The organism is Sphingobacterium sp. NPDC055431, from assembly GCF_053644255.1.
Genome location: NZ_JBSHLH010000001.1, coordinates 40,123 through 270,808 on the forward strand (window position 1 = coordinate 40,123; position 230,686 = coordinate 270,808).

The window sequence follows — 230,686 nt, forward strand, 5'->3', positions numbered from 1 at the left end:
TTATTTTAGCGATGGTGTTTGAAGGGTACTACCCCTCTAGGGGTTGCAATATGTTGAATCACTGGAATGTCGGCATTGAATAATCAAACCCCTAACGGGGTTTTCTACTTGCCATTGATATTGATGGATAAATGTTATTGATTACCATGCCACCCTAAAGGGGATTGTTTCGTGCATTGATGTTGGTTGATATTTGGTATTGATCGCCCTGTCACCCTGGAAGGATGAAATTATTTTAGCGATGGTGTTTGAAGGGTACTACCCCTTTAGGGGTTGCATTATGTTAATTAACTTAACCATTAACCTTGATTTGTCCCACCGTTTAAAACAAAACTTTCATTACACTTTTAATTAACACAAAAATAATGATATCAATATACCTCAATATGTAATTTGCCAATAGGTGAATCTTATTAATAATCAATGGCTAATACTTACTCCCAAATCTATATTCAAATTGTTTTTTCGGTTCAAAATAGGGAAACCCTATTAAAATTACCTTGGAGGTTAGAGGTTTATAAATACATGGCTGGAATAATAAAAAGCAAAGGGTTAAAATCGATTATTATTAATGGGATGGAAGATCATGTCCATATACTATTAGAACTAAAACCAGAAATCTCCTTGTCAGATTTGGTTAGGGACATAAAAAAGCACTCTACTATATTTATAAATAAACAGAATTGGCTTAACTATAAATTCTCTTGGCAAAATGGATATGGCGCCTTTTCCTATTCTCATTCTCAGGTAAACAAAGTATATAATTATATCAAAAACCAAGGGAAAATCCATTTAAATAGAACATTTCAAATGGAATACATCGAGTTTTTAAAAAAAATCAATGTGGAATACCGTGATGAATATCTATTCAAATGGATTAACTAACCTACTCCTTCTTTATCCCTAACCTCATTAAACTCGGCGTCATAAACGATATTATACCCAATAACACACATAGTACACCTGCAATAATAAATGCATTGGCTACGCCAATATGGTCTGCAATGTTTCCGGCGAATAATAGACCGATCAGACTTGGGATGATTGCAAAACTGAAATACAGGGAAAATACCCTGCCCAACATTTCCGGAGCAATCTCTTCTTGGATGATGGTCATAAATACCGCATTGAATATCGACATGGATGCTCCACCTATTCCTGTCAATACCACAAAAACCATAAACATGGACGCTGGTAACAGACCAGAAAACACAAAGGTCAATCCCAGTAGGATATGCATGTAATTGATCAGCAGGATCTTTCTGAAGGAAACTTTAAAAGCGCTCAATGCAGACCCTCCCACCAACATACCTACTCCCCAGATAACTTCAATCACGCTCATTTCAAATTTATCTCCTTTGAAATGTTCGATGGTCAGTAAGGGGAACATAATGGCAACTGGCAGGATGCCCATCATGGCAATGATGGAGTATAAAAACATCCGGTTTAGGCCTTTGTTCTGGTGGATGGCCAAGAAACCCAGCTTCAGGTCTCCCCAAACCTGCCTTAATGAGGCTTTACTTTCCGACTTGAAATATGGAATGCTGATGAACAAAAGACTAGTGATCGCTACTGCTGCACCCATCACATCGAGGTAAATGACCTGGTTGATCGGTAGGTTGGCAATGGCCAAGGCTCCCAATGCAGGTCCGGCAATGGCACTGACAGAATGCAAGATCTGGTTCACACCTGAAACGCGCAATAGCTGGTCCTCTGGCACCAAAAGCGGAGCGATTGCCTGCATTGCTGGCTGGTGAAATGCAGAGCCTATGGAACGACAGACCATCAGCAGATAAATCAGCGATAGATTGATGTTTCCATCCTTCAGGGCGAAAGTCATCATGAAAGTACAGCAGGCAATGAAGGCATCTGCAAATATCATGACTTTCTTCCTGTCCCAACGGTCGATATACACGCCGGCAAATGGACCGATAATGGCCTGGGGCAATAGACCCGAAATAGCGGCAAAGGCAAGGACTTCCGCCGACCTGAACTCAAGGCTCAGCCAGATAATCATTGCAAAGTTGACGGCAGAGCTACTTATCAAGGAGACAAATTGCCCTACCCATATATAGATATAGGTTTTAAACCAATGTTTCTTTTCCATGAAAATAAATTGTAATGTTTGTACCTGCAGCCAAAAGGAATTTTAGCTGATTCATTAAACCGTGTAAGATTTACCTAACTCAGTAAATCCAAGGGTCCATAAAGAATAGTGCAAATTGGCGAGCGCTCATAGGGCAAATATAAACCAAAGAGGGTGAAGTTCAAATGTTTTGAGAAAAATACTTTCCTAGAGAGGCGAAAATTGAAATGGGATTAAGGTATTCGTGAAAACTGATGACACAAAAAAAGCGTCTTAACTTTCGCCAAGACGCCTTTATACTAAAACTACACTACTATTATTTTCTTTCTAATCCTTTTGCTACTAAGGCTTCTACAAAGTTCCTTACGTTTTCATCAGAGAACCTAGATGTAACGTCAAAAGCAAAGGCATGAACCAACAGGATACGTGCGCTCTCTTCACCGATACCGCGAGCACGTAAGTAGAACAGGGCATCATCATCAAACTGTCCCATGGTACAACCATGTGAACATTTAACATCATCTGCAAAGATCTCAAGCTGTGGCTTGGTATAGATAGTCGCCTTGTCGCCGATCAACATGTTGTTGTTCTGTTGAAAGGCATTTGTTTTCTGCGCATCTTCTCGAACGAAAATCTTACCGTTGAAAACAGCTGTAGATTCGTCCTGTGGAATATTTTTGTACCATTCGTATGATTCACAATGAGGTTTCATGTGATCCACGATGGTATGGTTGTCTACAAATTGATTGTCAGCCAATAGGTTGATTCCGTAAAGGTGTGATTCAACTTGTTCAGCGTCCAAACGAACGTTAAGATCGTTGCGTAAAAAGGCTACACCTGGGAAATTACAGTTGTAGTTGTTGTACAAGCTGTGTTTCGTTTGGTAAACCTCCGTATGGTTGATGTAATGGCTGTTATTTGAAGCTAACTGCAAATAATAGTGTTGCATCTTCGCATTTTCTTCAACGACAATCTCGGTAACCTTGTTGTTCAGGTTGAATGCTGAACCATCCATTGTGATAAAGGATTCGATGATTTCAACTTCAGCATTCTGCTCAAGGATATATAGATTACGGGTCTGTGCAAAGAAATCCTGGTTCCCTGTAGCGACATGGACGATTTGGATAGGCTTTGAAACCACCTTATTGCGATTCACCTGTAGGAAGATTCCCGAGGTGTGAAAAGCAGTGTTCAGGGCTACCGTCGTGCTTCCTGTTGCATCTGCATGTTTTGCAAAGTGCTCTTGGAATTTCGGCTCATTTTGAGCCTCTTCGATAGGTTTTACGATCAAGCCGATCTCATCTTCCAAGGAAGAGAATGCCAAAACATATTGACCATTGATCAGCACAATGCGGTGTGCATCCAATCCAGGGATGTCCGCTGCGCTTAGATCTAAATTTGAAACATCCACATCCTCGTTCAACAGATAGTTTCTGTTGATCAGAGCATGGATATTCGTGTATTTCCAGTCCTCATTCTTTACAGTAGGGAATCCAAGATCATGAAAACGGCTGTAAGCCTCTTCGCGAAGAGCCTTTACCGCTGCCGTATCATTGCTTGTTTCCAGTTCCTGAAATGTTGAAGTCAACTGTTGGAATAAGGAGTTTGCTACTAATGTACTCATGTTATTTGTTGTCAATCCGCTCATTACCTCGTTTCTTAATACAACTGATTAGGCATTTTGCGTATCTAATTCTTTTAACCAGTCGTAACCTTTTTCTTCTAATTCAAGTGCCAATTCTTTTGTTCCCGATTTTACAATGCGACCATTGTGCAATACGTGTACATAATCCGGCACGATATAATCCAACAAACGTTGGTAGTGTGTAATCACGATAAATGCATTGTCCTTAGAGCGCAATTGGTTTACACCATTCGCTACGATTCGCAATGCGTCGATATCCAGACCTGAATCCGTTTCATCTAAAATAGAAAGCTTTGGATTCAACATGGCCAATTGGAAGATCTCGTTACGTTTTTTCTCTCCTCCCGAGAAACCTTCGTTCAAGGAACGGTTTGCTAGGTTTGCAGAAAACTCTACCAATTGTTGTTTTTCTTTTACCGTCTTCAAGAAGTCTTTCGCTTCCATTGGAGGTAAACCTTTGTATTCTCGGATATCATTTACTGCTGTCTTCAAGAAGTTGATGTTTGAAACTCCTGGGATTTCAACAGGATATTGGAAAGCCAAGAACAAACCTTCGCGAGCACGGTCTTCAGGAGAAAGCTCCAATAGATCCACTCCGTCTAGGAATGCTTCACCTTCCGTCACCTCGTAAGAGTCACGTCCCGCTAATACATTTCCTAATGTACTCTTTCCAGCTCCGTTAGGGCCCATGATGGCATGAACTTCGCCGGCCTTAACTTCTAAATTCAGTCCTTTTAATATTTGTTTATCGTCAATTGACGCATGCAAATTCTTAATGCTTAACATATTCTATTCTATATTTCTATCCTACCGATCCTTCTAATGAGATCGCTAATAATTTCTGTGCCTCTACGGCAAATTCCATTGGTAATTGATTTAATACTTCTTTCGCATAACCATTGACGATAAGCCCTACGGCTTTCTCTGAATCAATACCGCGTTGGTTCAAGTAGAAGACTTGGTCTTCCCCGATCTTGGAAGTGGTTGCTTCGTGCTCTAGGGTAGCAGTCTTGTTCTTGCTCTCAATATATGGGAAAGTGTGTGCTCCACATCTGTCGCCAATCAATAAACTATCACATTGGGTGAAGTTCCTTGAGTTGTCTGCATTTGGTCCGATCTTAACCAATCCACGGTAGCTGTTGTGGCTCTTGCCGGCAGAGATACCTTTGGAAATGATTTTTGAACGCGTATTTTTTCCTAAGTGGATCATTTTGGTGCCTGTATCTGCAAGTTGCATGTTACGGGTCATCGCCACGGAGTAAAATTCGCCTACAGAATGGTCTCCCTTCAGGATTACTCCTGGATATTTCCAAGTGATGGCAGATCCCGTTTCAACCTGTGTCCAAGAGATTTTCGAGTGATCACCTTTACAGATACCACGCTTGGTCACGAAGTTATAGATTCCGCCCTTTCCGTCTTTATCACCAGGATACCAGTTCTGTACAGTTGAATATTTGATCTCTGCATTACGCATAGCAATTAGTTCAACAACTGCAGCATGCAATTGGTTTTCATCACGCATCGGTGCTGTACAACCTTCAAGGTAAGATACATAGGCATCCTCATCAGCGATGATCAATGTGCGCTCGAACTGTCCCGTGTTTTCTGCGTTGATACGGAAGTACGTGGAAAGTTCCATTGGGCAGCGAACGCCTTTAGGAATGTATACGAAAGATCCGTCCGAGAAAACAGCTGAATTCAGGGCCGCATATACGTTATCGGTTTGAGGAACTACTGTTCCCAAATATTGTTTTACTAGGTCAGGGTGTTCTTGTACAGCCTCTCCAAAGGAACAGAAGATAACCCCTTGTTCTTTCAGTTTTTCACGGAACGTGGTTTTCACAGATACCGAATCAAATACTGCATCAACTGCTACTACCCCAGCAAGTACCTTCTGTTCGTCCAAGGGGATACCCAATTTGGCAAAAGTTGCCAATAATTCAGGGTCCACTTCGTCCAAACTATCAAGTTGTTTTTTAGGTTTTGGGGCAGCGTAATAGGAAATGTCCTGGAAATCTACTTCAGGGTTCTTGAAGTTTTGCCAAGTCGGCATGCTCATTTTTAAGAAATGTTGGAAAGCCTTCAGTCTCCACTCCAATAACCATTCCGGTTCGTTTTTCTTCTTCGAAATCAAACGGATGGTATCTTCATTAAGACCTTTTGGAGCGATCTCCATCTCAATGTCGGTCGTAAAACCGTACTTATATTCTTCGAGCTCTAACTCTTTTAATAAATCGTCGTCTTTTGTGCTCATATCTCTTTCACTTTAATGATGGGTTCTTTCCCATTGGTTTTGATTTGCAAAGTTACGGTTTATAATGCAGAAAAAAGCTTGTTTTGTGTTCAACCTACACAGTAAACCGCAAAAAAAATGACAAATGTCATTTCTTCTGCATTAAAGGCTATTTAGAATGATTACATTATGACAATAGAATGATTGATATAAATAAAATCAATTGAATGTCAATCAATAGATTGAGTCAGTCTATATTAGACCCCGCCAATAATTCAGAAATACATTTTGTGTTAAACCAAATATTATTTTGTATATTTACTATTCTTTAATTTTATTGAAAAGCCTATGTCTTACCAACCAGATAAAACGGACTTGAAGATTCTAAAGCTTCTTCAGGAGAACGGAAGGATAACTAATTTACAGCTGGCGACCAATATTGGTCTCTCGCCTGCCCCTACATTGGAGCGGGTCCGTAAATTGGAGAACTCTGGTTTCATCAAGAGCTACCATGCTTTTGTCGATGAGGAAAAGCTAGGATTAGGAATAAAATCATTCATTCAGATCTCCCTTGATTTCCATACCCATAATGCCATTCCTGAATTTGTGGAAGCCGTTCGTGCCATTCCCGAAGTGACCGAATGCCACCACGTAACAGGTAACTGCGACTTCATGCTGAAAGTATATGTTAAAGACATTAAGGCATATGAGGCGGTAATCATGGAGAAGATTTCAAAGATCCCTTTTGTGAAGACGTTCCAAACCATGATGATTATGTCCACCAGTAAAAAAGAACCAATTGTACCATTAGAATATTAATCTTTAAAGATGGCATATCAAGATTCTGCAATCATATTGACATGGCCAGATGCTACCATACGTGGAGATGAAAAATGGATGATGTTTTTCAAAAAAATTGGTATTGTCAAAAATTTAAACTTCAAGGTTGGGCATACTGGTGTCGTCTTGGTGAATCACCAGACGGGCGAGTTGCTCTTTTATGATTTTGGCCGCTATATAACCCCCCGAGGTTACGGAAGGGCACGATCGAAGGATTCCGACCCAATGCTGGAGATCAAGGTCAAGGCTAAGTTCAAGAATGGCCAGATCGAAAACATCCAAGAGATCATTGCTGCAATCGAACCCTTAAAAGGTGCCATGTATGGTGAGGGAAGGGTCTTTTTCAGCGTGGCCAACGATATCAACTTTGAAATCGCCAAGGATTATGGTGATAAATGCGTAGAGGAGGGTACATACCCCTATGGCGCTGTCGCTAAGAATAACAACAACTGTTCCCGATTCATTACCAGGATGTTGATGAAGGCTTCCAAGAAATATCATTTCTGGCACGGTATCAACCTGCCGGAAACCATTAAAGCGAGCCCTATCAGCAATATCGTGAATGTTTGCAAGAGCAGGATGGTGAACAGCTATAGCCCTTCGGACGGGTTTCAGTCATTCAAGATGGACCGTTGGAAGTCTTTCTTTTTTCTGGTTAAACAGCTGGGAGATAATGTGTTCAGGAACAAGGCGGATCTACTGCCCAATGACTTGATCATCGGTGCCGTTAATTTTGGGTCTAAACCTATCACCGTTCCTAAACATGCGAAATATCTTGGCGGCGTTGGTGATGGGGCATGGTACTACCTGCACGAAAGACCGGATGCGCAGATTGAGATCAGCCGATATTCGACCTTAGGCAACCTGGAATACGTTGTTTTGGGCGAAGCGACCCAGCCTGTGGATTTTCATGAGGATTGGGAGATTACCTATGATAGCCATCTGATGTTTACCCATATCCTGCAGCATAACCAGAAGATTAGGATCAATCATATTGAAGTCCTCTCTACCGAGGATTATAAATTCAAAAATTTATTGGAAAGGTACGCGTAGTTGCCTAAACTTGCCAATCAATGGCTTGTTTCCCATGTTGTTGCAGGTAACTGTTGGCCTGTGAGAAATGGGCGCATCCGAAGAATCCTCTGTAAACCGATAGTGGGGATGGGTGTACAGCGGTTAAGATAAGGTGCTTGCTGCTATCGATCAATGCTGATTTCTTGATGGCATAACTTCCCCACAGTAAGAATACGACATGTTCGCTCTGCTCTGATATCGCTTTGATGATCTCATCCGTAAAATATTCCCATCCTTTCTTCTGGTGCGAACCGGCTTCGTGAGCTCGAACCGTTAAGGTTGCGTTCAAGAGCAAAACGCCTTGTTTGGCCCATTTTGTCAGATCGCCATGGTTCGGGTATTGAAATCCTGGAATGTCAGTCACCAATTCGGTATAGATGTTTCTTAAACTGGGTGGTATGGCAATTCCAACAGGGACCGAAAAAGACAGCCCATGTGCCTGGCCATCGTTATGATAGGGGTCTTGGCCCAAGATGACTACTTTCAGGTTTTGAAAAGGGGTCAATTTGAAGGCGTTAAAAACCAGGTCCTGCGGAGGAAAAACCTTGTGCAGGCTTCTTTCCTTTATTACAAACTCGGATAAATCCTGTAAGACAGTGCTGTTGAATAAAGGCTTAATGATAGGTTCCCAAGAAGAATCAAAACGGTCAGACATATGTTTATATAAAATTTTACATTATTTTGCTGTAAACAAGTTGGATACTACGGCAATTTAACGGATATTTGCAAACTTACAGTATTAAGCATAATTATGTCAAATATAGTTCGCATTATAATTTGTAGTTTGTTGGTGATCGGAACGGTTGCATTGTTCTGGATTGGTCAATGGGGCTGGGGGATTTTAGCAATCCTGATTACTATTTTAGCTTGGGTAACCGTGTTCTTCAACGAGAAGATGCTTATCGCCCAATGGTTCTTGCGCAAAGAACGTATGGACAAAGCTGAAGTTTGGTTGAAGAAAATCAAGAACTACGAAACGGAATTGATCTCTGCTCAATATGGTTACTACCATATGCTTTTGGGCTTGATCGAATCTCAAAGAGCACCTTTACAATCAGAGAAATATTTCAAGAAAGCCTTGACAATGGGCTTGCATATGGATCATAACGTGGCATTGGCCAAGTTAAGCCTTGCTGGTATCGCTATGGCAAAACGTAATAAGCGCGAAGCTGAAAAGCTTCTGGCCGAAGCTAAGAAAGCTGATAAAAACAAATTGCTGGAAGAGCAGATCAAATTGATGAAAAACCAAATGGGAATGATGGACAAACAACAGTTCCGTTATTCTAGATAACAAAATATTAAAAAAAGGAAAGGGTGGATTCTTGAAAATCCACCCTTTCCTTTTTCAGACAGTAGACAACAGATACAAGACATTAGAATGGCTAAGACTGCCAACTATCTCAGTCATTTGGGATAGGGAGCCAGAAAGAGTCTATTGTCTTGTGTCTTATGTCTATTGTCTATAACCTATTTCTCATTCTCCTTTAATACTCTCAGGAAGTTCAATCCCATGATCTTAGCGACATCTTCCTTGCTGTAGCCTCTTTCCAGCAATGCTTTTGTGAGGGCCGGGAATTTGGTGACATCTTCTAGTTCCTGAGGCGGAGATTCAATGCCATCAAAGTCGGATCCTATGGCTACATGGTCTATGCCCGCCTTGGCGACCAGATGGTCTACGTGCTTAAGTACATTTTCAAAAGGGGCATTAGCTTCATGCTTTAGCTTTGGCGAAAGGGAACCATACATCTTGCCTATAGATAATTCCTTGTTTGTACTGTCTTTTTTGTGGGTTTTGTAATAGAGTTTTTTTACTCTCTTCGGGTAGTTGGAATCAAGAAATTCAGAATAAAAATTGACACCTACTACACCGCCATTTTTCTTCAGGGCTTCCAATTGCGCATCTTTCAGGTTTCGATAATGTGGCGTCAATGCTGCTGCATTGCTGTGGGAGACCAATACTGGTTTGCTTGTGATACTCAAAACATCATAAAATGTTTGTTCACCGGCATGGGAAAGGTCGACCATCATACCGAGGTCGTTCATCTTACGGATAATTTCCTTGCCATGTTCCGTCAAGCCTTTTCCTTTTTTATCCTTGGTCTTCACTTCCATGGCAGCTGCCGTCACCCAAGGTAGGTTGTAGTTCCAGGTTAGGGTCAGATAGCGGGCTCCACGATCGTAAAGTGCTTCCAGGTAATCAAGGCGTTCCTCAATCATATTGCCGCCTTCTATTCCAATCAATGCAACGATCTTTCCCTCTCTGTTGATGCGCTCTATATCTGTAGAACTCTTTGCCAGTTCGATCTTATCCGGATTGTTGGCAATCAGTTTCTCTAAGGCATCAATTTGGTCGTTCGCATGTTTGTAGGCATTCTTCTTCCATTTCTTGTCATCGGACCAAACGGCAAATACCTGAACATCCACTCCACCTTCTTTCAGTCTGGGTAGATCGGTATGACCGGTTTTGATTCTTTTGCCGATGTCCTTGCCAGGCAATATGCTTTCGACGATCACATCATTGTGGCCATCCACAACGATCAGGTCTTGATGTATCTGTTTATAATCCTGCCCCATACTGGCAAAAATAGAACCTCCGAGAAGGAAGGTCAATAAAAACTTCTTTTTCATTATTTAGCGTTAAAAATGGTTTCATAGATGACATCCTGTATACGACTCCTAACGTTCAGATCATAGATTTTTGTAGATACCTGCGGATGTACTCTATTTGACAAAAATATATAAATCAATTGGTTATTCGGATCTACCCATATACAAGTCCCTGTATAACCGGTATGGCCATATACAGATGGATTTGCCAATTTAGAAGGGTAGTCTGCGCCTTTCTTAGGGTCATATCGGTCGAAACCCAAACCTCTGCGACTTGTTTTCGACTGTTTGGAGGTGAAAAGATCGATGGTCTCCGGTTTATAATACCTCACGCCCCCATATTCGCCTCGATTCAGCAATAGCTGTCCGTAGATAGCAAGGTCATTTGCAGAAGCAAACAGGCCCGCATGTCCAGCCACTCCACCGGCCATGGCTGCACCCTCATCATGCACATATCCTTGCAACAGGACCTTCCGAAAGGCGGTGTCCTGTTGGGTAGGAATGATTTGGTCCTTGTTGAAACGATCTCTCGGAAGATATCCCGCGGTCTTCATCCCAATGGGCCTGTACAAAATATCTTGGACATAGTCCTGCATTGGAGTGGAAGTTTCATGTTCAGAGACTTCCTTCATTACATACATGCTGATGTCTGAATAGACATAGTTTCCGATTGGCTTAACCGGAGAATTCAACATCTCTGGCCACATAACATCTCGGTAGTAATTATTCTTTAGATAGGCATTGTCAGCGACCTTGACTTGATGGGAATCATCTTTTGTGCGTTGAAGGTCACCAGGTTTCAGGTTCCTGTAGAACGGGATAAAAGGAGTAAAACCAGCCTCATGTAAAAGTACGGTCCTGAGGGTAATATTGGCTTTATTGCTCTGTTTCGCTTGCCATAGGTAATGTCCCATGGTGCTATCCAGATTGATGATGTTGTTTTCCTGTAAGTGCATCACAACAGGCGTCGTGCCGGCAATTTTACTGATGGATGCTAAGTCATAGATATCATAAATGCTATTGGCCAGCTTCTTTTCGTAGGTATGGTAGCCATACGCCTTTTCAAAGATTACCTGACCATCTTTTATGGCCATGACCATCATCCCCGGAGCGGCATGCTGCTCAACAGCATCCTTCGCAATGGCATCGATCTGATTGGTCATTTTGGCGATGTCCAGGCCTGACTGTCTGCCTTTGCTGTACTGTAGTCGGGTTTGCGTTGTTTTATTCGTTCCGGCAGTGATACCTAACCCACCGAAGATGGACATTGCCGCATTCTCCTGGGCACCTTCATCTAAGCTAGGTGCTGTTAAAATGCTGGCAAATCGGCCTAAGTTGGCAGAAGACAAGCCTATATTGATGTAATTGATATCCTTCCCGAATTTACAGAGAATGACATCCTTTCGATTTACGGCAGATTGAATGACCATCGCCAATTGATCCGGTCTAAACTCGTCTTCCGTACCAGCAACGATAATAGTATTGTAGTATTTCGTATGTTCATCATATTGGTCAAAACCAAAGCTCTTTACTTCACCATATCGCTGTAATTGCTGAATAAAGGGTGCATATTTTACACTGTCCGTACTGATGACCGCTATTCTGCGTTCATCCAAACGCTTGAAGGGAAGGATGTTCTTTTGGTTGTTCAGAAGAACCGTTTGATTGCTGATGACCTGTTTATACTGAGCTTGACTAATGGAATACCCGCATAACAGGAATATTGTAAGGAGGTTTAAAAAGCGAATCATAATTGTTTTTAGGATTTCTTATTGTAAATGTACTAATAAAACGCACAAACACGCATTCCCGACCTGTAATAATTCTGTATATTTGAGAATGCCCGAACTGATGGACAATAAAACCGTTTTCACTCTCCTAGAGGTGTCCCGAAGCATTCAAAAGACGATTGCTGAGCGATACAAGAGTCTTTATTGGATTAAAGCGGAGATGAACAAATTGAACCATTATTCCCATTCAGGCCATTGCTACCCCGAACTACTAGAGAAAAAAGAAGGTAAGGTGGTTGCTGAAATGCGGTCTATTTTATGGAAAATGGATTATGAACGCATAAACAGGCAGTTCATGGAAGTACTTGGAGAACCCTTAAGGGAAGGTATTACCATGCTATTCCAGGCGGGTATATCCTACGATCCGCTGTACGGCTTCAGTCTGAAGATCGTTGATATCGATCCTACCTTTGTGCTTGGAGAACTGGAAAAAGAGAAAAGGGAAAGCATCAAGAAACTGACCGAAGAAGGTATATTTGACGCCAATAAAAGGCTTCCATTCCCTCTCATCCCTAAGCGATTGGCCATTATCTCTGTTGAAACCAGTAAGGGGCTTTCCGATTTCTTTAAAATTATCAACGGTAACCCTTGGGGCTATAAAATTGAATGCACGCTCTTTCCTGCCTTATTGCAGGGGGATAAATCCATCAGCTCCATTATTAAGCAATTGGAGGTCATTGCTAATAAATTAGAAGATTTTGATGCGGTCGCCATCATTAGAGGTGGAGGAGGAGATGTCGGCTTGAGTTCCTATAACAACTATTTCCTGTCCAAGGCCATTGCCATCTTTCCAATTCCTGTACTCACAGGGATAGGTCACTCCACAAATGAAACCGTCAGTGAGATGGTCGCGTATAAGAACGCTATTACGCCTAGCGAATTGGCGGACTTCCTTTTACAGAAGTTCCACAATTTTGCTATCCCTGTGGATAATGCGTTGGAAAGAATGTTGCGAGCAGTTAGAAGGAGCTTTGAAGAAGAAAATCTAAAATTAAAACATATCGTGTCTTCAATTTCTTGGAACAGTAAAACCCTCTTGTTAAAAGATAAAGCGGAATTGAACGGGCTACAGGCCCACTTGATCAGGTTCAGTAGACAGAGCATAAAGGAAAATCAAGCCCAGCTGCAGCATTTGGAAAGAATGCTAGGTATCGTGAATCCCATTCATATATTAAAAAGAGGCTTTAGCATCGTGCGGATGGACGGTAAATCTGTCCACAAGCTGGACCAAGTTGAAATAGGTTCTGAACTGGAAATCCAATTGGAAGACGGAAAGATCATTTCTAAAGTAATAAACAAAGAATCAAACCATGGAAAATAAATACAGCTATAAAGATGCGTTCGAGGAACTTCAACATATTGTTTCAGACATCGAATCTGGTGATATTGCTGTAGATGAGTTGACAGCCAAGATCAATAGGGCATCTGAATTGTTGACTATCTGCAAGGCGAAACTAACAGCTTCAGAAGAAGAAGTAGAAAAACTATTGCAGAAACTGGAGAATGATAACAAAGCTGGGGAAGGTGATTTTGAATAATCACAACAAGCTTTTTTTATAAATTTCAACGCCTGAGTTCAATCAATCCCAATTTAACTTCCTAGAGTTAAAGGAAAAGCTATTTCTAAAAGTAAATATTTTTACGTTATTTTGCGCTGTTTAGAATTAGTCTTAATTGTCTTTGCTCAAAAACATCTACATATTACTAATCTTCCTGGGCCTTCCGTTTGTATCATTTGCTCAGTTATTCTCCATTTCTGGTTCCATTAAGGACAGTAAGGGGCAAGCCTTGGGCAATGTAAATATCGAGATTGCGGAGAAACCCAACTTTAGCAGCCTGAGTGATGAACAAGGACTGTTTATTATTCCCAATTTACCTCAGGGCAGCTATCTACTTAAGTTTTCCCATATTGGTTTCAAACCCATTACCCGAACCATAAAGCTCGACAATAATCGTGAAACCCATATTGTTTTCAACCAAGATGAAGTCAATATCGATGAGGTTTATGTCACGGCCAAAGAGTCCAAGAATATAGGTACGAGCTCAATCATCACGAGAGATGCCATGCAGCATCTTCAGCCATCAAGCTTTACCGATTTATTGGAACTGCTCCCAGGTGGACAAACCAAGAGTCCAGTCCTTGATCAAGTCAACGGTATCAACCTGAGGACAGCCAATGGCGCTTCCATGTCCGCTTATTCCACAGGTTCCTTGGGAACCATGTTTTCGGTGGATGGAATGCAGCTTAATTCCCAATCCATGGTTGATCCAACTGCAGGATTTGAATTAGGTCAGGGGAGTATGAATAATGGACGTAGCACTGCCAATATTGCTGTGGATATGCGGACCATTGCCACGGATAATATTGAAAAAGTGGAGATTATCCGAGGGATTCCATCCGTAGAGTATGGTAACCTGACTTCAGGTGTTGTCCTGATCGATAGAATTAAAGGTTATGAACCTTGGACTGCAAGAATTAAAGCTGATGGTTTTAGTAAATTGCTCGGAGTTGGTAAAGGCTTCGAATTTGGTTCCTATAAACTGAACATTGATGGCGGTTACCTCAATTCCAGAAGTAATGTCACGGATATCTATAATACCTTCAAAAGAATCAATACTTCCATTAGGGGCGAGAAAACTTGGAACTTAAACAATTATCGTTTCATTTGGATCCATGGACTGGACTTCAATACCACCATTGACAATGAACGATTAGATCCTGATAATGATTATAAACTAACGGATCGCTACAAGAACAATGTGCAGTTCTTCGGTTTCAATAATACCTTCAAACTATTCTCCTCAAATCCTAAATCAACATTCAGGAATGTAACTTTTGGGATTAATGCTAGGCTATCTTCCAACCAGATTGACATGCAAAAGCTGGTGCAGGCAAGGACTGCCACTATTTTGATGAACTCCATGGTTTCAGGAAGCCATGAGGCTATCTTTATGACCCCATCCTATGTAGGAGAATTTAAGTCGGACAGCCGCCCATTGGATATTAACCTTAAGCTTGTAGGAAACTGGAGCTTTATTAGGCTGTTCAAACAACAGGTGAAGGCCGGCCTTGAATATGCCTATGCCAAGAACCTTGGCTTAGGACCACAATATGATCTAGATTTTCCAATCAGCACTTCCATAAATGCCAGACCGAGATCTTTAAGGTCCATTCCGGCCATGAGCAACCTTTCCCTTTTTGCAGAAGACAGGTTCTTTATCAATATAGGCGATCTTCTATTCGAAAATAATCTCGGTGTAAGAGCCTTTAGCTTGACTAACCTAGAAAAGGAATATGCCCTGTCAGGTAAGGTATTTGTAGATCCAAGATACAATGGAAGGTTGCATCTTCCACAAATCAGCGTATTTGGAAAGCAATTGAAATCCAATGTCTTCGCGGGATATGGGATCCAGACCTTGGCTCCAAACCAAAATCTACTCTATCCTCAAAACTTCTATCGTGATATCCCGGAACTGGTCTATTATCATAATAACCCAGCATATAGGTTAGCTTGGGCAACGACCAATATTGTCAATCCGGTGAATTATGCTTTGGAAGCAGCGAAAAACATAAAATGGGAAATCGGAACCCAGTTGGATTTCGAAGGGAATACCTTCTCCATTAATTACTTCAATGAAAAGTTGGATAATGGATTTAGGAATATCTCCGTTTTTGATGCTGTTTCCCTAAGAAAATATAATGTCACTTCTGTTGATCCCAATACATTGACAGCGAAACCATCAATTGAAGATTTCACTTATGTTGACCAAGCTGAATTTCATTCTTACACTCAAAACTCAAACGGGAGCATCACGGAAAAGCAAGGACTTGAATACAACTTCAGCTCCAAGCGGATCCAGGGAATCAACACGCGTTTCACAGTAAACGGGGCTTGGTTTCGAACCTTCAATGCCAACAATCAGCCAGTCATGGAGGTAATAAGTCCATTGGAAATTACGGATGGAAAAGTAAGGCAATATGTAGGGGTCTATGCCAATGGCAACACAGGAGGTCATTACGAAAGTTTCAATACCAATCTCACTGCTGACTCCTTTTTACCAAAGTTGGGAATGAACCTGTCGATGAGTGTGCAGAGCTTCTGGTACAAATCCAAGCAATCCTTGTTCAGGGATAACCTGCCAATAGGCTATTTGGACATTGACCAAAACTACCACAACTATACCGAGGCAGATAGAAACGACCCCATCCTGCGCCTATTGGACCGCAAGGTTGACCCATATTTATACAATGAATTTAAGGAACCTATTGATCTGCTGGTCAATTTTAAAGCGACAAAGGTTATTAAAAATAGGATCAGGGTAGCCATGTTTGTCAACCGGCTCTTTATCTATAAGCCTGATTATTCGCAATATGGTAATCAGTTTATCCGACGTAATAGAGCGGAAGATAGCCCTTATTTTGGAATGGAAGTAAATATTAAAATATAATAGATAGAATAGAAATGAAAAATTTAACAAACTTGAAAATGATGATTTTATGCTTGATGCTTTTCGGAATGAGCTCTTGTATGAAAGATGATTTTTTAGAATCTAGATCTGAAGTTTTAATCGAAGTTGATAAGTCAAGTTTGCAAGGTGAATACAAACTCAATAATGTGAGGATCACTTTACAGGAAACAAATACAGAAGTCACTACGGCCGCTACTTTGGTTGAAGGATCTGATACCGCTAAGACTTCCTTGGCTTATGGTACTTATGTTGCGACCCTAGATGGAGACATCGTAATAAAGGTTGGCGATAAAGATAAGGCCATGAAAATTAAAGCCCGAAAGGAAGGGATCGTCGTTAATGCTGCCAATACAAGCATTAGCTTAGAAACTTTTCTTTCAGACCCAACAGCAAACTTTGTTTTCAAAGAGATTTTCTTCACCGGAACCTCTACCGAAGCAGGTAAACTGTACAATGGAGATAAGTATTTTATTCTCCATAACAACTCATCAGATACGCTATATGCTGATGGACTGTTTATCGCTCAATCTGATTTCCTAACCGTGACAAAAAGAAACTATACCCCTGATGTCATGAAAGATGCTTTCACTTCCAAACAGATCATCATGATTCCGGGAACTGGAAAACAGTACGCAGTAGCTCCAGGGGCAGATCTGATCATTGCGAACAATGCCATTGACCATACTAAGGTTAATCCGAAATCTTTGGACCTTTCCAAAGCAGATTTCGAGATCGAACTGATCGGTACCATCAACATTGATAACCCTAGCGTTCCGAATGCAATCAATGTTTCAGGCAATCTTTTGATGCACTCCAATGGCCACCAATCCTATGTCATGGGAAGATTCCCAGAAGGGGTAACCGTTGAGAAATTTAAAACAGATAATGCTTACTCCTATAGCTATATCAGTGAGACCGGTAGAAAAATGAATTTTGATTCCTTTAAGATTCCAAATAGCTACATCACCGATGCGGTCAACGTATCTGCAAAAACCACCTTTGCATGGTTGGTGACCGATAGTTCATTGGATATGGGCTGGACCTACGCAAGCCAAGCTTTAGGCGATGATACGCGTTACGGTAAATCGGTAATCAGAAAAACGATCGGAAACTTGGAAAATGGTAAACCTTATTCGAAGGATACCAATAATTCCTCCGAAGATTTTATGCCTTCCTCAAAAGCACTATTGCTACCATAACATGTTAAGGTACTTATCCACGGTTGTTTTATGCTGCTGTTTTGCTTATATTAGCCAAGCACAGGATTCCCTGGGCGTAAATTCTTTGGGGATCAAGGAACGTATGGATATCAGCAGGACTTTCCGTAATACTTTATATGAAAGTCCTGCATTAAGACCCTTCCAATACCAACAGTCGTTAACTCCTATTGAACTGTCTTATTTCTCCGACAATAAGGATCGATATACCCTGCAAAGGGGATCCGGAGACCAAGGATTTAGATTCAATACCGAGTCTTACCAAAAAGAAGCTTTTCCCAATATCACCCTTTGGGGAGAGGCTAGCTACGAGAGCAAGAAAATCCAAGACCTCAAGTTCAATGAAACTTCGGATTTTGAGGTCGTGTTCCCGTATTTAACCGCTGACTCTGTAGGTGGCGACCTCAATTCAGAGATGTACCAATTTTCTGGAGGTATGGCCAAAGAGATTGGAAAATGGGTCATCGGGGGAGAAGCTGGCTACAGAGCCAATCTTTCCCATCGTAAGGTGGACCCAAGACCAGAGAACAACAGTAGCAACCTCCATGTTGGATTGGGAGCTTCTTACCAAATCCTACCGCAGTATCTGTTGAGTGCTAACCTGGGATATCAATTCTATAAACAAAGGAACAAATTAACCTTCCTGAGAGAACTGGGGAAACCGCCAGTATATTATATGAATGGATTAGGAGCATATAATAAATTGCTTTCAGGCTTATCTAGTGAAAGTGATGACATCTTATATGAGATGAATGGGTTTGACGGAAAGATTTCCTTCCTTCCCAGATCAGAACATGGTTTTTTTGTTGAAGTAGGATTATCTCAAAAGAATGGTAATCGAAAATTATCCGCATCCCGTTCAAATGCCAATGATTGGACTGACCAGATCATCTCTGGAAAAATCGGCTATCTCCATAGAACAAAAGATTGGAAATACGGTGGAAATGCATCCATGGAGCTGCAAACCAGAAAAGGAGTCGAAAGCCTATTCCATAATGATGGATCTTCCCAAGGTCTTATTAAGATTTCTGAAATATCTTCTTACCGCTATTATAATTTCAGTTACCACTTCGAGGCAATTGTAGGAAAAGCGGACTGGACTATTAAGCCTTATGCAGATTTTACCCAATTTAAGGAACAATATGTCAACCCTTTCCGTGAGCAAATGGCTGATATGCTGAATGTTGGCGTTGAGGGGCAGTATTTATGGGATTTAAAGAGCGGTTTATTTGGAATTAGTTTAAATTTGCAGAAGCAGAAACTGTTGAAAAGCAGGTCCCAGTTCAATGGTATCAAGCAAGGGACTGGAATTGCGAATATGCTGCAAGAGAACTATAACTACCTAACAGCCGAACCTTTCTCCATCGGAGCTCGTGCAAGGTATGATTTTGTAGCAGCAAAGCAGATCAAACCTTTTGTGCAGGCAGAGGCGCTTTCGGCTACTGAAATAAAACAGAAGTATTATTCGTTGACCATAGGGTTGATGTTTTAGAGTTAGAGATGAAAAAAGTATTAGCGATCGGGTTTGTTTTGGGAATGTGCATTCTGAGCACAGCTTTTCTGAGTGATAAAGGGATTCAAGATTTGCGAAGCCTTTACAGCAAGCCAATCAGTGAATGGCCTAAACCAACCATTGACTCTGGCGTGAACTATGAAGAGTTTAAATCACTTCCAAAAATCGATACCAGCTATTTTTCCTTAATGGAACAGCCTAAGGTGAAACTGGGCAAGTTCCTTTTCTTTGACCCTATCCTATCGGGTTCGAACCAGATTTCATGCAGCTCTTGCCATAATCCCCAAACGTCCTTTGGAGACCATTCCACCGTACCTGTAGGGCATGACCATCTCGTTGGAAATAGAAATACCATTTCCTTGATGAATGTTGGCGAGCGCAAAACCATGTTTTGGGACGGTAGATCCCATTCCCTTGAAGAACAAGCGCTGAGCCCAATTGAAGCACATAATGAAATGGCCATGGACCTGACTAAGTTGGTCCCTAAACTGAAAGCTATCCCCGAATACAAAAAACTATTCAAAGAGGCTTTTGGCGATGAGGATTTCTCCATGCCTGAAATCATGAGCGCCATTGCTACCTTCCAACGAACGATTACAAGTAAAAGAAGTAGGTTTGACGAATTCTTAGATGGAAAATACGAGGCCTTGAATGATGATGAGATCGCAGGATTGCACTTATTCCGTACCAAAGCCCGCTGTATGAACTGCCATAATGGGCAGTACTTTACGGACGAAGATTTTCATAATATCGGACTGACCTATTATAAAAGAAAATATGAGGATTTAGGGCGTTATGAAGTGACCAAAGACCCTAAAGATGTCGGAAAGTTCAGAACACCATCTTTGAGAGATGTAATGAATACGAATCCTTGGATGCATAATGGTCTGTTCGATAATATTATCGGTGTGATCAATATGTATAACTCTGGGATGGCCATGAACAACCCTAGAAATGCAGAACAGGAGGCGGATCCGATGCACCCTAGGATTGACCCATTGATGAAGAAACTGGATCTGAGCAAAGAGGAAATCCGTCAGGTTGCCGCATTTTTGGACGCGATAACGGCCACTAAATATCGCATGCCGAGACCTGAAAAATTACCGCGATAATATTGTAACTATTTCATAAGAAATCGTTTTTCTTTGGATTAGAGAGCTCATTTTCATGAGTTTTGCCTAACTTTGAAGGTTATGCAAAAAACTGCTATTCATACTCCAAAAACCCATATCCAAATAAAAGGCGCCCGTGTCAACAATCTGAAGAATATCGATGTCGATATTCCTAAAAACCAACTTGTTGTCATTACTGGGATGTCAGGATCCGGAAAATCTTCCCTCGCATTCGATACACTTTATGCTGAAGGCCAACGCCGGTATGTAGAAAGCTTGTCTTCCTATGCCAGACAGTTTATGGGCCGTATGAACAAGCCTGATGTAGACTACATCAAAGGCATTGCTCCGGCTATCGCGATCGAACAAAAGGTCATCTCCAGTAATCCCAGATCTACTGTGGGAACCTCCACCGAGATCTACGATTACCTTAAATTGTTGTTCGCAAGAATTGGAAAGACCATTTCGCCAGTTTCTGGAGAAGAAGTGAGCAAAGATACCGTCAGCTCCATTGTGGATAAACTGTTGGCCTATCCCGATGATACAACCATCACCATTTATAGCCCCCTTATCCCTAGTAATAACAGAAAACTGAAGGAAGAACTTTCACTTTTGCTGCAAAAGGGATTTGTTCGTGTAAAATACAACGATTCCATCCATAAGATCGAAACCATCATTGAAGATAAAGCGGTATCCAACGCCAGCTTTAAGGAAGGAGAAGTCTTTATCGTGATCGATAGGGTTCGCTTGGACCATGAAGATGATACCATCAATCGTCTCGCCGATTCTGTACAAACCGCTTATTTCGAAGGAAAGGGTGAATGTGAGATTCAGGTTGATGAGGAACTGTTTCATTTTTCAGACAAGTTTGAGCTTGATGGAATAACCTTTGAAGAGCCTACCCCAAACTTTTTCAGTTTCAATAATCCTTATGGGGCATGTAAACGTTGTGAAGGCTATGGAAAGATCATTGGTATCGATCCAGATCTAGTCATTCCAGATAAAAGCCGCTCGATATTCGATGGAGCCATTGCTCCCTGGCGCGGCGAGAAAATGGGCGCTTGGTTGGATAAATTGGTGCGTACGGCCATAAAATTTGATTTTCCTATCCATCGTGCCTATAGTGACCTGACCAAGGCTCAACAAGAGTTACTTTGGAAAGGAAATAAATATTTTAGAGGCTTGAACGATTTCTTTGCGGAATTGGAAGAGCAGACCTATAAGATCCAATATAGGGTGATGCTGTCCAGATATCGGGGGAAAACCGACTGTCCTGAATGTAAAGGGACCAGACTGCGTAAGGATGCATCTTATGTAAAGATCAATGGACATTCCATTACCGATGTGGTTTTGTTGCCTCTAAGTGAAGCTTTGGAGCTGTTCCAAAACCTGAAACTTTCAGAGAGCGAAGCAATCATCGCCAAACGCTTATTGGCCGAGATCGTGAATCGTCTGCAGTTCCTGTGTGATGTAGGCCTGAGCTATCTTACCCTGAACCGCTTGAGCAATAGCCTTTCAGGAGGTGAATCTCAACGTATCAACCTAGCCACTTCTTTGGGATCGTCCCTAGTGGGGTCCATTTATGTATTGGATGAGCCTAGTATAGGTTTGCACCCTCGGGATACCCAAAAATTAATCGGGGTGCTGAAGTCCCTTCGCGATGCCGGCAATACCGTAATTGTGGTGGAGCATGAGCAAGAAATGATGGAAGCAGCAGATTACCTGATCGATATTGGTCCTGAAGCAGGGATCAATGGCGGCGAACTGGTATTTGCAGGAACCTATCAAGAAATCTTGAAGGATAAAAAAAGCTTGACTGGAGAATATCTTCATGGAGATCTTTCTATTGTAGTTCCTGAAAAAAGGAAGAAATGGAATGAAGCCATCCGTGTGAATGGTGCCCGAGAAAATAACCTGAAAGGGATAACCGTAGATTTTCCATTGAATGTGTTTACCGTCGTTTCTGGTGTTTCAGGCTCCGGTAAGACTTCCTTGGTCAAAAGGATCCTTTATCCAGCCCTACAGAAAGCCATAGGCTCCTATTCAGGCGAACAAACAGGTCTATATGATGGAATCGAAGGCGCAATAGATCAAATCGAACAGGTAGAAATGGTCGATCAAAATCCGATCGGAAGGTCCACACGTTCAAATCCGGTTACTTATGTCAAAGCTTGGGATGAAATCAGGGCCTTGTATTCCTCATTGCCAGCAGCCAAAGCTAATGGCTTGAAACCATCTGCCTTTTCTTTCAATGTGGAGGGCGGTAGATGTGAGGTCTGTCAGGGAGAGGGTGTAGTAAAGATCGAGATGCAATTTATGGCGGATATCATCCTACCATGTGAGGCCTGTGATGGTAAGCGCTTTAAACAACATGTTTTGGATGTTCAGTATAAAGAGAAATCGGTATCTGATATCTTAGATTTAAGTGTGGATGAAGCTATTGAATTCTTTGCAGATCAACCTAAGATATTGAACAAGCTGGGACCTTTGCAAGAGGTAGGATTGGGCTATGTGAAATTGGGACAGTCTTCAAGTACGCTTTCAGGTGGTGAGGCCCAAAGGATCAAACTTGCCTCCTTCCTGATCAAAGGAAATAACCAAAAGAAAACCATGTTTATTTTCGATGAACCGACAACCGGACTGCATTTCCATGATATCAGCAAGCTGTTAAAAGCTTTCAATGCGCTGATTGCACAAGGAAATACCGTATTGGTCATCGAACATAACTTAGATATGATCAAATCTGCCGATTGGGTAATCGATATCGGTCCGGAAGGTGGAGACAAGGGCGGAAACATTGTCTTTGCCGGAACGCCGGAAGATTTGGTCAAAGAGAAAGACTCTTATACGGGTGATTTTTTAAAACGTCACCTAAATTTTAAACCCTAAAATTTAATAATAATGTATAGAAAGTTAAGTATTTCTATGTTGTTCTTATGCTTCTGCACCCTGCTTTCGGCACAGGTGGAGCGGCCGAAGTTAGTGGTAGGCCTGATGGTGGATCAAATGCGTTGGGATTATCTGTACCGTTTTGCGGATCGATACGGGAATGATGGTTTCAAGCGCTTGCTACGTGATGGTTTTTCATGTGAAAATGCCATGATCAACTATGTCCCGACCTTCACGGCTATCGGTCATAGTTCGGTTTATACTGGAAGTGTGCCTTCCATTCACGGCATTGCAGGAAATGACTGGATAGAACAACAAACAGGTACTTCCATGTATTGTACCCAAGATGATGCGGTAGAAGGTGTGGGAACAGCGGAAAAAGAAGGTAAACAGTCTCCTAGAAACTTGTTGGCTTCTACAGTTACGGATCAATTGAAATTAGCGACCAATTTTCATTCTAAGGTAATCGGTATTGCGATCAAGGATAGGGGCGGAATCCTACCTGCTGGTCACTTTGCCGATGCTGCTTATTGGTTTGAAGCTAAGTCCGGAGATTGGATCAGCTCAACCTATTACATGGAAAAACTTCCTCAATGGGTAAACGGCTTTAATAAACAAAAGCTTGCTGATAAATACCTGAAACAAGATTGGAACACTTTATATCCTATCGATACTTACAAAACCAATAGCATCGATGATGATAATGTATATGAAGGGAAGTGGGCTGGCGAAGAAACGGCAGCTTTCCCAAGAAAGACTTCTTTGTTGATGAAGGATGCCGGTTATGAATTGATCAAATCTACCCCATACGGAAATACCCTTACCCTAGATTTTGCGAAGGAAGCCATCAAAAATGAAAAGCTTGGTAAAAACCCTCAGGATGCTACAGATTTTCTTGCGGTAAGTCTTTCTGCTACGGATTATGTCGGTCACCGTTATTCGCTATCTTCTGTGGAAATCGAAGATATCTACCTTCGTCTAGATCAAGAATTGGCAAAATTCTTTAAATACCTGGATGAAACCGTAGGTAAAGGTAATTATACATTTTTCTTGACAGCAGACCATGCTGCTTCCTATAACTCTCGTTATTTCATGGATATGCGCGGTAATGGTGGTTATTTCTTTTCGAGACAATTGCAAAGAAACATGAACGATGAGCTGAAAGAGGAATTTGGAAAGGACAATTTGATCATCAGTTTAATGAACTACCAAGTTCACTTGAACTATGCTGAAATTGAAAACTCAAAGTTGGATGAGGAGAAAATCAAGAAATCCATCATCAAGATGCTGAGACATGAAGACGGTGTGGCATATGTCGTGGACATGGAAGGCGGAGAAAACATGATGGTACCTACCGAAATCCGCGAAAAAATCATCAATGGATATAACCGCAAACGTAGTGGTGCCATTCAGATCATCACCGAACCGCAATGGTATGACGGTACGCCTCGCTCTACGGGAACTACCCATGGTACATGGACCCCTTACGACTCGCATATACCATTGGTGTTTATGGGCTGGGGTATCACACCAGGCAAGACCAATAAAGTCGTTCACATTACGGATATTGCGCCTACACTGTCCTCTTTGCTTCATGTTATGGAGCCCAATGGGTCTATCGGCCAGCCGATTGTAGACGTATTGCAGAAATAGCTTTATTTTTTATACTTTTGAAAGGTAAGACCAGATCGGTTTGATATGCTATCGAAGAAAACGAAATACGCGATAAAAGCCCTAATGGTATTAGGCAGAAACTATGGGAAAGAACCCATGCAGATCGGCAAGATTGCTGAAGAAGAACGTATCCCCAAAAAGTTCCTAGAACAGATCTTGTTGGAAATGCGTAACGCAGGTATTCTTTATTCCAAAAAAGGTGCAGGTGGTGGCTACAGCTTGAACAAAGCTCCTGAAGACATCTACCTATCGCAGGTCATGCGCCTTATCGATGGTCCCATCGCCCTATTGCCATGTGTCAGCTTGAATTTCTATCGTTCTTGTGAAGAATGTGTGGAAGAACATGCCTGCGGCATCAGAGATACCTTTATCGAAGTGAGAAATGCCATGCTGCAGATCTTAAATGATACCAGTATCTCGAATTTAATCAATAAAGAAAAGGAACTGAACCTAGAAGTAGGTAAGGATTAAATTTCATAAAGCTCCAAAGGAAGCCCATCTGGATCGGTGAAAAAAGTAAATTTCTTATTGCTTGTTTCATCAATACGGATGGGCTCTGTTTTTATACCCGCCTTATTCAATTCTTCCACCTGTTTTTCTATATCCTCCACCTTGAAAGCGAGATGTCTCAGTCCTCTTGCTTCTGGATAACTTGGCCTTTCCGCAGGATTGGCGAAAGAGAACAATTCAATGATATATTCGCCCTGAAGGGCTAGATCCAATTTGTAGGAATCTCGCGCCTCTCTATAGGTTTCCTGTAAAATGGTCAAGCCTAACACTTCTGTGTAAAATGCCTTGGAAACAGCATAGTCCCTACAGATAATGGCTATATGGTGAACGCCCTTAAGCTCTAGCATTAGAGTACCTCCATTAATTTTTCAAAGGCCATACCTCTTGATGCCTTCAACAGGATCATAAAGTCTTCCAAAGGATGTTCCTGAAGATCTTTTTTCAGCTCATCTGTGCTAGCAAAGTAACTCGCTTCGTCATCCTTCAAAGCATAAAAGGCCTTGCCGACAAAGATCAAACGATCTAATTTCAGACTCTTTGCCTTTTCGATTACCTTTCGGTGTTCGATTTCACTCTGATCTCCCATTTCAAACATGTCACCTAAGATTGCAACTTTACGGTCAGCCTGGATAACATCCAGATTGCCCAATGCTGCAGCCATGCTGCTGGCATTTGCATTGTAATAATCTGCAATGATAGTATTCTTGTCTGTTTTGGTAATCTGCGAACGGTTGTTCTGTGGAACGTAGTTTGCCAAGCCATCATTGATCTGTTCGGTACTCAACCCAAAGGTTTTTCCAAGCGCCACAGCGGCCAGCATGTTCTCTATATTGTAGGCTCCGGTCAGATGTGTCTTTACTTCATGTCTATCCTCTTCCCCATTCGTGTTCCAAAATATGGTCAGGTAAGGGTCGGCAACGACCAAACCACCCTGAACATCATTCCCTTCGGAAAAACCATAGTGGATGACGTTCTGAAGGCCTCTGTCTGCAGCCATCTTCATCAGGTATTCATTATCACCCTGAACGTAGATCTGGCCCTGATGGTCGCGAAGAAAATCATAGAGTTCACCTTTGGCTTTCATGACACCTTCGAATGAGCCGAATCCTTCCAGGTGCGCTTTGCCGACATTGGTAATGAAACCATGGGTAGGTTGGGAAATCCCACATAAAAAGGCGATTTCACCCACATGGTTTGCTCCCATCTCCACGATGGCGATTTCAATATCTTCAGTAAGCGAAAGGATGGTCAAAGGCACACCGATATGGTTGTTCAGGTTGCCCTTTGTGGCATAGCTGTTGAATTTCTGCGAAAGGACACTGTTCAACAGTTCCTTGCTCGTTGTCTTGCCGTTGGTACCTGTGATGCCGATGAATGGCATTTTTAAATGTTTCCTGTGGAACCTCGCTAAATCCTGCAAGGTGCTCAATACATCATCTACCAAGATATAGGCCGGATCTTCCTTGTAAAAATTGCTGTCATCAATGATCACGTATTTTGCGCCAGCAGCCAAGGCTTGGTCCGCAAAACTATTGCCATTGAAGTTGTCGCCCTTCAGCGCAAAAAACAGACAGTCCTTGCTGATAAGACGGGTGTCTGTACAAACTTTTGGGAATTCTTTATAAATCTGGTAGAGTTGAGCTATTTGCATCACATTTAAATTTAAACAAAGGTAAGCATGCAGTTTTAAAATAAAATAAGGAATTAAAAATGAATATTAGGCTTCGGGATTTACTTTGGTCTTATTCGAGACACATTCGGAAAATTCGGAATGTGTCTCGAATAAGACCAAAGGAATAATAAATAAATATTGCAGGTTTGTGCAAAAAGAAAGGGCAGCTGTTCAAGCTACCCCTCTATTTTTTAGAACCATATCTTATAGAGATAGGATCTCTACGATACGAGTAAGATTCTCGTTTACTTTATCGATATGCTTGATGGCTTTGTTGAACGGTGTAAATTGGACGTTTCCGCAGATTAAGCCCGCCATTTCAGCCTTACGGCCTTCAATAAGCCCCTCTACGGCAGCAACTCCTAAGCGGCTAGCCAATACACGGTCCATACAGGTTGGTGAACCACCACGCTGGATGTGGCCTAAGATCGAAAGACGTACATCGTAGGCAGGGAAGTTCGCTTGGATCTTTTCCGCTACGACCATTCCACCTTCTTTATCCCCTTCAGCAACAATGATAATTCGGGAAGATTTGTTTTTTCTGGTTTTGTCAAGGCGCTTCATGATCGCATCATAATCTACCTCCAACTCAGGGATTAGAACTGCTTCGGCACCTGTACTGATACCTGAACGCAAAGCGATCAGTCCAGAGTCTCTACCCATTACTTCCACGACAAATAGACGGTCATGGGATTCTGCTGTATCTCTGATTTTATCGACAGCCTCTACCACTGTATTGATCGCTGTGTCATATCCGATGGTAAAATCTGTGCCGTTTAGGTCATTGTCGATCGTGCCGGGCATTCCGATGATCGGAATGTCAAACTCTTCGATAAATTTGGAAGCTCCGGTAAACGTACCGTCACCACCAATTACGACCAAAGCGTCGATATTATGTTTCTTAAGGTTTTCATAAGCTTGCTTCCTACCCTCTACGGTACGGAATTCATCGCTTCTTGCAGTTTTAAGGATGGTACCACCACGTTGGATAATGTTGGCAACGGATTTAGCGTCCATTGGAGTAATATCTCCTTGTACCATTCCGTCATATCCTCTACGGATACCAAACATATTTTTACCGTGATAGATTCCTGTTCTGATAACTGCACGAATTCCTGCATTCATGCCGGGGGAGTCTCCTCCGGACGTCAATACTGCGATGTTGTTAATGTTGCTCATAGTTCAAATATACCGAAATACTTATTTTTTGTGTATTAAATTGTTAGAAAGCCTATTTCTTTGCCTTATAAGCATCAATTGCCGATTGCAGATATGCTCTGTAGCTTTCGATGTTATAGTTGGCACCACTGGTAGGAACCAATAGTTCTTCATTGTTATCTAACATTGCGTATAACGGTTGTGAGTTTGAGTTGAATTTAGAAATCTGGAAATCCGTGTTCTTTCTGCCGACGGTGTTGATTTTCTTGCCTGTAGTTTCAGAAACGAACTGTTCAGCTTCAGGTAATTTCAAATCGTAGTCATCCACATAAAGTTCGGCAAGGATAAAGTTTTCATTGATCATTTGCTTGATCCCTGGGTCAGACCATACGTCAGCTTCCATTTTTCTACAGTTTACACAGTTCCAGCCTGTAAAGTCTACCAATAAAGGTTTGTCCTGCGCTTTTGCTGCGGCTAATGCTTCATCGTAATCATAATATGGATCCATTCCCTTGATTGTAGCACGATCATGGAAGTGGTTGAAATATTTACGGCTTGTGGCATCTGCTGAAATAGCATGTCCTCCTCCAGCTTGTGTTCCAGCGGAGATGTCAAAATCCTGCGTACCGATGGGAGGTAAGAAAGCGGCGATTGATTTCAATGGTGCTCCCCACATCCCTGGGATCATATAGACCACAAAAGAAAAGACCAGGATGGAAATGACCGTCCTCGGAACGGACATGTATTTTAGATCGCTATCATGGGCAAACTTGATCTTTCCAATCAGGTATAGTCCCATCAATCCAAAGATCACGATCCACAGTGCCAGGAATACCTCGCGGTCAAGGAATTGCCAGTTGTAAGCTAGGTCGACATTTGAAAGGAATTTCAAAGCCAGGGCCAATTCCAAGAAACCAAGTACCACCTTTACGCTATTTAACCAACCGCCAGATTTAGGCATGGATTTCAATAGTGCAGGGAACATGGCGAATAATACAAATGGAATCGCCAATGCGAATGAAAATCCAAACATGGCAATGGCAGGGCCTAAGCGGTCGCCTTTAACGGCAGCATTTACCAATACCGTTCCGATGATCGGACCGGTACAAGAAAAGGATACCACGGCTAAACTGGCTGCCATAAAGAAGTAGCCGATCATACCACCTTTGTCGGATTTTTCATCGATCTTATTGACAAATTTGCTCGGCAAGGTGATTTCAAATGCTCCAAAGAATGATGCTGCAAAGAAGACGAGCATCAAGAAAAAGAAGAAGTTGAACACCCCATTGGTCGAAAGGGCGTTAAGCGCCTCAGGACCGAATGCGATGGTAATCAGCATTCCTAAAGCCACATAGATTACAATGATAAACAAGCCATAGGTTAAGGCTTGGGATACTGCCTGTAATTTAGAGGCTGATTTTTTCGTGAAGAAACTAACGGTCAAAGGAACCATCGGGAAGATACAAGGCATCAAGAATGCCAAGAAACCACCTAGGAGCCCTTCGATGAAAATCCCCCATAGGGAAGTGCTTTCGGATTGTCCGTCTGAAGATACGACCGTTGGACTAACAGCTGTGCTATCCGTCGCAGATGCAGAAGTGTCGGTTCCATCGGAAAACTCTACATCACCAAAGTCCGTGATCAAGCTATCGCCCGAACTGCTTTCTTCTTGGCCAGAGCTAAATTCAACGTCTTCAATATTGATAAGTGTATCTTGGGAAATTCCTTTTAGGGGAGTTATTGCTATAAGAAATAGCCAACTTAAGGCTATTAAGGCATTTTTTAAGCTAAACATATTTGATTATTATCGGGATAAATTAAGAAAAAGGCAGGGGTTATCCTGCCTTTTGGTTTCTTTCTTTATTGATTTGTTACTTGATTGTAACTGCAAATTCGTACTCATCTGGTGGTAAACAACGCTCTTTATCACAAGCCATAAATGTTGCTACACCTTTAACCGTAGTTGGTTTGTTGTTTGCCAATTTTACTTTTTGTTGGAATACAACTTCTCCGTTATAGTAAGGGACATTCATTTTGAACACGTCCTCAAACTTCGTTTTTGGCTCTTTAGCTGCTGGTTTTCCAGTGATCTTTGCTCCATTTGCAGGAGTAAAGGTAAAGGAAGTAGAAATTGGGCCTCCGGAAGGTACGTTCAATCCGTAAATATGCCAGCCTTGTTCTACATTGGCTTTTAATAAGATAACAGCTTCATTGTTAGGAAGTTTCTTAAAGCCTACTGACCATTTTACAGGGTTTACCACCTGAGCAAATGTCCCAGATACGGCAAACACTAAAAATGCAATTAATAGATTTATTTTTTTCATAAATAACCGTTTTATTCTTATGTATGACTAATTTATGTCCATAAAGTTTAATTCAAAGTTAGTATTATCTCCAATATTTAATGTAGATGTAATGATTTTATTGCATTATAAATACAACTTCCTTGAAATAATAACGACGTTCTTCATCTTCGACATTCAGGATTAATCCGCCGTTTTCTTCCACCCTGAGTAAGGTGGCCTCAAAAACCTGATTATGGGCGGCATATTTTGCGGGCACTGCCCGTCTGAATAGCTGTTGGTTATATGCTTCCAATAGATCCGCATCCGTTATCTTATTGGATCGATACTCTTCCACTCTTTGCTGAATTTGTAACAAGAGGTTAATACATGCTGTTTTTAGGTCAGGAATAAATAGCCCGGTCTCATTAAATATAGAACTGGCGCTGTCCATGAGCTCACCAAAAAATTGCTTTTGGTTGACATTCACGCCGATGCCTATTACTGACTGCTTGATTTCACGGCTATTGCTGCTGTTTTCTATTAAGATCCCTGTTACCTTTTTATCTCCTAACATGATATCATTTGGCCATTTGATACTGGCCTTGACCGAAAGGGATTTTAGCCAATCGACTATTCCCAGGCTGATTAACATGTTCAGTATGAAGTGTTTTTGAAGATTTAGGAAGGTTGGGTACAGGACGAAACTGAAGGTGATATTGCTGTTTGGTTCGGATAACCAAGAGTTGTCGCGTTGACCACGGCCTTGGGTCTGGTTTTTTGCCATAATGGCAGTCCATTCGGCTAGTGGCTTGAAATTTGACAATTGAGATTTCAAATAATCATTGGTAGAGCCGATCTCGTCCAAAACAATTAGTGTTTGGCGTAGTGATTCTCCCGAAAATGTGTTATTTTGCAAAAGATATTATATTAAAAAATAGTTTGAAACAATTTATTAGTCAAAAGTATAATAAATCTTAATGAGTAAAAACAAAAAATCTTTGTTGTCAGAGAAGCTAGCAGATGTGGTGATCCATGGGATGCAGGAGAAAAAGGGCAACGAAATCGTGAGGATGGATATGCGAGAGGTGAACGGCACCTTGTCTGACTATTTTGTAATCTGCCATGCTGATTCTACGGTTCAAGTAAACGCGATAGCCAAGAGCGTTGAAGATGAAGTTTATAAAGCATTTGGCCAAGACCCATGGCATAAAGAAGGCCAGGGCAACGGCGAATGGATTCTGCTTGATTTTATCGATGTAGTAGTTCATATCTTTAAAACAGATAAGCGGGAGCATTATAGGATAGAGGACCTGTGGGGGGATGCGCACATGAGCAAATACCAGAGCGCATAATAATTGTTGTGAAACGTAGAATAAGAGTAATAAATGAAGAAAGTTCCGAGTAAGAAGATTACGCCAATGCCACCGAAATTTAATATGATCTGGCTTTGGATTGCGATGATCGTAGGGTTTTTTGGACTTCAATACTTGTTTAGTGGAGAGTCATCGAAGAAAATTACCTACAAGGAGTTCGAACAAACCATGCTTATCCCTGGGGATGTTGAAAAGCTCGTTGCCTATAAAAGCAATGACCTGATCGATGTCGAAGTTTATATAAAAAGCGATAGATTAGACCAAGAGAAATACAAAAACATTTCCAGTAGTCCTAACAACCTATCTTTTTCTAATTCGACAGGACCCCAATTTCAATTTACAGAACCATCAGCAGAGATTCTTGAGCAGAAGTTAAAAGCTTCTCAAGACAGTTTGGCAGTTGGTCAACCAAAAATTGGTGTGACCTATGAAGATAGAACCAATCCATGGGCAGGATGGTTTATTTCATTCATGTTGCCATTGCTGATCATTGTTGTGATTTGGATCTTCCTGATGCGCCGTATGAACGGTGGAGCAGGAGCTGGTGGAGGTGCCATTTTTAATATTGGTAAATCCAAAGCCCAATTGTTTGACAAAGAATCGCAGATCAATATCACCTTTAATGATGTAGCCGGATTAGAAGAGGCTAAGGAAGAGGTGATGGAGATCGTGGATTTCCTAAAGAATCCTAAAAAATATACTGATTTGGGAGGTAAGATTCCGAAGGGAGCCTTATTGGTAGGCCCTCCGGGAACAGGTAAGACTTTATTGGCGAAAGCAGTAGCCGGTGAAGCACAAGTACCTTTCTTTTCCTTGTCAGGTTCAGACTTCGTAGAAATGTTTGTCGGAGTAGGTGCATCTCGTGTACGCGACTTGTTCAAACAGGCGAAGGAAAAGGCTCCATGTATCATCTTTATTGATGAGATTGATGCAATTGGTAGGGCCCGTGGAAAGAATTCCATCATGGGTGGAAATGATGAACGTGAGAATACATTGAACCAATTATTGGTGGAAATGGATGGTTTCGGTACCAACGTAGGGGTTATTATCCTTGCTGCAACCAACCGTCTGGATGTATTGGACTCGGCTTTATTGCGTCCGGGACGTTTCGATAGACAGATCTCTATCGACAAACCAGACTTGATAGGTCGTGAACAGATCTTTAATGTTCACTTGAAACCATTGAAACTTGCCGAAGAGGTAGATGCGAAGAAATTATCGGCGCAGACTCCTGGATTCGCAGGTGCTGAAATTGCCAACGTTTGTAATGAGGCCGCTTTGATCGCCGCACGTAAGAACAAAAAAGCAATTGAAATGCAAGACTTCCAAGATGCGATTGACCGTGTTATCGGTGGTCTGGAGAAAAAGAATAAGATTATCTCTCCTGAAGAGAAGAAAATCGTGGCTTACCACGAGGCTGGACATGCGATCGCGGGTTGGTTCTTGGAACATGCAGATCCTTTGGTTAAGGTATCTATCGTTCCTCGCGGTGTTGCTGCGTTGGGATATGCACAATACCTTCCAAAAGAACAGTTCCTATACACTACCGAGCAATTGATTGACAGTATGTGTATGACCATGGGTGGTCGTGTTGCTGAGGATATCACATTTGGTAGGATCAGTACCGGTGCGCAGAACGACTTGGAGCGCATTACTAAATTGGCCTATGCCATGACTGCGGTCTATGGTATGAACCATAAGGTAGGTAATGTATCTTTCAGGGACAGTTCTGGCGATAGCCAATTCCAGAAACCTTATTCGGATCAAACAGCTGAGCTGATCGATGATGAAGTAAGGGTATTGATCTCAGAAGTTTACGATAGAACGAAGCAGTTGTTGTTGGATAAACAAGATGGCTTGGTGAAGATTGCCGAGAAACTATTGGAGAAAGAGATCTTGTTCCAGACTGATTTGGAAGAAATCTTAGGAAAACGCCCTTTCAGCAATAAAACGACTTATGACGAGTTTGTCAATGGCGGTGCTGATGGTGGTGGGGTTCCACAGACTGATTTGCCGATTCCTACAACCGATAGAGAAGATGTTCAATCGTCTAACGAGGAGCCGAAACAATTAGATTCAGAATAAAAATTATTAAAATAAAGTAACAGACAGGACTTTCAGTCCTGTTTGTTTTTATAATATGAATATCAGGAATACGACAGCGAAAGAGAAAATGCTGAAGAAAATTCGGCAGGCACTTCTTCAAAAAAGGGAGAACCCTCATCCTATGTTTGAAGAAACGGCTTTGTACAAAGATGAAGAAGATTCATTGGATGTGACTTTTGCTAGGGAATTCACCCAGATGTCCGGTAAATTTATTTACTGCGATGGGGAAATTAACCTGATCGAAAACCTGATTATCCTGGTGGAAAAGATCAATATCAGTAAGATCTTTGTTTGGGAAAAGCCGCTTCAACAGATGTTGGATCAATACGGATTCCCTTTCCGGAAGTCGCAACAGGCTTTGGATGAAATTGAAGCAAGTATCACTACCTGTGAGTCTTTGATTGCCAGAAATGGAAGCATCATGATCTCCAATGCATCAGAGTCAGGCCGTAGACTGAGCGTATACCCTCCAGTACATATTGTCATTGCCAGGGCTTCCCAATTGGTTATGGATGTTAAACATGCCATGGCTCAAATCAAGGAAAAGTATGGCGATGAGCTACCAACCATGATTACCACCATTACAGGGCCAAGTCGAACCGCTGATATCGAGAAGAGATTGGTGTTAGGCGCACATGGACCTAAAGAGCTCTATTTATTTTTACTAGAAGACCGTTTTTAGATGATACTACATTCCCTTACCGCTACTCCTGTGGCTAGTTTGATTTTTGCCCTTACTATCGGTTTAAGTATTTATGTCTTTTCTAATCCGCAGTGGTTTGGAAAACTGATGTTACATCCCTATTCGGTTTCTCGAGATAAAAGTAAATGGTACCTAATCCTCACCAGTGGATTGATCCATAAGGATTGGATGCACCTGATCTTTAATATGATCACCTTCTATTACTTTGGATTTGGACTTGAGCAGATCTTTGTAGAAATAAGTGGTCCTATGGGGCACTTATTATTCGCCTTGCTCTATATTATATCATTGATCTTGAGCGATATTCCTACGGTCATTCGCCAAAAAGATAATTATGGCTACCATAGCCTGGGAGCATCTGGCGCAATCAGTGCCGTGCTGTTCAGTTATATTCTCTTCAATCCAAAGATGATGCTTGGTATCTTTATGATTATTCCAATGCCAGCCTATATTTTCGCTTTTGTGTATTTGGGATATTGTATCTGGGCTTCCAAGAATTCTAACGATGGAATCAACCATGATGCTCACTTGTTTGGGGCTCTAACGGGATTGCTGTTTACCATAATTGCCTATCCTTGGATCATTAAACATTTTATCGCACAGTTCTAAGGGTTTCTTTTACATGTTGTCCATCAATAGGACATTAAACTTGTGCCCATCAGGATCTGAGAATGCAAATCCATAATAGTTGTTTTCATCTCTTATAAGCGGTTGGATAATCTGTCCGCCAGCCTCCTTTACCATCCCTTCGAATTCCTGTACTTCTTTCTCCGTATCAGCCGAAAGTGTAAAAATAATACCATCGGTATTGGTTCCTGATGGGATATATTTGTCAATTTGACCGGTCCCCTCTTCGAAAAAATGTATGACAAAATTGTTCTCTCCAAAAAAGAAGCTGGCCAATTTAAGGTCCGTGCTTTTGGGAGGGTTATTGGATACAAAGCCTAGCCTGCTATAGAATTCATGCGTGCGTTTTGCGGACTTAACACTATAATTTGCCCATATAAGTTTTGGATTCATGGTTATGTTTTATTTAGGGACACATGGGAGGATTTTTCGTTTTTCACTATCCTAAATTCTTGTCATAGGGCAAGTTTTAGAAAGGATTAATCTGATAAATTAGATCATTAAATAAAAGAAGCTATGAAAGATACATTGAAGGCTAGGGTAAAGGTAAAAGGGAGTAAGGAGAAAGTTTGGGAGCTGTGGACAAAAGAGGAGTATGTAAAGATATGGAACGTTCCATTCCAGGATTGGCATTGTCCCAAGGTAATCAATGACGTGCGAACAGGTGGGACTTTTGATTTCAGAATGGAGAAGAAAGATGGTTCGGAAGGATTTAATTATAAGGGCAGCTATACTTTGGTCATTCCATTTGATCGGATTGAGCTCTTGCAGGTGGATGGCCGGAAGTCGACAGTGCATTTCACGGAGCAGGACGGGGATACTACTGTCATAGAGCAATTTGAACCAGAAGAAAAAACCGAACTAAGATTGCAACAAGAGTTTTGTCAATCCGTTTTGGACAAGTTTAAGGCTTTTGCGGAAGGGAATCTAAAGGGATAGGCTGGATTGGCCTAGCCCGTCCAATTTTCTCTATCCAAACTTCTTAACTGAATGGCTTCAGCTAGATGTTCATTACTGATTTCGATAGCTCCTTCGAGGTCAGCGATGGTCCTAGCGACCTTTAGGATTCGGTCATAGGATCTCGCTGAGAGATTGAGCCTTTCCATCGCCATTTTAAGGAGCCGTCTGCCGCCTTCGTCAATAATGCAGGTTTCCTGGATATTCCTAGCTCTCATCTGGGCATTACTATGGATATTGGGGTGCTTTTTAAAACGCTGCTCTTGAATTTTACGAGCTTTGATGACCCTTTCCCGTACATCCTCACTTTTCTCAGCAGATTTATGGCTACTCAGTTCATTAAATTCGACTGGAGTGACTTCAATATGGATGTCTATCCTATCCAATAAAGGTCCGGAAATTTTACTGATGTATTTCTGTACAGCATAAGACCCACAAATACAACGTCTGCTGGGATGGTTGTAAAAGCCACATGGGCAGGGATTCATGGAAGCAATCAGCATGAAGGAGGCAGGGTAATCAACGCTGAACTTGGACCTTGAAATGGTAATAGACCTGGATTCCAAAGGTTGACGCATGACTTCAAGTACAGAACGCTTAAACTCTGGCAATTCATCCAGGAATAAAACCCCGTTATGCGCCAAGGAGATTTCTCCAGGCTGCGGATGCGATCCACCGCCAACAAGTGCGACATCGGAAATAGTATGATGAGGTGATCGGAAGGGACGGATGGTCATCAAAGAGGTTGAGCTAGGTAATTGACCTGAAACGGAATGAATCTTGGTGGTTTCCAATGATTCATCAACGGTTAATGGTGGTAGGATTGTCGGCAACCTTTTCGCAAGCATCGTCTTTCCAGCTCCTGGAGGACCAATCAATATGACATTGTGACCTCCGGCAGCAGCGATTTCCAATGCCCTTTTAATGTTTTCCTGACCCTTGACGTCCGCAAAATCCAAATCGTAACTGTTCATTAGCTTCTTAAAGCGATCGTTGATATTTACAAGGGTGGGGATGATAGGCAGGGTTCCTTGTACAAACTGTACAGCTTCATTAAAGGAACTTATTCCATAGACCTCGATTCCAGCAACAATTGCAGCTTCTTCTGCGTTTTCGATGGGTAAGATGATACCATGAAAGCCATCTTGCTTTGCCTGAAGGGCGATTGATAAGACCCCTTTAACCGGATGTATCTTTCCGTCTAAAGATAATTCCCCAAGAATGACATATTTATTAAGACGATCAGAGATTACTTGCCTTGAGGCTGCTAATACGCCCATTGCAATGGCTAGGTCATAGGAAGACCCTTCTTTGCGGATGTTGGCGGGGGCTAAATTGATGATGATCTTTTGCCGGGGCATATAGAAACCGTTTGACAATATGGCGCTTTCTACTCTTTGAATACTTTCTTTGACAGCGTTGTCAGGAAGTCCGACGATATAGTAATTAATTCCTGGGGTAACATTGACTTCCACGGTTATGCTCGTTGCATTTATCCCGAAGACAGCACTGCAGTAGGTTTTTACCAACATTTTAACGATATTTAATATCACTAAAAGTAAAAAAATTATATATAAAGCAAGTGATGTTTGGTTAATGCTAACAATTTCTTAAATTTTACTGAATTACGATAGGTGTAATGTAGCCTGAAATTGACGGGATTGGCTAAATTTTTAATAAATAAAACGATTCGGTCTATTTTTTGTTATAATAGTATTAAATGAAATAGAAATTGGTTTAACAACTAAATTGCAGTATAAAATGAAGGATAACGGTAAAATTGTAACAGCGCTGTTGGCTGGACTAGCCGCAGGTGCAGTTTTAGGTATTATTTTCGCACCTGAAAAAGGAAGTGAGACTAGAGAGAAATTGAATGAATCATTAGCTGATTTAACGGATGCAATCAAAGAACGCGCAGAAGAACAATTCGATCAGTTGACTGATTTTAAAGATAAAATCGTTGCGGCGGTAAAATCTAAGCTAGGCAAAGCAGAAGACGCGATCGATGAAGAGATCGAAGAACACGCTTAGTGCTACAGAGCAAACCTTAGATTATTAAAAATTTTTAAATAATAGTTCCAGGACTATCTCCCGATAGTCTTGGAATCTATGATATGGAATTACGTGCATGGAAGAACAAAAATTTTCGTTTTCTGAAGTATTCGATAAATCTAAAGAATACATTGAGACCCAGATTGAATTAGCTAAACTGAAAGCGCTATCTAGATCCTCCAGGATCGTGGGCTCGCTGATTGTGGATGGCAGTAAGGTTTTATTGTCATTGCTGATTGTGTTTTTTGTTTCCCTGGCCTTAGGGTTCTATTTGGGGGAATTACTGGGGAGTTATTCCTTAGGATTTTTGGCGACAGGAGGGATCTTTTTTGTTGTTCTGTTATTGATCAAGGCATTTGAGCCAAAGCTCGAAGAGAAGTTCATGAACATCTCCATTAAGCGCATTATGTCTAAGTGGGATGCCGATGATCATGACGATGAGATCGAAGAGATCAAGGAAGAGGTGCGTGAAGCCGTAAATGAAGTTGAGGAAGAATTAAAGGAAGAAAAAGAACGAGTTTAATCAGGATATGAGAACAAAGGTTACGAATTTTAATGAGTTGACAGCAGAGATTGCTCGCCTTAAGGTACAGAAAAAGGAGCAGGAAGCTTTTTTGTTGAATCAATACGAATTACTGAAACATAAGGTAGAAGCTCCGGCACGTATTGCGAATATGATCTTTAACCGTGTTCCTGGTGTTTCCACCGTAAAAGGGTTGTTTTCTGGAATCAGCCAAGTGACCAATAAGAACAACAAAGCGGATTGGTTGACCAAGACCCTGCAATTGGGACTTCCTTTAGTGTTAAACCGTACTTTATTGAAAAATGCAGGTTGGTTGAAGAAAGGTCTTGTGCTGTTCGGTTCCGAAACGGTGGCAAGCCAAGTGAACCAAAGCAAGATTACTGCGGTTATCGATAAGCTAACCTCTTTGATCAAACCAAAAAACAAGAAGAAGAAAAAGAAAAATGAAGAGCTAGTGGAAGCCGTTGCTGCGAACCCTATCCCTCCTAATCATCCTCCAATGATTACGGCAGAAGAAAGTGTTCAGGACAATGTATATGGTATTCCAAAGGACAGTGAAGCCTATTAATTGCTCTTAAGCTTCATTCTTTTTCAAGAAATCCTCATAAGCTAATTTAATGCCTTCTTTCAGGTTGGTCTTTGCTTTCCATCCTAAGCTGGTCAATTTGCTTACATCCATTAATTTTCTTGGAGTACCATCAGGTTTGCTGCTGTCGAACTCCAGCTCACCTTGGAATCCTACGACCTCTTTAATCAATTCTGCAAGCTCGCGGATACTGATGTCCTCACCTACGCCTATATTCACAAACTGAAGGTCATTGTAATTTTCCATCAGGAATATACAGGCATCTGCCAGATCATCTGCAAACATAAACTCACGCATAGGCTTTCCTGACCCCCAGATATTTACAGTAGGACTGTTGTTGACCTTTGCTTCATGAAACTTTCTGATCAAGGCCGGCAATACATGGGAGTTCTCAGGGTGATAGTTATCGTTGATGCCGTAAAGATTTGTAGGCATGACAGAGATGTAATTATCATTGTACTGCATTCGATAGGATTCGACCATTTTGATGCCCGCGATTTTGGCAATGGCGTATGGCTCATTGGTCGGTTCAAGCGTCCCGGTCAATAAATAATCTTCCTTCAAAGGTTGAGGAGCCATCTTTGGGTAGATGCAGCTCGAGCCAAGGAACATCAGCTTTTTGACATCATTTTCATGGGAAAAATGGATGACATTGTTTTGGATGGCTAAGTTCTCATAGATAAAATCAGCTCTATAGACGTTATTGGCCATGATGCCTCCAACTTTGGCCGCTGCAAGGAAAACATACTCGGGTTTTTCAGTTTCAAAGAATTCTTTAACGGCCTGTTGGTCACGAAGGTCCAATTCTTTGGAAGTCCTAACTATGATATTTTCAAAACCTAACTCTTTTAACTTGCGGTAAATGGCCGATCCGACCATACCTCTATGCCCTGCTACGTAAATTTTCGCTTGTTTTTCCACCTGAAGTATTATTTATACAAATATAAGGTTAATTTTGCGACTTAATTATCAGCTATGGGTAAGGATAAACTAAGAAAATTCGCTGAAGTATCCACTTTTAAGAATGTGGTACAGCTGGATGCAGGAAAAGAATATAAGGGTAAATGGGCAAAGGATTTCTTCCAGAATGAGAAGCCTTTGATCTTGGAGTTGGCGTGCGGTAAGGGTGAATACACCGTAAACCTTGCGAAATTATTTCCTGAAAAGAATTTTATTGGTATTGACTATAAAGGGAACAGGATCTGGCGTGGTGCTAAGACTGCCCTAGAAGAAGGCATTGATAATGTTGGTTTTCTGAGGATTCAGATCGAGACCATATTGGAACATTTTGAAAAGGGAGAGATCTCGGAGATCTGGATTACCTTCCCTGACCCGCAACCTCAGGATAGCCGTGAAAAGAAGCGCTTGACAAATCCCGTATTTTTGGAAAGATATAAAGAGATCCTGGTGCCAGAGGGTATCATGCACCTTAAAACGGATAACGATGGCTTCTTTGCTTATACTTTGGAACAAATCGACCTACAGGGCTTGCCAAAACTGAAGGAAACCAAAGACTTATATCATTCAGATTTAGTGGATGAGGTGCTGTCCATCAAGACCTACTATGAGAAAAAGTATTTGGCGGAAGATAAAAACATCAATTACGTGCAATGGAAATTCGCAAAATCATAGCGAATTAAGAATGATTTCGTAAATTCATTTATTATGAAAAGAATTTACCTAATCTGCCTTTTATTAAGTTATCAGTTTGCATCAGCACAAGATAATTTGAAAACCGACTTCCAGCGTATTTATGAAGATATCAATACCAATTCGGAAGCCTATGAACGTTTAAAATACAGTACCGAAAACCTAGGACATCGCTTAACGGGTTCTGAACAGGGCAAGAAAGCCGAAGAGCATGTGTTCAACCTCCTGAAGTCCTATGGTTATGAGGTCCAATACCAACCGTTTTCCGCACAGAGCTGGGCTCGTGAATCGTTGCACCTCAAGCTCAACAACAGCGAGGTGCCGACCGTTTCTTTGGCGCATTCTCCTGTCAAAGTCGATATCACCGCGGATTTAGTCGATCTAGGCAATGGGCTGGAGGCCGACTATCAAAAGGTTGGCGATCAAGTCAAAGGGAAAATTGCCTTGGTCTACCTGCACATTCTCCCTAATTCTGGAGAAAACCTAAAAAATCTACACCGTTCCGAAAAGACAGCCTTAGCTGAGAAATATGGTGCTAAAGGGATTGTATTTATCAACAGTGTCAAGGGCAATGTGCTGCTGACTGGTACAGCTTCCATTACCGGGAAATTGATCGATATCCCAGCGATCTGTATCGGTTTGGAGGATGGTATGAAATGGAAAGAGACCTTAGCCAAAGAAAAGGTAAAGGCCGAAATCAATATGCGCAATAAGGCGGAGGAAGCAACGGCCAGGAATATTATTGTTTCCATTAAAGGTTCTGAGTTGCCCGAAGAAAAGATCGTTATTGGGGGCCACCTTGACAGTTGGGACCTAGCGACCGGAGCTATTGACAATGGTTTGGGATCCTATGCGATTATTGATATGGCAAGAACTTTCAAAAAGCTGAACCTAAAACCAAAGCGTTCCATTGATTTCGTCCTCTTTATGGGCGAGGAACAAGGTTTGTTAGGTTCAAAAGCCTATGTAGCTGAAGCCATCAATAATGGGACCTTGGGTCAGATCAAATATATGTTGAACTTTGATATGACCAATGCGCCTACAGGATTCTCGACAAGTAGAGATGAAATGATGCCTTTATTGGACTCCTTTGGTGGAGTATATGCCGAAGTGGATACCGATTTTAAGAATAAAAATGCCTCAGGGGCAGGATTGCACAGCGATCACCAGCCATTTATGATGCAAGGGATCCCTACAGGATCTGCAACAGGAGGCAAGTTGCCTAACAATGCCGGCTTATATTACCATTCTGACAATGACGTTTTCAGTCTAGTGGATAAAAAGGGATTGGAGCAGACCGTGAAAGTAGGTGCAGCCTACCTATATGCCTTGGCCAATGCCAAAGCAATCCCAGCACAACGTTTTTCGGATGATGAAATTGTGAAATTCTTGGAATCTAAAGGGTTGAAAGAGCCTTTAATGATCTCAGGAGAATGGCGTTGGGGGAAATAATTAGATTAATGAACCCCCTGCCTGGATAAAGGTGTTTTTCTTTTCCATGAAAGCACCTTTATCTATCGCTTTTGTTGCCTTGGAAATAATGCTGGTCTTGAAACCTTCCGAAATAGCATCCATTGCCGTAAAGAATACGCAGAAGTCTGCCGCTAATCCACATACATGCACTTCGTCGATCTTTCTTGCCTTCAAGTAACCTGCCAATCCCGTGTCTTTCCTTTTGCCGTTATCATAGAAACCGCTATAGCTATCAATTCTGGGGTCCATGCCTTTTCTAAAGATGGCCTCAATTCGGCTGCTATCTAGGTCTTCAGATATCTGTGCGCCATAGCTTTCCTGCACGCAATGATCTGGCCATAGGACTTGTTCAAGGCCATCCAGATCAATGACCTCAAACGGCAATTTGCCTTCGTGTTTGCTAGCAAAGCTCAGGTGGTCTTGGGGGTGCCAATCCTGCGTTGCAACCACTAAATCGTAATCTTTTTGGATACTGTTTATAATAGGGAGGATTTCATCGCCTTTAGCTACTTCCAATGATCCGCCCGGTAAAAAATCGTATTGAACATCTACAATAATCAGTGCCTTCATAGTTCTAATGTAATAAAAATTAATCGACCGACAGCATATAACCAACTCCACGGATATTGCTGATCTTGATCCGTTCATCCTGAGCGAGGTATTTCCGGATGCGGCTGATGAACACATCCAAGCTACGGCCGGTGAAATACGTGTCATTGCTCCAATAGGTACGGATAATTTCGTCTCGCGGGACAACCTTATCCTTGTTTTCGATCAATCTCTTCAGCAGTTCAGATTCCCTATATGAGAGCTTTTCGGTGGACTCCCCAATGCTGAGGGTGTTTTTTGCACTATCGAGGGTGTAATTTCCGAGAATCAATTTGCTAGGGGACATGCTTTGTCCCACCTTTTTGAGCGCAGCCTCGATCCGGACAATCAGTTCCTCGATTTTAAAAGGTTTCCGGATATAGTCGTTAGCTCCTAATTTAAAGCCCTTGACCACATCTTCCGTCTGGGTCATCGCAGTCAGGAAAATAATGGGTGTGAGGAGGTCGGTCTTCCTGATCTCCTTTGCCGTCGTGAATCCATCCATGATAGGCATCATCACATCCAATACAATAATATCCGGTTTGTACTTGTTATGGAATACAATAGCCTGCTGTCCATTCAGCACATGCCGAACTTCAAAACCATGTTCCTCCAAACTGTCAGAAACTATCATGGCCAGGCTTTCCTCGTCTTCTACATATAAGATGTTTGTCATTTCCCTAAATTGAATTGGCTAATCAAATTACATCCGTTTCCTTCAATCGAATTAGGACTGCTTTGGTAAATCTATAACAAAAGTACTGCCAACTGCCTCTTCGCTGCTCAAATCGATAGTCCCTTGATGTTGCTGTACGATTTGCTTTACATAGGCAAGGCCTAGTCCGAAGCCTTTCACATTGTGAATGTTGCCGGATGGCACGCGGAAGAACAGGTCGAACACCCCTTTTTGATAGGCTTTAGGAATTCCTATGCCATTATCTTGTATGGAAAGTGTGTATCTGTCACCGTTTTCAGAAAGGGCGATATTTATTTTTACCTGATCTCCAGCATACTTGATGGCATTGTCGAGCAGGTTGTTGATGACATTTTTAATATGGGCTTGATCCGCAAAGATTTGGAAGGAGTCACCGGTAATCGTTTTTTGGATATCTACTTCCTTTTTGGCAAACAGTTTAGCGTTCTCCATCGATTCATCGATCAAGTTGTCGAGATCAAACCAAGTCTTTTCGAGCAAGACGCCGTTGGTTTCAGCGACATCCACCTGCAACACCCTTTCTATCATGTCAGAGAGGTGCTCCAGTTCCTGACGGGAAATCGATAGGTACCTATTCATCCGTTCCTTGTCATCCTTTGCGCCATAACGCTGTATAGACTCTATGGCAGCCATTACCGTTGAGACAGGTGTCTTTAGCTCATGGGTCATGTTGTTCACAAAGGCCTTCCGCATCTTGGCCAATTGGTTCTGTTTGCGGATGGTCACCAATAGGGTCCAGAATGTTCCGATCAACGCAATGATCAAAATTAATGAGAAGAAAAGCTGCCAACCGATCTGCTTTAATAGGTAAACAGTAGGATTGATGTAATCCACTTCGAGATAAAGGTTTTCGCTTTGGTCGATTACAATGGGCCTAGATTTACTTTCCTTATAGCGTTGGTGGTAAAATTCCTTATTGCGCTCCTCTTCATTGGGCAGATTTGATATCTGCAATATAAAAGGCGAGTACATGTCCCTTTCCCTTAATGATTTTTCCAGGCGAATCTGCAAGGAGTCAATGGTAGCCTCGTTCCAATTGATGGTACGCACGACATAGGATGAAATAAAATGCCGGCTCATCTTGCTCTTGGAATTGCCTGTGGAGTCACTTCCGTTCTGTCGATCGTTCTTGCGGTTGAAATTCTGGTTCTCGAAGATGCTTTTTATGGTATCTACATTTATTTGCGGATATTTTTCCTTAAAAGCAATGGATAGCCTATCAATTCTGTCCTTACGTTGATTTTGGTTTTCCTTCTGGATTTGCTCCTCGTTTTCGCTGTAAAAGTCCTGAACCACATCAAATAGCTCATGTTCGGTCATTCCCAAAAAGAACTGTTTGTGGCCGAAATAACTTCCAAATAACCAAAAACCCAGCACAACGATAATCCCAGCGATTGTGAGGACAATGGAAGCGAGCAATATTTTATACTTTTTTAACATAATTAAAACAAATTTAAATTAGTAGATTTGCTCCGCATAAATATTGGTGGGCTTTTAACAAATTATAACACTGATTAACAAAGTGCTACTTAAATTGTCGCATTTCTGCTTAATAATACGTTATTTGCTCAATAGATTTATGCTGCTTACAAAAGATTTTTCATGGAAGAAGTCAATTGAGTCCATTAATCATGTTTTTGGATGTGTATTTTAACATTTAATAACATGGGATAAACTTCTGCAATCCATACTTTTGCTAGACTAATGATTTTATGATTAAACAATTACGAATTATTCTTTTTGCTACTCTTGGTTTAAGTGCACTCTTTACAGTAAGTTGTGATAAGGATATGTCAATCTCGTTGGATAACGACAATCTTGATAACCTAAACGTAACCTCAGATGATACGCTGAGTGCTACTGTTTCCACCTTGCAGATGCCAAATATCCCTACCTCAGGTAGCGGAGTGGTCTTGGTAGGTAAAGTTTCACAACCAACCACTGGTAGTTTGAAGTCTACTTCATATTTCCGACTAAACCCTACAGGTATAACCAGTGATATCCCAACAAATGCCAAATTTGACTCCTTAAACTTAGTGTTGGTACCAAGTTATTGGAGGATTGCATATGGTGATACCACGAAACTTCAGACCATTTCTGCACACCGATTGACCCAATCTTTAGAAACAAAAACTATAGATAATTCATTCAATGGGCAGCCAAATCCATTTTATATCACTGGACCGGCTATTTTTGGCCATCAAAAGTTCAGCTATTCAGCAAATGAATTGGGTTCTGTAAAGTTCTTGCCTAAGAAGTCTAAGAAGGATACGGTTTCCATGCGCTTGAATGATGCGTTGGGTACGGAGTTCTTCAACAAGATCAAAGCTTCTGATATCGCATTCAATTCAGCTTCCAATTTCCAAGAATACTTTAAAGGCTTGAGTTTGGTTTCTGCGGAAACGAATACAGCGATTATCGGCTTCTCTGACACCCTACAGGTTAAGGTTAACTATTCCTACCTAGGGTCGGATGGTTTCAAGAAGACCGGATCAAAGGTGTTAAACATGACCGAAAAGGCTTTCCAGTACAATCAATTTGACAAGGATGTACAGGGGACAGTATTTGAAGGATTGAGTTCAACCAAAGCCCTTGAAAGCAAGAATACGGCTGGAATAACCTATTTACAAGGTGGAACAGGTGTTGTTACTGAAATCAAGTTTCCTGCATTAAAGGAATTCTTGGCCCAACAGGGACTGGCTGTCAATAAAGCAGAACTGATTATTGAATTGGAAACCTTGCATACCGGTTATATGCCAGCTATTCCAAACCCAATATTAATGATTGCTGATAATAGGATTCCACTTTCTTATGTGCATCAGCCATTTGGAAGGGACCCTCAATTTGCGCAATACATTAAATCAGATAATTTAGGGAAAAAAGGTAGGTATACTTTTAATATGATTGAGTATATTAAAAATACCACGGATGCAGAATGGGGTAATAAATCTTTATTCTTATCCATGTTCCCGACCGCAGGTCTAGGTTTTACACCTTATACCAGCGTTTTGGCGACACAAAACAATGAACCGAAAGTTAAATTAAATATCGTATATACAAAATTTAAATAGTCTATGAATAAGAGAAATTGGCTTGTACTACTTTTGATAGGAGCCTTCGCAATTACTACATTTAACTCATGTAAAAAAGAGGAATCAACAGATACAGATACTGGTCCAACTGAATGGGAAACATCTATCGTTCTTACAGGTAAACCAAGAAATGGTGCTGCAACATTTACAATCAATGACGTAGCTTATTTAGTGGGTGGACAAATGAAAAATAATGAGTTATTAAGTGACTCTTATTCATTCGACGGTACTTCTTGGACTAAAAAAGCAGAATTCACTGGCCCTAAAAGACATAGTGGAGTTGGCTTTGCAGTTGCAGGAAAAGGATATGTAGGATTAGGTTTTGGAAATGACGGAGTTACTTCCGGACCTCTAAAAGATTTTTATCAGTATGACCCTGCAACTAATGCATGGAAAAAAATTGCTGATTTCCCAGGTGATGCTCGTCATTCTGCAGTTGCATTTACTTTAGGTAATGCCGCATACGTAGGATTAGGTGGTAATAATGCTACCGATGAGACTTTCTCAGATTTCTATAAATATGATCCAGCTACAGACAAATGGACTGAAATTGCTACATCATTCAGCAACAAGAAAATGGGTGCTTATGCATTTGTGATCAATAATGTAGCATATGTAGGTGGAGGTATTTCCAATGGTGTTCCAACAAATGATTTCTATTCATTTGATGGTACTAAATGGGAAAAGAAAAAATCCCTTACTGAAGATAACAAAGATGCAAGACGCGTTAATGCAAGTGCATTTACTATTGGCAACAATGGTTATGTAGTTTCAGGACGCTCTCAAACTGGTGTTGTAAGTACAGTATGGAAATATAACCCAGCTGAAAACGCGTGGTCTGATGGTAGCGAATCTATCCCTTCAGCTCGTGAAAAATCAGTTGCATTCGCAATCAAAGGAAAAGGTTACATCAGTACTGGTAACTCTGGAACTGGCTCTTTCTTCGATGACACTTACGTGTTCACTCCAGTTAGATAATATTTTTATATAACGATAGAAAAGGGATGGCCTATAGGTCATCCCTTTTTTATTGAACTTAGCTTTTCACTCCCCATTGTTAACCAAGAAATGACCTATTTTCAGGAGGTCTTTTTTTGAGGGGTACATACTGGATAAAGTTTGGTCTCATTCGAGACACATTCCGAATTTTCCGAATGTGTCTCGAATGAGACCAAAACAATCCCCGAAGCCACAGCTCCATTTTTTTTGGATAATATGGGTTTCAAAACCTCCAGTAATGTCCGATTGAGTTGGCTTTGGATAAAAGAAAAGTGGCAACCTTTATCGGGTTACCACTTCTCTTAAATCTTGAATGATCTAGTATTTTTTAGATAAGTCCTTTAGCAGATAAAAGTTCTGCAACTTGAACCGCATTGGTTGCTGCACCTTTACGAAGGTTGTCGGCAACTACCCATAGGTTCAATGTTTTCTCTTGGGTCTCATCTCTACGGATTCGGCCAACGAATACTTCGTCCTTACCGTGTGCATCTTTAGGCATTGGGTATTCTAGGTTGGCAGGATTATCTACCACCACTACACCTTCTTGCGCTTCAAGGGCTGCACGTACATCCGCCAAGTCGAATTCGTTTTCAAACTCGATGTTTACCGATTCAGAGTGACCACCAATTACAGGTATACGTACGGTTGTAGCCGTAACCTTGATGGAATCGTCGCCCATGATCTTGTTGGTTTCTTGGATCATCTTCATTTCCTCTTTCGTGTATCCATTGTCCTGGAATACATCGATATGAGGAATTACGTTCAGGTCGATCTGGTAAGGATAAGCTTTTTCGCCTTCCACGCCATTACGTTCGTTCATCAATTGATCAACAGCTTTTACGCCCGTACCGGTTACGGATTGGTAAGTAGATACGACAACACGTTTGATTTTATATTTTTCATGCAAAGGCTTCATCACGACAACCATTTGAATGGTTGAACAGTTTGGGTTTGCAATGATTTTGTCTTCAGCAGTCAATACATCGCCATTTACTTCAGGCACGATCAATTTCTTGCTCGGGTCCATACGCCAAGCGGATGAATTGTCGATAACGGTAATTCCAGCTTCCGCGAATAGGGGAGCATATTCCGTAGAAGTGCTGCCACCAGCAGAGAAAAGGGCTACATCAGGTTTAAGAGCAATAGCTTCAGATGCAGTCACGACCTTATACTTCTTTCCCTTGAATTCGATTTCCTTACCCTTACTTCTTTCAGAAGCAACAGGAATCAATTCTGTAACCGGGAAATTACGTTCCGCTAACACTGTCAACATTTCTGACCCGACTAGACCAGTCGCGCCTACTACTGCAACTTTCATAAATAATATTTGCTTTAAATTTTAATTATTATTGATTTTCTTAAGGTAACAAACATACTAAATAAACCTGAACATTTTTGGAATATTTTCGCTTTTAATAATTGATTATCACTATGATGGAATAAAGTTCAACAAGATTAGTCTTTTGATGTAAAACGTTCAGGCAAATTGGGTTTTCGTTGACAATGTTTCATTGAAAAATTGGTTTTACAGAGCGTAAACGGCCGAATGCTTTTTGAATGTAAAAAATTAAATCATACGTTTGCGCAAAATGCTGGGAAACATCATATTCAGGCATTTAATTGGTAATTTCGCCATATTATTTTAGAAGTTCTTGAAATAACTAAATTTATAAAACTATCATTTCTATAATGAAAGAAGTCATATTGATGATCGGAGCCAATGGTCAGATTGGTTCAGAGTTAGCTGCAGCATTGCGAATCAAGTTTGGAAACGAAAATGTTATCACCTCAGATATACGCGAACCCAAAGAGATTGCCGACGGTGAGATCTTTGAAACATTGAATGTATTGGACAAAGAAGCGATCAAAGCTTTGATCCTAAAATATAAACCTACCCAGATCTATTTATTGGCAGCGATGCTATCGGCTACTGGGGAGCAATACCCACAGAAAGCTTGGGACCTGAACATGAACGGTCTCTTGAATGTATTGGACCTAGCGGTGGAGTTGGGGATCAAGAAGATCTTCTGGCCTAGCTCGATTGCCGTATTTGGCCCACATTCACCAAAAGAGAACACGCCTCAATATTGTGTGATGGATCCAAATAGCATTTATGGAATCAGTAAATTGGCTGGAGAGCGTTTATGTGAATATTATCATAACAAATATGGTTTGGATATCCGCAGTGTTCGTTATCCGGGCATTATCTCTTGGCGAACCGAACCAGGAGGAGGTACCACGGACTATGCAGTCCATATCTTTTTTGAGGCAATCCGCCAAGGGAAATACACTTCCTTCCTGAATGCAGGAACTGAGTTACCGATGTTGTACATGGATGATGCGGTTCGAGGGACCATTGAGTTAATGGACGCACCATCAGCGGGTTTGACGATCCGTTCCAGCTACAATCTTGCGGGGGTTAGTTTTACTCCGACAGAAATTGCTGAAGAAATTAAAAAAATTCTCCCTAATTTTGAAATCTCCTATTCAGACAATGATCCGCGTCAAGCAATTGCTGATTCATGGCCAAAGAGCATCAATGATGATCAAGCAAGAGCAGATTGGGGCTGGAAGCCGACATTTGATCTGGCAGGGATGGCACAAGACATGCTGGAGAATCTTAAAACAAAACTAAAATAAAATGGGTAGAGCTTTCGAATTTAGAAAAGAAAGAAAATTTAAACGCTGGGCCAAAATGGCCGTTCAATTTACGCGTCTTGGAAAAGAAATTGCAATCGCAGTAAAAGAAGGCGGTCCTCACCCGGAGAACAATTCCCGCTTACGTACCGCAATCCAAAATGCTAAGGCAGTGAACATGCCGAAGGATCGTGTGGAAGCGGCTATTAAAAGAGCCTCTGAGAAGGATTCAAAAGGTTACGAAGAATTTGTATACGAAGGATACGGTCCTCATGGAGTTCCTGTATTGATCGAAACCGCTACTGATAATACCAACAGAACAGTAGCAAATGTTAGAAGTTATTTTACCAAAGCTGGTGGATCCCTAGGTAAAACCGGATCCCTGGATTTTATCTTTCAAAGGAAATCTGTATTCCGCTTTCCGGCTACCGATGAGCTCGATGTGGAAGAACTTGAGTTGGAATTAATCGACGGAGGTCTGGAAGAATTATATGTGGAGGCTGATGAGGAAGGAAACGATATTATCGTGGTACAAACTTCCTTTGAGGACTTTGGAAACATGCAACGCCTTTTAGAAGAAAAAGGGATTGAAGTTTCTTCCGCAAAAACAGAACGTATAGCTTTATCGCATACGACCCTGTCTGAAGAGCAAGCTGCTGACGTCCTAAAATTGATCGATAAGATCGAGGAAGATGATGACGTACAAGCGGTATATCACAACATGGACTAATCCAGATCAGGATATTAAAACATAAAAGAGGGCTCGCCCTCTTTTTCTGTTTTAATACGGGGGGATTTGAAGAAAGTTCAGTTCCTGTGCGTTTTTTGGTCTAAATGTATACATTTGTATATGCTTTCGTTCACCGAGTTTTTCACGAAAAAGAAAATTGACATCAATGCTTTGCAAAAAGCGAAGCCTGAACTTTATCAAGAATTTGATAGAGATTATGCTTTGATGGGTGAAAAGAGTTTTGATCACAGCAAGAAGTTCTGGTTCAATAGGCTAAGGAAAGATTACCTCTTGAAGGAGATCGAAATCTCGGAACCGAAGAAAGCCGAAATCAAATCAGAAGCATCTTCTACAGCTGCACCTAGCAGCACTGCGCCAGCCGCAGCCAAACCAGCAGGATTCCGTCCTAAGTTTAAAGCTGTTGTCAAATCTGTTGAAGAGAAGACAACGGAAGAAACAGAGACCAATGCAGCTGCCAAAGCGCCGACAGGCTTTAAGCCTCGTTTTAAGGCCGCTGCTCCTCCCGAAAAACAGGATGACCTAAGCGACAGCATTGAAGGGGATAGGCCAACTGAAGCGATTAAAGAGGCTGAGGAGACCGTAGCCAAGCCAAAAGGCTTTACGCCAAGGTTTAAAGCAGCTAACCTACCTAAAAAGGTCGAAGAAGAAAAGCCGGAAGAAGCCCAAACGGAGACATCTGCAGAAAATGCTGTAGAAAGCAAGGATGCTGTTGCTCCTGTGAAACCAAAAGGTTTTACACCAAGGTTTAAAGCGTCGAACCTACCTAAAAAAGTAGAGGAAGAAAAGCCGGAAGAAGCCCATGCGGAAACATCGGCAGAAAATGTTGAGGAGAACAAGGAGGCTGTAGTTCCTGCGAAACCAAAAGGCTTTACGCCAAGATTTAAAGCAGCGAACCTACCTAAAAAAGTAGAAGAAGAAAAGCCGGAAGAAGCCCAAGCGGAAACATCGGTAGAAAATGCTGAGGAGAACAAGAATGCTGTTTCTCCTGCTAAACCAAAAGGCTTTACGCCAAGGTTTAAGGCGGCGAACCTGGCTAAAAAGCTGGAGGAGAAAGAGGGCTCCGCTTCGGATTCCGAACCTGAAAACAAGCTACAGGAAAATCAAGCTGCAACAGATGTTACAGAAGATCAACCTGCAGAAGAAAATACATCTAAGCCTACTGGCTTTAAACCAAGGTTTAAGGCTGGTGTTACCAAAACGACAACTAACCAGGAGGACAAGGATCCCCATCCTGAACAATCAAGTGCTCCAACTGAAGAACCATCTACCCAAACAACAAAACCAGTAGGTTTCAAGCCGCGTTTTGTGGCTAGGAAATCATCAGATCAAAAAGATAAGGAGGATTAGAAAGAATATGGATAATCCCATTTATTTTATATTTTTAATTTCAAAAGCGCGTATAAATTATGTTAAAAGAAGAAAGGCAAGCCTATATAATACACCAAATCAACATACATAATAAAGTTTTATCCTCAGATCTGAGCGTTCAGCTGAATGTTTCGGAAGATACCATTCGTCGTGATTTGAACGAGTTGGCGGAGAGTGGTAAAGTTTTGAAGGTATATGGAGGTGCATTATCTAAGTCTTTTCAATATCCCTTCCAAGAGGGGAATGTATATGCCAAAGAAGCTAAAAAAGAGATTGCTTCCAAGGCTATATCGTTGATTCAAAGTGGAATGACCATCTTGGTCGGAGGGGGAACCAGTATGATTGAATTGGCACGTTTGGTTCCAAAAGATGTTCAGTGTACCTTTTTCACGATCAGTCCTTTAGTCGCATTGGAGTTGGCGGAGAAGGAGAACCTAGAGGTCTTCCTTTTGGGAGGAAAGCTTTCCAGGAACACGAATGTTGTGTCAGGGTCGCAGGTAATCAATGAGTTATCAGATATCAAGGTCGATCTATGTCTGTTGGGGACGAACAGTCTTTCTGTAGAAGAGGGGGTAACCGATTCCGATTGGGAAGTTGTTCAGATCAAGAAAGCGATGATCAAATGTTCGCAGAAATTAGGGGTACTGAGTATTGTCGAGAAATTGAATTCCAACCAAAAGCTTAGGGTTTGCCCATTAAAAGATATTACTTATCTCATTACGGACTTAAATCCTAAACATCCAAGTCTAGAAGAATTCAGTAAACAGATAACCATTATTTAATTTGGTTTTTTTCCAAAGGTCTTTACACGAATGGCTCTCTCAACGAGCCATTTGTTGCTTTCGATAAAGAGGTTGTGCCAAAGCAGGTTATAGTTTATCCTGCGGTTGAATAGCGTTCTCTTTGCGTGTTTCAGTAGCTTAAAGACACTGTATCCCGCCAGACCGTTAAATGGTTTGGCATAGTAGGAAGCATGGTGTTTCTTCCATTCTTCAACAGCCTTTTTATTGACATATTCCACATACTCTTCATTTGCCAACTTGGCAGAGAGCGGCTTAACAAAGTCTGCGGACAATTTTTCGTCCTTCAATTCCACCAGATGCTTTTTCTTTTCTACAATATGGAGGAAGTGCTTGCTCAGCTTCTTGTTTTCGAATTCCAGTTCCAGTACGCCGCCTACGTTCCATTGCGGGTGATTTGCAGGATATTCAAAATAAAAGTTACCAAGGCTATAGGCGATCAATTTACCGTTATATTCTTCTATGCCCTGAACGACATGGGGATGGTGTGCGATGATGACATCAACACCTAAATCAATCAATTCCTTATAGCGTTCCTTCCATTCCGGAATAGGCACATCCAATAGTTCCACCCCAGCATGGATTTGTACGATCAGGATATCCACCTGTTTTCGGTATTGTTGGATATCGGCGTTTACCCGTTTGGCATTGACCCAAGCATGACCGACCAACCGGTCGCCATTCAATGCGCCATACCCATTTTCTCCATAAGCCAAGAAGCCATACTTTATGTCATCAAAAGTCCAGGTTTTTAAGCCATAAGCCTCTTCTTCAGAACCCACACCTAAGATTTCCTGACGGGGAAATAGATCAATCGTTTTGAGCAGGGCTTCTTCGCCAAAATCATAGATATGATTGTTAGCTAATGAAAAGCAATTGAAACCGAGTGCTTGCAGCCAGATTGGAGCGTTTTTGTTTTGGGCGACCAGGGGACCTGTTTTATGGATCGGCTGTCCAACGCCTTGGATAGGGGCTTCAAAATTGCATGATTTTAGGTCAGAAGATTTAAATAATTCCTTAAGGCTAGGAGAGAATTGTGGTGCTTTTTCACAGACAATATCTCCAACAAAGACAAACTTATGCTTGGATGTTGCTTGCATTTCTTTTTCTCAATAAAGTTTCAATCGGTTTGATTGTAATATAAGCAAAATAAGCTTCCAATAAATCGTTTTTTGCACCTAATAATTTCAAAACGCCCTTAACCTTAGGGGTATGCATCAAAGTTTGGAAGATTTTTTCCTTTCTGCCGATATGCATGACCTTTTGGTTGATCCAGCGTAAGTATTCAGGGTTCAGGCATTCCTTCAATAGATTTATATCTAAAGGGGTCAAGGTTTCGTTCAGCAGAGCGTAATAATTGAGTGAATTCTGATAGGTATATCTATGTTTTTCCTCTTCGAACAGGAGGTTGTTTTTTCTAAAGAAATCCCTTTGCCAAGCACGATTTTCCCTTCTTTCCTGGGGAAGGTTCAGCATGGAAATGGCAATGTCCTCATCGACGAAAGGAGAATAGCCTGGATAGCCCATTTTGGCCGGTACAGATATTAAATATTGCAACATCATCATCTTGGTCCGCATGGCGGTGATGATACGGTATTCAGGGGAATCTAAATATTCTTTCTGTCGATCATAAATAGGCTCGACAATGCCACTATAGTCAATATTCATGGCTAACTTGGAATCAGCGCTCATGCCATGGGTGTACCCAAGTGTACGGTAAGAGGCAGCGCTATCTATCATGGGAACTTTGACGGCTCCTGCCCAGGCATCACCGATAATTCCGCTTAGAAGCTGCATTGGGTTGCCTGCCTCCAATTGTTTGATCTTGTCATAGAATTCCATATGGTAAGTGCCAGAGGCAGCAACGGCAGGGCCAAATTGATCATACCATTGATCCATATAGACATTGAACTTGCCTAGGGGAATCCTATTCCATTTTGTGTGCAATCTTTTGGAAAGCAGACCGGCATAAACGGCCTCGCGTGATTCGTCCTGATTTAAGGAGGTGCCATAGGTATAGGCATGGATCCTGTTCCTGTCCTTCAACAGGACATTCATCAGCCTTGAATCAAATCCACCACTGGTCGGAATCAAGATATCATCTTTAAATCCATCCGCCCAATTATTTAATGCCGAGCTTAGTTTATGTAAGACATCATCCTCATGGGATTTCTTGCCCAACAGCTTTAAGGTGTCATCATTAGTCTCTTTTATGGAGAGATTCCCGTTTTCAAGAATTAAAACCTGGTTGGGCAATAAGTATTGTACGTCTTTGACTGGGGTATGTCCAAATACGCTATAGCCAAAATCTAGATAAGCTGCTAAGCCTTCTGGGTCAATTTCCAGATTGGCATAATCAATGACCTCATTGATGTCCTGACTGTGTTTTCCGGTCTTAAGATTATAGAATACAGTTTGATAACCTACCCAATTTCCTTTTGCAACTTCCATTAAGATTTTTTCGCTAATTTCTTCTTTAACATGCCCAAGATTTCCAACCAGATATCATTTTTGATCAGATGATTGGCTCCAACATAAATAACTACGAATATAAGGCTTTGTACTATGATGAGTAGCAAGTAATTCGGTATTAGGTTAAAAAAGAGCGGTAAATAAGCCACTCCAGCCGCTATGATGGAAATCAGGGTCGTCGGCAAAAGGTCTTTGACCTGCATGAACAGGTTGTAGCCATAAACCCTACCGCTCATGACTGCTGCAATAATATAGCAAATGATCCTAACGGCAACGAGTCCAAGAGCAATCATGACCAAACCATGTCTGTAGGTGAAAAACAGGGTAATGATGGCCAAGGAAACCTTGGTGATTTCCAAGATCAGGAAAAGTTTAGAGCGCCCCTTGATATTCAGGAAGTTCGCATTCAGATCGGTCAATGAAGTGAAGATACTGGCGAAACATAATATTTGGAACAGCAGTATCGATGATACCCAGGTGTCTGTTAGGAAGAAAACAAAACCTGGTTTAGCCACTGCAATGGCCAGAAAACTGATTGGCATCAAAGCGAATGCAAGGCTAGTCAATGTTTTTCTGCTGGCATTCAAGTACCTTGGGAGGTCGTCTTGGATAGGGGTCAAGGTAGACAGAGTCGTTCCCTGTAAAATAGCGGTAATGGTCTGCCCTGCTGTTTCTCCCCATTTATTACCTTGGTAATAGTATCCTACTTGGGCAGGAGTATAAAATTTGCCGATAAAGGAGGCATAAAAAGGAGAGAGTACCTTGCCCAACATGTTTGAAACCATAAAGGAAAGGGAGAACGAAAGATGCTTTTTTAAGGATGCTCCACTGAATGCGAAATTTACTTTCCAATCACCCCACATCCATAGCATTACCGTCCTGAACAGGGTGTACAAAAGGGGTTGAAAAATCAATGCCCATACTCCATAGCCCAATAGGGCAACAATGATCACAATAATACCGGCAAAAAGGACGGCCAATACATTGATCCTGGTCGTTAAATGGAATTGAAACTTCTTGAGGATCTTTACGTATTGTACAATACTAAAGGATTGGATAATAATCTGCAGGAACAAGACCCTAGCATAAAGGGCAAGGCCTGGGATATTGTAGTATCTTTCGATATATGGGGATGCAAAATAGAGGATCAGGTAGATAATGGCACTTACGGAGAGGTTGAAGATGAACATGGAAGAATAGTCCAATTCATCCACTACCTTGGTCCTGACCAACGAAGTCGCCAATCCACTATCTACAAAGGTAGTCGCAATAATGGAAAATATCGCCAGGGCAGCGATCACAGCAAACTCATCGGGGCTTATGATCCTGGCCGTAATGATCGCGACGATGGTAACGATGGCCTGATTGCCGAATCGATCCAAGGTATTCCAGAATAGCCCATTGATGGTGATGTTTTTCGTGTTTTCGCTCATGTATTGGATTAATCAACAAATTTAGGAAAGATTCTTGTACAGCATAAGAAAAAAGCATTATACTTAATGCATTACGAGATTTACTCATATATTTGATTTAGAATAGATTGATTTTCCTTTTCACATGCTAGCACCAATCGCTTTATTTGTTTACAATAGACCTGTTCATACCCGTAAGACATTATCCGCTCTTGAGGCCAACAGTTTGGCGGAGCAATCCGATATATACATTTTTTCAGATGGGGCAAAAACGGCCCAAGATATCGAGGCTGTCAACCAAGTACGTTCCATCATCCGTGAACCTTGGAAGTTTAAGCATATCTATATCATCGAACGCTCCCAAAACAAGGGACTTGCCAACAGTATCATCGAAGGGGTAACCCAGGTGCTGCAGAAACATGGAAGGATCATCGTTCTGGAGGATGACCTGGAAACCTCCAGTTTTGCCCTTCAATACTTCAATGATGCGCTCAACCATTATCAAGATCAGGAAAAGGTGATGGAGATTTCGGGCTATATGTATCCAGTGGATAAGCCCAAGAAACTGCCACAATCTTTTTTCTTCCGAGTAGCCAATAGTTGGGGCTGGGCAACATGGGATAGGGCCTGGCAACATTTCAATCCCGATATTGAGGAATTGACCAAGGATTTTACCCGTAAACAAAGGAAAGCCTTTAGCGTGGATAACTCCGAGAACTTCTGGAAACAGGTCAAACAATTCAAGGCCGGCAAAATCAATTCCTGGGCAATCCGTTGGTACCTGTCGGTTTTCAACAAAGGTGGGTTGGTCTTGTATCCCCGGTTTTCATTTATCCAAAATACAGGAACAGACGGGTCTGGAACCCATTCGGATGTTGATAAGGTCTATCGGGTGGAGCTTTCCAAAAAGCCTGTCCGCAAATTCCCGGTGATCATCGAAGAAGACCCTTTGGCATTCCAGGCCATCAAGCATTTCTATAAAAATCGCAAGGGAACCTTTTTTGAAAGGTTAGCGAAATTCATAGAAAAGAAGATGTTGGAGCGTAAGATGCGAAAGCTGTAAGTTTATTTCTCTTCTAAATTCTTAAAGAATAAAGTCCTTTTGGTTTTTGCTACCAAAGCGTATCCTTTGTCGAGCATCAATTGAAAGACTTCAGATTTATCCAAGTCAGCAATGGAGAGTTCTTCTTCAACTAGGACAAAGCTAGGTCTAAACTGTTGCCAATCATTGCTGTTCAAGACGATCAGGTCAAATCCTTCGGCATCAACAGAAAGGAAGTCGATCTTTTTCCCTTTTGGCAGGTGCTTTTGCAAAACCTCTTTTAGAGGTAGTGTTGGTACGGGGATAGTCTTTATCAGGTGGTATTTTGCATTCAGGCCATCTCTTTTTTCAGATATTTCTTGGGAAAATCCGTTCAATGCGGGTTCGTTGAAGCAATAATAGGTCAATTCTTGAGGGCTTTCGCTGATGCCAATATTGAGGTTGACATCTTTGGTCCTAAACCATCTGAACCATTTCATGGCCTCAGGGGAGGGCTCAATGTTAATTCCACGCCAGCCTTTTTTGTAGAAGTACATGGTGTTGGAGAATCTATAGGGATGATGGGCACCTACGTCTACATAAAATCCTTTGTAGTTTTTTCGTCCTTCATAAAAACCTCTAAGGACCATGTCCTCGCCTTCCTGTGAAAATGAACGTGCATGGAAAAATTTATGGATCGGGAAATAGTTTAAGATAGCTTTCTTGATTTTAGACATTGGGCCAAAGCAATTTACAATTGTTAGTATTTTGCAATCAATGTACAATTATTTTTTTTCAGGTAGGTAAGACGGGTAAAAAATTTAGGAGCATTTAACAGTTTTGTGGATGAATGTTGATTCCTTTTGAAGGGTTCTATGTTACTTTTGAGGCGCAAAAGTAACCAAACAGACGAAGGAGCTCATGGACACCAATTCTCTTCGTTACTTTTGAGGCGCAAAAGTAACCAAAACGCTTCGGCTCATTTAAGATGGCTTTTTCGCACGGTCATCCGCACATGAAAAGAATGCCTTGTTGTCGGGAATATCTTTCAAAAGATCCTCCCATCAAAAGGGATGATCTTTTGAAAGCATTCCAAGGCCAATCCCATCGCACGGGGCAACGGCATTCTTTCCATTTTTCCGCCATTGGAAATGAGCCGGAGGCTAAAGGGCTTCCTCCGGAAGGTGAAATGTTTACCCACTGGCAATGCCAAATTCTTGCAATAAAAAGAACCCTAGAAGGGTTCAATTATTTTAGCAATCCCATCGCACGGGGCAACGGCATTCTTTCGATTTTTCCGCCATTGGAAATGAGCCGGAGGCTAAAGGGCTTCCTCTGGAAGTATGATTTTTGTATTGAGAAACCTCCAACGGGGGTGAAATGTTTTTCTATACCTTTCTGTGTCACCCTTCGGCGCGGCATCAGGGTGACACAAAAGATGTTGATAAAGATTTCAGCCTCGCTGCGTTATTAACGTTCAAATGCCTATTTTTGCAAGGTTAACAAATATTAATAATACCCTTAAGCATGGCTTATCCTAAGGTTTCAATCATTACCATTGTTTACAATAATGTTAGGGATATCGGATTTACCCTAGCTTCTGTAGATCAGCAGACCTACCCTAATATCGAATATATTGTGGTGGACGGCAAGTCTACGGATGGAACCCTGGATGTCATTGCTGAGTATAAGGATTTGATCAATATCTTGGTTTCTGAAAAGGATAATGGCATTTACGACGCAATGAACAAAGGCTTGGCCCTTGCTACGGGCGATTATGTGCTGTTCCTGAATTCAGGGGATGAGCTTTTTGCTCCCAATACCTTAGAGAAAATCTTTGGCAATGAAGACCATGCGGATATCTATTATGGAGAGACCAAGTTGATCAATGAGGACCGTGAGATTATTGGGGACCGTCGTCATAAAACGCCGGCTCATTTCGATTGGCAATCCTTTAAATATGGCATGAATGTCTGTCATCAGGCCATCTATATCAAGCGCAGCTTGACAGCTCCCTATGATCTGCAGTACAAATTGAGTTCAGATATAGACTGGGTGATCAGAGCTGCCCAAAAAGCGAACAAAGTCGTGAATGTGAAAGATTATGTTGCCAAATATTTGGTAGGTGGGATGTCACAGCAGCGACACAAGCAGAGTTTGAAGGAACGCTACGAGATCTTTAAGAAATACTATGGTTTTGTTCCTAACCTTATCAACCATGGTGTTATCGTCATGCGTCTACTGGTACATCGATTTAAGCATGGCAAAACAAGAGACTAATTTTTTAAATCCCAATCTTTTGGTTGAACTGGCCAACAGTAGGATGCCCTTTGGGAAATACCAAGGGTACCTATTGATGAACTTGCCGGAGCCGTATTTGGCTTGGTTCAAACAGAAGGGATTTCCGCCGGGCAAAATCGGGATCCTGTTGGAAACTCTCTATGAAATAAAACTCAATGGTCTGGAGTATTTATTAAAGCCATTGGTCAAAAAGTGATGAATATCAATTTTTGGTCGTCCAATTTTTTTATCTTTGCAGCATAATTTTAAACATTAAACGCCGTTTGCAGCGGTATCAATGAATATATGGCACAATATCAAACATTGCTGTACTATTGCTACAGCCCTATCGAGAATGCGGAAAAGTTCGCAGAAGATCATCTAGAATTTTGTAAATCACTTGGCTTGTTGGGACGAATCATCGTTGCTGATGAAGGTCTTAATGGTACGGTTTCGGGTACTCCGGAGGCTTGTAAGGCGTATATGGAGCATGTGCATGCGGATCCGAGGTTTGCAAAGACCGAATTCAAGGTGGACGACGTAGAAGAACTTTCATTCATCAAGATGCATTGTCGTTACAAAGAGGAGATTGTACACTCAGGTCTGCGCAATCCATCTGTGATCGATCCAAACAAACAGACGGGAAAGCATCTGGAGCCTAAGGATTTCTTGGCGTTGAAAGATCAAGAGGATGTGGTTATCCTTGACGTTCGTTCAAATTATGAGCATAATGTAGGTCGTTTTAAGAACGCTGTTACATTGGATATAGAAAATTTCCGTGAGTTTCCGGAAAAAGTGAAGGAATTGGAACATCTAAAGGGCAAGAAAATCTTGACTTATTGTACAGGTGGTATCAAGTGTGAAAAAGCTTCTGCTCTATTGTTGAAAGAGGGTTTTGAGGATGTTTATCAATTGCACGGTGGTATCATTAAATATGGTAAGGAAGCTGGCGGGGAGGATTTTGAAGGGGAATGCTATGTTTTTGATAATCGTGTTACAGTTCCGGTCAATTCGGTTAACCCAACAGTTGTTTCAACATGTAAAAACTGCGGGAAAATTACTTCGAAAATGATCAACTGTGCAAACCCGATCTGCAATGAGCATTTTACGCAATGTGATGAATGTGGCTGGGAATTAGACGGTTGCTGTTCTGACGACTGTAAGTCGCATCCGAAGAAACGTGAGTATGACGGTACAGGCTATTATGTAAAAGTTCCGCAGCCTGTCAATATTGATAAAATCTCAAAGCGTAAGCACAAGAAGTTGGTTAAAAATTAAAAGTTTATTAAAATATTTCGAAAAATCCATTTATCTTTCAATAGCTAAATGGATTTTTTTATTATACTCTTAATTGGAAATACGAAATGGATAGTCAGAAAGTAGACATGTTTTTAATGTCAAACAACAAGTTTTTTGAATCATATCAATTGATGGAGATCAAGGATCTATTGACGAGGTCGGATGAAAGTAAATACACGAATGTTCAGATCCAACAATATAAAGATCCAACTACTGTCTTGATCGTTTCCATTTTGGCGGGTTCCTTTGGGATTGACCGCTTTATGATTGGAGATACCGGTTTGGGAATTGCCAAATTATTGACCTGTGGAGGTTTGGGTATATGGACTATCATTGATTGGTTCCTGATCATGGGGGCAACAAAAACCAAGAATTTCGAAAAACTGATCACCTCCTTGAATTATTAATTCAATGCGGAATCCAAGGAGCAGACTGTATATTACTACGGGAATAGTTTGTTTCATTGGGATTATCTGGCTATTGCTGGATTATTATGCTTCCGCGAACATCACACTATGTCCAGTGAAACTGGTTACAGGCTATCCTTGTCCTTCCTGTGGGACGACAAGATCCATTTCAGCATTGTTTAATGGGCAGCTTAAGGATGCATTTATGATCAACCCTTTGGGGATCGTTTCGAGCATCATCATTATGGCTGTTTTGGTATTGATGCTGCTTGATTTGGTTACAAAGCGTGATTTTTATTATAAAGTTTATAATCAGGTTGAAAAATTTCTTCAGCAGCATAAGGCATTAAGTGCGATTCTGGTCATATTAGTTATTTTAAATTGGGCATGGAACATATCGAAGGGACTATAGCTTTTAATCCGAGAGAGATTACCGAGGATGAACGTGAATATGCATCAAATAGTTATTTGATGTCTTTGTTTGCTTTGTTTATTGGTTTACCGTTGCCTATATTCAATTTACTGGCAACTGTGATTTTCTATTTGGGCAATCGTAAATCCACTCGCTTTGTAAAGTGGCATTGTACTCAAGCACTTATTTCCCAATTTGCCATTTTCTTTTTCAATACCGCTGGATTTTGGTGGACCATGGCGATTATTTTTAATAGGAAGGAAGTGAGCGATGCTTATATCGCCTACCTGATGTTGATTTTACTGTTGAATGGGATTGAAATTGTTTCCACCATCTATACTTCGATAAAAACGAGGAAGGGAATTCATGTACGTTGGTTCCTGTTTTCGGATATCACTGATAATCTGTTGAAACGATGAAGATTCTAGGCAAATTTCTGGTATTAGCTGCTGGAATTGCAGTCTGTTATCTACTGTTGTTGCAAGTGAATTGGACGAGTGTGTTTGAAGTCCAACAGAATCAGGATCGCTTGGAGTCAAAATTGGGTAAGTTGGTGCTGGAACAGGTACGCGACCTGTATGATGTGATCGAGGATGAGCAGATCGACAGTACCCTCGATTCGCTTTTTATTCCCTTATTGAAAGAAAATTATATCCCTAGCAAAAACTATGATCTTCTGTTGGTGGAAAGTGAAGAGGTGAATGCCTTTGCCCTTCCTGACGATAAGATCATCGTGACGACAGCCCTGATCAATTTTTTGGATAGTGCAGATTATATGTCGGCCATCTTGGCCCATGAGATTGCCCATTGTGAGAAAAATCATGTGATGCGTTCATTGATCACTAATTTTGGTTTGGACCTATTGCTGTCAGGATCAGGAACAGGTGAAGTGACCAATTTCTTGACAGGGCAGGCCTTCTCAAGGAAGCTTGAAAAAGAAGCCGATGAAAAAGCCGTGGAATACTTGGAAGAGGCCCATGTTGATCCAAGCGGCTTGATGAAGGTTATGGAGCTTTTTGATGTGTATCTGAGTTCGGATGGGGATGTCAGCTGGATTTCTTCTCACCCTGTTCCTGCAGACCGCAAGAAATACCTAGAACAAAAGATCAACAGGATCAAGACGGACCCTAATACCTACAAAAGTCCCATTAGCTCCAAAAGCTGGACAGACCTGCAAGGTCTGATTTCCGAATATGCCAATCAGGATTAATCTCTGCCCGATCTTCCTCCAAAACTTCTTAAATTATAGTTCAGGCTCAATAGGAAATATCTGGTCAAGGTGTTTGAGGTGATGTTTGAAATAGAAATCTCGGACGCTCGGCGATTGATGTTTCGGGCATTGTTGAACAGGTCAAAAGCCTTTAAGGAGATTTCAGCATTTCTTTTCTTCAAGATCTTATATCCGATAGACGCATTCAGCAAGTTTGTTGAAATGGCCTCTGCACCCATTACACCCCCATTACGGTAGAAAGAATAATTATAACCCAAGGTCATGTTCTTAAAGAATTCCAGGTTCAGGGAATTGCTGATTCTATGGTTGGTAATCCGGTAGTGGGATATTTCACTCATTGGGTTATTGGTAAAGTTCATGTTCAGATTGTAATTGAATCCAATGATGATCTTTTTACTGAAATTGGTAAATATGCCCACATGCTGGCTAAAACCATAGCTGTGGTTTGGCATCAAGACTTTGTTGAGGATGGCATAATTACGGTTGTAATACATGTAATTGTTCAAGTTCAGGTTGAAGCCCAGTTTTTTTAACGGTAGCCCATAGTTGTTATTTGCTCGAAGTTGAAATACACCGTTGATGTTTTCAGGTACGACATATTGTCCACCGGCACCTAGGATAATATCTTCAAACAGGGTGATGGTGCTGTCGGTGGTCATGGTGGAGTTGATGATCTTATTGTTGGTGTAGTCAAAATTAAGGCTACTGTTGAAGCTCCGGCCATTGCTGCGGTTTACATCCCGATACTGAAGACGGAACCGATGGGTGTATTCCTGGCTCAGGTTTGGGTTTCCGTTTCGGAGAAACAATTCGTTTGAATTATCAATATAGTCCTGCAATTGATCGATGGAAGGGGTGTTTGTCGCGCCATTATAGTTGAATTCCAGGTGCCTTTCTTTGCTAAAGTAATAGGCCATGGTCAGTTCTGGAAGAAAGGCTCCAAAGTCTGCAGTGGTCCTTAGATTTATTGGGACGGTCCGGTTGTTTACCCGATAGCCATGTTCATAGTTCATTCCAATCTGGAATCTAAAGGTGTCCTGTTTATTGTATGAATAAGAAAGCCCTGCACTGTGATGGGTGAAATCATTTCGGAATTCATTGGATAATCGATCGTTCAGTTCTTCAAACTGCCCTGTCTCGGCAAGAAACTCCATGGTTTTCCGGTCGGAATAGTTGCTGGTATTGCGCATGCCATAGTTGGCCTGCAATCTGGAGATCTTGGAGACATTGTAGGTGTAGGAAAGTCTACCATTGTATCCATTTCCATATCCATAGGTCGTGCTTTCGCGATTGGCAGTGTCGATTCGGTCTAGAACTGCATCTTTATAGTATTGGTTGAAGGCTAAGGTTTTTCCTAACGCCTCGTTGCTGCTCTTGTTTCCGTCTAAACTCAAGGATATGGTCTGACCCGCTTTTTTGAATCGGTGCATATAGGTCAAGCCGCCACCAAAATTGAAGGCTTCATTATTGTTGTTGAAGTTTCGGTTGGAGTTGTTCAGGGGTTCTGTCCTATTCTTGCTCATGTTGCTGATTGAGCTATTGGCCAGATCACTTTTTGTATAAGAAAGGTTTGGATTGATATCGATGCGGTTCATGCTGTCGATATCCCATTTCAGTCGACCTCTCAGGTTATGGGATATGTTGCCATTGTTACCGGTTTGATGTTGGTTCTGGAATTGGTTGGCTCGGCTTCCTGTAATATACTCAATGTCTGATAGGGTATTGGTAAAAGTGCTGCTATTGCGGAACCTATAGTTTCCATTGACTTCCATCTTTTTGTCGAGGAATGTATTGGTATAGTTGGCTGCAGCCGCATAGGTGTCAGATAGACCGCGGTCGGTGTTGTTATTTCCTCTTCTGAACCCGCCTCGGCCTTGTTCGGAAAACTCTGTTTCATTGATGTTGTTGGCCATGATATTGATGGAGATTTTTTCATCCCCACGGAAAGCATTTACACCGGAGTTGATCGTGAATTTGTCGGCATCACCTTTACCAGCGTTGAACTTTCCAAAGAGTCCTTTTTTCTTGTCGGGCTTGGTGACGATGTTAATGACTTTGGACCTTTTACCATCATCGAATCCGGAGAATTTAGTCTGTTCGGATTTCTCATCGATGATCTGTAGCTTGTCAATGATGTCTGCCGGGAGGGTTTTTAGGGCCACTTTAGGGTCAGTGCTGAAGAACTCCTTGCCGTCCACCATGATCTTGGTGACCTCCTCGCCATGTGCAGTAACTTTTCCATCTTCATCGATGGTTATACCAGGGACCTGAGCAACCATTTCATCAGCATCGGCATATTCTCTAGTGGCGAAATTACGGGCATTGAATTCCATGGTATCCCCTTTGACGGCAACATTAGGTGCTGGAGCGATGGTAATCTCTTCGATTACGATTTCTCCAGGTTCTAAGCCAACCAGAAGCGTTTCCATCGAAGGCTTTACAACGATGTTTTTCTCGAACTTTTTGAAACCCAATAAAGTTCCGGTCAATTTATAATTGCCATTGGCTACCCTTGGGATTGAGAAATCTCCTTTGTCATTTGATTTGGCTGTACGGATGGTGGAATCTTTGAGGTTCAGGAGTTGGATGCTGGCATCCTGTAAGTTGCTACCCTTTGTTTTGTCCTGCACCTTTCCAGCGATATTGACTTGAGCCAATACATGGACAAAGCTTAATAAAACTAGGCAAAAGGTAAGCAGGTATTTCATGGTAAGGTTTGATGGATTTTTTTCAATTATATAGTTTTTAGACGATAACAGCCTGATAATCACAAAAAAGATACATTGTTGTTATGACAATCGTAAAAATCGGGAAATTGAAAAAGTTAGATTATCAAGAGGTTACAGCGGAAATGAAAATATTGAAAAGCGGAGTCGCATTAGAGATGTTACATAGCGGTCAAATTGCTTGGTCAAGGCAATTTCAGAAAAATTGGATATATTTGCTTATTACAATCAATGAAAGAAACGACACTCAGTAGGAAGGAAAAGATTCTGCAAACTGCCTTACAGTTATTTGCAATAAAGGGATACCTTGATACCTCGACCAAGGAGATTGCTGCCAAAGCTGGAGTTTCTGAAGCACTTATCTTTAAGCATTTCGGAAACAAGGATGCTTTGTTGGCCCATATCGTGAAGTCAGGTTATAGGAAGGTGCTGCTTCATCACAAGGGGATGATGACCTATAAGGGGGCGAAGGATTTTCTTAGGAACATGGTTCAGTTTCCGAGTAAATTGGTTGCCGATGATCCTTTGTTCTGGAAATTGCAAGAACGACTTTCACACCATAGTTTCTCCAAATCTCAACACGAACTCTTCATTAAGCCCGTTCAACCCATCGTTCATAAAGCGTTTGAAGAATTGGGTTATGCCAATCCCGATCTGGAAACTCAATACCTATTGCTGATCATTGATATGTTATGGAAGAAAGAGGCCTGTGGGGAGCTTGAAAATGCAGCTGATTTAGCTGCTTTAGTAGAGACCAAATACAACCTTTAGTATTGCGTGTTCCTGCGTGTTGTTTTTTAAAAGCGCAAAATATTTTAAAAAACAAGTAAAAATGCCGTATTTCGTGTAAACTATATTGTGATGATTAAGAAACTCTTCAGTTTTGGATTGCTATCCATGATGCTTATTTCTGCAGCATTCGCGCAGAACAAACCCAATTTCGTAGATTTTATCAATCAAAAGCATTCTTGGGTTGATTCCGTGTTCAATACCTTGACACCGAAGCAACGCATAGGTCAGCTTTTTTTGGTGAGAGCACATACCAATTTGGGTCAAAAATATGTAGACTCCGTAAAGCAAGTGATTGAGAAGGAACAGTTGGGTGGTCTTGTCGTTTTCCAAGGTGGCCCCGTAAGACATGCCAATATGTTCAATCAATATGATAAAGTGAGCAAGGTCCCTTTGTTGATTACATTCGATGGGGAATGGGGATTGGGCATGCGTATGCCGGATTCGACGATCTCATACCCTTATCAGATGACTTTGGGTGCTATTCAGAACAATAATCTGTTATATGAAATGGGTAGACAGGTGGCACGTGATTTCCACCGTATGGGGATGCACTTTAACTTTGCGCCTGTTGTAGACATCAATAACAATCCAAATAATCCAGTTATTAACTTCCGTTCCTTCGGTGACAATAAGTACAAGGTGACTGAAAAGGCTAAAGCCTATATGGATGGCATGGTTCAAGGTGGCATCTTAGCATCGTTGAAGCATTTCCCTGGGCATGGTGACACCGATGTGGATTCACACCATGACCTTCCGCAATTGAAGTTTGATAAAGCGAGATTGGATAGCCTTGAAATGTATCCATTCAGACAGTTGATCAAAGATGGTGCTCCGTCTGTGATGGTGGCACACATGAATATACCAGCCTTAGACAATACGCCAAACATCCCTTCATCCATTTCCAAGAAAGTAGTGACGGATATTATCCGTAAGGAATTGGGATTTAGAGGTCTTACGGTCACTGATGCCATGGACATGAATGGGGTGAAGAAATTTTTCCCGAATGGGGAGGCTGATGTAATGGCCATTGAAGCGGGCCATGATCTTTTGGAAGTTTCTGAAAACAGCGGTCGTGCAATCGATCTTGTTGAAAAAGCGATCAAATCGGGAAGACTTTCCCAAGCTGATATCGATGCTAGGGTGAAAAAGGTCTTAGCAGCGAAATTATGGTTGGGATTAAATCAAGTGAAACCGGTAAATACCAATAGACTTTATGAGGATTTGAATACGCCTGCAGCTCAGAGTTTGGTGCAGCGCATTTCAGATGCTGCGGTGACCTTATTGAAATCAGACCGCGGGTTAAAAAGATTTGACCCGAAAAAATCAACTTCGATCGTGAGTGTAGGAATTGATCAAACTCAAGATTTTGAGAAAGGTCTGGCCTTGCAGCTGAACGATTTTGATCAGTTTTTTATCAAAGGAGATGAAACTGAAGAGCAGTTGAAAGATTTGATGAAGGAGGCGAAGGATAATCGCCAGATTGTACTGGTAATCCATGATAATCGTAGTAGACCGCGTAGTGAATTGGTTTTGAATGATGCTGCCAAAGATTTTATCGATAAGATTGCCGGTAGGAGAACGATTTCAGTGATGTTTACCAATCCATATGCGATGAACTCGGTGGATGTGATGCGCAGTTCCTCTGTTCTTTTAGGCTATCAAAATGACTTTTTCATGCAAAAAGCTGTTTTAAAGGCTTTGTTGAAACAAATTAAACCAGAAGGTAAATTGCCAGTTAGCATTTCTGAGGATTTAGAAAACGGAACAGGTTTGTAATCTAAGTTTGTTAACATAAAAATAAAGTAGCCAGTAAGTTTTACTGGCTTTTTTTATTCAAAAGAAAGACTAATTTTGCTATGTAGATTGAGAATTATGGCAAAAGAGCAGATTTCTATATTTGATATGTTTAAGATAGGCATTGGACCTTCCAGTTCACATACTTTAGGCCCTTGGCGTGCAGCCCAACGTTTCGTTGAAGCATTGCGGAACAGGGAGGCCTTAGATCATGTTGTGGAGGTAAAGATCCTTTTGTATGGCTCTTTGGCGAAGACGGGTGTTGGTCATGGTACTGATATCGCAGTGCTTTTGGGCATGAGTGGGGATGACCCTGTAACATTTGATGTCAATGATGTCCTTCCGAAGGTGAATCGCATCAAGGCTAATAAAAAGATGAGCCTGGGTGGTAAAAAAGAAATTGACTTTTCCTATACCGATGATCTGCTATTCCTTTATGATCAAAGTCTTCCATTTCACCCCAATGCAGTTACTTTTCAGGCATTTTTGGACAATGGGACTGCTATTTCTGAAACCTATTATTCAATAGGTGGTGGATTTGTGGTTCAGGAAAATGATACCGAAAGTGTATTGTCTGAGATTGATCTTCCTTTTCCAATTGATACCGCGCAGGAATTAATGGTTTCCTGTATGCGTACCGGACTGAAGATTTCGGAACTGGTGTTGGAGAATGAATGCTCTTGGCGTTCCGAACAGGAAACTAGGGATGGCGTTTTAAAGATCTTCCAAACCATTAAGGAATGTATCTATAAGGGTTGCCATACGGACGGTGTTTTGCCAGGAGGTCTGCATGTGGAAAGGCGTGCATCCAAACTGAACAAAAAGATGTTGAAAGGGCGTGAATATTCGGACTTTGACAGTTGGGTAGAGGCGATCCGTGCTGGAGGCAGGGATTTCGGATATATCCTTGACTGTGTAAGCTGTTTTGCTCTGGCCGTGAATGAGGAGAATGCTTCGTTTGGACGAGTGGTAACTGCGCCAACCAATGGTGCTGCTGGAGTGATCCCCGCAGTTCTGCAATACTATATCGTATTCCATGATTGCTATAAGGAGGATAAGATCATTCAGTTTATTGCTACGGCTTCGGAAATTGGATCTATTTTCAAAAAAGGAGCAACCATTTCTGCTGCCATGGGCGGCTGTCAAGCAGAGATCGGGGTTTCATCGGCTATGGCTGCTGGAGCACTGACCGAGTGTTTGGGTGGTTCGCAGAGGCAAGTGTTGATGGCCGCAGAGATCGCGATGGAGCATCATCTTGGCCTCACCTGTGATCCAATTGGTGGGCTAGTGCAAATTCCTTGTATCGAAAGAAATACCATGGGTGCTATCAAGGCCATTACTGCGGCTCAATTGGCCCTTCAGTCGAATCCTGATAAAGCGAAAGTAAGTCTGGATGCAGTGGTGAGCACGATGTGGGATACTGCTCAGGACATGAATGTGAAATATAAAGAAACGGCAGATGGTGGCCTGGCGATTAAAGTTCCGTTGAGTTTGCCTGAATGTTAGGTTCAAAAAAGAAATATGCAAATAGTTGGAGAGCTGTCCGTTTGGGCGGCTCTTTTATTTTCGATTTTTCTATCTTTGTGAAATGATTCGATACGCGGCATTAGCTTCTGGAAGTAATGGAAATAGCTATTATATTGCTAAGGGCAATACCTCCATTTTAATTGATGCCGGAATCAATAGCAAGCATCTGCATTTAAGGATGGCATCGTTGGGGATAAATCCGTCGAGTATCAATGCCATCTTTATTACCCATGAACATACCGACCATATTTCTGGCTTATCCGTTTTCCTGAAGAGGTATCAGATTCCAGTTTATCTGACTGAAGGGACCTATGAATCATCCAGATTGCAATTGCCGAGTTACCTGATCAATTTTATCAAGCCGAATTCAGTTGTTAATTTAGAAGATTTCTCCGTTTATGGTATTCCTAAATATCATGATGCGCAGGAACCTTGCAGCTTTTTGGTTTCTGATGGGGAGCTGAATATTTCGGTTCTTACCGATTTGGGAAGGATCTGTGAAAATGTGAAGAAAGCAATCCGCATTGCGGATATCCTGTTTTTGGAAGCTAATTATGATGAGGAAATGCTCTTGACAGGAAGATATCCCTATCATTTAAAGAACAGGATTAAGGGAGGATGGGGCCACCTTTCCAATAAAATATCCTTGGAAGCCTTTATTGAGAATAAATCTGAGCGTTTAAAGCATTTGATACTGGGCCACCTTTCAGGCGAGAACAATTCTGTAGAGTTGGTTGAACGGGTCTTTGAACCCCATTGCCAAGAATTTAAGATGTCTGTAGCAAAAAGGACAGAATGTACTCCGCTATTTGAGATCAGCAAGCAGGTGCAAACGGAAATATATGTGGAAAAATATTCTTATCAATCCATTCAGATCATTACGGGATAATCCCCTGTTTAAGATATAAAAAGGAAGGAGCTGTTATGATCATAACAACTCCTTCCTTTTTGTTGAGTATGTTTACTGGAGTTCCATTTTGAATAGTGTTGCCAAGTGTGTCCTGAGTTTGGCTTTCACTTCTTCAACGTCAACTTTATGTCCTAATTCCCTTTCCATGGAAGTAACATCCTTGTCATCTATTCCGCAAGGGACGATGTTTCCAAAATAGGCAAGGTCTGCATTGACGTTAAAGGCGAAGCCATGCATGGTTACCCAGCGAGAAGCCCGAACGCCCATGGCACAGATCTTTCTAGCCTTTTCATTATCAGGGTCTAGCCAAACACCGGTATAGCCTGGGTACCTTCCTGCCTCTATGCCGTATTCAGCAAGGGTCAGGATAATGGCTTCCTCTAAGGTTCTCAGGTAAAGATGGATGTCCGTGAAAAAGTTGTCCAGATCTAAGATCGGATATCCGACAATCTGGCCGGGGCCATGATAGGTGATGTCGCCACCTCTATTGATCTTATAGAAAGTTGCTTCTTTTTCCTTTAACCCTTCTTCATCCAATAACAGGTATTCCAAATGTCCACTTTTGCCAAGGGTATAGACATGTGGATGTTCGGTAAATATCAAAAAGTTCGGTGTTGGATCCTGTGCGTTATTTACTCGGTTATCATGTTTGATGGCGAGGGTCTTTGCAAAAATCGCTTCTTGTTTGTCCCAAGCCTCTTGATAATCCAATAACCCCCAATCAATAAACTTTACTTCTTTGTTTTGCATTTTGTTTTCCTAATACAACAGGTTGTTATATGGGTATCTGGCGTTGTGCATTTTTACAACGATATCATATACTTTTTCCTTGAATTCCTCGACGTTTGTTTTGTTGGTTGCAGAGATGAAAATCGCCGGATCGGCATTTTTCGCCATCCAAGAGTTCCGGAAATCATCCAATGTTACTTTTATCTCTTCACCGTCCTCATCCAGTTCAACCGGAGGTTTATAGGCGTCGATCTTGTTGAAAACCGTAATGATCGGTTTATCAACAGCACCGATATCCTTTAGGGTTTCATTAACCGCACGGATATGATCTTCGAAATAAGGGTGGGAAATATCCACCACGTGGATCAATACATCGGCCTCTCTGACTTCATCAAGGGTAGATTTGAAACATTCCACTAAATGGTGAGGTAGTTTGCGGATAAATCCAACGGTATCTGACAAAAGGAATGGGAGGTTGTCAATAACAACCTTTCTAACTGTCGTATCCAGCGTAGCGAACAGTTTGTTCTCGATCAATACATCGGATTTTGAGATCATGTTCATGATGGTGGACTTACCAACGTTGGTATAGCCGACCAAGGCCACTCGGATCATCTCGCCTCTGTTCTTACGTTGGGTCTCGTTTTGTTTGTCGATGACTTTTAACCTATCCTTCAATAGGGAAATTTTATTCAAGATCATCCGTCTATCACTCTCAATCTGGCTTTCACCCGGTCCACGCATACCAATACCCCCGCGCTGACGCTCTAAGTGAGTCCACATTCGGGTCAATCTAGGCAATAAATATTGCAGTTGGGCAAGCTCCACTTGGGTCTTTGCCTGCGCTGTTTTTGCATGCTTTGCAAAGATGTCCAAAATCAAATTGGAACGATCGAGTACCTTGATGTTGAAATACTTTTCTATGTTCCTTAACTGAGAAGGAGAAAGTTCATCATCAAATACGACGATATCTATTTCTTCGGCTTGGATAAATTCCTTGATTTCATCAAGCTTACCTGATCCTACAAAGGTTGCACGATCAGGGAAAGCTAGTTTTTGGGTGAAAATTCCTTTGGTGACACCACCTGCAGTGGTCACTAAAAACTCTAATTCTTCTAAATATTCTTTGGCGGTTTCATCCGAAACATCAGGAGTAATTACACTTACCAATACTGCTGTTTCTGGCTTTACTGCCGTGTCATATATCTTAAATCTTGCCATTTAATGTTTTTAAATAGTGAACAAGCGTTCCAATGAAATGGTTGTTGCCTGTTTAAACCTTGTTTAAGTAGAAACAAGTTTACAAAGTTACGGTTTTTACGAGATTTTGTCCCATGAAATAGCAGGGGAGCTTTTGCTTAAATACTGGGCTAAGAGTTGATTGCGTTCATCTTGCAGGTTTGGGTCCTCATTAAAGATCTGGATGACCAATTGTCTTGCCTCAGAAAGGATGGCTTGATCTTTAGCAAGATCAGCGATTTTCATTTCCAAAACACCAGATTGCTGCGTGCCAGAAAGGTCTCCAGGACCACGGAGTTGTAGATCCACCTCTGCGATTTCAAAGCCGTCATTGGTCCGTACCATGGTTTCCAAACGGGTCCTGCCCTCTTTGCTCAGTTTATTGCTTGACATTAGGATACAGAAGGATTGTTCGGCTCCACGTCCTACCCGGCCACGGAGCTGATGCAGTTGGGAAAGGCCAAAGCGTTCCGAGTTTTCAATGACCATCACGGAGGCATTCGGTACATTTACTCCAACTTCAATTACGGTTGTTGCCACCATGATCTGGGTTTCACCCTTTATAAAACGCTGCATTTCGAAGTCTTTGTCCTTTACCGGCATCTTGCCGTGAACAATACTGATCCGGAATTCAGGCAATGGAAATTCTCGCATCAAGCCTTCAAGTCCGGCCTCTAGGTATAGAAGGTCCATCTTTTCACTCTCCTTGATCAACGGATATACGATGTAGACTTGGCGACCTTTTGCGATTTCATCGCGCATGAAACCAAATACACGTAAGCGTTGGTTTTCGAAAAAGTGAACGGTTTTGATTGGCTTTCTTCCTGCAGGCAACTCATCGATAATGGAAATGTCAAGGTCTCCATACATGGTCATCGCCAAGGTCCTTGGGATAGGCGTTGCAGTCATCACCAACATATGTGGAGGAATGAGGTTTTTACGCCATAGTTTTGCCCTTTGTTCTACTCCAAATCGATGCTGTTCGTCGATTACCACAAATCCAATATTCTTGAACTTTACCTTATCCTCAATCAGGGCATGCGTCCCGATCAGGATATCGAGTGTTCCATCTTCCAATTCCTGATGGATGATCCTTCTTGCCTTTGCAGGTGTTGAACCTGTCAAGAGCTTGACGGTACAGATGTCATCTCCCAATAATTCCTTTAAGCCATTGTAGTGTTGGGTTGCAAGGATTTCCGTTGGGGCCATCATACAGGCTTGGTAGCCATTGTCGATAGCCAAGAGCATGCTCATCAACGCCACTACGGTCTTCCCTGAGCCGACATCCCCTTGCACCAATCGATTCATCTGGGCGCCCGTATTACAATCTATTCGAATTTCCTTTACCACTCTTTTTTGGGCATTGGTAAGTGGGAAAGGCAATCTCTCATTGAAGAATGTATTGAACCTGTCGCCAACCTTGTTGAATTGATGACCCTTGTATCGTTGGGTGTTCAACTGTTTGTTTTTCAATAGGCGAAGTTGAATAAAGAAGAGTTCTTCAAACTTCAACCTATTTATTGCCGCTTTCATCAACTGTTCGTTTTGCGGAAAGTGAATGCTCAGCAGAGCCTGTTGAAGGGATAAGAGCTTGTATTTATCAAGAATGTAGTTTGGCAATGTTTCAGCAACCGTTCTTAGGGTGGTTTCTAAGGCCGTTTGTTGTAGCTTTTGGATGCCTTTGGAATCCAGGTTGAACTTCTTAAGTTTTTCGGTGGAAGAATAGACCGGTTGCATGGTCATGTTTCCAACCTTTTTGCCCTGTTGTTGGTAGAGCTCCATCTCTGGATGGGTAATGGAAATTGCACCGTTGAATTCTGTCGGTTTCCCGTAGATAATATAGGCAGCACCGACCTTAAGTCCTTTTCTTAACCAGGAAATGCTTTGAAACCAGACCAATTCCATCATTCCGGTATCATCCTTGAATTGGCCGACCAGTCGCCTTCCCCGTTTTTCGCCAACTTCCTGCAGGCTCATCAATCTCCCCAGAACTTGGGCACCAACCATGTCAGGGTGGAGCTCGCGGATCTTATGGAATTTGGTGCGGTCGATATATCGAAAAGGATAATCCTGCAAAAGGTCTCCAATCGTAAAGATCTGAAGCTCTTTCTTGAGGACATCCGCTTTCTGCGGTCCTACACCTTTGAGATATTCTATGGGAGTTATTAACGATAAATCTGCCATGGGATGATAATCCCACTAAAATAATAAAAACTTTCAACTCAAGCTCCGATAACAACAAAAGCTCCTCAGAATCGAGGAGCTTTTCACTGTTTTATATAGATAGATTTAGGGTTAAATTATGGTGGTACCACCATCCACTGCCAAATTGATCCCAGTGATGTACCGGGCATCATCTGAGGCTAAAAACAAGGCGGCTAAGGCGATATCCTCTGCGGTTCCATAGTCCTTCATCGGAATAATGGACATGAAATGGGGTCTGTACTGCGGGTTGTTGAGGTGTGCTTCAGCCATTGGGGTCATGATATACCCGGGATTGATGGCATTGACGCGTATTTTCAATTTCCCGAAATCTACGGCTGCTGCTCGGGTAATCGCAGAAACTCCACCCTTTGAGGCGGTGTATGATCCTGGGCCAGACATTCCGGTCAAGGCTGCAATCGATGAAATATTCACGATACTTCCACCATTTTCCTTCATATGTGGAAGGACGGCCTGCATGCCCAACATCACACTGTTGATATTGATATCATAGGTCTTTTTCCAAAGGGCTTCATCTTGTTCCTCAAAAGGGGTTGGAACCGAGATCCCTGCGTTGTTGATCAATATATCTACTTTCCCAAAATTATTCAGTGCTGCGGGAATGACATCGTTGAACCAAGTTTCTCTGTTTGAAACATCATGTTTTACTGCTACGGCATCAAAGCCTTGAGCCTGAAGTTTCTCGACTATGGCATTCAATTTATCAATCTGAATATCTGTTGCTACCACTTTCGCACCCTCATTTGCAAACAAATAGGTCATGGATTCGCCCATGCCAGATGCTGCTCCCGTAATAATGGCTACTTTACCTGTTAATCTCATAGTAGTGTTTTTATGTGAATAAATATCTTAAGCTTCTTTCATTAAAAAAGTGACCTAGGTTACCTTCTTAAAATAAATGGTTGTTTTTCCGCATTATAGGTATGGGTGAGTAACAGTTGAAAAGCAATACTGTTTTTCTTGATGGCGAATTTGTAGTAATAGGGAGGGTAGAGCCACAAAAAATGCCAACAATTAATTATTGTTGGCACCATATTGAAATAAGTTTCTTGTTGTTTATTATCCTTTCCAGGCAATAACAGAGATTTCCACATTAACCTCTTTAGGTAAGGTCTTTACTGCAACACATTCCCTTGCTGGTTGGTTTTCTTTGAAATATTCGGCATAGACCTCATTAACGGTTGCAAAATAGTCCATACTGCTTAGGAAGATCGATGTCTTAACCACATCTGAATAGTCATAGCCAGCGTTTTTCAAGATTGCTCCTACATTTTTCAATACCTGGTGGGCCTCGTCGGCTACACCGGTAGTGATCAATTCCATGCTTTCTGGAATCAATGGGATCTGCCCTGAAACATAAAGGGTTTTATCTGCTTTTATCGCTTGGTTGTAGGGGCCAATTGCTGCTGGGGCCTTATCCGTATTCAGAATTTCTTTTTGTGCCATGATTTTATTGTTCTTTGATAATAATTCTTAAAAAATGAGGTTCTGATATAGGGTTGGAATCTCATTTCGCTGGTCTAATATACGATTAGGCACTTGGATTTTCAACAAAAGCCAACAATAAGTAACTTGCAGGATGAAACATAAACTTGCCCTCATCAACGGTAGGATTTTTACCGAATATCAAATATTTGAACAACATGCACTTTTAATCGATTCAGACCGAATTGCTGGTATTGTTCCTCAAGATGAACTGCCAGACGGTTTTGAGATACTGGATGTGAAAGGTGCCAATATATGCCCCGGGTTAATTGATTTGCAGATCTACGGGACAGGTGAAGACCTGTTTTCAGCGGAGTTGACCGTAGATTCCATCCATAGGATTGAACAAAATCTGTTGAAACAAGGCTGTACTTCCTTTGTGCTTACTTTGGCAACCAATACCTTGGAGCTATTCAACCAGGCTATTGCCGTTTTTGAGGAGGCAAAACCGAAAGTTGCCTTAGGCCTACACCTGGAAGGGCCATTCCTAAATGCGGCAAAGCGAGGAGCTCATCCAGCTGAATTGATCCAGAAAGCAAGCTTAGAGTTATTAGGGTCTGTCGTTGAGGGTAAGGAGCATATAGTCAAAATGATGACTATTGCCCCTGAACTGACCGATCAAGAGTGCATCGACTACCTGAACGACAAGGGAGTATTGGTAACTGCGGGGCATAGTGCAGCAACTTATAAGGAAGCGACGCATGCCTTTGATAACGGAGTTCCTGCTGTGACCCATCTGTGGAATGCCATGTCCCCACTCCATCATCGAGATGTTGGTTTGCCGGGAGCAGCATTTAACCATGATGAGGTCTGTGCTTCGATTATCGTGGATGGAATCCACTCAGACTTTGAGACAGTCAAAATCTCAAAGGAATTAATGGGAGACCGTTTGTTCCTTATCACCGATGCGGTTGCAAAATGTGACAAAGGGATTTATCAACATGTTTTTAATCAAGATCATTATACCATGCCGGACGGCACCCTTTCAGGATCAGCCCTGACCATGTTGAAGGCCGTTGAAAACTGTGTCAAAAAAGTGGGAATCAGTTTAGAAGAAAGCCTTCGAATGGCCACATTGTACCCTGCAAGACTTTTTGGAAGACATGACCTTGGCAACTTAAACTCCGGATCTATAGCGAATGTGTTAGTTTTTGACCAAGATTTCCAGGTTCAACAGGTTGTTTTTCAGGGAGAAAGAATTATTTAACATATAAAGAATAGGTTACAATTAGTAGGATAGCCCATAAAAGTCTTAATTTTGTGGGTTAAGAATGAATTTATGATGAGAAAAATCTTAAGTCTTTGTCTTTTTGTGCTGATGATGGTGATAGTTTTATCCTGTGGGTCGAAGAGAAGGCAAGGAAAAGTATTGCAGCAGCCAACCGCCACGGTGACTCAGGAAACTTCAACGGAAGCTCCAAAAACAGATGATAAACCTGTTGAAAAACCGGTTACCACGAAACCTGTAGGCGAAAAAGTGGCTGAAAAGAAGCCTGTAGAAAAGCCCGTATTTAAAGCGAATCTACCAAATGTTCCCCGCGAATTTAGAGCAGCATGGGTAGCCACAGTAGCCAATATCAACTGGCCCAGCAAAAACAACCTATCGACAGAACAACAAAAGCAAGAGGCCATTAACCTATTGGATATGTTGAAAAACAACAATTTCAACGCGGTTATCTTTCAAGTAAGGCCTTCTGCTGATGCCTTGTATAAATCCAGCTTAGAACCTTGGTCTTATTTCTTGACCGGAACCATCGGAAAAGCTCCAAGTCCATATTACGATCCATTGGAATTCTGGGTCGAGGAAGCTCATAAAAGAGGGTTGGAACTGCATGTTTGGTTAAATCCTTACCGTGCTCACCACAGCAATGGAGGCCAGGTGACCAGCGAGTCGCTAGTACGCAAATCGCCAGAGAATGTGGTTAGACTTAGAAACGGAATGTACTGGTTTGATCCAGCTAGTCAAGAAACGCAAAACCATGCCGCTTCGGTGGTCATGGATATTGTGAAACGCTATGACATCGACGGAGTACACTTTGATGACTATTTCTACCCATATGCAACCTATAATGGCGGTGCAGATTTCCCTGACGACAAAACCTGGTTCGCCTATAAAAAGGCAGGAGGCAACCTAACCCGCCCGGATTGGAGAAGAGATAATGTCAATAAATTCATCAAGCGTATTTATACAGAGATAAAGAAGGAAAAACCTTCCGTTAAGTTTGGTTTGAGTCCTTTTGGTATCTGGAAGCCTGGTTATCCTTCTGGGGTAACTGGTTCCTCCCAATATGATGAACTTTACGCCGATGCTAAATTATGGTTGAATGAAGGCTGGATTGACTATTTCACGCCTCAATTATATTGGCCAATTGATCCGCCTAGACAAAGCTTTACCAGCTTGCTGAAATGGTGGCAATCTGAAAACAAACATAATCGCCACTTGTGGCCTGGTCTGAATACGGTAGAAGTTAGAGCTGCCAACAGAGCGGATGAGATCAAGCGCCAGATTGCGGTTACTCGTGAAGTAATTCCGAATAGCGTAGGCGCAGTACATTGGAGTATTGCCGGTTTGACCAAAAACCCAATGTTGTTAAAAGCATTGCACGATGGACCATATTCACAGAAGGCTTTGGTTCCTGCGTCCCCATGGTTGTCTGCCAATCCGATCTTGAAGCCAACTTTGCTGTTGACCAATCAACCTAGCAGTGTATTTGTGAAGTGGCTTCACAAACAACCTGAGCAAGTATTTAAATGGGTGACCTATGCGCGCTATGGAGACACTTGGGATATTCAGATCCTAGATGGTCCTCAATCCGAATTGAGCTTGCCGAAGAGCAAGGACGGACATAAATTAAACGCCGTTGCTGTAAAGCCTATTGACCGTTTAGGCAATGAAGGCGACTATGCTGGTGAAGCTATAGAATAGTATTTAAACAAAAATATTTTATAAAAAAGCGGGAAAGAACGTTCTTTCCCGCTTTTTTATTTTACAAATATTTACTGTAACGATAGTGTCACGCAAATGTTACTTATATGTGTAGTATTTACACTTCCTGATGCAATCGGTTGCGGAGCTAAATGCTTTAATCTGCTAAATTTCAAGGATTCCATTCAATTATTCATGCAGATTTTTACATCTCCATTTTCTGATTCATGCGTGTTTTGCGTTTTGTTTTGCGGAATATGACAGATTTTGCTGTTTCATTTGCTTTATTGTGCGGTATTTGTCTTAATTTTATCCAGTTTTTATTGCGAAACTGATTTACCGAATCTTAATTAATGGGAAACTTACTCTTATATTCTGCCGTTCTTGGTTTATTATTGACAAGTGCTTGTGGTTCAACAAAGAAGAATAGCTCTTCAAATGCTTCACAGCCTGTAGTTGAAACTGTAAAACAAGAAACCATTGTGCCTGCTGCCGATCAGCTTGCTGCTTACTTGCCTTTGTTGAAGGGAAAGAAAGTCGGTTTGATGGGTAACCAGACCTCTGTTGTAGGTCCGGAAAAGGAACATTTGGTAGACGTGCTGTTAAGGGAGAAAGTAGACCTTAAATTTGGATTCGCACCTGAGCATGGATTCCGAGGTGACATCGAAAGAGGCGAGAAGGTCAGCAATGATGTTGATGCTAAAACGGGTCTTCCATTATTTACCCTATATGGTGGAAATGAAAAACAAGATTCAATCGTTCAGTCGGTTGATGTCATGATTTTCGATCTGCAAGATGTTGGTGCTCGATTCTATACTTACATTACCTCCTTGCACCGTGTAATGGAGCTTTGTGCAAAGCACAACAAAGAACTGATCGTATTGGATAGACCTAATCCATGTGGTGATCAGGTTGACGGTCCTGTTCGTAAGGACGACAAATTCAAATCCAACGTTTCTTATCATAAAATTGCCATGGTTCACGGCTTGACCGTTGGAGAATTGGCAAAGATGATCAATGGCGAGAAGTGGTTAGAAAATGGACGTCAATGCAAGTTGACTGTGGTTCCGGTTCAAGGATATACGCATGATAGCATGTACGACCTTCCAGTTATCCCTTCCCCAAGTTTGCCAAACCATTTATCCGTTCGCCTTTATTCTTCTTTATGTCTGTTTGAAGGAACTGATATTTCCGTAGGCCGTGGTACAGACTGGCCTTTCCAAGTGGTTGGTTTTACCGACCCTGTTTATGGAGACTTTACCTTTACTCCAGGTGAAAAAGCCGGTATGGCTAAACACGTAGAAGGAAAAGGAGCGACCAATTACGGTCTAGATTTAAGAGGTCTAGATGCCGACAAACAGAAATTTACTTTAAAATATATACTCGATTTCTATAATAAAATGCCAGACAAGTCTAAGTTTTTTGTGCGAGCAGAATTCTTCGACAAGCTAGCCGGAACGGATGAGCTTAGAAAGCAAATCATTGCTGGAAAGACAGAAGATGAAATCCGTGCCAGCTGGAAACCTGAATTGGATGAATACAAGAAAATGAGAACAAAATATTTGATCTACCCAGACTTCAAATGAAAAACAAGCATGTGAGGGCTCAATTTAATTGAGCCTATTCGCATAATGGGACATTTGATGCTGGAAAAACATTTTATCACGCAAACAAACTCGGTTGTTTCAGTTAGATGGGAATAAACCGAATTATGATAACAAAAATTATAAATTATTAATCTTAAAGCAATGCGAAGACTTATACTCTTTTCTCTCGCTCTGGGTTTAACAATGCCGACTTATGCGTCTTTTGAGGCAAACAAAGGTGTTGTTGCACTTGGAAACCATGCTAGCTGGACAAATGCTTCATCGGTGCTGCAAAATACCGTAACAGGTACGGTAAGTGGTCCGGACGGTCCCTTAGCTGGTGTTACTGTTTCGGTAGTAGGCTCCTCTGTGAAAGCCTCTACGGATGAATCAGGTAAATTCTCAATTTCGGCCGCTGTAGGTTCGACTTTAAGGTTCTCCTATGTTGGATACGAATCCAAAGAGGTTACCGTAGCTGGTAATACCATGAACGTAACGCTTCAATCTTCCAGCGACCTGTTGGATGAAGTTGTTGTCGTGGGTTATGGTACTCAAAAGAAAGGTAACTTAACAGGTGCCGTTTCAACAATCAGTGTAAAAGATAACTTAGAAGGTCGTCCTATCGCAGATGTGGGTCGTGGTATCCAAGGGGTAACCCCTGGTTTGACCGTGACGGTTCCATCGGGTGAGGTAGGTTCTGATCCACGTATCAAAATCCGTGGTGCAGTTGCTTCATTGCAGGCTTCAGGAGATCCTCTGATCTTATTGGACAACGTGGAAATCCCAAGTATCCAATATGTGAACCCTGACGATATCGAATCCATTACGGTATTGAAAGATGCCGCTTCATCATCGATCTACGGTGCTAAAGCTGCATTCGGTGTAATCTTGATTACGACCAAAACCGGTGCTAAAGGTGAAAAAATCGATATTTCCTATTCCAATAACTTCTCGTTCCAAAACCCTTTTAAACAATATGAAATGGGTAGGATCAATGCGTTGAAATATACCAAAGATGCCATGGAGCGTATTGGATCAAACATCTCTGGTGCATTCTACTATGTAACTCCAGAAGGTTATGAAATGGCGAAGGAATGGGATGACAAATATGGAACTACATTAGGTCCAAACGATCCTACTGTTTTCGGACGTGACTGGATTGTTGACCCAACCAATACTTCTCGTAAAATAGGTTTGAGAACCTATGATCCTTACGATTACATGGTAAGGGAATGGGCTCCAACTATTACCAACAATGCTTCAATCAATGGTTCTGTAGGTAGGACGAAATATACAGCCACTTTTGGACACATCTCTCAAAGCGGTATGTTGAAAGCTGGTGACTCTGATAAATTCAAAAGAGCAAATGCTGCAGTAAGGGTATCTACAGATGTAAGTGATTACTTGACTTTGCGTGCCGGAGCCATGTTCTCCCAACGTCAAAAGCTATATCCTTATGCGACGAACTCTACCACTGCCGACCCTTGGTACTACATGTACCGTTGGTCATCAGTTTATCCAATGGGATTGGATGAGAACGGAAGCAAAATCCGTAGCCCTTGGTCGGAGTACGAAGATGCAAACGAAGCATCAATGAAACGTAACTACATCAACTTGAACGCTGGTGCAACAGTCAATATGACCAAGAACTGGAGATTAGATGTGGATTACAACTTCACCAATGAGGACTACGATTGGTTTAGACCGGGTACTCGTTTTACAGCAGCTAACAGCTGGATCGCTCCGGTTCAACGTTTAGACGCCAATGGTAACCAGGTTTATGTGGACAATACAGGTGCTGTAGTGCCTGCAGGTTCTCCTGGAGCTATCGCAGCATACGACTTGAATACACATGAATATACAGCCCCAGGAGCAAATCCTGACCACGTATACGCTCGTGCAGCATATGAGTATAAACATACTTTCAATGCTTTCTCTACTTATAATCTAAACCTTGACAACGGCCATGAATTCAAATTTATGGTGGGTTCAAACTTGGTGTCTGATTATGGTAAATACAACTGGACTCAAAAAACTAACCTACTTGACTTAAGCAATCCGCAATTCGATCTTGCTTCAGGTACAGTAACAGGTTCTGGTGGTACTTTCTGGACTAGTCAGGTAGGTTTCTTCGGTCGTGTAAACTATGCCTTCAAAAACAAATACCTTTTGGAAGCGAATGCACGTTATGATGGATCTTCAAAATTCGTGGATGATTTGATCTGGAGATGGTTTACATCAGCTTCTGCTGGATGGGTGGCTTCAGAAGAAAACTTCATGCAATGGGCTAAACCGGCATTATCTCACTTGAAATTTAGAGGTTCATACGGGGTAATCGGTAACCAAGCCGTTCCTGCAAGTTTGTATACACCTAACATGTTTCCTTACGAGACTTTGTGGATCGGTGGTCAGAATAAATACTATGGCGTACCTACGCCTACATTCAGCTTAAGAGATATCTCTTGGGAAGATCTAGAAACTATTGACTTTGGAGTTGATGCTCGTTTCTTAAACAACAAACTAGGTTTGGTTTTCGATTACTATGTTCGTAATACCAACAATATGTTCGTAGGATTTCAAGGTACAACCTGGACTACCGGTGGCGCTGCACCTCTTGGAAACTTCGGTACCTTAAAAACTAAAGGTTATGAGGTAGCGGTAGACTATAACCACCGTTTCAATAATGGTCTAGGTATCAATGTTCGTGCAAACTTTGATGATGCGATCTCAAGATTCTATAATGTGACTAGCCAAAGAACAACAGGTTCTTACTATGATGCTTCTGCATATGGAGATATCTGGGGTTATGAAACCGATAGACTTTACCAAATGGATGACTTCGTATTAGGCGCTGATGGAAAACCTCAGTTGATCAATTTAACGGAGGACATGACCAAATACTTTGCAAATGGTGATGGTAAAGCTTACCAATTAAAAGATCCTAATGGAGTTTACCAACCTCGTTTAGAAAATACCAATACGTTCAACTTCGGTCCTGGTGATGTGAAATTCAAGGATTTGAACGGTGATGGTGAAATCGATAACGGTGATGGTACGGTAGATAACCCTGGTGATAGAAGAATCATTGGTAACACGACTCCACGTTATAACTACGGTTTACGTTTAGGCGCTGATTACAAAGGATTCGATTTCTCTATCTTCTTCCAAGGAACAGGACAACGTGCAATGTGGGGTAATGGTGCATTGGCAATCGCTGGTTATAATACCGCGGATGGTGCTATGCCAGCAGCAATTGTAGATGATTACTGGACGCCAGACAACACTGGTGCTTTCTATCCAGCTGCGTTCAACAATGCGGGTAGCAACGATGCCAACAACATGCAGGTTCAGTCTAAATACTTATTGGATCTATCTTACACCAGAATCAAGAACATCACATTTGGTTATGTATTGCCTAAGAGCTTTATCGCTCCAGCTAAATTGAGCAATGTACGTGTTTATGTGGCTTTAGAAAACTTCTTTACATGGGATAAATTGAATGGCTTGCCAATCGACCCAGAGGTGGTTTCTGGATTCTCTATGTTTAATGAAAGTAACTATAACACAGGTAGAACTGGGGTTGGTACTCCATCATTCAAATCTGCTTCATTCGGTGTACAGTTAAACTTCTAATCCTTACGACAATGAAAAAATTATCATATTTATTTTTAGGTTCAGCCCTGTTTTTCAGCAGCTGTAATACCCTGCTAGATAGACCGGAGTTAAACGCCATGGTGGACTCAGAGCCTACCTACTGGAGAAATGAAAATGACCTACGTCTTTTTGCAAATGACTTTTATACCAGCTTCTTCGTTGGCTATAACTCCAGCTTCGGGACAGCTTATACTCCGCTAACAGGATATAACTTTTCCGATGATTTAACGTCAGAGAACCAACAGTTAGCCTTGCTGTCCAGTCTTCCGACTGATCCTGGCGGTTCGGCAAGTACTTTGGTAGCATCTTTACGTGCTGAGCACCCAGGTCCAAACTGGAACTTCGTATGGATCAGAAAAGCCAACTTGATGTTGAACCGTATCGAGAACTTAGCAAAACCAAAGTTGACAGAAGACGAATACAAGCACTGGTCTTCAGTTGCTCGTTTCTTTAGAGCTTATGAATATAGCCGTTTGGTTAGTAATTTCGGTGATGTTCCATATTATGGCGATATCGTTGACCCGACTAATTTGGACGAACAATACAAAGATCGTACGCCTCGTGCTGAGGTAATGGACCATGTATATGAAGACTTCAAATATGTATTGGCAAACATGCGTGATAATGATGGAGTAAGCAATCTGAATAGATACGTAGCAGCCACTTTGATGTCCAACATGATGTTATTTGAAGGTTCTTGGCAACATTACCACAACTTGGATAAAACTAGAGCAAAGAAATACTTGGAACTAGCTCGTGATGCCGCGCAATACGTAATGGAATCAGGTAAATTTACCTTTGGTTCTGATTTCAAGAGCTTATTCGCATCGGAAAGCTTAGCAGGAAACCCTGAGGTTATTTTCTTCAGAACCTATGATGATGCTTTGGCAATCAGACATGCGGTAGCTTCTTATAGTAACGGTACAGAAAACCAACCACGTTCAGCAAACTTGAACTTGATCGAAGCATTCATCTGTAACGATGGCAAGACTTACCAAAACTCTGGAGTAGCCAATGCTAAAAACTTCAGATTAAAAGAATTGGTAAAAACACGTGACCCTCGTTTCGAAGCTACTTTTATGGATACGGTAAACTCTCCAGCTGTTGGTACCTTAGTTTATGCCCATAAATTTGCGGGTAGAGAGGCTTTAGATTTCTTGAACTCTGGAAAAGCATATCCTGCTAAATGGAGTTCAAACACCAATACCAATGATGCACCAATAGCTCGTTACGCTGAGGTGGTGTTAAACTGGGTAGAGGCAAAACAGATCTTAGCTGAGAACTATGGTGGAGCTGCGGTTTCTCAAGCTGACTTGGATAAATCCATCAATGCCATCCGTAAAAGACCATTGGATGCAGTTGCTGTAGCTAAAGGAGTTAAACAAACAGAACCTTTGATGCTTGGTGCTATTCCTGCAGATCCTAATAAAGATGCTGATGTATCTCCACTAATGTGGGAAATCCGTCGCGAGCGTCGTATGGAATTTGTATTCGAATATGCACGTATCCAAGATATCCGCCGTTGGAAAAAACTAGAAAACCTTAACTTTAATGATGATTCCTATAAATTGGGTTCATGGGTTATCGGTGTGAAAGATTTCGGCGACAAGAGTAATCCTGGAAAAATCTTAAACGCTTTCGTAAAAAGATTACAGGTTAAAAAAGCGGATGGTACCATCGTAACTTATGATGGAAGCAATGATGCTGAAATGGAGGGTTACTATGTGGTTAGAAATTTCACTAACCGTCTACCTGTCCTACCTAAAAACTACCTTTCTCCAGTAAGTATCGGGTTGATCCAAGCTTACCAAGACCAAGGTTATACTTTGACCCAAACACCGGGTTGGAATTAATGAAAATTTTAAGCAAAAGGTCAAGCAATTGACCTTTTGCTCTATATTTATGCTATGAGAAGACTATTATTTTTGCTGTTCCTATTGCCATTAAACCTATTTTCTCAGACTTTCAGATTTGCTCAAGTAACCGATACACATGTTGGTGGTGCTACAGGAGCTGATGATTTACGCAGAACGGTTCTGGACTTAAATCAGCAGCAAGGCATCGACTTCGTGATCCTGTCGGGTGATGTTACTGAGTTTGGTTCCGATGAGGAACTGGCCTTGGCAAAGCAGATTTTGGACAGCCTGAACTTACCGCTATATGTCATTCCAGGAAACCATGACAGCAACTGGTCGGAAAGTGGAGCGAACTCTTTCCGAAAGGTTTTTGGTGCGGAAACTTTCTTTTTCGAACACAAAGGAGTACAGTTTATTGGGACTACCTCTGGGCCTAATATGCGCATGAGCCCAGGTCAAGTACCTAGGGAAAACCTGGTCTGGATGGACTCGATCTTTAAGGCTCATCCTGATCAAGATAAACCCTTGATCGCCATCAACCATTATCCTTTAGATTCTTCCTTGAACAACTGGTATGAAAATATCGATCGCATCAAGACCAAAAATGTACAATTGGCGCTTTGTGGTCATGGCCACATCAATAAACTGTATGATTGGGAAGGAATCCCTGGTGTAATGGCCAGATCTAATCTGCGTGCAAAGGATGCCGTGGGTGGATATAATATTATCACGGTTTCTTCCGACTCGGTATTTTTCAGGGTCAGAAGACCTCTGATGATTACCGAAGACTATTGGTTAAAACTCCCGCTTAAACGCGTCTCTCCTGACGCTGCTCAAGGCGTAAAAAGACCAAACTACGCATTGAATGCAAACAGCCAAGCGAAAGTGCTTTGGGAATATGAAGACCATGGTGATATCGGTGCCGGTATTACGGCCGATAAAAAATGGATGTACACTGCCAATACGGTAGGTGAGGTTTATGCATTGGATCTGAAAACAGGAAAAAAGCAATGGACCTTCAAAACTGCTGGAAAAGTATATTCTACCCCGGCAGTACATAAAGGAGTGGTAGTGGTCGGTTCATCAGACCATTTTATTTATGGCATAAATGCCAAAACTGGAAAAGAACTTTGGAAACTGCAGGCTGATAAAGCAGTGCTTGGTTCCCCAGTGGTAAAAAATGGAAAAGCCTATATCGGCGCATCAGATGGAATCTTCCGTTGTATAGATGTGAAAACCGGAAAGTTAATCTGGAGCTTAAATGAGGTGCAAGGCTATGTTTCGACTTTGCCAACCTTAGCTGATAATAAAGTAATTTTTGGAAGTTGGAAAAACGGTTTCTATGCGCTAGATCAAAAGACAGGTCAGTTAGTTTGGAAATGGGACAACGGCCATACCAATAGGATGTTTTCTGCGGCAGCCTGTTATCCAGTAGTGGAAAACAATCGTGTTTTCATCGTCGCTCCGGACCGCTTTATGACAGCGATCGATCTAAAGACTGGCCAAACCATTTGGCGTGAAAAGAAAGATGAATACCGTGTAAGGGAGTCGATGGGAATGTCAAAAGATAGAAAGCTAGTCCTGGCAAAGACCATGGACGGAGAATTGATCGGAGTGCGGGTTACTGCCGATAAAATGGAGGTAAATTGGAAGGCCGAAATAAAATTACCATATGAATTAGCTCCAACTGCAATTTATACCAATTCAAAATATATATTTGTACCTAGCGACAAGGGATTATTGTCTGCTGTTGAACCTAAAACCGGAAAAACAGCTTGGCAATACAAGATTTCCAATGGTATGATCAATCCGCCACTCGTGCTGAAAGACAGAGTTGTTGTCAGTACTATGGACGGAAAAATCGTAATGCTAACCTACTAAACCGAGAATAATGAATAGAGTACTTTCCTTGTTTATTTTCCTTCTTTGTGCTTTTCAGGCCTTTTCACAAGAGAATTCCTGGATCAGGATAAACCAATTAGGCTATCTTCCTGATAATAAAAAAGTAGCTGTATGGGTAACTAAAGGAGATAAAGGGATCAAGAAATTTAGTTTAATCGATAAAAACAATAATAAAGCCATTTTTACGGCCAAGACAGGTAAACAATTTGGCCAATATGGACCCTTCCAATTAGGTTACAGGTTGGATTTCAGTAAGTTCAACAAAAATGGCGAATATTACCTACTGGCCGATGATGGTACAAAGTCTCCAAGTTTTAAGATCAATGCAGATGTCTATAAAGGTACCGCCGATTTTACCTTGAGGTACATGCGTCAGCAAAGGACGCTATTTAATCCATTCCTTCAAGATTCTTGCCATACTCATGATGGGTTTACCATGTATGCCAGTTCCGTTGGTATGCCTGATAGCACTCGTGTAGAAGTGGCGGGCGGATGGCATGATGCTTCTGATTATTTGCAGTATGCCACCACATCGGCAAATGCTACCTATCATTTATTGGCAGCTTATCGCGATTTTCCATCCGTATTTACCGATGAGAAACAAGCAAACGGACTGGATGGTAAAAACGGAATTGCTGATGTTTTGGATGAAGCTATCTGGGGATTGGATTGGTTGGTGAAAATGCATCCCAAACCCAATATCATGTTCAACCAGATTGCAGATGACCGTGATCATACTGCCATGCGCTTGCCGGGCCAAGACTCAGTTTATGGAAGAGGCCATGAAAGACCGGTATATTTTATCGATGGTAATCCGCAGCAAAGAGGAAAATTCATGAACAATACCACTGGGACCAGTTCCACTGCTGCAAAATTCGTTAGTGCCTTTGGCCTTGGTCATCAATTGTTAAAAGATCAGAACGCTGATTATGCTTCACTCTTAAAGGAAAAGGCAGGAACAGCTTATCAATATGCCTACATCAAACCAGGGGTAACCCAGACGGTGTCGGTTAAGTCTCCATATATCTATGCCGAAGATAACTGGGTCGATGATATGGAATTGGCTGAGGCGACCATGTTCAATTTGAGCCAAGACCAAGAACATATCCAAAAAGCAATAGAATTTGCTAGACAGGAAAAAGTTACTCCTTGGATGGTTCGCGATACTGCTAACCACTATCAATATTATCCTTTCATAAACCTAGGACATTTTGAATTGGCAAAATCAGCAGAAGGAAAGGTGAAGAAAGAAGCCCTAGGCTATTATAAGGAAGGTATCAAGGAAGTAAATGCTCGTGCTAAGGACAACATGTTCTATCGCGGAGTTCCTTTTATTTGGTGCAGTAACAATTTGACCACCTCATTTGCTATCCAATGCTTATGGTATCGTGAAGCTTCTGGGGACAAGCAATTCCAAGAATTAGAACAAGCTAATATAGATTGGTTATTCGGGGTAAATCCTTGGGGTACCAGTATGGTTTATGGATTACCTGCTCATGGTGACACACCAACCGAGCCACATTCATCGTTTACTTATTTACACAACTACCCAATTGATGGGGGATTAGTTGATGGACCGGTATATTCAGCGATCTATAATAATCTGATCGGGATTCAGTTGTACAAGCCGGATGTATATGCTCCATTCCAAAGTGATTTGGTGGTTTACCATGATGATTTTGGTGATTATAGCACGAATGAACCAACCATGGATGGTACGGCTTCCTTGATTTATCTGTTGTCTGCAAAAGAATACGAGTCAAAAAAAAAAGAATAACTGATTCACAAGGCGCCATCATCAGGGGCGATACCAGTAAAAGGCAGATAAGTCTGATTTTTACTGGCGATGAATTTAGGGAAGGACTGCAAACAGTTGCAAAAACACTCGAAAAAGAAAAAGTAAAAGGAAGCTTCTTTGTTACAGGAAGATTTCTGGAAGATCAGAAATCGGCAAAGTTGCTGAACAAGTTATATCGCAAAGGGCATTATGTAGGTCCGCATTCTGATCAACATCTGTTGTATGCACCTTGGGAGAATAGAGACAGCCTTTTGCTGTCTAAAGCGGAGTTTGTCAGCGATTTACAGGCTAACTTAGATAAGCTCCATGCTATTGGTATCACGAAGATGGACAAATTTGTCGCTCCTTATGAATGGTACAATAAGCAAATTGCAGCCTGGACGAAGGAATTAGGCATGGACCTGTATAATTTTACTCCAGGTTTAAGAACAGCGGCAGATTACACCTATCCTGAAATGGGTCCGCGGTACCTGTCCTCAGAAGCGATTCTGAAACAATTGACTGAGTATGAACAGAGCAAGGGATTGAATGGGTTCCAGATTATTGTCCATCTCGGCACTGATCCTAAAAGAGAAGATAAATTATTTAATCAATTAGAAAGGTTAATTGATTTATTGAAGAATAAAAATTATAAATTCGTCCCACTCGACGAGATATAAAATTAACATGCGTGTTTTTGCGTTTTTTAGCAAAAAGTCGCATATTTACGAAAAGTTATTGAATGTATTGCAAATGCTGAAGGCTATGATCAACACAACGGAGAAAGATTCCAACTATCAAGACCTAGATAAGATGTCGGTTCTTGAGATCCTGACTAATATTAATAATGAAGATAAAACAGTGCCGTTGGCAGTTGAAAAGGTAATTCCTCAAATTGATGTCCTAGTGAAGGTCGTTGCTGACCGCATGAAGGCTGGTGGGCGATTGTTCTATATCGGCGCCGGTACTTCGGGTCGCTTGGGTATCTTGGATGCATCTGAATGTCCTCCTACTTATGGTGTGCCCTTTGATTGGGTAATCGGATTGATCGCTGGTGGCGATACGGCTATCCGTAAAGCAGTGGAGTTCGCTGAGGATGATGTTGAACAAGCTTGGAAAGATTTGGAAGAATATGCAATCAATGAAAACGACTTTGTCCTTGGTATCGCCGCTTCTGGAACTACTCCATATGTGATTGGCGGACTTGATAAAGCGAATGAATTAGGAATTGCAACCGGCTGTTTGGTTTGTAATGGAAACTCACCGATTGCCGCTCGTGCCAAATATCCTATTGAAGTAATCGTGGGTCCTGAATTCGTTACAGGTTCTACGCGTATGAAAGCTGGAACTGCTCAAAAACTTGTTTTGAACATGATCAGTACCGCTGTCATGATCCAATTAGGAAGAGTAAAAGGAAATAAAATGGTAGATATGCAGCTCTCTAACCATAAATTGGTTGGCAGAGGGGTCCGTATGGTAATGGCTGAAACCGGAACTGACGAGGAGACTGCAACTGCATTGATCGAAGAATTCGGAAATGTTCGAAAAGCTATCGATAATTTTAACCTTAATAAATAAAATTTAGATCTACCTATGTCACCAATTATCCTGCTAACTTTTATTGTGGTTTATTTTGGACTTCTTTTGGCTGTAGCTTATTTTACATCCAGGAATTCCTCAGATAACTCCACGTTCTTTGTCGCAAACAGAAATGCCAAATGGTACATGGTTGCCTTTGGTATGATCGGTACTGCCCTATCAGGGGTTACCTTTATTTCAGTTCCCGGTGATGTGGGCAATACGCCTGCAGGCCTGAGCGACCCTAATAATTTCAGTTATTTTCAGTTTGTCCTAGGCAATGCCATTGGCTTCATTATCATTGCCTACGTCTTGCTACCGCTTTATTATCGCATGAACCTGACTTCCATCTATACTTATCTGGAAGAACGTTTAGGTCACAAGAGTTATAAAGCAGGAGCAATGATCTTTTTGATCTCTAGGACTATTGGATCTGCATTTAGATTGTACCTTGTTGCCATCGTTTTGCAACGCTATATTTTCGATGCTTGGAATGTACCATTCATCTTAACTGTGGCAGTTTGTTTAATCCTTATTTGGTTGTATACCAATAAGGGTGGATTAAAAACGATCATCATTACCGATACTTTACAGACGACTTTCTTGTTATTGGCCGTAGTTCTGTCGATTTATTTTATGGCAGACGGCTTAGGCTGGACCGTTACAGAGGCATTTGAAAAGGTTAAAGAAAGTACCTATTCTAAAGTATTCATTTGGGAGAACCTATTGGGCGATCCTAGAAATATCTGGAAACATGTGATCGGTGGTATCTTCGTGACTATTGCCATGACAGGCCTTGACCAGGATCTAATGCAGAAAAACCTGAGCATGAAAACCATCAAAGAAGCTCAGACCAACATGATGACTTTTACTGGTATCTTCGTGGTGATCAATCTGTTCTTCTTAGCGGTGGGTGCATTGTTGTATTTCTATGCTGATGCAAACGGAATCAATATCGCTGATCTGGGTAAGTCGGACTATCTGTATCCAGAGATTGCTTTGAGACACTTGTCCATCGTACCGGGAATTATCTTTATGATGGGATTGACTGCTGCAACTTTTGCTACGACAGATTCAGCCTTGACGGCCTTGACCACTTCTTATTGTGTAGATTTCTTGAACTTCAATAAAAAAGAAAACCCGAATGATCCCAAATTGATCAAACAACGTAACTATGTGCACTTTGCGTTCTCTATCGTTATGCTATTGGTTATTTTGTTATTCCATGTCATCAACGATGAGTCGGTTGTATCAGCTATATTTAAGATTGCAGGCTACACTTATGGTCCATTGTTAGGTTTGTTCTCATTTGGTATCCTGACCAAGATGCGTGTCAAAGATAACCTTGTTCCTTACATCTGTGTCGTTTCACCAATTCTGATGTACTTGTTGACGACCTACCTATTACCATTGACCGAATATAAAATCGGCTTCGAGCTGATCGTATATAATGGCTTAACTACTTTTATCTTGTTATGGTTAACTTCCCCAGGGAAAGTTATTAAACCAATGACAGCTGTAAAGTAAGCCTACTCCTTTGATTTGTGTGTGCAAAAAAATAACAGTAAGTTTGATTAACTAGTTTTTTTGCACACATGTATCAAATGATTGAAGAATCTATCCAATCTATCCGTCGTAAAATCGGCGATTTCACCCCAGAATTCGGAATTATCTTAGGCACAGGCCTTGGAAAACTTGTAGAGGAAATTGAAGTGGAATTTCAGATGATGTATTCCAATATTCCCAATTTCCCAATCTCTACCGTTGAATTTCATACCGGAAAATTGATCTTTGGAACCCTCAATGGGCGTAAGGTGGTAGCCATGCAAGGTAGACTCCATTATTATGAAGGTTACAGCATGCAGGAAATCACTTTCCCTGTTCGCGTAATGAAAGGCTTAGGGATCCAAAAATTATTCGTATCCAATGCTTCAGGTTCCTTGAACCCTGATATCCGAAAAGGTGATATCGGTATTATTGAAGATCATATCAACTTACTTCCCGATAATCCATTACGGGGAACGAACGATGAGGACCTGGGGCCCCGTTTCCCTGACATGAGCCAGCCTTATAATTTCCAGATGATCGAACAAGGCATGGAGATCGCCAATAATCTAGGTTTCAGAACCCATAAAGTGGTGTATGTCTCCGCTCCGGGACCAAATCTTGAAACCCGTGCCGAATACCGCTACATGCGTATTATCGGAGGAGATATCGTCGGAATGAGTACGGTTCCTGAAGTGATTGTTGCCAATCATATGGGCTTACCTGTTTTTGCCATCTCCGTAGTGACAGATGAAGGTTTCCATCCGAATCTAAGACCGGTATCGCTTCAGGAAATAGTGGAAGTGGCCGCAAAGGCAGAACCAAAAATGACAAGTATTTTAAAAGAATTGATCGCATTGCAATAATTTTGGTTTTTTGCGCTATTTTTGAGGGCATAAATTTTGTACCGTTCCTGATTTGAGTATGCTAAGAAGGTTATTGTTTGTATTGTTGTTGTTTAGCCTTGTTCCTAAACTATACGCCCAGACTGAAGAGGAGTTCAGTTCTGCATTGGATTCTGCGCGTAATGCAGAGGATAATAAGAAAGATTCAGTCATCTTCACGGCTAAATACGTAAGGTTTACTAACCTGAAAACAATGAAGCGGGGAACAAAGACCTTTCAGATCGATACTTCCCATGTCAATTTCCAATATTACAATAAACAGAACCTTCCTTGGGATCCTTCAATCAACCTAGGGTCCTATGGTTTGGCGACTCGAGACTTGTTGTTCAATCCGAACAAGACCATTGGTTTTCAATCCGGCTATCATGCCATGGAACGATATATCCTGCATCCGGATTCTGTCCAATATTACCGTGCTCGTGCTCGTTATTCAGAATTATATGCTGTAGGTTTCTTCTTTGATGATCAGGTTTTCCGAGCTAAATTGGCGCAGAATATTAATCCCCACCTGAATATTGGTGCGGAATACCATGCTACCAATACCGACGGATTTTATAATAACCAACAATATAGTGACCGAAAAGGGGCTGTATTTGCCTGGTACGAATCGCCTAGCAAGAGGTACAACCTCCTTTCAAACTTTACGTTCAACACCTTAGACGCGACCGAGAACGGTTCGGTAAGGAACGATACCTTATTCAGGGATACTTCCAGCAATACTTCGCCATCTCGTTATCCCGTGAAATTGGATGGGATACAGTCAAACCGCCCTTATAATAAATGGAAAGATCTGGGCTTCTTTATCAGGCAATCCTATTTTATGGGAAGGATCGACACGGTCAGTGGCAATGGTCCAGACGCCGAAATCCATCCAACGAATGTTATTGCCCATAACTCCAGTATCAGACAGCAGAAGTTTATCTTCTTCAAGAATCAGGCGGACCTCTATAATGCCCTACCTTTCAACAATCTGGTAAGGGTAGAGGACACAACAAAAATTACAACCATTTCGAACGATTTTACCTATAGTTTCTATCTCCGAGGGAAAAGCCTCAAGAATGAAGCTAAGGTCGAACTGGGCTTCCAAAATGACCTGATATGGTATGCAGACAGTGTGTTGAATAAGTTTTACCAGAACTCCATGGTAAAGGGAGCTGTCGGCTATAAGTTTTCCGATAAAGTTGACGTCAATTTTACCGCCAACCAAATTGTGGTAGGCCGAAACTTTGGGGATTTCCTTTATGAGGCCTATGCCGACATACATTTGAACGAAACCTTAGGAAAATTAAGGATCGGTGCCTATTCCCAGAATAAATCGCCCGAAATGATATTCCAAAATGCCAACCTTTCTTACCATTCCTGGAAAGAGGAAGACCTTAATCTGAATAAGATCAAGACCCAAAACCTTTCCTTTCAATACGCAAATGATAAGTTGGGATTCAACGGAAAGCTGGAGTATTTCTTGATCAATAACTATACTTATTTTCAGGAAGTTCCAAATCCTGACAATAATATATTGGGTGCGAGGAATATCCTGCCTACCCAAGAGGGAAACCTTAATCTCTTGAAACTGACCGTCGGCCAGAATTTCAAGTTCCGTAGGTTCCACTTAGATAACCGCGTGGTTTACCAAAAGTCCGATGCGATGGACATCCTGGCGACGCCAGAGCTGTACACATGGCACAGTTTCTACTATGCGAACAAGCTGTACAATGTCATGGACTTTAGATTGGGTATGGATGTACGTTTCAATACCCCATTCCGTACACCTTCTTATTCCATCAACTCCGGACAGTTCTATAATGACAACGTAGGGATCGAGTTCTCAACTTACCCTATCGCCGATCTTTGGTTCACTGGAAACATCGATCGTGTCAATCTTTTCTTAAGCTATAACTTCGTCAACCAACATGTGTACCCTAATGGGTATTACAGCGTAAGACGTTATCCTATGGCGCCTGCAAACCTAAGGTTTGGGGTATCATGGAAGTTCTATGATTAGTGGTTTTTAGTATTTAGTAGAGAGTATTTAGTATTTAGACTTGGTGAAAATTCTTGCCAGGGAGGGGAGTTTTTGTGTGGATTACAGGTGAAATCTTGTAAAGGTGCGTAGTTTTTTGTGAGGATTTTTGGCGATGGGCTTTGAGTATTATTCGAGGCATGTTCGGGACATATTGCGAAAATTCCGAATGTGTCTCGAATGAGGTCAGGATTATTGCTGTGAGGATTTTTTGATTATGGTCTAATCACAAGCCATGGTGTTGAATTCAATCTGTAATTGGGTTGACCCTTTTTCGTCAACGGTTAGCCATTGATAGTTTTTAAGGGAATATGCATTGCCCCCATCAATTGAAACCCATTCATCTATACCTTTTGCGCCGTTTTTTAAGTCGCCTCTCGTCGTAAGGCCTATTGGAGCTAGATATTTTCTGTCATGTACCAGGACTTTGCATTTAGAGCTTTTAATTGCTTCTGATGCTTGGACACTAGAATAAAATTTAGCTTTTGTTAGTGCAGGTAAAGCAGAGCTTATTTTTGAAGGAGACATTGAAGTTGCACATGAGGTTATTAAAATAATAATACCCATTACTAATAGGTTTTTCATATTGAGATTTTTTGAGGTTGTAAATATAACGTTTTAAAATCTTAAAAAATCCTATTGGTTTAATAATTAATAAATAGGAAATAATAATTATCAAAACATAGGTTTATAGCATTTTTGATTCTGAACGATCAGTAAAGAATATGTACGTTTCTTCTCTATATGGGCGTGTCATTCTGTACGGAAGGTACAGGGACTGTTCGCTAATACAATCATGGTCTGTATAGTTTCGAGACCTTTCGTTCCTCAAGGTGACACAGGAAAAGAAATCTTGAGGGCATCGGAGGATGTCCCGAAGAGTATCGGAATAACCCTTTCTTGCTTTGAAATAGTTTCCTCATCTTACGATTTCGGAATGACCACATTTCCCTAAAATAACAAGAAATAGATTCTTCGCGTTGCTCTGAATCCCTCTTTATCGGATCTCTGATTCTGAACGATCAGTGAAGAATCTGTACGTTTCTTCTTTATACGGACGTGTCATTCTGTACCTTCGGTACAGAAACTGTTTACTAATACAATCAGTATTCGCATGGTTCCGAGACCTTTCGTTCCTACCAATGACAAGTTTGTTAAATCTGTGTTTCTAGGTATTTAGCCCGCAAATTTATTTTTCTGATTTATTTCTCTTTTGGCGAACTACTGCCCTGGAAGGGCAGAATTATTTTAGAATTGGTATTGAACTATAAAGGGTTAATGCAAAAACGATGTTCGATTAATCGAACATCGTTTTTGCGCTACTTTCAGGCTAACGTACCATACCAGCTAAAATAATGGAACCCCAAAAGGGGTTCTATATTTAAAAAATAAAAGAGCTAATTGATTTTCATTGCCAATTACTGTCATCAACTTCCAATAAATTTAGTCCAAATTTTTACTTCTCAGGGTGGCACAAGGAAAAGAGAGCGTATTTGTGGCCTATTGTCCAATGAGACAACATTATTTTATCTGGATGGTTTGAGGCCAAATAGGGTAAAGCAAAAAAGCATCAATTTCTTGATGCTTTTCTTTCGGTAGTGGAGGCTACTGGATTCGAACCAGTGACCACTTCCGACTTTAGGACGGAATGCTCTGAACCAGCTTCACCGCCCTGGAAAAACATCCATTTAGTACCTTTAAACGCAAAAAAGCATCAATTTCTTGATGCTTTTCTTTCGGTAGTGGAGGCTACTGGATTCGAACCAGTGACCCTCTGCTTGTAAGGCAGATGCTCTGAACCAGCTGAGCTAAGCCTCCTTTTTATTGACCACTTCCGATTTGACATCGGAATGCTCTGAATGACTGAGCTTGGTCTTTTTTGGTGGAGAATACTGGATTCGAACCAGTGACCCTCTGCTTGTAAGGCAGATGCTCTGAACCAGCTGAGCTAATTCTCCTTTTCCGTGTTGCGGTGTGCAAATATAGGGGTTAATTCTGATTTACAAAATATTTTATGGATATTTTTTGTGGGTGAATTGGCAAATTATTCAAAGCCAAATAATTAATTTGATTTTTAGTGTGGCGTCTTGGATACTGAACGATCATAAATGTAGTGGGAAAGTCCATTAAAGCCTGCTATTGCAAGAAAGAATAGATTCTTTCCATGTAATAGGCTTCATCTAAAGACCTGACCAATTCAGTCATTTCAAAGTGGTTGAAGGAAAAATTGATTCCCGAATAGGGGCTGTTCAATAAGATCCGTTCTCGGCCATCTGGAAATGATACGGGGCTGCTTTCGGCATAGATGTCCTTCACGATCCTTCGGAACATGATGAAATCTTCTTTGCTGAAGTTGATGAGGATATTATTGAAACAAAGGTGTATGATATTCTGACCCTCTGGCATACTGATGAAGCCTTGGTCATTTTTGGAGAGAATTCTTAGGCGACAGTTGTCCATATATAGCCAATCCCGTTTTTTATTTGTGCCTGCATTACCCGCATGCCTATCTTCATGCGGGTAAACAGGACTTCTGTATAATTGAAACTGTTTTCTTTGCTGGAGTAAAAATAGGTATTATTTAGAATGATTATAAATAATAGTTCCTTTATGACATTGGGATTATATATTGTCGCCTGAGTTAAAAAAACGTCAGTATTTCTACTGTAATAGCCGTGTCTACAGTTCTCTGATGACGATATTTCGGAAACCAACAGAGTCTGTATGATTTTGGAATGCTATCTTTCCTTTAGGGTATGTCGCAAACGCTGGATAGTTTTTCATGTTGCTATTGGCAATCTTTTGTTTGAATGCAGGGGTATTGATGCTATCTTGGAAGGTGATCTTGTCGTTGAGCCAAAAGGTAACCTGTCCATCTTGCTGTTTGATCTTGGCTTTGTTCCATTCGCCGAAAGGATTGGGCTTGGAGTTGCTGCCTATACATTCCACTGAATAGAGACAGCCTGCCCAATGCGTGGAATCTACCTGATGCCTTGGTTCGGCATTGGCATTGTCAAGGAGTTGCATTTCTAGTCCAGTTGCAAAGGTGGCTGCGTAGGTACTATCCTCGCGAACATTGATGAATACACCACTGTTTCCTCCTTTTTTAACCTTCCATTCGAAGTCCAGTTCAAAGTCTTGGTATTCTTTGTCGCTGATCAAGTCGCCGAATTCTCCATTGCCCTTCGGGTCACAGATTAATTCGCCATTGTCGACCTTCCATTTGGAATCCATATTTCCACGGTTGTACACATGCCATCCGGTCAAGTCCTTTGCATTGAAAAATGCACTGGAATCTGAAGTTTCTGGATTTTCTTTTACGGTTGAGGATTGGTTACAGGAAGCTAATGCTAAGGAAAGGATAAGTGCAACGGATTTGATAGGGTTGGTCGACATAGTTGTTGATTTTTAAAATTTTACAAAGGACTAAATGTAAAAAGAAAAATCAAGAAAATTTTGGGAGGACCCTAGAGAATAGCTTGTATAAAGAAAATATGACAGTGGAACCTAAAAAGCAGCTGGGCCTAGAAGCGTTCGATTTCGTCGATCTGTTCCATGATAAATTTCAAGGATATAGGATCTTGAAATTCTTCTTCTGAATTCAATTCGTTTTGGATCAGTGGAATGTGAATCTTTAAGGGCAAGACGTGCATGCGCATATAGTTGCATACACCAGTGAAGTGGTCCACGCCACGGATATTCCCATATTTTCCTGTTGATACCCCGACCAGAGCGGCCTTTTTGTGATAGAAAGAGGCAGGGAATGCGCAGGCATCTATAAACACCTTTAAGATTCCCGGGTAGGAGCCATTGTATTCTGGGATGATAAACACGAATTTTTTAGCTGCAGACACTTTTTCCTGGATCTCGGCAAAGGCTTCGCTGCGTTTTCCATATAGATCCGTATCAATGATATCATGGGGAAGATCCTCAAGGGAAAGTATCTCAAACTCTTCGCCCCTTTTTGACAATTCCTTTTGATAAAATTTTGCAACTTTTAATGAGTTGGAACGTTTTCTATTTGTGCCTGAGATAATTAAATTCATTGTTTGATGTTACATGTAAAAAGCAATAGCGTTCGGTATCAATACCTAAATCTATTTTTCGTATCTTAGCATCCTGACTTGGTAGAATGAGATTCGCTTCAAAATTAGCAAATTTAACATCATTTAAGTGTCTAATATCATCAAGGTATGTTAATTTGCATATTGAAGTGAAATAATGCCGGTCGACATTATTTTCAAAAATTGAGGAATCACAATGGGAAAGATTATTGCCATAGCCAATCAAAAAGGAGGAGTTGGTAAAACAACCACCTCCATCAATCTTGCTGCGAGTTTAGCTGTGTTAGAATATAAGACTTTGTTGGTGGATGCGGATCCGCAAGCAAACTCCACGTCTGGAATTGGTTTTGATCCTCGCGCCATTAAGACCAGCATTTATGAATGTTTGGTGAATGATGTGACAGCAAAAGAAGCCATACAGGCCACCGATACTCCAAATCTAGATCTATTGCCAGCCCATATCGACTTGGTCGGTGCGGAGATTGAGATGATCAACCTGGAGGAGCGCGAATACAAGATGAAACGGCTTTTGGATGAAGTGAAGGATGATTATGATTTTGTCATCATTGACTGTTCCCCATCTTTAGGGCTAATTACCATCAATGCACTTACAGCTTCAAATTCAGTGATCATTCCGGTTCAATGTGAGTATTTTGCATTGGAAGGATTGGGTAAGTTGTTGAATACAATTAAGATTGTACAGACACGATTGAACACCGAACTGGAGATCGAAGGTATTTTATTGACGATGTACGATGTTCGTTTGAGGTTATCGAACCAAGTAGTGGAGGAGGTGCGCACGCATTTCCACGATTTGGTGTTTGATACAATTATTCAGAGAAATACGCGTTTGAGTGAAGCACCAAGTTTCGGGATTTCAGTAATCATGCATGATGCATCCTGTAAAGGTGCCATCAATTATTTGAACCTTGCACGTGAGATTTTGGAGAAGAATGGATTATTAAAAGAGAATAATAAGCAAACTGTAACAGTATAGTATGGCAGCACAACAGCGGAAAACAGGATTAGGTAAGGGTTTAGGCGCATTGCTTCAACAGGAAGTGATCAGTAGTCCTAAAGACAAGACGGCCGATGTTCCTGCGAGCAAGACACCGAGCTCTCCTGCCGGTAGCATAAACTTTATTAAAGTAGAACAAATATCGATCAACCCTTTTCAACCGAGGACAGATTTTGATGAAGGAGCCCTAAGGGAACTATCTGAGTCTATCGAGGTACAAGGTTTGATCCAGCCAATCACCGTTCGTCAGGTTGGTAAGAATGAATACCAATTGATCTCCGGTGAAAGAAGGTTGAGGGCGTCCAAATTGGCAGGTATTACCGAAATCCCTGCTTATGTGAGGACTGCAAACGATCAACAGATGCTAGAAATGGCACTGATCGAAAACATTCAACGCGAAAACCTGAATGCCATTGAGATTGCATTGAGTTTCCAGCGAATGATCGAGGAATGCAGTCTGAAACAAGAGGAACTGGGCGATCGTGTAAGCAAGAACCGCTCTACAGTAACCAATTACCTTCGTTTGTTAAAACTTCCTCCTGTGATCCAGGCGGCAATCCGTGATGGAGATTTATCCATGGGACATGCCAGAGCCTTGATCAATGTCGGAGAGATCGATAAACAGTTGTTTATATTCAAGGAGATTGTTGAAAAAGGATTGTCGGTACGTAAGGCTGAGCAATTGGTCCGTGAGGTTCAACAGGCTAAGGATAAAAAACAAAAAGGCAAAAAAGAGGCAGCTTTGAATTTTCAATATCAAAAGATTGAGGATGACCTGGCTTCGAAATTTGCCACTCGTGTAAAATTGAACGTGAAATCTACAAAAGGGAAAGGAGCCATTGAGATTCCTTTTAACTCGGAGGATGATTTGAGCCGAATTTTAGAGTTGTTAGACTGGTAATGTATAAATTTTTACTGCTCTTTGGGATGATCTTTTCCTTTACTTGTCTTAAAAGCCAAGTGAAAGATACCATTCCTGACTCTACGAAAATGGTCCAAGTGCAGGATTCTGTAAAGAAAGCTGCGCAAGATACCGTCAAGAAAGAGACTCGCGCGGAAAGGAAAGCCAGGATAAAGGCTGAAAAGGAGCGTGAGAAATTCTATTATAAGGATATCCGTAAGGATTCAGCAAGGTTGGCGATCGAAAGATTGACCAGGATTGCCTGGAAAAGATCTTTGATTTTACCAGGTTGGGGACAGTATACCAATGGGGGCTTATGGTGGATCAAGGTTCCGGTCATTTACGGAGGATTTGTTGGTGCAGGTCTGACCTTTAATTACTGGCAATGGTACTATAAAGAGTTCTTAGGTGAGCTGCAATATCGGGAAGAGTTTGGGCAGCCGTCCAATCACGAATCCTTGGGTATCAATAGTAGCTGGACCGTTCAGGGTTTGGTTCAACAGAAGGATTATGGTCGCAGAAACCGTGACCTGACGATCTTGCTAACGGTAGGTTGGTATGGATTGAACGTGGTTGAGGCCTATGTGGATTCGATCCTGAAAAACCGTTGGAATATCAGTAATGATCTGAGTTTTAAGGTTTCACCAACCTTACTTCCTAACTATGCTTATACACCGGGGATGGGTACTTTTTCTGGAAGCGGATTTGTATCTCCGGGTTTGAAAATGACCTTTACCATTAAATAAAAACCAATTAACTATATGAAAATCGTTTTATTAGGTTATGGAAAAATGGGGCAACTGATCGAGCGCTTCGCCATGAAAAGAGGGCATGAAGTGGTTTTGATCGTTGATGAAAGAAATAGGGACAGCATTACTTCCGAAGATCTGGAGGAAGCTGATATGGCTATTGATTTCAGTACTCCAAATGCAGCCTTAGAAAATATCAGTCTTTGTTTTGAGTCCAATCTGCCCCTAGTGGTCGGAACCACGGGTTGGTATGAGCATTTGGACGAAGTGAAAGATACTTGTTTAGAAGCTGATCAAGCCTTGCTATATGGCTCTAATTTCAGCATTGGAGTGAATATCTTCTTCCATATCAACAAGATGTTGGCAAAGGCCATCAATCCATATAAGCAATACGATGTTCAGGTGGAGGAAATCCATCATATTCATAAATTAGATGCCCCAAGCGGAACAGCAATTACCATTGCTGAAGGGATTTTGGAGAACAGTGATGAAAAGAAATCCTGGGTAAATTCTGTGGAAGGGTCTGGTGAGGAAGTCATTCCAAAGCCAAATGAATTGCTGATCGAAAGTTTAAGAATAGAAGAAGTGCCTGGTACCCATACTGTTTTGTACAGCTCGGAAGTTGACCAAATCGAATTCAAGCACACTGCTCATAGCAGGGAAGGCTTTGCTTTGGGTGCGGTTATTGCGGCTGAGTGGCTTTTTGGAAAAAAAGGGTTTTATCAGGTGACTGAAATGTTTGATTTTAATAAATAATATATGTGGTATATCATTTTAGCCATATACATCATTGGTTCCGCTTACGGACTGTACTTATTGTATAGAAAAGCGGGCAAGCAAGGATGGGAAGCTTTTGTTCCTGTTTATGCACAATATGTCATGGCGCAATTGGTTGGAAGGCCAACCTGGTGGATAGTGTGGCTATTTGTTCCGATTGTAAATATCTTTATAGGGTATGATCTCTTATTGAACTTGATCAAATCTTTTGGGAAACGTAGGTTTTGGGAAAATGCTGCTGCAGTGTTGGTTCCATTTATCGTTTTGCCAATCTGGGGCAGGGACCCGAATGTGAAATATTTGGGACAGTCCACTACCGAGGAATTCAAAAAGAAATATCCATATAAAAAGTCAGTAGCTAGAGAATGGGCTGACGCCATTATTTTTGCTACCGTTGCCGCAACGCTGATCCGCGGTTTCTTGATTGAAGCCTATATGATCCCTACTGGATCGATGGAAAGAAGCTTGTTGGTTGGTGACTTCTTGTTCGTAAGTAAGCTGAACTATGGCCCAAGGATTCCGATGACTCCTCTGGCATTTCCTTTTGCTCACCATACCATGCCTGTCACTGGTGGAAAAGCTTATTCTGAAGCGATCAAGATCCCATATAAAAGACTTCCTGGATTTCAGGATATCAAGAGAAATGATGTGGTTGTATTCAACTACCCAATGGAAGCTGATGCACCTTTCAATAGACCTATCGATAAACGCGAAAACTACATTAAGCGCTGTGTGGGTATGCCTGGGGATGTTATTTCCATGGAACGCACAAAACTATTTGTCAATGGAGAACCTGCCTTTACGGATGAGGATTTTCAGACCAACTATTTGGTCATAACAGATCCGAACGGCCTCAACCTTCAGAAATTGTTGGATATGCGTATCGAGATGGACATGCTGTATACAGATCCAAGTATGGGTCAATATGCGATGCACATGACAAAATCTGAGGCTGAAGAGGTGAAGAAATGGTCCAACATCAAGGAATTCAGAGAGATTATTTATGAGCCAGGGGATGCGAATCCAGGTTTTCAGGCTTTCCCGATGTATACCAATGGGATCATTTGGAACTATGATAACTTTGGCCCTATCCAGGTTCCTAAAAAAGGATGGACCGTTAAGTTGGATTCATTGACAGTTCCATTGTACGAAAGAGCGATCTCGGTTTACGAAGGAAATACCTTTGAAAAGAAATCTGATGGCTATTATATCAATGGACAGAAAACCGACAGTTATACCTTCAATATGGATTACTATTGGATGATGGGTGATAACCGCCATAATTCATTGGATTCGAGAGGTTGGGGTTTTGTGCCGGAAGACCATATCGTTGGTAAGGCCTTGTTCACATGGTTGAGCTGGGATGAGAACGGATCCTTCCTGTCGAAAATTAGATGGAATAGAATCTTTAGACCGATTCATTAAGGTCAATAGCAAATAGAAAATGGGAGTCAGCAAAACTGGCTCCCATTTTTCATTTATGTGTTCTGCCTATGCTATTTTAGGCAGGCTAAGTATCTCTTGATGGTTTCTTCCAAACCTAGGTAAAGGGCATCGGAAATCAGGGCGTGGCCAATACTGACCTCCAATAATCCAGGGATGTTCTGATGGAAATATTGTAGGTTGTTTAGGTCAAGATCATGGCCGGCATTTAATCCCAATCCAACCTTTTGTGCTGCAAGTGCTGCCTTAACATAGGGTTCGATCGCTTTTTCAGGATCATTGGTAAAATCAGTTGCATAGGCCTCGGTATACAGTTCAATTCGGTCGGTTCCCGTTTCTGCTGCTGCTTCAACCAATTCTACAACTGGATCGACAAAGATAGAAACACGGATGCCCTGATCTTTGAAAAGCTTCACCATTTCGGAAAGATATTCACGGTGCTTGATGGTGTCCCAGCCATGGTTTGAAGTAATCTGTCCTTCTTCATCAGGAACCAAGGTCACCTGAGCGGGGTTATTCGCAAGGACCAAGTCAATAAATTTCTGCTCACGGCAATTACCTTCAATATTGAATTCGGTACTGATGTTGGCCTTTAAGTCATAAACATCCTGGTAGCGGATGTGTCTTTCGTCGGGTCTTGGGTGTACGGTAATTCCCTGTGCGCCAAATTTCTCACAAGCTAGGGCGGCGGCAAGAAGGTTTGGAACATTTCCACCACGGGCATTTCTCAGGGTCGCGATTTTATTGATATTTACTGAAAGTTTAGTCATAGTTTAGCTCCTTTTTACAAATTTACTGTTTTGCACTGCCATATTCCTATCATTTTATGATTTTAAATAGGTTCATCAATGGATAATATTTTTTAAATTGCAGGAAGTATGGATGGTTTGGACTTCAATCTATTAAGTGGCTTCAGGCTACTGGATTTCATCGATATATTGCTCGTGGCAATTATCATCTACTATGTCTATAGCTTGATCAAAGGGACTATAGCCGTAAATATCTTGATTGGTGTGGGGTTGTTTTACGGTATATATCTAGTCGTAAAGCAGATGGAGATGCGCCTTTTGACCGAGATATTCGGCGGTTTTATCTCTGTAGGATCCATTGCCTTGATTGTCGTGTTCCAGCAGGAAATACGGCGTTTCCTTTTACATATCGGTAAAAATATCTCCCTAAGGCGGAAGAAGTTCTTGTGGTCCATCTTTGGAGGCAAGAAATCTACCCACCGTGAGAATGTTGAATTTATCAAACCTATCGTGGAGGCTTGCCAGAACATGTCAAAGTCTAGAACTGGTGCGCTATTGGTGTTTTCAAGATATTTTGATGAGGAATATTACCAGACCAGTGGTACGATGATCGATGCGCCGATTTCCAAAAGATTATTAGAGAGTATATTTTTCAAAAATTCCCCTTTACACGATGGTGCCGTTATTATTGTGGACAACAGGATCATGACAGCGAGCTCGGTACTTCCCCTGTCGGACAGTGAGGACCTGCCGCCTCAGTTTGGATTGAGGCACCGCGCAGCAATCGGTGTGACCGAGGTGTCTGAAGCTGTGGCCGTTATCGTATCGGAAGAAACCGGAGAGATTTCCTTCGCGAAGGATGGAAATATCAATATGAACCTGACTGCCGAGGAGTTGGAGAAGATTTTAGCGGAAGAATTGTAGTTTTCCTGAATAATATTTTTGGTTATCTCTTTTTTGCTGAACAATAGTTTTTGTTTGATAAATTTTAGATAACTTTATTCAAATTATAAGACTAAATTCATTGTTATGCATTTCGACGAAAAAAAGCCTATTGATATAGTGTTGAACGATTTGTTTGAACATTACCGAGCGAACGTTTCAGATGTTGATAAGATTACCAAGGCTCTTCTCGAGCGTGGAGTTGTACAATCGCAAGCTGACATCGTAAATGACCATATTGCATTCCGTACCTTAGGTGTTCCCAATCTAGGAATCGCCTCCTTCGAGAAGATTTTCCTTTCTTTCGGCTATAAAAAGATGGATTACTATTATTTTGAAGGCAAGAAACTTGACGCACATTGGTATGCACCTCCTGCTGACCATTATCCCCGAATATTTGTTTCCCAATTGCGAGTGTCTGAGTTGAGCCAAGCCGCCCAAAAGATTATCCTGAAATATACGGCTCCAATCACTTCTGATCCAGTGGATGCATTGGATCTGAACAATGGACAGCAATTGGCAGACTTCTTACAGAAGCCTTTATGGGATCTACCTACTTCCTCTGAATATGAAACCCTGCTCGCAGAAAGTGAATATGCGGCTTGGGTCATCTATAATCGCTATTACTTGAACCACTATACCATCTCTATCCATGAATTGAAAGATGGATATAATACCCTCGAAGAGTTCAATGCATTTTTAGAAAGCATTGGCATTAAATTGAACACTTCGGGTGGCAAGATCAAAACAAGTGGAGACAATCTTCTTAGACAGAGCAGTACGGTTTCGGCCTTGTATGATGCTAAATTTGCAGACGGTAAAACCTTGGAAATTGCAGGTAGTTATGTTGAATTTGCAGAACGCAGTATATTGCCACAGTTTATACATTTAGCAAAGGAAGAAATTAAGAGAGAGCATCGTCGTGACGGCTTCGAGACGAACAATGCCGATAAAATATTCGAAAGTACCTATACATCACAGATTAAAGGATCATAACTTATGGAAGAGCAGTTGACCCTGCTTTCGGAACAACTAAGTGGTGAACTATATTGGGATGAAAAGATGCGTCTGTTATATGCAACGGATGCTTCTGCTTATCGTGAGTTGCCACTTGCAGTAGCTTACCCCAAAGATAAGCAAGACCTTCTTTTGCTTATTAAATTTGCCCGAGAACAAAAGACTTCATTGATTCCTAGGACAGCTGGGACTTCCTTGGCTGGTCAGGTGGTTGGCGCAGGGATCGTGGTTGATGTTTCTAAATATTTCACGGAAATACTGGAAGTCAACCAAGCAGAATCCTGGGTGAGGGTTCAGCCCGGAGTAATCCGCGATGAACTGAATCTTTTCCTAAAACCCTATAAACTATACTTTGGCCCTGAAACTTCAACGGCCAATCGTGCTATGATTGGTGGGATGGTAGGCAACAATTCTTGTGGTTCCAATTCATTGATCTATGGAAGTGCCAGAGAGCATACCTTAGAGGTGGAAGCCTTGTTGAGCGATGGTTCTGAAGTAACGTTCAAAGCATTGAGCTTTGAGGAGTTTGACAGCAAATGCAAACAAACTGATTTGGAAGGCCGGATCTATCATGAAATCCGTAGTATGTTGGGCAACTACCATAATCAGGAACAGATCCGTGAGAACTTTCCAAAGCCTTCTATTCATCGTAGAAATACAGGCTATGCGGTTGATATGCTTCTGGAAACCGATCCTTTTACAGCGGGGAAAGAACCTTTCAACTTCTGTAAACTGATCTGCGGTTCGGAAGGAACCCTTGCCTTCATTACCGAAATTAAGGTGCATGCCAATCCATTGCCGGAAAACCCAAGTGGATTGCTTTGTATTCATTTCAATTCCTTGGAAGACGCCCTTAAGGGAAATCTTATTGTTTTGAAACACCATCCATTGGTCAGCGAACTGATGGATAAATATATTTTGGAGTGTACCAAGAATAATCTGGAACAATCCAAGAACCGCTTTTTTGTAGATGGTGAACCTGAAGCAATCTTGATAGCAGAGTATGATGGGCTGGATCAGGAGGCTATCCTGAGCAAAGTTAAGGCTGTTGAGGAAGATCTTCTGGCTCATGGACTTGGTTATCATTTTCCAGTGGTACTAGGTGCTGACAAAAAGAAGGTCTGGAACCTTCGGAAAGCAGGTTTAGGCTTGCTTAGCAATGTGCCAGGGGATGAGAAGCCTGTCGCGGTTATCGAGGATACTGCAGTTGATGTGGAGGATCTACCGGCCTATATCAGGGATTTCAATGAAATTCTAACGAAGTACAATCTTTATGCTGTTCATTACGCCCATGCGGCAACTGGCGAGCTCCACTTGAGGCCTATCATCAATTTGAAGACTGAGGAAGGCAATCAGCTATTTCGTGAAATAGCCCTTGAAATTGCTCATTTGGTGAAAAAATACAATGGTTCCTTGAGCGGTGAGCATGGAGATGGACGATTGCGAGGGGAATTTATTCCGCTCATGATCGGAGAGCATAATTACCAATTGCTAAAGGAAATTAAAGAGACATGGGATCCGGAAGGGATCTTTAACCCCGGAAAGATCGTTGATACCCCTTCCATGAATAGCTCCTTGCGCTATAAGCCTGGACAAGCCAATAGAGAAATCAAGACCGTATTCAGGTATAAAGGACAGACCATTTTACAGCATGCTGAGCAATGTAATGGTTCTGGGGATTGTAGGAAGTCGCATTTATCAGGTGGTACGATGTGCCCTTCATATATGGCTACAAAAGATGAGAAGGATACAACAAGGGCACGAGCGAATATCCTGCGAGAGATGTTGACCAATTCGGAGAAGGCGAATCCTTTTGACCATGAGGAAATCAAGGAGGTCATGGATCTATGTATAAGCTGTAAAGGTTGTAAATCTGAATGTCCTTCCAGTGTGGATATGGCCAAATTGAAGGCAGAGTTCTTACAAGCCTATTACGATAGCCATGGTATTCCATTCCGATCAAGAATGATAGCCCATGTGGATACTTTAACGCAGTTGATGCAACCTATATCAGGTCTGTACAATTGGGTAGTGGAATCAAAGCTAACTTCTGGTCTAGTTAAAAATGTTTTGGGATTTGCTCCTGAAAGACATATCCCTAAAATTGCTTCAAAGACCTTGAGAAAATGGTTCCAAGGAAAGGACAAGCCCTTTTCTGGGCATAAGGAACCAATTAAATCTGTATACTTTTTCTGTGATGAATTCACCAACTTCAATGATGTGGAGATTGGCAAGAAAGCTGTCATTCTCTTAGAGAAGTTGGGCTATGAGGTGTTGATGGTGCCACATGCCTTTTCTGGAAGAGCCTTATTATCGAAAGGCTTATTGCGTGAAGCCAAGAAACTGGCCAATAAGAATGTGGAGACCTTCCGTGGAAGGTTGAATTCGAATACTAAGCTGGTTTCTGTTGAACCTTCGACCATTTTGACCTTCAGGGATGAATATGTGGACCTTGTAGACGAAGATTTGATGGCTGATGCCGAAAGGATCGCTCCTTTTGCATTGACTATTGAGGAGTTTATTTGGGAAGAATATATGGTCGGGAATATATCATCTAACCAATTTGTCTCGAAGGAAGAAAATATTCTTTTACATGGACACTGCCAGCAAAAAGCTTGGGGGCTGTCGCCAATCGTTGCTAAGATCTTGGAGATACCGGCCAATTATAAGGTGAAGGAGATACCTTCCGGGTGTTGCGGTATGGCGGGCTCATTTGGTTATGAAAAAGAGCACTATGCGCTATCGATGAAAATTGGAGAGCTAGTGTTATTTCCGGCCGTGCGTGGAAAGGCTGATGAGACCTTGATTGCTGCACCAGGAGCAAGCTGTAGGCATCAGATCATGGACGGAACGGGTGCTGGAGCTTTGCATCCAATCGAGATATTATTTAATGCCCTTAAAAGGTAAGGGACAGTAGTTGTTTATAAAAAAAGAAAGCGGAGATCGATGGTTCGGTCTCCGCTTTCTTGTCAAATGAATATTTTATTTTTTCGCAGCTTCTAGCGCTTGCGTGTTCAATTTTACATATTCTTGGTTGTTGCTTGCTTTTGCAATTGCTAAACCTTCTTCAGCAGCCTTAATTGCTCCGGCCTTATCGCCAGCTTTCGCCAATACGATTGATTTCCAATATTTGATATGAGGAGCTTTTGTGTTTCCTTTGTCAGCCTCTTTCATCCAAGTCACGGTCTTTTGCATATCAAGACCATTGCTGAAATAGTACATAGCAGCTTGGAAATATGGTTTCTTATCACCTTTCATCGCTTCTTCGATGTTTGCCATGATCTCTTCTTTTTGATCTACAGCAATATTGAAAGAAACTTTTGTTTTCTCCCAGCTTAATGAAAGATCTAATGATTGCTCATGTACATCATCAAATTCAATGGTGAAGGTTTCAACAGGGTTTTCTAAGGTTGTAGGTTTTACTTTTACCCGCAATACATCATCTTCAGCATTGTAGGTATAAGCACCCCACTGTTTTGCATTCGTATTGAAAACGATTGTCCATTCTTCTTTTCCTGGGATGGTAAATAGGGCATAAGTACCTGCCTCGAGCTTTTTACCTTCGATCATTACTTCAGATTGGAAAGTGATATTGGTTGCATCATTGGCACCCGTACGCCATATTTGATCATAAGGAACTAGATCTCCGAAAATAACACGTCCTTTAGCACTTGGACGCTGATAAACCACACTAATCTGTTCTGTTCCCAAATCCTGTAGGATAAACTGGGTACTACTTGGTTGAGGCAGCTTTAATTGTGCTTCTGCTTGAGAAGACGTAAATACAAGCCCTGCCGCAACAAGGATACTTAATGCTAATTTTTTCATAATCATTTTAATAGAATATTCGAAGATAAGAAAAACTTCAAAAAAACAATGGAGTTAGTACACTAACCCCATTGCCTTGCTTAAATTTAAGCATGTGTCTTTTTCCTGACCTTGTGCCCTGAAATGGCATAGTATAAGATAAAGAGGTAGCATGGTAAAGCAATCCAGTATGCTTGGTGCGAATTAGTTACGTGGGCTAATTGTCCATATAACAATGGAATTACTGCTCCACCGGCGATACCCATCACCAAGATACCTGATGCAGCACTCGTGAACTTACCTACACCTTTTAACGCTAATGGCCATATTGCCGGCCACACCAACGAGTTTGCAAAACCTAATAGGCCTACCAAAGCCAATGATAATATTCCATCCGTGAAAACAATACCAATGGTCATGATGATACCTAGAATTGCACAAAGTTTTAATGCGGTTTCTTGATTTAAATATTTTGGGATAGCGATGATACCGATGATATAACCAGCAACCATCGATAACATGGTAATCCAAGGGAAGAATGAGGCAGTTGCCAAAGGAATACCCAAGTATTTACCATAAGCAATGATGGTGTCTCCAGCCAATACCTCTACCCCAACATAAGCGAAAAGAGCAACAAAGCCTAATAATACATGCGGGAAATCGAAGATAGACTGCTTAGATTCAGTTAAATTATGATGTTGAGCATCTTCCTCCTCATCACCTTTTACCTCTGGGAGATGGGTCTTAGATATCCAGAAGGCTAATATTAACAGTACGACTATAATACCGATATAAGGATTTACCACTTCAAGAGCCATGTTATCCAAGGCAGTTGATTTTTCTGCAGGCGATAAAGATAGGATCTCGTTTTGAAGTTTATCCACTTCATCTACCTTCAATAAGTAGCTGAATAATGTAGTGGCGATAGCTCCAGCTAATTTATTACAGATCCCTAAAATACTGATTCTTTTAGCCGCAGTTTCCACAGGGCCAATGATTGTGATATATGGGTTTGATGCCGTCTGTAAAATAGCCAAACCACCACCCATAACAAACAGTCCAGAAAGGAACAGTAAATAGGTTCTAGTATAGGCTGCTGGGATAAATAATAATGCTCCGAAGGCCATGATACCCAAGGCAACGGCCATTCCGTTTTTAAAACCAAATTTATTTAACACCCAAGTGGATACCGGTGCCATTACCAAGTAAGCGATATAAAAGGCAAAGGTCACAAAGTAAGATTGTACTTCGGAAAGTTCACAGGCAATCCTTAAATAGGGGATTAAAAGGGAGTTTAACCAAGTGACAAAACCAAAAATGAAAAAGAGGGATGATATAATGATCATTGGCCCTACGGTCGATTGATTATTTTGATTACTCATAAATTTGATTTACAAATTAATAATAAGGTAGCTACAAGGCTAATAAAATAATTCGGTATTTTAAAACGCAAAATAACAAGCAATCGATTGCATCTGGCAGAAAAAATCTATTTATTCCACTCTTTCAGGAGTCTAGGAAGTCAGTCTACAAGATTTTTTATTTAATAAAAAAGAGACATTAAGCTAATGTCTCTTCTAAAAACCTAAACCGTATCATAAAACCATATAGATATGATACAGGTTCAACAGATGTTGGAACAAATTGTTTTTAGGCTGTCGGTTTTTTTATCACAGCAATGGTAAGCCTTGAAATACATACCAGTTGATTACGTTCGTTGTGGATTTGTATATCCCAAACATGGGTGGTCTTGCCTATATGGTAAGCCTTGCAAGTTGCACGGACCAAACCTTTCGTGACAGGTCTGATATGGTTGGCATTGATCTCCAATCCTACACCGGCCCATTCATTTGAATCGATGACCATATTGGAAGCTATGCTGCCTACAGATTCGGCCAATACACAAGATGCGCCGCCATGCAATAGACCATAAGGTTGTTTTACTTTTTCAGTAACAGGCATTTCGGCCACCAGGCAGTCCGGAGTGATGGAAACAGCCTTGATGTCCAAGAAGCCGGTCATGTTGATGGCAAAAAGGCCATTGATTTCTTCTAGACTATATTCTCTATACCACATTGTTGTTTAAATTTTGATCTTTTAGATAACGGGATTTCAATAAAGTAACATGGTGGTTTAGGTGTCCTGCAATAATATATAAAAAGGCTCTCACACTGATCAAGCGGTCAGAAGCCATACCTTTTCTATTGAGTTCTGTTTCATCAAAGGAGTTGAACAGGAACATGTTTGCTTTGCGCAGGTGGATAAACTCTTCGGCGATATCATCCATTTTTCTTTCGTTATGTCTTCCGTTGGCAACAAATTCATCCTGCTCAAAGGAAGCCAAGGCGGTCATGTCATTCCTGCCGAACCTCAGAGCTCTATAGGTCATGATTCGCTCTGCATCAAGGATATGGCACAGCACCTCTTTGATGGTCCATTTCCCTTCGGCATATGAAAAAGTGCCCAATTCTTCCGGGATACTCGCAATAAATTCAGGAAAAGATTCAATTTGTTCATTTAATTCTTCCATTACATCACCAGTAATGGTTTCGATATAATCATTGAAAATCGCTGGGTATTCGTCAGATTTGAGTGGGTTCATAGCGTAAATTACTTTTTAATACAATTCTAAATGTTGTACCTTTTCCTAATTCAGATTCTTTGACAAAAATTTGTCCTTTGTGATAGTATACCATCCTCTTGGTCAAGCTCAAGCCTAATCCCCAGCCTCGCTGCCTGGTGGTATATCCTGGTTGGAAAATGGTTTCCCAATTTGATCTCGGGATTCCCTTTCCTGTATCACTAATGTCTATAAAAATTTCTTCTTTTGCAATGTTTTCCGAAATGTTGACCGTGATCTTTCCTTCGCCTTCGATGGCATTGACTGCATTTTTCAATAGGTTTTCGATGATCCAGTCAAATACTTGTACGTTCAGTTTAGCTTCCACCTGTTGGTCGCCTGTCAACTCAAACGATATCCTTTTACTGGTCCTTACCTTGAAATAATTCACGTAATCTTCAACAATCTTAAAGATGACCTGGTTTGATAATGAGGGAGTTGACCCGATTTTCGAGAAACGGTCCGCTACGATTTCCAGTCGCTGCACGTCCCTTTCCATTTCATCCAACAGGGAATTGTCTTTCCCCTGATAGGTTATCCTGGCCAGTTCAAGCCAGCCCATCATAGATGATATGGGGGTTCCCAATTGATGGGCGGCTTCTTTTGCCATACCGACCCAAACTAGGTTCTGTTCAGAATCCCGAATGGAGTTAAATACAGTATAGGCAACGATAAGGAAGACGGCGATCAAGGATAACTGTATATATGGAAAAATCCTGAGTTGGCTCAGTGCCTTGGAGTCATGGTAGTACACCAGCCATTTCTCGCCGGTATCCAAGGAAATATGGATAGGCGGATGGGCCTTTTTCATCTTAGCCAATTGCTTTTCGAAATAAGGCGGATCATAAACTAAGGAAGTTGCGGAATCTTGCGTTGAAGGGTGAATATTTGTCTTGGTGCTGTCCAGGTCTCTCCAAAAAATGATCTCTCCCGATTCCTTGGTGATAATGGCAGGTAGAGAAAGACTATCTCGAACGGCATAGATAAAGCTGATGAACTGATCATCTACATCGGGCATCGAAACGATGCTTTGGGTGCTCATTGCCCATACTTCAGCTTTCGTCCGTTCCGACTTAGAAAGGCTTTTGACCAAATAATTGGAGTAAAGCAACGATGCAGCAGCAATCAATGCCGCAAATAAAAAAAGGAAAAACTTCCACTGTTGTTTATTGTATCGATAGGGATGTTGCTTCATAACTCTTCAATTCAACCAAATTAATCATTTTAAGATTGCTACGAGAAAGAAAAGTAATAATTGCTTAATTTTGTGGTTATGAGTTCAGACAAAAAAGTAAGGGTCCGTTTTGCACCTAGTCCTACAGGCGGATTACATTTAGGCGGCGTTCGTACCGCATTGTTCAATTATCTTTTCGCGAAACACAATAATGGCGAGTTTATCTTACGCATTGAAGATACCGATCAGACCCGTTTTGTGCCCGGTGCTGAAGAATATATTATGGAATGTTTAGCATGGTGTGGTTTGAATCCCGACGAAAGTCCCAACCACCCAGGCAACTTTGGCCCTTACCGTCAAAGCGAACGTAAGCCTTCTTATAGAAAGTTTGCTGAAGAACTAGTGGAAAAAGGCTATGCTTATTACGCCTTTGACACGGCAGAAGAGCTGGAAGAACAGCGAAAAATACATCCTAACTTCCGCTATGCTCACGATAACCGCATGAGCTTAAGAAATTCCCTTTCCCTAGGGCAAGAGGAGACTGCGCGTTTGTTGGCAGATGGTGCCGCACATACCATCCGCATCAAAATGCCTGAAAACGAAGTGGTTTCTTTTGATGATATGATCCGTGGTCGTGTGAGCTTTGAAACAAGCCTTGTTGATGATAAGGTTTTGTTGAAAGCTGACGGCATGCCTACCTACCACCTAGCGGTAGTAGTAGATGATAGAGCTATGGAGATTTCCCACATCTTCAGAGGTGAAGAGTGGTTGCCATCTGCTCCAGTCCATATTTTGTTATGGGATTATTTAGGCTGGAAGGATGAAATGCCTAATTGGGCGCACCTTCCATTGATCTTAAAACCAGATGGAAATGGAAAATTAAGTAAACGCGATGGAGACCGTTTAGGATTCCCGGTTTACGCCATGAATTGGCAAGACCCTAAGTCAGGTGATCTTACCACTGGATTCCGCGAAAGAGGCTTCCTTCCAGAAGCATTTATCAATATGCTAGCCTTGTTAGGTTGGAACGATGGTACCGAACAGGAACTGTTTGACATGGATCAACTGATCCAGAAATTCTCTGTGGAGCGTATCAGCAAGGCCGGAGCTAAATTTGATTTCGAAAAAGCTAAATGGTACAATCAGGAGTGGATCAAACGTGCACCTAATACCGAACTTTTACCCGAAGTGAAGGCTGTATTGGAGAAACATGAGGTTCAAATTGCTGAATTTGGAGATGATTTTGTGGAAACTATTCTTGATTTAGTTAAAGAAAGATTAACTTACATAGAAGATTTTTGGGAGCAAGCTTCATTTTTCTTTCAAAAGCCAGCAAACTATGATGTCGATGCAGTAAAACCTAAATGGAATCAAGATAAAACAACTTTCTTTAATGAAGTAGCTGATTTATTTCAAGAACAATCTTCTTGGGATGCTACAACTCTTGAACCTCTATTTAAACAGAAGATAGCAGACTCAGGAATGAAGATGGGAGAATTGATGATGCCATTCCGTATCATGTTGGTTGGAGGAAAATTCGGACCCGATGTATTCAAGATTGCTGAGGTATTGGGCAAGGATGAAGTCATCGAAAGAATCAAGATTGCTGCTCCAAAATTTCAAGACTAAGAACTCAACTTAAATCAAATTATATGAAACAACTTAGTAAATTGTTTGTAGGATGCTTGGCCGTTGCCTTGGTCATTTTCTCATCCTGCTCTAGCAATGCCCCTGCAGCAAAGGGAACCGTAAAGGCTAAAGGCCCATTCCCTGAAGAAAAGTTAGGTTGGCATTTAGGTTCTCAAGCCTATACCTTCAGACTATTTTCTTTTGCAGAAGCATTAGATAAGATCGCTGCGGCAAACCTTCGTTATGTAGAGGCTTTCCCTGGTCAAACTGTAGGCGGGGGTAGCTCAGAAAAAATGACTTATGAACTTTCTCCAGAAGGACGTCAATTAGTGAAAAAACTTTTAAAGGACAGAGGGATTACCGTTCATGCTTATGGTGTAGTAGGTGCAAAGGATGAAGCAGAATGGGAAAAAGTATTCCAATTTGCTAAGGACTTTGATATTAAAGTAATCAATGCAGAACCAGCAGAAAATCAATTGGACTATATCTCAAAACTTTGTGATAAATACGATATCAAAGTTGCCATCCATAACCATCCTGATCCATCGCATTACTGGAATCCAGATGTAGTGCTTAAGGCCCTAGAGGGAAGAAGCAAAAGAATGGGAGCTGCAGCAGACGTTGGTCACTGGATGAGATCGGGATTAAATCCGATTGAATGCCTTAAAAAACTTGAAGGCAGGGTTTACCATGTTCACTTTAAAGATTTGAACGCCTTCGGTGATAAAAAAGCGCATGATGTGATCTGGGGAACAGGTAAATTAGGAATGAAAGAGGTACAGACAGAATTAAAGCGCCAAAATTTCAAAGGAATGCTTTCTGCTGAATACGAATATAACTGGGAAAACAGCCTTCCAGAAGTTACTGAAAGCGTGGTAAACTTTAGAGCCGCTCTTTAAGTACAAAATGAATTATCGAATGGGCAATAAGGCAACTTATTGCCCATTCTGTTTTTAAGTCTCTTCCACAAGCTGTTCACAATTGTTTGGAAATTAAAGACATACACAATTGTAAATTGGGTATATTTATACATATATCATCCGCAATACTTCGTTTATGAAAAATTCCCTGATCAGCTTTATTCTATTGCTTCTTTTAATGATGTCATGTCAAGAAGGAACCGAAAACAAAACCAATAAAAATGTATTGGATCTGAAAAACTCCAATTTTGATGAAAATGTCCTAACCATTTTTGGGAATTGGATGGCAGAGGAAAATAATGTTAGTCTTGGTTCCTTAATGGAACATGAACTGAGTGATGAGAAGCTGGCATACCGGATCAAAGATCCAATAATAAGTGCAATCCATATTCAGGTTCCAAAAGCTGATTTTGGGTTTCTCCTGGAAAGCCCTTTCAAAGACAGTATCGCTTCCTATGGACCATTGTTCTTCAAGACCGTTTCGGTAGTCACCGATCTCCATAAAAAACCTGTCGCCTACCAGGCCTTAGCTTTTTATAGATCTTTGGCGACGAGGGATAGCATACTATCTATCCTATATAAAGAATGGGGAAAGCCTGATCTTGAAACCGTAGTAAATAAATCGATTGGGTTAAAAGCCCAAGAATGGATATTGAAAGATAGAACCATCCAAATTGTGCCGTTCAATGCCAAAGAACTAAGCCTATCTTCATCAAGCCCTGATGACGATTATTACCAAGTTGACTTCCTAATGATCGATAATGCGCATAAAGAGGCGCTCAATAAGGCACATTACTATGAGTTTACAGAGGATATTGAGATAGAGGGAAAATTAAGGAACCATACTTATTTCGACTTGAAGAAGAATCAACTTTTTGCCGATAGGTTTTTGTTATATAGCGAAGAGGAAAAAGATAAGGGGGCAGGGAATTAAGTTTTAAAAGATACTTTGTAAGGCGTTAGTCAAAGTATCATTTTCATTCTTAATAGTTTCGGATCCACTGTTTTAGGACTTTCCGGTCTGAAGGAGCTTCTTTCCAGATTTCTATCCGGTAGTGATCATTGGGGTTGCGGTCATCAATTCCATTGTAAGGGTCATTAAGGTTATAGGAATAAATCCTGACCCTGTATGCCCCATTTTCTAATGGCACAGCGAGAATAGTTTCGCTATTTGGACAGTCTTGGATTTCCATAACCCCTGAAGTTATCTCCAGGCTTCCTTCCACGATATGGTCCGCTTGAGGATCAATGTCCTCATTTGGGTCCTCTAAAGTTTCCAGTTCACCCTTGACAATGGAGAAGTCGTTTTCAACGGCAACTCCCAACGTGTTTTTTTCCACCGCTAGGCGCTCCTTTAGCGCCTTGTCGCTCCAAAACTCCAGATCGTCCATTTCACTGACCTCAGCTATGTTCACCAAATAGAACTGGCCATACTGCGTGAAAAAATCGAGTTTGTACATTTTACTGCTTTTTAGGTGTTAATTGTATTAATGTATAAATATATTTAATTCGATTATTAAATAATGGGAAAATATGTAATTGTTTAACCACAAAAAAGTTTTATGCCTTAATATCAATAATCTGAGAAAACAAAACAGTCTTTTTAGGAAAAAGAATGTCGGCTAAAATTTAATTCAAGCTAATATTTGTGTAAATAAGTCAGATAAAAAATTTTACAGCTATAACCGAAATCTATTGTAACTTTTGCCTATTAGGTCTATGGTAGATTTTCTCTCGATTAAGTTCAAAATAGAGTGGGGAATTTAGAGTAATATTTTCCTTAATAATTATTGAGAAGTTAATATTAGTGCTGTTTCAAGATAAAATTGAAATATGAGCCAAATGAAAATTTGAATTTCTAGTCCAGAATATAGAAATGTGGCAGGAATGTTAGAAATACCTGATTTTCAATAAAAATACTTGTAATGTCTGAATTGTAATATTTTCAGGGAAGAATTAACTAAAAAGTTCATTGATATCCTCTTTGCTTAGTGATTTCACGAAGCTCTCTTCTGTACTGATGAGTGAACTGGCCAGGGACTTCTTCATTCCCTGTAGGGCGAGGATTTTTTCTTCAATACTATCCTTGGCTATAAACTTATATATGAATACATTTTTGGTCTGTCCGATTCGGTGGCTACGGTCAATGGCTTGTTGTTCGACTGCAGGGTTCCACCAAGGGTCTAAGATGAACACATATTCCGCTTCCGTCAGGTTCAATCCGACACCGCCAGCTTTAATGGAAATCAAGAAGACTTGGGTTTCCTCATTTTCCTTAAATTCCTTTACGGCATTGTTCCTATCTGTCGTAGAACCGTCCAGATATGCATAACGGATTTTGTTCTTGTTAAAATAATCCCTGAAAATCTGAAGATGCCTTACAAATTGGGAAAATATCAAGACCTTGTTACCTTCATTTAAGATGGAATCCATGGTCTCAATCGCGGCATCAAATTTTCCAGAACCGTCCTTGTATTGGCTATCGATCATTAGCGGATGGTTTGCCAATTGCCTCAATTTGGTAAGCCCCTGTAACAAGGCAATCTGGGTCGCTTTCCCTGTGAAAGCACCGTCCAGCAGTGCATTTCTATATTCCGATTTTACCTTTTCGTAATATTCAGACTGCTCCTCGGTCATGCTGCAATAGAAAATCTGCTCTGATTTCGGTGGTAATTCCGTCGCAACTTGAGACTTGGTCCTTCGCAATACAAAAGGTTTTATGATAGCCTGTAGTCGTCTCGCTTTTTCCTCATCCTTTTTCTTTTCGATGGCCAGGACGAATTCCTTCTGGAAATAAGTGTAACTGCCCAAAAGGCCGGGGTTGACAAAGGACATCTGCGACCAGATATCAGCTACCGAATTCTCGATAGGGGTACCACTCAAGGCCAGTTTGTTCTTTCCTTTGATGTGTTTAATGGCCGAAAAAGACTTAGACCTTGGGTTCTTAATGTTCTGGCTCTCGTCCAGAATAATATAATTGAAGTAAAAGCCTGATAGCAGCTCTTCATCAATTCTCGCCACCCCATAGGTCGTGATCACCAAATCAAAATGACTGAAGGCAAAGTTGTTCTTGCTGCGGTAAGTTCCGGTATGTAACAATACCCGCAATTTAGGCGTAAACTTTTCAGCTTCCTTCTGCCAGTTGAATATCAAGGAGGTCGGTACGATCAACAGTGAAGTTTTAGGCTGGTCGGCGGCCAAGGTTTCTTTCTGCTGCTGCAATAGCGCCAAGGTCTGAACCGTCTTTCCTAGACCCATATCGTCTGCTAGAAGGCCGCCAAAGCGATATTCCTGCAAGAAGTGGAACCAGTTGTAGCCAGCCTTTTGATAAGGACGTAAAGAACCTTTAAATTCTTTCGGTGTCTCGATGTCTGCGATCTCATCAAATTCCCCAAGTTTGTTCAACTTGCGCTGCATACTGACTTGGGTATGTTCGGTGACATCATTTAACAGTCCAATATGGGTCCGATTTAATCGAATGCCCTCCTTTTGTGATGAAAACTGGAATAGGTGCTCATATTGGGAGAACCATTCCTGAGGAATAATGGCTATTTCACCATTTGGTAATTCAAATTCTTGGATCCTGTTCAATATATGCTGACGAAGATTGATGAAAGGTATTTCATATTCCCCGAACCGTACGATTGCGGATATGTCAAACCAATCGTTCTTCTCGGTGACTTCAATGCTGATGCTGGTCTTGCCGATCAGGAATTTCTTGTCATTATGGTTTTGGACGATATGGAAGCCAGCTTCGGTCAATTCCGAAAGGTGCTCATTGACCCACTCGATGCTGGAAATTCGATAGCCGTTGATCCCGGTAACTGGCAGGTAGGAACCAAATAGGGCGTCTGCACGCTCCAGGCCATAGTCTTCTAAGGTTTTGGCTTTCTTTTCCTCCCATTGTAGGGACCTTTTTATCCTGTAGAACTGATGGGAATCCTTTTCCTTGTCATAAACATAGCGGACCGTCACAGGATGCTGTGCGCCCGCAGGAAAACTGTATTCTCCATATTCAAAATACAGTTGCAGCTGCGCCTCTTGTTCTGGGCTATAGACAATCCTAAGTTGAGGGATCGCTTGTTCCCTGTAGTTGATGATCTCTAAACCTTCAGCATATACATGGTGCTTTTCAATCAGCGAGGTCACAAAGGTTTCGAAGTATTTTTTCTCCGTATTCCTTGGGATTGAAATAAAGCGTTTGTTTAAAAAGGGGGTCAATTTCTTGCCCTCAAGTTCTTCATCGAAATAATACAGGACATTCTCTAAGAGCAGCCAAGCCTGTTGGTTGACTATCACATCCGCATTCTTGTACATAAATTCCATGCGGAGCCCATCATATTTGAGGGTCGGAAAATAGCGTGTTTCCATTTCATTCCTTCTGAAATGGAAAAGGATACTGGTTGGTTTATCCGCTATTTTCAGTTCCAGCTCTGCAGGATATCCATCCTTGCTCATCAAGAACAGTGGCTTATCGCCAATGTTGTTCAGTATATGTAATAAACGGCTTTCGATCTTTGGACGTATATGCTCGTAGATTTTTTGGTCAAAGATCTTGGAGAAGTAATCAGCGGGACGGATTGCTTTTTTATGGAACCTTTTGATCAACTGTGTCTGTTCAATTTCATCACAAAGACGGATCAGTTCATAATCGACTTCATCTAAGGCATCCGAAAATTCATCTACGGTATTGCTGAAAACCCTTTTATAGGATAGGGAATAAGATCCATTTTGGTTGAGCTGTACAATATGGGGTTCTATTAGGTAGCCCAGGTAGGGGTGCTTCCCTAATGAGTAAACCAAACGATAAGAAGTTATTGTGTCGACCTGCTGCATCCTATACTTTCCGTAGAAAAAGCTACTAATATACGTGTATTAGGTCTTTTTCTCCAAAATTAAGGAGGTTAAATTATTATGAAATATCGATTTTTCCTTGAAATACTTGGATTGCAGGTCCCGAAAGATAAACTTTGCTGAATTGATGCCCTATTTTGTGGAAAGAAATGTGAAGCTGTCCACCCAATACTCGGATCGGAATCTGAAAATCACCATCTTTGCCGGACTTCAATGCCACACTCATTGCCGAAGCAACCGCCCCCGTTCCACAGGCATAGGTCTCATCCTCTACGCCCCGTTCAAAAGTCCGCACAAAATACCCGTTTTCTTCCGCTTGGATAAAGTTTACATTGATGCCTTTCTCGCCATAGGTACTGTTGTTCCGGATCGCATGGCCATCTTGGAAAACATTTTTATGTGCTAAATCTTCTACAAACTCAACATAATGAGGAGAGCCTGTGTTTAGGACAAATGCCTCTCCATCCATACTGTATTCATTCACGTCAATCATGCCAAGGTTTACAGTATTTTGCTGGATTTGAGCATCATGTCTTCCGTCGACTGCCAAAAAGACAGTATCGCGGGAAATGATTCCAAGATCCCTGGCAAAAGCAACTAAACAACGCCCTCCATTTCCACACATGGTCCCTTCTTTCCCATCTGCATTGAAGTAAAGCATTTGGAAATCATAATTATTTGTATCTTGAAGAAGCATCAATCCGTCTCCACCAACCCCAAACCTTCTGTCACAAAGCTCTTGGATCAATTGTTGGTTATTGGCATCAAACGAGCCCTTTCTGTTATCAATCAAGATAAAATCATTGCCTGCACCCTGGTATTTGTAGAATTGGATTTCTTTTGACATTTTGTTGAGTTTCTGCTGTAAATTTAATATTCTTGTTACAATAAACCGAACTTTTGTTAAATCTTGTTAAATGCTTGACATAGCAGGCTTCCGTTAACATTTTTTAACTGACAAAAGTCTTTAAGGCCTTCTGAATGGTATTACATTTGAATTAGGAAACATAAATTAAAAAAAGTTAGATTAATTATAGATATGAAAAAGATAGGTGCAACTTTATTAGCAGCCATCATAGGAGGAGCCATAGCCGTGGGTGGGTTTAAACTCTTCGAAAACAAACAGATGGACAACATGACGTTTGAAGAACGTCAAAAAGTATATTATGCAAACAACCCCGGCGAAGAGATTCTTTCTTCTACCGGAAATCCGGATTTTACCCAAGCTGCAGCGGCAGTCTCTCCGGGGGTCGTACATATTCAAGTAACAATGGCAAGCCGTGGTAACCGTGGTGGTGGCGGTTCACCTTTCGATATGTTCGAAGAGTTTTTTGGCGTCCCACAACAACGCGGTCAGGCTCGTCCTGCAACAGCGTCAGGTTCTGGGGTACTGATCTCTCCTGATGGATATATCGTAACCAATAACCACGTGGTGGAAGAGGCCGATAAAATCGAAGTGGTCTTGACCGATAAGCGCAAGTACGAAGCCAAAGTGATCGGTAGAGATCCGAACTTTGACCTTGCCTTGATTAAAGTAAATGCTACTGGCCTTCCGATGGTTAAATTAGGTAACTCAGATAACGTTCAGATAGGTGAGTGGGTGTTAGCTGTAGGTTATCCCCTAGGTTTACAGTCTACCGTTACTGCTGGTATCATCAGTGCAAAAGGCCGCCGTATCGGTATCTTGGACGAACCGACCCAAGGCCGTGGATATGGTGGAATGGGTCAACAAGAGCAAATGATCAGCAATGCTGTTGAATCATTCTTGCAAACAGATGCCGTTATCAACAGAGGTAACAGTGGTGGTGCATTGGTTAATGCCAGAGGCGAACTGATCGGTATCAACTCCGCTATCGCTTCTCCAACCGGTACTTATGCTGGGTATGGATTCGCTATCCCAATTAACCTTGCTAAAAAGATTGTCGATGACTTCAAGGAATTCGGAAGTGTTAAACGTGGTTATGTAGGTGTGACCTTTACAGAGATCAACGATCAGTTACGTGCTGAAAAAGGTATTGAAGATGTAAACGGACTATATGTACGTGATGTATTGAAAGGTGGAGCTGCAGAAGCTGCCGGCATTAAATCTGGTGATATCTTGACCAAGGTTGAAGGCCGTGTCATCTACGGAACTCCGGACCTACAGGAATATGTTGCTCGCTTACGTCCTGGTGATAAAGTGAAGATCACTTACAAACGTGACGGTAAAGAGAAAGATGTTTCATTGACCCTGAAAGGTGAGGAAAGCAAACCGAAAACTGAAGATGCTGAATCTAGTGCATCTGCAACAGAGATCTTCAATAAATTAGGTGCTAGTTTTGTTCCTGCAAGCAATGCGCGCAAACAAGAATTAAACATCAAATCAGGTGTAGTTGTATCACAAGTACACAGAGGTGGTGTTTTCGAATACTTCGGCGTTGAAAGAGGATTGGTGATTACTGAAGTTAATGGTAAACCTGTAAACAATGTTGATGATGTAGAGGCTGCTCTAGGTAGCACTCGCCGAAACATCGTCCGTATTACCGGCGTACCTGAAAGAGGTAGTACCGTTCAATTCAATGTTCCATTGAAATACTAGTAAAAATAATAAAAAGTAAAAGGGGCCACATGGGATTGTGGCCCCTTTTGCCTTTTAGACTAATAGATATAAGACACAAGACCGTAGAACCTGCCCTAACGAGGGATTTCATTTAGTTAAGGTTGTCAGGATTTTAGAGAGAGGAGCCGTACAGGTTCTTCACTAATTGTTCAGAATCAGAAGTAACTCAATAACATTGCCCTCTGAGGGTTGTATTGCCCAAATGTATCCCTTAAGCTGTCCAGTTGAGGCACGAAACATATCGGAATATTACGCACCTAAAGTCCAATTAGCGTCCTTAATATTGGCGTACAGGTACTCAATCAGAGATTGAGGATGGCAAGACCGAGTCTATCCACGAGTCATTCAGTTAGCCCGCCAGAAATTTCTTGTGTCTTGTGTCATATGTCTGTTTTTAGTGTCTAATATCTCATATCTCACATCTCAATACTAACTAGATAATGTTATATTTGAAACCATGAAAATACTAATGGTGTGTTTAGGGAATATTTGCAGGTCTCCATTGGCTCATGGCATTATGGAGCACATGGTTGCGGAGAGCGGGTTGTCTTGGCAGATAGATTCTGCGGGTACGGGAGATTGGCATGTTGGCCAGGCACCTGATCGTCGATCTATCAAAGTGGCTAAAGAAAGGGGTATTGATATCTCCAGTCAAAGGGCCCAACATTTTAATCCTTCCTTTTTTTCTAAATATGACCGTATTCTGGTGATGGACAAACAGAACTATGCAGACGTAGTGGGGATGGCCATATCTGAAGAAGATAGAGCTAAGGTTTCCCTGTTTCTGATCGATGATATTGTTCCAGATCCATACTATGATTCAAACATGTTCGTTCCAGTCTTTGAACTGATTGAATCTCGATGTAAAGAACTCATTCAAGACTGGTCAGAAAATTAAATTCATGCAAGCAGCAGAGATCAATAAGAAGTGGGCAGAATTGCAAGGAGCAATCGCCAAGAACTTCGATATGGACATTCCTGATATCAAGGTCATGCTTTTCCTGATTGGTGTTCAGGAATTGGGAAAAGGTCCGCAGGAGTTTTCAAAAAGAGAAAAAGAAGAGTTGATGCACATAGCGACCTGTAGACTTTTCAGTAGCTTAGGGTTTTATGAACTCGAAGGGCAGGATGAACAGGGCTGGCCACATTGGAAGCTCATTAAGCCGATTCCTAATTATACCCTTATGGAACAGGAAATGATTATCAAATCCTTGATAATTGATTATTTTGAAGATGTAAATTTCATTTAATATATGAGAAAAATTGTATTGTTGTTTGCCTTTGTGATGGGCTTGAGTTTTGTATATGCACAGACTCCAAAAAACTATTATGTTGAAGTAAAAACCGGTAAAGGCAACGGTATTATCAAACTCTATAACGAAACCCGTAAACACCGTGATAATTTTGTCAAATTGGTCAATGAAGGCTATTTCGACTCCTTATTGTTTCACCGTGTCATCCATAATTTCATGATCCAAGGTGGTGACCCTGATTCACGTTATGCAGGCAGCAGACAGCAACTGGGTAATGGTGGTCCTGATTACAAGGTCCCTGCTGAAATCCAAGCCGATATTATCCACAAGAAAGGGGCATTAGGTGCTGCACGTGATAATAATCCTGCCAAGGAGTCCTCGGCATCTCAGTTCTACCTGGTTCAAGGCCGCGTGTTCTCTGAAGCTGCACTTGACTCTTTGGAAAAATTTAGGTTGAAAGGCAAGAAATTGACCCCACTGCAAAGGGAAACCTACAAAACTATTGGTGGAACTCCTCATCTTGATGGTGAGTACACAGTGTTTGGTGAGTTGATCGAAGGAATTGCTGTTGTAGATAGCATTGCAGCGGTTAAGACCGATGACAACGACCGCCCCTATAATGATGAGCGTTTTACCATGAAATTATTGGATAGGAGACAGGCATTGGACCTTGAACGCAAGTTGCAAGGGCTTCCTCCTAAGAAAGGGTTCTTTACCAAGCTGTTTGATTCCATGAAATCCAAAACCTACAAACTTCCTTAAGATGAAGATCATTACCTATAATGTGAACGGTATCCGCGCCGCTTTGAAAAAAGGCTGGCTGGATTGGTTCAAGGCTGAAAGCCCAGACGTAATCTGTATTCAAGAAATTAAAGCAACTCCAGATCAGGTTCCTGAACTGGTTTTATTAGAGGAGATGGGCTATGAGCATTATTGGTACCCCGCTCAGAAAAAAGGCTATAGCGGTACTGCTATCTTCACCAGGATTACCCCTAACCATATTGAATATGGTTGTGGCCATGAGGATTATGATTTTGAAGGTAGGGTAATCCGTGCCGACTTTGATAAAGCCTCCGTGATGAGTGTGTATTTTCCTTCGGGAACGACAGGGGATGTCAGACAGGATTTCAAATACAAATTCTTGGATGATTTCCAATTGTACAGCAATGATCTTTTGAAAGAAAAACCGAAATTGGTGGTCTGTGGCGATTTTAATATCTGTCACCGTGCCATTGATATCCATAACCCTAAATCCAATGCCAATAGTTCGGGTTTCCTACCGGCAGAGCGTGAATGGATGGAGAACTTTATCAACTCGGGATATACCGATTCTTTTAGGCACCTCAACCCAGATCCGCATCATTACACTTGGTGGTCTTATCGTGCTGGAGCAAGAGGGAGAAACCTAGGTTGGCGTATCGATTACAATATGGTCTCCAATGATCTGAAGGACAGTATCAAGTCCTCTCGAATCCTTTCTCAAGCGGTTCATTCCGATCACTGCCCAGTGGAATTGATCTTGGACTAACTAGAGACGTTAAAAATATTTATATTGGATTGGCTAGAGAAAAACTCTGGCCATTTCTTTTTTTGTCATAAGTCTGTGCGATCTATATTTCGGTTTGACCTTATTCGAGACACATTCGGAACTTTCGCAAAATGTCCTGAGCTACTGTTCATTTTTCATCGGAGCATTGTCTTAGAAATTCGAAGATTATGCCGAATGGTTCCGCAACATGTCTCGAATATGTCTCGAATGAAACCCTGTTTTAGGGATGATTTTTTCACCCTTGATTTGGGGGTTTTTCATGTGCATTACCGGATCACTTCTATATTGAATCGGACATTGGCATGCTGCTTTGGAACGATGACTGCAAACAAAAAAGTGCCCATAGCGGTATAGTTCCCGTTCTTGACTTTTGCAGAGTGGACTATCCCATGGTTCGCACAGTCTCTGTTGACCTGCTGACTAATTAGTGTAGCAGGTATCCCTTGAACTAGTTTCTTGCCTATCAATAAACTTTGGGTCTTAAAGTCTATTTCAGAAAACATTTTTGAAACTTCTTTGCAAGGCTCATTGGCCTCAGAATCGGTAAAGGCAATTGCTTTCTCCAGTTCTGTCTTTGACTCAATGACGAGAAACCTATCTTCTAGTTTTTCATCAACTATACGGAATCTGCAAGTGGGATCAATGTTGATTGAAGTAAATTCAACCTCTTCCTCTTGGCAGTCCTCTGGAATGGATTCAGCACATCGAACCTGAATTAATGACATGAAAACAATGGCCAGGAAAAGGAATTTGGGGTACTTAGTGTTTCCCATGATAATTTAGATTAATGGTTTACTGTAATGAATCTTTATAGGGCTAAATCTTGTGTGGTTTTTCTGAAAGGGATGGGCTAGTAACTGAAAATAAAGTTAATGATTTTCTAAATTCAAACATAACTATTCATTATACAGGGAGAGCCCAATTTATTCTAGTCTTTCTCTATACCGAATCAGTAGATTTTAATCTGATTTTCCTTATATTTATTTTATGGGCAAGAAGTTCGCAATATTTATGTTTACCATTACCGCCATTCTATTGCTGTATTGCACTTATGAACTCTATTTGGCATTTGGTACAAATGAACTTTCCTGGAAGGATATTACCAGCCCTTTGTCATTGCTTATTTCAGCCGCATTATTCCTAAATAATGCCTTACGACCCACGAAGCAGGGCTAATCTTATCAGCTTTTTACAATCTCTATATCAAGGAAAACGATTGAAAAGCGCTTAATAATTCATATTTTTATATCTATTCTTTGTTATTGTTAGTTTTTCAACAATAAACTGCTTAATATTTTGATTATATCATAAAATGAAAAAACCTATACTGGTCATCAAGTTTGGTTCGGCGGCCATAACGACCGATGGAGAAATTGATGAAAGAATTGTCCTGGAGATCGCTCGTCAATGCGCGCAGTTACAGCCGAAATATAATATTGTCATCGTTTCATCGGGTGCTGTTGCTGCCGGAAAGAAGTTTATCCCTAAATACACGGGTACCCTTGCCCAGAAGAAAGCCGCTGCAGCCATTGGAAACCCCCTGTTGGTGCGCACATATGGCACCTACTTCAAGCCTTTTAAGATTGCATTGGCGCAAAGTCTATGCGAGCGACATCACTTTGCAAACAGGAGCCAGTTTTTACAGTTGAAGAGTACCTACGAAACGCTGTGGAAGAATAATGTAATCCCTATCGCCAATGAAAATGATGTAGTCAGCAATAAAGAGCTCAAGTTCTCTGATAATGATGAACTAGCGACCTTGATTGCTGTGGGTTTTGGTGCCGAGCAGATTTTGTTCAGTACTTCAGTACCGGGGGTCTTGGACGAGCATGGGAAGGTAATACCGGAGTTGAAGATCATTGACAAAGCGGCATTGGCTTTGGCTAAGGAGGAAAAATCTGCTATAGGATTAGGGGGAATGATCTCAAAATTGAATTTTGCAAGGTTGGCCAATCAAATGGGCATCAAAGCGGTTATTTTTTCGATGAAAACCGAGGATGGGATCTTGAAAGCAGTGGCTGGAGATACCGGGACGATATGCCAAGCTCAGGAGAAAAAGCTTTCCTCCCGAAACAAATGGTTGGCGAGTGGTAGTTTGATTACAGGCTTGGTACAGGTGGATAAGGGTGCTTTAGCAGCCTTGAACAAAAGAAAAAGTTTATTGGCTGTGGGTGTAAACAAAATTATCCAAGATTTTGAGGTCGGTGAGGTCTTCCAGATTGCTGATGAAGACCATGTGATCCATGCTGTGGCTAAATCGAAGATAGACTCGGTTTCGTTGCGGTCTAAGTCTGAGAAGAAGAATATTGAAATTGCGCATGCCGATGATATTGTGCTGCTATAAAGGAAATTAAAATGAAGAAAACGATATTAACCGAACTTGAAAATAGCAGTAAGGCCAAAAGAGCCATTGCACAATTGTCGATTGAAAAGAAGGCTGAAATACTGAATGCCATTGCGGCTGAAATATTGGATCGTTCCGAACAGATCATTGAAGAAAACAAAAAGGATCTGGACCGAATGGATCCATCTGATTCCAAATATGATCGGTTGAGGTTGACTGAAGCAAGAATCCAAGACCTTGCTGACAGTGTGCGGGCTGTTGCTAAATTGGATGATCCTACTGGGAAATTATTGAGCAGTAAAACGCTCGATAATGGGCTCTTGGTAGAAAAGAGATCGGTGGCTTTGGGTGTCGTAGGGGTTATCTATGAATCGAGGCCCAATGTGACCATTGATGTTGCGGTCCTTTGTATCCAATCGGGCAACGTTTGTCTGCTTAGGGGCGGATCGGATGCCTGGTACAGTAATTCCTATTTGGTTGGTTTGATCCAAAAGGTATTGAAAAGTTATGGGCAAGATCCGAATATTGTTCAACTGTTGCCAACTGATCGGGAACTTGTCGCTGAGCTATTGACGGCGGTCAAATATGTAGATATCATCATTCCTAGAGGATCCCAAGGCTTGATCGACTTTGTACGTGAAAACGCCAAGGTTCCCGTGATCGAAACGGGTGCAGGGGTATGCCATACCTATGTGGACAGGACCGCAGATCTGGAATTGGCAGCCAAGATTGTAGCGAATGCAAAGATTTCAAGACCATCGGTCTGTAATGCCTTGGACTGTGTTTTGCTGGACGAGGAGATCGTAGATGGGTTTGTAAAGAATTTAGTTCCCTTATTTGAGAAAGCTAAAGTGAAAGTATTGGCAGATGGTCAAAGCTATGCAAGCCTGAAGGAACAAGGCTATACGGAATTGGGTAAGGCGGAGGCAGATGATTTTGGCAGGGAGTTCTTGGGCTTGATCTGTTCCATGAAGGTAGTATCTGGTCTAGAGGAAGCCCTTGATCACATTGCAAAGTATTCATCCAAACATTCTGAGTGTATTGTTTCTGCTGATTCAAAAAATATCCTGAACTTTATGAATGCGGTAGATGCTGCAGCGGTATATTCCAATGCGTCCACCCGATTTACGGATGGGGGCGAATTTGGATTGGGAGCCGAAATAGGCATCTCCACGCAGAAATTACATGCCCGTGGGCCATTTGCTTTAGAAAAACTGGTTACCGAGAAGTGGTTCGTGACGGGAGAAGGACAAATAAGATAGTTATGGGAATTAGATTTGAGAAAGATACCATCCTAAATTGGATCAATGAGATGGGGAAGTACATGCGGTTGGTCGTTGATCGGTACACTGCATTTGACGAAACAGAAGAACCGATGGACCTGACTGAAGGGTACACGGATTTTTTTAAGAAAGATAGGGGTTTCTTTTTAGAAACAGATACTGCTGGGTTAGAGGAGTTTATTGTGGGTTTGGAGCCGGAGCAAATAAGGCCATTGGCTCAATTGCTGATGTATGATGGTTTGATGAATCGGGACCATGCCTTATTGAAGAAAGCCAAGTTTCTTTTCGAATGGAACATGAAGAAAACGGGCTCCTTTTCTTTTGAAGATTTTGATTATTTATCAAAGATTGACAATGTTTTATAAAAAATTCCTCTTTTATAAGAGTAATTTTTATTTAAATAGCAAATTTTATTGCAAAAATTTAAAAAGCTGATTGTGTAGATCGGAATTTTCCCGATTAACGGCGGAATTAGCCTGTTTATTGTATGCTCTGTTACAAAATAAATTTTTCAGTTAAAAAAATGAGTATTTATTTCTTTGATTCCTATTATTTTATCAATGAATAACAGTGCTTGGTTAAAAAAGTGATGAAAGTTATTGTTTCATGTTAATTTTTTGTTATATACTTGCCCAAATTATGGTAACTAATAGGACGCACTAACCTTCGTCCCTAATGAAAACAATTATTTAACAAAACTCAAACAATTATTATGAAACAAAAATTACTCAGCTTTTTTGTGCTGTTTATGCTGTCCATTGGATTGCTGAATGCGCAAAGTCGTCAGGTGAGTGGTAAGGTTACTGATGCTACAACAGGAACGCCCCTGTCTGGAGTTTCGGTAAAAGTTGTTGGATTATCCACAGCTACCCAAACTGATGAACAAGGAAATTACTCGATCATGGTAAATGAGAATGGTCGATTGACATTTTCTTTTATTGGATATGAGACCTTAACTCAATCCGCATCTGGCCGATCAACCTTGAATATTTCCTTAATTTCTACTTCTGATGCTTTGGATGAGGTTGTTGTTGTAGCCTATGGAACGGTGAAAAAATCTGACTTTACGGGTTCTGCGACACAGATTGGCACCAAAGAAATCGACAAAAGGCCGATTTCCAACGTGTTGACTGCCTTACAGGGGGCTGGTCCAGGTATCCAATCTAGCGCGCCATCTGGTGCTCCGGGTTCGTCACCAGGTATCCGTATTCGTGGTTTTGGATCGTATTCTGCAGGACAAGGCGCATTGGTTGTTGTAGATGGGGTTCCATTTGATGGGGGAATGACCAATATTAACCCTGCTGATGTGGAGTCCGTAACGGTATTGAAAGATGCTGCTACTATTGCGATGTACGGTTCACGTGGTGCAAACGGTGTAATCATGGTTACTACCAAACAAGGTAAATCTGGTCAGTCTGAGTTGAACGTGTCAGCGCAATACGGTTTCAATAAAAACGGGGTTCCGGCTTATGAAACTGTTGATGCAGGACAGTACTATGAATTGATGTGGCAGGCTTACACCAACAACCTGGCTTTTGGTTCGGCAAAAATCCCAATGGATGTTGCGAAACAATTAGGTTCTGGTCTATTGCCAAGAAATGCTAAAGGCTTACAGACTTACAATGGTAAAACATACCAAGATATTGTTCAATACCTAGGTAATTACAACGCTTTTGATGTACCTAACGATGCTTTAGTTGGCGTTGATGGTAAATTAAACCCGAACGCGAAGTTCCGTTATGAAGGATTTACTTCATGGGAGGACGAAGCTGCAAGAGCAGGAAAGCGTAATGAATATAACCTGAACTATTCAGGTGGTTTTAATTCTACTGACATCTATACCTCATTAAACTACTTAAAGGATAATGGATGGGGATTACGTTCGATGAATGAAAGATTCCAAGGTAGAGTTAACGTAAATACAAAAGTTACCGATTGGTTAAAGACAGGTGTGAACTTAAACGCTGCTTCTAGAAAAGCTGATTTTGCTTATGATGGTGGTGGTATCAACAACCCGTTCTATTTCTCTAGAGGAATTGCTCCAATTTATCCTGTATATGTACATGATCCAGAAACTGGAAAGATCGTTTATGATGAATTTGGTGTAAAACGTTACGACTATGGTAACTTGGTTTCAGAGTTTGGTCTATCTAGACCTTTCAATAGCGGTCGTCACGCGATTGCAGAAACCATGTACAATACGAGTAAATCAAACCGTGACTTTATTGGTGCGAGAGCATATATGGACGTAAATGTATTGCCTTGGTTGACATTTACGATGAACTTCAGTCCGGATTTAGAAAATAACCGTTCAGAAGGATATGAAAATACAATTGTAGGTGACGGTGCTCCAGCTGGACGCTACAACCAAAGTTGGTACAGACAATTGTCTTATACATTCAACCAATTATTAAGAGCTAATAACACATTTGGACTTCATAACTTGGAAACTGTATTGGGACATGAGTTCTACTCGTACAAGATCGAGGACCTAAGCGGTATGAGAACCGGACAAGGATTCCAGGGGGTAAATGTTATGGAGAACTTTACTGATATCAGTTCATTGACATCAGGTCTTCGTGAAAATTCCATTGAGAGTTATTTTGGACGTGTAAACTATAACTACAACAGCAGATACTACTTAAGTGCAATGTTGAGAGCTGACGGTAACTCTAGGTTCCCTGCAAACTTAAGATGGGAGAATTTCTGGTCAGTAGGTGCTGCATGGAGATTGGATCAAGAAGACTTCTTCAAGAATGATTACACAGATCTATTAAAACTTAGATTCTCTTATGGACAATTAGGTAACTCTGATTTGAGTTCTTATTATCCTTATCAGCCAGGATATGAAATTGGTTATAACAATGCTTCAACCCCTGGATCTATCTATGCTTCATTAGGTAGTGATCGTTTGACTTGGGAAACACAAAAGCCATTGGACGTGGGTGTAGATTTCAGTTTCTTGAACGGAAGACTATCAGGTTCCCTAGAATATTATTATAGAAATTCAGATGGTCTATTGTTCAGCGTGAATCAGCCATACCATAATGGTGGTACAACTGCGGGATCATATGCGATCAACCAAAACGTTGGAGCAATGACCAACAAAGGTATCGAGGCAAGTGTAACAGGAGGTTTGATCAGAAAGGAAAACTTCAACTGGAACCTAACTGTTAACGTAACTACTGTGAAGAATGAGATCACAGCGATGCCTAAGGAAACTCCAGAGTTGGTGAGTAGCCCATACAAGCGCGCAGTTGGAAGATCATTGTATGATTATTATACAAGAACTTATTATGGTGTAGATCCTGAAAATGGAAACGCATTGTACCTAGGACTTGCTGATGGTGTAACATACGATGCTTCAAACCCAGAGCATAAATTGATCGAGAATAACGGACGTGTAGACACCGTTACTTCAAACCATAACTCGGCTCGTCAGTCATGGTTAGATAAATCAGCAATTCCTCCAGTTTATGGTAGTGTTGTGAATGACTTTACTTACAAGAATTTTGACTTCAGATTTGTTTTGACCTATAGTGTTGGTGGATATTTCTACGATGGATACTATGCAGGTTTGATGAGTTCAGGACCTTCAAATGGTGCTAACTTGCATTCAGATCTATTTGGAGCATGGAAAAACCCTGGTGATGTAACTGATATCCCACGCATGGACGTTGGTAGAACTTCACAACATGGTGCTGCTTCATCAAGATGGTTGACTAAAGCATCTTACTTAAATATCAGTGCGATCAATGTGGGTTATAGAATTCCGGAATCATTCTCAGGCAGAATCGGTATTAAGAGAGCGCGTATCTATGCGAGTGCTGAAAACCTATACTTCTGGTCTGCGAAAAAAGGATTTAACCCTGTGGGTGGTCTGACTGGTCCAACTGGAAATAGCTCATACAACCACGCGAGAACATTTAACTTTGGTATTAACTTCGGACTTTAAGACAATGAAAATATTTAATAGAAAATTACAATACCCTATTCTAGGAACAGTATTGACTGCTGTACTCTTCCTTTCGGGATGTAAAAAGGAGGCTCTGCAAAAAGACCCTAGTGATAAAATCAATACAGAAGTCGTATTTGCATCGACAGAGAATGCATATTCAGCGATCAATGGTATGCACCGTCTAATGTACTCGCAGTGGTATAGTAACCAAGCTGCGGGTGGACAGAGCGGTAACATGATTTATATGGAAGTGCTTGGTGACGACTTTGTCATGACCGGCGCAGCCAATGGTTGGTTCAATAGTGAATACAAATGGATCAGCCATAGAGATGCCAACTCATCGATCAACCAGTATAACTATGGTTTTTACTATGCCTTGATTGGAAACGCGAACCAGATCATCAATAATATCGATGGCGCAGCAGGTCCTGAAGAAGATAAAAACTTCATCAAAGGACAGGCCTTGTCATACAGGGCATGGGGCTACTATCAAATGATTCAACTATTTGGTAAACGCTATGTAAAAGGTGGGAATAACTCAGGTTTAGGTGTTTCCATTATCTTGGATAAATCTACTACAGCTGTTGAACGCAATACCGTTGAGGAAGTTTATACACAGATCAATAAAGACCTAGATGATGCGATTGCATTATTTGCAAATGCGTCAGGCAGACCTGATGTATCACATTTGAATATCGATGTTGCAAAAGGTCTGAAAGCTCGTGTTGCTTTGACTCAACAAGATTATGTAACTGCGGCAAAATTTGCCAAAGAAGCTCGTGCTGATTATGACCTGATGACCAACGCTCAATATATTGGCTCGTTTACAACATCTGCCAATCCAGAGTGGATTTGGGGTATCCGTCATAGAGAAGACCAACCAACCTATTTTTATTCGTTCTATGCTTATGTAGGTAACTTCAGTTCTACCAACACCCGTGGTAACCCTAAGGCGATTAACTCGTTGTTGTATGATAAGATTTCAGATACTGACGTTCGCAAGCGTGTTTGGGATCCAACTGGAGCGGATAAAACATTTCCAGTTGCAGCAAGTGGTGTTCGTATGCCATATATGACCAGAAAATTCACGTTGACAAACCCTGGAAATAGTAATGGTGACTTGATGTTTATGCGTGCTGCGGAAATGTACTTGATCGAAGCTGAAGCTTTGGCAAGATCAGGATCAGAAGCTGCTGCGAAAGATGTGCTGTTGGAACTTGCTGAAAACAGGGACCCTGATTATGTTCTTTCTACCAATACAGGAGCAAGCCTGATCGAAGAGATCTTGACCCAAAGAAGAGTTGAGTTATGGGGTGAAGGCTTCAGGTTCTACGATTTGAAGAGATTGAACCTTCCTTTGGATAGAAATGGAGCAAATCACATTGCTTCCCTTGCCGTGGAGTTTTCAATTCCTGCAGGAGATAAACGTTGGGAGTTCTTGATCCCTCAAGGTGAAATTGATAGAACCTTAGGTGTAGTGGTTCAGAACCCATTGTAGTACTAGATGTGAATCATTGAATTCCATTCATAAAAGAAGCCAGGCAATTTGCCTGGCTTTCTTTTCTTAGTTACACTTTGATTTATTAATAATTATACCTGTTTCTTATCTCAATACCTCTCTTGCGATGACCAAGCGCTGAATTTCAGAGGTTCCTTCATAGATCTGTGTAATCTTGGCATCTCGCATCAATCGCTCTACATGGTACTCTTTTACATAGCCATAACCACCATGGATCTGTACAGCTTCCACGGTATGCTTCATGGCCACTTCGGAAGTGTTCAATTTCGCCATGGCAGCGATCTTTCCGTAAGGAAGACCTTGATCCTTGGTCCAGGCAGCTTTATAGGTCAGTAACCTTGCTGCTTCAATATCTACTTCCATATCCGCTAATTTGAACTGAATAGCTTGATGGTCTGAAATAGGTTTGCCGAAGGTCTTTCTTTCCTTAGAATAGGCCAATGCAAGGTCATACGCCCCAGCAGCAATGCCTAAGGCCTGTGCAGCAATACCGATCCGGCCTCCATCCAAGGTTTTCATGGCAAACTTGAATCCGAATCCATCCTCACCGATCCGGTTCTCCTTTGGAACCTTGACATCGGAGAACATTAGGGAATGGGTATCCGAGCTGCGGATTCCCAATTTATTTTCTTTTGGGCCAATGCTAAATCCAGGAGTGCCTTTTTCGACAATGAGTGCATTGATCCCACGATGCCCTAATTCAGGGTGGGTTTGGGCAATAACAATATAGATATCTGCATTACCACCATTGGTAATCCAGTTTTTTGTACCGTTCAGTAAGTAATGGTCACCTTTATCTTCAGCCATGGTATGTTGAGAGGAGGCATCAGAGCCTGCCTCTGGTTCGGATAGCGCAAAGGCGCCCAGTTTTTCTCCGGAAGCCAAGGGTTTTAGGTATTTCTGCTTTTGTTCCTCGGTTCCAAATTCATTCAATCCGAATAGGACCAGGGAATTGTGGGCCGACATGATCACTGCCGCAGAGGCATCTATCTTGGCGATCTCTTCCAGAGCGAGTACATAAGCGAGCGTATCCATGCCTGCACCGCCATATTGTTCTGGCGTCATGATGCCCATAAAACCTAGTTCGCCCATTTTTTTGACAAACTCGGTCGGGAACTTGGCCAGTTCATCCCTTTCAATTACGCCGGGTTTAAGCTCCTGAGCAAATTCTCGGGCAGCTTCGCGGATCATTTTATGTTCTTCTGATAGTTCGAAATTCATCTCTTTGCTTATAAGGTTATCTCAAATATAATTATATTTTATTATGCAAGCATAATAAAAACTAAAATATTATCTGTGTGGATGAAAAATATTTTTATCCTGATAAACCTTTGTTCTGCCTTGAGTGTTATTTAGTTGTGAGCCATAAAAGTAAAATGATTGTAAGAAAAATCTGAAATCAGACCGCTGTATTGCGATTTACAATAAAATCTACTATATTGATAGAGTAAACAATTTCGTTCATTATAAACATTAATAGATATGAGTTTAAGATTAGGTGATGATGCACCAAACTTTCAAGCCAAAACAACAGAGGGTGATATAAATTTCTATGATTATATAGACGGCAAATGGGCTGTCCTGTATTCACACCCTTCAGATTATACACCGGTATGTACCACAGAATTAGGTCGTACCGCAAAATTGAAATCCGAGTTCGACAAGCGTAATGTAAAAGTGTTGGCATTGAGCGTTGACTCCGTTGAGGACCACAATGGTTGGGTAAAGGATATCAATGAAACACAGAATACCCAGGTTAATTTTCCTATCATCGCAGATGAGGACAGACATGTGGCCGAGTTGTACGATATGATCCATCCAAATGCTTCTGCGACAGCTACAGTGCGTTCGGTATTTGTAATTGGGCCAGACAAGAAGGTAAAACTTACCTTGACTTACCCAGCTTCAACAGGAAGGAATTTTGATGAGATCTTGCGCGTGATTGATTCCTTGCAGCTTACTGCAGACTATCAGGTGGCAACTCCAGCGGATTGGAAAGATGGTGAGGATGTAATCGTTGTTCCAGCGATCAAGACTGAGGATATTCCAGCGAAGTTCCCGAAAGGATATAAGGAGATCAAACCTTACTTGAGGACGACTCCGCAACCAAACAAATAAGCCCATCCGGTATATCTGGACAGGATAATGTATAAGGCCAACTCTAGTTAGTTGGCTTTTTCTTTAAATGGATTTTTCTTTTTTCTAGGTACGATATACGAAGTGATCAGAGCAATAAGGGTCACGAGGCATAGTTGCTTTAAGATAGCTCCATAGTCGAGCTCAAAAGCGCTGTGTGATGACAAGAATTGAAAAACCTGTACAAAGATTGCCAATGCTAGAAAGATGAAAAAATAGGTCCAAAAGGTCCGCATATTCACTTTGTTTTTTTATTAAATATAATGAATAAGATATTTAAAATCAAAGTGATATAATTTTTGATGGGTAGGGTAGGTATAAAAACAGACAAGGTGCTACATGTTTGTAACACCTTGCTTCATACAAAAGTCCAATTTATTTTTAATAGACCTTGACCATGTAGATAAAGTCTTGCAACTTTTTGATCTGCTCGGTACGAGGTAAATTTGATAGGCTATTTTTATTGTTCAGAACGATGTTCCCTTTCAGGGATTCTTCTGGGATACGGTTCAATGTTTCGATCAGTGCTTTGGTCTTGATCGCAAAAGCTGCTCCATCGAGACCTTTTTGTTTACCGGAGATAATACCGATGATATTTCCGTTCTTATCAAGGACTGGGCCCCCACTGTTACCCGGGTTTACGGGTACAGAGATTTGATAAGCTGTGGTATCACCGCTGTAACCTGTTGAGGAACTCAAGTAGCCTTCGCCATATACAGCTTCATCCCGTGGATAACCGATGGTGTAGATACCTTCACCAAGATCGGTGTTCTGTCTTCTGAACGTATATGGGATATTTGCCGATTGAGCGATAAAGTTTGAGTCTGAAATATGCAGGATAGCTAAGTCCTTCTCAGAATCCACGAAGATTATGGAAGCCTTATAAGAATCGCCTTTATTGTTTTGTAGGTGGATGGAGTCAGCTCCACTCACGACGTGAAAATTTGTTACTACGTAGCCATCTTTGGTCAGCATAAATCCAGTTGCACCATATTGAAGGGCATCCTGTGGAGCATTGCTTTCCTTGTTGATGTTCCTGATGGCATTGTGGTGAGCATTGACGTTGCGTTTAACGCTATTTATCTCTCTTTTAAGGGCGCTATAGTCCGAGTTGGCTCTACGCAGCGTAGAGAAGTATCCGGTTGAATACAGCGTAGCTAAAGAAGAAAGAACGGCGACAGCAGCTGCTGCCACGGCATTGATCTTTAATTTCTTCCACAAACGAACCACAATAGTTTCGTTAGGCTGTTCCTGGATGGTTTTTTCCAATTGACTTTTAAACTCTGCACGCGCTTCATGGCGCTTCATGGTTTGCACGAATTCTGCATGCGATAGAAAAAGCGCATTCAAATCTGGGTCTTGATCGCACAACAGTTCAAATGATTCCTTTTCTTTAGGATCCATCTGGCCGTTGAGGTAGCGGTCTGCCAATTCTAAAAATTCTTGCTGTCTCATTTCAACTTTTACTAATCAGATTTTTGATCAAAGAAAAGCTTCTTCAATCGTTGTAAACATTTATATTTCTGAGTTTTCGCGTTGTCAGTATTGGTGTATCCAAACTTTTCGCAGATTTCGTTCATGGACTTGTTCCTGATGTAGAAATCCTTTAAGATCGTTTGGCAGGGTTCACCCAGTTGGCTCATTGCGCTGTCCATTTTGGAGAAGTCATTTTCTTTCTCGATATGGCTCTGGATGTCGCTTTCCACATCGGCAATTTCTAATCCGTCGGAGTCAGAAGTGCCCATGCTGTTTTCCCTTTTGTTCAGTTGCTTTAACCACAATCTCCTACATACTGCATATAGGAACGTACTTAACTTACTGCTGAGCTCGAAATTCTCATGAGTAACTTTATCGTACAATACCATGACCGCTTCCTGAAAAATATCTTTGGCTTCATCCTCCGTTCCTTTGTTTCCGGTAATAAGGTGGGATACGGAAGGATAGCAGGTTTTATAGATTTCTGAAATTACTGAGTTGTCTCCTTTTCGTAAACCTTCCAGCAATTCCTTGTCCTCACGGGTCTTTGGTAATATTTGTCTTATTTTACTCACTTATTAATACCCTAATTTTCAAATAGTAACCCAAGATTTGTTAAAAATTTTATTATTTGTGATTTCGTTTCCAAACGTAAGAGAATTTTTATGGAATATCAATCCAATTTATAATCTATTGACATTTTTTAAAAATTTGAAGGAATGACAAACTAAAAGACACCTGCCTGTCGGGGGTGTCTTTCATTTATTTGGTTCATGGGGCTTAAATCCCCGCAAATAGATTGTTGTAATACTCACCCAACAAAGGAACCGGTTTCTTGTTGCCATTGGCTGCATTGATAATCCCGATAATCCATAAGATAATCATCAATAACGCCGTTATGGCTGATATAATCCATCCTATAAATGGAATATAGCTCATTACACCGGAAACGAATAATGTCAAAAATATGCCCAATGATTGACGGATATGGTATGTTGCGAAATCATTCCGTTTTTCATTGTTCAATACAAAGGCAATTATAAGACCAATGATTGTTAAATAGGCAATTATGGCAATGTTTTTACCATCATTGATGATGTTGTTACCGCCACTTTCAATCGGAGTTTGTGGATTTTCCATAAGATTAAGGTTATAATTTAGATTAAAAATAAACAAATATTTCAATAAGTTTCTATTCATGTCCTTTAAGGTTCAATTTGCTCACGCTGAAATCGAATGAGGTAATTTCTTTCCATCTTCAAGGATGATTTTTATAAACAAAAGGTTTTGTAGCTTGTTACTCATTAAAATAGGAGAAAGAAGATCATGGAAGAAAAAATTATTCGCTATAAGCATCCTAATGGAGAGATAACGGTGCTTTGGCGGCCTAAGAAATGTATTCATTCGGCGGTATGTATCAATATGTTGCCCCGGGTGTATGATCCGGGGGACCGTCCCTGGGTGAAGCCTGAACATGCAAGTACGCAGGAGCTGATCAATCAGATTGATCGCTGTCCTTCGGGAGCTTTGCAGTATGAATTACATGGGGGTTAGAAAAGGAATTGGCATAAAACAAAAAAGGTATCATGGATTTCATGATACCTTTTGATTTTTTTGGCGGTCTGGACGGGACTCGAACCCGCGACCCCATGCGTGACAGGCATGTATTCTAACCAGCTGAACTACCAGACCAAAAAAATAAACTTAAAAAGAACAAATGAAAGACTAGCTTCATTTTAATTTTAGCGGTCTGGACGGGACTCGAACCCGCGACCCCATGCGTGACAGGCATGTATTCTAACCAGCTGAACTACCAGACCTAAAATCTCTTAAAATTAAAAAAAGAACTCTTTGAAGCTTCGCTTCTCTTTTTGTTTGCGGTCTGGACGGGACTCGAACCCGCGACCCCATGCGTGACAGGCATGTATTCTAACCAGCTGAACTACCAGACCTTTTTCCTTCTTTTCAGAAGGTGTGCAAATATAGTGTTTATTTCTATATCTGCTAATAAATTTTTGAAAAATCTTACTCTACGGCGCCTTCTTTCATCTTTTCTGCATTCTCAGCAAACTGCAATGCATCTATAATGTCTTGAATATCACCGTCCATAATTGCCGGCAGGTTGTACATCGTCAATCCGATGCGGTGTTCCGTTACACGGCCTTGTGGATAGTTGTATGTACGGATCTTTGCCGAACGGTCACCAGTGGATACCATGGTTTTACGTTTTGCCGCTATATCCCCGTGTTTCTTCTGTACTTCTAGTTCATAAAGCTTGTTACGTAGCATCTCCATGGCTAATTCACGGTTTGCTAACTGCGAACGCTCTACCTGACAAACAACTACGATACCCGATGGTTTGTGTGTCAACTGAACTTTGGTCTCTACCTTGTTCACGTTCTGTCCACCAGCACCTCCTGATCTTGATGTCTGCATTTCGATATCGCCTGGATTCAATTCCACGTCGACCTCTTCTGCTTCTGGTAATACGGCTACCGAAGCTGCGGAAGTATGCACACGACCCTGAGTTTCTGTGTCTGGAACACGTTGAACACGGTGAACACCTGATTCATATTTCAATTGTCCGTAGACATCCTCGCCGATTACTTTTAAGATAACCTCTTTGTAACCACCGGAAGTTCCTTCCGTCACATCCATTACTTCGTTTCTCCAACCTTTGGTTTCAAAGAAACGAGTGTACATACGGTAAAGGTCTCCTGCAAACAATGCAGCCTCATCACCGCCAGTACCGCCACGGATCTCGATGATGGCGTTTTTAGCATCCTCTGGATCCTTAGGGATCAACATTAAGCGGATTTCCTCTTCTTTTTCCTCTTTCTCCGTATATAAGATATCCAGTTCCTCTTTGGCCATCTCTCTCAATTCCTGATCTTTCTCGTTGGCTAGGATATCTTTGTTGGTGTCGATATTGCTGACCATATTTTTGTAAATATGGTATTGCTCAACAATTTTGCCCAAGTCTTTGTATTCCTTGTTCAACTTTGCAAAGCGCTTCATGTCGCTGATGGTATCGGGATTGCTTAACTCTCTTTCAACTTCTTCCCAGCGCTCTTTTATGGCTTGTAGTTTCTCTAACATAAATTACATCTTGCTTTACCGCAGGGCGTTTGAAGACCATACACGGTAATTAATCGACAAAAATAAAGATTTTTATGCGCTTTTAAAGATACTAATGCGAAGAAACTGCTTTTAGCCCAACAATTGACCCGATTAAAGTGATAATAAAGAAGATGCGCCAGAAATCTGTAGGTTCTTTAAAGAAGAAAATACCCATTAAAACGGTACCTACAGCACCGATTCCGGACCATACCGCATAGGCAGTTCCTAAAGGAAGGGTACTGGTTGCTTTGATCAATAAACCCATACTGATAGTTACACTGATCAGAAAGCCTAGGTACCAAAGGTACATTTCAGTTCCAGTAGCATCTTTGGCGCGGCCGATACAATAGGTGAAGGCGACTTCAAATAAACCACCAATTATTAATATTATCCAATTCATTGCTGTATTTTTTTAATGGCGCAAAGGTCTATTTTAATTTAGCCATTTCTTTTTACAATTGTTAAATTTTTATCTTTTTATACCGCGTATACGGCTCAATGTAACTTGGGAGATGCCTAGATAGGAAGCAATATAGCCTAATTTGATCCGGTTAGTGATGTTTGGAGCCTTTTTTAAGAGTTCCTCGTAACTCTCATACGAAGATCTGAAAAGGCGGAGCATCAACCTTTCTTCAATTTTTAAGGCTTCAAGCTCGGCTAAGCGGCGGCCCCAATTGCTAATGGAGGTATGGTTTTGGTAAAGATCCTGTAGCTTTTGAATGGAGAGACGGTATAATTGGGATTTTTCTAATGTTTGTATGGTCTCATAGCCGGGTTGCTGATGGATATAGCTATTCAAGGACATCAGGACTTCACCAGGAAAGGTAAAACCAAGGATGATTTCCTTTTCTATTTTGTGATAATAGATCCTACATATCCCTTCTTTCTGGAAATACAGAAAGGGACTGGTTTTATCAGCATAGATTACGGTGCTGTTCTTGGGGACTTCAATCAGTTCACAGATGCCTTCCAATAAGGAAAACTGTTCATCATTCATCGGGTAGATCGAGTTTGCTATTTCTCTGAATTCCATTTTTCAAGTTTAATTTCTTGCCCGTCCCAAACAGCATAAGTATGGTAGTTGATCCATTCGCCTAGGTTAATGATTCGGCTACTGTTTTTCAATTGAATATCATAGGGTAGATGACGATGTCCAAAAATGAATAAGTCATAATGCTGTTTCTCGAGGATTTCCTTGGCATAAACAATCAGCCACTCATTCTCTTCTCCAAGGAACCTTTCTTCGGCATTATTGGATATGCGGCTATGTTTGGACCAGCGCTGTGCAATCCCGATCCCGAGATTAGGGTGTAGCCGGGCAAACAACCATTGGCAGAGTGAGCTGCGGAATATTTTCTTGAGAAATTTGTATTTCGAATCACCAGGGCCCAATCCGTCGCCGTGGTGGATATAAACGGATTTTCCATTGAGGTTGATGACTTTCTCATTGGATATGATTTCCGCTTTCAGTTCATCTTTCAGGTATCCGAACATCCACATATCGTGGTTGCCCTTAAATAGCGTGATTTTGATCCCCAGATCAGCTAATTCAGCCAATTTCCCCAAAAATCGGATATAGCCTTTTGGTACAACCGTGCTGTATTCAAACCAAAAGTCAAAGATGTCCCCAACTAAATAGAGCTCTGCAGCGTCGGTCTTGATGTAGTCCAGCCATGAAATAATATGCTGTTCCCTAACCTTGGATTGATCCATCGGATAGGAACCTAAGTGGAAATCTGATGCAAAATATATTTTATTGCCTGGGCTCATTCAGGTCAAAACTAGCATAATAATTACGGATTATCAAGACAGGGTAATATTTGGTTTAATGGAATTAAAACCAATATAATGAAGGGAATGGTAGGAAGGGAGAGAAATGAAAAAAGTTTGAACAACAAGTACCGTGATTTCCTTGCTGTCCAAACTGATATTATTAACTGTTTAATCAATGAAAATCTCGTCACGCTGGGTATGCAAATTTCATTAGGATTTGACTTGCAAATTATTTCATTAGTTTTGTGCTGAACTAATTGTACGATCAATATGATGAAATATTTAAGTATTGGCATCCTTGCTGTTGGATTGACAGCTTGCCAACAAGAAAAAGTAATTGAATCAAAAGCAGACATTAGCGTGAAACCCTACCCCAAAACCCAAAAAATAGAACAAAAAGACATTTTCTTTGGAACTGAAGTCGAAGACCCATACCGTTGGTTGGAAGATGATCTTTCCCAGGAAACTAAAAACTGGGTGAAAGAAGAAAATGAGGTAACGGAAGACTACTTAAGCCAAATCCCTTTCCGTGAACAGATCAGAAAACGTCTAGAACACCTTTGGGACTATGAAAAGGTATCCGCACCTTTCAGATCCGGTGACTATATCTATTTTTTCAAGAATGATGGGTTGCAAAATCAAAGTGTGTTATATCGCAAAAAAGGTGATGAAGGTAAGGAAGAGGTCTTTTTGGATCCTAATAAACTTTCATCAGATGGCACAACCTCATTAGCGGGACTGTCCTTTAGTAAAGATGGGTCTTTGGTTTCTTATCAGATCTCTGAAGGAGGTTCCGATTGGACCAAGGTCATTATCCTTAATGCGGAAGACAAATCCATTGTAGGAGATACCCTGATGAATGTAAAGTTCAGTGGAATGGCCTGGAAAGGTAATGAAGGAATCTACTATAGCTCTTATGACAAACCAAAAGAAGGCTCTGCATTATCTGCCATGACAGACCAACACAAGTTGTTCTTCCACAAATTAAACACGCCTCAAAACACAGATGAGCTTGTCTTTGGCGGACCGAAAACACCGAGAAGGTATATTGGCGCTGGCCTGACGGAAGATGAACGCTTTTTGGTCGTTACGGCTGCCAACTCAACTTCAGGAAACGAACTCTATATCAAAGACCTTTCAAAACCTGAGTCTCAGTTTGTCACCGTAGTAAACAATATGGAGAAAAACCACTATGTCCTGGACAATGATGGCGATCGTCTGTTGATCTATACGGAATTAAATGCACCGAATGGCCGCATTGTGCAAACAGATATCGCTACTCCAACCCCAGAGGCTTGGAAAGACCTGATTGCTGAAACGGATCAAGTCTTGAGTCCATCAATTGGTGGGGGTAAAATATTTGCCAGCTACCTTAAAGATGCAACGACCCAGGTGAAGCAATACGATAGAGCCGGTAAATTTGAACATGATATTGAATTGCCAGGAGTAGGTTCTGCAGGTGGATTTAGTGCAAAGAAGGAAGAAAACGATCTTTATTATTCTTTCACGAACTATGTTAATCCAGGTACGATCTATAAATACGAAATTGCATCGGGAAAATCAGAGATTTACAAAAAACCTGAGGTCCAATTTGACCCAGCCAAATACGAATCCAAGCAGGTGTTTTACACGTCCAAAGATGGAACCAAAGTCCCAATGATCATCACCTATAAAAAAGGAATTAAATTGGATGGAACTAATCCGACCATGTTATATGGTTATGGGGGCTTTAATATCTCCTTGACACCTTCCTTCAGTGTGAGCAATGTCATCCTATTGGAACAAGGCGGCGTCTATGCAGTCGCTAACCTTCGTGGTGGTGGCGAATATGGTGAGAATTGGCACCTAGCAGGGACGAAGCTCAAAAAACAGAATGTTTTTGATGATTTTATTGCTGCAGCAGAATACTTGATCAACGAAAAATACACCTCTTCGGAGAAACTAGCGATCTCTGGAGGATCCAATGGAGGTCTATTGGTTGGTGCATGTATGACCCAAAGACCAGAGCTTTACAAGGTGGCATTTCCATCGGTAGGCGTTTTGGATATGTTGCGTTATCATAAATTTACTGCCGGTGCAGGTTGGGCATTCGATTATGGAACAGCTGATGATAATGCTGAAATGTTCAATTACCTGTTGAAATATTCTCCATATCACGCTTTAAAGGCAGGTACCGACTACCCAGCGACGATGGTTACCACAGCCGATCATGATGACCGTGTTGTTCCAGCACATTCCTTCAAGTTTGCAGCCAGACTGCAAGAATACAACAAAGGATCCAATCCAGTATTGATCAGGATTGATACAAAAGCTGGCCATGGAGCAGGTAAGTCAACTGCCATGGTCATTGCTGAACAGACCGATAAATGGTCCTTTATGTTCCAGAACATGAAGCAGGGCTATAAGGAAGTTAAATAAATGAAAGAGGCTCGGAATTTTTTCCGAGCCTCTTTTTATTAGGTGTTGTTACCTTATTTTTTAATCAATTTATAATAGTACTTCACATTGGCATAGGCAAGGGTATCCGAAGTTTCGGTCATATCATCCTTACTCGGGAAATGATAGGTATTTCCCCAAAAGAAATCCTTGTCAGAAACGAGTCCTTCACTCCGATTATCTAGATAGAAAGAAGATTCTTTTCGTTTTTTAATCAAGCGACTATAATTGCTCTCATAAATGATTTCTTCCTTGGTACTTGGATAAGTTCCGTAGTATTGCCAAAAATCAGCATAAATATTCCATCGGAATAAGGAGTCCTTTTCACCGACTTTGAATCCAAAGACATTACTCTCATATTCATTGGGAAATTCAGTCAATGTATCTCTTCGTACCATCAATGAATCATATTTGAAATAGGAAAGCTTGTTCTCTTTCCCAAAAGAGGTCGTAAAATAAGTGTTAGGATCGAAACCTTCAGATTTATCTACAGCCCCTTCCTTGGACCCAACATACAATTTGGCATTGACGAGTTCAAATCGATCAAACTTATAAATCATGGGTTTGTTTGGATCCTCCTTGACATCTGGATCAATGGGATCCTTGGTACAGGAATAGCTAAATAATAACGGGAGAATAATTAGCAGGGAATTCTTAAAGTTAAGTGTAAATTTCATAGCATCTTGGTAATAATAGGATATGCAACAAAATTAGAAAGATTATTTATCAAAGAGAAATATTAGCCATTTGAATTTCGCTGAAATTCCCAAAAAATGCGTATATCAAAAAAAGAAGCTATCTGTTTTAGATAGCTTCTTTTTCTAAATTAAAATATCTTCCGACTCATAATGAGTTGGATAGGGGTATATGCTCTGTGTTCTTACCAGAATTATTTCACCCAAGTAGGTTCACCTTTTTTCATTTTCTCCAAGGTTGCTTGGTATTCAGCCTTACTGCCTTCATCCACTGCAGCAATAGCTTTCTCCTGCCATTCGATAGCTTCTTTCGTTTTTCCTACTTTGTGCAATAGGTTGGCATAAGTATCCATTAATGCTGGGTCATTTGCTTCTTCAAGGGATTTCTTGCTCCATGCTAAAGCCGATTCAACACAGGAAGGATCATCACAGTTCTCAAATATGGCCCAAGCAAACGAATTCAATTGTGATGCATTTACTTTAGAAGGGTCAAGGTTGATATAGGCTTGTACAGCATCCCTGAATGCTGGCCAATTTTGCTGTCTGGCATAGTAGTTAGGTTTGAAGCTGGCAATAGAATTCGTTAAAGAAATCGTTGGATACTTCTTGCTCACTTCCTCTACCGTTTTATCAAAGATATCAGTTTCAGACTTCATTACCACTGGAGCTATCTCTGAATTGATAATGGATACCGAAAGGATTTGGTCTGTTTTTCCAGCGCCTAATTTAGCATCAACTTTCTCTTTGTTTTCCAGAAGGGTATTGAATGCTTTAGATCCTGGTTTACCCACGTTTTTGCTGATCAATTTCAGAACATCGTCTTCCATTAATTCCTCTGCTGTAGAGTTGTTGATGACACTTTCAACAGCTTTGGCGGTCAATTCTCGGTCATAGGCCTTTACCGCTGCTGTAGCCATTGATTTAGCGGTAGCTTTATCATTGGGTTGGTCATTGAATTTCTTAACCAATGTTTCGTATTGCGTGTTTGGATCTAGACCTTCTTTTGCAGCTGCAATGAATTGGTCTGCCTCACCACCACCAACAATGCGGTGTACCAATTCGCCATCCGGACTGAAGATCAGGAAGGTAGGGTATGCCGCAACTTTATAATCTTTTGCAAAGCGTTTCGCTTCTTCGCGCCATGATTTAACATCCTCATTATCCGCTGGCGTTTCATCCATTTGGATCTTCAGGTTCACAAAATTCTCATTAAAGAAGGAACCTACCTTTTCTTGAGGAAAGATATTGGCAGCCATCCATTTACATGGTCCACACCATGTCGTAAAGGCATCAACAAATATATGCTTGTTCTCTGCTTTGGCTTTTTCTTTCACTTTGGCCCAAGTCGTGTTGTGCTCAAAGGAAATTCCTTTCTCTTGGCCGATTGCCAAAAAAGGAAGAGTGAATAACAATAATATTAACTTTTTCATAATCAGTGTTTATTACATATTGTGGAATTGTAAAAACTAAGTTAATTATTTAAATGAAAAAGTCCCGATTTTTATCGGGACTTTTGATATTTTATTTAAGATTAAATACCTAATTGTTTCTGCATGTTTTTATCCAATGCTTTCTTATGAACCAATAAAGAAATTGTTTTGTAGCGAACAAATTCTTTAGTTGCGTAAAGGTATCCTTGGTAATCATTGGAAACTCCCCATGAGTTTTTCACGATATAGTATTCTTTTCCGTTTTGATCCTTCACTTTACCTACGATATGCATACCGTGGTCATCAGTCGTTTCGTAGTTGTCAAAAGCCTCTTGTCTTTGGTCTGCTGTGATAGCTGGTTCCGCTTTAGGACCATTGAACAATTGATCTACTTCCTCTTTGCTCATTTTCTCGATCGGTTTCTCCGGTACGAAAGCAACCCCGTTCTTCCAGCTGAATGTTTTCTCAGAAACATCCGTAGCCCAAGCTACAGTGAATCCTTTTTCTAAGGCTTTGTCGATGATATCTGTTAGATCATTGATCTTCACATTATAAAAACTCTCAAACGACCAGTTGTCTGGAATCAAAAGGACAAACGGTTTATAGTAGGCATGTTCCTCAAATGAAGAGATCCCTACATAGTCGTCAGGATTGATGCCGATTACTTGGTCAGCAAATGTTCTTGGCGTATATGTTTTTCCTTTGTATTGGAATGATTCTGGAACTTCCCCTAAGTAAGAGTCCATGGCACCAGTAAATGCGCTCATCCAGTTTTTTGAAGGTTTCTTGCTTTTTGCAACTGTCTCCGTGATGGATTGCAAGATTGGACTCATCTCACTGAAATTGTTTCTGGATTGTCCCTCTGGCAATCCTGTATATACATCATAAGGTACAGCACCGTATTTTCTGAAGATCGTCAATACATCATGCAATTGTCCACCATCACCTTGCGCTTGCTCACCATGTAGACGAACGAAGTTCTTCGCTTTTTCAACATATGTATTGCGTGCTGTATACAATTGGGAGATTTCAACGGGGTCTTTACCCATACGGATCATTTCTGACTCTAGGAATGAGTTTCCTGAGTATGACCAACAGGTCCCTGATGATCCCTGATCTTTAATAGAAGTCCTTCCTAAGTTGATGACTTCTGTGAACTTAAACCCTTCCTTGCTATTGTCGCTTGCATTTCCTTTTAGGGCATTTATTAGATTGTCTTGAGCTTGTACTTGTGTAGCAGCAAAGAACGCTGCTGCAATTAGAATAGATTTACTCCAATTCATATGATTTGTGTGTTTTTTTTAATTGTGCACGAATTTATTAATTATAAACCGCGAACAAGGGTAGATTTTGTAAAAATATTAGCACAAATATTTCAATAGGATTAAGATTAGCTTCCTATGAAAAGAAACGGGCTGGTGATATCACCAGCCCGTTTCTAAATTCTTTATGCTTTATCAAAATCCTGCTTCTTCGGAAAGGCTAAGGATGCAATGATACTTAGTGCTAGTATTCCTATAATGACGATCAGGGAATGCGAAGTCGTAAAGCCCCATTCTTTCAGGTAACTGTGCAACAACATTTTCAGACCGATGAAGATCAATAGGAATGCTAATCCGACTTTCAAATAATGGAACTTGTGGATAATGTTTACCAATAAGAAGAACATTGACCTTAATCCCAGGATCGCAAAGATATTGGAGAAGAATACAATATAAGGGTCTTTCGTTACCGAGAAGATCGCAGGGATCGAGTCAACTGCAAAGATCAAATCGGTAAACTCGATCACCAAAAGGACCAAGAACAAAGGGGTCATGTATTTTTCGCCATTTTCAATATGGAAGAACCTTCCTTGATCTAACTTATGGGTTACTTTAAAGTGTTTTGAAGCAAATTTTACCACAGGGTGGTTCTCCGGATCAACCTCTTCCTCTTTGTTTCGGTTGATGTACATATTAAATCCAGTATAAACCAGAAATGCACCGAATACATAAAGGATCCATCCAAATTTGGTGATCAAGGCTGCACCTACGAAAATAAAGATACAACGCATGATAATCGCCCCTAGGATACCCCATACCAATACTTTATGATAGTATTTCTCAGGAATACCAAATGAACTGAACAAAAGAACCATAACAAAGATATTGTCAACGGAAAGGGCATATTCAACCACATAACCGGTCAGGTATTCCAGGGTCAGGTTCTTGTTGTAGATATGAATACTGCCCGCTAGGTCGTTTTCATTAATGGTAATGTTATGGAAATGGTTTGCGACGACTTCCTTGAGTCGAGCCATGTCATGAACATTGTGGAGTTCATTCCCCCAATAATACAGGAGCAAGCCAAACAAGAGGGCAAAGGTTACCCAGATGGCACTCATGATTGCTGCAACTTTTAACGATACTGGTTTGTCACTTTTGGAAAATAGACCTAAATCTATCGCTAGCATCAGAATTATAAATATTATAAATCCGATCATAAAAAGTGCTTCGTGGCTCATATTCTATTTTTTTCTTTCTGTAGTGTAACGTACTAATTGTTCTAATCCTAATTTATATTCTCCGCCGTTCGGGATGGTATCTAAGATATCAAAAGCTTCCTGCTGATATTTCAGCATTTGCTCCGTAGCATAGTCCAACCCACCGTTGATCTTGACGAAATTGATGACTTCAGCCACTTTTTGTGCATCTTCATTATGATGCTTCACTAAGTTGATGATCTTCCTTTTCTGCGCCTTATCAACGACAGAAAGGGCATGGATCAAAGGCAAGGTCATTTTCTTTTCCTTGATGTCGTTACCAACCGGCTTTCCGACATCATCCAAACCAAAATCAAACAGATCATCCTTGATTTGGAAAGCTATTCCAACCTTTTCGCCGAACAAGCGTAGCTTTTCAATGGTTTCTGGATTGGCTCCAGCTGATGAAGCACCGATGGCACAACAGGAAGCAATCAAAGAAGCCGTCTTTTTACGGATAATGTCATAATAGATTCCTTCTTCAATATCCAGGTGCCTTGCTTTCTCAATCTGCAGCAATTCTCCCTCGCTCATTTGCTCCACAGCTTCCGAGGCTAGGCGCAACAGGTCATGTTCCTTATGCTTTACCGATAACAATAAACCCTTGGAAAGCAAAAAATCACCAACCAATACAGCAACCTTGTTCTTCCATAGGGCATTGATCGAGAAAAATCCACGTCTCTCATTGGAATTGTCCACTACATCATCATGAACCAAGGAAGCAGTATGAAGTAATTCTACCAACGAGGCACCATGATAGGTGGATTCGGTAATACCTCCGGTCAATCCAGCTGAAAAGAAAACAAACATAGGTCGCATCTGTTTTCCCTTTTGCTTAATAATATAACGTGTAATACGGTCTAACAGCGGGGCGGAACTCTGCATAGAAGCCTTGAAGGTCTTTTCAAAGCGTTTGAGATGTTCTTTTATAGGAAGTTGTATTTCGTCTAATGTTAACATGTAGTGGGTATAAGACCTTCAGGTCAAACTGAATCGCAATAAAAATACTAAAATTATGCTTTAGAAGCTAAGGTATTTTCAAGCTGTTGGTACCATTCTTCACCGTATTCACGAATCAAAGGGTCTTTCAGGAACTTATAAACTGGGATTTTAAGTTCTTGCCCAAAACTGCAGGCATCTTTACAGATATACCAACGGTCATAATGCAAAACATCAAACTCAGGGTAGTGCGTAGCACGGATAGGATAGAGGTGGCAGGAAATCGGTTTCTTCCATTGCACATCTCCCATTTCATAGGCTTTTTCAATACCGCATTTCGTAATCCCGTTTTCCCAGGTTACATAGGCACATTCCTTATTGCCGCCCACACAGGTCGTCGTCAGGTCGCCATCGGCATCAACCACTGAGGTTCCCTGCTCCTCAATGGCTTTTATCCCCGCCTCAGTGAGGTAGGGTTTTACTTTTGGATAAATCTCCGCTAATATCTTGGTCTCAGCCTCCGTCAATGGTGCTCCTGCATCGCCTTCAATGCAACAAACTCCCTTACACTTGCTGAGATTACACACAAAGTCATTGTTGATGATATCCTCATGAACAAGGACATTTCCTACTTCTATCATTTTCTATTTTGAATAACTTACCCTCTTGCCCAATGGATACTTTAGACCATCTGCACTCACTAAATCCATAGTCACTGATCCAATCAAGATTTCCACTTGAGCCTTCACAGGTATACGATTGCCATCATTGGTAACCCAAAGATACAAACGACTGCTCTTTTTAAAGATTCTTCCTGGAGATATTTCTGGACTAAGCTTGATACATTCAAGTTCTCCCAATACCGACTTTACCTTTTCAACCCCAATATACTCAACACCAAGCTGTGCAACCTCATCGTTCAAAAAGTAAGTGATCTTAAATTTATCGCCAGACTTTAAGCCTGAAAAATCTAGGTTCCTGGAAAAATAATATGCAGATACCAAATCAAAAGTCTGCTGGGTCGGACTGGTGAAAGTACCTTTTTTACCCTTTACCTTCTTGGTCTTATGATCAAATGTCGCATATTCTACCCTACGATAGTTGTTCTCCCTGATATTCTCGGTATAGAGAATAGGAAGGAAGTTGGACTGATCTATATAGGAATCATACTGGTTCTTGACCGTGTAAAATTTGGAAAATGCTCCAGAGGTCTGCCCAAAGGCCGACAAATGGATAGCATCGTTGATCCCAAAACTATATTTTGACTCCTGAACTGAAAGTGTTCCAGTTGCTGCCGAAATAAAACCATATCTAAGCTTATATTTTAATATTTCGCCGGGCTTGAAAGTAGGTTCTTTTAAATAGGGGAGCGTTTGTCCAATGACCGAGGTCATCAAAAAAACACTGAATACAATTAATGAAATAAATCTTTTCATACGGGTTTGACAGCAATTATATTGGAAAGTTTAAGATTTTCGCTTGAATACAGGGACAGTGGAACAAGGTTCTCCGTACATGACGCTTTTGGCAACCTTGCTTAATTGTGTTGTAAATGTAACAAAGGCTGATTCAGGTACCGGAATATCTCCACAACCTTTTACTACGATGCGTTGGTCCTGGTACTGGCTATAGTCCAGGGTAGAAAGGGCATGGTCAAATAAGATCTTGCGCACATAGTCCTCATCCCCAAAATGGATCGATAAGGCTTGATCAGCTAATTTGGTAGATAGGAGCATATAGGCCCAGGTAGGCACAATCGCATCTGCAGAACAGATTATCCCGATATGTTTGTCCTTGTATTGGGTCCAGTCATGGGTTTTAATGAATTCCCTGAAGTCTTTTTCCTTAAGGATCAGACCATGGAATAAATTATCCTTGATATCATAAATTTCAATAGCGGCTTTTGGAGCATGCTCTGCCAAATCAATCGTTATCAACCCGCTCTGAGCGACCTTGTTTATTATGTTTTCTTGAATGTCCATTTCTATAAAAATAAAAAAAGCTGGATAACATTCGTCATCCAGCTACAAATTTAATCAATTCTATGTTAATAGAATTTAATACGATTGTCAACAATCTTCGCATTGTCCTGTAGGGCTTTCAAGATAGTTCCCCATGAGCGTTGCGATTTTGCTTCTGTGATCTGCTTTTGTTGTGTAGTCAATTCCTCGCCAGCTAATGCCTTAGGATTTACAAAACCTGCCACTTGAACAGCATAGATGCCTTGTTTTCCTTCGATAGACTTAGATGGTTTGTTTGGCTGAAGACCAAATACTGTACCTACGACAGCATTCTCAACAGCTACGCCCGGAATTACTGGGTTCGCTAAAACAACATTGTCTACTGTCTGAACATTCTTGCCTAATTTCTGAGCCACCTGATCGATGTTCCCAGCTCCGGACAATGCATTGTTCATTTTCTCCTTTAACATGCGTGCTTTAACTAAATTCTTAACAACTGGCTCAATTAATGTCTTAACTGATTCCAATGGCTGGATTCCCTTTGGTTGAATGTTGGTTACCCTTGCAACGATAAAGTTATCCGTAGTTTCATAAACCTTGTCGCTTACCTCTCCGTTTTTAGCCTCAAAAGCCCAACGGATTAGCTCTCTAGGTACTTCAACTCCACCTAACATATTGTCCATAGCAACAGTACGGTCGTTTTTCAAGATCTCAACGTTTTGTTGTTTCGCGATATCATTGAAATTATCTTTGTTTGCTGCTGTGTAGAATTGGTTCGCTTTAGAATATGCAGCATCTGTAGTTTCTTTTCCTGAATTGATGCTCTTGTCTACGATAGCAAGTTTCGCAATTTGAGAATTACCGATCTGTCTGTTGATTTTGACGATATGAACACCATAATTGGTCGATACCACTTTCACATCACCAGTTTTACCTTCGAATAAGGTTTCATCAAGCTCAGGGAATGCACCGCGAGTCAATGTGCCGATTTCGCCAGCATTGTTTTTGCTGTTAGGGTCTGCGCTGAACTCAACCGCTAGTGCTGAGAAGCTCGCTCCACCTTGAACCAAGTTCTTGATCGAATCTGCTTTAGCCATGGCCTTATCAACACCACCTTCTGTAGCTGGATTGATCAAGATATGACTTGCATTAACTGAATCTGGACTGTTCTTTACTGCGATTACTTTCGCAATTTCGTAAACATTCTGTGTCAAGAAAGGACCAACAACCGTTCCAGCAGCTGTTTGGAAAGCTACTGAATCCAATGCCGGACTCAATTGACCTTTTGTATAATATCTTACAGGGTATTTGTTTTCTGAATTGATCGTTACAAAGCTTGAATCATTTGTTGAAGCCTGTAATTCTGTTTTCAATTTTTGAATCTCACCTAATACTAATGCTGAGTCAGCAGAATTTGGTTTCGCATCAAACAAAACATACTCTAACGTGCGGATCTCTTCTGGATTTTTGAACGCATTTTTGTTTTTATCGTAATATTCCTTGTAATCTGCATCTGTCAATTTGATCTCTGAATCTTTTACTGATGCATAGTCTAACATGACATATTTGAAGTTTGCAAGTTTATTACGTGAATTGTAATCATATTCAGCTTCTAAAGAAGTGGTGTAGATGCTGTTGTTGATCAAGTTCGTGTATTTCTGGTTCAAACGTTCGTTTCTCACATTCTGCAATAAACCTTCCCATTGTGCATTCATCTCCGGGTTAGTTTTCGCTTGTTCAATAACTGCAGAAAGATAGTTTTTGTCAAACTGACCAGTCTGTGGGTTGGTGAAAGCTTGAATGATCTGTGGTGAAGGATTGTTACCGAACAATAAGCTGTTCAATTCTTCCTTACCTACCTGAAGACCGATTTTATCAATTTCTTGATTTAATAAATTCTGTGTTAAAAACTGGTTCCATACTTGCTGTACGGCAAATCCGCGCATCTGTGGCGAGGAAGCTCCTCCCATTTGTTGTTGATACATTTGGCTTGCTTGGTCAACTTGTACATTGAAGTTTTGATAATCTATCCCTTCTCCATTGATACTACCCACTTCATTTTGGCTTCTCTGCCAAAATGGGGTACCAACATTGATGGCATCACCCAATAAAAATGCAACAATTGCCAAACCGATCACGAAAATGACTAAGCCCGCACGGTTTCGCAAAGAGGTCATTAATCCCATAACGATATTCTATAATTTTATGCTAATATTTTAATTAATTTGTTTTTCTTAAAAACAAGGCGCAAGATACAACTTTTATAAAAAAATAAGGTAAAAATTTATATTTAGCCTATTTCAATTTTCTTTTCGCCAATTCCTTCTATTTCTGTTAGTTCCCAAACGAAGGAAGCTGGGAGTCTGCTGATGGAATATGAATGGCAGTACCGTTCATAAATCGAATGTCATTGAAATCTGCATCCGCCGTGAAGGATGTTCCTTGTGCAGAGGTCCGGCCATCATTGTATTCCGCAGTAATGGGTTGACTACCATAGTATTTCTTGTTCTTCTCGTCGTAAATCAATTCTTCCGTCTTGATTATCGTCCCATCCACCTTGGTGATCACTACATTTTTCCGGAATTCTGTCAATCCTTCAATCCTTTTCTGCAAAGCGTATTCGGAGGTTACTCGTTGCATCTCTTTGGCTTGGTCGTCGAAGAAAATTATCAGAACACCTTTCTTGAACTCATAATTTCCGGTACTGTCATGATAAACACGCATCTCAGGAGCCTTTAATTCAGCTTTTACCTTCGCCGAATCACTATATACGACCGTTACATCCTTGGAAATATCCACAGCCTCTTCCTGCTTGATATTTGCCAAGCGATCGATGTCCTTGGTGTCATTTTCACAGGCAATTGACAAGATTGCCCCTAGCAAAACAATTGTTAGGGGCAATATTCTCGATATTTTCATTTCTGCAATGCGCATTTGTTAATCGTAACTTCTTCTGATAAACCAAGCATCATTAATGGTGAACCCTAAGTTGATATTGATATATCGCTCACGGACCAAATTGCTCTTGATCGTTCCTTGTTGGCCAAACTCGGCCGAAATGTTCACATTGGAGAAAGTCCTTCCAAAACCGGTCTCCGGTAATGGTAATCCTAATCCCACCGTAACCGCCATATCATTGATACGTTGCTGGTTCACGGTCATGTGTGTTTTGTTATATCTGAAACCTAAACGGTAATCGATTACTTTTAGATAGTTCAAAGATGTAGGATCCGGTTTGATCTGTCCACCGACAGCAAAACCAATGTTCTTTCCTAAGGCATCTTCTCCCTGACGAACTTGGTACTTCGACCAATCTGCATATTTGAAATCAGCACCTACTGTCCAGTTCACACCTTTGCTGAAGGTAAAACCTACATTATGTCTTAAAGGTAAGTTGATTTTGCGATTGGATAAGACATCTGAATAGGATGTGTCAATTGGAACCTGTTCCGTTATGTTTCCTGTTCCGGTCATCGTACGGGTTACGATCGTAGAAACCTTACTCTTCACAGAATTATCCAGTGATCCGGAATATCCAATGGTTAAGTTCTTTCTGTTTCCCAATGGGATGAAATATTGCGCACCATAATCATATACAATACCTGTAACCCTTCTGGTATCTGTTTTCGAAGTATTGTAGTAGTCGTAGTTGGAAGGAAACTCAATGATGGACTTGTCATATAGGTTACCAAATAGGAATCCAATATTACCACCAATGCTGAAGTTTTTGAATGGAGACACCCCATAACCAACATAAGCCTTGTTAAGGCCTCCCTCTCCAACCAATTTGGTCAAATAAGGAGTATTGCTGATATCTCTTTTTGCGGAGATGCTATAACCCACATCTGAATAAGGCATCAATCCGAACGAAATACCACCTAATTTTGGTCCATTGTTCTTGTTCAATGAGAAGCCGAAGGCAAAATGACTGAATGCAAAGTCTGCAGTATGGTCAGTCAAGCTGTTTTTCTGCAATTGAGTGACGTTGCCATATAGACCGGCATCCAAAATGGTTCGGTTGAATCCTGAATAGGATGCAGGGTTTGAAATATTTAAAACCGGTAAACCGCCCTGAAATCTTACTCCAGCAGAAATCCCACCCATTCCTCGGGTCTGAGGAAGTAGATCTTCGCGCATTTGTCCCAATCCAAATTGGGAATATGGCGAATGTGAGGTAGAGGATTGCCCATAGGAGCGTGTACTCGAGAGTAAAATTGAACTTATTCCTAATAAAATAAGTAAGGACGTATTAGAGTAAAATAGTTTCAACTGTTCTGACATTTTTAAGTGGATTTATCGCTGCATTATTCTTGCAAAATATCTTCTGTTCAAATCAATGCGCCTAAATCTTTTATGATGGCTGTATTATCCGAATTTTTGCTACAAAACTATCTATTTTTTAAATATCACAAGCTTTTTGTTTGTTAAAAAAGGTTAAACACCTATTGGACAGTAGTTTAGAAAAATTGAAAATAGATAATTGTGGATAATATGACTAGATATAGCGTTTCGTAAAACCATTTCACCTTGGCATGCGTGAAAAAATAGGCCAGGTAAATGGATAGAGGGGGTACACAAAGCAAAAAGTGATTGATCGATCTTTCCTGGTTCAAATAAAAGGAACCAAAGATCAATAACAACATGATAAACAATAACTGGAAGCTTTTTCTGATCTGTACAACACTCTTGAAAAAGTTGTCCTTCAGGATAAATAAAAACCCTCCCAACGAAATGACAATAGGGATCAGGACAAAATAATCATGCATATCCATGTTCAGTTTCGTCGGAAATGCATAGGTAAAGGGAAGGAATATCTGATAGAACTCATCCATTCTTTCCAACCAGAAGTAAGCTACCGCCAATAGGAAATAAACCGTTATCACCCCTAATAATGGTGTGATCCATTCCCGCCAGTAAAAAGGGCGGAATATGACTAAGCTTGACCAAATCAACAACAGCATCACGATGAACGGGAAATAGATTAAACTTCCCAATGCCACCAAAAGACCAAGATCAAACATGATCCCTTTAATATCCACGTGCTTGTAGATATTGAACAGCTTTTGGAGCATCCAAATGGTAATGAAATTACAGATTAGGGTAGGCGATAGAACCAAGAACGGGATGAATAGACTTACCAGGGTCATGAACATCAATGACGTCAGGAAGCTAGGTTTTCCCAATAGGTTGAAATGGTTTACTACCCGATTTAAGGAAAATGCCTGTAGCAAGGTCAGGATCAAGGTGATCAGTACATTGCCGGAAGGTGAAAAGTTGGATCCTAAACGGATTCCAGCTAAGCGGTCCAATCCTGGTTCAAATAAAACTGGAGTCAGTTTCTCAGGCAGATGGTAGAACACACCTAGGCATAATACGGTACCAACAAGAATAACGAGAAATACGTTCAGTCCCGAAAGTGTTCGATGTTGGTTGATCAGCATAGAATGGTATTCCCTTATTTATCTTTTTCTAGTTTTTTGACTCTTTTGTCTATGCTAAATAAGTAAATGGCAACTGATAAAAAGATTACCAGCATCACTGCCACGACCACATAGATTTTTCCTTCAGCACGAAGACCATCAGCCATCTGAACCTTTTCTTGGGCATTCGACGAAAAACTGATCATTAATGCAAGTAGGGACAATAGGAAATTTCTCATATTAAAAACTATTTCTTTTATCTTCAATTATACGTACGCGATAACGTAAGGTCGCTATCCAACAACCAATCAAAATCCAACCAATTACCGCTGTGTAAAATACAGGGCGCATGTAATTGTCCATATCCAAATCCCCGAAAGTAGAGTTGCCCCCGCTTCCCGGATGCAGTGAATCATTCATCTTTGGTAGGATATAGATCAATACGATCATGATCGGAAATGCAAAAATATTGTAGATCGCAGAGATCTTAGCGCGTTTCTGTTCTTCTTCCATGGCATTGCGAAGTACCAAGTAGGCTAAGTACATCAAAGTGGCAATGGCTGCTCCATTCAACTGTGGGTCATTCGTCCAGGGTGCTCCCCAAGTAATATTTGCCCACAACATTCCTGTCATCAATCCACAGGCACAGAATAAAATACCGGTATTTACGGCCTCAACAGCCATGAAATCGTATTCACGCTTGCCCGTGTTCAGATACTTAATGCTATAGATCAGGGATATCAAATAAAGAATCATCATCGTAAACCACATTGGAACGTGGAAATATACATTACGAATGGTTTCATTTAAAATAGATAATACGGGAACGGGGCCAAGGAGTCCTGCAATTATGGTACTAGCGACCATGACAACCCCTAAAATTTTCCACCAACTTTTTTTCATAAGAACAAAAATCAATCTCGCCAAAGGTAAGGAAATAACAGCAAAGAAATAGCAATTGTAACGACATTAATTGCCAATAAAACAGCAATATCAGCCCAACTGCTCGATAAAAAGCCGCCCATTAATGCCGATCGCGAAAGTTTGATCAATATGATCAGTAAGGGAATGATAACCGGAAAACTCAATATCGCCATGATCGTGCTGTTATTGCCTGCTTTTGCACTGATCCCCGCAATCATCGTAAATACGGTGGCAAAGGATATGCTCCCCAATAAGATGCTTAGTAGATAGACCGGGAGATTCCCAATCTCTGTTTTAAAGATCAGGTTATACACGATGAATGCAATGGCAGTCATCAGGATCATGACCAGGGAATTGTAAATGATCTTGGCGAGGATAATCGCCTTCGGGCCAACGATCGCATAATAATAGAGATGGCGACTGCCCGTTTCCTGGATGAAACTGCGGCTCATCGCATTGATCGCCGCAAATAAGAGAATTATCCAGAACAAGGTGTTCCAAACAATAGTATCCACAGATTTGAATGATTGATAACATACAAATACTGTGGATACCACATAAAGTAGGATGCTGTTAATGGCATATTTCGACCGCCATTCTAATACAACATCTTTATATATTAATGTTTTTACTTGTTCGAACAGATTCATGTAGCACAAAGATACAAATCAATCTGTTGAGCATTGTATGATTGCGCTAGAAATTAAGCGTTTTTAATTTCTGACTTTGCTTTATCAGCTGCATCTTCAGCTCTGTTTGCTAAATTATGGGCAGCATCAGATGCCTTTCCAGCCCATTCGTTTGCTTTTGATGAAGCTTTGTCCAAAGCATCACGGCCAGCATTCTTAGCACGGTCTTTTAAGTTCTCTAAATCTTCCTTAGCAGTTTTAGCTAATTTTTGAGCTCTCTTCGCTTCTTTTTTAGAAAGATCCTTGATTGATTTTGTTAAGCTCTTGATGCCATCATTAGCACGATCTAATTGTTTCTTTCCGTCTTCAGTTCCTAATAAGTAGTATGCAGCAGTTCCTACTGCTAATCCTAGTAAGGCAAATGCCACTAATCCATTTCTATTTTTTTCCATGATTCTATTTTTTTATCCTATTTAGTCTAATATGTTCTGTTAATGATAAACAAGGTATAAGCCAAAATGTTTTTTGCTTCCCTAAATTAACAAAAATTAACTTTCAACTACGTGAAGGGACTGTAATGTATAGAGATGATGGTATAATCCGCTGCCTTTTTCCATTAATTCCTGGTGGGTTCCCATATCTGAAATGATGCCATCTTCGACAACAATAATCTTGTCAGCGTCTCGAATAGTGGACAGTCGGTGTGCTATAATTATGGATGTCCTGTTCTTCATCAGTTCTACCAATGCTTGCTGGACCATCCTTTCTGATTCTGAATCTAGGGAAGAGGTAGCCTCATCTAAGATTAAGATGGCTGGATCCTTCAATAGGGCACGGGCAATGGCAATTCTTTGTCTTTGCCCTCCGGATAATTTTACGCCGCGTTCACCTACAACGGTATCATAGCCCTCAGGGAAGTCCATGATAAATTGGTGCGCGTTTGCTCGTTTTGCAGCGGTAATGATATCCTCCGCTTCAGCATTCAGGTTTCCGTAGCTGATGTTCTCACGGATGGTACCTCCAAACAAAAGTACATCCTGTGGGACAATGGCAACTTGGTTCCTGATATCGGTCAGGGCCAGCTGATCTGCTGGAATACCATCATATTTTAAGGTACCGCTGCTAGGCTGGTAAAATTGTAGGATCAAGGATGCAATGGTCGATTTCCCAGTTCCACTAGGGCCGACAATTGCCAGTTTTTTACCCGCAGCAACATGGAATGAGAGATCTTTTAATATGGTCAGGTCCGGTCGGGTCGGATAGGCAAAGGTCACGTGATCAAATTGGATGTCACCATGCAACTCCACCTTGATCTCTTTATCTTCTTCGCTGACCTGTATATCTTCCTTAGGCTCGTTCAAGATTTCCAACACACGTTCACTTGCCCCTAAAGAGCGTTGTAAGGTGGCATAAAGTTCTGGGAAACTACCCATTGAACCAGCAACAAACATGGAATATAATATATACGTCGTTAAATCTCCTACCGAAATTTCATGGATGGAAACTAAGGATGCACCGTACCAGATAACGATAATGACTGCCCCGAAGATGGCAAATATGATAAATGAAGCAAAAATACCGCGGTAAGTTGCGCCTTTTACAGCTAATGCCACCGATTGGTTCAGCTTTTCTGCATAACGCTTTGATTCAAAGAACTCGTTTACAAAAGCCTTGACATTGCTGATGCCCAATAATGTTTCTTGTACAACAGAATTGGATTCTGCGAGTTTATCTTGTGCTTCCCTAGAAAGGTTCCGGATGAATCTCCCGAAAATAATCGCCACGATAATGATCAAGGGTAGGATACATAGGTTCATCAATGCCAACTTTGGCGAAACCCATATCAATAGAGCTACCCCAAAACATAGACTGATGGTCTGCCTGAGCATTTCTGCCAAGGTCGTGGTCATGGTGTCCTGGATCTGGGAAAGGTCGGATGATAGGCGACTGTTCAGTTCACCAACCCTGCGGTTAGCAAAAAAATCAATCGGTAAGGTAATCAATCGATGGTAGGTGTCCTTGCGGATATTGGCTAATGCTTTTTCGGCAATCTCCACAAACAAGCGGATCCGAAAAAAAGAAATTACGGATTGAAAGGATAAGATGATCAATGACAATCCACCAATGTACATCACGCTAGCCGGTAGCCACTCGTATTTCACCCTTCCCTGTGCGGCATCTATCATTGCTCCCAATAGCGCCGGAAACGTCAGCATGGTTAAGCTGGAAAGGATTAAAAAAACCATCCCAATCACAAATTTCCACTTAAAAGGCTTGATGTAGGAAAATATCCGTAGTGCTTTCTGGAAAATTTCTTTGTTCAGCTTCGGTTTGGGTAAATCCCCCGAATGGGTGTCTCCACTGTTCAATCTCGGTCTGGCCATGTACTAATTTCTTTCTCTTTTTGAGCAAAAGTACCAATATAAATAGGTCTTCTTATCACTATTCCGTCAATTTTTTGGGTTTATGCCTAATGTACTGATAAATCAGAAGGATTATTAAAGCTATGATGACGATAACCGCCAAATAAATCAGCACCCCGTTGCCTGTATCCGTACTTTCCATGGATTTCAGCTCTTCCCGTAGTTTGTCATTTTCATTCTGCAGTTTTGTGATGGTTTTCATGTATGCAGAAACCTGCATGTCATATTCACTGGCCAACCGTTGATAGCGTTCACTTTGCGCATCCTTTAAATCTAATAATTTCCGGGTTTCCAAAAAGATGTTATTGTCGTTCAATACCACCTGTCTCAGGATATCGATGGATTTCTGCATGTCCTTCTTGGTCTTGAACAGTCCGAAAACCCCAGTTTTCTTCTCCAATGACTGGTCATATTCCCCAAATCGACGGCTCCTATCGTTCAATAATTGATTCACTCGTTCCCGTTGTGCCTCAAATGTTATTGAGTCTGCCTTGACTGCCGTACTATCTTGAGCGTGCAACAATTGAACAAAAAAGAGCGCAATCAGTAGCACGAAGTTGTGTTTTTTCATGTTTGTATGGATGATCCTTGCTTTATTTTTTTTAATCATGGCTTCGTTAAAAGCAATTTTACTGCCTTTTTTTGTATTGATGCTGTTTCTAGGTCTATTTATTGCCGACAATCAATAAAATCTCATTATTGTGAAAAAACATTAACCTGCTGTCGCACTTTGAGTTCTGTTATCGTATATCATAAATATAACCCAATTGTATAAACTTATGAAATCCACAACACTAACTGTTAAAAGATGCTTTTTGCTGATTTTGCCAGTCCTGCTATTTTCTCTTTTTTGGGGCTGTGACAAAATTGGCTCCGAGGGGACCTATATTGCCAAGATTCCCATCTATAAAACTTTGCGAGAAATCAGGGCAAGCAATATTAGTATCACTCAACCCCAACCAATGACTTCAACAGGAAAAATTTATCTGTATAAGGATTATCTATTGGTCAATGAACCGAATAAAGGTATTCATATTTATGATAATAGCAATCCTGCAACTCCCAAACCCTTGGGTTTTCTGCCGATCCTTGGGAATTTTGATCTTGGGGTACAAAATAACTTGCTCTATGTCGATAATATTGTCGATCTGTTGACCTTTGATATCTCTAATATCAGCAAGCCCGTCTTGGTTAATCGACAAAAGGATGTGTTTGCTGTCAAATATATAGTGGACAACAAACCGGTTAATGTTTTAAGGGATGATGACCCTGTGCCCGTGGCTTACCGGGACTCGTTGGTGAGTTTCGCTGATCATCGCGAATATAAACCTGATGGCCAACGCTATTTGGACTATGAAAGTATAGGTAATAATTATTCCGGTTCAAATGGGAGTGGCACCAGTGGAAACACGGTTGGACAAGCAGGTTCTTTGGCTAGGTTTGCCATTGCCGAAAACTTCCTGTTTGCCATTTTTCAGGATAAAGTGAAAAACTTTGACCTTCAAAATGCCCGCGCACCAAAATTGATCAATGAAGTGAGCCTTGGTTTTGGAATCGAAACCTTGTTTCCCTACAAGAAATCTCTGTTTGTCGGTGCAAATAATGGTATGCATATCCTAGATATCACTAATCCGACCAGCCCTAAGGAGCTTGCTAATTATTCCCATGCCTTTGCCTGTGACCCTGTCGTTGTCAACGATGATTTTGCTTTTGTGACTTTACGATCCGGTACGATATGTAATGGAAACGTCAATGCCTTGCAAGTTGTCAATATCCGTGACCTGAGTGTACCGCAACTGGTGAAGAGCTATAACCTGAAAAGCCCACATGGATTAGCCCTGACCGGTGAGCATCTCTATGTATGTGAAGGTGAGTCCGGTTTGAAAAGCTTCAAGGTTACCGATGTAACGGCCATTGATAAGAACATCATGCAGAACTTGGAAAACCTGAAAAGTTTTGATGTCATTGCAGGACCAAAATCCTTGATAGTCTTGGGGCCTGAGGGTATCTGCCAATATGATTATACCAACAAAGCCAATTTGAAACAATTGAGCTGTATTTCCATTAACCTGAAAAAATAATTCTTTATGAAGCAGTGTTTCAAATTGTTTTTGGTCCTCATTTTAGGACTGAACGGTATCCAAGTATTAAGAGCCCAAGAGAAAAAATACATGAACCATACCGAATTTGGGGTCATGGCCTATGATATGACATTCCAGGAAGCCGGCATTACCGCCCAAACCTTTAATGGATACCTATTGAATCCTGATTTAGCTATCGGAGGGACTGCAGGTTTCGAAAAATATGCTGTTGATGCCATCCATACTTTTTCCTCTATCCCGATTTCCTTGGGAGCACGATACACCTTTTTGGATCCCGGTAAGGCAAGGTTAATTTCTGGATTAGATGCTGGTTACGGCTTTATTTGGGAAAAAGAACCTCGTCAAAAGGGCGATATCTCAGGTGGAATACGGATAGCCCCAGAATTGGGTGTCAAATTGAAACTGTCCGAAGGGACTGGTTTTATATCATTCACTTTAGGCTACCAGTACCAAGCTATAAAAGCTAAATATACCCAGCAAAAGCCTCCTATTTTTGAACCCTATGTGAATTACATCCAAGCTTATCCAATTGATGAGTATGCAGAAACCAAGAAAATGGATGCCCACAGGTTCTCCTTAAAGGTAGGATTTGGATTCTAAAACGCATTCACGATAAAAAAATAATCCTAATAACCATAACATGGGAAGGGTGGCAAAGTGATTTGCTACCCTTTGTTTTTTGTGCTTTCGAAGGGGCTATTTATTCGAGTTTTATTTAGACCTTATTCGAGGCATATTCGAGAAAACCCGGTTTGCGTTCGGAAAATTCGGAATGTGTCTCGAATGAGTCCCGAATGAGATATGGATAAATTTCAGTATTTCTTACATGTGAAATTAACACTTAACAATTTATCGGTTAGTCGATTGCGAACAGAAAAAAACGTGGAACATTTTGTCGACCAGACTCCATTTGAGGGTTTATTTCTTTTCCAGGAACTCAACAAGTATGGTTTCATCTTGGTATAGTCCTAACAACTGGCTTGCATGGCCTTTGTTGATGGCTATTTCCAAGAAGTTGCTGATTCCGAATAAGCATAGCTTCTCGCCTTCGGCAACCTCATTGTAGTGCCAAGACAGGTTGCTGATCGTTTCGTTTCGCTTGAAGCGTAGGATAAAATCTCGGCCCTGTTGGACTTGGTTGAAGAGGTCCTTGCTGATATTGCTGATGACATTACCAAAGGAGTCGATGAAAGTGACATGGCCCTTGATGCTGTTCTGGTTGTAGATGGGTTGAAATGTGACTTTCTGTACCGCATTGTCGATAGGGAGGCCAATATCTTGGAGTTTACCGCCATCTGCGATGTGACAGGCAGCTTTGGTCAGGATATCAGCAAGCGGGAAATGCAGATAGCGTAGATCCTGCATGATATTGATCTCGACCATTTCAGTTGGTTTGTCTTCACCGATGATGATACTGAAGATACCGTTGTCTGCACCGACAAAGAACTGACCTTTGTAGGCCATGGCGAGGTAACGCGAGTCTTCTTGGAAGACGGTGTCGATACCGATTAAGTGTACGGTATTCTTTGGGAAGTACGGATAAGCGTTGTTGATAACGAATGCCGCATGTTGAATACTGAAAGAAGGGATATCGTGAGAAATGTCAACGAGCCTAACATTCGGCAACTGCGAAATGATACTGCCTTTGAGTGCAGCTTGATAAAAATCGCGATGACCTAAATCGGTGGTTAACGTAATTACTCCCATAGTGTTCAGCAAGCCTGAAGCTAAAAAAATTATATTGATATTTTGTTAAGCGAATTACAAAAATAGAAAAAGTAAATAGATTGCTAAATCTATTATGAATTAATACTTGCAATTGCTTTTAATTCTGCTCAATTAGTTTGTATTTTTGATTCAAGAAAGTGTGAAAAGCGCATAATATTTTCGTTTTTTTGATATCTTTATTTGCACGCCAATCGGACAGGACGTGAAATATTCAGGAAATTAATTAGGAAACAATTTGAGCGAATTAGAAATCAATTTAGATGTCGTCAATTTGGTGACATTATGGGGGGCTCAGAATGAAAATTTTGAGTTTATAAAGAAAGCTTTTCCGAAGTTACGTCTGGTAGCAAGAGGGAGTACCTTGAAGGTTTTAGGTGAAGAAGGGGAGCGGACAAGGTTTCAACAGGTATTTGATGATATTCTAGCTCATATCAACCAATTTCAGACTCTTTCCTTGTTGGAATTGGAAAGTTTGTTGGGTTCGGTGTCGAATGTAAAGCCAGTTATTGCAGAGAAGGAAGATGGCGAGCAAAAGGTTGCCGCATTTAAAGGTGAGCCTATCGTATATGGTCCCAATGGTATCGTAGTACGTGCTCGGACGCCTAATCAAAGGCGTATGGTGGACAGTATCAATAAGAATGACATTCTTTTTGCCATTGGTCCAGCAGGTACCGGAAAAACCTATACAGCAGTTGCCCTTGCGGTACGAGCTTTAAGGAATAAAGAAATCAAACGTATTATCCTGACCAGGCCAGCGGTGGAAGCGGGTGAAAACCTAGGTTTCTTGCCAGGCGATCTAAAAGAGAAGGTTGATCCATATCTACGTCCGCTTTATGATGCATTGGATGATATGATTCCAGCGGAAAAATTGAAAGGATATCTGGAGAACAGAACCATTGAAGTAGCTCCATTGGCATTTATGCGCGGAAGGACCTTGGACAATTGCTTTGTTATCCTAGATGAGGCACAGAATGCCACAGATATGCAGCTCAAGATGTTCTTGACGCGGATGGGGCCAACTGCCAAATTTATCGTGACAGGGGACATGACTCAGGTGGATTTACCTAAAAAAACGCAATCGGGATTAGTCAATGCCGTGAAGATTTTGGATGGGATCGAAGGGATAGATATGATTTACCTGAGCGGTTCGGATGTCGTTCGCCATAAATTGGTGAAACGTATCTTGGAAGCTTACGGTGACATTTAAGATTAAATTAACGCGTTTCAGACGCACACACAATGAATAATACAATAAAAGAAACAAATTTTAACTTCAAGGGACAGACAGCATTTTATAGAGGAAAAGTAAGAGATGTGTACAGCATCGGGTCGGACTACCTGGTGATGGTGGCTTCAGACCGAATTTCTGCTTTTGATGTGGTATTGCCAAAGCCTATTCCTTTTAAAGGTCAGGTTTTGAACCAAATTGCATCCAAATTTCTGTCTGCCACAGCTGATATCCTTCCAAATTGGGTGGCATCCGTTCCAGACCCAAATGTTACAATAGGAAAGAAATGTGAACCTTTCAAGGTTGAAATGGTGATCCGTGGATATGTTTCAGGACATCTTTGGAGAACCTACCGCGATGGTGGAAGGGTGCTGTGTGGGGTTGAGCTTCCTGAAGGATTAAAAGAGAACGATAAATTACCTACTCCAATCATTACCCCATCGACAAAAGCAGATGTGGGCCATGATGAGGATATTTCCAGAGCGGATATTATTGCTAGAGGCATTGTATCAGAAGAGGATTATTCGCAATTGGAGAAGTATGCCCATGCTTTATATCAGCGGGGAACTGAGATTGCTGCCGAACGAGGCTTGATCTTGGTGGATACCAAATATGAGTTTGGGAAGAAAGATGGACAGATCTATTTGATCGACGAAATCCATACTCCCGATTCTTCCCGTTATTTTTATGCAGAAGGCTATGAGGAGCGTCAGGAAAAGGCGGAACCGCAGAAACAGCTCTCGAAAGAATTTGTGAGGCAATGGTTGATCGAAAATGGATTCCAAGGAAAAGAAGGACAAAAAGTACCTGAAATGACCGAAGAAATTGTTAAATCCATTTCTGAGCGCTATATTGAGCTTTACGAACACATTACAGGGGAGAAGTTTCATTATCCGGAAGAAGGCCATGTCCTGGAGCGGGTAGAAAAGAATGTAGCGAAAGCCTTGGAAGAACTGATTTAAGGATAAACACAACTAATTATTTATAGACAGATGAAATTTACGGTAGACAAATACGATCGATATGTTGTAATAGAGCCTCTTCAAGAGAGGTTGGACGGAGAAACTGCCGCAAGTTTAAAAGGCGAGTTTATGTTGCGCAATACAGGTGGGCAACGCAATATTGTATTGGACATGAACAATGTGAAATCCACTGATGAGACAGGGATTCGCACAGGTCTATTGGCTCGTCGTCTATGTAAATCACTAGGGGGGCTATTTATCTTGACAAATCTAAATGAGGAGATCTTGACTTACATCAAATCTTTGGGATTGGATAAATATCTGATCATTACCAAGAACATTGAGAAAGCCAAGGACCTGATCTTTGGGAATGAAATCCGATTAGATTTAAAAGAAGAGCAAGAGTAATATGTTACGATTTGAGGTATTAATATTAGGAAACAGTTCGGCGACACCCATGTTCGAGCGTCATCCTACATCTCAAGTAGTAAATTATAATGAGCAATTGTTCTTGATTGACTGTGGAGAGGGCACCCAGATGCAACTCTCCAAGTATGGGATCAAGAGCAATCGCATCGATCACATCTTTATTAGCCATCTGCATGGTGATCATTACCTAGGTCTTGTTGGCCTGGTATCGTCCATGCACCTGGTTGGTAGGAAGGCTGATCTCCATATCTACGGTCCTGCCCCGTTGCAGGAAATCCTAGAGTTACATTTTAAATATTCTGAAACGGTAATCCGTTATAATATCATCTTCCATCAGACCAATCCGGATCAAGAGGAGGTAATATTTGAGTCGAGGATGTTGACGGTCAGGTCCTTTCCATTGATCCACCGAATATCCTGCACGGGATTTCGATTTGATGAAGGCAAACGGGCAGCAGCCTTACGGGCGGATAAAGTGGAGGAGTTAAAGATACCCAAAGTATATTTTGCAGCGCTGAAAAAAGGGATCGATTATGTCGATCCACAGGGAAAGGTCTATGCCGCAAGTGAATTGACCTTGCCGCCTCCAGAATCTAGGAGCTATGCCTATTGCTCGGATACCGTAAGGCATCCGATTTACCTGCGTTCAATAGAAGGAGCTGATCTATTGTACCATGAGAGCACCTTTTTGCATGAAATGGTAGACCGTGCCAAAGAGACCTTCCATACTACTTCCTTGGAAGCAGCAGAAATTGCAAAGGAAGCACATGTAAAGAAGCTTTTACTTGGCCATTATTCAGCGAGATACAGGACTTTGCAGCCATTATTGGAGGAAGCGCAGCAGGTTTTTCCAAATACCGAACTGTCAGTGGAAGGGAAATGGTTTTTAGTTTAGTGATTTTGTTTATTTTTGGCCATATTTACAGCTCGAAAAAAATTAGACTACTACAATGTCATTCAACTTAACCGCACTTCTTCGAGATAACATCAAGAACCTAGTGCCCTATTCTTCGGCGCGAGATGAATTTAAGGGAGAAGCATCTGTTTTTTTAGATGCCAATGAGAACTCTTTTGGCTCTCCACTTCCACATGATTACAACCGTTATCCGGATCCCCTTCAACATCAACTTAAGGGTAAGCTATCCAAGATCAAGGGTGTGCCTGCGGAAAATATTTTCTTGGGCAACGGTTCTGATGAGGCCATTGATATTTTATACCGAGCATTCTGTACCCCTAAAATAGATAATGTGATCTTGGTCCCTCCAACCTATGGGATGTATGAGGTTTCCGCCAATATCAATGATGTTGAAACACGGAAAGTCAATTTGACCAAGGATTTTCAGCTTGACCTTGACGGGATTGCTGAAGCAATCGATATGCATACCAAGATGATCTTTGTGTGCTCGCCAAACAATCCTACCGGAAACAGCATCGATCCATTGGATATAGAAACACTTTTAGTGAACTTCTCTGGTTTAGTAGTCGTGGACGAGGCCTATATCAATTATTCAAAGCAGAAGTCCTTTACCCATTCTTTGCCTGAGTTTCCTAATCTGGTCATCCTGCAGACCCTTTCAAAGGCCTGGGGCTTGGCCGCTTTACGCTTAGGATTAGCATTTGCAAGTAAGGAAATCATTGAGGTTTTCAACAAGATCAAACCACCTTACAATATCAACCAAGCTACTCAAGACTTAGTATTGGAAGCTTTAGAGAATGTTGAGGTAGTCAACGAATGGATTAAGACGACTGTTGCCGAAAGGGAAGAACTGTCCAAGAAATTGGAGGCTTTTCAACAGGTTGAGCATATTACACCTTCAGATGCCAACTTTATCTTGGTAAAGCTGGAGCGACCAAAAGAATTATATGGGCACTTGGTGGGACGTGGCATTATCGTTCGCGACCGATCCAAAGTAGCCTTATGTGAAGGTTGTCTGCGCATTACCATAGGAACAAAGCTTGAAAACGAAAAATTATTAGAAGAGATCCAACAATTTTATAAATAAGTAAGCATGGCAGATCAATTAAAAAGAATACTGTTTATCGATAGAGATGGAACTTTAATTTTAGAGCCTGAGGATGAGCAGATTGATTCCTTTGCAAAGTTAAAGTTTTATCCAGGGGCTTTGCAGTACTTGCCTAAAATTGCAAAAGAACTTGATTTTGAGTTGGTGTTGGTAAGTAATCAGGATGGTTTGGGAACTTCCTCGCACCCTGAAGAGAACTTTTGGCCGGTCCATCAATTTGTTGTGGATACCTTTTCAGGTGAAGGAGTGACTTTTGTTAAAGAACATATTGACAAAACATTTCCACATGAGAATGCGGAGACCCGTAAGCCAGGAATTGGAATGTTAAAGGAATATTTTGACGAAGCGAAATACGACTTGGCGAATTCTTTCGTCATCGGAGACCGCGTCAATGATGTGAAATTAGCTCAAAACCTTGCCGCTAAGGCTATTTGGTTAAGGAATAACGACGAATTGGGCATGCATGAGAATGTTGCCATTTCGGAGGATTGCATTGCATTGGAAACCAGCGAATGGAAAGCTATCTATGAGTTCTTGAAATTGGGAAGCCGTACCGGTGAGCACCATCGTAAGACCAATGAAACGGATATCTATATTAAATTGAACTTGGACGGAAGTGGGAAATCCGATATTGAAACGGGCCTTCCATTTTTCGATCATATGTTGGATCAATTAGCGCGTCATGGTGCATTGGATCTAACGATCAAAGCTAAAGGTGATTTACATATCGATGAGCACCATACCATCGAAGATACAGGAATTGCCTTGGGTGAAATCTTTTTGGACGTGTTGGGGAATAAGCGCGGAATTGAACGTTATGCCTATACTCTTCCAATGGATGATTGCTTAGCACAAGTAGCTATCGATTTTGGAGGTAGGAATTGGATTGTTTGGGATGCAGAATTCAAACGCGAGAAAATTGGAGATATGCCAACCGAGATGTTTTTCCATTTCTTCAAGTCCTTTTCAGATGCGTCAAAATCGAATCTGAACATTCAGGCGACTGGCGACAATGAGCACCATAAAATAGAGGCCATCTTCAAGGCTTTTGCGAAAACCATTAAAAAAGCGGTACGAAGAGATGTTGATAATATGCAACTTCCAAGTACAAAAGGTCTTCTTTAAAAACGAAATGGGATTTAAGGGGTTATATATAAAGGAATTATGATTGGGATAGTAAACTATGGAGCTGGGAATATATTTTCCATCACTGCAGCCTTAAAACGACTGAACATTTCTTATGGGATGATTAACCATCCTGAGGATTTTGAGCAGTATGAAAGGATTATTATTCCAGGTGTAGGACATGCTGGGGCGGCCATGCAAAAACTGCTGGAATCTGGGCTGTCCGATACCATCAAGACCTTAAAAAAGCCGGTGTTGGGGATCTGTGTGGGAATGCAGCTGATGACGGATTATTCAGAGGAAGGGCAAGCAGACCTTTTAGGGATCATTCCCCTGAAGACGTTACACTTTGAGAATAGGGTTAAAGAGAAGGTACCTCATATGGGTTGGAACAGTATTAATTTTGAAGAGAACTGTCCACTTTTTAAGGAAATTCCTAATAATTCCTATTTTTATTTCGTTCATTCTTATTACATTGAACATGAATTAACCTACGGCATAGCTACTTGTGAGTACGGATTGCCATTTTCGGCAGCAATAGCAAAGGATAATTTCTGGGCAGTACAATTTCATCCGGAGAAATCAGGAAAAGTTGGGGAGCAGTTATTGCTGAATTTTAATGAATTATAATTGAATTTTTAGACTATGTATATTATACCTGCAATTGATGTATTGGACAAACAGGTTGTCCGTTTGAGAGAGGGTAACTATGAAGATGTTACGACTTACTCCATTACTTTGGAAGAACAGATAGAGAAATACCATGCTAATGGTACTGAAATCGTTCATATCATTGATCTCAATGGTGCAAAGGGAGATTTTAGCAATCAGGAATACCTGTTTGATATCATTCGGAGAACCGAAATGAAGGTCCAATATGGTGGTGGTGTCCGTAGCATTGAAAAAGTAAAGGAATTGGTTGATGCAGGTGTATATCGCGTTATCGTAGGCACACAAGCTATTACAAACCCTACCTTTTTAGAGGAATTGAGCAAGCTAAATGAAGGTAGAACAAAATATGCAGATCACATTGTGATTGCGATCGATGTATTGGATGAAGTCATCAAATATTCCGGTTGGTTGGAGAGTTCTCCGATCAAATTAATCGAATACATTGATAAATGCTTGGCATTAGGTTTTTATCGATTCTTGTGTACCGACATCAGTAAAGATGGAAAATTAGGTGGCGCAGGCGTTGAATTATACAAGAAATTATTGGATCATTCGCCAATTATCAAATTGATCGGTTCAGGCGGTATCAGTTCCATGGCTGATATTGAAGAACTGAACAATTTAGGTAAAATGGAATCTGTGGTTGTTGGAAAGGCAATCTATGAAAATAGGATCAGCATTGAAGAGATCAAAGCTTGGAACTTAAAAGCATTAATCAGTCTTTAAAATGCTAGCAAAGCGCATTATTCCTTGTTTGGATGTTAAGGATGGCAGGACGGTAAAAGGGGTTAATTTTGTTGACCTTAGAGATGCTGGGGATCCCGTTGAATTAGCTTGGCAATATTCGCAGCAAGGAGCAGATGAACTGGTATTCCTGGATATCACAGCTACCCATGAACGCCGAAAAACTACGGTGGATTTGGTAAAGGCTGTAGCCAGTCAGATCAATATTCCATTTACCATCGGAGGTGGGATCAATGAACTTTCAGATGCGGATATCTTGTTGAATGCTGGTGCAGATAAAATCTCTATCAATTCAGCTGCGGTCCGTAATCCTGAACTCTTAGATCAGTTTGCGAAAGCTTTTGGTGTTCAATTCGTGGTTTTAGCGGTTGATACCCGATTGGTAAACGGAAAGAATTTTGTTCACCTGCGTGGTGGTCGAGACCTTACCGATATTGAAACGGAAGATTGGATCAAGGAAGCAGAAAATAGAGGTGCCGGAGAAATCCTGTTGACTTCCATGGATCATGATGGAACCAAGAATGGATTTGATAATGGATTGCTGAAAAAGATCAATGATTCCATCCATATTCCCTTGATAGCATCCGGTGGAGCAGGGAATCAGCAGCATTTTGTGGATGTTTTCCAACAGTCCAATGTAGATGCCGCTCTTGCAGCTTCTGTATTCCACTATGGGGAGATTTTAATCCCTGAATTAAAAGAAACATTGCACGCCAATGGAATTTCCGTTAGGCGATAATACATAAAACATGAGTATTGATTTTAACAAAGGTGACGGACTTGTTCCAGTAATTATCCAAGACAATCAGACTTTAGAAGTTCTGATGCTTGGCTATATGAACGAAGAGGCTTGGAACAAAACCCAAGAAGAGAAAAAAGTTACTTTCTTTTCAAGGAGCAAAAATAGACTATGGACAAAAGGTGAAGAAAGCGGAAACTTTCTTCATGTTGTTAGTACTCATGTCGATTGTGACCAAGATACCATTTTAATTAAAGCTGACCCTGTTGGTCCTACCTGTCATACAGGAAGCCGAAGTTGCTTTAATACGGAATTTAATCAGAACTTTCTATTGCAGTTGGAGCGCATTGTTCAGCATCGAATTGATTTTCCTAGTGATGAATCCTATGTGAACCGCCTGCGTTCAAGAGGTATCAATAAGATTGCTCAAAAGGTGGGCGAGGAAGCCGTTGAAACGGTTATTGCAGCCCTTACGGAAACAGAAAAGGATTTTATCAATGAGACTTCTGATCTGATGTTCCATCTTATTGTTCTGTTAAAGGAGAAAGGCCTGAGCCTAGAAACCATTGCCAAGAATTTGGAAGGAAGACATCAATAGGAGTTAAGATATTTTTATTTGAGGGATCCTCAGCCTTTGGCTGGGGATTTTTTGTGTGGAGAGAGGGGGTGAATCCCAATCCCATCGCGCAGGTCAACGGCATTCTTTCCATTTTTCCGCCAAGGAAATGAGCCGGTTGCTAAAGGACTTCCTGCAGAAGGATGGTTGTTTGTATATATTGGGAACCCCTGGAAAGGGTGACAGCTTTCTAACGGGATAATAATCTTGGTCCATCCTCCTATCCCCTCCATCCTGGTTCCACCCAGATCTTGGTTTATCCTCCCATCCCTTCCATCCTGGTTCAAATCTCCTCTTGAACGTAAGACTTATGTCAGCATTTGGGATAGCTGGTCGGGTTTCTTTTATTTCTGTGCGATCAAGGGTATATTTGCATAACATGAATCTAGAAAAGTTTAATATCAACCTGAATGGGACCTTGTCTGGTCATCAAAACCCTGTATTTGCCTTGGCCATTTCAAGTGTTGATCCGAATGCACTATTTACAGGTGGCAACGATAAAGGGGTGGTAGAATGGGATTTAGAGAGCAATAGCTTTAAAAGGATCCTTTGCAAGGTTGGAAGCTCCGTATATGCACTTTTGTCCATACCCGGAACTTCCTTGCTGGCGATTGGAATGAGATCCGGTCAGGTATTGGTGGTAGATACACAGAACCAAAGTTTAAAGGCAAATCTTAAGGTGGAACAGGGCGCTGTATTTTCGATAAAAACCATTCCCGGTAAACAGGAAATGATTGCGATCGGTGAGGAAGGCTATGCTTATGTTTGGAGTTTGGAGAATTTTGAGCTGCTTTATAGGTTTAAGGTTTCCAATACTACCGTTAGGGTAATTGAAGTGGATAAAAATAATTCGACTGTTGCGTTTGGTGATAAGAATGGTGAAATCCATTTATACCATGCCCATGATTTTCAGGAATTCAAGAAAAGGAAAGTACATGAGTTACCGGTAACCAGTTTACAATTTGACCCAGCTGGGAATTTGCTTTCTGGGGGGAGGGATGCGAAGTTATATAAATTGGATGCCAACCTGGATACGATTCAAGATATCGTTCCACATATGTTCACGGTTTATGGTATCAGCATAAATATAGAGGAGAATCTAATTGCAACGGTTAGTAGAGATAAGACCTTAAAAGTTTGGCGGCTGGAAGATCTAGCTTTGATCAAGAATATTTCTAGAGACCGTGGCTATGATAGCCATTATCTATCTATCAATAACATGCTCTGGGATCAAGACCGGATCTTTACCGTAAGTGATGACAAGACCATTAAGTTATGGAAGGTGGTTCCTGAATAGCGACGGCAAGCGATTTTCTTCTGACCGTACACCTGTAATAGTTGAATGCAGTAAAGATTAACCCTAAAATCATAGAGATGATCAAGAATGGTAAGATGTCATATTGGGTAGGAAGAGGGTCCTGTTTGTTTTCTACATATGCCCCGTAGCTTCCCCAAGCCAATACGGCTGAGACTGAAGGCAAATAATTGTAGTAAGAGTATGCTAACATGCAGGCACATGTGATTGCCAGTGCGCCCAGGTTCAGATAGAAGTAAAAAGCATCCCCTAAGGAAAGGCTCAGTTTTGAAAGGATTACTGCAAAATTAAAGCCTATCACGAACATTAACCAGCCGGTATACACGCCAAATCCTAAACGGATAAAATATCGGGTAAAGGAATTGGTGGTCAGCTTTTTGATTTGGATCCGCTTGTTGATTACCATAACCGAAACGAGACAGATTATGGAATACATTAAGGACCAATAAAAATAATCATTGTGTTTCAAGGTCATGCTCAAACCGAGGGCCATCTGGTTCAAGATCAACAGGTAGTCGATTTTTTCTACTTTCCGGACTACATTTTCATTTAAGCTGTTTTTTTGCGTCCCTACATACATCATGTAAGCAGCCAAAACCATATTAAAAGCGATAAATGTCCATATTTTATAGCTGAACTTTGCTGGTGTCAGGTAAGATGGATAAAAGGCAATCGTATCAGTGAATGAAAAGCTGAATAGGAAACCATTCTCTAGGCATGCGATCCATAGAAAATTGAGGGCTACCATCACTAAATTCAAAAATGATAATGTCTTTGGTGCTGCCATGCTTGGTTAATAGTTAATGTGTTTGGCAGGACAAATATAATGATTTTTACTGAGGATTAAGAAGTTCTAAGATGGTATTTAGATACTGCTTGTCGATTAAGTCAAACGAATTTAATTCTTTGCTGTCGACATCTAGTATGGCAATACATTTTTTGTTTTGAAAGAGAGGAACAACTATTTCAGATTTCGATAAAGATGAGCAGGCGATATGTCCAGGGAATTCATCGACGTTGGGAACTATGACGGTTTCTTCTTTTGCCCAAGCAGTCCCACAAACACCTCTGTTATAAGCGATTCTTGTGCAGGCTACTGGTCCTTGGAATGGTCCCAGTACCAATTCGTTTCCTTCAACAAGGTAGAACCCTACCCAAAAGAAATTGAACTGCTCCTTTAAAGCTGCGCAGATATTTGCCAGATTAGCAATAAAATTGGTTTCTCCCTGTAGAAGCCCTTTGATCTGTGGGATCAAGGATTGATATTGGTGTTCTTTACTTCCGCGAGCTATATGTAAATCTTCTGCCATGGTTTGGATACTTTTTGTGATGCAAATATACGGAATTGTTAGGTGATATGGGTTGAACCAGGATGCCCTTTGACGCCGCTCGGGGTACGGCATGAGAGGATGGTCCAAGATCATTTCTTTTATTTTGGAGAATTAGGTACGCTCATTCAATATTTATCATCGGAGTCAGCCTGAAGGTTTCCCGAAAGATTTCTCGGGAATATTCATTCTTTAATTGAAATGATTTTCTTTGTTACTTTTGAAGTCCAAAAGTAACCAAACCGACGAAGGAGCTCAGGGACACCAATTCTTTTCGTTACTTTTGAGGCGCAAAAGTAACCAAAACGCTTCGGCTCATTTAAGATGGCTTTTCGCACGGTCATCCGCACATGAAAAGAATGCCTTGTTGTCGGGAATATCTTTCTCAAGATCATCCCTTTTGATGGGATGATCTTGAGAAAGCATTCCAAGGCCAATCCCATCGCACAGGTCATCGGCATTCTTTCCATTTTTCCGCCATTGGAAATGAGCCAGATGCTAAAGTGCTTCCTTCGGAAGGATAATGTTTGTTAATGGCGAGAACCCCTAGAGGGGGTGACATTTTTATAGAAATTGGATGTTTGAAATGGCAAACCCAAAGCGTGGGTGAAATCATTTTCAATAGTTCCTCTTTATGGGTTTAAACAATAAAAAACAGTTTGCTCATCTTACGATTCGCAATGACCAACATCCTCATAAAAAAACAACAATAGATTCTTCGCTTCACTCTGAATCCCTCTTTAGAGATTTTTTTGATTCTGAACAATCAGTGAGGAATCTGAACGGCAATACAATCCTACATGATTTCAAAATAGATTTTGGATATTACCGAGATCCTTCCTTTGTACCAAAGACAAGTTTTGTATGAACTGTGTTTCTGTCTATTCAGGCCCATTTTTATTTTCCAGAGGATTATCTATTTTACAACATTCTGCCCTAGTAGAGGAGAATTATTTTGGAAAAGGTATTCAACCAAAAAGGAGTAGCGAAAAACTGATGTTCGATTAATCGAACATCAGTTTTTCGCTAATTCCAGGCTAACGTGCCATGTTAGCTAAAATAATGGAACCCCATAGTGGTTCTTAATTTAAAAAATATATGAGCCAATTTATTTTCATGTTCCTTAATCCAAAAGGCATGAAATTCTAAATCAACAATCAACAAAAAAGAGGTTATCTTTATCAGATAACCTCTTAATCATGTTTTTATAAAGATAAATAACTCTTACAGGCGTTTTAAGGCTGCTTTGATCAATTGTTCTACAGAAAGATCTGGCTCGGCGGTATAAATGGCCTGAAGGGCTTTTTCCGCTTGAGCTTTTGGGAAACCTAACATGACCAATGCCGTCAATGCTTCTTCAGCTGAAGAAGGTTTGCTGACGATCAATGGAATCAATGCATCTGGGCCTTGCTTTTTAAGTTTATCTTGAAGTTCAAGAATCACGCGTTGCGCTGTTTTTGGACCAATCCCTTTTATTTTCTGGATGACATTGACCTGCCCATTGACGATAGCCTGTTGGATTTCTTCTGGAGTAATCGAAGAAAGCATCATTCTACCGGTATTCGGACCGATACCTGAAACAGAGATCAAATGGTGAAAGAGATGTCTTTCTGCTTCTGTAGCGAAGCCAAACAGCGTTTGGGAGTCTTCGCGAACCTGAAAGGAAGCAAAAAGTTTGCATTCTTCTTGATCTTTGATCTGGCTGTAGGTAGTCAATGAAATGTGCAAGTAATAGCCAATTCCACCCACCTCCAAAACGACATGGGTTGGAGCTTTAAAAACTAACTTACCTTTAAAATATTCGTACATAAGCTATGCTTACTGATTTTTTGATTCTTTTTCGTGTTCAATTGCATCCACTACTGCAATGGTAACCATGTTCACAATTTCCCGCACCGAACTATCCAATTGCAATACGTGGATAGGTTTGTTCATACCTAATAGAACTGGACCGACAGCTTCAGCATTTCCCACTTCCTGTAGTAATTTATAAGCAATGTTACCAGATTCCAAGTTCGGGAATACCAAGGTATTTGCTGGCTCACCATTTAAAGTCGAGAAAGGGAAGTTATCTGCCAATAGGTTTTTGTTCAATGCAAAGTTTGCTTGAATTTCACCATCTGCAACAATTTCAGGATGTTCTTTATGTAAGATGCTTACAGCCTCCCTTACTTTATCGGAAATATCACCAATATTTGAACCGAAGTTAGAGTAAGACAACATCGCTAAACGAGGTTTAACGTTGAACCTTTTAACTGCTGAATCCAATAAAACAGCAATGTCAGCAAGTTCGCGTGCGCTTGGGTTTGAGTTTACAGTGGTATCACCAAAGAATAATGGACCTTGGCTTGTCAACATAATGTACATCCCAGCAACTCTGCTTCCCGGTTTTGCTCCGATTACTTGTAATGCAGGGCGGATTGTTGAAGCATAATTGCGTGTCAAACCAGAAATAAGGGTATCTGCATCGCCAAATTCAACCATACTTGCTGCAAAGTAGTTACGGTTGGTCATTAACTTGCGAGAGTCTAATTTATTAACGCCTCTGCGTTGTCTTTTTTGGTATAAGTGTTCTGCGTATCTTTCAAATCTTTCGGATTTGATCTCAGCTTGAGGGTCGATGATCTCAACACCATCCAGTTCAAAACCATATTCATGGATCAAATTGTTGATTTTTTCTTGGTTACCCAAAAGGATTGGGAAAGCAATTCCCTCTTCTTTAACAATCTGAGCAGCACGAAGGGTTTTATAATTATCAGCTTCAGCAAATACAACACGTTTAGGGTTAGATTTTGCTTTGGCGGTAATGGTACGGATCAAACGTTCATCTTTACCCAATCTCTTGCGCAATTCATCACGGTATGCATCCCAATCTTCGATTACCTTACGCGCTACACCAGATTCAATAGCAGCTTTTGCAACCGCTACGGAAACTTCCGTAATCAAGCGTGGATCTGTCGGTTTAGGGATCACATAATCGATTCCGAAACGGATGTTGTTGGCATTGTAAGCAATGTTCACTTCTTCAGGAACAGGTTGTTTTGCTAATTCAGCAATCGCCTTTACAGCAGCAATTTTCATGGCTTCGTTGATGGCCGTAGCTCTTACGTCTAGTGCACCACGGAAAATGTAAGGGAAACCAAGAACGTTGTTTACTTGGTTAGGGAAGTCAGAGCGTCCTGTACCCATGATGATATCATCGCGAGTTTCAAGAGCAAGCTCATAGGCGATTTCAGGGTTAGGGTTTGCCATCGCCAATACGATTGGTTTTGGAGCCATGCTTTTCAACATTTCAGGCGTCAAAACATCGGCAGCAGAAAGACCGATGAAAACATCAGCATCCTTAACAGCATCTGCTAAAGTATGGATATCGCGGTCAGTTGCCCATTCAGCTTTAGTAGGGTCTAATACCTCACGGTCCTTACGGATAACACCTTTACTATCGCACATTACGATGTTATTTTTATTAGCGCCTACAGCCACGTACATTGCTGTACAGGAAATTGCTGCAGCACCTGCGCCATTCACCACGATTTTTAGGTCGGCGATATTTTTATCCTGTAATTCAGAAGCATTGATCAGAGCAGCCCCAGAAATAATTGCGGTACCGTGTTGGTCATCATGCATTACTGGAATGTTCATTTCTGCTTTTAAGCGGCGTTCAATTTCAAAACACTCAGGCGCTTTGATATCTTCAAGGTTCACACCACCGAAGGTAGGTTCCAAAGCTTTAACGATATTGACAAATTCATCAACGTTTTTGGTGTCTAACTCGATGTCAAATACATCGATATCGGCAAAGATCTTGAAAAGTAATCCTTTACCTTCCATAACGGGTTTACCAGCTTGGGCACCAATATCACCAAGGCCTAATACGGCAGTACCATTACTGATTACGGCTACCAAGTTACCCTTGGCAGTATATTTATAAGCGTCTTCGCTGTTTTCTGCAATTGCCAGACAAGGCTCGGCTACACCTGGGGAATAGGCTAAAGATAAGTCTCTTTGTGAACTGTGTGGTTTTGTAGGAACCACTGCTATTTTACCCGGACGCCCCATAGCATGGTAGTTTAAAGCGTCTTTCTTTCTGTTGATGTTACTCATTACAATTTTGGTTTATACTAATATTTCATGATTATCACCTAGTAATAATCTACTTTAATACATCTAATAATTTAAACATACGTTGGCGCATCTGTCCAGCAGGGCCTTGGTAGTTGTTGACAAGCAATGTGAAGGTATATTCTTGTCCATCGCTTGATTTTTGGTATCCTGTGTAACCTAATACACCGCCAATAGTACCACTTTTCATGGTAGTATTGTTAATTGTTGGCAAAGATTTTAAAAACTCATCATACCACGGTCTCCCTTTAGCATATTGCATGATTTTGCTCATCGCCAAAGTCGTCACTCTATTTTGAGGCGATAAGCCAGAACCATCGAAGGTATTGATGGCACTTGGGTCTATCGATAATTTATTCTGCCAATATTTGGAAACTAAGGTTGCCGATTTTTCTGTGTTGTATTCCATTGCGGAAACCACACCAATCAATTTTAACAGCGACTCTCCATATAGATTGATGCTTTTTTGGTTGAACCAATGCACAATTTCACCTAATCTAGGCGATTTGATCAGCAGGATTGAATTTCTTTTTGCATCCAAGATGCTTGAAGAATCCATATCTGTTAATCTTTTTGCAGTAGTAACCTTGTTCAAGGAGTCTGTAACAAAGATAGAATCTCTACCAAGCGCATCAGAAAGCGAATATGCTAAGTCCAATGCTGGATCAGGTACTGAGATTTCAATTGTTTTTTTTAGATTGGCGCCATAGGTACCTCTTAGGTAAACTTGTGTAGAATATGGAGCTGAATAAGCATATACATTATCCCCCGAACCATTGGCTCCTGTTTTTACTTCATTGATTAAATGGTAGAATGGAGCTTTCTGTACAGGCTGTAAGGTTGCTGGTTTACCAGGTGCACCCGGTGTAAAGTTGATTCCCAGTTTGTTTTCTTTCCAATTTAAAGCAGAGAATCCTGCCCCATAATAATTTCCGATATCTGTCCACATCCAAGTTCCCGGAACATCGTAGCCGTTGAAGAAAATATCATCAGCAATGATTTTACCATTGATTTTTTTGATGCCAAGGTTCTTGATGGCTTCGGACCATTTTGCCAATAGGACTTCCGGTTTAGTGTCTGGGTATCTATCACTGCCAAGGGTAGGGTCGCCCTTACCTTCGATAATGATATTGCCATTTAAGGTGCCTAAGGAGTCAATCTGACCGGTGTAGAAAAGTTCAGTATTATAGGTGAAATCAGCCCCTAACAGATCTAAAGCTGTAATGGAAGTGATCACTTTCAAGGTTGATGCGGTAGGCATTCCGATCTGGTTATTGCTGTCGAAAACAATTTCACCAGTTTTAGAGTTTATGACCGTCAAGGAAGCCATGCCATTTTTTAGAGACGGGTTCTTGCTAAAAGCATCAAATGCCGTTTGGACTTTTGCCTTTACTCCTTGGGCTTGTACTGTTTGCGTGTTTAGGACGCTAATAACAGCAAGGAAATAAAAAAATGAAAAAAATCTTCTCATAGGTAGCAAATATCGTAATCTACTGCACAAGTAGTACATTTAAATTGTAAAATTTCAAATGTATGATGAAGTAAATGTATTAATTGTGAGAGTTTTTATAACTTGCGGGGATTATTAAAAATTACATAATGAAATACATCGATAAGTTAGCTTCCATCCGTAAAGAGATGAAAGAAAAGGGTGTAGATGCCTATATAATTCCCTCCTCCGATCCACATATTAGCGAATACCTTCCGGAAAGATACAAATGCATAGCATGGACCTCTGGTTTCACCGGTTCCGCTGGGACATTGGCCATCACGCAAGATTTTGCGGGTTTATGGACAGATTCTCGTTATTTTGTTCAAGCAAATGAGCAATTGGCGGGTACCGGATTTGAATTAGTGAAGTTGCAGGTTCAAGGTAAAGCAGAATATGCAACCTGGCTTTCCAAGACATTGAAAAAAGGCGATACTGTAGCTTTCGATGGCAATTTAGCTTCTGTTGCGGTTGCACAAGCCGTAGCGTCTGAATTGAATCCCTTGGGCATCCATGTAAATGGTCATCTAGATCTTTTGGAACATATTTGGGATGGTAGACCTGAACTGCCTACTGAAAAAGCATTTCTTTTGGATGAAAGTACTACTGGACAATCTACAAAAGACAAAATTGCTAGCATAAAAACAAAGCTTAAAGATAAAAGGGCCGACCTTCATTTTGTTTCTTCATTGGATGATTTGGCATGGATCCTTAATATCCGTGGGAATGATGTTCATTGTAATCCGGTTGTATTGGCCTTCTTGCTGATTGAAGAGGATAAAAATACCTTGTTTATTGGTTCGGGGAAATTATCTCCTGCTGATATTTCTTCTTTAAAGGATTCTGGAGTAAAAGTCGCTGACTATCAGCAAGCATTTGAGACTGTAAAACAGTTGAAAGGCGAACGTATATTATTAGACCCCAAGCGTACTTGTTTTGCCATTTATGATTCTGTTCCAGAAAACATCGAAATTTTGGAAGATATGAATCCTTCAACGACATTGAAGGCTATTAAAAACAAGGTAGAGGTAGATCATACCCGAAATGCCATGATAAAGGATGGGGTTGCATTGACCAAATTTTTTAAATGGGTTGAGGAAAACGTAGCATCGGGAGAACTTTCAGAAATTTCTATTGCTGAAAAATTGCAAGGACTACGTGCTGCTTCAGAAGGATTTGTTGATATTTCATTTGATACCATTGCAGGTTATAAAGCCCATGGTGCTTTGCCGCATTATAAAGCGACAGAATCCAGTAATTCGGTTTTGAAACCTGAAGGTTTGTTGCTAGTGGATTCAGGTGGTCAATACCTGGACGGAACGACTGATATTACCCGGGTAATTTCTTTAGGACAGATACAACCTCAGGAGAAAACCGATTATACCATTGTTCTAAAAGGAACTATTGAGGGTTCTCAAGCTGTATTTCCTGTTGGAACTAAAGGATATTCCATTGATGCCATTACCAGAAGGCCTATCTGGGAAACCTTGCGCAATTACGGACATGGTACTGGACATGGGGTAGGATTTTTCTTGAACGTTCATGAAGGGCCACAGGTTTTCAATATGGCGGCAATCGATATTCCGGTTGAGGAAGGCATGATTACTTCCATTGAACCAGGTTTATATCGAGAAGGTCATTATGGAATCCGTATTGAGAACTTAGTACTTTCGAAGAAAGTGGAGAGTAATCAATTTGGTGATTTTATGGATTTTGAGACTTTAACGGTATGTTATATCGATACTGCGTTGGTTGATAAAAGCCTATTGGACCAAAAGCACATTGATTGGTTGAACCAATATAATGGCTGGGTCTATGAACAATTGTCCCCTAAATTGGATGATGCTGAAAAAGCTTGGTTGAAGGCGAAAACAAAAGCGATTTAGTTTTTTAGACATAAGACAATAGACACAAGACATAAGAGCTAAGCGGGATATTAAAATTTTATGCAATTGCTGCATGAATTTGAACCAAGATTGATGGGATGAGAGGATGGGCCAAGATCTGGGAAGGAATCAGGATTCCCTTCGACTTAGCTCAGGGTACTGGATGAGAGGATGGACCAAGATCAATATTCCGATGGTCGAGCGGCGTCGAGCCCCGGCACAGGATTATTGTTGGTATTCCAACATTATATTCACAAAATTCGGGGTGTATCGCATAAGTCCCCCGCGAAAAAATAAATAGAAAAATATTTTCCATCGGGGTTCCATTATTTTAGCTAGCATGGCAGGTTAGCCTGGAGATAGCGCAAAAACGATGTTCGATTAATCGAACATCGTTTTTGCATTAACCCTATATTGTTCGATACCATTGCTAAAATAATTCTGCCCTTCCAAGGCAGTATGTCGCAAAAATAGATTTTTCTAGAAAATAATTATAGCTCTAAACACCTAGAAACACAGATCTAACACACTTGTCATTGGTGCGCAGGAAGTCCTTTTGCAACCGGCTCATTTCCAGTGGCGGAGAGATGGATAGAATGTCGTTAACAGGCATGTTAATCTTGGTCCATCCTCCAATCCCATGAATCCTGGTTCTTGCCCAGATCTTGGTCCCTCCTCTCATCCGGTACCCTGAGCGGCGTCGAAGGGCATCCTGGTTCAAGCCCTCAATCTTCCTTACTCTTTCTTTTTTTCAATCCATATTCTGTTAAAAAGAATAGGGTCTGATGCTGAGAATTCTAGATTTAGTTCTATTGGTTTTGTGATGCTGATCTTTCCTACCGGGACATCCAAGAATTCTTCTACATACCAGTTTTGATTAGGTTCGACCGTTACTTTTCCATTGGGAGCAGCAGATACGGTGAAGGTGCTTTCGATATCCTTGATGCTGAGTTGGGTTGTTTTGCCGGAACCATTATGTAAAGAGGTTTCTATGCTGTATTCACCGGCTTCTGGAAGATAAACCTTCCATTGCACTTTTTGGTTGGCCTTTAATACAAGGTGATCGGGTTTAGTACCATCAAAGGCCTTGAACTCCAGTCCTTTTGAAAGATGGTTCTTGGCATTTAATGAGAATCCGCCAAAGGTAGATTCAGCAACGACTTCAGTATTGAATTGAGGCTGGTCCATAGTTACTTTTAGGACCGATACATAGGGGTCAGGTTGTTCTTCAGGTACATGGATATGGATAATAGGGCCCAACTGTTCAAATTTTACTGCTTGGGTTTTATTTCCTTTTAACAGCTCGATTTTGGTTGGTTTGCTCTGCAAACCGGTAACACGAAGGATTTTATCAAAAGGCCAATTATAGACGTGTAAATAAAGTTCTTTTGTTTTGTTGTTGATGGTCATTTTACCCCAGTCATGTTGGGAGAATCGGATTGGCAGACCATTGTTATAATAAACAGCTTGTCCATACTTATTGAGCCATTGTCCCATGTCCATTAATCGCTGAACGCCTTCATATGGCACAGAACCATCGGCACGGGGGCCGATATTCAGGGTGTAAGAGCCATTCAGGCTAACATTGTTGATTAAGGATTGGAACAATTGATTGCTGGACTTCCATTCATTTTCCAGGGCATTGAATCCCCATGAATGCGCGATGGTTCCAGGTGTTTCCCAGATATGGTCGGTGTATGCGGATCCGAATTGATTGTCACCTAAAGTTTCAAAGTCTACATGTTCATTTTCAATCGGGAAACCCAGCCGTGAATTGATTAAACACTTAGGTTGTAATTCATGGATGAGGTTAGCCAGTTGATCCAGCTGTTCTTTTTTGATGATGCTCTGTTGGTAAGGAATCCACATATCAAACCACATCATAGCGATATCGCCATAATTTGTAAGCAATTCACGGATTTGAGGGATTACCTTTTCCTGCCAATACTGATTGTATTGAGCATCAGTCACTCGACCTGTGACTTCTTGGTTATGGTTCCAAGCATAGGGATGTTGCCAGTCGATCCAGTGGGAATAGTAAAAACATAGTTTGATATTGTGTTTTTTACAGGCTTCAGCAATTTCTTTTATGACATCTCTATTGGTTCCGCTAAGTTTTGGCAGAGAATAATCACTGACTTTACTATCCCAAAGTGCCACACCATCATGATGTTTTGAGGTAATAACAATATACTTCATACCGGCTTTTTTGGCTAGGAGTACCCATTCTTCTGGATTGATTTTATCCCAGTCAAACCTTTTTGCCAATTCACCATATTCTGCTTCACCGATACGGTTTCTGTAACGAATCCATTCCGCGTAATTATTGGGATGTCTTAACCTTTCGCCCTTCCAAATCCCTTCGGTTGCACTGTAGAGACCCCAATGAATAAACATGCCGAAACGGTCATCTTCCAACCATTGGGCTTTCTTGGTTTGGGAAAAGATATTGAGACTAGTCAATGTCAATAACAGGATCAGAAGGATATGTTTTGATGATGATGCCATGTTGGTTTTAATAAAATTGGGTCTTTCCAAATATATGGAAAACTGAAAACATATTCTAATGAGATTGATTAGCAAAAGATAGTTTATTTACCGCTAAAAGGATAAAATTGATTAAATTACCATGATTATAATATGTAGATTTTTATCCCTAATCCCAAGCATTGTTAATAGATGAAAATTAAGATAAAAGGACTTTTGATTTTTGGTTTGATGGTAGCCTGTCAATCCACTTTACAAGCACAGGAGTTTCCCTATAAGAATAAGGATCTTCCCGTAGAAAAACGGGTGGAAGACCTTTTAGGCAGGATGACCCTTGAAGAGAAGGTTGGTCAACTATCGAAGGTTCTGGGTTGGGAAATGTATGATAAGAATGCTGGAAAAATAGGGGTAAGTCAAAAGTTTAAAGAAACAGTCAAGAATCAAAAAATCGGATTATTATGGGCAACATTACGCGCAGATCCATGGACACAGAAGACTTTAATCACAGGCCTGACTCCAGAGGAGGCTGCCAAGGCAACCAACGCCTTGCAAAAATTCATGGTTGATAGCACGCGCTTGGGTATTCCATTGTTACTTTCCGAGGAGACTCCACATGGGCATATGGCTATTGGAGCGACCACATTTCCAACGGCCATTGGCCAAGCGAGTACCTGGAATCCGTTTTTAATAGAAAAAATGGCCGGAGTAATCGCTGCAGAAGCATCTGCAGTTGGAGTTCATAATGGCTATGGTCCTGTATTGGATCTAGCTCGAGAACCAAGGTGGTCAAGGACGGAAGAGTCTTACGGTGAAGATCCTTTTTTAGTGGGGAGGATGGGCGAAGCCATGGTCAGGGGCATGCAAGGAGAGAAACTTGGTCAAGCAGGAAAGGTGTTTTCCACTTTAAAGCATTTTGTGGCATATGGTGTCCCGGAAGGGGGGCATAATGGAGGTAGTGTTTCTGTTGGTGAGCGAGATTTGAGGATGAATTATCTATTCCCTTTTGAAAAAGCGGTTAGGCAGGGAGCTTGGTCCGTAATGACGGCTTATAATTCCATAGATGGGATTCCATGTTCTTCAAATTCCTGGTTGTTGAATGAAGTTTTGAGAAAAGAATGGGGATTTAAAGGGTTTGTCGTGTCTGATCTATTGAGTATACAAGGTTTATCGGGAGGACATAATACAGCTGCAAACCCAGCAGAAGGGGCATCGCAAGCCTTGAATGCAGGATTGGATGTAGATCTAAGCGGTTCGGGGTATGATAAGAATTTGTTGTTAGCTATCAAAGAAGGGTTAGTGAGTGAAGATGAATTAAACCAATCGGTTGGCAGAGTCCTAACCACAAAGTTTCGCTTAGGTCTGTTTGAAAATCCTTTTGTTTCAGAAAAGGAAGCTAAGAAGAAAGTGGCTAGTCCTGAAAATATAGAAGTTGCAAGACAAGTTGCTCGAGAGTCTATCATTTTACTAAAAAATGATGGGGATCTTCTTCCTTTGAAAAAAGATCTCAAGCGAATTGCGGTGATTGGACCGAATGCAGATAATGTTTACAATCAATTAGGCGATTATACAGCGCCACAGGCAGATGGCAAGGTCAAGACAGTTCTGGCAGGGATTAAGGAGAAATTGGGAGCAAGAACTGAAGTTGAATATGTAAAAGGGGCTGCGATCCGTGATATGGGGCAGACCGATATCCCTGCTGCAGTTGCTGCTGCAAAACGGTCGGATGTTGTGGTCTTGGTTGTTGGAGGTTCAAGTGCTCGCGACTTTAAGACTTCCTATCAAGCAACGGGTGCTGCAGAGGTGGAAAGTAGCAAAAAAGGGATATCTGATATGGAAAGTGGAGAGGGGTTTGATCGTGCTTCATTGGATATGATGGGTGATCAACTGGAATTAATGCAGGCCATTCAGGCAACCGGAAAGCCAGTTGTATTGGTGGTTATTAAAGGAAGGCCATTAAACCTGAATTGGGCAGATGAACATATTCCTGCCATTCTTGATGCCTGGTACCCAGGGCAAGAAGGAGGGACAGCAATCGCGGATGTGCTATTTGGGGATTATAATCCAGCAGGTCGACTTCCTATATCAGTTCCAAGGTCTATTGGGCAGTTGCCGGTATATTACAATCATCAAAAGCCCAAACATCATCCTTACATTGATGAAGAGTCTACTCCATTATATAGCTTTGGATACGGGTTGAGTTATACTGATTTTGAATACAAGAATTTGGAAATGGGAATATTAGAAGGGGATGAGGATGTTGTTGTGGAAGTTTCCTTCGATTTGGTCAATACCGGAAATTTTGATGGTGAAGAAGTGCCACAGCTATACCTAATCGACGAGGTCAGCTCCGCTGTTTCAGCAGTTAAACAATTACGTGGATTTGATCGGGTTCCTTTGTTGAAGGGAGAAACGCGAAAAGTTAGTTTTACCCTTGATCAAAATGATTTGAAGTTATGGACAGCAAGCAAAGATTGGCAAGTCGAAAAAGGAAAGTTCAAGGTATTGATAGGTCCAGCATCCGATAATATTAAGCTGAATGGGGAATTTGAGGTTATGGACAGTAAAAAATTGAAGTAAGAGAAAGGCCAGAATTAATTCTGGCCTTCTGTTTTATTTTGGGTCTAAAACCACATGTTTTACATTGACTCTATTGTAGGTATAAGTTATATGAATCTTGCCTTTGGAATCTTGGAAGATAGTTGGATAGCTGAATTCACCTTTATCATGATTTTCTAATTCCATGAACTTTTTCCAATCCCGTCCATCATTGGAAAAGGCAATATTTAATTTTGCTCTTCCTTCCCACCATTCTTTTCCAGGAATGTCAGGATTGTAAACAATCCAATATTGGTTGTTTACCGGTATGGCATCAGTTCCAGAATTGGGGTTGATCAGATTTGTTTTTTCAAGGTCTGACCAAGTTTTGCCATTATCGGTAGACCAAGATGAAATGACCGAACCCTCTCTGCTGCGGCATAAAACCTGTAACTTATTGTTTGGGTGTTGTAGAACGCTTGGTTGAATGACATTCAAGGTTGATTCATGGTGGATTGGATATTTTTTCCATGTTTTCATATTCTTATCAGCAATTTCAACATGGGCAAGCCAACGGGTTTCACTTAATTCTTCACTGGATGGAGAAACAACGGTACCATTAGAAAGCTGTTTAGGTTTATTTTTGATTGGGCCTAAAATTCCATCAGGTAGTTTTTCTGCCTTTGACCAAGTTTTTCCATTGTCTTTTGAGGTTTTGACCATTCCCCACCATTCCCTTGGATTGGGGCCCACCTTATAAAAAAGATAGATGGTTTGATCATTATTTTTACGGAAAAGCACGGGGTTCCAACATGGGTAGGTTTTATCAGCGACTCCATCGGCCCAAATTGTTGGGTCTGACCATTTCTCTCCATCGTAAGTAGCTCCCCAGATCTTAACGTCTTGGTTGCCCTCATGGGTTCCTGCAAACCAACTGGCCAACAAAGTTCCGTCTTTTGCCTCTTCAATGGTTGAAGCGTGACATTGATCGAAATATTTGCCTTGCTCGAATATAAATTCAGATTTCAAAATGTTGGGTTGGGGCGATTGTGCAAAAAGATTTAAGTTAAAAAGAAGAAGGAGGATTACATAGGAGGTTTTCATACGCATTGATTTCAATTTAGATTACAATTTCTTATCCAGTATTTAAGATAAGAAATTGTAATCAGATAGTGGTTATCTTAAGCTGACTTGAATGGCTGTCGCATAATCCAGGTTCTTGGCTGAATTCTGTACAGTGAGTATGTTTTCCTTTAGATTCCATTTTGCTTTTCCATTATGGCCTAGGATTTTCACTGCCTTAATTTTACTGTTGGCAGGGATTTGGAATGAAAAAGAGGTTGGAGCACTGTATTTTTCGCCTTCGGACAAGTGGAATACGTTAATGGTTTTATTGTCCTTGCTACGGGTGTAGTAATATCCATTTTCATGATATGGAGCAACACTTCTTGTCGCGTAAATTGCAGACTCATTGATCTGCACCCATTTTGCCAATTCCTTAAGGCGATCGTATGCAGCTTGATCAAAGTCTCCATTTGGTCCTGGAGCAATGTTCATCAGGTAGTTGCCACCTCGAGAAATAATCTTGACTAAGGTTTCTACAATCTTTTTTGTAGGCTTATATTGGTCATTAGGGACATAAGAGAAAGAATTTCCCATGGTGATACAGCTTTCCCAAGGAATATCTAGTGGGTGTTCAGGAATAGCCTGCTCCGGTGTCACGTAATTCTCCCATTTTCCGGGAACAGTCCGGTCTACTACAATGATCCCAGGTTGATTTTTTCTTGCCATTCCACCGATACGGTCCATATCGATGTCCTGTTCGACCTTGATGCCGCGTTGCCAGTCCACGGATTGGTCAATGGTACTGAAGGGTCTGACCCAGCCCCCATCAAGCCAAAGGATGTCAACTTTTCCATATTCTGAGGTCAGTTCATTGATCTGGTTGTAGGTGTAGTTTTTGAAATTGTTCCAGCGTTCTGGATATTTAGTAGGGTCGTAATTTACATTTCTGTCTTTTGGTGGGAAATAAGGCCACCAATAGTGTTCTGTGTGCCAATCAGGTTTGGAGAAATAGGCTCCTATTTTGAAACCTTCATTTCGGAAAGAATTGAAAATTTCTTTGGTGACATTGGCCTTTGGGTTACTAGAGAAAGGGGTATTCTTGGAAGTGATTTTGTAATCGGACTCTTTGGTGTCAAACATGGCGAAGCCATCGTGGTGTTTGGTCGTAAATACTACATATTTCATTCCGGCAGCTTTTGCTGCATCGGCCCATTTTTGGGGATTGAAATCTACAGGGTTAAAAGATTTCTGTAGGTTTTCGTAATTTTTTACATATTCAAAATAGGTTTTTCCGTGTTCGGGTTTACGTTGGGTCCAGCCTTCATCTTCAGGGCAAATACTCCAACTCTCCACGATTCCCCATTGGCTGTAGGTTCCCCAGTGCATAAACAGCCCAAACTTCATGTCCTGCCACTGCTCCAGATTCTGGATGACCTGTTGATCAGTAGGTTTTTGATAACCCGCGGAGACGTTGTGCGCTTGGCCAAAAGAAAGGGATGAAGCAAGGAGGAAAGTTGCGGTAAATAATGTTGATCTCTTCATTGGTATTAAGTTTAGGGGGTTGATAAAAGAAAAGCCACGCGAAGTGGCTTTTCATATAATAATTAGTTTGGGCATTAATTTACATCCCAGAATAATTTTGTATTTACGTTGTCTTGATCTTTGATAGCGTTGTAGTTTTCTTGATTGTAAGTGATTTCATCTTGAACCATATTCCATTTCACAGGAACTGTTTTTTGGAAATCTGAAGTTTCAACACGGAACGCAAAAGTTGGGTAGTTTAATCTTCTCACCTCCGACCAGTTTTCTACAGATTGGATAATGTTGAAGTGTAACCATTTTTGCATAGCGATCAATTGGAGGTTGTTTGTTCCCCATCCGATTTTATTGATATAAGCTGTTGTCTGAGCAGTAGTTGGAGCAGTAGGTTTTGCTACGGTTCCATCATTACTGATGTTTCTCAATGAAACCTGTAGTTCAATGGATTCTTTGATTGCTTTTTCAAAACTAGCTTTTGCTGCTGTCGCGTTTCCACTGTTCAATTGATTTTCAGCTTTCAAGAAATCAACTTCTGAAGCCGTGATCAAGATACCAGGGAAGTTCTGGTTGCGAGAATAAGTAGATCTGTTATAGATGGCAATCTTACTCGGGTTAGCAGGTGTTCCAGCAATCTGTGATGATTGAACAGCACTTGTTAGCGATTGATCTAGACCGATGAAAGCTCCATTAGCACCAGCGCCTGGTTCAAACATAAATGGAAGTCTTGGATCTGCATTGTTTAACATGTGGTCAATCATTACTTTTCCAGCAATATTGTTGTTCCAGCTTTCAATTGCATCCCTAAATCCTCTTGCATTCACATCTGAGGCATTGTTGAAGATATCAATTTGGATATTATCTGCATTCGATGCTAGGACAGGGAATTTTGTTGGATTGCCTAATATTTCATTGATTTCTTGGGTAGCTCTAGCAGAAAACTGTGAAGCTTTTCCAACGCGAGTCAGCATACGTAATCTTAAGGAGTTACAGTATTTTTTCCACAAGTCTACATTTCCGGAGTTAACCAAATCTTGAGTCTTGAAAGAACTAACTACTGCTGCTGGAAGCGTATAATTGCTCAATTCAGTACTGATGGATTTTAAATCGTCTAACATAGCAGTATAGATATCTGCAGCCTTGTCAAATTTTGAGTAGGAGATGGTATAATCACCACCATTTGTACTTAACATACCAGCTTGAGACCATGGAATATCGCCATGTAAATCCACTTGTTGTTGCGTTAGGTCGTAGAAAAAGACCTTTGCAGTCAATAAGAAGATTTTCTTCATTGCCTTTTCATCTTCAGGGCTAGCGTTATACACTTTTTCAAATTCCCTGAATTGTGCCAATCCTCTATAGTATCTTTCCCAACGATCGTTAATTGCGGCCATACCTGGCGTTAATTGATCAGTGGTGTTTGCCCAGCCAATTGTTTGTAGATAACGGTGAATGGTTGGAGAAAGGGTTACAAAGTAATTTCTATAGGTTGGAACGACTAGTTCGATATAGCCATATTGTACACCTGTATATTGTTTTTCGATGGTTGAACTCGTTACTTTAGAAGGGTTCCGATATTCAGCATCAAAGGACTCTTTTTTACAAGAGGTTATCGTTGCTAGTGATGCAGCCATTAATCCCGCGATCACCAATAATTTGTTTGTTTTCATAATTTTAGAAGCTTGCACGTAACATGAAACCATAAGTTCTAGTTGCAGGAGAAGTACCCGCATTAGTAACGTTGTTTACCCAATAAGAACCACCTGTCATTTGCTCAGGATCTAAATCTTTCATTGATCTATAAATGAAGAATAGGTTTCTTGCAAATGCAGAGATCTGAAGGTTTTTCGCTCTTAAGCTTTTTGCTACAGAAGCAGGTAATCTATAACCCAATGAAAGTTCTCTTAACTTGATGTAATTGTTTTTCTGAACATACAAACCGTAGTTTGAGTTAGAGTATTGAGGACCTCCCCAGTTGTAAGTTTGAGCGTAGTAGAATGCTTGAGAAATGATATTGGTATTTGGAGAACCATCTGCTAAAACGCCGTCCATTACCATACCATCGTGGAATACTTTTTCACCAGCAGGGCCAGCGTTTCCAGTTGTTGCAATACCTTTACCATCTTTGATATAATAGCTTAGACCACCGTGCTCAGCATCCATTGCTGTAAGGGTTTCTTCCAATAGACCACGAGATTTCATCCAGTTGATACCAGTAGGCATGGCATGTCCGCCCCAACGGAAGTCGATCAATGCATCTAAAGTGATGTTTTTGTAAGTAAAAGTATTGATGAAACCACCTGTTACTTTTGGCATTGCATTACCCGCTTTTACCCATTCATCTGGGTCTAATTGGTAAAGACCATTATCATTAACAATCTTTTTGCCGCTTGCATCATATACGTAAGGGTGTACCATGATATCACCCATAGATTGGCCTACGTTAGCAACTAATCTCGCTGCAGAACCATCGTAATCTGCTAACATTAATTGGGAAGCACCACCAGGAAGAGCTTCTACCTTATTGCGGTTGAAGGCAAAGTTTAAGATTGAATTCCATTTGAAGTTATCATTTGAAATAGGAGCTCCGTTTAATGCAAATTCGTAACCTGTGTTTCTCAATGTACCTACGTTTGCTAGGATTGAGTTAGAACCTGTAGAATAAGGAAGGGTATAGTTTAAGATCTGGTCAACGATTTTACCGTTATAATAGGTAATGTCTAAACCTAATTTGTTATTGAACAATCTTGTTTCTAAACCGATTTCCAATTCGTGTTTGTTTTCAGGTTTGATTTTTTCATTACCGAAAGAAGAAGTTGGGATCTGAGTATACAATACTGATGCATCGGTACCTTGATTACCCAAAGTAGCTTGGGAATAACTTAAGGCACTTAAATAGATGTCTGGGTATTTACCCACGATACCATATGAACCTCTTAATTTAGCATAATTGAAGAATTCAGGCATTTGGAATGCTTCATTCAAGATAATACTGGTGTTTACGGAAGGGTAGTATAGTACGTTGTTATCAGGGTGCATTTGAGAAATTTGCTCTCTTCTTAATGTACCTTCTACAAACCAGAAATCTTTAAAGTTAAAGTTGATGGTTCCGAATGTTGCATCACGTAAAGAGTTCAATTTTGTTGAGTTACCTCTTGAAATATTGTTTGACGCACTGATATCATACCAATTTCTAACAGATAATCCACCGTCGGTATTTGCTGATAAATTCGTTGTATTCAATTTAGTAGCAGTATAACCAAGCATTGCACCTAATTTTACATCTTCGGTGATTTGCTTGCTATACGAAGCCAATAAGTCGGTGTAGTAAATATTTGCAGTCGTATTATTAGATGCATAGTATCCAGACTGTCCGAATGCAACCGGAATTTCGTTTGGTTGTTTATCATCTGTTTTTAAGTTCGTCATATCTGCAGAGAATCTACCGCGGATAGAGAAGTCTTGTGTTACTTGCCAAGTGTTGGTAAATGATCCGATCACCCTGTTTGAGTATTCATCATATTGTCTAGCCAAGTTATTCCACATGAAGTCTAATACGTCAGCTTTGTAGCCATTGTGTCTTAAGTTTTCTCCAGGTGTCAAACTTTGGTTAGAACCAGTTACATATTTATAGCCAAGGCTAGTGCTGTATCTGTCCAAATACCACTCTGGGTTATCGAAGGTCGAGATCATACCTGTAAAGTTGTTTACAAGACGGTCTGTCAAGAATGGTCTGTTGTGGGTATGTTGATTAACATAGTTTACTACGATATCTGTGGTCAATTTATCCCAGAATTTCATAGTTGAATTGATACTAGCGATGTTCTTCTTGTTGTATGAAGACAGTGCGGTCATTTCGTTGTCTTGTCTAGTCAACGAGAACCTTGTGTTTGCTTTATCACTTGTATGCGATAGGGCTAAGTTGAAGATGGTATTATTTGGGTTGTTGAATAGTTTGCCATATGAATTTTGCGCTACATAAGGTCTAACTTTACCATCCCAAGAAACAACAGGTTGGCCGTCGAATTTAGGACCAAAGTTAATTGTTGCTCCTAAAAGACCTCTTTTTACACCATCAACTGCTAGATCATCACCATAGTAAAAGAACATGTCTTCGCCTTGGCCTGCATCAGCATATTGAGTAGTATAACCAGGACCTCTCACATCTTGAAAGCGAGGTAAGTAGGCAATTTGGTCATGGGTATATGTTGCATTAAAGTCGATGGCAACGCCTTCTCCACCTTTACCAGATTTAGTCGTCACCATAACTACCCCATTTAATGCTTCGGAACCATATAATGCGGCTGCAGAAGCACCTTTAAGCACAGTGATGGATTCGATATCTTCAGGGTTTAGGTCTTCTAATCCGTTACCTCTTGCTCTTTGGTCACCCCAGTAATTAGAGTTATTGAAGGTAGTAGTTCTCATTGGAACACCATCAATAATAATTAAAGGCTGAGAGTTACCGGTGATTGAGTTGACCCCACGGATATTGATGTTAATACCAGAAGTAGCACCACCTGGAGCTGCAGAAATACGAACACCTGGCGCTTTACCATATAATGCACCTGCAAAGTTAGGTGATCCTGTTTTGGTCAATTCTTTTGCTTCTACGGTACTCATGGCATAGCCTAATTCCTTAGGTGCTCTTTTGATACCCATGGCAGTTACCACGACTTCATCGATGTTACCAGCATCTTCCTGCATGGTTACATTTAAGGTGGAAGAAGTAACATTGACTTCTTGTGTTTGATAGCCTACGCTGGTGAAGCGTAGTTTTTGGCCATTATTGGCTTCGATGGAGTAGTTTCCATCCATGTTGGATTGAGCTGCTTTGTTTGTTCCAACAACAGACACACTCACTCCTGGAAGACCTGCTCCATTAGGATCTGTTACTCTCCCCGTAACAGTTTGTTGTGCAAATAACGAAGATAAGCTGAAAAGCATAACTAAGGTTATACTGCAACATTTTGAGTAAAAATTGCTCATTTGTTGATGATTTAAGTAATTAGTCTATTAATTGTGTTTTATAGATGTTTTTGTCTGCGTTCAAGATGCATATGCATGTTGAACCCAATAATTGTATGTTTTCTGTGTTAGAGAATTCAATTTTTGTGTTTTGTGATAATCTTTTGATACTAAACTCCAATACTGCGCTTTGAATTTTAGGCAACAGTACATCCTTAGCTTTTGCACCACGTCCAGAAATCAGCACCAATTCAGGGTTGATGATATGGATTAAGGTTGCTATGCCTTTTCCCAACATATAGCCAATTTTATTGACCGCTTCCATGGCGAGTTGATCACCCTGAATAGCCGCTGTTAAAAGTTGGTCACCTGTCAGGTATTTTTGTTGTTTGAAAATCGATTGTAGCGAGGACACCTCACCGGATTTTAGAGAGTTAGTTGCTGATTCTACGGCAGCCATAAGAGAAGCATCTACTTCAAGGCAGCCTTTTTTACCACAAGAACAAAGTTTGTTGGAGTCAGAAAGAGGGATGTGACTGAACTCCCCTGCAAATCCAGAATGGCCACGGTAGAGTTCGTTGTCTAGGATCATTCCTAGTCCAACCCCCCAATTGAGGTTGACCACCATGACATCTTGAATGGATTTGGCAGAGCCAAATTTATGTTCTGCAATTGCAATTGCGGAAGAGTCATTTTCCACAAAAGTCGGCAAGTTAAATTCTTTTTGAATGTTAGTTTTCAGGTCGTAGAATGGGGAATTGCTACTATAAGAATTGTTTTTGCCTGTTGTGCTATCTACAAATCCAGGAATGGTTACCCCAATTCCATAAATTTGATAAGCATCGGTTTGTTGAATTGTTGTTTTAGTCAGTGCAATAACTTTTTCATAGGCATCGTCCTCTCTTAGGTCGATAACCTCGGTATTTATTGCGGTTTTATATTGGTTTTTAAAGTCAACAACGACTACAGAAGTATAAAATTGGTCAATAGCAATGGATAGAATTAAAGGGAGCTGTTTTTCGTTGGGTACAAATTGAGCAGCACGTCTACCACCTGTGGAAGGAGCTAGGCCGTCTTGTTCGATCAGGTTTAGTTGCAATAATTTATTTACGGCATTGGTAATATTGGGCACACTTTTCCCAATCGACGCACTAAGTTCTGCAATCGATTGCGGATTGGAAAAATATAACCGCTTTAGTATTGATAATTTAAGGCTATCCAAAGTTAAAATTGATTATTTAATACTTCCGTAAAATTATGATAAAAATAAATTAACTAACAAATACTTTTTAAAAAAATTAATAAGTGTCGTTGAATTCAATTAAAAAATAAGCAAAGTGGCAGGGGTTTATGCGTTTTTATGCCTGATTGGCTAATTAATAGTTTTTGTGTTGCATTTTTATGAGTGTTTAATTGTAACTTCGGGAGAATATAAATTATGAAACAGCGCTATTATTCATTAGATGTCTTTAGGGGAGCGACAGTTGCCTTAATGATTTTGGTTAACAACCCGGGGACCTGGTCGCATATGTTTGCTCCATTAAAGCATGCGCCATGGCATGGTTGTACTCCTACGGATTTGGTTTTTCCTTTTTTTCTATTTGCAGTAGGAAATGCGATGTCATTTGTGATCCCGAGATTACAGGAGGCAGGCGATGGCATATTTTGGAAGAAAGTGATCAAGCGGACGATATTGATCTTTTTGATTGGATTGGGATTGAACTGGTTTCCATTTGTCCATTGGTCTGATGGGGTTCTACAATTTAGGGAATGGGTAAATAGCAGTAATCCTGAACAGGGAGTTCGGATTTTAGGAGTATTGCAGCGAATTGCCATTGCTTATTTCTTTGCCTCAATTTTGGCTTATTATTTTAAACCTAGAACCTTAATATTTATATCAGCGTTGATCCTTTTAGGTTATTGGGGATTATGCGCCTTTTTGGGAACAGGAGATCCTTATTCATTAGAAGGATGGTTTGGTACTGCGATAGACAAGCAAATTCTTGGGGTGGCCCATATGTACAAGGGAGAGGGTGTGCCATTTGATCCAGAAGGATTAATGAGTGCTATGCCCGCTGTTGTTCAGGTGGTATTCGGTTATTTAGCAGGAGTGTTTATCAAAAAGCAGGGTCAAGTAGATTGGTTATGGACAAAGGTACCACAGACCAATGAACCCCACTTTAAGTTGTTGTCGGGAATGTTTGTGACGGGATTTATCTTATTGGTCCTAGCGTGGACTTGGTCTTTGGGTTTCCCGATCAATAAAAAGATCTGGACGAGCTCTTATGTACTATATACAACAGGTTTAGGAATATTGACTATTGGCACCATGATCTGGTATATAGAAGTGCAGGGAGTTAAGAATTGGTTGACACGATTCTTTGATGTCTTTGGGAAAAATCCACTTTTTATCTTTGTTTTAAGTGGGCTGTTGCCGAAGACCTTGGGTTTAATCCGTATTCCGATGGGAGTGAACGACCTTGGAGAAACAACATTCGGTAGTCCATTAACCTGGTTCTATAAAAATGTATGTGCACAGATTCCAGGAATACCCGAAATCGGTTCGTTTGCCTATTCATTATGTTTTCTGGTCGTTATGTGGGCAATTTGTTACTGGTTAGATCAAAAGAAAATCTACATTAAAGTGTAATTCTAAGTTACTGAGCAATAGAAGCATCAATAAAAGAACAATAAATTTTTTGTTTCGGTAAGAAGATGTTAACTTTGCACGCAATTAATAAAATTTTTAACGCTTTAATATTATTCACGAAATGTATTTAAGTAAAGAGTACAAAGCTGATATCTTCCAAGAATTTGCAGGAGCAGCTGAAAACACAGGTTCTGCAGAAGGACAAGTAGCTTTATTTACAAAAAGAATTGCTCACTTAACTGGGCACTTGAAATCAAACAGAAAAGATTTTAACACACAACGTTCCCTACAAAAATTAGTAGGTAAGCGTCGTTCATTATTAGCTTATTTGTACAAAAAGGATATCGAAAGATACCGTGCTATCATCAAAGCATTAGGCTTACGTGATATCATCAAATAAGCAATCTGTAAAGAGCTTTTAAAAGGGACCCTGAATATTCAGGGTCCCTTTTTTATTTTGAATTAATAAAATTGCACCACGCTTATAATGAATGGGCTGAGATTCTAAAATTATGGCCGTTGATGATTCGGCAATGAATTTTTAATTACCTTTGTGCGATTAAAAAGGTCAATATTAATTTGGTGCATGTAAAATGACGCAAATGCATCACAAAGAAAAAACAATGAGTTATAACGAAAAGAAAGTAACAATTGAGATGGGTGGCGGACTAGCTCCCATTGAATTGTCGACTGGTAAGTTAGCTAAACAGGCTGATGGATCAGTAGTTTTGAAACAAGGAGCAACGATGTTGCTAGCGACCGTGGTGTCGTCAAAAGAACCTAAAGCTGGTGCTGATTTTCTTCCATTATCAGTAGACTACCAAGAGAAATATGCGGCTACAGGTCGTATTCCAGGAGGATTTTTACGTCGTGAGGCAAGACTTTCAGATTATGAGGTTTTGATTTCACGTTTAATCGATAGGGCTTTACGTCCATTGTTCCCAGAAACTTACCATGCTGATACGCAGGTTATGGTAAGCTTAATTTCTGCGGACAAAGAAATTATGCCAGATGCATTGGCAGGATTGGCAGCATCAGCAGCTATTGCTGTATCTGATATTCCATTCAATGGACCTATTTCAGAGGTTCGTGTTGCGAAGATTGAAGGTGAGTTGGTGATCAACCCGACTGTTTCAGCATTGGAGAAAGCATCTTTGGAATTTATTGTTGCGGGTTCTGCACAAGACATCGTGATGGTAGAAGGAGAAGCGAAAGAAATTTCGGAAACTGAAATGGTAGAAGCTATTGCTTTTGCTCATGAAGCTATCAAAAAACAAGTTGCTGGACAGATTGAATTGGCATATTTAGTAGGATCACAAGAAAAACGTGATTTCAACCATGAGCCTTCTAATCCAGAATTGAAAGATGCAATCTATGCAGCTACTTATGAGAAAGTTTATGAAGTTGCTAAATCAAAATCTAGCAAGCATGAACGTACAGAGAAGTTCGCAGAGATTGGTCAATCATTCTTTGAAACTATGGGTGATGAAATCGATGAGGATACAGAATTCTTGATGAAGAAGTATTACCACGATGTTCAATATGACGCAGTTCGTAATCTTGTATTAGATGAAGGAATTCGTTTAGATGGTCGTGATGTTCGTACTGTACGTCCTATTTGGACAGAGGTAGATTATTTGCCAGCTGCTCACGGATCAGCGGTATTTACACGTGGTGAAACACAATCATTGACTTCAGTGACATTGGGCGCTAAAGATGATGAGCAAATGATCGATGGAGCTTTCTTCCATGGGTATAATAAATTCATCTTACACTATAATTTCCCAGGATTTTCAACTGGCGAGGTAAGGCCAAATAGAGGTCCAGGTCGTCGTGAAGTTGGACACGGGAACTTAGCGATGCGTTCATTGAAACAAGTTCTTCCTACAGAAGACAATCCTTATACTATCCGTGTTGTTTCTGATATCTTAGAATCAAATGGTTCATCATCAATGGCAACCGTATGTGCTGGTACATTAGCATTAATGGATGCCGGTGTTAAGATTGCTGCTCCAGTTTCAGGAATTGCAATGGGATTGATCACTGATGAGAAAACAGGTAAATATGCGATCCTTTCGGATATCTTAGGTGATGAAGATCACTTAGGCGATATGGACTTTAAAGTTACAGGTACTGAAAAAGGTATTGTAGGATGTCAGATGGACCTTAAGATCAATGGTCTTAAATGGGAAGTTTTGACTCAGGCATTAGATCAAGCGAAAGAAGCTCGTCTACATATCTTGGGTGAAATGGCTAAGACTATTTCTGCTCCACGTGAGGACTACAAACCACATGCTCCACGTATCATCCAAATCTTAATCGATAAGGAATTTATCGGTGCTGTAATTGGACCAGGTGGTAAAATTATCCAAGAAATGCAACGTGAGACTGGTGCCACTATTTCAATTGAAGAAGTTGACAATAAAGGTGTGGTTCAAATCTTTGCTGACAATAAAGAAGCCATCGATGCTGCATTGGCAAGAATCAAAGCGATTGTTGCTAAACCAGAAATTGGTGAAATCTACGAAGGTAAAGTGAAATCAATCATGCCATTTGGTGCATTCGTTGAAATCATGCCAGGTAAAGACGGATTATTACATATTTCTGAAATTGACTGGAAACGTCTTGAAACAATGGACGGTGTATTCAAAGAAGGTGATATGGTGACTGTAAAACTTTTGGATGTGGACAAACAAGGAAAAATGAAGCTTTCTCGTAAAGTTTTGTTGCCTCGTCCTCCAAGAGAAGATAAGCCAAAACAAGAAAACAAGCCACAAGGCGAATAATATAGAGAAAGAGAGCGATGCGAATTGCTCTCTTTCTTTTTTGACCTCCAACCAGAGGATAAAAGACATTAGACTTGAAACTTACAACAGGTCTAATGTCTTTTGTTTTTTAGTCTTAGGTCAAAATTCGTAAATTAATGAAATGAAAAACCTACTAAACCTAATCCTTTTATTATTTCCTTGTTTTCTGATCGGTCAGGAGTCTGATCTAAAGTTATGGTATCAACAACCAGCTGTCAAGTGGACAGAAGCATTGCCGTTGGGTAATGGTCGTCTTGGGGCGATGGTTCATGGTCGATATGATCATGAGCTGTTCCAGATGAATGAGGAGAGCCTATGGGCAGGAAGCCCAATCAATAACAATAACCCAGAATCTGCCTCGCACTTGAAGGAAATCCAAGATGCCATATTTAGAAATCAATTCGATTTGGCTAAGGAGTTGGCAACAAAATATATGGTTGGCACTCCTGCTAGGATCCGATCCTATCAACCTTTGGGAAATGTAAGAGTGGAATACGATTGGGGGAAAGATAAGGTAGAGGAATATTCAAGAGTCCTTAATCTAAATGAAGGAGTTCATCGCACAGCATTTACAATCCATTCTAATAAAATAACACAAACTTCCTATATCCCTTCTGTTGGGGATGCATTGTTTCTGAAATGGGAGTCAAGAGCAGCAATTTCGTTTACTGTAAAGCTTGATAGAAGTCGAGATGTGAATGAATATGGGACATGGAAGAATGGAGCATATTATACTGGACAGATTCAAGATTCAGTCAAAAAGGATGCTGGACCTGCCGGATCACATATGCAATTTGCAGCTGGACTTATGGTCAAGAGTATCGAAGGGGAATATGAAGTGTTCAGTGATGATACGGGGTCAGGCATTCGATTTAAAGATGTAAAAAAGCTTGAATTGGTCTATACCGGAATCACGGATTATGAATTGGAGGAACTTAGCTTTACAGGAGAAAAGAACCTGAAATCAATAATTCAATCTAAATTGAACCATATTCAGGCTGATCAGACGCAAGACTACTATCGAAGTCATGTTCATGAGCATCGTTCCATGTTTGAAAGAGTTAAAGTAGCTATAAATTCATCTGGGGAGTCAAATTTCCCTACAGACCAAAGGTTGAAGGCTTTTTCAGAAGGGAAGGAAGATTTTGGCTTGCCGGTACTATTTTATCAATATGGCAGATATCTTTTGATGTCTTCAAGTCGTTCACCCGGCCGATTACCAGCGAATCTGCAAGGGATTTGGAACCAGGAATATGAAGCACCCTGGAACTCTGATTTTCATACGAATATCAATCTGCAAATGAACTATTGGCCTGCGGAGTCAGGTGATTTAGGAGAAACTAGTGTGATATTGGCGAATTTCATGAAAGAATTAATGAAACCGGGAGAAAGAGCAGCAAAGGAAATGTATGCTGCGCGAGGTTGGACGATCCACCACTTGACTGACCCATTTGGAAGAACAGGGGTGGCTGATGGTGTATGGGGAGTCTCGCCGATGGCTGGTCCATGGATGACATTCCCGGTTTATCGTCATTTTGCTTTCAGTCAAGATAGGACATACCTGAAGAATGTGGCTTATCCAATCCTTAAAGGGTCCTTATTGTGGGTTTTAGATTTCTTGATCAAGTCACCTGAGGGGTATTTAGTGACGAATCCTTCTCACTCTCCTGAAAATGAGTTTAAGACCATGGTTGATGGCAAAGAAGTCAGGTCTCAATTATCTTATATGAGTACCATAGATATAGAAATCATTTTGGAGCTGTTTGATAATTTCGAAGAGGCTGCCACATTATTGAAGGAGGACAAAGAACTGCTGGCACGGATTAAAGAAGTGAGGAAGCAATTGCCTCCAATCCGAGTTGGGAAAAATGGCGGAATCCAGGAATGGATCCATGATTATGATGAAGTGGAGCCTGGGCATAGGCATATGTCGCATTTGTTGGGTTTATATCCCGGGAATTCCATTAACCCTAATGACCCTAAATTATTTGAGGCTGCCAAGAAAACGATTGAAAACAGACTTGCCTCAGGAGGTGGGCATACTGGTTGGAGTAAAGCATGGATTGTCAATTTTTATGCCCGATTATATGATGGAGAACAAGCTAATAAACATTTAAAGGAACTGATCGGGAAAACCTGCCTTCCTAATTTGTTCAGTACCCATCCACCGTTCCAGATTGACGGGAATTTTGGTGGAGCTGCCGGTTTTGCTGAAATGCTAGTTCAATCCCAAAATGGTGAAATTCATCTTTTGCCAGCAGTTCCTGTTTCTTGGAAGTCTGGTTCGGTAGATGGGATAAAAACTAGGGGAGACAAAAAAGTTAGTTATAAATGGGAAAATAATAGGATTGTTTCTTTAACTGTACAAGCAAAAGCTGCAGAAAAGATTAAAGTTCGTTTTGGGAAAGTGGTTAAGGAATTTAAAGTGAAGGAAGGGTTGAATACCTTGACTTTAAATTGATTTGATGATTTATGTTTAAACAGCTTATGATTTAGTCCCTCATTAGAATAAATTGTTCACTCAATCTGCACTGGGATTTACTCATTATTGATAATTTAAGTTTGCATTAACAAGTAGTTTAGGTCATCCAATAATATATGATGATTTTAAACAAAAGATTATGAAAACTAAATTATTAATGATTTTACTGGCCTTCATTATTTTCGGGGCAGGTTCATGTAAGAAGGGTGATCAGGGTGAAATGGGTCCTGAAGGAGCAAAAGGAGATAAGGGCGACAAAGGTGTAACTGGAGCAAAAGGAGCTGATGGATCTATGATTTACAGTGGTACTGCAGTTCCAGCTACGAGTTTGGGAAAGAATGGTGATTTTTATTTTAGAACAACGACTGGAGACTTATATGGGCCTAAGGCTAGCTCAGGATGGGGAAGTCCTACGAAGTTGAAAGGTGCCGATGGCAAGAACGGAACTAATGGAACTAATGGGAGCAACGGGAAAAATGGTTCTCAATTTCTTTCAGGTACTACAATTCCCGCGGTAACATTGGGTGCTGTAGGCGATTTTTATTTTAACACGGCTCAAATGGTTTTATATGGCCCAAAGACAAGTACTGGATGGGGAGTTGGAGCAAATTTAAAAGCCAATGTTAAGATTATGTATTCAGGTTGGAGAACTGTGGTCCGCATGGTGGATACATCATTTGACAATACAAGGGTTAGGGCTGCTCATATTTATGAACCACAATTAACCAAAGAGGTTTTAGCAAATTCTGCTATTTTGGTTTACTTGGATTATGGTCAAGGTGTTTACCCACTGCCATTTACAAGTTATGCGGTATTTAGGATGTCGACCATTACATTTCACCCCAAATTGAGGGAATTGGTAGTTATGAGGATGGCTTATGATGGTGGGCCAACAATTTCCATGAGCAGCTACATACTATATCGATATGTTATTATTCCAGGTAATTTTTATATTTCTATGAAAAAAAGAGGGGTTAATCTGAAAGATCCTGAAGCAGTTGAAAGGGCTATTCAAGGGTTGAAAGAATAGAAAAAGGGTGTCAATTTGACACCCTTTTCTATTTTAGTATTTTACTTATAACATCATTACACCTGGGATTTCCCCCACTTTTTTGTAATAGTTGATTACTTCGTCGGCATTGTTTACATAGTTTTCGATTGAAATCGAAGTGTATTTTCCTCCTGATGATTTTTTCTCTGAAAACTTAGCTGAGGCATGAGTAAACAATCCTTTTACCTTTTCAGCTTGGTCAGAATCCGATTTTACGATGAATTTGAAAGTATAAATGGACGGAAACTGTTCTACCTCAATCAATTTATCTTTAAAGTTTTTGTAAAAGTCTTGATTGTTGCTGTCGTCTTGTATGTCCTTGATGTTAATATTGTTGTTTAATTCTTCCATTTTTTCTTCTCCTTTCCCTTAAGTATCAATAAGTGTACCCAAGGCCAATATATGACAAAACGTAATATTTTTGGTTTTGTTTAATTTTCCATTGAAGTAGGTAAAGATTTCTTTTTTGTTCCAAATTTTTGATTCGGGACATCGCTCATCTGGAATTCCAGAGTTCCGCCCTTTAACATGTCCTTATGGGTGATATAGGTCTTTTTGTATGGTTTTCCATTCAGAGTAATGGATTTGATATAAATATTCTTTTTAGAGTTGTTTTTGGCAATAATGCTGAATGTTTTGCCATTTGGCATTGTAATATGAGATTTGTCAAGGGCTGGACTTCCGAATACATATTCTCCATTTACAGGAGAAGCAGGGTATAAGCCCATCATCGACCAAACTGCCCAAGCGCTCATTTGACCTGCATCTTCATTTCCTGCATATCCATCTGGCCTTTCATGGTACATGGAATCTATAATGGCTCTAACTTTTTCCTGTGTTTTCCATGGTTTCCCTAGGTAGGAATACATGTAGGCAATATGATGGCTCGGTTCGTTTCCATGAGCGTATTGACCAATAAAGCCACTTGCATCAGGTGATTGGTTTTCTCCAGTCATATAGGATGGGGCAGTGAATAAGGTGTCCAACATGTAGTCTAGACCATCCTTTTTCGGGAACAATTTAGCTAAACCCCTAACGTCATGAGGGACAAAGAAGGAGTGTTGCCAAGCATTTCCTTCGATATATTGGCTTTTTGAGAATTCATGTTCTGAATAGAACGGATCAAAGGGTTCAACGAATTTTCCGTTTTTCAATTTTGCCCGCATAAAACCAGAGTTAGGATCGAAAAGGTGGATGTAATTCTTAGCGCGATTAGTGTATTCTTCAAACTCCTTTTTCTTTCCTAGTTTTTTGGCAACCAAGGAAATGCAATAATCATCAAATGCGTATTCCAGCGTTGATGTCACTGAACCGCCGTTTACATCTTGCGGAACATATCCATATTCAATATAATCAGGGACTTCCCTAATTTTTTGATTAGCACTTGCTAGCATTGCCTTAAACGCTTTTTCCTGATCGATTCCTGGGATATCTTTTAATACAGCATCTGCAAGTACAGGGACAGCATGATAGCCAGTCATTGTATTGGTTTCAAATGTGCTAAGGTCCCAAACCGGGAGCAATCCATTTTCATCATAGAAAGCTAACATGCTGTTCATGATATCAGTATAGCGTTCAGATTGCGTGATAGTTAGTAAGGGTTTTAATGCACGGAAGGTGTCCCAAAGTGAAAATAATGTGTAACGTTGGCCGGCATTTTTCATTTTATGAAATTCCCCTTTGTAGTTCTTGTATTCACCATCCTGATCTGAATAAAGGGTTGGGGAAACAGCAGTATGGTATAAAGCGGAATAAAAGATTTTTTTCAAAGTTTCATCGGTAGATTCTACCTTGATTTTTCCTAATTCTTTTTCCCATTGGTTTTCGGCATTCGATTTCACCTGGTTAAAATCCCAATTCGGTATTTCATTTAGAGCATCCACTGCTTTTTCTGCTGATGTGGTTGAAAGAGCAACCTTGAGATCCACTTGATCTATCTTTTGGAAAATAAATTGTGCATTTACTGCATTAACCGGGCCTTGTCTTGAATTGTTGAGTTGAGAAATCTGTTTTTCATTGGATTTGTTCCCATTCAATAAATAAGAGTTAAATGGTTTATTGAAGCGGATTGCAAAATAAATATGCTGTTGATTCGCCCAGCCATAAGAATACCTTTTACCAATTGCCGTACTGTCATTTAAGATCTTGATTTCGGTATCCATTGGTCTATCCCAGTTATAGGCATGACCAAGGTCTAATCTGATGGTTGGTTCGGTGTTTTTAGGGAAAGTGTAGTTATGTAGTCCTACGCGTTCAGTAGATGTTAGTCTAGCCTGTATCCCGTTGTCTAATCTCACTTCGTAATATCCCGGGCTAGCTTTTTCATTATTGTGCGAGAATTTTATTCGGGTATCGAAGTCTTTTTTGTTGACAGGTTGATTTAAGGGCATGATGGCAATATCCAGCCAATCGCCGATACCCGTTCCGCTGAGGTGCATATGGCTGAATCCAGCGATGGAATCTGCACTGAAATGGTAGCCACTCACCCAGTCCCAACCATTCTTTCCATTGTCAGGAGATAGCTGCACTAAAGAAAAGGGGACAGTAGCGCCTGGGAAAGTGTGACCATGACCACCCGTTCCGATAAAAGGGTCAACATATTTTGTATATTGCTGAGCGGCGACTTTGGTTACAGGAAGAGACAGTAATCCTGTTGCAAAAATAATTGCAAATGATTTATAATGTAATTTCATAAATGTCGTTATAAATAGTGTACAATAACAAATGTACGTTTTTAAACCTAATAAACCCTTTTAGCCAAATTTTTAGCAAAATCTTTAGCATAAATTTGCTAAAATTTAGCCGAGTTTATATATTTGATAGATTTTGAATTGCATTTTATTAACCTAACATGAGAAAACGAATTTTAATTAGTGACATTGCAAAGAACCTTGGGGTATCCGTAACGACTGTATCATTTATTTTAAATGGTAAGGCTAAGGAAAAAAGGATCAGTGAGGGTTTGACAAAGCGGGTTTTGGACTATGTGAAAAAAGTGGGGTATAAGCCCAACCAATTAGCCCAGAGTTTGAGGACTGGCCAATCCAAGATTTTAGGTTTGATCGTTGAAGACATTTCCAATCCCTTCTTTTCCAATGTCGCCAAGTATATAGAAAGGATTGCCTATGACAATGGTTATCATATTATTTATTGTAGTATGGATAATGATGAGACCAAAGCGAGGGAATTAATCCAATTATTTTATGATAGACAAGTTGATGGGTATATCATTACACCTCCTGAAGGATTGGATGATACGCTTTCCAATTTAATCAAGAATAATGTGCCATTGGTACTTTTTGACCGCTATATCCCTCAATTAGAGACCCATTATGTGGTATTGGACAATTTTAATGGAGCATTTGACGCAACTAGGCACTTATTGGAAAACCAGAATAATAAACGAGTTGGCTTTGTTTCATTGTATTCTAATCAAACCCAGATGCGAGACCGTCTAGATGGCTATATGAAAGCAATTGACGAGTTCCAACAACAAGCGTTCATTAAAAAAGTGAAGATAGATGAAAACGAAGATTCTTCAATAGATCAAATCCATGAATTTATCAGTGCCAATAATTTAGATGCTGTTTTATTTGCAACTAACTATCTGGCCATTGATGGTCTAAAAGCAGTGAAAAAGTATAGTATGAAGTTGCCAAATATGGTGGCGTTCGATGACCACACTCTGTTTAAGCTGTATGAGCCAGGCATCAGCGTGGTAACTCAGGATACATCTGCCATAGCAAATGAACTAATCCATACCCTATTAAATGAGATTAAGGGAAAAAACAAAGAATTACAGAAAATTGTAATCCCTAGTGAGCTATTGGTTCGAGGTTCCTCGGTTATTTCTGAGGAGACGCTGGAACAAACTTCATTGAAATAGAATTGACACAGTGCCTAGTGTTTTTGGAGGTGAATCCTTCGCCTTCAAAAACATGGCCCAAGTGGGCACCACAGGCAGCACAAAGGATCTCGGTCCTTCTACCATCCGCATCAGTTTCTCTTTTTACAGCACCTGGAATTTCATCATCAAAACTTGGCCATCCACAATGGGATTCAAATTTATCTTCCGAATGGTATAATGGAGCATCACATCGTTTACAAACATAAGTTCCCTTTTCTTTGTTATTCAGAAGTTGACCAGTAAATGGCCTTTCTGTTCCTTTATTGAGGATTACATATTGTTCTTCGGGAGTTAATTCGTTGTATTTTTTGTTTTGATCCATAGTTTTAGCAGTATTGTTTGATTGCGAATGAGCACAACCAGATAAAACAATTAAAATTAATATGCAATAAATTGCTTTCATAAGGAAGCTAATTTACTAAAAAAAGATTATTGAAATATCAATTGAATGTTAATTTGTAATGATATAGAGCTATATAAAGAGTTCTATTTAGAATGAATATAAATTGATAAATTACGTCATCAAATTGTCAGGGATTGCTTAATAAGTTATACTTTTGTGCATTGTTTTGTACGGTATTGTGTACATGTACTGAAGAGTCAACAATTAATTATTACACATAAAATAGTATAAAGTGCTAAATATGAGAAATATCTCATCCGTTTTGGGAAGACTTGCGAAGTCAATATCAATCAGTTTGGTATTGTTATTTGCCGTTACTACTACCACGCAGGCGCAGGATGCTGCGAATGGTGCAGCGCTATTCAAGTCGAATGCGTGTAATTCATGTCACGCTGTAGGTAAGAAATTGACCGGTCCAGATTTGGCTGGCTTGTCAGAGCGTCGAGAAGAAGGATGGATTGTGAAATGGATCCATAACCCGCAAGGGATGATTGATTCAGGCGATCCACAAGCTATTGAATTGAAGTCTCAGTTTGCTACAACAATGGCTCCTTATGCTAACCTTTCTGAAGGTGATATTAAGGATATCATTGCGTACCTGCAAGCAGAAGAGGTGAAGTTAGCTGAGAAAAAGGCTGCTGGTCCTGCTGCTGGAGGTGCTGGTGCTGCAAGTTCAGATGCGAACAATTTGATGATTATCGGATTGGTTGCTTTGTTTGTGGTTGCTGTGGCAGTGATCTTTGCATTGAACAGGGTAACAAAAACTTTAGAACGTGTTATTGCTAACAACCAAGCGTCAATTGCTGAGGCTCAGGCGAAAAGTGAAGAGGAAGACGAAAGCAGTTCTGTAAAATTTGCGAAGGCATTTTTAAAGAACAAGAAGTTGGTATTCTTCGTTGTACTGATGGTCGTTGGTTTATTGGGTGTAGCAGGTTGGAAAACCATGTGGAATGTTGGTGTTCACCAAGGTTACAAACCGGTGCAGCCAATTAAATTCTCTCACCAAATCCACGCTGGTGTTAATCAGATTGAGTGTCAGTATTGTCACGGTGGAGCATTTAAATCGAAAAACGCTTCGATTCCGTCAGCAAACGTATGTATGAACTGTCACAATACAGTAACAGGTTCAGATCATTACGATGGTAACATTTCTCCAGAAATTGCGAAATTATACCGTGCAGTAGATTGGGATCCAGAAGCTAGAACATATGGTACAAACACAAGACCTATCGAATGGGTTAGAATCCACAACTTGCCGGACTTTGCATATTTCAACCACTCACAACACGTTGTAGTTGCAGGAGTTGAATGTCAAACATGTCACGGTCCTATCCAAGATATGGAAGAAGTTTACCAATATTCACCACTTACCATGAAATGGTGTATTGACTGTCACAAAGAAACTTCTGTGAACACAGACAATGCGTACTATGATCAATTGATCGAGGCTCATGATAAGTTGAAAAAAGGTGAGAAGATGACAGCAGCTATGATCGGTGGATTAGAGTGTGGAAAGTGTCATTATTAATAAATTAATTTAGAATAACGGAATCTTATATATAGCTTAAATGGAAAGCAATAAAAAATATTGGAAAGGTTTAGAGGAATTGAATCAAACTCCTGCTTTTGTTGAAGGAAGCAAGAGTGAGTTTGCTGAGCCTATTCCCGTAGAAGATGTGTTAAATGAAGCTGGTTTAAGTACCAAGACACCTCGTCGTGACTTTTTGAAAGCTTTAGGTTTTGGTTTAGGAGCTGTGACATTGGCAGCGTGTAACCGTACGCCAATTCACAAGGCAGTACCTTATATAATCAAACCTGAAGAAGTAACTCCAGGTGTACCAAACTTCTACGCTTCTTCCTTCAATGGTCAGAGTGTAATCGTTAGGACAAGAGAAGGAAGACCAATTTCATTGGAAGCAAATCCAAATGCAGTTGGTTTAAATCAAGGTACAGACGCTTCAACATCTGCATCTGTTCTTGACTTGTACGATATGTCCAAATTACAGAACCCTCAAATTGGAGGTAAAGATGTAGATTGGGCAAAATTGGACCAAGCGGTAGTTGATGCATTGAATAAAGCACAAGCAGCAGGAAAACAGATCACAATTGTTTCAAACACAATCAATAGTCCTTCTTCATTGGCTGCTATCGCGGCATTTGCTGCAAAATATCCTGCAACTCAACATGTTCAAGTTGATGCAGTTTCTTACAGCGGTATCATTGAAGCCAATAGAGCTTCATTCGGTAAAGCAGTTGTTCCTTCCTATCATTTTGATAAAGCGCAAGTTGTTGTTTCAGTAGCAGCAGACTTTTTAGGAACTTGGGTAGCTGGAGAAGAACATACACAAGACTATATTAAAAACCGTGACTATAAATCGTTGAAAGGCGGAAAGATGTCACGTCATATTCAATTTGAATCTGGTTTATCAATGACTGGTTCAAATGCAGATGTTCGTATTGCAATCAAACCTTCAGAAGAAGGAGCAGTATTAATCAGCTTGTACAATGCTATCACTGGACAATCAGTTGCTGGCGGTACAAACAATGCAAAAGCAAAAACAGCAATCGCTCTTGCCGCTAAGGAATTGGTGAATTCAAAAGGATCATCAGTAGTTGTAGCAGGATCGAATGATACGAATGTTCAAGCTTTAGCAAACGCAATCAATACAGCATTAGGAGCTTATGGTTCAATCATTGACCTAGATAATTTCTCTAAACAACATCAAGGATCGGATTCAGCATTTCAAACTTTCTTAACAGCTGCTAAAGCTGGTCAAGTAGGTGTAGCTATTTTCTGGAACTCAAACCCAGTTTATGACTACTTTAAAACTGATGATGTAAAAGCTGCAATTTCAAAAATTGGTTATACAGTATCTTTAGGTGATCGTGCTGATGAAACTTCATCAGAATTGAAAGCTATTGCTACAAATAATACATTTTTAGAATCTTGGGGTGATGCTTCTGCAAAAGAGGGATTATTTACCATTGTTCAACCAACCATCAATCCAGTATTTAACACACGTCAAGCTGAACAAAGTTTGATCAACTGGGCAGGTGTCAACAAACCTATCCATGATTTCGTTAAGGAAAATTGGGAGACCAATATCTTAGCAGGAACCGGAAAAGTTTGGAAAGATGTACTTCAACAAGGATTTATTTATAAAGGTTCAAACACAGGTTCATCTTATTCAGCTAACGTAGATGTCAATGCAATTGCTGCTGCAATTACTAATGACGCTAAGCGTGTTGCTGGAGGGGTTGAATTAAAGATTTATGAATCTCCAAATATTAGAGACGGACGTTGGGCTAACAATGCTTACTTACAAGAATTGCCAGATCCAGTTTCTAAAGTAACTTGGGATAACTTTGCAGCTATTAACCCGGCAGATGCTGAGGAATTAGGTGTTAAAGAGACCGGAAAAGTTACTGTTGAAGCAAATGGCTATAAAGTAGACCTTCCAGTGTTGTTACAACCAGGCCAAGCAAGAGGCACAGTTTCAGTTGCAATTGGTTATGGTCGTACTAAAGTTGGTAAGGCAGGAAATAATGTAGGTGTTAATGCTTATCCATTTGCAAGTTTAGTAAATGGAACCATTCAATTCGCTGCAAAAGCTTCGATTTCCAAAGCGTCTGGAATCTATGAATTGGCTCAAACACAAACGCACCACACCATTGAGGGGCGTAATATTATCCGTGAGACTACGTTTGCTAATTACTTAAAAGATCCTAATTCTGAGTCTGGTCGTTTCTCTGATACGCACCAAACATATGATCTATGGAATAAATTTGAACAACCTGGTCACCGTTGGGTGATGGCAATCGATTTGAATGCTTGTACCGGTTGTGGATCTTGTATTGTTGCATGTAACGTTGAGAACAACGTTCCGGTTGTAGGTCGTGACGAGGTTCGCCGTCGTCGTGAAATGCACTGGTTGCGTATCGACCGTTACTACACCTTGAATACAGGAGAAGGTAAACTAACAAAAGAGAAAGAAATTGCTAAGGCAGCTGGTTATGACTACGAAGATGTATCGGTAGTTTACCAACCAATGTTGTGTCAACACTGTGAGCACGCTCCATGTGAGACTGTATGTCCGGTGTTAGCAACTGTTCACTCTTCAGAAGGTCTTAACCACATGGCTTATAACCGTTGTTTCGGAACACGTTACTGTGCGAACAACTGTCCATATAAAGTACGTCGTTTCAACTGGTTTAACTACTGGAATGATTCTCGTTTTGACAACTACTTGAACAACGAGTTTACGCAATTAGTATTAAATCCAGATGTAACCACACGTTCTCGCGGGGTTATGGAGAAATGTTCAATGTGTATTCAACGTATCCAAGCAGGTAAGTTGCAGGCTAAAGTGGAGAACCGTAAAGTGAAAGACGGAGATATCAAAATGGCTTGTCAAGCGGCATGTTCGGCAAATGCAATCATCTTTGGTGATGCAAACGATCCGGAGTCAGAGGTTTCAAAAGCATTACGTAATGAACGTGTTTATTATGTGCTTGAAGAAATCAACGTACAACCAAATATTGGTTATATGACGAAGGTAAGAAACACATTTGAAGCATAATTTATTCTAGACTGAAATAAAATAACTATGTCATCGCATAACGAATCAATATTAAGAGAACCATTAATCACCGGCAAGGATATCACCTATGCAAAGATTACAGATGATATCTTACTTCCGGTTGAAAATAAACCAAACAAAGCGTGGTGGATCGGTTTTACCGTAGCTGCCTTAGGCGCAATGTTATGGGTTGTAAGTGTTGGATACACGTTCTGGACGGGTATCGGCGCTTGGGGATTAAACAAAACAGTAGGTTGGGCATGGGATATTACCGACTTCGTATGGTGGGTAGGTATTGGTCACGCCGGTACTTTGATCTCCGCTGTATTATTAATATTCCGTCAGAACTGGCGTAACTCCATTAACAGATCGGCTGAGGCGATGACAATCTTTGCCGTAATCTGTGCTGCTACTTATGTAGTAGCTCACATGGGTCGTCCTTGGTTGGCTTACTGGATTTTCCCATTACCAAATCAATTTGGATCCCTATGGGTTAACTTTAACTCCCCATTGGTATGGGACGCATTTGCGATCTCTACCTATTTCACTGTATCATTAGTTTTCTGGTACTGTGGTTTATTACCAGATATTGCATCGGTTCGTGACCGTGCTTCTGGTATCAAGAAAAGAGTTTATTCAATTTTATCTTTTGGATGGAATGGATCGGTAAAAACTTGGCAACGTTTTGAAATTGTTTCCTTGATCTTAGCTGGTATTTCCACACCATTAGTACTTTCTGTACACACTATCGTATCCATGGACTTTGCTACATCGGTAATTCCTGGATGGCATACGACAATCTTCCCTCCATATTTCGTTGCAGGGGCGATTTTCTCAGGCTTCGCGATGGTACAGACCTTATTGTTGATCTTACGTAAAGTAATGAATTTTGAGGATTACATTACTATGTTCCATATCGAAGCCATGAACAAGATTATCATGACTACTGGTTCAATCGTAGGTATCGCCTATTTAACTGAGTTATTCATTGCATGGTACTCAGGTTCTGAATACGAGATGTATGCATTTGCTAACCGAATTGCTGGACCATATGCTTGGGCTTACTGGGCGATGATGACATGTAACGTAATCTCTCCTCAGTTATTCTGGTTCAAGAAAATTCGTACAAGTATTCCTATCTCCTGGATTTTGTCTATCGTTGTGAACATCGGTATGTGGTTTGAGCGTTTCGTAATTATCGTAACATCATTACACCGTGACTACTTACCATCATCATGGGCAATGTTCTACCCAACTTGGGTTGACGTAGGTATCTTCGTAGGATCTATTGGATTGTTCTTTACTTTATTCTTATTATTCCTTCGTTTCTTACCAGGTATTGCGATTGCAGAGGTTAAGTTGTTGTTGAAAAGCTCAAGCTTACAGCATAAAACTAAACTTGTACAAGAAGGTGCATTCCCTGAGGAGCAAGTTGAATACTTCAGAGATTCATTGGATAAATACGATACAGTTACAGAAGCGGACATTAAGGCATTACATCAAAAATAATAGCAATGAGCAATACAAAATATATACTAGGTAGTTTTGCTGATCCTGATGAAATGATGCATGGGATTGACAAGTTGCAAGCAAACAATATTAGCATTTACGACTGTTTTACCCCGATGCCAATCCACGGGATTGAGGCGAAGTTGGGTGTAAGACCTTCAAGATTACCCATTGCGGCTTTTATTTTCGGAGCATTGGGAACAGTTTTAGGATTTAGTCTTTTGTTTTACACCATGTCCTATGACTGGCCTATGAATATTGGTGGTAAACCATCAATGCCATTGCCAAACTTTGTTCCAGTAACATTTGAGGTGACAATTTTATTATGTGCCTTGGGTATGGTTGCAACATTCTTTTTCCGTAACCATTTATTTCCAGGCCGTGCACCACGTGTGATGGACTTGAGAGCTACGGATGATCGTTTTATTATTGCAGTAGATGCAAATGAAAATACTGACCATGCGTTGATCGATGGCTTATTGAAAGAAGCAGGAGCAGTAGAAGTTAAGTACAATGAAAGAAAATATGTTAGTTATGAATAAAAGGAATTTTCTTGGAACTGTATGTGTTGCTGTCGCTTTAGCAGCAGTTGTTTCTTCATGCGGAGATGGCACCACTCGCAGTGCAGGATGGGAATTCTCACGTAATATGTATGATCCAATTGCTTTTAATCCGGATCAGCCAAATAAGAATTTTAAGAATAATAGTACAGCTCAAACTCCACCTCAAGGCTCTAATCCTATCGGATTTGATCGTTTTGACTATGGAAACTCTGTTGAAGAATATGAGCGTGCGGGATTGGAATTAAAGAACCCTTTAGTTGTCAATCCAGCTCACTTAAAAGAAGGAGAGGCTTTATACTTGACGTACTGTGCAGTTTGTCATGGTAAAGATGGGGCAGGTGATGGTGCTATTACAAAAGATAGAGAAGTTGAGGATTCTAGAGGTAAAAGAGCTCTAGAGAATTTCCCTCCTCCGCCATCATACCATAAATCAGCTGGAACTCCATCTTCAAGAGGAGGTCAAATGTCTGAATTGACAGATGGAAAGATTTACCATACAATTACTTATGGATATAATGCGATGGGTTCACACGCTTCGCAACTATCTCCAGAAGAGCGTTGGAAAGTGGTAATGTATGTTCACGAATTGCAAAAAAAATAATTTAACATCGAATATTATAAATGGGAACTCACAATCATCATCACGATTATAATTTCAGCGAGCAATTTAAATTCGCAGGTATCGCAAAGGTCCTGAGTTTAGTTGCAATCGTTGTAGGGATAGCCGCAATTGCAATTGGCTTACTATCAAGTGACCATATAATGGTTGAGCGTACATATGCCAATTTATTATTGATGGGATATTATTTTACTTGTGTTTGTGCAGCAGGAGCTTTTTTCGTTGCCTTACAATTAGTAACTCAATCAGCATGGTCTGCAGGTTTAATCCGTATTCCTCAGGCAATGGCTAGTATCCTTCCAATTGCTTCCGTGATTCTATTAATCATCGTAGCGTTAGGATTGAATACACATAATTTATACCACCACTGGCATGCAGATGGATTAACTGATCCAAACAGCCCTAACTATGACAGTTTAGTTGCTGGAAAATCTGCTTTCTTAAATGTACCAGGATTCTTGATCCGTCAGATTATTTTTATGGGTAGTTATAGCATTTTTGCCTTTATCCTTGCAAAATTATCTTACAACGAGGATTTAGCAGGAGGCTTAAATTCATATAAAAAGAGCTTTAAATTATCCGCAATATTCTTGGTAATCTTCGGATTTACTACTCCAATCTGGTCATTTGATACCATTATGTCTTTAGAGGCACACTGGTTCTCTACCATGTTCGGTTGGTACAACTTTGCAGCAATGTGGGTTAGCGGATTAGCTGCTATTACAGTTATCTTAATCTTGGTTAAGAAAGCTGGTTATATGAACTGGGTAAATGAAAACCACTTACATGACTTAGGTAAATTAATGTTTGGTTTCTCGATTTTCTGGACTTATGTATGGTTTGCTCAATTTATGTTGATCTACTATTCAAACATTCCAGAAGAAACTGTTTATTTCTATAAACGTTGGGAACCAGAATACAAGCCATGGTTTTGGATAAATATTGTTATTAACTTTGTGGCTCCATTATTACTATTGGTAGACCGTGACGCAAAACGTAAGCAAAACATGATGTTGTTTGTATCTATCGTATTGTTGTTAGGTCACTGGTTAGACTACTATATCATGGTAATGCCTGGTACAGTTGATGCACACCGTGGTTTTGGTTTCATTGAAATCGGTACTGCAATAGGATTTGTTGGAATCTTTACTTTCTTAGTTCTTTCGAAATTGAGCAAACATGCTTTGGTACCGAAGAACCACCCATTCTTGGATGAAAGTTTACACCACCAAATTTAATAGAGATTAAGTTGAAATAACGTTCAAACGTGTTATAAGAGATGAAGTTTAAATTACATAACAGATTTAAGTCCTTATTTGGAGGCTTATTAGCTATTAACCTATTGTTTGCTGCTCCTGCAATGGCTACCATTCAGGAACAAGCAGCTGATACAGCGAAGGTTGAGCAAGCGGCAACACCTGCAGTAACTGCAGATTCGGCTGCTGCACCAGCTGATAGTGCTGCTGCGGCTCCTACTGCAACAGATTCAGCTAGCGTTTCAGCATCTAGTACTTCAAGCAGCACAGTAACTCCGGCTGCTTCAACAACCAAAGAAGAGAAGAAAATTGATCCTCAGGTTTACAAAAACTTGACTTACTATATTTTACTTTTCTTGGTTTTATGTACTGTGGTTGCAGTTATCGGAAAGGTACAGTCGATCTACGTATTGACTAAGAAAGTAAATGGAAAATACAATCCTTTGGCAAATAATACACTACAAGCAGTTTTATTATTTGTTTTCTTGGTTGGATTTTTAGGATTTGTGTATTACGGATATGCAGTTTGGGGAAGTTGGTCATGGAGACCTGCGGCGACCGAGCATGGTAAGGATATCGATAGAATGTTTATCATCACTACAGTTATCATTACTATCGTATTAGTATTGGTTCATATTTTATTATTGACCTTTACTTTTGTCTACAGGATGCGCGCTAAACGCAAAGCATATTTCTATCCACATAACGATGCTATTGAAAGATTATGGACAATTGTTCCAGCGGTAGTACTAACTATCTTGGTATTGTTCGGTTTCTTTACTTGGAGATCAATCACCAATATTCCGGAAGATCTAAAAAAATCAGCTTTACAGATTGAAGTTTTAGGTGAGCAGTTCATGTGGACAGTTCGTTATCCAGGAGCGGATGGTGAATTTGGAAAACGTAATTATAAATTGACTACTCCATTGAACTCTTATGGTATAGACTATAATGATAAAACAGCTTGGGATGATGTTAAAGGGGATGAAATTGTGATTCCGGTTAACAAACCAGTTCGTTTCCACATTATGTCAAAAGATATTATTCACTCTTTTTATATTCCTGATTTCCGTGTTCAAATCAACGCAGTACCAGGAATGACCAACTACTTCCAGTTTACACCAACCATCACTACTGATGAGATGCGTGATAAGATGAATGATCCACAATACAACTTCGTAATGTTATGTGCGAAGATCTGTGGTGAATCTCATTACAACATGCAAAAGAATGTAAGAGTGGTTACCGAAGCTGAGTACAAGGAGTGGTTAAGCAAACAAGCTAAATTCTTCACAGAAGACCTTCAAAAAGAGTTTGCTCAAGCAGAAGGAAACACTGAGAAGAATGACCGTATCGCGGCTTCAATAAATTAAATATAACAGAGAATTTAAATAGAATATGTCAACTACAGTTATATCGCACGACGCAGCTCATCACGGATCACATGATCACCATCATGAGACCTTTTTGACGAAGTATATCTTCAGTCAAGATCATAAGATGATTGCTAAGCAGTTCTTGATCACTGGTATCATAATGGCGGTTTTCGCTATGATCCTGTCGATTTTATTCCGTATTCAATTAGCATGGCCTGATCATGAGTTTCCAATTCTTGAGGTTTTCTTGGGAAAATGGGCTGAAGGTGGTCGAATTAGACCGGACTTCTTCCTGTCCTTGGTAACTATTCACGGTACCATGATGGTATTCTTTGTATTAACAGCAGGTCTATCAGGTACGTTCAGTAACTTATTAATCCCTTATCAATTGGGAGCTAGAGATATGGCTTCACCATTGATGAACATGTTATCATACTGGTTTTTCTTTACCGCTTGTGTGATCATGGTTGCTTCTTTCTTCATTGAAAGTGGTCCTGCATCTGCTGGATGGACAATTTATCCTCCACTTTCTGCAGTTCCAAAAGCTATCGCAGGTTCTGGATTAGGTATGACCCTATGGTTAATTTCCATGGCTTTATTTATTGCATCACAGGTATTAGGAGGTGTTAACTATATCTCTACAGTATTGAACATGCGTACTAAAGGAATGGAATTATGGAAAATGCCTCTTACTATTTGGGCATTCTTCTTAACAGCTATCGTTGGTTTGTTATCTTTCCCAGTTTTAGTTTCTGCAGTAGTATTATTATTCTTTGACCGTTCAGTTGGTACATCCTTTTATTTATCAGATTTAGTGGTTCAAGGTACTATCCTTCCTAACGAAGGTGGTTCTCCAATTTTGTTCCAACACTTATTCTGGTTCTTAGGACACCCTGAGGTATATATCGTAGTAATGCCTGCATTAGGTTTAACTTCTGAGGTAATTTCTACAAACTCTCGTAAACCAATCTTTGGTTACCATGCGATGGTTTATTCCCTAGTTGGTATTACAGTTTTATCTTTCATCGTTTGGGGTCACCACATGTTCGTAACAGGTATGAGTCCATTCTTGGGAGGTGTATTTATGATTACCACCTTGATCATTGCTGTTCCTTCAGCCGTTAAGGCCTTTAACTATATTGCAACCCTATGGAGAGGTAACATCCGTTTCACTCCTGCGATGATGTTTGCAATCGGTATGGTTTCTTTCTTCGTATCTGGAGGTTTAACAGGTTTGTACCTAGGTAACGCAGCATTAGACATCAACTTACATGATACTTATTTCGTAGTAGCTCACTTCCACTTGGTAATGGGTTCAGCATCTATCTTCGGTATGTTGTCAGGAGTTTACCATTGGTATCCTAAGATGTTCGGACGTATGATGGACGAGCGTTTGGGTTACTTCCACTTCTGGTTGACATTCATTGGTGCTTACTTGGTATTCTTCCCAATGCACTTTATGGGTATTGATGGGGTTCCTCGTCGTTACTATGCTTTCACTGAGTTTCCATTTATGGAAAAATGGGTATCAGTTAACTTGTTGATTACTTGGGCAGCTATCGTTTCAGCTGTTGGACAAGTTGCTTTCTTGTGGAACTTCTTCGGATCCATCTGGTGTGGAAAACGTGCTCCGCAAAACCCTTGGGATGCAAATACATTGGAGTGGACTACTCCAGTAGAACATATTCACGGAAACTGGCCAGGAGAAATCCCTACAGTATACCGTTGGCCTTATGATTACAGTAAACCTGGACATGATGCAGATTTCATTCCTCAAAGCACTCCACTTTCACAAACAATGAGCTCAAACTTATTGCATGACTGGGAAGGAAATGAAGAAGGTATTGAAGCTCAAAAGGTTTACAATCGTGAGCATAACAGAGAAGAAGAAGGGTAGGTTCATACCTACCTCTCTTTATACTTTTTAATGTAAAAGGAGAGATCTATGTATCCAGCAGCTGAAAAGCGTTTTATACGGATAAATAAGATCACGATTATCGTTCTTTTCTTAGTAATAACAGCAGGAGGAGTCGTTCGGAGTACAGGTTCAGGAATGGGCTGCCCGGATTGGCCAAAATGTTTTAACAGGATTATCCCTCCAACAGATGCTTCTCAATTACCTGAAGGTTTCGAGCAGCATTATGTAGAAGGTCGCATCAAGAAGAATGAACGCTTTGCCAATATGATCGAAGCGTTAGGATATTCGCACTTAGCAGATCAAATTCGTCACGATGAAACAATCCATGAGCATGAAGAATTCAATGCTGTAAAAACTTGGACTGAATATATAAATCGTCTGACTGGAGTTTTAGCCGGTTTCAGTATGCTGTTTACAGCAATATATTCTTTTACTTATTGGAAAAAGAAAAAAGCCATAGTCATATGGAGCGTTCTTAATCTTATTGTCGTTGTTATACAAGCCTGGTTAGGGTCGATTGTTGTTTCAACAAATCTTACCCCTTGGGTCATTACCATTCACATGCTATTGGCTTTGATAATTGTTTGTATTGCTATACAGACATATTATTGGGCGATTAAATTGCGAGACAACTCTTTCTTGAAGAATACCAATAAAGGGTTTACATGGATCACATTGATCTCATTGGCAATTTTAGTTATTCAAGTAGTATTTGGTACTGATGTTCGGGAGATAATCGACCATCTTAATCAACAAGGAGTACAACGTAGCGAATGGATTGATTCTATTGGGTTGCCCTATGTAACGCATAGACTCTTAGCATATGTAACTTTAGCCTTGAGTGTATTTTTATATTTCAAGATAAGGTCTTCAGAATTGATCAATACGGTTCAATTCAAGTATGCGAAGATTTCATTGGTATTAGTTTGTATCCAAATGTTGTCAGGGATAATATTGGCTAGGTTTCATGTTCCCGCAGTGGCACAAACAGTGCATTTGGTAATTGCAAGTTTATTGGTTGGTTCACAATATTATTTATTGTTGATCCTTAACAAACCAGAGAAAGCATTATCAACAACGGTTTAGGGATTTATTTTGGTTATGAAGGAATTTATTTCAGATTTTAACAAACTTGTCAAGCTGAGGCTTACGCTAACAGTTGTGTTCTCTGCTTCCATTTCATTTTTGATTGGAGCAACACAGCAAGGTGATATCATCTGGTTTAATTGGGCGTTGTTGACTATTGGAGGATTTTTGGTAACAGGTGCTGCCAATGGATTTAACGAGATCATCGAAAGAGATCTTGATAAATTAATGAAGCGTACCGAAGATAGACCATTACCTGCAGGAAGGATGACCACAGGACAGGCTTTAATTTTAAGCGTGTTCATGGGAATAGCTGGGACTTTGATCCTGGTAGAATTGAATTTTATAGCAGGTTTACTATCTGTGTTTTCAATTTTCCTTTATGCCTTTGTCTATACACCATTAAAACAAAAATCACCAATAGCAGTGTGGGTAGGAGCGATTCCAGGAGCATTGCCACCACTAATTGGTTATTACGCTGCATTTGAATCTGCAGGATTCGGATTAGCATATGCCGAGGTAAGTGAGCAGGCAATCGTAATTACGCCATTGGTTTTGTTTACCATTCAGTTTTTCTGGCAGTTCCCACATTTCTGGGCAATTGCTTGGGTATCTGATGACGATTACAAAAGAGCAGGTTTCAGATTGCTACCTACGACGAGGAAGGATAAATTATCAGCATGGTTCATTTTTGTTTCATGTCTGCTAATGATTCCAATTGGTTTTCTTCCGATGTATTTTGGAATTGGCGGATGGGTATTTACCATTCTTTCCTTAATAGGAGGATTACTTTTCACCTGGTATGGTTATCAACATCTTCAAAAGATGGAGGTCAGTACAGCAAAAAAGATCATGTTTACTTCTTTTGCTTATTTGCCCTTAACTCAATTAGTGTTGTTGTTTGACTTTATACCTTTTAAATAAAAAATGGATTTACAATTATCGATGGATAAGCAAGAGTTGATGAATGAAGAACTACTAAAATCAAGAAAAGCAAAGAAATTTAATCTTTGGCTTGGAATGATCGGTATGTTCATGATGTTTGCTGCTTTGACAAGTGGATTTATAGTATATACTGCAAGTGGTGTTGATAAGGGGATCAAAACTATCTTACCATATGCGTTCATCTATAGTACCGCAGTAATTGTATTAAGTAGTGTTAGCATGTACCTTGCTTTCAAAGCAGTAAAAGCTAATCAAATATCAAAACAAAAGACCTACTTATTGATTACTATTGTATTAGGGGTAGTTTTCTTTTGGTTGCAAGTCGAAGCTTGGTCTGTATTGTTTCATAGAGGGATAACCTTTGTGAACTCTAATGCTTCGCAATCGTTCATATACGTATTTACAGGCTTACACTTAGCCCACATCATAGCCGGAATATTGGTGTTGGTTAGATGTTATATTGGAGCAATGCGCAAAATTGCTCTTGATAACAATATCTTCCGGATGGAACTTGCCTCTATATTTTGGCATTTTCTAGGTCTATTATGGATTTATATTTATGTTTTCTTACTTTTGAATCAATAACAGTAAACAATGAGTACAACAGTATCGCAATTGGATAAGGTAAAACAAGGACCTTGGAGCGGAGGTAAATCACCTTGGAACTTAGAGTATGGAAAGATCATGATGTGGTTTTTCCTAGTATCAGATGCATTTACATTCTCTGCATTCTTGATTTATTATGGTGCTCAAAAATTTGCGCAACCTAGCTGGATTGATGCGGATAAGGTATTCCAATCTATTCCAGGTATCGCAGATTCAGGTCAACCTTTGGTTTTCGTGGGTATCATGACTTTTATTTTGATCATGTCTTCCGTTACGATGGTACTTGCCGTAGAAGCAGGACATCGAAATTCAAAGCAAGAGGTTGTCAAATGGATGTTATGGACTATTTTAGGTGGTCTTATGTTCATAGGCTGTCAGGCTTTAGAGTGGAGCCACTTACATCACATGGGCTTCTGGTTCGGTCAAAATCCAGCAACTGGATTAACGGATGATAATGCCATTGTAAATGCTCTCCAACCTTATTTCACCAAGGACATTTCTTACACAGCTGCATTGCAGTTCTCTAATCTATTCTTTACCATTACAGGTTTCCACGGATTCCACGTATCAATCGGTATATTGTTGAACATTATTGTGTTGAGCATGACCTTAAACAATACGTTTGAAAGAAGAGGAACTTACCTAATGATTGAAAAAGTAGGTTTATACTGGCACTTTGTGGATTTAGTTTGGGTATTCGTATTTACCTTCTTCTACCTAGTATAATTTTTGTAAGAATTATTTTAAAATTCATTGAACATGACTAATCACGAAAATATATCAGAACACGATGCGCATGCGCATGGCGAAGGAATGGATAAAAAACGTATCTGGAGTGTATTCTTTGTTCTATTAGCTTTAACAGCATTAGAATTCTTAATCGCTTTAGGTTTTGTACACCACTGGGGAATCATACAAAAAGGAATGCTAGTGAATACAATCTATATTGTATTGACATTGGTAAAAGCCTATTATATCGTAGCATTCTTCATGCACTTGAAGTTCGAGAAATCTAGCTTTATCGTAACTTGTGCAGTAGTATTTTTCTTTATTATCTATTTCATTATTTTAATGTTGGTTGAAGGTGGTTATTTACACACTGTAATGACTCATCAACCTACTTTCCCACATCAATAAGCATATAAGTAATGAGTAAAAATACTCGTTCAAAAAATATATCAAAATTAATAATCCTGGCACTTGTTCTATTTGTGCCAGGTTTTTTATATATACTGGTTAATAAAATGGGCTCTAATGAGTACATTAAGCTGCCAGTTTTTGGAGAGAAAAAGC

At 40.7% G+C, this 230,686-nt stretch carries 199 protein-coding genes and 5 tRNA genes (1 of these 204 cut by a window edge); 113 read left to right on the plus strand and 91 right to left on the minus strand.

Translation table 11 applies throughout. The features are described from left to right. The first annotated feature begins 423 nt into the window (after window positions 1–423). Window positions 424–885 carry an IS200/IS605 family transposase gene (tnpA, locus tag ACWIB3_RS00175; protein ID WP_454290601.1) on the plus strand — a complete coding sequence of 154 codons (462 nt, stop codon included), beginning with the start codon at window positions 424–426 and terminating at the stop codon, window positions 883–885. Window position 886: 1 nt separating this feature from the next. Here tnpA and ACWIB3_RS00180 read toward each other — a convergent pair whose 3' ends face one another. The 4 genes from ACWIB3_RS00180 to sufB all read right to left on the minus strand — a co-directional run bounded on the left by ACWIB3_RS00180 (window position 887) and on the right by sufB (window position 5,985). Continuing rightward, window positions 887–2,107 carry an MFS transporter gene (locus tag ACWIB3_RS00180; RefSeq protein ID WP_185212917.1) on the minus strand — a complete coding sequence of 407 codons (1,221 nt, stop codon included), beginning with the start codon at window positions 2,105–2,107 and terminating at the stop codon, window positions 887–889. A 295-nt stretch (window positions 2,108–2,402) separates the two neighbouring features. Further along, a complete protein-coding gene (gene sufD, locus ACWIB3_RS00185) occupies window positions 2,403–3,710 on the minus strand; it encodes a Fe-S cluster assembly protein SufD (RefSeq protein WP_454290602.1) in 1,308 nt (435 codons plus the stop codon). A 48-nt stretch (window positions 3,711–3,758) separates the two neighbouring features. Then, entirely contained in the window at window positions 3,759–4,517 is a 759-nt protein-coding gene (gene sufC, locus ACWIB3_RS00190) for a Fe-S cluster assembly ATPase SufC (protein WP_185212919.1), read from the minus strand. A 16-nt stretch (window positions 4,518–4,533) separates the two neighbouring features. Further along, complete coding sequence (gene sufB, locus ACWIB3_RS00195) at window positions 4,534–5,985, minus strand: Fe-S cluster assembly protein SufB (RefSeq protein ID WP_454290603.1); 1,452 nt, start codon at window positions 5,983–5,985, stop codon at window positions 4,534–4,536. Window positions 5,986–6,312: 327 nt separating this feature from the next. Between sufB and ACWIB3_RS00200 the strand changes: the two genes are divergently transcribed. Together ACWIB3_RS00200 and ACWIB3_RS00205 are read left to right on the plus strand one after the other, a co-directional pair. Continuing rightward, window positions 6,313–6,783, plus strand: coding sequence for an Lrp/AsnC family transcriptional regulator (locus ACWIB3_RS00200; RefSeq protein ID WP_093101265.1), 471 nt, complete (start codon window positions 6,313–6,315; stop codon window positions 6,781–6,783). Window positions 6,784–6,792: 9 nt separating this feature from the next. Continuing rightward, complete coding sequence (locus ACWIB3_RS00205; protein ID WP_454290604.1) at window positions 6,793–7,857, plus strand: DUF6695 family protein; 1,065 nt, start codon at window positions 6,793–6,795, stop codon at window positions 7,855–7,857. A 4-nt stretch (window positions 7,858–7,861) separates the two neighbouring features. Here the strand turns inward: ACWIB3_RS00205 and ung are convergent, their stop codons facing one another. Continuing rightward, on the minus strand, window positions 7,862–8,533 hold the full coding sequence (gene ung, locus ACWIB3_RS00210) for a uracil-DNA glycosylase (RefSeq protein WP_454290605.1): 672 nt from the start codon (window positions 8,531–8,533) through the stop codon (window positions 7,862–7,864). Window positions 8,534–8,629: 96 nt separating this feature from the next. On the opposite strand from ung, the gene ACWIB3_RS00215 reads away from it, so the two are divergent. Continuing rightward, window positions 8,630–9,169: a tetratricopeptide repeat protein gene (locus tag ACWIB3_RS00215; RefSeq protein ID WP_185212923.1), complete on the plus strand. Its 540-nt coding sequence runs from the start codon at window positions 8,630–8,632 to the stop codon at window positions 9,167–9,169. 176 nt (window positions 9,170–9,345) lie between these two features. On the opposite strand, the gene ACWIB3_RS00220 is transcribed toward ACWIB3_RS00215, so the two are convergent. Then, the gene (locus ACWIB3_RS00220; protein ID WP_454290606.1) at window positions 9,346–10,506 is read right to left on the minus strand and encodes a dipeptidase; all 1,161 of its coding nucleotides are present in this window, start codon (window positions 10,504–10,506) and stop codon (window positions 9,346–9,348) included. Further along, the gene (locus ACWIB3_RS00225) at window positions 10,506–12,236 is read right to left on the minus strand and encodes a serine hydrolase domain-containing protein (protein WP_454290607.1); all 1,731 of its coding nucleotides are present in this window, start codon (window positions 12,234–12,236) and stop codon (window positions 10,506–10,508) included. Before ACWIB3_RS00225 ends, ACWIB3_RS00220 begins: the two co-directional genes overlap by 1 nt. A gap of 88 nt (window positions 12,237–12,324) precedes the next feature. On the opposite strand from ACWIB3_RS00225, the gene xseA reads away from it, so the two are divergent. The 9 genes from xseA to ACWIB3_RS00270 all read left to right on the plus strand — a co-directional run bounded on the left by xseA (window position 12,325) and on the right by ACWIB3_RS00270 (window position 25,621). Next, complete coding sequence (xseA, locus tag ACWIB3_RS00230; protein WP_454290608.1) at window positions 12,325–13,596, plus strand: exodeoxyribonuclease VII large subunit; 1,272 nt, start codon at window positions 12,325–12,327, stop codon at window positions 13,594–13,596. Then, a complete protein-coding gene (xseB, locus tag ACWIB3_RS00235) occupies window positions 13,586–13,813 on the plus strand; it encodes an exodeoxyribonuclease VII small subunit (protein ID WP_185215793.1) in 228 nt (75 codons plus the stop codon). Before xseA ends, xseB begins: the two co-directional genes overlap by 11 nt. A 142-nt stretch (window positions 13,814–13,955) precedes the next feature. Then, window positions 13,956–16,724, plus strand: a complete 2,769-nt coding sequence (locus tag ACWIB3_RS00240; protein ID WP_454290609.1) for a carboxypeptidase-like regulatory domain-containing protein — start codon at window positions 13,956–13,958, stop codon at window positions 16,722–16,724. Window positions 16,725–16,738: 14 nt separating this feature from the next. Further along, window positions 16,739–17,944 carry a DUF4876 domain-containing protein gene (locus ACWIB3_RS00245; RefSeq protein WP_454290610.1) on the plus strand — a complete coding sequence of 402 codons (1,206 nt, stop codon included), beginning with the start codon at window positions 16,739–16,741 and terminating at the stop codon, window positions 17,942–17,944. 1 nt (window position 17,945) lies between these two features. After that, complete coding sequence (locus ACWIB3_RS00250) at window positions 17,946–19,454, plus strand: DUF6850 family outer membrane beta-barrel protein (RefSeq protein WP_454290611.1); 1,509 nt, start codon at window positions 17,946–17,948, stop codon at window positions 19,452–19,454. An 8-nt stretch (window positions 19,455–19,462) separates the two neighbouring features. Further along, window positions 19,463–20,587 carry a cytochrome-c peroxidase gene (locus tag ACWIB3_RS00255; RefSeq protein WP_454290612.1) on the plus strand — a complete coding sequence of 375 codons (1,125 nt, stop codon included), beginning with the start codon at window positions 19,463–19,465 and terminating at the stop codon, window positions 20,585–20,587. A gap of 81 nt (window positions 20,588–20,668) precedes the next feature. Further along, window positions 20,669–23,476, plus strand: coding sequence for an excinuclease ABC subunit UvrA (gene uvrA / locus ACWIB3_RS00260; protein WP_313261096.1), 2,808 nt, complete (start codon window positions 20,669–20,671; stop codon window positions 23,474–23,476). 12 nt (window positions 23,477–23,488) lie between these two features. Beyond that, window positions 23,489–25,129, plus strand: a complete 1,641-nt coding sequence (pafA, locus tag ACWIB3_RS00265) for an alkaline phosphatase PafA (RefSeq protein WP_454290613.1) — start codon at window positions 23,489–23,491, stop codon at window positions 25,127–25,129. A gap of 45 nt (window positions 25,130–25,174) precedes the next feature. After that, a complete protein-coding gene (locus ACWIB3_RS00270) occupies window positions 25,175–25,621 on the plus strand; it encodes an RrF2 family transcriptional regulator (protein ID WP_093101291.1) in 447 nt (148 codons plus the stop codon). Here the strand turns inward: ACWIB3_RS00270 and gloA2 are convergent. From gloA2 to ACWIB3_RS00300, 6 genes are all read right to left on the minus strand, one after another. Continuing rightward, window positions 25,618–26,007, minus strand: coding sequence for an SMU1112c/YaeR family gloxylase I-like metalloprotein (gene gloA2 / locus ACWIB3_RS00275; RefSeq protein ID WP_185212934.1), 390 nt, complete (start codon window positions 26,005–26,007; stop codon window positions 25,618–25,620). The two genes, ACWIB3_RS00270 and gloA2, sit on opposite strands and share 4 nt — an antisense overlap. Then, window positions 26,007–27,311, minus strand: coding sequence for a UDP-N-acetylmuramoyl-tripeptide--D-alanyl-D-alanine ligase (locus ACWIB3_RS00280; protein WP_454290614.1), 1,305 nt, complete (start codon window positions 27,309–27,311; stop codon window positions 26,007–26,009). The genes gloA2 and ACWIB3_RS00280 overlap by 1 nt, the downstream gene beginning before the upstream one ends. Window positions 27,312–27,536: 225 nt before the next feature. Next, window positions 27,537–28,511 (minus strand): 6-phosphofructokinase, encoded by a 975-nt coding sequence (gene pfkA, locus ACWIB3_RS00285; protein ID WP_185212936.1) that lies wholly within the window; start codon window positions 28,509–28,511, stop codon window positions 27,537–27,539. Window positions 28,512–28,563: 52 nt separating this feature from the next. Next, on the minus strand, window positions 28,564–30,285 hold the full coding sequence (locus tag ACWIB3_RS00290) for a protein-disulfide reductase DsbD family protein (protein WP_185215802.1): 1,722 nt from the start codon (window positions 30,283–30,285) through the stop codon (window positions 28,564–28,566). A 76-nt stretch (window positions 30,286–30,361) separates the two neighbouring features. After that, the gene (locus tag ACWIB3_RS00295; RefSeq protein WP_185212938.1) at window positions 30,362–30,814 is read right to left on the minus strand and encodes a protein-disulfide reductase DsbD domain-containing protein; all 453 of its coding nucleotides are present in this window, start codon (window positions 30,812–30,814) and stop codon (window positions 30,362–30,364) included. 97 nt (window positions 30,815–30,911) lie between these two features. Further along, entirely contained in the window at window positions 30,912–31,691 is a 780-nt protein-coding gene (locus ACWIB3_RS00300) for a biotin--[acetyl-CoA-carboxylase] ligase (RefSeq protein WP_454290615.1), read from the minus strand. 61 nt (window positions 31,692–31,752) lie between these two features. Here ACWIB3_RS00300 and rsfS point away from each other — a divergent pair, with 61 nt between their 5' ends. Genes rsfS through ACWIB3_RS00320 form a run of 4 tightly spaced genes read left to right on the plus strand, consistent with a single transcriptional unit; the run spans window position 31,753 to window position 35,566 of the window. After that, entirely contained in the window at window positions 31,753–32,127 is a 375-nt protein-coding gene (gene rsfS / locus ACWIB3_RS00305; RefSeq protein ID WP_093101305.1) for a ribosome silencing factor, read from the plus strand. Window positions 32,128–32,160: 33 nt separating this feature from the next. Continuing rightward, the gene (ftsH, locus tag ACWIB3_RS00310; RefSeq protein WP_313261089.1) at window positions 32,161–34,233 is read left to right on the plus strand and encodes an ATP-dependent zinc metalloprotease FtsH; all 2,073 of its coding nucleotides are present in this window, start codon (window positions 32,161–32,163) and stop codon (window positions 34,231–34,233) included. Between the two features lie 55 nt (window positions 34,234–34,288). Then, complete coding sequence (locus ACWIB3_RS00315; protein ID WP_185212941.1) at window positions 34,289–34,936, plus strand: LutC/YkgG family protein; 648 nt, start codon at window positions 34,289–34,291, stop codon at window positions 34,934–34,936. After that, the gene (locus tag ACWIB3_RS00320) at window positions 34,937–35,566 is read left to right on the plus strand and encodes a rhomboid family intramembrane serine protease (protein ID WP_185212942.1); all 630 of its coding nucleotides are present in this window, start codon (window positions 34,937–34,939) and stop codon (window positions 35,564–35,566) included. A gap of 9 nt (window positions 35,567–35,575) precedes the next feature. Here the strand turns inward: ACWIB3_RS00320 and ACWIB3_RS00325 are convergent, their stop codons facing one another. Further along, a complete protein-coding gene (locus ACWIB3_RS00325; protein WP_454290616.1) occupies window positions 35,576–35,977 on the minus strand; it encodes a VOC family protein in 402 nt (133 codons plus the stop codon). A 123-nt stretch (window positions 35,978–36,100) separates the two neighbouring features. Between ACWIB3_RS00325 and ACWIB3_RS00330 the strand changes: the two genes are divergently transcribed. Further along, on the plus strand, window positions 36,101–36,523 hold the full coding sequence (locus ACWIB3_RS00330) for an SRPBCC domain-containing protein (RefSeq protein WP_454290617.1): 423 nt from the start codon (window positions 36,101–36,103) through the stop codon (window positions 36,521–36,523). 11 nt (window positions 36,524–36,534) lie between these two features. Here the strand turns inward: ACWIB3_RS00330 and ACWIB3_RS00335 are convergent, their stop codons facing one another. Next, entirely contained in the window at window positions 36,535–38,073 is a 1,539-nt protein-coding gene (locus tag ACWIB3_RS00335) for a YifB family Mg chelatase-like AAA ATPase (protein ID WP_454290618.1), read from the minus strand. A gap of 229 nt (window positions 38,074–38,302) precedes the next feature. Between ACWIB3_RS00335 and ACWIB3_RS00340 the strand changes: the two genes are divergently transcribed. The 3 genes from ACWIB3_RS00340 to ACWIB3_RS00350 all read left to right on the plus strand — a co-directional run bounded on the left by ACWIB3_RS00340 (window position 38,303) and on the right by ACWIB3_RS00350 (window position 39,684). Continuing rightward, on the plus strand, window positions 38,303–38,572 hold the full coding sequence (locus ACWIB3_RS00340; protein WP_093101163.1) for a YtxH domain-containing protein: 270 nt from the start codon (window positions 38,303–38,305) through the stop codon (window positions 38,570–38,572). Window positions 38,573–38,669: 97 nt separating this feature from the next. After that, window positions 38,670–39,116, plus strand: a complete 447-nt coding sequence (locus ACWIB3_RS00345) for a hypothetical protein (RefSeq protein ID WP_185212945.1) — start codon at window positions 38,670–38,672, stop codon at window positions 39,114–39,116. 7 nt (window positions 39,117–39,123) lie between these two features. Continuing rightward, on the plus strand, window positions 39,124–39,684 hold the full coding sequence (locus ACWIB3_RS00350) for a hypothetical protein (RefSeq protein WP_454290619.1): 561 nt from the start codon (window positions 39,124–39,126) through the stop codon (window positions 39,682–39,684). A gap of 6 nt (window positions 39,685–39,690) precedes the next feature. On the opposite strand, the gene fcl is transcribed toward ACWIB3_RS00350, so the two are convergent. Continuing rightward, entirely contained in the window at window positions 39,691–40,623 is a 933-nt protein-coding gene (gene fcl, locus ACWIB3_RS00355) for a GDP-L-fucose synthase (protein WP_454290620.1), read from the minus strand. 54 nt (window positions 40,624–40,677) lie between these two features. Between fcl and trmB the strand changes: the two genes are divergently transcribed. Continuing rightward, window positions 40,678–41,334 carry a tRNA (guanosine(46)-N7)-methyltransferase TrmB gene (trmB, locus tag ACWIB3_RS00360; RefSeq protein WP_454290621.1) on the plus strand — a complete coding sequence of 219 codons (657 nt, stop codon included), beginning with the start codon at window positions 40,678–40,680 and terminating at the stop codon, window positions 41,332–41,334. 33 nt (window positions 41,335–41,367) lie between these two features. Next, window positions 41,368–42,804 carry a M28 family peptidase gene (locus ACWIB3_RS00365; RefSeq protein WP_454290622.1) on the plus strand — a complete coding sequence of 479 codons (1,437 nt, stop codon included), beginning with the start codon at window positions 41,368–41,370 and terminating at the stop codon, window positions 42,802–42,804. On the opposite strand, the gene pncA is transcribed toward ACWIB3_RS00365, so the two are convergent. From pncA to ACWIB3_RS00380, 3 genes are read right to left on the minus strand one after another with little or no spacing between them, the layout of a single operon-like run. After that, window positions 42,805–43,395, minus strand: coding sequence for a bifunctional nicotinamidase/pyrazinamidase (gene pncA, locus ACWIB3_RS00370; RefSeq protein WP_185215808.1), 591 nt, complete (start codon window positions 43,393–43,395; stop codon window positions 42,805–42,807). Between the two features lie 19 nt (window positions 43,396–43,414). Then, on the minus strand, window positions 43,415–44,089 hold the full coding sequence (locus ACWIB3_RS00375) for a response regulator transcription factor (RefSeq protein WP_454290623.1): 675 nt from the start codon (window positions 44,087–44,089) through the stop codon (window positions 43,415–43,417). A 51-nt stretch (window positions 44,090–44,140) separates the two neighbouring features. Then, on the minus strand, window positions 44,141–45,568 hold the full coding sequence (locus tag ACWIB3_RS00380; RefSeq protein WP_185215810.1) for a sensor histidine kinase: 1,428 nt from the start codon (window positions 45,566–45,568) through the stop codon (window positions 44,141–44,143). Between the two features lie 272 nt (window positions 45,569–45,840). Here ACWIB3_RS00380 and ACWIB3_RS00385 point away from each other — a divergent pair, with 272 nt between their 5' ends. Further along, window positions 45,841–47,199: a DUF4270 family protein gene (locus ACWIB3_RS00385; protein ID WP_185215811.1), complete on the plus strand. Its 1,359-nt coding sequence runs from the start codon at window positions 45,841–45,843 to the stop codon at window positions 47,197–47,199. A 33-nt stretch (window positions 47,200–47,232) separates the two neighbouring features. After that, window positions 47,233–48,198: a Kelch repeat-containing protein gene (locus tag ACWIB3_RS00390; protein ID WP_454290624.1), complete on the plus strand. Its 966-nt coding sequence runs from the start codon at window positions 47,233–47,235 to the stop codon at window positions 48,196–48,198. A gap of 349 nt (window positions 48,199–48,547) precedes the next feature. Here the strand turns inward: ACWIB3_RS00390 and ACWIB3_RS00395 are convergent, their stop codons facing one another. Beyond that, on the minus strand, window positions 48,548–49,537 hold the full coding sequence (locus ACWIB3_RS00395) for an aspartate-semialdehyde dehydrogenase (RefSeq protein ID WP_185212955.1): 990 nt from the start codon (window positions 49,535–49,537) through the stop codon (window positions 48,548–48,550). A gap of 371 nt (window positions 49,538–49,908) precedes the next feature. On the opposite strand from ACWIB3_RS00395, the gene ACWIB3_RS00400 reads away from it, so the two are divergent. From ACWIB3_RS00400 to ACWIB3_RS00415, 4 genes are all read left to right on the plus strand, one after another. Continuing rightward, window positions 49,909–50,859, plus strand: a complete 951-nt coding sequence (locus ACWIB3_RS00400; protein WP_185212956.1) for an NAD-dependent epimerase/dehydratase family protein — start codon at window positions 49,909–49,911, stop codon at window positions 50,857–50,859. Window position 50,860: 1 nt separating this feature from the next. Then, window positions 50,861–51,586 (plus strand): YebC/PmpR family DNA-binding transcriptional regulator, encoded by a 726-nt coding sequence (locus ACWIB3_RS00405; RefSeq protein WP_093101186.1) that lies wholly within the window; start codon window positions 50,861–50,863, stop codon window positions 51,584–51,586. A gap of 120 nt (window positions 51,587–51,706) precedes the next feature. Next, a complete protein-coding gene (locus ACWIB3_RS00410; protein ID WP_313261079.1) occupies window positions 51,707–52,954 on the plus strand; it encodes a hypothetical protein in 1,248 nt (415 codons plus the stop codon). Window positions 52,955–53,013: 59 nt separating this feature from the next. After that, the gene (locus ACWIB3_RS00415; protein ID WP_185212958.1) at window positions 53,014–53,757 is read left to right on the plus strand and encodes a DeoR/GlpR family DNA-binding transcription regulator; all 744 of its coding nucleotides are present in this window, start codon (window positions 53,014–53,016) and stop codon (window positions 53,755–53,757) included. On the opposite strand, the gene ACWIB3_RS00420 is transcribed toward ACWIB3_RS00415, so the two are convergent. Genes ACWIB3_RS00420 through ACWIB3_RS00430 form a run of 3 tightly spaced genes read right to left on the minus strand, consistent with a single transcriptional unit; the run spans window position 53,754 to window position 57,680 of the window. Further along, window positions 53,754–54,875: a CapA family protein gene (locus ACWIB3_RS00420; protein WP_454290625.1), complete on the minus strand. Its 1,122-nt coding sequence runs from the start codon at window positions 54,873–54,875 to the stop codon at window positions 53,754–53,756. The two genes, ACWIB3_RS00415 and ACWIB3_RS00420, sit on opposite strands and share 4 nt — an antisense overlap. Beyond that, window positions 54,853–56,226, minus strand: coding sequence for an asparagine synthetase B family protein (locus tag ACWIB3_RS00425; RefSeq protein ID WP_313261077.1), 1,374 nt, complete (start codon window positions 56,224–56,226; stop codon window positions 54,853–54,855). Before ACWIB3_RS00425 ends, ACWIB3_RS00420 begins: the two co-directional genes overlap by 23 nt. Continuing rightward, window positions 56,226–57,680: a lipopolysaccharide biosynthesis protein gene (locus tag ACWIB3_RS00430; RefSeq protein WP_313261076.1), complete on the minus strand. Its 1,455-nt coding sequence runs from the start codon at window positions 57,678–57,680 to the stop codon at window positions 56,226–56,228. Before ACWIB3_RS00430 ends, ACWIB3_RS00425 begins: the two co-directional genes overlap by 1 nt. Window positions 57,681–57,804: 124 nt before the next feature. Between ACWIB3_RS00430 and ACWIB3_RS00435 the strand changes: the two genes are divergently transcribed. Continuing rightward, on the plus strand, window positions 57,805–58,722 hold the full coding sequence (locus tag ACWIB3_RS00435; protein ID WP_313261075.1) for a glycosyltransferase family protein: 918 nt from the start codon (window positions 57,805–57,807) through the stop codon (window positions 58,720–58,722). Window positions 58,723–58,724: 2 nt separating this feature from the next. Here the strand turns inward: ACWIB3_RS00435 and ACWIB3_RS00440 are convergent, their stop codons facing one another. Next, complete coding sequence (locus ACWIB3_RS00440; RefSeq protein WP_214649507.1) at window positions 58,725–59,417, minus strand: FkbM family methyltransferase; 693 nt, start codon at window positions 59,415–59,417, stop codon at window positions 58,725–58,727. Between the two features lie 251 nt (window positions 59,418–59,668). On the opposite strand from ACWIB3_RS00440, the gene ACWIB3_RS00445 reads away from it, so the two are divergent. The 8 genes from ACWIB3_RS00445 (at window position 59,669) to ACWIB3_RS00480 (ending at window position 64,288) form a co-directional block, all read left to right on the plus strand. Beyond that, window positions 59,669–60,154 carry a hypothetical protein gene (locus ACWIB3_RS00445; RefSeq protein WP_313261074.1) on the plus strand — a complete coding sequence of 162 codons (486 nt, stop codon included), beginning with the start codon at window positions 59,669–59,671 and terminating at the stop codon, window positions 60,152–60,154. 53 nt (window positions 60,155–60,207) lie between these two features. Beyond that, window positions 60,208–60,960 (plus strand): glycosyltransferase family 2 protein, encoded by a 753-nt coding sequence (locus tag ACWIB3_RS00450; RefSeq protein WP_454290626.1) that lies wholly within the window; start codon window positions 60,208–60,210, stop codon window positions 60,958–60,960. Further along, window positions 60,941–61,177 carry a DUF3820 family protein gene (locus ACWIB3_RS00455; RefSeq protein WP_093101203.1) on the plus strand — a complete coding sequence of 79 codons (237 nt, stop codon included), beginning with the start codon at window positions 60,941–60,943 and terminating at the stop codon, window positions 61,175–61,177. Before ACWIB3_RS00450 ends, ACWIB3_RS00455 begins: the two co-directional genes overlap by 20 nt. An 89-nt stretch (window positions 61,178–61,266) precedes the next feature. Further along, window positions 61,267–62,238, plus strand: coding sequence for an oxygen-dependent tRNA uridine(34) hydroxylase TrhO (gene trhO / locus ACWIB3_RS00460; protein ID WP_254526611.1), 972 nt, complete (start codon window positions 61,267–61,269; stop codon window positions 62,236–62,238). 116 nt (window positions 62,239–62,354) lie between these two features. Beyond that, window positions 62,355–62,666 carry a TM2 domain-containing protein gene (locus ACWIB3_RS00465; protein ID WP_236736578.1) on the plus strand — a complete coding sequence of 104 codons (312 nt, stop codon included), beginning with the start codon at window positions 62,355–62,357 and terminating at the stop codon, window positions 62,664–62,666. A 4-nt stretch (window positions 62,667–62,670) separates the two neighbouring features. Next, window positions 62,671–63,078 carry a DUF2752 domain-containing protein gene (locus ACWIB3_RS00470; protein ID WP_454290627.1) on the plus strand — a complete coding sequence of 136 codons (408 nt, stop codon included), beginning with the start codon at window positions 62,671–62,673 and terminating at the stop codon, window positions 63,076–63,078. Further along, complete coding sequence (locus ACWIB3_RS00475; protein ID WP_185215821.1) at window positions 63,054–63,497, plus strand: DUF4870 domain-containing protein; 444 nt, start codon at window positions 63,054–63,056, stop codon at window positions 63,495–63,497. Before ACWIB3_RS00470 ends, ACWIB3_RS00475 begins: the two co-directional genes overlap by 25 nt. Then, window positions 63,494–64,288, plus strand: coding sequence for a M48 family metallopeptidase (locus tag ACWIB3_RS00480; RefSeq protein ID WP_454290628.1), 795 nt, complete (start codon window positions 63,494–63,496; stop codon window positions 64,286–64,288). The genes ACWIB3_RS00475 and ACWIB3_RS00480 overlap by 4 nt, the downstream gene beginning before the upstream one ends. On the opposite strand, the gene ACWIB3_RS00485 is transcribed toward ACWIB3_RS00480, so the two are convergent. Then, complete coding sequence (locus tag ACWIB3_RS00485) at window positions 64,285–67,017, minus strand: outer membrane beta-barrel protein (RefSeq protein ID WP_454290629.1); 2,733 nt, start codon at window positions 67,015–67,017, stop codon at window positions 64,285–64,287. The genes ACWIB3_RS00480 and ACWIB3_RS00485 overlap by 4 nt on opposite strands. 249 nt (window positions 67,018–67,266) lie before the next feature. Here ACWIB3_RS00485 and ACWIB3_RS00490 point away from each other — a divergent pair, with 249 nt between their 5' ends. The 4 genes from ACWIB3_RS00490 (at window position 67,267) to ACWIB3_RS00505 (ending at window position 72,037) form a co-directional block, all read left to right on the plus strand. Next, window positions 67,267–67,806 (plus strand): TetR/AcrR family transcriptional regulator, encoded by a 540-nt coding sequence (locus ACWIB3_RS00490; RefSeq protein ID WP_185215824.1) that lies wholly within the window; start codon window positions 67,267–67,269, stop codon window positions 67,804–67,806. Window positions 67,807–67,896: 90 nt separating this feature from the next. Beyond that, entirely contained in the window at window positions 67,897–69,603 is a 1,707-nt protein-coding gene (locus ACWIB3_RS00495) for a glycoside hydrolase family 3 N-terminal domain-containing protein (RefSeq protein WP_454290630.1), read from the plus strand. Window positions 69,604–69,699: 96 nt separating this feature from the next. Further along, window positions 69,700–71,127 (plus strand): L-serine ammonia-lyase, encoded by a 1,428-nt coding sequence (locus ACWIB3_RS00500; protein WP_313261068.1) that lies wholly within the window; start codon window positions 69,700–69,702, stop codon window positions 71,125–71,127. Between the two features lie 82 nt (window positions 71,128–71,209). Beyond that, window positions 71,210–72,037 carry an MBL fold metallo-hydrolase gene (locus ACWIB3_RS00505; RefSeq protein WP_313261067.1) on the plus strand — a complete coding sequence of 276 codons (828 nt, stop codon included), beginning with the start codon at window positions 71,210–71,212 and terminating at the stop codon, window positions 72,035–72,037. Window positions 72,038–72,109: 72 nt separating this feature from the next. Here the strand turns inward: ACWIB3_RS00505 and lipB are convergent, their stop codons facing one another. From lipB to ACWIB3_RS00530, 5 genes are all read right to left on the minus strand, one after another. Then, window positions 72,110–72,808 (minus strand): lipoyl(octanoyl) transferase LipB, encoded by a 699-nt coding sequence (gene lipB / locus ACWIB3_RS00510; protein WP_454290631.1) that lies wholly within the window; start codon window positions 72,806–72,808, stop codon window positions 72,110–72,112. A 9-nt stretch (window positions 72,809–72,817) separates the two neighbouring features. Then, window positions 72,818–74,008 (minus strand): GTPase HflX, encoded by a 1,191-nt coding sequence (hflX, locus tag ACWIB3_RS00515; RefSeq protein ID WP_185215828.1) that lies wholly within the window; start codon window positions 74,006–74,008, stop codon window positions 72,818–72,820. A 96-nt stretch (window positions 74,009–74,104) separates the two neighbouring features. Beyond that, complete coding sequence (recG, locus tag ACWIB3_RS00520; RefSeq protein ID WP_454290632.1) at window positions 74,105–76,210, minus strand: ATP-dependent DNA helicase RecG; 2,106 nt, start codon at window positions 76,208–76,210, stop codon at window positions 74,105–74,107. A 111-nt stretch (window positions 76,211–76,321) separates the two neighbouring features. Next, on the minus strand, window positions 76,322–77,071 hold the full coding sequence (locus ACWIB3_RS00525) for an SDR family NAD(P)-dependent oxidoreductase (protein WP_185215830.1): 750 nt from the start codon (window positions 77,069–77,071) through the stop codon (window positions 76,322–76,324). A gap of 237 nt (window positions 77,072–77,308) precedes the next feature. Then, window positions 77,309–77,695 (minus strand): RidA family protein, encoded by a 387-nt coding sequence (locus ACWIB3_RS00530; protein ID WP_093101229.1) that lies wholly within the window; start codon window positions 77,693–77,695, stop codon window positions 77,309–77,311. Between the two features lie 133 nt (window positions 77,696–77,828). On the opposite strand from ACWIB3_RS00530, the gene nagA reads away from it, so the two are divergent. The 12 genes from nagA (at window position 77,829) to ACWIB3_RS00590 (ending at window position 97,465) form a co-directional block, all read left to right on the plus strand. Continuing rightward, entirely contained in the window at window positions 77,829–78,941 is a 1,113-nt protein-coding gene (nagA, locus tag ACWIB3_RS00535; RefSeq protein WP_454290633.1) for an N-acetylglucosamine-6-phosphate deacetylase, read from the plus strand. 72 nt (window positions 78,942–79,013) lie between these two features. Beyond that, a complete protein-coding gene (locus ACWIB3_RS00540) occupies window positions 79,014–80,660 on the plus strand; it encodes a glycoside hydrolase family 10 protein (RefSeq protein ID WP_254526602.1) in 1,647 nt (548 codons plus the stop codon). Window positions 80,661–81,013: 353 nt separating this feature from the next. Beyond that, window positions 81,014–82,246, plus strand: coding sequence for an exo-beta-N-acetylmuramidase NamZ family protein (locus ACWIB3_RS00545; RefSeq protein WP_454290634.1), 1,233 nt, complete (start codon window positions 81,014–81,016; stop codon window positions 82,244–82,246). A gap of 162 nt (window positions 82,247–82,408) precedes the next feature. Further along, window positions 82,409–85,879, plus strand: coding sequence for a SusC/RagA family TonB-linked outer membrane protein (locus ACWIB3_RS00550; RefSeq protein ID WP_454290635.1), 3,471 nt, complete (start codon window positions 82,409–82,411; stop codon window positions 85,877–85,879). Window positions 85,880–85,890: 11 nt separating this feature from the next. Then, window positions 85,891–87,753 carry a RagB/SusD family nutrient uptake outer membrane protein gene (locus tag ACWIB3_RS00555; protein ID WP_454290636.1) on the plus strand — a complete coding sequence of 621 codons (1,863 nt, stop codon included), beginning with the start codon at window positions 85,891–85,893 and terminating at the stop codon, window positions 87,751–87,753. Window positions 87,754–87,807: 54 nt separating this feature from the next. Continuing rightward, a complete protein-coding gene (locus tag ACWIB3_RS00560) occupies window positions 87,808–89,637 on the plus strand; it encodes an outer membrane protein assembly factor BamB family protein (protein WP_454290637.1) in 1,830 nt (609 codons plus the stop codon). Between the two features lie 10 nt (window positions 89,638–89,647). Beyond that, window positions 89,648–91,435, plus strand: coding sequence for a glycoside hydrolase family 9 protein (locus ACWIB3_RS00565; protein ID WP_454290638.1), 1,788 nt, complete (start codon window positions 89,648–89,650; stop codon window positions 91,433–91,435). An 86-nt stretch (window positions 91,436–91,521) separates the two neighbouring features. Next, a complete protein-coding gene (locus ACWIB3_RS00570) occupies window positions 91,522–92,115 on the plus strand; it encodes a polysaccharide deacetylase family protein (RefSeq protein ID WP_454290822.1) in 594 nt (197 codons plus the stop codon). A gap of 73 nt (window positions 92,116–92,188) precedes the next feature. Next, window positions 92,189–93,013: an N-acetylmuramic acid 6-phosphate etherase gene (murQ, locus tag ACWIB3_RS00575; RefSeq protein ID WP_454290823.1), complete on the plus strand. Its 825-nt coding sequence runs from the start codon at window positions 92,189–92,191 to the stop codon at window positions 93,011–93,013. Window positions 93,014–93,028: 15 nt separating this feature from the next. Next, window positions 93,029–94,540, plus strand: coding sequence for a sodium:solute symporter (locus ACWIB3_RS00580; protein WP_454290639.1), 1,512 nt, complete (start codon window positions 93,029–93,031; stop codon window positions 94,538–94,540). Window positions 94,541–94,608: 68 nt separating this feature from the next. Further along, window positions 94,609–95,424: a purine-nucleoside phosphorylase gene (locus ACWIB3_RS00585; protein ID WP_185212984.1), complete on the plus strand. Its 816-nt coding sequence runs from the start codon at window positions 94,609–94,611 to the stop codon at window positions 95,422–95,424. A gap of 58 nt (window positions 95,425–95,482) precedes the next feature. Then, a complete protein-coding gene (locus tag ACWIB3_RS00590) occupies window positions 95,483–97,465 on the plus strand; it encodes a putative porin (RefSeq protein ID WP_254526597.1) in 1,983 nt (660 codons plus the stop codon). A gap of 240 nt (window positions 97,466–97,705) precedes the next feature. On the opposite strand, the gene ACWIB3_RS00595 is transcribed toward ACWIB3_RS00590, so the two are convergent. The 6 genes from ACWIB3_RS00595 to ACWIB3_RS00620 all read right to left on the minus strand — a co-directional run bounded on the left by ACWIB3_RS00595 (window position 97,706) and on the right by ACWIB3_RS00620 (window position 101,529). Then, window positions 97,706–98,068, minus strand: a complete 363-nt coding sequence (locus ACWIB3_RS00595) for a hypothetical protein (RefSeq protein WP_454290640.1) — start codon at window positions 98,066–98,068, stop codon at window positions 97,706–97,708. Between the two features lie 1,158 nt (window positions 98,069–99,226). Further along, window positions 99,227–99,301: transfer RNA gene (locus ACWIB3_RS00600), tRNA-Val, on the minus strand. Between the two features lie 62 nt (window positions 99,302–99,363). Continuing rightward, window positions 99,364–99,441, minus strand: a tRNA-Val gene (locus tag ACWIB3_RS00605). A gap of 178 nt (window positions 99,442–99,619) precedes the next feature. Continuing rightward, entirely contained in the window at window positions 99,620–99,943 is a 324-nt protein-coding gene (locus ACWIB3_RS00610) for a DUF6686 family protein (protein ID WP_185215839.1), read from the minus strand. Window positions 99,944–100,162: 219 nt separating this feature from the next. Continuing rightward, on the minus strand, window positions 100,163–100,879 hold the full coding sequence (locus tag ACWIB3_RS00615; RefSeq protein ID WP_313261053.1) for a 3-keto-disaccharide hydrolase: 717 nt from the start codon (window positions 100,877–100,879) through the stop codon (window positions 100,163–100,165). A gap of 128 nt (window positions 100,880–101,007) precedes the next feature. Beyond that, window positions 101,008–101,529 (minus strand): NADPH-dependent FMN reductase, encoded by a 522-nt coding sequence (locus ACWIB3_RS00620; protein ID WP_185211409.1) that lies wholly within the window; start codon window positions 101,527–101,529, stop codon window positions 101,008–101,010. Window positions 101,530–101,743: 214 nt separating this feature from the next. Between ACWIB3_RS00620 and ACWIB3_RS00625 the strand changes: the two genes are divergently transcribed. From ACWIB3_RS00625 to lepB, 5 genes are read left to right on the plus strand one after another with little or no spacing between them, the layout of a single operon-like run. Further along, window positions 101,744–102,544: a ParA family protein gene (locus ACWIB3_RS00625; protein ID WP_185211408.1), complete on the plus strand. Its 801-nt coding sequence runs from the start codon at window positions 101,744–101,746 to the stop codon at window positions 102,542–102,544. A 1-nt stretch (window position 102,545) separates the two neighbouring features. Beyond that, window positions 102,546–103,466: a ParB/RepB/Spo0J family partition protein gene (locus ACWIB3_RS00630; protein ID WP_254526594.1), complete on the plus strand. Its 921-nt coding sequence runs from the start codon at window positions 102,546–102,548 to the stop codon at window positions 103,464–103,466. Further along, window positions 103,466–104,212, plus strand: a complete 747-nt coding sequence (locus tag ACWIB3_RS00635; protein ID WP_454290641.1) for a DUF5683 domain-containing protein — start codon at window positions 103,466–103,468, stop codon at window positions 104,210–104,212. The genes ACWIB3_RS00630 and ACWIB3_RS00635 overlap by 1 nt, the downstream gene beginning before the upstream one ends. A 15-nt stretch (window positions 104,213–104,227) precedes the next feature. Continuing rightward, on the plus strand, window positions 104,228–104,971 hold the full coding sequence (gene dapB / locus ACWIB3_RS00640) for a 4-hydroxy-tetrahydrodipicolinate reductase (protein ID WP_185211405.1): 744 nt from the start codon (window positions 104,228–104,230) through the stop codon (window positions 104,969–104,971). A 3-nt stretch (window positions 104,972–104,974) separates the two neighbouring features. Next, window positions 104,975–106,417: a signal peptidase I gene (gene lepB, locus ACWIB3_RS00645; RefSeq protein WP_185211404.1), complete on the plus strand. Its 1,443-nt coding sequence runs from the start codon at window positions 104,975–104,977 to the stop codon at window positions 106,415–106,417. Window positions 106,418–106,488: 71 nt separating this feature from the next. On the opposite strand, the gene ACWIB3_RS00650 is transcribed toward lepB, so the two are convergent. Beyond that, window positions 106,489–107,205: a pyridoxine 5'-phosphate synthase gene (locus ACWIB3_RS00650; protein WP_185211403.1), complete on the minus strand. Its 717-nt coding sequence runs from the start codon at window positions 107,203–107,205 to the stop codon at window positions 106,489–106,491. Window positions 107,206–107,313: 108 nt separating this feature from the next. Between ACWIB3_RS00650 and cdaA the strand changes: the two genes are divergently transcribed. The 3 genes from cdaA (at window position 107,314) to ACWIB3_RS00665 (ending at window position 112,050) form a co-directional block, all read left to right on the plus strand. After that, window positions 107,314–108,108 carry a diadenylate cyclase CdaA gene (gene cdaA, locus ACWIB3_RS00655; protein WP_185211402.1) on the plus strand — a complete coding sequence of 265 codons (795 nt, stop codon included), beginning with the start codon at window positions 107,314–107,316 and terminating at the stop codon, window positions 108,106–108,108. A gap of 105 nt (window positions 108,109–108,213) precedes the next feature. Then, window positions 108,214–109,122 (plus strand): 2-oxoadipate dioxygenase/decarboxylase family protein, encoded by a 909-nt coding sequence (locus tag ACWIB3_RS00660; protein ID WP_454290642.1) that lies wholly within the window; start codon window positions 108,214–108,216, stop codon window positions 109,120–109,122. 3 nt (window positions 109,123–109,125) lie between these two features. Next, the gene (locus tag ACWIB3_RS00665; protein ID WP_454290643.1) at window positions 109,126–112,050 is read left to right on the plus strand and encodes an FAD-binding and (Fe-S)-binding domain-containing protein; all 2,925 of its coding nucleotides are present in this window, start codon (window positions 109,126–109,128) and stop codon (window positions 112,048–112,050) included. Between the two features lie 75 nt (window positions 112,051–112,125). On the opposite strand, the gene ACWIB3_RS00670 is transcribed toward ACWIB3_RS00665, so the two are convergent. The 5 genes from ACWIB3_RS00670 to ACWIB3_RS00690 all read right to left on the minus strand — a co-directional run bounded on the left by ACWIB3_RS00670 (window position 112,126) and on the right by ACWIB3_RS00690 (window position 116,765). Next, a complete protein-coding gene (locus ACWIB3_RS00670) occupies window positions 112,126–112,971 on the minus strand; it encodes a DUF2911 domain-containing protein (protein ID WP_185211399.1) in 846 nt (281 codons plus the stop codon). Between the two features lie 86 nt (window positions 112,972–113,057). Continuing rightward, window positions 113,058–114,332 (minus strand): sugar MFS transporter, encoded by a 1,275-nt coding sequence (locus ACWIB3_RS00675; RefSeq protein WP_313261049.1) that lies wholly within the window; start codon window positions 114,330–114,332, stop codon window positions 113,058–113,060. Between the two features lie 268 nt (window positions 114,333–114,600). Continuing rightward, entirely contained in the window at window positions 114,601–115,026 is a 426-nt protein-coding gene (locus tag ACWIB3_RS00680; protein ID WP_185211397.1) for a hotdog fold thioesterase, read from the minus strand. Further along, window positions 115,016–115,552: a DinB family protein gene (locus ACWIB3_RS00685; RefSeq protein WP_185211396.1), complete on the minus strand. Its 537-nt coding sequence runs from the start codon at window positions 115,550–115,552 to the stop codon at window positions 115,016–115,018. Before ACWIB3_RS00685 ends, ACWIB3_RS00680 begins: the two co-directional genes overlap by 11 nt. Next, window positions 115,533–116,765, minus strand: a complete 1,233-nt coding sequence (locus ACWIB3_RS00690) for a sensor histidine kinase (protein WP_185211395.1) — start codon at window positions 116,763–116,765, stop codon at window positions 115,533–115,535. The genes ACWIB3_RS00685 and ACWIB3_RS00690 overlap by 20 nt, the downstream gene beginning before the upstream one ends. A gap of 78 nt (window positions 116,766–116,843) precedes the next feature. Between ACWIB3_RS00690 and gltX the strand changes: the two genes are divergently transcribed. From gltX to ACWIB3_RS00705, 3 genes are all read left to right on the plus strand, one after another. Then, window positions 116,844–118,373 (plus strand): glutamate--tRNA ligase, encoded by a 1,530-nt coding sequence (gene gltX / locus ACWIB3_RS00695; RefSeq protein WP_454290644.1) that lies wholly within the window; start codon window positions 116,844–116,846, stop codon window positions 118,371–118,373. A gap of 23 nt (window positions 118,374–118,396) precedes the next feature. Continuing rightward, the gene (locus ACWIB3_RS00700) at window positions 118,397–119,272 is read left to right on the plus strand and encodes a sugar phosphate isomerase/epimerase family protein (RefSeq protein WP_454290645.1); all 876 of its coding nucleotides are present in this window, start codon (window positions 118,397–118,399) and stop codon (window positions 119,270–119,272) included. Window positions 119,273–119,429: 157 nt separating this feature from the next. Continuing rightward, window positions 119,430–120,227, plus strand: coding sequence for a hypothetical protein (locus tag ACWIB3_RS00705; RefSeq protein WP_454290646.1), 798 nt, complete (start codon window positions 119,430–119,432; stop codon window positions 120,225–120,227). 49 nt (window positions 120,228–120,276) lie between these two features. Here the strand turns inward: ACWIB3_RS00705 and ACWIB3_RS00710 are convergent, their stop codons facing one another. From ACWIB3_RS00710 to dapF, 3 genes are all read right to left on the minus strand, one after another. Continuing rightward, window positions 120,277–120,753, minus strand: coding sequence for a hypothetical protein (locus ACWIB3_RS00710; protein WP_313261046.1), 477 nt, complete (start codon window positions 120,751–120,753; stop codon window positions 120,277–120,279). A 496-nt stretch (window positions 120,754–121,249) separates the two neighbouring features. Next, on the minus strand, window positions 121,250–124,129 hold the full coding sequence (locus ACWIB3_RS00715) for a DEAD/DEAH box helicase (protein ID WP_454290647.1): 2,880 nt from the start codon (window positions 124,127–124,129) through the stop codon (window positions 121,250–121,252). A 76-nt stretch (window positions 124,130–124,205) separates the two neighbouring features. After that, window positions 124,206–124,994, minus strand: a complete 789-nt coding sequence (gene dapF / locus ACWIB3_RS00720) for a diaminopimelate epimerase (protein WP_185211389.1) — start codon at window positions 124,992–124,994, stop codon at window positions 124,206–124,208. Window positions 124,995–125,186: 192 nt separating this feature from the next. Here dapF and ACWIB3_RS00725 point away from each other — a divergent pair, with 192 nt between their 5' ends. From ACWIB3_RS00725 to ACWIB3_RS00745, 5 genes are all read left to right on the plus strand, one after another. Then, window positions 125,187–126,725, plus strand: a complete 1,539-nt coding sequence (locus ACWIB3_RS00725; RefSeq protein WP_185211388.1) for a Do family serine endopeptidase — start codon at window positions 125,187–125,189, stop codon at window positions 126,723–126,725. Window positions 126,726–127,203: 478 nt separating this feature from the next. Beyond that, window positions 127,204–127,644 carry a low molecular weight protein-tyrosine-phosphatase gene (locus tag ACWIB3_RS00730; RefSeq protein ID WP_454290648.1) on the plus strand — a complete coding sequence of 147 codons (441 nt, stop codon included), beginning with the start codon at window positions 127,204–127,206 and terminating at the stop codon, window positions 127,642–127,644. A 4-nt stretch (window positions 127,645–127,648) separates the two neighbouring features. Next, the gene (locus ACWIB3_RS00735) at window positions 127,649–127,996 is read left to right on the plus strand and encodes a hypothetical protein (protein ID WP_093101611.1); all 348 of its coding nucleotides are present in this window, start codon (window positions 127,649–127,651) and stop codon (window positions 127,994–127,996) included. Between the two features lie 3 nt (window positions 127,997–127,999). Beyond that, on the plus strand, window positions 128,000–128,761 hold the full coding sequence (locus tag ACWIB3_RS00740; RefSeq protein WP_454290649.1) for a peptidylprolyl isomerase: 762 nt from the start codon (window positions 128,000–128,002) through the stop codon (window positions 128,759–128,761). A gap of 1 nt (window position 128,762) precedes the next feature. After that, entirely contained in the window at window positions 128,763–129,527 is a 765-nt protein-coding gene (locus ACWIB3_RS00745; protein ID WP_254526584.1) for an exodeoxyribonuclease III, read from the plus strand. A gap of 287 nt (window positions 129,528–129,814) precedes the next feature. On the opposite strand, the gene ACWIB3_RS00750 is transcribed toward ACWIB3_RS00745, so the two are convergent. After that, entirely contained in the window at window positions 129,815–130,321 is a 507-nt protein-coding gene (locus tag ACWIB3_RS00750; protein WP_454290650.1) for a hypothetical protein, read from the minus strand. A gap of 539 nt (window positions 130,322–130,860) precedes the next feature. Between ACWIB3_RS00750 and proB the strand changes: the two genes are divergently transcribed. From proB to ACWIB3_RS00775, 5 genes are all read left to right on the plus strand, one after another. Beyond that, window positions 130,861–131,892, plus strand: coding sequence for a glutamate 5-kinase (gene proB, locus ACWIB3_RS00755; protein WP_454290651.1), 1,032 nt, complete (start codon window positions 130,861–130,863; stop codon window positions 131,890–131,892). An 11-nt stretch (window positions 131,893–131,903) separates the two neighbouring features. Beyond that, entirely contained in the window at window positions 131,904–133,154 is a 1,251-nt protein-coding gene (locus tag ACWIB3_RS00760; RefSeq protein ID WP_454290652.1) for a glutamate-5-semialdehyde dehydrogenase, read from the plus strand. Between the two features lie 2 nt (window positions 133,155–133,156). Further along, complete coding sequence (locus ACWIB3_RS00765) at window positions 133,157–133,540, plus strand: hypothetical protein (protein ID WP_454290653.1); 384 nt, start codon at window positions 133,157–133,159, stop codon at window positions 133,538–133,540. 347 nt (window positions 133,541–133,887) lie between these two features. Beyond that, on the plus strand, window positions 133,888–137,130 hold the full coding sequence (locus ACWIB3_RS00770; protein WP_254526580.1) for a SusC/RagA family TonB-linked outer membrane protein: 3,243 nt from the start codon (window positions 133,888–133,890) through the stop codon (window positions 137,128–137,130). 4 nt (window positions 137,131–137,134) lie between these two features. Then, the gene (locus ACWIB3_RS00775) at window positions 137,135–138,631 is read left to right on the plus strand and encodes a RagB/SusD family nutrient uptake outer membrane protein (RefSeq protein WP_454290654.1); all 1,497 of its coding nucleotides are present in this window, start codon (window positions 137,135–137,137) and stop codon (window positions 138,629–138,631) included. 105 nt (window positions 138,632–138,736) lie between these two features. Here the strand turns inward: ACWIB3_RS00775 and ACWIB3_RS00780 are convergent, their stop codons facing one another. Further along, window positions 138,737–139,873 carry an acyl-CoA dehydrogenase gene (locus ACWIB3_RS00780; protein ID WP_454290655.1) on the minus strand — a complete coding sequence of 379 codons (1,137 nt, stop codon included), beginning with the start codon at window positions 139,871–139,873 and terminating at the stop codon, window positions 138,737–138,739. Window positions 139,874–140,134: 261 nt separating this feature from the next. Here ACWIB3_RS00780 and ACWIB3_RS00785 point away from each other — a divergent pair, with 261 nt between their 5' ends. Continuing rightward, entirely contained in the window at window positions 140,135–140,770 is a 636-nt protein-coding gene (locus ACWIB3_RS00785; RefSeq protein WP_185211376.1) for a peroxiredoxin, read from the plus strand. Window positions 140,771–141,169: 399 nt separating this feature from the next. Here the strand turns inward: ACWIB3_RS00785 and ACWIB3_RS00790 are convergent, their stop codons facing one another. The 3 genes from ACWIB3_RS00790 to ACWIB3_RS00800 all read right to left on the minus strand — a co-directional run bounded on the left by ACWIB3_RS00790 (window position 141,170) and on the right by ACWIB3_RS00800 (window position 143,404). After that, entirely contained in the window at window positions 141,170–142,243 is a 1,074-nt protein-coding gene (locus ACWIB3_RS00790; RefSeq protein ID WP_185215857.1) for a S1C family serine protease, read from the minus strand. Between the two features lie 11 nt (window positions 142,244–142,254). Beyond that, the gene (locus ACWIB3_RS00795; RefSeq protein ID WP_185211374.1) at window positions 142,255–142,839 is read right to left on the minus strand and encodes an RNA polymerase sigma factor; all 585 of its coding nucleotides are present in this window, start codon (window positions 142,837–142,839) and stop codon (window positions 142,255–142,257) included. A gap of 205 nt (window positions 142,840–143,044) precedes the next feature. Beyond that, window positions 143,045–143,404: a DUF4870 domain-containing protein gene (locus ACWIB3_RS00800; protein ID WP_185211373.1), complete on the minus strand. Its 360-nt coding sequence runs from the start codon at window positions 143,402–143,404 to the stop codon at window positions 143,045–143,047. A 186-nt stretch (window positions 143,405–143,590) separates the two neighbouring features. Here ACWIB3_RS00800 and ACWIB3_RS00805 point away from each other — a divergent pair, with 186 nt between their 5' ends. Then, entirely contained in the window at window positions 143,591–143,818 is a 228-nt protein-coding gene (locus ACWIB3_RS00805; RefSeq protein WP_185211372.1) for a (4Fe-4S)-binding protein, read from the plus strand. 61 nt (window positions 143,819–143,879) lie between these two features. On the opposite strand, the gene ACWIB3_RS00810 is transcribed toward ACWIB3_RS00805, so the two are convergent. The 7 genes from ACWIB3_RS00810 to ACWIB3_RS00840 all read right to left on the minus strand — a co-directional run bounded on the left by ACWIB3_RS00810 (window position 143,880) and on the right by ACWIB3_RS00840 (window position 147,154). Then, window positions 143,880–143,956: transfer RNA gene (locus tag ACWIB3_RS00810), tRNA-Asp, on the minus strand. A gap of 54 nt (window positions 143,957–144,010) precedes the next feature. Next, a tRNA-Asp gene (locus ACWIB3_RS00815) sits at window positions 144,011–144,084 on the minus strand. Between the two features lie 58 nt (window positions 144,085–144,142). Next, window positions 144,143–144,216 (minus strand) — tRNA-Asp (locus tag ACWIB3_RS00820). Between the two features lie 73 nt (window positions 144,217–144,289). Beyond that, window positions 144,290–145,363 carry a peptide chain release factor 1 gene (gene prfA / locus ACWIB3_RS00825; RefSeq protein ID WP_093100683.1) on the minus strand — a complete coding sequence of 358 codons (1,074 nt, stop codon included), beginning with the start codon at window positions 145,361–145,363 and terminating at the stop codon, window positions 144,290–144,292. A gap of 91 nt (window positions 145,364–145,454) precedes the next feature. After that, window positions 145,455–145,784 (minus strand): DMT family transporter, encoded by a 330-nt coding sequence (locus tag ACWIB3_RS00830; protein ID WP_185211371.1) that lies wholly within the window; start codon window positions 145,782–145,784, stop codon window positions 145,455–145,457. A gap of 69 nt (window positions 145,785–145,853) precedes the next feature. After that, on the minus strand, window positions 145,854–146,417 hold the full coding sequence (locus tag ACWIB3_RS00835; RefSeq protein WP_185211370.1) for a Crp/Fnr family transcriptional regulator: 564 nt from the start codon (window positions 146,415–146,417) through the stop codon (window positions 145,854–145,856). Further along, window positions 146,399–147,154, minus strand: a complete 756-nt coding sequence (locus tag ACWIB3_RS00840; protein ID WP_254526575.1) for a UDP-2,3-diacylglucosamine diphosphatase — start codon at window positions 147,152–147,154, stop codon at window positions 146,399–146,401. The genes ACWIB3_RS00835 and ACWIB3_RS00840 overlap by 19 nt, the downstream gene beginning before the upstream one ends. A 273-nt stretch (window positions 147,155–147,427) precedes the next feature. On the opposite strand from ACWIB3_RS00840, the gene ACWIB3_RS00845 reads away from it, so the two are divergent. Continuing rightward, on the plus strand, window positions 147,428–149,575 hold the full coding sequence (locus tag ACWIB3_RS00845; RefSeq protein ID WP_454290656.1) for a prolyl oligopeptidase family serine peptidase: 2,148 nt from the start codon (window positions 147,428–147,430) through the stop codon (window positions 149,573–149,575). 53 nt (window positions 149,576–149,628) lie between these two features. Here the strand turns inward: ACWIB3_RS00845 and ACWIB3_RS00850 are convergent, their stop codons facing one another. The 18 genes from ACWIB3_RS00850 to ACWIB3_RS00935 form a co-directional block, all read right to left on the minus strand. Beyond that, complete coding sequence (locus ACWIB3_RS00850) at window positions 149,629–150,270, minus strand: hypothetical protein (protein WP_454290657.1); 642 nt, start codon at window positions 150,268–150,270, stop codon at window positions 149,629–149,631. 212 nt (window positions 150,271–150,482) lie between these two features. After that, entirely contained in the window at window positions 150,483–151,718 is a 1,236-nt protein-coding gene (locus ACWIB3_RS00855; protein ID WP_454290658.1) for a thioredoxin fold domain-containing protein, read from the minus strand. Between the two features lie 101 nt (window positions 151,719–151,819). Then, the gene (locus ACWIB3_RS00860) at window positions 151,820–153,001 is read right to left on the minus strand and encodes a C1 family peptidase (protein ID WP_185211366.1); all 1,182 of its coding nucleotides are present in this window, start codon (window positions 152,999–153,001) and stop codon (window positions 151,820–151,822) included. A gap of 164 nt (window positions 153,002–153,165) precedes the next feature. Continuing rightward, window positions 153,166–154,221 carry a TerC family protein gene (locus tag ACWIB3_RS00865; RefSeq protein ID WP_185211365.1) on the minus strand — a complete coding sequence of 352 codons (1,056 nt, stop codon included), beginning with the start codon at window positions 154,219–154,221 and terminating at the stop codon, window positions 153,166–153,168. A 3-nt stretch (window positions 154,222–154,224) separates the two neighbouring features. Further along, entirely contained in the window at window positions 154,225–155,199 is a 975-nt protein-coding gene (locus ACWIB3_RS00870; RefSeq protein ID WP_185211364.1) for a polyprenyl synthetase family protein, read from the minus strand. Between the two features lie 53 nt (window positions 155,200–155,252). Beyond that, window positions 155,253–155,819 (minus strand): DUF3109 family protein, encoded by a 567-nt coding sequence (locus tag ACWIB3_RS00875; RefSeq protein ID WP_185211363.1) that lies wholly within the window; start codon window positions 155,817–155,819, stop codon window positions 155,253–155,255. A gap of 3 nt (window positions 155,820–155,822) precedes the next feature. After that, complete coding sequence (locus ACWIB3_RS00880) at window positions 155,823–156,614, minus strand: DUF3108 domain-containing protein (RefSeq protein ID WP_454290659.1); 792 nt, start codon at window positions 156,612–156,614, stop codon at window positions 155,823–155,825. 30 nt (window positions 156,615–156,644) lie between these two features. After that, on the minus strand, window positions 156,645–157,160 hold the full coding sequence (locus ACWIB3_RS00885) for a DUF2480 family protein (RefSeq protein WP_185211361.1): 516 nt from the start codon (window positions 157,158–157,160) through the stop codon (window positions 156,645–156,647). A 65-nt stretch (window positions 157,161–157,225) separates the two neighbouring features. Continuing rightward, on the minus strand, window positions 157,226–159,325 hold the full coding sequence (locus ACWIB3_RS00890; protein ID WP_185211360.1) for a peptidylprolyl isomerase: 2,100 nt from the start codon (window positions 159,323–159,325) through the stop codon (window positions 157,226–157,228). A gap of 148 nt (window positions 159,326–159,473) precedes the next feature. Then, window positions 159,474–160,058, minus strand: coding sequence for an LPS export ABC transporter periplasmic protein LptC (gene lptC / locus ACWIB3_RS00895; protein WP_236736560.1), 585 nt, complete (start codon window positions 160,056–160,058; stop codon window positions 159,474–159,476). Window positions 160,059–160,076: 18 nt separating this feature from the next. After that, a complete protein-coding gene (locus ACWIB3_RS00900; RefSeq protein ID WP_185211358.1) occupies window positions 160,077–161,276 on the minus strand; it encodes a hypothetical protein in 1,200 nt (399 codons plus the stop codon). A gap of 320 nt (window positions 161,277–161,596) precedes the next feature. Continuing rightward, window positions 161,597–162,580 (minus strand): DUF6427 family protein, encoded by a 984-nt coding sequence (locus ACWIB3_RS00905; RefSeq protein WP_185211357.1) that lies wholly within the window; start codon window positions 162,578–162,580, stop codon window positions 161,597–161,599. A 14-nt stretch (window positions 162,581–162,594) separates the two neighbouring features. Further along, on the minus strand, window positions 162,595–162,798 hold the full coding sequence (locus ACWIB3_RS00910; RefSeq protein WP_254526570.1) for a CcmD family protein: 204 nt from the start codon (window positions 162,796–162,798) through the stop codon (window positions 162,595–162,597). 1 nt (window position 162,799) lies between these two features. Next, window positions 162,800–163,462 (minus strand): cytochrome c biogenesis protein, encoded by a 663-nt coding sequence (ccsA, locus tag ACWIB3_RS00915; protein ID WP_185211355.1) that lies wholly within the window; start codon window positions 163,460–163,462, stop codon window positions 162,800–162,802. 11 nt (window positions 163,463–163,473) lie between these two features. After that, the gene (locus ACWIB3_RS00920; protein WP_185211354.1) at window positions 163,474–164,133 is read right to left on the minus strand and encodes a heme exporter protein CcmB; all 660 of its coding nucleotides are present in this window, start codon (window positions 164,131–164,133) and stop codon (window positions 163,474–163,476) included. Between the two features lie 53 nt (window positions 164,134–164,186). Next, complete coding sequence (locus tag ACWIB3_RS00925; RefSeq protein WP_185211353.1) at window positions 164,187–164,564, minus strand: YtxH domain-containing protein; 378 nt, start codon at window positions 164,562–164,564, stop codon at window positions 164,187–164,189. 96 nt (window positions 164,565–164,660) lie between these two features. Beyond that, window positions 164,661–166,496: an ABC transporter ATP-binding protein gene (locus ACWIB3_RS00930; RefSeq protein ID WP_185211352.1), complete on the minus strand. Its 1,836-nt coding sequence runs from the start codon at window positions 166,494–166,496 to the stop codon at window positions 164,661–164,663. Between the two features lie 58 nt (window positions 166,497–166,554). After that, a complete protein-coding gene (locus tag ACWIB3_RS00935; RefSeq protein WP_454290660.1) occupies window positions 166,555–167,106 on the minus strand; it encodes a hypothetical protein in 552 nt (183 codons plus the stop codon). A 391-nt stretch (window positions 167,107–167,497) separates the two neighbouring features. Here ACWIB3_RS00935 and ACWIB3_RS00940 point away from each other — a divergent pair, with 391 nt between their 5' ends. After that, entirely contained in the window at window positions 167,498–168,616 is a 1,119-nt protein-coding gene (locus ACWIB3_RS00940) for an LVIVD repeat-containing protein (protein WP_454290661.1), read from the plus strand. A gap of 6 nt (window positions 168,617–168,622) precedes the next feature. Continuing rightward, window positions 168,623–169,237, plus strand: a complete 615-nt coding sequence (locus ACWIB3_RS00945) for a hypothetical protein (RefSeq protein ID WP_454290662.1) — start codon at window positions 168,623–168,625, stop codon at window positions 169,235–169,237. A gap of 318 nt (window positions 169,238–169,555) precedes the next feature. On the opposite strand, the gene ACWIB3_RS00950 is transcribed toward ACWIB3_RS00945, so the two are convergent. Beyond that, window positions 169,556–170,344, minus strand: coding sequence for an SAM hydrolase/SAM-dependent halogenase family protein (locus ACWIB3_RS00950; protein WP_185211348.1), 789 nt, complete (start codon window positions 170,342–170,344; stop codon window positions 169,556–169,558). Between the two features lie 256 nt (window positions 170,345–170,600). Between ACWIB3_RS00950 and ACWIB3_RS00955 the strand changes: the two genes are divergently transcribed. The 11 genes from ACWIB3_RS00955 (at window position 170,601) to ACWIB3_RS01005 (ending at window position 180,201) form a co-directional block, all read left to right on the plus strand. Continuing rightward, complete coding sequence (locus ACWIB3_RS00955) at window positions 170,601–171,572, plus strand: PhoH family protein (protein WP_185211347.1); 972 nt, start codon at window positions 170,601–170,603, stop codon at window positions 171,570–171,572. Window positions 171,573–171,604: 32 nt separating this feature from the next. Next, window positions 171,605–172,555: a phosphoribosylaminoimidazolesuccinocarboxamide synthase gene (locus tag ACWIB3_RS00960; protein ID WP_254526566.1), complete on the plus strand. Its 951-nt coding sequence runs from the start codon at window positions 171,605–171,607 to the stop codon at window positions 172,553–172,555. A 30-nt stretch (window positions 172,556–172,585) separates the two neighbouring features. Then, window positions 172,586–172,963: an STAS domain-containing protein gene (locus ACWIB3_RS00965; protein WP_093100638.1), complete on the plus strand. Its 378-nt coding sequence runs from the start codon at window positions 172,586–172,588 to the stop codon at window positions 172,961–172,963. Window position 172,964: 1 nt separating this feature from the next. Continuing rightward, on the plus strand, window positions 172,965–173,879 hold the full coding sequence (locus ACWIB3_RS00970; RefSeq protein WP_185211345.1) for a ribonuclease Z: 915 nt from the start codon (window positions 172,965–172,967) through the stop codon (window positions 173,877–173,879). 55 nt (window positions 173,880–173,934) lie between these two features. Next, window positions 173,935–174,987 (plus strand): histidinol-phosphate transaminase, encoded by a 1,053-nt coding sequence (gene hisC, locus ACWIB3_RS00975; protein WP_313261017.1) that lies wholly within the window; start codon window positions 173,935–173,937, stop codon window positions 174,985–174,987. Window positions 174,988–174,993: 6 nt separating this feature from the next. Beyond that, entirely contained in the window at window positions 174,994–176,133 is a 1,140-nt protein-coding gene (gene hisB, locus ACWIB3_RS00980; RefSeq protein WP_254526563.1) for a bifunctional histidinol-phosphatase/imidazoleglycerol-phosphate dehydratase HisB, read from the plus strand. Window positions 176,134–176,172: 39 nt separating this feature from the next. Next, window positions 176,173–176,763 (plus strand): imidazole glycerol phosphate synthase subunit HisH, encoded by a 591-nt coding sequence (gene hisH / locus ACWIB3_RS00985; RefSeq protein WP_254526562.1) that lies wholly within the window; start codon window positions 176,173–176,175, stop codon window positions 176,761–176,763. A 15-nt stretch (window positions 176,764–176,778) separates the two neighbouring features. Continuing rightward, on the plus strand, window positions 176,779–177,531 hold the full coding sequence (locus tag ACWIB3_RS00990; protein ID WP_185211341.1) for a 1-(5-phosphoribosyl)-5-[(5-phosphoribosylamino)methylideneamino]imidazole-4-carboxamide isomerase: 753 nt from the start codon (window positions 176,779–176,781) through the stop codon (window positions 177,529–177,531). A 1-nt stretch (window position 177,532) separates the two neighbouring features. Beyond that, window positions 177,533–178,288 carry an imidazole glycerol phosphate synthase subunit HisF gene (gene hisF / locus ACWIB3_RS00995; protein ID WP_254526561.1) on the plus strand — a complete coding sequence of 252 codons (756 nt, stop codon included), beginning with the start codon at window positions 177,533–177,535 and terminating at the stop codon, window positions 178,286–178,288. Window positions 178,289–178,298: 10 nt separating this feature from the next. Then, complete coding sequence (gene hisIE, locus ACWIB3_RS01000; protein ID WP_313261014.1) at window positions 178,299–178,886, plus strand: bifunctional phosphoribosyl-AMP cyclohydrolase/phosphoribosyl-ATP diphosphatase HisIE; 588 nt, start codon at window positions 178,299–178,301, stop codon at window positions 178,884–178,886. Between the two features lie 397 nt (window positions 178,887–179,283). Then, window positions 179,284–180,201: a WD40 repeat domain-containing protein gene (locus ACWIB3_RS01005; RefSeq protein ID WP_185211337.1), complete on the plus strand. Its 918-nt coding sequence runs from the start codon at window positions 179,284–179,286 to the stop codon at window positions 180,199–180,201. Here the strand turns inward: ACWIB3_RS01005 and ACWIB3_RS01010 are convergent. The 6 genes from ACWIB3_RS01010 to dacB all read right to left on the minus strand — a co-directional run bounded on the left by ACWIB3_RS01010 (window position 180,173) and on the right by dacB (window position 187,140). Next, window positions 180,173–181,006 (minus strand): hypothetical protein, encoded by an 834-nt coding sequence (locus ACWIB3_RS01010; RefSeq protein WP_313261010.1) that lies wholly within the window; start codon window positions 181,004–181,006, stop codon window positions 180,173–180,175. The genes ACWIB3_RS01005 and ACWIB3_RS01010 overlap by 29 nt on opposite strands. 46 nt (window positions 181,007–181,052) lie before the next feature. Continuing rightward, on the minus strand, window positions 181,053–181,529 hold the full coding sequence (locus ACWIB3_RS01015) for a GAF domain-containing protein (RefSeq protein ID WP_454290663.1): 477 nt from the start codon (window positions 181,527–181,529) through the stop codon (window positions 181,053–181,055). 203 nt (window positions 181,530–181,732) lie between these two features. Beyond that, window positions 181,733–182,017 carry a hypothetical protein gene (locus tag ACWIB3_RS01020; RefSeq protein WP_454290664.1) on the minus strand — a complete coding sequence of 95 codons (285 nt, stop codon included), beginning with the start codon at window positions 182,015–182,017 and terminating at the stop codon, window positions 181,733–181,735. 754 nt (window positions 182,018–182,771) lie between these two features. Next, window positions 182,772–183,356, minus strand: a complete 585-nt coding sequence (gene ruvA, locus ACWIB3_RS01025) for a Holliday junction branch migration protein RuvA (protein ID WP_185211333.1) — start codon at window positions 183,354–183,356, stop codon at window positions 182,772–182,774. Between the two features lie 9 nt (window positions 183,357–183,365). Next, window positions 183,366–185,651, minus strand: a complete 2,286-nt coding sequence (locus ACWIB3_RS01030) for an NADP-dependent malic enzyme (RefSeq protein WP_185211332.1) — start codon at window positions 185,649–185,651, stop codon at window positions 183,366–183,368. A 49-nt stretch (window positions 185,652–185,700) separates the two neighbouring features. After that, window positions 185,701–187,140 carry a D-alanyl-D-alanine carboxypeptidase/D-alanyl-D-alanine endopeptidase gene (gene dacB, locus ACWIB3_RS01035; RefSeq protein WP_454290665.1) on the minus strand — a complete coding sequence of 480 codons (1,440 nt, stop codon included), beginning with the start codon at window positions 187,138–187,140 and terminating at the stop codon, window positions 185,701–185,703. 128 nt (window positions 187,141–187,268) lie between these two features. On the opposite strand from dacB, the gene ACWIB3_RS01040 reads away from it, so the two are divergent. Continuing rightward, complete coding sequence (locus ACWIB3_RS01040) at window positions 187,269–189,044, plus strand: aminopeptidase P family protein (protein WP_454290666.1); 1,776 nt, start codon at window positions 187,269–187,271, stop codon at window positions 189,042–189,044. Between the two features lie 735 nt (window positions 189,045–189,779). Here ACWIB3_RS01040 and ACWIB3_RS01045 read toward each other — a convergent pair. Beyond that, on the minus strand, window positions 189,780–191,552 hold the full coding sequence (locus tag ACWIB3_RS01045; RefSeq protein ID WP_454290667.1) for an alpha-L-fucosidase: 1,773 nt from the start codon (window positions 191,550–191,552) through the stop codon (window positions 189,780–189,782). Window positions 191,553–191,723: 171 nt separating this feature from the next. Here ACWIB3_RS01045 and ACWIB3_RS01050 point away from each other — a divergent pair, with 171 nt between their 5' ends. After that, window positions 191,724–194,108 carry a glycoside hydrolase family 3 N-terminal domain-containing protein gene (locus ACWIB3_RS01050; RefSeq protein ID WP_454290668.1) on the plus strand — a complete coding sequence of 795 codons (2,385 nt, stop codon included), beginning with the start codon at window positions 191,724–191,726 and terminating at the stop codon, window positions 194,106–194,108. Window positions 194,109–194,141: 33 nt separating this feature from the next. On the opposite strand, the gene ACWIB3_RS01055 is transcribed toward ACWIB3_RS01050, so the two are convergent. The 5 genes from ACWIB3_RS01055 to ACWIB3_RS01075 all read right to left on the minus strand — a co-directional run bounded on the left by ACWIB3_RS01055 (window position 194,142) and on the right by ACWIB3_RS01075 (window position 202,857). After that, on the minus strand, window positions 194,142–195,170 hold the full coding sequence (locus ACWIB3_RS01055; RefSeq protein ID WP_454290669.1) for a sialidase family protein: 1,029 nt from the start codon (window positions 195,168–195,170) through the stop codon (window positions 194,142–194,144). A 72-nt stretch (window positions 195,171–195,242) separates the two neighbouring features. Next, the gene (locus tag ACWIB3_RS01060; RefSeq protein WP_454290670.1) at window positions 195,243–196,673 is read right to left on the minus strand and encodes an alpha-L-fucosidase; all 1,431 of its coding nucleotides are present in this window, start codon (window positions 196,671–196,673) and stop codon (window positions 195,243–195,245) included. A 74-nt stretch (window positions 196,674–196,747) separates the two neighbouring features. Next, window positions 196,748–198,337, minus strand: coding sequence for a SusD/RagB family nutrient-binding outer membrane lipoprotein (locus ACWIB3_RS01065; RefSeq protein ID WP_185211325.1), 1,590 nt, complete (start codon window positions 198,335–198,337; stop codon window positions 196,748–196,750). 4 nt (window positions 198,338–198,341) lie between these two features. Next, on the minus strand, window positions 198,342–201,656 hold the full coding sequence (locus ACWIB3_RS01070) for a SusC/RagA family TonB-linked outer membrane protein (RefSeq protein WP_214649436.1): 3,315 nt from the start codon (window positions 201,654–201,656) through the stop codon (window positions 198,342–198,344). Between the two features lie 19 nt (window positions 201,657–201,675). Next, entirely contained in the window at window positions 201,676–202,857 is a 1,182-nt protein-coding gene (locus ACWIB3_RS01075; RefSeq protein WP_454290671.1) for an ROK family transcriptional regulator, read from the minus strand. Window positions 202,858–203,073: 216 nt separating this feature from the next. Between ACWIB3_RS01075 and ACWIB3_RS01080 the strand changes: the two genes are divergently transcribed. The 5 genes from ACWIB3_RS01080 (at window position 203,074) to ACWIB3_RS01100 (ending at window position 210,604) form a co-directional block, all read left to right on the plus strand. Next, the gene (locus ACWIB3_RS01080) at window positions 203,074–204,285 is read left to right on the plus strand and encodes an acyltransferase family protein (protein ID WP_454290672.1); all 1,212 of its coding nucleotides are present in this window, start codon (window positions 203,074–203,076) and stop codon (window positions 204,283–204,285) included. 121 nt (window positions 204,286–204,406) lie between these two features. Continuing rightward, the gene (gene rpsO, locus ACWIB3_RS01085) at window positions 204,407–204,685 is read left to right on the plus strand and encodes a 30S ribosomal protein S15 (RefSeq protein ID WP_093100604.1); all 279 of its coding nucleotides are present in this window, start codon (window positions 204,407–204,409) and stop codon (window positions 204,683–204,685) included. Between the two features lie 223 nt (window positions 204,686–204,908). Further along, window positions 204,909–207,071, plus strand: a complete 2,163-nt coding sequence (gene pnp, locus ACWIB3_RS01090) for a polyribonucleotide nucleotidyltransferase (RefSeq protein WP_454290673.1) — start codon at window positions 204,909–204,911, stop codon at window positions 207,069–207,071. 142 nt (window positions 207,072–207,213) lie between these two features. Next, window positions 207,214–209,553: a glycoside hydrolase family 95 protein gene (locus ACWIB3_RS01095; RefSeq protein WP_454290674.1), complete on the plus strand. Its 2,340-nt coding sequence runs from the start codon at window positions 207,214–207,216 to the stop codon at window positions 209,551–209,553. Window positions 209,554–209,713: 160 nt separating this feature from the next. Continuing rightward, window positions 209,714–210,604, plus strand: a complete 891-nt coding sequence (locus tag ACWIB3_RS01100; RefSeq protein WP_313260984.1) for a hypothetical protein — start codon at window positions 209,714–209,716, stop codon at window positions 210,602–210,604. A 45-nt stretch (window positions 210,605–210,649) separates the two neighbouring features. Here the strand turns inward: ACWIB3_RS01100 and ACWIB3_RS01105 are convergent, their stop codons facing one another. Next, complete coding sequence (locus ACWIB3_RS01105; protein WP_313260982.1) at window positions 210,650–210,976, minus strand: DUF493 domain-containing protein; 327 nt, start codon at window positions 210,974–210,976, stop codon at window positions 210,650–210,652. 80 nt (window positions 210,977–211,056) lie between these two features. Beyond that, the gene (locus tag ACWIB3_RS01110) at window positions 211,057–213,318 is read right to left on the minus strand and encodes a GH92 family glycosyl hydrolase (protein WP_454290675.1); all 2,262 of its coding nucleotides are present in this window, start codon (window positions 213,316–213,318) and stop codon (window positions 211,057–211,059) included. A gap of 158 nt (window positions 213,319–213,476) precedes the next feature. Between ACWIB3_RS01110 and ACWIB3_RS01115 the strand changes: the two genes are divergently transcribed. Then, window positions 213,477–214,511, plus strand: a complete 1,035-nt coding sequence (locus ACWIB3_RS01115) for a LacI family DNA-binding transcriptional regulator (RefSeq protein WP_185211319.1) — start codon at window positions 213,477–213,479, stop codon at window positions 214,509–214,511. Here the strand turns inward: ACWIB3_RS01115 and ACWIB3_RS01120 are convergent. Continuing rightward, window positions 214,471–214,935 carry a methionine-R-sulfoxide reductase gene (locus ACWIB3_RS01120; protein ID WP_185211318.1) on the minus strand — a complete coding sequence of 155 codons (465 nt, stop codon included), beginning with the start codon at window positions 214,933–214,935 and terminating at the stop codon, window positions 214,471–214,473. The two genes, ACWIB3_RS01115 and ACWIB3_RS01120, sit on opposite strands and share 41 nt — an antisense overlap. Window positions 214,936–215,176: 241 nt before the next feature. Between ACWIB3_RS01120 and ACWIB3_RS01125 the strand changes: the two genes are divergently transcribed. The 14 genes from ACWIB3_RS01125 to ACWIB3_RS01190 all read left to right on the plus strand — a co-directional run. Further along, window positions 215,177–216,463 carry a cytochrome c3 family protein gene (locus tag ACWIB3_RS01125; RefSeq protein ID WP_454290676.1) on the plus strand — a complete coding sequence of 429 codons (1,287 nt, stop codon included), beginning with the start codon at window positions 215,177–215,179 and terminating at the stop codon, window positions 216,461–216,463. A 40-nt stretch (window positions 216,464–216,503) separates the two neighbouring features. Further along, window positions 216,504–219,515: a TAT-variant-translocated molybdopterin oxidoreductase gene (locus ACWIB3_RS01130; protein WP_454290677.1), complete on the plus strand. Its 3,012-nt coding sequence runs from the start codon at window positions 216,504–216,506 to the stop codon at window positions 219,513–219,515. Between the two features lie 27 nt (window positions 219,516–219,542). Beyond that, entirely contained in the window at window positions 219,543–221,024 is a 1,482-nt protein-coding gene (nrfD, locus tag ACWIB3_RS01135) for an NrfD/PsrC family molybdoenzyme membrane anchor subunit (protein ID WP_185211315.1), read from the plus strand. A gap of 5 nt (window positions 221,025–221,029) precedes the next feature. Further along, window positions 221,030–221,566, plus strand: a complete 537-nt coding sequence (locus tag ACWIB3_RS01140) for a DUF3341 domain-containing protein (protein ID WP_185215891.1) — start codon at window positions 221,030–221,032, stop codon at window positions 221,564–221,566. Then, window positions 221,559–222,188, plus strand: coding sequence for a c-type cytochrome (locus ACWIB3_RS01145; protein ID WP_308214522.1), 630 nt, complete (start codon window positions 221,559–221,561; stop codon window positions 222,186–222,188). The genes ACWIB3_RS01140 and ACWIB3_RS01145 overlap by 8 nt, the downstream gene beginning before the upstream one ends. Before the next feature lie 20 nt (window positions 222,189–222,208). Then, on the plus strand, window positions 222,209–223,444 hold the full coding sequence (locus ACWIB3_RS01150; RefSeq protein WP_185211312.1) for a quinol:cytochrome C oxidoreductase: 1,236 nt from the start codon (window positions 222,209–222,211) through the stop codon (window positions 223,442–223,444). A 41-nt stretch (window positions 223,445–223,485) separates the two neighbouring features. Next, window positions 223,486–224,835, plus strand: coding sequence for a cytochrome c oxidase subunit II (locus tag ACWIB3_RS01155; protein WP_454290678.1), 1,350 nt, complete (start codon window positions 223,486–223,488; stop codon window positions 224,833–224,835). A 25-nt stretch (window positions 224,836–224,860) separates the two neighbouring features. Next, complete coding sequence (locus tag ACWIB3_RS01160) at window positions 224,861–226,735, plus strand: cytochrome c oxidase subunit I (protein WP_374670187.1); 1,875 nt, start codon at window positions 224,861–224,863, stop codon at window positions 226,733–226,735. Between the two features lie 48 nt (window positions 226,736–226,783). Then, window positions 226,784–227,842 (plus strand): COX15/CtaA family protein, encoded by a 1,059-nt coding sequence (locus tag ACWIB3_RS01165; RefSeq protein ID WP_454290679.1) that lies wholly within the window; start codon window positions 226,784–226,786, stop codon window positions 227,840–227,842. A 15-nt stretch (window positions 227,843–227,857) separates the two neighbouring features. Next, window positions 227,858–228,766, plus strand: coding sequence for a heme o synthase (cyoE, locus tag ACWIB3_RS01170; protein ID WP_185211310.1), 909 nt, complete (start codon window positions 227,858–227,860; stop codon window positions 228,764–228,766). A gap of 3 nt (window positions 228,767–228,769) precedes the next feature. Further along, window positions 228,770–229,372: a cytochrome c oxidase subunit 3 gene (locus ACWIB3_RS01175; protein WP_254526542.1), complete on the plus strand. Its 603-nt coding sequence runs from the start codon at window positions 228,770–228,772 to the stop codon at window positions 229,370–229,372. Window positions 229,373–229,381: 9 nt separating this feature from the next. Further along, window positions 229,382–230,119 carry a cytochrome c oxidase subunit 3 gene (locus ACWIB3_RS01180; RefSeq protein WP_093100577.1) on the plus strand — a complete coding sequence of 246 codons (738 nt, stop codon included), beginning with the start codon at window positions 229,382–229,384 and terminating at the stop codon, window positions 230,117–230,119. 33 nt (window positions 230,120–230,152) lie between these two features. Next, window positions 230,153–230,530: a cytochrome C oxidase subunit IV family protein gene (locus ACWIB3_RS01185; RefSeq protein WP_185211309.1), complete on the plus strand. Its 378-nt coding sequence runs from the start codon at window positions 230,153–230,155 to the stop codon at window positions 230,528–230,530. Window positions 230,531–230,637: 107 nt separating this feature from the next. Next, on the plus strand, window positions 230,638–230,686 hold the beginning of the coding sequence (locus ACWIB3_RS01190) for an SCO family protein (RefSeq protein ID WP_254526541.1). 578 nt of this gene lie beyond the right edge of the window; only the first 49 of its 627 coding nucleotides appear in the window; it begins with the start codon at window positions 230,638–230,640; its stop codon lies off the right edge, out of view.

Bases quoted from the DNA above. Each gene is read 5' to 3' on its own strand.
- tnpA (WP_454290601.1), top strand. From the start codon at position 424: ATGGCTAATACTTACTCCCAAATCTATATTCAAATTGTTTTTTCGGTT.
- ACWIB3_RS00180 (WP_185212917.1), bottom strand. From the start codon at position 2,107: ATGGAAAAGAAACATTGGTTTAAAACCTATATCTATATATGGGTAGGG.
- sufD (WP_454290602.1), bottom strand. From the start codon at position 3,710: ATGAGTACATTAGTAGCAAACTCCTTATTCCAACAGTTGACTTCAACA.
- sufC (WP_185212919.1), bottom strand. From the start codon at position 4,517: ATGTTAAGCATTAAGAATTTGCATGCGTCAATTGACGATAAACAAATA.
- sufB (WP_454290603.1), bottom strand. From the start codon at position 5,985: ATGAGCACAAAAGACGACGATTTATTAAAAGAGTTAGAGCTCGAAGAA.
- ACWIB3_RS00200 (WP_093101265.1), top strand. From the start codon at position 6,313: ATGTCTTACCAACCAGATAAAACGGACTTGAAGATTCTAAAGCTTCTT.
- ACWIB3_RS00205 (WP_454290604.1), top strand. From the start codon at position 6,793: ATGGCATATCAAGATTCTGCAATCATATTGACATGGCCAGATGCTACC.
- ung (WP_454290605.1), bottom strand. From the start codon at position 8,533: ATGTCTGACCGTTTTGATTCTTCTTGGGAACCTATCATTAAGCCTTTA.
- ACWIB3_RS00215 (WP_185212923.1), top strand. From the start codon at position 8,630: ATGTCAAATATAGTTCGCATTATAATTTGTAGTTTGTTGGTGATCGGA.
- ACWIB3_RS00220 (WP_454290606.1), bottom strand. From the start codon at position 10,506: ATGAAAAAGAAGTTTTTATTGACCTTCCTTCTCGGAGGTTCTATTTTT.
- ACWIB3_RS00225 (WP_454290607.1), bottom strand. From the start codon at position 12,236: ATGATTCGCTTTTTAAACCTCCTTACAATATTCCTGTTATGCGGGTAT.
- xseA (WP_454290608.1), top strand. From the start codon at position 12,325: ATGCCCGAACTGATGGACAATAAAACCGTTTTCACTCTCCTAGAGGTG.
- xseB (WP_185215793.1), top strand. From the start codon at position 13,586: ATGGAAAATAAATACAGCTATAAAGATGCGTTCGAGGAACTTCAACAT.
- ACWIB3_RS00245 (WP_454290610.1), top strand. From the start codon at position 16,739: ATGAAAAATTTAACAAACTTGAAAATGATGATTTTATGCTTGATGCTT.
- ACWIB3_RS00250 (WP_454290611.1), top strand. From the start codon at position 17,946: ATGTTAAGGTACTTATCCACGGTTGTTTTATGCTGCTGTTTTGCTTAT.
- ACWIB3_RS00255 (WP_454290612.1), top strand. From the start codon at position 19,463: ATGAAAAAAGTATTAGCGATCGGGTTTGTTTTGGGAATGTGCATTCTG.
- uvrA (WP_313261096.1), top strand. From the start codon at position 20,669: ATGCAAAAAACTGCTATTCATACTCCAAAAACCCATATCCAAATAAAA.
- pafA (WP_454290613.1), top strand. From the start codon at position 23,489: ATGTATAGAAAGTTAAGTATTTCTATGTTGTTCTTATGCTTCTGCACC.
- ACWIB3_RS00270 (WP_093101291.1), top strand. From the start codon at position 25,175: ATGCTATCGAAGAAAACGAAATACGCGATAAAAGCCCTAATGGTATTA.
- gloA2 (WP_185212934.1), bottom strand. From the start codon at position 26,007: ATGCTAGAGCTTAAGGGCGTTCACCATATAGCCATTATCTGTAGGGAC.
- ACWIB3_RS00280 (WP_454290614.1), bottom strand. From the start codon at position 27,311: ATGCAAATAGCTCAACTCTACCAGATTTATAAAGAATTCCCAAAAGTT.
- pfkA (WP_185212936.1), bottom strand. From the start codon at position 28,511: ATGAGCAACATTAACAACATCGCAGTATTGACGTCCGGAGGAGACTCC.
- ACWIB3_RS00290 (WP_185215802.1), bottom strand. From the start codon at position 30,285: ATGTTTAGCTTAAAAAATGCCTTAATAGCCTTAAGTTGGCTATTTCTT.
- ACWIB3_RS00295 (WP_185212938.1), bottom strand. From the start codon at position 30,814: ATGAAAAAAATAAATCTATTAATTGCATTTTTAGTGTTTGCCGTATCT.
- rsfS (WP_093101305.1), top strand. From the start codon at position 31,753: ATGAGTAAAAACAAAAAATCTTTGTTGTCAGAGAAGCTAGCAGATGTG.
- ftsH (WP_313261089.1), top strand. From the start codon at position 32,161: ATGAAGAAAGTTCCGAGTAAGAAGATTACGCCAATGCCACCGAAATTT.
- ACWIB3_RS00315 (WP_185212941.1), top strand. From the start codon at position 34,289: ATGAATATCAGGAATACGACAGCGAAAGAGAAAATGCTGAAGAAAATT.
- ACWIB3_RS00320 (WP_185212942.1), top strand. From the start codon at position 34,937: ATGATACTACATTCCCTTACCGCTACTCCTGTGGCTAGTTTGATTTTT.
- ACWIB3_RS00325 (WP_454290616.1), bottom strand. From the start codon at position 35,977: ATGAATCCAAAACTTATATGGGCAAATTATAGTGTTAAGTCCGCAAAA.
- ACWIB3_RS00330 (WP_454290617.1), top strand. From the start codon at position 36,101: ATGAAAGATACATTGAAGGCTAGGGTAAAGGTAAAAGGGAGTAAGGAG.
- ACWIB3_RS00335 (WP_454290618.1), bottom strand. From the start codon at position 38,073: ATGTTGGTAAAAACCTACTGCAGTGCTGTCTTCGGGATAAATGCAACG.
- ACWIB3_RS00340 (WP_093101163.1), top strand. From the start codon at position 38,303: ATGAAGGATAACGGTAAAATTGTAACAGCGCTGTTGGCTGGACTAGCC.
- ACWIB3_RS00345 (WP_185212945.1), top strand. From the start codon at position 38,670: ATGGAAGAACAAAAATTTTCGTTTTCTGAAGTATTCGATAAATCTAAA.
- ACWIB3_RS00350 (WP_454290619.1), top strand. From the start codon at position 39,124: ATGAGAACAAAGGTTACGAATTTTAATGAGTTGACAGCAGAGATTGCT.
- trmB (WP_454290621.1), top strand. From the start codon at position 40,678: ATGGGTAAGGATAAACTAAGAAAATTCGCTGAAGTATCCACTTTTAAG.
- ACWIB3_RS00365 (WP_454290622.1), top strand. From the start codon at position 41,368: ATGAAAAGAATTTACCTAATCTGCCTTTTATTAAGTTATCAGTTTGCA.
- pncA (WP_185215808.1), bottom strand. From the start codon at position 43,395: ATGAAGGCACTGATTATTGTAGATGTTCAATACGATTTTTTACCGGGC.
- ACWIB3_RS00375 (WP_454290623.1), bottom strand. From the start codon at position 44,089: ATGACAAACATCTTATATGTAGAAGACGAGGAAAGCCTGGCCATGATA.
- ACWIB3_RS00380 (WP_185215810.1), bottom strand. From the start codon at position 45,568: ATGTTAAAAAAGTATAAAATATTGCTCGCTTCCATTGTCCTCACAATC.
- ACWIB3_RS00385 (WP_185215811.1), top strand. From the start codon at position 45,841: ATGATTAAACAATTACGAATTATTCTTTTTGCTACTCTTGGTTTAAGT.
- ACWIB3_RS00395 (WP_185212955.1), bottom strand. From the start codon at position 49,537: ATGAAAGTTGCAGTAGTAGGCGCGACTGGTCTAGTCGGGTCAGAAATG.
- ACWIB3_RS00400 (WP_185212956.1), top strand. From the start codon at position 49,909: ATGAAAGAAGTCATATTGATGATCGGAGCCAATGGTCAGATTGGTTCA.
- ACWIB3_RS00405 (WP_093101186.1), top strand. From the start codon at position 50,861: ATGGGTAGAGCTTTCGAATTTAGAAAAGAAAGAAAATTTAAACGCTGG.
- ACWIB3_RS00410 (WP_313261079.1), top strand. From the start codon at position 51,707: ATGCTTTCGTTCACCGAGTTTTTCACGAAAAAGAAAATTGACATCAAT.
- ACWIB3_RS00415 (WP_185212958.1), top strand. From the start codon at position 53,014: ATGTTAAAAGAAGAAAGGCAAGCCTATATAATACACCAAATCAACATA.
- ACWIB3_RS00420 (WP_454290625.1), bottom strand. From the start codon at position 54,875: ATGCAAGCAACATCCAAGCATAAGTTTGTCTTTGTTGGAGATATTGTC.
- ACWIB3_RS00425 (WP_313261077.1), bottom strand. From the start codon at position 56,226: ATGGAAGTTGCAAAAGGAAATTGGGTAGGTTATCAAACTGTATTCTAT.
- ACWIB3_RS00430 (WP_313261076.1), bottom strand. From the start codon at position 57,680: ATGAGCGAAAACACGAAAAACATCACCATCAATGGGCTATTCTGGAAT.
- ACWIB3_RS00435 (WP_313261075.1), top strand. From the start codon at position 57,805: ATGCTAGCACCAATCGCTTTATTTGTTTACAATAGACCTGTTCATACC.
- ACWIB3_RS00440 (WP_214649507.1), bottom strand. From the start codon at position 59,417: ATGTCTAAAATCAAGAAAGCTATCTTAAACTATTTCCCGATCCATAAA.
- ACWIB3_RS00445 (WP_313261074.1), top strand. From the start codon at position 59,669: ATGGCTTTTTCGCACGGTCATCCGCACATGAAAAGAATGCCTTGTTGT.
- ACWIB3_RS00450 (WP_454290626.1), top strand. From the start codon at position 60,208: ATGGCTTATCCTAAGGTTTCAATCATTACCATTGTTTACAATAATGTT.
- ACWIB3_RS00455 (WP_093101203.1), top strand. From the start codon at position 60,941: ATGGCAAAACAAGAGACTAATTTTTTAAATCCCAATCTTTTGGTTGAA.
- trhO (WP_254526611.1), top strand. From the start codon at position 61,267: ATGGCACAATATCAAACATTGCTGTACTATTGCTACAGCCCTATCGAG.
- ACWIB3_RS00465 (WP_236736578.1), top strand. From the start codon at position 62,355: ATGTCAAACAACAAGTTTTTTGAATCATATCAATTGATGGAGATCAAG.
- ACWIB3_RS00470 (WP_454290627.1), top strand. From the start codon at position 62,671: ATGCGGAATCCAAGGAGCAGACTGTATATTACTACGGGAATAGTTTGT.
- ACWIB3_RS00475 (WP_185215821.1), top strand. From the start codon at position 63,054: ATGGAACATATCGAAGGGACTATAGCTTTTAATCCGAGAGAGATTACC.
- ACWIB3_RS00480 (WP_454290628.1), top strand. From the start codon at position 63,494: ATGAAGATTCTAGGCAAATTTCTGGTATTAGCTGCTGGAATTGCAGTC.
- ACWIB3_RS00485 (WP_454290629.1), bottom strand. From the start codon at position 67,017: ATGAAATACCTGCTTACCTTTTGCCTAGTTTTATTAAGCTTTGTCCAT.
- ACWIB3_RS00490 (WP_185215824.1), top strand. From the start codon at position 67,267: ATGAAAGAAACGACACTCAGTAGGAAGGAAAAGATTCTGCAAACTGCC.
- ACWIB3_RS00495 (WP_454290630.1), top strand. From the start codon at position 67,897: ATGATTAAGAAACTCTTCAGTTTTGGATTGCTATCCATGATGCTTATT.
- ACWIB3_RS00500 (WP_313261068.1), top strand. From the start codon at position 69,700: ATGGCAAAAGAGCAGATTTCTATATTTGATATGTTTAAGATAGGCATT.
- ACWIB3_RS00505 (WP_313261067.1), top strand. From the start codon at position 71,210: ATGATTCGATACGCGGCATTAGCTTCTGGAAGTAATGGAAATAGCTAT.
- lipB (WP_454290631.1), bottom strand. From the start codon at position 72,808: ATGCAAAACAAAGAAGTAAAGTTTATTGATTGGGGGTTATTGGATTAT.
- hflX (WP_185215828.1), bottom strand. From the start codon at position 74,008: ATGGCAAGATTTAAGATATATGACACGGCAGTAAAGCCAGAAACAGCA.
- recG (WP_454290632.1), bottom strand. From the start codon at position 76,210: ATGGCAGATTTATCGTTAATAACTCCCATAGAATATCTCAAAGGTGTA.
- ACWIB3_RS00525 (WP_185215830.1), bottom strand. From the start codon at position 77,071: ATGAGATTAACAGGTAAAGTAGCCATTATTACGGGAGCAGCATCTGGC.
- ACWIB3_RS00530 (WP_093101229.1), bottom strand. From the start codon at position 77,695: ATGGCACAAAAAGAAATTCTGAATACGGATAAGGCCCCAGCAGCAATT.
- nagA (WP_454290633.1), top strand. From the start codon at position 77,829: ATGAAACATAAACTTGCCCTCATCAACGGTAGGATTTTTACCGAATAT.
- ACWIB3_RS00540 (WP_254526602.1), top strand. From the start codon at position 79,014: ATGATGAGAAAAATCTTAAGTCTTTGTCTTTTTGTGCTGATGATGGTG.
- ACWIB3_RS00545 (WP_454290634.1), top strand. From the start codon at position 81,014: ATGGGAAACTTACTCTTATATTCTGCCGTTCTTGGTTTATTATTGACA.
- ACWIB3_RS00550 (WP_454290635.1), top strand. From the start codon at position 82,409: ATGCGAAGACTTATACTCTTTTCTCTCGCTCTGGGTTTAACAATGCCG.
- ACWIB3_RS00555 (WP_454290636.1), top strand. From the start codon at position 85,891: ATGAAAAAATTATCATATTTATTTTTAGGTTCAGCCCTGTTTTTCAGC.
- ACWIB3_RS00560 (WP_454290637.1), top strand. From the start codon at position 87,808: ATGAGAAGACTATTATTTTTGCTGTTCCTATTGCCATTAAACCTATTT.
- ACWIB3_RS00565 (WP_454290638.1), top strand. From the start codon at position 89,648: ATGAATAGAGTACTTTCCTTGTTTATTTTCCTTCTTTGTGCTTTTCAG.
- murQ (WP_454290823.1), top strand. From the start codon at position 92,189: ATGCTGAAGGCTATGATCAACACAACGGAGAAAGATTCCAACTATCAA.
- ACWIB3_RS00580 (WP_454290639.1), top strand. From the start codon at position 93,029: ATGTCACCAATTATCCTGCTAACTTTTATTGTGGTTTATTTTGGACTT.
- ACWIB3_RS00585 (WP_185212984.1), top strand. From the start codon at position 94,609: ATGTATCAAATGATTGAAGAATCTATCCAATCTATCCGTCGTAAAATC.
- ACWIB3_RS00590 (WP_254526597.1), top strand. From the start codon at position 95,483: ATGCTAAGAAGGTTATTGTTTGTATTGTTGTTGTTTAGCCTTGTTCCT.
- ACWIB3_RS00595 (WP_454290640.1), bottom strand. From the start codon at position 98,068: ATGAAAAACCTATTAGTAATGGGTATTATTATTTTAATAACCTCATGT.
- ACWIB3_RS00610 (WP_185215839.1), bottom strand. From the start codon at position 99,943: ATGGACAACTGTCGCCTAAGAATTCTCTCCAAAAATGACCAAGGCTTC.
- ACWIB3_RS00615 (WP_313261053.1), bottom strand. From the start codon at position 100,879: ATGTCGACCAACCCTATCAAATCCGTTGCACTTATCCTTTCCTTAGCA.
- ACWIB3_RS00620 (WP_185211409.1), bottom strand. From the start codon at position 101,529: ATGAATTTAATTATCTCAGGCACAAATAGAAAACGTTCCAACTCATTA.
- ACWIB3_RS00625 (WP_185211408.1), top strand. From the start codon at position 101,744: ATGGGAAAGATTATTGCCATAGCCAATCAAAAAGGAGGAGTTGGTAAA.
- ACWIB3_RS00630 (WP_254526594.1), top strand. From the start codon at position 102,546: ATGGCAGCACAACAGCGGAAAACAGGATTAGGTAAGGGTTTAGGCGCA.
- ACWIB3_RS00635 (WP_454290641.1), top strand. From the start codon at position 103,466: ATGTATAAATTTTTACTGCTCTTTGGGATGATCTTTTCCTTTACTTGT.
- dapB (WP_185211405.1), top strand. From the start codon at position 104,228: ATGAAAATCGTTTTATTAGGTTATGGAAAAATGGGGCAACTGATCGAG.
- lepB (WP_185211404.1), top strand. From the start codon at position 104,975: ATGTGGTATATCATTTTAGCCATATACATCATTGGTTCCGCTTACGGA.
- ACWIB3_RS00650 (WP_185211403.1), bottom strand. From the start codon at position 107,205: ATGACTAAACTTTCAGTAAATATCAATAAAATCGCGACCCTGAGAAAT.
- cdaA (WP_185211402.1), top strand. From the start codon at position 107,314: ATGGATGGTTTGGACTTCAATCTATTAAGTGGCTTCAGGCTACTGGAT.
- ACWIB3_RS00660 (WP_454290642.1), top strand. From the start codon at position 108,214: ATGCATTTCGACGAAAAAAAGCCTATTGATATAGTGTTGAACGATTTG.
- ACWIB3_RS00665 (WP_454290643.1), top strand. From the start codon at position 109,126: ATGGAAGAGCAGTTGACCCTGCTTTCGGAACAACTAAGTGGTGAACTA.
- ACWIB3_RS00670 (WP_185211399.1), bottom strand. From the start codon at position 112,971: ATGAAAAAATTAGCATTAAGTATCCTTGTTGCGGCAGGGCTTGTATTT.
- ACWIB3_RS00675 (WP_313261049.1), bottom strand. From the start codon at position 114,332: ATGAGTAATCAAAATAATCAATCGACCGTAGGGCCAATGATCATTATA.
- ACWIB3_RS00680 (WP_185211397.1), bottom strand. From the start codon at position 115,026: ATGTGGTATAGAGAATATAGTCTAGAAGAAATCAATGGCCTTTTTGCC.
- ACWIB3_RS00685 (WP_185211396.1), bottom strand. From the start codon at position 115,552: ATGAACCCACTCAAATCTGACGAATACCCAGCGATTTTCAATGATTAT.
- ACWIB3_RS00690 (WP_185211395.1), bottom strand. From the start codon at position 116,765: ATGAAGCAACATCCCTATCGATACAATAAACAACAGTGGAAGTTTTTC.
- gltX (WP_454290644.1), top strand. From the start codon at position 116,844: ATGAGTTCAGACAAAAAAGTAAGGGTCCGTTTTGCACCTAGTCCTACA.
- ACWIB3_RS00700 (WP_454290645.1), top strand. From the start codon at position 118,397: ATGAAACAACTTAGTAAATTGTTTGTAGGATGCTTGGCCGTTGCCTTG.
- ACWIB3_RS00705 (WP_454290646.1), top strand. From the start codon at position 119,430: ATGAAAAATTCCCTGATCAGCTTTATTCTATTGCTTCTTTTAATGATG.
- ACWIB3_RS00710 (WP_313261046.1), bottom strand. From the start codon at position 120,753: ATGTACAAACTCGATTTTTTCACGCAGTATGGCCAGTTCTATTTGGTG.
- ACWIB3_RS00715 (WP_454290647.1), bottom strand. From the start codon at position 124,129: ATGCAGCAGGTCGACACAATAACTTCTTATCGTTTGGTTTACTCATTA.
- dapF (WP_185211389.1), bottom strand. From the start codon at position 124,994: ATGTCAAAAGAAATCCAATTCTACAAATACCAGGGTGCAGGCAATGAT.
- ACWIB3_RS00725 (WP_185211388.1), top strand. From the start codon at position 125,187: ATGAAAAAGATAGGTGCAACTTTATTAGCAGCCATCATAGGAGGAGCC.
- ACWIB3_RS00730 (WP_454290648.1), top strand. From the start codon at position 127,204: ATGAAAATACTAATGGTGTGTTTAGGGAATATTTGCAGGTCTCCATTG.
- ACWIB3_RS00735 (WP_093101611.1), top strand. From the start codon at position 127,649: ATGCAAGCAGCAGAGATCAATAAGAAGTGGGCAGAATTGCAAGGAGCA.
- ACWIB3_RS00740 (WP_454290649.1), top strand. From the start codon at position 128,000: ATGAGAAAAATTGTATTGTTGTTTGCCTTTGTGATGGGCTTGAGTTTT.
- ACWIB3_RS00745 (WP_254526584.1), top strand. From the start codon at position 128,763: ATGAAGATCATTACCTATAATGTGAACGGTATCCGCGCCGCTTTGAAA.
- ACWIB3_RS00750 (WP_454290650.1), bottom strand. From the start codon at position 130,321: ATGGGAAACACTAAGTACCCCAAATTCCTTTTCCTGGCCATTGTTTTC.
- proB (WP_454290651.1), top strand. From the start codon at position 130,861: ATGAAAAAACCTATACTGGTCATCAAGTTTGGTTCGGCGGCCATAACG.
- ACWIB3_RS00760 (WP_454290652.1), top strand. From the start codon at position 131,904: ATGAAGAAAACGATATTAACCGAACTTGAAAATAGCAGTAAGGCCAAA.
- ACWIB3_RS00765 (WP_454290653.1), top strand. From the start codon at position 133,157: ATGGGAATTAGATTTGAGAAAGATACCATCCTAAATTGGATCAATGAG.
- ACWIB3_RS00770 (WP_254526580.1), top strand. From the start codon at position 133,888: ATGAAACAAAAATTACTCAGCTTTTTTGTGCTGTTTATGCTGTCCATT.
- ACWIB3_RS00775 (WP_454290654.1), top strand. From the start codon at position 137,135: ATGAAAATATTTAATAGAAAATTACAATACCCTATTCTAGGAACAGTA.
- ACWIB3_RS00780 (WP_454290655.1), bottom strand. From the start codon at position 139,873: ATGAATTTCGAACTATCAGAAGAACATAAAATGATCCGCGAAGCTGCC.
- ACWIB3_RS00785 (WP_185211376.1), top strand. From the start codon at position 140,135: ATGAGTTTAAGATTAGGTGATGATGCACCAAACTTTCAAGCCAAAACA.
- ACWIB3_RS00790 (WP_185215857.1), bottom strand. From the start codon at position 142,243: ATGAGACAGCAAGAATTTTTAGAATTGGCAGACCGCTACCTCAACGGC.
- ACWIB3_RS00800 (WP_185211373.1), bottom strand. From the start codon at position 143,404: ATGGAAAATCCACAAACTCCGATTGAAAGTGGCGGTAACAACATCATC.
- ACWIB3_RS00805 (WP_185211372.1), top strand. From the start codon at position 143,591: ATGGAAGAAAAAATTATTCGCTATAAGCATCCTAATGGAGAGATAACG.
- prfA (WP_093100683.1), bottom strand. From the start codon at position 145,363: ATGTTAGAGAAACTACAAGCCATAAAAGAGCGCTGGGAAGAAGTTGAA.
- ACWIB3_RS00830 (WP_185211371.1), bottom strand. From the start codon at position 145,784: ATGAATTGGATAATATTAATAATTGGTGGTTTATTTGAAGTCGCCTTC.
- ACWIB3_RS00835 (WP_185211370.1), bottom strand. From the start codon at position 146,417: ATGGAATTCAGAGAAATAGCAAACTCGATCTACCCGATGAATGATGAA.
- ACWIB3_RS00840 (WP_254526575.1), bottom strand. From the start codon at position 147,154: ATGAGCCCAGGCAATAAAATATATTTTGCATCAGATTTCCACTTAGGT.
- ACWIB3_RS00845 (WP_454290656.1), top strand. From the start codon at position 147,428: ATGATGAAATATTTAAGTATTGGCATCCTTGCTGTTGGATTGACAGCT.
- ACWIB3_RS00850 (WP_454290657.1), bottom strand. From the start codon at position 150,270: ATGAAATTTACACTTAACTTTAAGAATTCCCTGCTAATTATTCTCCCG.
- ACWIB3_RS00855 (WP_454290658.1), bottom strand. From the start codon at position 151,718: ATGAAAAAGTTAATATTATTGTTATTCACTCTTCCTTTTTTGGCAATC.
- ACWIB3_RS00860 (WP_185211366.1), bottom strand. From the start codon at position 153,001: ATGAATTGGAGTAAATCTATTCTAATTGCAGCAGCGTTCTTTGCTGCT.
- ACWIB3_RS00865 (WP_185211365.1), bottom strand. From the start codon at position 154,221: ATGAGCCACGAAGCACTTTTTATGATCGGATTTATAATATTTATAATT.
- ACWIB3_RS00870 (WP_185211364.1), bottom strand. From the start codon at position 155,199: ATGTTAACATTAGACGAAATACAACTTCCTATAAAAGAACATCTCAAA.
- ACWIB3_RS00875 (WP_185211363.1), bottom strand. From the start codon at position 155,819: ATGATAGAAGTAGGAAATGTCCTTGTTCATGAGGATATCATCAACAAT.
- ACWIB3_RS00880 (WP_454290659.1), bottom strand. From the start codon at position 156,614: ATGAAAAGATTTATTTCATTAATTGTATTCAGTGTTTTTTTGATGACC.
- ACWIB3_RS00885 (WP_185211361.1), bottom strand. From the start codon at position 157,160: ATGGACATTCAAGAAAACATAATAAACAAGGTCGCTCAGAGCGGGTTG.
- ACWIB3_RS00890 (WP_185211360.1), bottom strand. From the start codon at position 159,325: ATGGGATTAATGACCTCTTTGCGAAACCGTGCGGGCTTAGTCATTTTC.
- lptC (WP_236736560.1), bottom strand. From the start codon at position 160,058: ATGAAAATATCGAGAATATTGCCCCTAACAATTGTTTTGCTAGGGGCA.
- ACWIB3_RS00900 (WP_185211358.1), bottom strand. From the start codon at position 161,276: ATGCGCGAAGATCTACTTCCTCAGACCCGAGGAATGGGTGGGATTTCT.
- ACWIB3_RS00905 (WP_185211357.1), bottom strand. From the start codon at position 162,580: ATGCTGATCAACCAACATCGAACACTTTCGGGACTGAACGTATTTCTC.
- ACWIB3_RS00910 (WP_254526570.1), bottom strand. From the start codon at position 162,798: ATGAGAAATTTCCTATTGTCCCTACTTGCATTAATGATCAGTTTTTCG.
- ccsA (WP_185211355.1), bottom strand. From the start codon at position 163,462: ATGAAAAAAAGTTGGTGGAAAATTTTAGGGGTTGTCATGGTCGCTAGT.
- ACWIB3_RS00920 (WP_185211354.1), bottom strand. From the start codon at position 164,133: ATGAATCTGTTCGAACAAGTAAAAACATTAATATATAAAGATGTTGTA.
- ACWIB3_RS00925 (WP_185211353.1), bottom strand. From the start codon at position 164,564: ATGGAAAAAAATAGAAATGGATTAGTGGCATTTGCCTTACTAGGATTA.
- ACWIB3_RS00930 (WP_185211352.1), bottom strand. From the start codon at position 166,496: ATGGCCAGACCGAGATTGAACAGTGGAGACACCCATTCGGGGGATTTA.
- ACWIB3_RS00935 (WP_454290660.1), bottom strand. From the start codon at position 167,106: ATGAAAAAACACAACTTCGTGCTACTGATTGCGCTCTTTTTTGTTCAA.
- ACWIB3_RS00940 (WP_454290661.1), top strand. From the start codon at position 167,498: ATGACTTCAACAGGAAAAATTTATCTGTATAAGGATTATCTATTGGTC.
- ACWIB3_RS00945 (WP_454290662.1), top strand. From the start codon at position 168,623: ATGAAGCAGTGTTTCAAATTGTTTTTGGTCCTCATTTTAGGACTGAAC.
- ACWIB3_RS00950 (WP_185211348.1), bottom strand. From the start codon at position 170,344: ATGGGAGTAATTACGTTAACCACCGATTTAGGTCATCGCGATTTTTAT.
- ACWIB3_RS00960 (WP_254526566.1), top strand. From the start codon at position 171,605: ATGAATAATACAATAAAAGAAACAAATTTTAACTTCAAGGGACAGACA.
- ACWIB3_RS00965 (WP_093100638.1), top strand. From the start codon at position 172,586: ATGAAATTTACGGTAGACAAATACGATCGATATGTTGTAATAGAGCCT.
- ACWIB3_RS00970 (WP_185211345.1), top strand. From the start codon at position 172,965: ATGTTACGATTTGAGGTATTAATATTAGGAAACAGTTCGGCGACACCC.
- hisC (WP_313261017.1), top strand. From the start codon at position 173,935: ATGTCATTCAACTTAACCGCACTTCTTCGAGATAACATCAAGAACCTA.
- hisB (WP_254526563.1), top strand. From the start codon at position 174,994: ATGGCAGATCAATTAAAAAGAATACTGTTTATCGATAGAGATGGAACT.
- hisH (WP_254526562.1), top strand. From the start codon at position 176,173: ATGATTGGGATAGTAAACTATGGAGCTGGGAATATATTTTCCATCACT.
- ACWIB3_RS00990 (WP_185211341.1), top strand. From the start codon at position 176,779: ATGTATATTATACCTGCAATTGATGTATTGGACAAACAGGTTGTCCGT.
- hisF (WP_254526561.1), top strand. From the start codon at position 177,533: ATGCTAGCAAAGCGCATTATTCCTTGTTTGGATGTTAAGGATGGCAGG.
- hisIE (WP_313261014.1), top strand. From the start codon at position 178,299: ATGAGTATTGATTTTAACAAAGGTGACGGACTTGTTCCAGTAATTATC.
- ACWIB3_RS01005 (WP_185211337.1), top strand. From the start codon at position 179,284: ATGAATCTAGAAAAGTTTAATATCAACCTGAATGGGACCTTGTCTGGT.
- ACWIB3_RS01010 (WP_313261010.1), bottom strand. From the start codon at position 181,006: ATGGCAGCACCAAAGACATTATCATTTTTGAATTTAGTGATGGTAGCC.
- ACWIB3_RS01015 (WP_454290663.1), bottom strand. From the start codon at position 181,529: ATGGCAGAAGATTTACATATAGCTCGCGGAAGTAAAGAACACCAATAT.
- ACWIB3_RS01020 (WP_454290664.1), bottom strand. From the start codon at position 182,017: ATGGAAAGAATGCCGATGACCTGTGCGATGGGATTGGCCTTGGAATGC.
- ruvA (WP_185211333.1), bottom strand. From the start codon at position 183,356: ATGTACGAATATTTTAAAGGTAAGTTAGTTTTTAAAGCTCCAACCCAT.
- ACWIB3_RS01030 (WP_185211332.1), bottom strand. From the start codon at position 185,651: ATGAGTAACATCAACAGAAAGAAAGACGCTTTAAACTACCATGCTATG.
- dacB (WP_454290665.1), bottom strand. From the start codon at position 187,140: ATGAGAAGATTTTTTTCATTTTTTTATTTCCTTGCTGTTATTAGCGTC.
- ACWIB3_RS01040 (WP_454290666.1), top strand. From the start codon at position 187,269: ATGAAATACATCGATAAGTTAGCTTCCATCCGTAAAGAGATGAAAGAA.
- ACWIB3_RS01045 (WP_454290667.1), bottom strand. From the start codon at position 191,552: ATGGCATCATCATCAAAACATATCCTTCTGATCCTGTTATTGACATTG.
- ACWIB3_RS01050 (WP_454290668.1), top strand. From the start codon at position 191,724: ATGAAAATTAAGATAAAAGGACTTTTGATTTTTGGTTTGATGGTAGCC.
- ACWIB3_RS01055 (WP_454290669.1), bottom strand. From the start codon at position 195,170: ATGAAAACCTCCTATGTAATCCTCCTTCTTCTTTTTAACTTAAATCTT.
- ACWIB3_RS01060 (WP_454290670.1), bottom strand. From the start codon at position 196,673: ATGAAGAGATCAACATTATTTACCGCAACTTTCCTCCTTGCTTCATCC.
- ACWIB3_RS01065 (WP_185211325.1), bottom strand. From the start codon at position 198,337: ATGAAAACAAACAAATTATTGGTGATCGCGGGATTAATGGCTGCATCA.
- ACWIB3_RS01070 (WP_214649436.1), bottom strand. From the start codon at position 201,656: ATGAGCAATTTTTACTCAAAATGTTGCAGTATAACCTTAGTTATGCTT.
- ACWIB3_RS01080 (WP_454290672.1), top strand. From the start codon at position 203,074: ATGAAACAGCGCTATTATTCATTAGATGTCTTTAGGGGAGCGACAGTT.
- rpsO (WP_093100604.1), top strand. From the start codon at position 204,407: ATGTATTTAAGTAAAGAGTACAAAGCTGATATCTTCCAAGAATTTGCA.
- pnp (WP_454290673.1), top strand. From the start codon at position 204,909: ATGAGTTATAACGAAAAGAAAGTAACAATTGAGATGGGTGGCGGACTA.
- ACWIB3_RS01095 (WP_454290674.1), top strand. From the start codon at position 207,214: ATGAAAAACCTACTAAACCTAATCCTTTTATTATTTCCTTGTTTTCTG.
- ACWIB3_RS01100 (WP_313260984.1), top strand. From the start codon at position 209,714: ATGAAAACTAAATTATTAATGATTTTACTGGCCTTCATTATTTTCGGG.
- ACWIB3_RS01105 (WP_313260982.1), bottom strand. From the start codon at position 210,976: ATGGAAGAATTAAACAACAATATTAACATCAAGGACATACAAGACGAC.
- ACWIB3_RS01110 (WP_454290675.1), bottom strand. From the start codon at position 213,318: ATGAAATTACATTATAAATCATTTGCAATTATTTTTGCAACAGGATTA.
- ACWIB3_RS01115 (WP_185211319.1), top strand. From the start codon at position 213,477: ATGAGAAAACGAATTTTAATTAGTGACATTGCAAAGAACCTTGGGGTA.
- ACWIB3_RS01120 (WP_185211318.1), bottom strand. From the start codon at position 214,935: ATGAAAGCAATTTATTGCATATTAATTTTAATTGTTTTATCTGGTTGT.
- ACWIB3_RS01125 (WP_454290676.1), top strand. From the start codon at position 215,177: ATGAGAAATATCTCATCCGTTTTGGGAAGACTTGCGAAGTCAATATCA.
- ACWIB3_RS01130 (WP_454290677.1), top strand. From the start codon at position 216,504: ATGGAAAGCAATAAAAAATATTGGAAAGGTTTAGAGGAATTGAATCAA.
- nrfD (WP_185211315.1), top strand. From the start codon at position 219,543: ATGTCATCGCATAACGAATCAATATTAAGAGAACCATTAATCACCGGC.
- ACWIB3_RS01140 (WP_185215891.1), top strand. From the start codon at position 221,030: ATGAGCAATACAAAATATATACTAGGTAGTTTTGCTGATCCTGATGAA.
- ACWIB3_RS01145 (WP_308214522.1), top strand. From the start codon at position 221,559: ATGAATAAAAGGAATTTTCTTGGAACTGTATGTGTTGCTGTCGCTTTA.
- ACWIB3_RS01150 (WP_185211312.1), top strand. From the start codon at position 222,209: ATGGGAACTCACAATCATCATCACGATTATAATTTCAGCGAGCAATTT.
- ACWIB3_RS01155 (WP_454290678.1), top strand. From the start codon at position 223,486: ATGAAGTTTAAATTACATAACAGATTTAAGTCCTTATTTGGAGGCTTA.
- ACWIB3_RS01160 (WP_374670187.1), top strand. From the start codon at position 224,861: ATGTCAACTACAGTTATATCGCACGACGCAGCTCATCACGGATCACAT.
- ACWIB3_RS01165 (WP_454290679.1), top strand. From the start codon at position 226,784: ATGTATCCAGCAGCTGAAAAGCGTTTTATACGGATAAATAAGATCACG.
- cyoE (WP_185211310.1), top strand. From the start codon at position 227,858: ATGAAGGAATTTATTTCAGATTTTAACAAACTTGTCAAGCTGAGGCTT.
- ACWIB3_RS01175 (WP_254526542.1), top strand. From the start codon at position 228,770: ATGGATTTACAATTATCGATGGATAAGCAAGAGTTGATGAATGAAGAA.
- ACWIB3_RS01180 (WP_093100577.1), top strand. From the start codon at position 229,382: ATGAGTACAACAGTATCGCAATTGGATAAGGTAAAACAAGGACCTTGG.
- ACWIB3_RS01185 (WP_185211309.1), top strand. From the start codon at position 230,153: ATGACTAATCACGAAAATATATCAGAACACGATGCGCATGCGCATGGC.